The following is a 224772-nucleotide window of genomic DNA, read 5'->3' as shown; positions in this document are numbered from 1 at the left end:
GCCGGCAGCAGCAGGTGCTTGAGCGCGTCCCACGCCGCGTCGTACTCGCGCGTCAGCAGGCCGTCGAGGACGAAGAACCCGGTGATCCGGGTGGCGTCGATGCCGGAGTCCTGGCGACCTGAGACGGGCAGCCAGTTCAGCTGGATGGCGAACCAGTACTTGAGCAGGAAGGCCAGGAAGAACACCGGGACGGCGACCCCGATGAGGGACCCGATGACCGAGGTGTTGTCGAACCACGAGGCGCGGCGGCGCGCAGCCATGTAGCCGAGGGGGATGCCGAGCGCGATCGCGAACAGCAGCGCGAAGAAGCTCAGCTCGAGCGTCGCCGGGAACCGCTGGACGAACACCTGCATGGCGTCGGTGCCGGGCTGGACGCCCGTGCTCGCGCCGAACTGGCCCCGGGCGGCGCGCTTGATGAACTCCCAGTACTGCACGTAGATGGGCTCGTCGAGGCCGAGGGCCTTCTCCAGGGCGGCACGGCGCTCGGGCGTGGCCTTCTCGCCGAGGATGGCGGACACGGTGCCGCCGGGCAGGGCACGCAGCCAGAGGAACACCAGCAGGGACAGCACGACGACCACCCCCACCATCTGCAGCAGCCTTCGCAGGATGAATCTCAGCACAGGGACTCAATCTCCTTCTGTCGTCGACGGTCGCCATCGACGGTCGGGACCCGCCTGCGGGGGATCACGCGGGTACGACGTTGTTTGTACACGACTGTGGCCGCCCCAGCGATGGTGCTGGGACGGCCACAGGTGGAACGGGGTGGTCCGAGGTCAGCCTCGGGTCACTTGGTGACCGTCACCGAGGAGAACGTCTCGGCGGTCAGCGGGCTCGCGACGAGACCCTTGACCTTCTCGCTGACGACCAGGGCCGGCGGGGAGTGGCTGATCGCCAGACCGGGCAGGTCCTGCTCCATGATCTCCTGGTTGACCTTCTCGTAGGCGGCGTTGCGCTCGTTCTCGTCGACGATGCCGTCTGCGGCCTGCAGGTCCTTGGAGAGCTTCTCGCCGTACGACGTCGCACTGGTGTGGAAGTCGTTCGCCTTGAAGTTGGCGAAGAACGTGCCGATGAAGTTGTCGGCGGAGTTGTAGTCGCCGGTCCAGCCGAGCAGCCACGCGTCGTAGCCACCGTTGTCGACGGTGTCGAGGTAGCCACCGTTCCACGGCTTGGTGACGACGTTGACCTTGATGCCGACGGCCTCGAGGTCGGTGCGCATGGCCTCGTAGATCTTCTGCGGGTTCGGCATGTACGGACGCGACACCTCGGACGGGTAGGCGAACGTCAGGGTCATGCCCTCGGCGCCGGCCTCCTTGAGGAGCTGCTGGGCCTTGGCCTTGTCGTACGTGTATCCCTGCAGGCTCTTGTTGTAGCCGGCCACCGTCTCGGGCATGAACTGCGTCGCGACGGTCGCGCCCTCGGGCAGCTGGGTCTTGACGAGCTGCTCACGGTTGAGGGCGTAGTAGAGGGCCTGACGGACCTTGAGGTCCTTGAGCTTCGGGTTCTTCTCGGGGTTGAGGCCCATGTAGAGGATGTTGAAGGCGGGACGGACCAGCAGCTGGTTGCCCGAGTCCTTCAGACCCTTCCAGTCGGCCGGGTTCGGCAGGTCGTAGCCGTCGATGCTGCCGGCCTCGAGCTCCTGGCGACGGGTGCTCTCGTCGGGGATGATCTTGAAGACGAGCTTGGCCGTCTTGGCCTTGTCGCCCCAGTAGGCGTCGTTGCGCACGAGCGTGACCGTCTTGTTGGCCTCGTCGAACTTGTCGAGCTTGTAAGGGCCGGTGCCGACCGGGTTCTTGGAGTAGGCGGGGTAGCCGAAGCCCTCGCCCTGCTTGGTGACGTTGTTCGCGTCGCCGTCCTTGAGCGCCTTGGGCGACTGCATGGAGAACGAGTCGAGGGACAGCGCCGTCGGGAACTTGGACGTGGCGCGGCTGATCTTGACGACCGCGGTCATGTCGTCCTTGGCCGAGCAGCTCTGGTAGAGCGCGTTGGCAGCGTCCGACTTGAAGGCACCCATGACGTCGGCCCAGTAGCCGGCGGGGCCACCTGCGGCGACCTCGTTCTGGTCGAACATGCGCTCGAAGTTGTAGCAGACGGCCTCGGCGTTGAACGCCTCGCCGTCCCAGAACTTCACGCCCTCGCGGAGCTTGAACGTCCACTCCTTGCCGTCGGCCGAGGCCTCCCAGCTGGTGGCCAGCTCGGGCTCGATGTCGGCGGTGCCCGGCTTGATGCCGACCAGGCCCTCCATCATCTGGCGGGTGACGCGGAACGTCTCACCGTCGGTGGCGTAGAAGGGGTCGAAGAGCTCGGGGGCGCCCGCGGCGCCGAACGTGATGGTGTCCTTGGTGTCACCACCACTGGAGGAGGAACCGCTGCCAGACTCTCGGTCCGACTGGGCGCAGGCCGTCAGGGTGAGGGCCAGCGTCGTCGCCAAGACGACCGGGGTCGTCCTACGCGTGAGCTTCATGAATACCTCGCTTGTGTGCGAACTGTGGTCGACCCGGTTGGGCGCCAGAGGTGGAGCAGGTGTGGTGCGATGTGGTGCGGTCCGAAGGGGCAGGCGCAGGCGCAAACCTTCTCCGGTTGGAGCGAGACCCTAGCGAGAACTGCGGTGCCCGCACCGCTCCGCCGCGGAAATTAACAAAAGTGAGACACATGCCGGAAAGAGCACGGTTCCCGTTGGTGCGCGCCGTCGTCGGCGCTGCGATCGTCGACGACCTCGACCACCCGACGCGCCTCCTCAGCGCCCGTCGGACCGAGCCTCCTGCGCTCGCAGGAGGGTGGGAGTTCGCCGGGGGGAAGGTCGATCCGGGGGAGACCCCGGAGCAGGCGCTGCACCGCGAGCTGATCGAGGAGCTCGGGGTCACCGTGCGCCTCGGGGAGGTCGTGCCCGGGCCGCTGGCGGACGGCCGCTGGCCCCTGGGGGAGTCCTACGCCATGACGGTCTGGTGGGCCGTCGTCGACTCCGGGGTCCCGGCCCCGATCGAGGACCACGACGCGGTGCGGTGGCTCACCGCGGAGGACCTGTACGACGTGCCGTGGCTGCCCGCCGACCTGCCCATCGTCGACGCCATCGCCACCCGCCTGCGCTGACCGCCGCCCGCCGCAGGTATGGCGCGTGGCCGGCCCCGCGCCATACCGGTGCTGTGGCTGTGCTCACCACGCACGAAAGGGGTGGTCCCGACGTGCTCAAAAGCCTGAGACAATGGTGCTCATGCCCATGAAGACCCGCGGTGACATCCGCAATGTCGCCATCGTTGCCCACGTCGACCACGGAAAGACCACCCTGGTCGACAAGATGCTCTGGGAAGCCGGCGCGTTCGGCGAGCACCAGCACGTCGACGAGCGTGCGATGGACTCCGGTGACCTCGAGCGCGAGAAGGGCATCACCATCCTCGCGAAGAACACCGCCATCCACTACGCCGGGAAGGCCGCCGCCGAGGCGGGCCTGGCCGATGGCGCCACGATCAACATCATCGACACCCCCGGCCACGCCGACTTCGGTGGCGAGGTCGAGCGCGGCCTGTCCATGGTCGACGGTGTCGTGCTGCTCGTCGATGCCTCCGAGGGCCCGCTGCCCCAGACGCGCTTCGTGCTGCGCAAGGCGCTCGCCGCCAAGATGCCGGTCGTGCTGTGCATCAACAAGGTGGACCGCCCCGACTCGCGCATCGCCGAGGTCGTCGACGAGGTCTACGAGCTGTTCATGGACCTCGACGCCGACGAGCACCAGATCGAGTTCCCGATCGTCTACGCGTCCGCCAAGAACGGCCGCGCCTCGATGACCCGCCCGGAGAACGGCGGCCTCCCGGACGCCGAGGACCTCGAGGCCCTCTTCGAGACGATCCTGTCCACGATCCCCGCGCCCACGTACGACGACGAGGCCCCGCTGCAGGCCCACGTCACCAACCTCGACGCGTCCAACTTCCTCGGCCGCCTCGCGCTGCTGCGCGTGCACAACGGCACGATCAAGAAGGGCCAGTTCGTGGCCTGGTGCAAGGTCGACGGGAGCGTCGAGCGCGTCAAGATCACCGAGCTGCTCATGACCGAGGCCCTCGAGCGCAAGCCCGCCGAGTCCGCTGGTCCCGGCGACATCATCGCCATCGCCGGCATCCCCGAGATCATGATCGGCGAGACCCTCGCCGACGCGGAGAACCCCATCCCGCTGCCGGTCATCACCGTCGACGAGCCGGCCATCTCCATGACCATCGGCACCAACACAAGCCCGATGGTGGGCAAGGTGCGTGGCTCCAAGGTCACCGCGCGCATGGTCAAGGACCGTCTCGACAAGGAGCTCATCGGCAACGTGTCGCTGCGCGTCCTGCCCACCGAGCGCCCCGACGCCTGGGAGGTCCAGGGCCGTGGTGAGCTCGCGCTCGCCATCCTCGTCGAGCAGATGAAGCGCGAGGGCTACGAGCTCACCGTCGGCAAGCCGCAGGTGGTCACCCGCGAGGTCGACGGCAAGACCCACGAGCCGGTCGAGCGCCTCACGATCGACACCCCGGAGGAGTTCCTCGGCCCGATCACCCAGATCATGGCCGCCCGCAAGGGCCGCATGGAGCAGATGACCAACCACGGCACCGGCTGGATCCGGATGGAGTTCCTCGTGCCGTCGCGTGGCCTCATCGGCTTCCGGACCGAGTTCCTCACCGAGACGCGCGGCACGGGCATCGCCCACCACGTGTTCGAGGACTACGAGCCGTGGTTCGGCCCGATCGTGACCCGCACCAGCGGCTCGCTCGTCTCCGACCGCACCGGTGTCGTCACCGCGTACGCCATGGTCAACCTCCAGGAGCGCGGCACGCTGTTCGTGGACCCGACCACCGAGGTGTACGAGGGCATGATCATCGGCGAGAACTCCCGCGCCGACGACATGGACGTCAACATCACCAAGGAGAAGAAGCTCACCAACGTGCGCGCCTCCTCCTCGGACAACTTCGAGAAGATCGTGCCGCCGCGCAAGCTCAGCCTCGAGCAGTCGCTCGAGTTCTGCCGCGAGGACGAGTGCGTCGAGGTGACCCCGGAGGCCGTGCGCATCCGCAAGGTCGAGCTCGACCAGACCCTGCGCGCCCGCGCCGCGTCCCGGGCACGCAACGCCTGATCACGGCAGGCTGGTGAGCGTGCTCGTCCGACGCCCGCTGTCTGCTCCCCGGTCCGGCCTGCCCACCAGCAGGCCGGACCGTCGCGCCGTGGTGGCGACCGCCCTCGTGGCGGTGGCCGTCACGGCGTCCGGCTGCACCGCCGACGACGCGGCAGCGCCCGACGAGGGCGTGGCCGGTCGGCTGTCCGTGCTGTCCCTCGGTCCGGTCGCGAGCTGGGACCCGCAGCGGATGACCACGCCGCAGGACGTGGCCTTCGCCGGACGCACGTTCGTCCGCACCCTGACGGCGCACCCGGCCGGAGCCGACGCCGCCGCCCAGCGTGAGGTCGTCGGGGACCTCGCGACCGACGCGGGCACCCCCGACGACTCCCTCGAGGTGTGGACCTTCACGCTTCGCGCAGGGGTCACCTGGCAGGACGGTTCACCCGTCACCTGCGAGGACGTGCGCTACGGCGTCTCCCGGTCGTTCGCGAAGCCGTTCGCCGACGAGGGCCTCAACTACCCGCTGGCCTACCTGGACATCCCGCGCAAGGCCGACGGGACGTCGACCTACACCGGCCCCTACGGCGGATCGGCCCAGGCCGCCTTCGACAAGGCGGTGACGTGCGACGGGCAGAAGGTCACCTTCCGGCTGAGCACGCCCATGGTCGACTTCAACCAGGTCGTGGCCCTGCCGGTCTTCGCCCCCGTGAAGAAGTCCAAGGACCTCCGGGAGGACGGGACGCACGCGGTCTTCTCCAACGGTCCCTACCAGCTGGCAGGTCCCTGGGATCCCAGCACGGGTGGGACGTTCGTGCGAAACCCCAAGTGGGACAAGGGGTCTGACCCGATCCGCCGGGCCGAGCCCGACTCGATCCAGTATGTCGAGGGCATCGAGTCCCAGACGGCCGTGCAGCAGGTGATCAACGACGAGGGCGACCGCAGGCGTGCGGTGACCCTCGACTCGGCCCCCCCGGCGATGCAGCAGCAGGTCCTGTCCGACGACGCGTTGAGCCGGCGTTCGATCAACCCCTCCGCCCAGTTCGTCGACTACCTGGCGCCCAGCTTCGCCTCCCCGGTGATGCGCAACGCCGACGTCCGGCGCGCCCTCGCCCTCGCCACCAACCGCGACGGCTACGTCACCGCGCTCGGTGGCACGAGCGCGGCCGAGCCGACGTCCACCCTGCTCGGGCCCGCCATGGCCTCCCGTCGCACTGCCGACCCCCTCGGCGCCCCCACGTCGGGGGACCCGGCCAAGGCGCGTGCCGCCCTGCAGGAGTCCGGGCTCACCCTCCCGGTGAAGATCACGGTGGCCTACCGCTCCACCCCGACCGCCGACAAGGCGATGGCTGCCCTCGGCAACGGGTGGGAGCAGGCGGGGTTTGCGGTCACCCTCCAGCCGATCGAGAAGGACTACTTCTCCGTCGTCGCCGAGCCGGGGCGGGCCGCGAAGACCGATGTGTTCTGGGCGAACTGGGCCCCGGCCTGGCCGACCGCCTCCACCGTCATCCCACCCCTGTTCGACAGCCGCCTCAACCTCTCCGACAGCGGTACCGGCCGAGACCTCGGCGCATTCGCGGACGCCGCGACCGACAAGGAGATCACCCGGATCTCGACCATCAAGCAACCCGCGGACCAGGCTGCTGCCTGGGCCGAGCTCGACGCCGACCTGGCCACGAAGGGCGCCTACGTCGCCCTGGCCCAGCGCCGGTCGCTGTTCATCGGCGGAAGCGCGGTCAGCGGGCTGTCGGCCAACGAGGCGCTGGGCGGGTTCGTGGACCTGGCGACCATCGGTGTGGAATAGCCAGGTGACCACCCAGGCTCCCGCGGCTCCTCTGCTGTTCGTCCACGCCCACCCCGACGACGAGACCCTGACGACCGGGATCACCATGGCCCGCTACGCGCGGGCCGGGCACCCCGTGCACGTGCTCACCTGCACGCTGGGGGAGGAGGGGGAGGTGGTGCCGCCAGAGCTGGCGCACCTCGACGTGCACCACGACGACGCCCTCGGCCCCCATCGGCGTGAGGAGCTGCGCGGCGCCATGGCCGCCCTCGGCGTCACCCACGAGGTCCTGGGCGAGGGCGACGGACGCCTCTCCCGCTACCGGGACTCAGGCATGGCGGGCCTCGGGACGGCTCCGGGCCCGGACACGTTCGTCGCCGCCGACCTCGAGGACGCCGCTGCGCTCGTCGCCGCGGTCATCCGGCGCGTGCGCCCGGCCGTCGTGGTCACCTACGACCGGCACGGCGGGTACCTCCACCCCGACCACGTCCAGACCCACCGTGTCACCTGCGCCGCCGTCGCCTCCCTGCCGGTCCCCGAACGACCTCTCCTGTATGCCGTGCTGACCCCGGCGTCGTGGGCGCGCGAGGACCGCGAGTGGCTGGCCCGGCACCTGCCGGCCGACTCGTCGTGGACGTTGCCGGACCCCGACGGCGACTACCCACCCTCGGTCGTGGCCGACGAGCTGGTCACGCACGAGGTGGTGGACCCCTCGCTCGTGCCGCTCCAGGCCCTGGCGCTGCGGTCGCACGCGACCCAGCTGACGGTCGACGGCCGGGTGTACGCCTTGTCCAACGACATCGCAGCGCGGCTGTCCGGCCGGGAGGGGTTCGCCCGGCTCGACCCGGTGACCGGCGACCTGCTCGCCGCTTCGCACCCCGACACCACCGCCGGCGCCACCGGCTCCACCACCACCGGCTCCAGCACCGGAGCACCCCGCTGCGCCGACCTGACCGAAGGAACACCCACGTGAGCACCCCCGTCCCCACCCCGGCCGTCGACACCGACCAGTTCCGGTTGGCGATGGGACGTTTCGCGACGGGGGTGACGGTGCTGACCACCCGTAGCGGTGGGCACGACCATGCGATGACGGCGAACGCCCTCACCTCGGTCTCCATCGACCCGTTGCTGGTGCTCGTGTGCGTGGAGGTCGACGCGCGCTTCCACGACGCCGTGACCGAGGCCGGGATCTGGGGCGTGAGCATCCTCGGCGCCGAGCAGCGCCCCGTGGCCCAGTGGCTCTCGACCCAGGGGCGTCCCCTCCACGGCCAGCTGGACCGCATACCGCACCACCGAGGTGGGGCCACCGGTGTCGCCCTGCTGGACGGGGCGATGGCAACGATCGAATGTCGAACCACGCAGGTGCACCCCGCCGGGGACCACAGCATCGTGGTGGGCGAAGTAGTGTCCCTCTCGAGCAACGAGCACCCCGCAGCCGCGCTGGTGTACTACCGCAGCCGCTACGAGGCGCTGAAGTGATGGGAGGGCAGGGCGTGAAGGAGAGCGGCTCCGCTGGTCTGAGGTTCGGCATCGCCCTGGCGGTCCTGTTCTCCGCCTACCTCGGCACGGCCTGGTTCCTCGGCCGCCACGTGCCGGCCAACACGTCCGTCTCGGGGGTGCCGATCGGCGGCATGTCCCCCGCCGCCGCCGAGCGGACCCTGGCGCGCGCGCTCGGTCCCCAGCAGGCAGCCACCGTCACCGTCACCGCGGGGGAGAAGTCGGCCGAGCTGGAGCCGGCCGCCGCAGGTCTCTCCCTCGACCTCGAGGGGACCGTGGGCGAGCTCGCGGGCTTCAGCCTCAAGCCGTCCGACCTCTGGAACCGCCTCACCGGCGGCGAGTCCGAGCCCCTCGAGACCTCGGTGGACCGGGAGCAGCTCGAGAAGGCGGTCAAGGGCATCGAGTCCGCCCTCGACACCGAGGTCGTCCAGGGCGGCATCACCTTCCCCTCGGGCAAGGCTGTCGTCGTCCCGTCGGTGGCCGGAGCCACGTTGTCCGTGCCCGGCACGGCGGACGAGATCGCGGCCCGGTGGCCGGCGAAGGGACCGATCGGCGCCAAGTTCGACGTCGTCGAGCCGGAGGTGTCCGCCGACGAGGTGCAGCGTGCCGCAACAGAGTTCGCCACCCCGGCGATGTCGGCCCCGGTCACCGTGGTCGTCGGCGACAAGAAGTTCTCGCTGAAGCCGGCGCAGTACGCACCCGCTCTCTCGATGAAGGCCGACGGGGGCAAGCTCGCTCCGTCGGTCGACGAGGCGAAGCTCGTGGCTGCCGTGCGGGCTGCCGCCACCGAGGCCGGGATCGTGACCAAGGCGCGCGACGCGGAGATCACCTTCGACGGGACGACCCCGGTCGTCATCCCGTCCGCGACGGGCTCCACGCTGGACGACGCCTCGGTGGTCAAGGCCGTGGTGCCGGCCCTCACGTCCGACTCCCGCACCGCGACGGTGACGGCGAAGACGGTTCAGCCCAAGCTCACCACCGCGCAGGCCAACAAGATCAAGCCCAAGGAGGTCATCTCGACCTTCTCCTCGGTCTTCCCGTTCAACCCCCCGCGCACCGAGAACATCATGATCGCGGCGCGCACCCTCAACGGTGCCTACGTCGCCCCGGGTGAGTCGTTCAGCCTCAACCAGCGGCTCGGGCAGCGGACGGCCGCGAAGGGGTACAACGAGGCGCCCGTCATCATCAACGGCAGGCTCACGAAGGACTACGGCGGTGGCATCTCCCAGCTGTCGACGACGCTCTTCAACGCCGTGTTCTTCTCCGGCGCCAAGATCGAGGAGCACCACCCCCACAGCTTCTACATCTCGCGCTACCCCGAGGGGCGCGAGGCCACGATCTCCTGGCCCGACGTCGACAACCGCTTCACCAACGACACGGGCTACGGCATCCTGATCCGCGCCAGCGTGTCGGGCAGCGCCGTCACCGTCACCTTCTACGGCACCAAGGTCTGGGACGTCGAGGCGTCCAAGGGGCCGCGACGCAACCTCGTGCAGCCCAAGACCATCGTCGACGACTCCGCAGGGTGCGTCACGCAGTCGCCGTCGCCCGGTTTCGACGTCACCGTGAGCCGAATCTTCAAGAAGTCCGGCAAGGCGGTCAAGACGTCACAGTTCAACACCCACTACATCCCCGAGGACAAGGTCACCTGCACCGGCGGCTGACCCCGTCCTGACCAGCGCCGACGCCGGAGGTGAGCGCCGGACGGTGGTTCGTGGCGGGTCGGCGCCAGCACAGGTGTCGGTGGGTCCCGATCGTCGGGAACCCGCCACCTCGTGATGGGCCGGTTTGTCCGGTATTGGGGTGATCTCACAGGCGTGTGAGCGCTTTCTCGATTCGCACCTGCTGAGGGCGCGGGCTACGGTTTCGCCCTGTTCGAGTCTGCGCATGGACCCATCCACGCAGCCGGAGGCAGTGACCGGGAGCGCCCCTGCAGGGAGGTGGCCGGCCGGTAGGCGTCCACTGTGACGCACCACTGATCCGTGCGACCCGCGCCATCGTGCGCGGGGCAGACAGGCGTCCATCCTCCCGCCTCGGCGGGCGATCGGGCGTCACCCCCCAAGCGTCCCCCCGCGCGCAAGGAGAAGCATGTCCACCCCCCGTCGTACCGTCCTCAAGCACCTCGGTGCCGCCGCTCTCGTCTCGACCGGAGCCGCCGTCGTAGGAGCCTCGTCCGCCTCAGCCGCCGTGGCCGAGGACGACATCCTGCTCGACTCGTACACCGGCACCGACGACGAGAAGCTCACCGCGGCCCTCGCGGCTGCCAAGGCGTCGAGCCCCCGTCGTGCGATCCGTCTCTCGGGTCGCGCCCACACCTTCACGCAGACGCGGACCACGTTCTCCGGTCTGCGGATCCTGGGCCCGAACGTCGGCTGGCAGAACCCCGAGATCGCCGGCACCGGTGGCGCACTGCCCCAGTGCACCGTGACCCTCAACTGCGGCAGCGGCGCCCGGTCGTGGCTGGTCGGCACCGCCACGACGTACAACGTCATGGTCGCCGGGATCACCTTCAAGTCGAGCAACGCCGTCACGCAGTTCTACCACCACCCCTTCAGCGCGGGGACGTCGTACGCGACCACGCTGGACACCCTGTCGTTCTACGGCTTCAAGCACGTCCTGGGCACCCCGGCCGACCCGTTCTCGATGACGCTGGTCACCACCAAGGGCTCGTGGACCTGCGTCGCTGTCCAGGACACGCAGTTCTCGCTGCGCGGTTCGGACAACTTCCTGTGGGTCGCCGGAGACATGAACTACGGCTGGCAGGGCGCGAACGGCGGCAAGTACCTCATGCGGTTCAGCAACCTGTCGAAGACCGCGGTGCGCCACCTCTACCTCACCGCCCGCGGTGGCTCCCGCGCCATCCTCGTCGAGGGCCCGGCCTCCCAGCAGGGCGGACTGGACATCAGCGACTGCGTCATCGAGGGTCAGAACGCCAACGACCCGGCGATGGGTGCGCTCGTCGTCGTCAAGGGTGGCGGCGTCTCGCTGACCAACACCAAGCTCAACTTCGGCATGGCGCGTCCGAGCGACTTCACCGACCAGCGCGACACGGCGCTGATCATGGTGCAGGGCGGCACCGCCCTCATCACGAACACCTGGACGAACAGGGCCAGCGCGACGCCGGAGTCCGTCCCGGTCGTCGCAGTGTCCGGGGGACTGGCCTACGTCTCGCTGCTGATCGGCATGGGCGGCAACTGGTCAGGCAAGCCCCGTGTGGTCCGCACCGGTGGCACCCTCGTCCCTGACGCCACGGTCACGGCCGCCTGAGCCGCAGCCGCTACACCACGAGGTGGGCGTAGGGGTCCGGTCGCTCGGACTCGCTGCGCAGCACGCAGAACTCGTTGCCCTCCGGGTCGGCGAGCGTCGCCCACCCCGTGCCGGGGCCGCGGTGGTCCCGCAGGTCGTGGACCATCGTGGCCCCGGTGCCGAGCAGGCGCTCGACCTCCTCGTCCATCGTCCGGTCGGTCGGCCACAGGTCGAGGTGGAGGCGGTTCTTGACCGTCTTGCCCTCGGGCACCTCGATGAACAGGAGCCGCTGGCGGCCGTCGGGGGAGAAGATCATGCACTCCTCGTGCCCGGGGAGGTTGGGGTCCCGGGGGTCCTCGGTGAAGCCGAGCACCCCCGCCCACCACACCGACTGGGCGTGCGCGTCGCGGGAGTCGACCGAGGTGTGCGAGATGCGTGACGTCATGCCGTCACTCTCCCGGCAGCCGCCCGTGCAGCGCCAGCAGTTTCCCGGGTAGCCGTCGGCGGGCCGACCACCGGATCGGTACGAGGTCGGCCGAAGACGAGGTGTCGCCGGGCGAGGACGCTGCCCAGGAACAGGGTCACCTCGGTGACGGCCCGGCGGCCACCACCGAGCCCAGCGCGACGACGTCGACCCCGAAACCGAGGAGTGGGGAGGGTCCTGTCGGCCTCAGCCCTGGGTGAGGTAGGCGTACGACGAGTGCACGGCGAACCCGAGCCGACGGTAGAGCCGGATCGCCGGGGCGTTGTCGTGCTCCACCTGCAGGTGCATGAGTGACACACCCTCGGCGCGCAAAGCTCCTGCGAGGGCGGCAGTGAGGTGCGCCGCGAGTCCGCGTCCTCGGTATGCGGGGTCCGTCCAGACGGCGCCGAGACCGCCCCAGCCTGCACCGATCCCCAGTCGTGCCAACGCGATCGGGGTCGTCCCGGCAGCATCGGCCGCGCGCAGCCCCAGCTGCTGGGACAGTCCGCCCCCCGGCGTGATGCTCCCGAACAGGACGCGGGGACTGCCGCGCAGGACGGCCTCGGTCGCGCCCGGGACCGTTGCGCGGGTCCGTCGGTAGGTCTCGAGCCAGGGTCCCGTGAGCTCTTCGCCGAGCGTGACCGCCGGCCCGCCCGGGTCCGCCGCGGCGATGACCTCGCGCGAGGCCGTGAGGTTGAGTGTTCGGCTGCCCACGACGTAGCCGCGTGCCACGAGCAAGGAGCCGAGCGGGTCGTCACCCGCGTCGAAGCCCTCCGGCCCGGCGAGGGCGAACTTCGCCGGGAGCTGCCGCGCGGCATACCAGGCCTCCACCTCCTCGACCGCGGTCTCGAGGGGGAGTCCGGGGCTGCCGACGGGGACCACCGAGTTGCCGCGCTGGGTGTAGCCGGCCGAGGCACGCAGCACCCACTCGCCGAGGGTGTCGCGCTCGACCGCTCCCCAGGCGGGGACCATGACGCGCTGGAGGTCCTCGATCGACAGGGCCAGGTGCGGGGCGCCCCGCCGCGAGGGCTTGGGCGGGACCTCCTTGGCGGTGGTCACGCTGGCCAGTGCGATGCGCACCGGGCCCCGGGAGGTCTCGACGACCAGGTGCTCCTCGTCGCGGCTGCTGAGCACGCCGACGCTGTCGGTCAGGGTGGCCGCGGTCGCGGCCTCCGGCTCGGCAAGGCGCCACCTGACCACCACTCGGGACCCGAGGGGGATCCTCCGCACGTCTGCTGGCATGAGCCGCATAGTATGTGCGCCATGACGTACGTGATCGCCCAGCCTTGCGTTGACCTCAAGGACAAGGCCTGCATCGAAGAGTGCCCGGTCGACTGCATCTACGAGGGTGAGCGGTCCCTCTACATCCACCCCGACGAGTGCGTCGACTGCGGCGCCTGCGAGCCCGTCTGCCCCGTCGAGGCGATCTACTACGAGGACGACACCCCCGAGCAGTGGGCCGACTACTACAAGGCGAACGTCGAGTTCTTCGACGACCTGGGCAGCCCCGGCGGTGCGGCCAAGCTGGGCCTGATCAACAAGGACCACCCGCTCATCGCCGACCTCCCGCCGCAGTCCCACGACGAGTGAGCTGCGCCGCGTGACGAGCCCGCGGGCTCTGCCGGACTTTCCCTGGGACTCGCTCGCTCCGTTCAAGGAGCGGGCGAGTTCCTTTGGTGCGGGCGAGCCCGACGGCGGGATCGTCGACCTCTCCGTCGGCACGCCGGTCGACCCGACGCCCGCGGTCGTCCAGGAGGCGCTGCGCGAGGCCGCCGACGCGCCCGGGTACCCCCAGACCTACGGCACCCCCACGCTGCGCGAGGCCGTGGCCGTGTGGTTCGCGCGCCGTCGTGGTGTGCCGGACCTCGACCCCGACGGCGTGCTGCCGACGATCGGGTCCAAGGAGCTGGTGGCCTGGCTGCCGACCCTGTTGGGCCTCGGGGTCGGCGACGTGGTCGGCTTCCCGGGCATCGCCTACCCGACCTACGACGTCGGTGCCCGGCTCGCCGGGGCCACCCCGCAGGTCGTCGACGGGCTCAACGCACTCGGCCCCCTGACCTCCGCGACCACGCCGAAGCTGTTGTGGCTCAACACCCCCAGCAACCCCACGGGTCGTGTCCTCGGCGTCGACCACCTCGCCAAGGTCGTCGCCTGGGCGCGCCAGCACGGCGTCGTCGTCGCGTCCGACGAGTGCTACGCCGAGCTCGACTGGCGTGCGGACTCCACCGAGCCGACCACCCCGAGCATCCTCGACCCGCGCGTGTGCGGGGGGAGCCACGAGGGTCTGCTCGCGGTCTACTCGCTCAGCAAGCAGTCCAACCTCGCGGGCTACCGGGCAGCCTTCGTCGCCGGCGACGTGTCGTTGGTGCGCCGGCTCCTCGAGGTGCGCAAGCACGCCGGGATGATCGTCCCGTGGCCGGTGCAGCAGGCGCTGACCGCCGCTCTCGGCGACGATGCCCACGTCGCCGAGCAGAAGGCGAGGTATGCAGCGCGGCGAGCCACGCTGCGTACCGCCGTCGAGGGGTTCGGCCTGCGGGTCGACCACTCCGACGCGGGTCTGTACCTGTGGGCGACGCGGGGGGAGGACTCCTGGGCCACCGTGGAAGCGCTCGCCTCGCGCGGGATCCTCGTGGCACCAGGGACTTTCTACGGCCATGCGGGTCGCGAGCACGTCCGGATCGCGCTGACCGCCACCGACGAGCGGATCGCCGCAGCAGCCGCCAGACTGCTCACCTGAGGTGCCCGTTTTCCGACGGCGTGGGGTTCTGGGGTAGCGTCGAGATGCGCGAGGCACGCCGTGTGAGGGTGCCCGCTCCGGGACATTTGAGGATGGTTACGCATGAGCAATGACGGATCCGCTGGCGCCACGCTGAAGGCGGGCGACACGACACTCGACCTCCCGCTGGTCAAGGCCGCCGAGGGCAACAACGGCTACGACATCAGCAAGCTGATGAAGACGACCGGCAACACCACCCTCGACATCGGCTTCGTCAACACCGCCTCGTGCAACAGCGCCGTCACCTACATCGACGGTGACGAGGGCATCCTGCGCTACCGCGGGTACCCGATCGAGCAGCTGGCCGAGAAGTCCAGCTTCCTCGAGGTCTCCTACCTCCTCATCTACGGCGAGCTGCCGACGCAGACCGAGCTCGACGACTTCGACCAGAAGATCCGTCGCCACACGCTGCTGCACGAGGACCTCAAGGCGTTCTTCGGTGGTTTCCCGCGCGACGCGCACCCCATGCCGGTGCTGTCGTCCGCGGTCTCCGCGCTCGGCACGTTCTACCAGGACAGCCTCGACCCGTTCGACAAGGAGCAGGTCGAGATCTCGACCGTGCGCCTGCTGGCCAAGCTGCCGACCATCGCGGCGTACGCCTACAAGAAGTCGGTCGGCCAGCCGTTCCTCTACCCCGACAACTCCCTGTCGGTCACGGAGAACTTCCTGCGCATGACGTTCGGCTTCCCGGCCGAGCCGTACGACCTCGACGACGACATGGTCAAGGCGCTCGACCTGCTGCTGATCCTGCACGCCGACCACGAGCAGAACTGCTCGACCTCGACGGTCCGGCTCGTCGGCTCCGCCCAGGCCAACCTGTTCAACTCGGTCTCCGCCGGCATCCACGCCCTGTCGGGTCCGCTGCACGGTGGCGCCAACTCTGCCGTCCTCGAGATGCTGGGCCAGATCCAGGCCGACGGCGGTGACGTCGACGCGTTCGTCCGCAAGGTGAAGAACAAGGAGGACGGCGTCAAGCTGATGGGCTTCGGCCACCGGGTCTACAAGAACTACGACCCGCGCGCGGCGATCATCAAGAAGACCGCCGACACCATCATCAACAAGGACGGCGTCAAGGACCCGCTGCTCGACATCGCGCTCCAGCTCGAGCAGCGCGCCCTCGAGGACGACTACTTCGTGGAGCGCAAGCTCTACCCGAACGTCGACTTCTACACCGGCCTGATCTACAAGGCCATGGGCTTCCCGACGAAGATGTTCACCGTCCTGTTCGCCCTCGGCCGCCTCCCGGGCTGGATCGCCCAGTGGCGCGAGATGATCGAGGACCCGGAGACCAAGATCGGTCGCCCGCGCCAGATCTACACCGGTCACACCGAGCGCGACTACGTGGACTTCAGCGCCCGCTGACCCACGGCACCGAGCTCCCACGACGCCCCCGGCCACAGGCCGGGGGTGTCGTCGTCCCACCGGGCGAAAGGCACCAATCGGTCGTAACGTTCGGCCCATGAGGCGCACCTGGATAGCAGCGGTCAGCATCGTCGGTCTCGCAGCAACGACGTTGGCGGTGGGCGGTTCGGCCACCGCGTCACCGCCGGACCGCACTTCCGACGACGCCCGGAGCCACGTGGGGGTGTCCCGTGCGCTGGACCTCGGACCGGCGGGACTTGCCGAGACCCGGGCCGTGCAGCAGGTCGCGCCTGGGGTCACCTGGACACGCATCACGAGGGGAGCAGCGGACGCCAGCGTCCGCTGGGTCGTGGAGGTGAGCATCCCGGCAGGTGCGGGCAGCCCGGACCCGGACGCGCCGCCGAGCGCCATCCAGGACCAGGACAGCGCCAAGGCGTATGCGGGGCGGCTCACGGCCGCAGGGTTCCCCGCGCAGGCCCAGCAGGTCCTGCAGCCGGCGGTTGCGGATGTCGCGGCTGGCGTCCTCGGCTGGCGGGTGCGCCTGGTCGCGACGTGGACGAGCCAGGCCCAGGCGGCGGCTGAGGCCGCCCGCCTGACCTCGGCCGGGTTCGCCGGACGCGCCTGGTACTCGGGCTGGGACGGCGACTCCCGCGCCAAGGGGCCGTGGACCGTGAACGTCGTGACGATCGATCCCCGGCGTTTCCGTGGGTCTATCGGTGGCACCTACGGCCCGAGCCTGGAGACCAGGGAGACCACGTCGTGGCTCGCGGGGTACGAGAAGGCGAAGGTGGCCGTCAACGCGGGGTTCTTCGTCTTCGACCCCAAGGCCGGTGCCGAGGGTGACCCCGCTGGGGCGGGCGTCTACGACGGGCGCCTGGAGTCCGAGCCGGTCGGGTCCCGTCCGGTCCTCGTGCTCGACCCCGGCGCACGGCACACGGCCGTGGTCCGCCCGAGGTGGGTGGCGACCGCCACGCTCCCGTCGGGACGGCAGGTCCTCGACGGGCTGAACCGCGTCCCCGGCCTCATCCGCAACTGTGGTGGCACCTCGGACGACCTGCCGACCACCCTTCCGCTGCACGACATCACGTGCACGGACGCCGACGAGCTGGTCCTGTTCACGGACGCGTTCGGCCCGCGCACGCCGGCCGGCCCAGGAGCTGAGGCGGTGATTGACCGGAAGGGCCGCGTGCTCTCGGTGGCCGATACGCGCGGGGTCGCCCTCGCCCCGGGGCAGCGGTCGCTGCAGGGCATCGGCAGCGGCGCCGGCGTCGTCGCGGGACTGAGGCCGGGCCAGCGGGTGGGCCCCACGACCGAGCTGCGCAACGGCTCCCGCCCACTGACCGGCCACGGCGCGTCGGTGCTCAACGGTGGTCCGGAGCTGGTCCGGGACGGCCACGTGCACGTGACCCAGCGCCAGGACGGCATGGTTCACCCCGGCGAACCGAGCTTCGCCTACGGGTGGGCCCTGCAGCGCAACCCGCGCACCTTCGCCGGCGTCGACGGCTCCGGCCGCACGATGCTCGTGACGGTCGACGGACGTCAGCTGGGCGAGCTGGGCCTGTCGATCCCGGAGGCCGCGGCGGTGGCCAGGTCGCTCGGCATGGTCGACGCCCTGAACCTCGACGGTGGCGGGTCGACCGCGATGGTCGTGGACGAGCAGCTGGTGAGCCACCCGTCCGACGCGACAGGGGAGCGCGCCGTCGGGGACGCGGTCGTCGTCCGCTGACCCGTGCGTCGCGCCGGGCGTTCGGTCAGCTGGTGGCGGGGAAGGTGACGGTCACGGTCGTTCCGGCGCCACCCTTGACCGTCGCCCAGGTCCAGCCGTCGGTGTCCCGGGTGCGGGTCCACTCACGGTTGCCGACGCGGACCTTCGTGGCGCCGTACTGCCCGGCCTTGGCGACCGCGAAGGACCCGGCGCTCCACGCACGGCGCTCGGAGTCGGCCTTCACGGTGAGCACGCGGCCCTTGACCGTGCTCGCGACCCCGAGCTCCTTGGACAGGGCGGCCCTCAGCTCGGTCGGCTGGCCGCCGGTGGCGTCGTCCAGGCGGCAGCCGAGGCCGCCGGGGGAGTGCCCGCTGAGGGTGGAGGCGAGCAGCCGCCCCTCCTGCTCGTGGTCGGCGTACGCCTCGGGGTAGGCCGAGCGCTGCACCTCCTGGGCGATCTCGGTGATGCGCATCTGCTCGTAGCCGTCCACCTTGACGAGGGCGTCGTAGAACTTGTTCGTCGCGTAGACCGGGTCGAGGATCTGCTTCTCGGTGCCCCACCCCTGGCTCGGCCGCTGCTGGAAGAGCCCGACGGAGTCACGGTCGCCGTACGTGAGGTTGCGCAGCTTGGACTCCTGGATCGCCGTGGCGATGGCGATGGTCCCGGCCCGCGCGGGCAGGCCGCGCTTCTCCGCGATGCCCACGATGGTTGCGGCGTATGCGGTCTGGCCGGGGTCGAAGTCCACGCTCGCGCCCGCGGCGGTGGCCTGGCAGCGCGGACCTCCGAGGTTGTGCAGGGTGCCGCGCAGCCCCACCCAGCCGGCACCGACGAGGCCGATGACGAACAGCAGCAACACGATTCGCGTGACGAACCGGCGGGTCCGCGACGGCGTTCGATGCTCCGAGAGCACGATGCCGCCCTTGGCGCTCCTGGGCACGGCTAGTCGTTGGCGTGCAGCGCGGAGTTGAGCACGATGCCGTGCCCGTCGCGTGCCTTGGCCTCGACCGTGCCGGTCACCGAGTTGCGGATGTAGAGGACGTTGTCCTGGCCGGACAGCTCGCGGGCCTTGACGACCCGGCCGTCGGCCAGGGTCACCTTGGTGCCGGCGGTGAGGTAGAGGCCGGCCTCGACGACGCAGTCGTCGCCGAGGGCGATGCCCAGACCCGACTCGGCGCCGAGCAGGCAGCGCTCGCCGACCCGCACGCGCTCCGTGCCGCCACCGGACAGGGTGCCCATCGTCGAGGCGCCGCCGCCGATGTCGGAGCCGTCACCGACGACGACACCCTGGGAGATGCGTCCCTCGACCATGGAGCTGCCCAGCGTGCCCGCGTTGTAGTTGACGAAGCCCTCGTGCATGACGGTCGTGCCCGGGGCGAGGTGGGCACCGAGGCGGACGCGGTCGGCGTCGGCGATGCGCACACCCGCCGGCACGACGTAGTCGACCATGCGGGGGAACTTGTCGATGCCGAGGACGTTGACCGTCCCGCGCAGCCGCAGCCGCGCCCGCGTCATCTCGAAACCGTCGACGGCGCAGGGTCCCTGGGTCGTCCAGACGACGTTGGCGAGGACCCCGAAGATCCCGTCGAGGTTGATGCTGTTGGGCGCGACGAGGCAGTGCGACAGCAGGTGCAGGCGGAGGTAGGCGTCGGAGGCGTCCGCCGGAGCAGCATCGAGGTCGACCTCGACGTCCACGACCGTGCGGCGCACCCGGCGCAGCTCGTCGGCTCCCGCGAGGGCGCGCAGCTCCTCGGGGGCCGAGGCGTTCGCGGGGCGGGCGCCCAGGGCCGGCTCGGGGTACCAGGTGTCGAGGACCACGCCGTCGACGGTCGTGGTGGCCAGTCCGAAACCCCATGCGCTGCGCTCACTGCTCATGCCGACAAGCCTAGGGGAGCGGGTCGCCCGACCGGGACGCTGGATAGGGTCGTGGGCATGGCGAACCACCCCGAGGACCCGACCCAGCCCGCGACGGGCAACCCCCCGCTCGACCTGTCCGCCGACGTCGTGACGTTGACCGCGGCGCTGTGCGACATCGAGTCGGTCAGCCTCGACGAGCAGCGGGTCTGCGACGCCATCGAGGTCGCCCTCGCCCCCCTGGACCACCTCACGGTCACCCGGATCGGCAACACCCTCGTCGCGCGCACCGAGCTCGGTCGCAGCGAGCGCGTGGTCCTCGCCGGTCACATCGACACGGTGCCCCTCACCAAGGCGCCCGCCAACCTCCCGACCCGCCGCGAGGGCGACGACCTCGTCGGGCGCGGGACCGTCGACATGAAGGGCGGCGTCGCGGTGCAGCTCAAGGCGGCCCTGGTCACCGAGCCGAGCCGCGACCTGACCTTCGTGTTCTACGAGGGCGAGGAGATCGACAGCGAGCACAACGGCCTCCTGCACGTGCAGCAGCAGCGCCCCGACCTCATCGAGGACGCCGACTTCGCCGTCCTGCTCGAGCCGACCGCCAGCCAGGTCGAGGGCGGGTGCAAGGGCACCCTGCGCGTCGACGTCACCGCCCGCGGCGTCGCCGCCCACTCGGCCCGTCCGTGGAACGGACGCAACGCCATCCACGGTGCGGCGGACCTGCTGAACCGCCTCACGGCATACGAACCGGCCACGGTGACCGTCGACGGGCTCGACTACCACGAGGCCCTCAACGCGACCGGGATCCGCGGCGGGATCGCCGGCAACGTCATCCCCGACGAGTGCGTCGTCACCGTCAACTACCGCTACGCCCCCGACAAGACCCCCGAGGTCGCGCTCGCCCACGTCGCCGAGCTCTTCGAGGGCTACGACCTCGTGGAGCTCGACAACGCCGCGGGCGCCCGACCGGGCCTGCACCTGCCGGCCGCTAAGGCCTTCGTCGAGGCGCTCGACCTGCCCGTGATCGCCAAGGAGGGCTGGACCGACGTGGCCCGCTTCTCGGCGATGGACATCGCGGCGGTGAACTTCGGGCCCGGCGACCCCAACCTCGCCCACCACGACGACGAGCGCTGCCCCGTCTCGCAGCTCGTCTCCGCCGAGGCCGCGCTGCTGCGCTGGCTGGCCTGACTCGCCTGACGCGCTGAGCACGCCGGCTCACGTAGGTTGAGGGCGTGAGCGACGACACCACGCAGGCCAGCGCCATGGACCTCAACAAGGACCTGAACAAGGACTTCGAGTACCACACGGGTCCGGTCACCCTCCGGGGTTCCCGCGTGCCGGGGACGACCACCGACCAGCGGCTGCTCGACAGCCGTGGCTCGAGCGAATGGGTGCACACCGACCCGTGGCGCGTGATGCGGATCCAGAGCGAGTTCGTCGAGGGCTTCGGTGCCCTCGCGGAGCTCGGCCCAGCGGTCAGCGTCTTCGGCTCCGCGCGCACGAAGCCGGGCACGCCCTACTACGAGATCGGCACCCAGGTGGGTCGTGCCCTCGTGGAGGCCGGGTATGCCGTGATCACCGGTGGCGGGCCCGGTGCCATGGAGGCCGCGAATCTCGGGGCGATCGGTGCGGGTGGCGCGTCGGTGGGCCTGGGCATCGAGCTGCCGTTCGAGCAGGGGCTCAACGAGCACGTCAACCTCGGCGTGAACTTCCGCTACTTCTTCGCCCGCAAGACGATGTTCGTCAAGTACGCCCAGGGGTTCATCGTCCTGCCTGGCGGGTTCGGGACGCTCGACGAGCTGTTCGAGGCGGTGACCCTCGTGCAGACGCAGAAGGTCACGTCGTTCCCCATCGTCCTGATGGGCACCGAGTACTGGGGCGGGCTGCTCGAGTGGCTGCGGGGGACGGTGCTCGACGCCGGGACGGTCAGCGCCAAGGACATCGACCTCCTCCAGCTCACCGACGACGTCGACGAGGCCGTGCGCATCGTGACGTGCGCGGACCCGGTGGTCGTCCCGAAGCGCCCTGAGTAGGCCATGGACTCCTGCCACTTCGGCGGCGATGATGGACAGGTGAACATCTCGCCGCTGCCGAGGCAGGGCGACGTCGTGGTCGGCCGGGACGTCGCGGGACGCACGCTGCGCATCTCCGGCCACCCCGAGAGCGGGCGCGTGGTGCTGTCGATCTGGCAGGACACCGTCTGCAGGGCGACCGTCCGGCTGCTGGCCGAGGACGTCCCGGCCGTCGTGGAGATGCTGGCCCGCAGCGCCATCACCCCGACGTCGGCCGGCGAGGACGCCCGATCTCTCGACACGGCCGGCTGAATAGGACGCTCTCAGCACTTCGTGCGACGATCACTCGCGTGATCTGGGTCTTCTTCACCGTCATCGCCGTGCTGGTCATCGGCGCGTTCGCCGCGCTCGTGACCGGGCGGCTGCACCACGACCCGATGGCAGAGGCGACCAGCACGCAGGGCGCGCCCGCCCTCGGCGACGAGTTCTCCTCCGACGAGATCTCCGCGGTGCGGTTCGACACGGCGCTGCGCGGCTACCGCATGGACCAGGTCGATGCCGTGCTCGATCGGTTGCAGGCCCGGATCGCCGAGCTGGAGCGCCCCGGCGACGTGGTGCGCTGACGTCATGGCCGCCCTCCACCTCACCCGCCACACCGCCGCCGACCCCGCTGCCGTCTGGGACGTCGTGGCCGGCTTCGACGGCTACGGCGACTGGATGCCGATGACGCGGATGACCACCGACGACGGCGCACCCCGGGTCGGATGGGGGTTCGCCGGCATCAGCGGGATCGGTCCCCTGGCCTTCTCCGACTCGATGCTGGTCACCCGCTGGGAGCCCCCCGAGTCAACAGCCCCCACCTCGCCCGCGGTCTTCCGGATCGTCAAGACCGGCCGGCTGCTCGGCGGCTGGGCCGAGATCACCATCACCCCCGAGCCCCACGTCTCCACCCCGGGTGTCCTCGGGTCACGCCTGGACTGGGTCGAGGAGGTCGTGGTGCGCCCGCTGCCCTTCAAGCGGCTCTTCGCCCCCCTGCTCGACCGCGCCAGCGCGTGGCTCTACGGGCGTGCCATCGACGCCATGCTCGCCCGGGCGGTCGAGGTGTCGGCGGCCCCCGGGCGGTCCCGGTGAGTGGGCTGGTCGTCGGTCCGGACGGGCTGCCCCGGTGCGCGTGGGCGGGGTCCGCGCCGGACTACCTGACCTACCACGACACCGAGTGGGGCGTGCCCGTCCACGGTGAGCAGGCGCTGTACGAGCGCCTCACCCTGGAGGCCTTCCAGTCGGGGCTGTCGTGGATCACCATCCTGCGCAAGCGCGAGTCGTTCCGCGCCGCCTTTGCCGGGTTCGACCCCGAGGTGGTCGCCACCTTCGGCGACCGTGACCGCGAGCGGCTGATGGCCGATGTCGGAATCGTCCGCAACCGCCTGAAGGTCGAGGCCGCCATCCGCAACGCCGCAGCGGTCCTCGCGCTGCGCGAGCACGGGGGGCTCGACGCGTTCGTCTGGTCCCACGCGCCCGCGGAGCACACCCCGCCCAGGTCGGCCGAGGACTTCCGCGCGACCTCGCCGGAGAGCATCGCCCTCGCCAAGGGCCTCAAGAAGGCCGGCTTCGTCTTCGTCGGTCCCACGACGATGTATGCCGCGATGCAGGCGTGCGGCCTCGTCGACGACCACGTCGTGGGGTGCCACCGCTCGGGCGCGGGCCCCGAGGTGACCCGGGGCCTGTCGTGACCAGCCCGGCCGGCAGCCCGGACACCGGTCGGGACACCCGCCCCGCCGCCACCTCCGTCGGCACCGACCGGCGCCGGAGAGGCCCGGCCTTCGCACGGTCCCTGACGGTCAAGGTCGCCCTGACCTACCTCGTCCTGCGCGCCGTCTCCGCGCTCCTGCTGGTCCTGGCCAGCCGCGACCAGGACGTCATGCTCGACTGGACAGGGCCGACCGTCGAGCCCATCGACATGACCGTGCTGTGGGACGGCAGCTGGTACCGCAACGTCGCGCTCCAGGGGTACCCCGACCCGCTGCCGGTCGACCAGACCACGGGGCGGGTGACCCAGAACGCCTGGGCCTTCTACCCACTGTTCCCGCTCCTGGCTCGGATGCTCATGGCGGCGACCGGTCTCGGGTTCCCCGTCGTGGCCTCGACGCTGGCCCTCGTGGCCGGTCTGGGCGCGAGCATCCTGATGGCCCGCCTGCTGGCCGAGAAGGTGGGCGACAGGGTCGCCCTCGGCGCGGTGGCCGTGTGGGCGGCGTTCCCGGCGTCGGTGTCGCTCCAGCTCGCCTACACCGAGTCGCTGGCCATGCTCGTCCTCTGCGCGCTGCTGTGGGCGCTCGTCCGGCGCAGCTGGGGGATGGTCGCCGGGCTCTCCCTGCTCCTGGGGCTCACCCGGCCCATCGCCGTGCCCGTCGTCCTCGTGGTCGCCGTGTCGGTCCTGCTGCTGTGGCGTCGGCGCCGCCAGCAGAACGTCACCCGCGGCGAGCTCCTCGCCGCGCTGGCCGCCCTCGGCACGTCCGCCGTCGGGGCGGTCCTGTGGCCGCTCATCGCGTGGCAGGTCACCGGCTCGCGCAGCGCCTACACCGACACCATGGCGGCCTGGCGGGCCGGTGGGGAGATCACGCCGCTCAAGCCCTGGCTCGGGATGTCGCAGTGGGCCTTCCGCGACTTCGACGGTGCCGCCGTCTACGGGCCGGTCGGCCTCGCAGCCCTGGTCACGACGATCGTCGTGCTGACCTGCGGGCCCTGGGCCACCAGGCTCGGCCCCGAGCTGCGGGTGTGGTGCCTGGCCTACCCGGCGTACCTCGCCTTCGTGCTCGACCCCTTCACGAGCATCTTCCGGTACGCCCTCCCGTTGTTCCCGCTGCTCGTGGTCGTCCTCGGCGGGGGCTGGCTCGACCGCGTCGCACGCCACCTCGCGGTGCGCGTCGGCTTCCTCGTGGTGGCCGGCACCGTCGGCCAGGCCGCCTGGATCTGGAAGTTGCTCGTCTACCACCCGCCGTCGGACTACCCGCCGTGACCGCCGTCGCCCGCGTCCGCAGCGTGCCGTCGCTGCTGACCACGTCCCTGCTCACCTCCGAGGGGCGCAGCGCCGCCGCGGGGTGGGCCCTGCGCCGCCCGGTCGTGTTCCTGCTGCTCTGGTATGCCGCCACGAGGGTCGTCGTGCTCGTCAGCATGGCGGTGGCCGCGACGTGGTTCCAGACCCCGGCGGGGGTGGGCCACCTCGAGCCCACGGTCGGCGACATCCTGTCCGGCTGGGACAGCGTCTGGTACCGCCGGGTCGCCGAGGACGGCTACCCCGTCCCGCTCCCTGCGGACCCGGACACCGGGCTGTTGACCTACAGCGCCTGGGCGTTCTACCCGGCCTTCCCGATGCTGGTGCGTGTCCTCATGCTCACCGGGCTGTCCTTCGAGGTGGCAGCGGTCCTGCTCAACCTCGTGCTCGGCGGACTGTGCACGATCCTGGTCTGGAAGTGCCTCAACTTCGCGATGCACGCCGCCCCGCAGCCGGCGCGCGAGCGCCTGGCGCTCGTCGCCGGGATCCTGTGGTGCCTGTACCCCGCGACCTCGATCCTCGTCATGCCGTACACCGAGGCGCTCGCCGGAGTGCTCATCGCCGCCTCGCTGTTGCTGCTCATGCGCCGGCAGTACGCGCTCGTGGCCCTGCTCGCGATCGCGCTGGGCTTCACGCGGGCCGCGGCGCCGGCCATCGCCTGCGCCGCCATCGCCCACCTCGTGCTGCGCTGGCGCGAGGACCGCGCCGCGGGCACGACACCACTGCGCAGCCAGCGCTGGAGCGCCGCCCTGATGCTCGTGGCGACCGGCGCCTCCTCGGTCGCGTGGCCCGTCGTCGTAGGGATCGCCAGCGGGTTGCCGACGGCGTTCTTCGACGTGCAGGCCGCGTGGGGCCAGAAGCCGGAGTCCGGTCCCTTCGTCCTGTGGCTGTCGTGGGCCTGGGAGGCCCACGGCGTGGTGGGGGTGACGGTCCTGGTCGGGCTCGTCGCCACCTACATCGCCCTCATCCTCGGCCGGCACGGGCGGTGGCTGGCGATCGAGCTGCGGGTCTGGGCGCTGGCCTACCCGCTCTACCTGCTCGCCGTCGTCCGCCCGATCACGAGCATGTGGCGCTTCCTGCTCCTCGACTTCCCGATCGCCGCGCTGGTCGCCTCGGTCGCGATGCGCACCTCGACCGGTGAGCGGGTCGTCCCGCACTGGCGTCGGCGGGTGGCGGTCGTCGCGCTGGCGCTGCTCGGGGGCATGTTCTGGTTCACCTGCACCCTGCTGACCTACACCCCGTGGGCGGCGGCACCTCCCTGACCTGTGGCGGCCGGCTGAACGGTGGCGGCTACGCCCCGGTGAAGGTGGGCTTCTCCTTGGCGAGGAACGCCGCCACGGCGGCCTTGTGGTCGGCGCTGGCGCCCGTCAGGGCCATGTACTCGCCCTCGCGCTCCAGGGATTCGCTCAGCCCGTGACCGGCGCTGAAGGCCACCGCGTTGCGGATCGAGCCGTAGGCCAGGGTCGGACCGGAGGCCAGCGTCGTCGCGAGCTCGCGGACCGTGGGCTCGAGCTCGTCGGCCGCGACCACGCGCGTGACGATGCCGAGGGCGAGGCACTCGTCGGCTGGCACGGTCCGGGGGAGCAGCAGCAGCTCCTTGGCCCGCGCAGGACCGACGAGCCGCTGCAGGCTCCACGACGAACCCGAGTCGCACGACAGGGCGATCCCGGCGAAGGCCAGGTTGAACCCCGCGGTGTCGACCATCACGCGGAAGTCCGCCGCCAGGGCGAAGGCGGCACCGGCGCCCGCGGCGACGCCGTTGAGGGCGGCCACGACCGGCTTGTTCATCGTCGTGAGCAGCTCGACGATGGGGTTGTAGTGCTTCGGGACGGTCTCCCACAGCGACGGGTCGTCGCTCTGCTGGAGCCGGATGTGCTCCTTGAGGTCCTGTCCCACGCAGAACGCCCGGCCGCTGCCAGTGAGCACGACGCACCGCACCGTGGCGTCGGCGGCGACGTCGGTCAGCGCCGTCAGCAGCGCCTCCTTCGTCGGGGTGTCGAGGGAGTTCATCGCCTCCGGCCGGTTGAGGCGGACCGTCGCCACGGCGCCCTCGCGCTCGACGACGACGGGCTCGTTCGGGGTCTGCGGTGCGACGGTGCTCTGGGCCATGCGGGACATCATGCCCTGCGCTCACCGAGGCCCCGAGGTCTCACCCCCGACCCGGATTTCGCCTGTGAGCGGGTTCACGGGATAATGGAGCAAATCTGGCACGCACGGGCGGAACTCAAGCACTGGCGTGGACCCGCGTGCCCAGCAGCAAACCACGCCAAACGGAAGGGACACACCCATGGCGGCAATGAAGCCGAGGACTGGCGACGGCCCGCTCGAGGTGACCAAGGAAGGTCGCGGCATCGTGCTGCGCATGCCCCTCGAGGGTGGTGGCCGTCTCGTCGTCGAGATGACCCCCGACGAGGTCCGCGCGCTGGGTGAGGCCATCGACAACTGCGAAGGCCTGAAGTAGCCCCGCCTCCACACCTTTCGAGGACCCCCTCCGGCACCGTCCGGAGGGGGTCCTCGCACGTCCGGGCCCGGCCGGGCCACCCGCCCGTGCGGCCCCCGGCACGGGTATGGAGCGTGCTCCCCGCCGGTGGGTAGGGTCAGGGCCGTGCCTGCACCTGAACTGCTCGACCCCCCGTCCAGCTCGTGGTCCCTGCGGCCCGACCCGCTCGCCGACGTCCTGGCCGACCTCGACCCGACCGACCTCGTCCTGGCCGTGCCGGTCCACGCCGGCGGGCTGCCCTCCGGCGAGGACGTCGCGGCTGTCCTGCAGGTCGTCGGGCTCGATGTCAGCGAGGTCCAGGCCGCCCACGAGCCGAGCAGCGAGGCCGGGGCCGTCACGCGCCTCCAGCTGGTGCCGGGGGAGCGCGCAGCCCGAACCGTGCTGCTCGTCGGTCTCGGTGACGGGGCCCCGGACGCGCTGCGCACCGCAGGTGCGGCGCTCGGTCGCGCGGGCCGCGGTCGCACCTCGTTGGTCGTGGCCGTCAGCGGGCTCAGCGCCGAGGGCCAGGCAGCGCTCGTCGAGGGCATCGCCCTAGGGGGCTTCACCTCCCCCCGGTGGCTGGGGACCGACGCCAAGCCGGCGAGCCGGCCGGCCGCCGAGGTGACCCTCGCCGGCGAGTTCGACGAGGTCGTCTGCAGCCGGGCGGTGACGCGCGCCCGGGCGACGATGCTGGCCCGCAACCTCGCCGTCGTGCCCTCCAACACCAAGAACCCCGCGTGGATGGCGGCGCAGGCCCGCGTGGTGGGCCGCCGCGCAGGTCTGGACGTCAAGGTCTGGAGCGAGCGGGAGCTGAAGGCAGAGGGCTTCGGCGGCATCCTCGCCGTGGGCGCCGGCTCGGCCACCCCGCCCCGCCTCGTCCAGCTCGCGCACGTCCCGGCGGGCGCCACGGCGACGACTCCCCACGTGGTCCTGGTCGGCAAGGGGATCACCTTCGACACCGGTGGGCTCGACATCAAGCCTGCCGAGGGCATGCTCGCCATGAAGACCGACATGTCGGGCTCCGCCATCGTGCTCGCGGTGCTCGAGGCCTGCGCGATCCTCGACCTGCCGGTACGCGTCACCGGGCTCCTCGCGCTGGCGGAGAACGCGGTGAGCGGCAGCGCCTACCGGCCCTCCGACGTCCTCACCATGTACGGCGGCCGGACGGTCGAGATCGGCAACACCGACGCCGAGGGCCGGATCGTCATGGCCGACGCCCTCGCCTACGCGGACGCGCACCTCGAGCCGGACGTCCTGCTCGACATCGCCACCCTCACCGGGGCCGCCCGCGTCGCCCTGGGGCGCTCCATGGCTCCCGTGTACGCCACGGACGACGCACTGAGCGACGCCCTGGTCGCAGCAGGTCGGGCGACCGGCGAGCTGCTGTGGCCGTTCCCGCTCGTGGACGACTACCGCTTCGCGCTCGACAGCGAGGTGGCGGACGTCAACCACATCGCGGGCACTCCCGTCGGCGCCGGCTCGATCACGGCAGCATTGTTCCTGCGCGAGTTCGTGGGCGAGCGACGCTGGGCGCACCTCGACATCGCCGGGGTGGGTCGTTCCGACGTCGACCGCGGACTCCTGACCAAGGGCGGGACGGGCTTCGGAGCCCGCCTGCTGCTCACCTGGCTGGAGGAGATGTCATGAACGCGGGATACGGATTGTCGGTGCGCTGGTCGCTCGAGAACGCCCCGAAGGACGTCGCCACGTCGCTGCGCGACTACGTCGTCGGCACGTCGATGGCGAAGTTCATGTTCCTCGACGGGTTGGCGTTCAAGACCTGGCGGATGGTCGAGGGCCAGTGGTTCGAGGGCACCTACGTCTTCGACCAGCAGGTCTACCGCGACGACTTCCTCAAGGAGTTCGCCGAGACGGCCGCAGAGTCGGCCGGCAGCGCCATCATCGGCTCGCCGCCGATCCTCATGGAGCCGTTCGAGGTCGTGGCGATCGCCGAGGGGCCCGGGCAGTTCCGTCGAGGTCCCGGTCCCGGCACCGCCTGAGCGCAGGCACACGACGTGCGAACGCCGCACCACTCTGACCGGGTGGTGCGGCGCTCGCACGAGCAGACGGGAGGCGGCCTGCGTCAGCGCTTGACGGCCGCCAGCACGCCGTCGCCGACGGGCAGCAGGGCGGGGACCAGCCGGTCGTCGTCCCGCAGCTTCTTGCCGAGGTCGCGCAGGACGGTCGTCTGGTCGTCGCGCGCAGCCGGATCGGCGACCTTGTCATGCCACAGCATGTTGTCGAGCACCAGCACGCCGCCCGAGCGCAGCAGGCGGATCGCGTGGTCGACGTACTCGGGGTACTCGCCCTTGTCGCCGTCGACCACGACCATGTCGTAGGCGCCGTCGGTCATGCGGGGCAGGACGTCCAGGGCCCGGCCGGTGATGACGCGGGTCCGCTGGTGGGCGACCCCGGCCTCGGCGTAGGCCTTCTTGGCGACGCCCTGGTGCTCGGCCTCGACGTCGATGGTCGTGAGGATGCCGTCGTCGGGCATCCCTTGGAGCATCCAGAGGCCGGAGGTGCCCGCGCCGGTGCCGATCTCGACGACCGAGCGAGCCTTCACCGCGGCCGCGAGAAGGCGGAGCAGCACACCGGCGCCGTTGCCGACCGGGGTCGCGCCGAGCTCCTCGCCGCGACGGCGGGCGTTCTCGATCACCTCGTTCTCGGTGACGAACTCCTCGGCGTAGGCCCAGCTGGCCGGCTTCTGTGCACTCATGCGGGAAACCCTACTGCCGCGAGCGCACCGCTCTGGCCCCCGCGGCATACAGGAAACGCTCAGGTTGTTGGGGAACCATGCAAGCCAGTCGGTCGTCTGGACCGAATGCATGGTGTGAGCGCCGCAACGGCGCCCGACGGAGGTGAGGGACGTGACCGCGACCGACACGATCGGCCCGGCCCGGCAGGATGTCCACGGTGACGTCCAGGAGGCCCCCGCCTGGGTGCCCCCGACGTGGGAGGAGATCGTCGAGCAGCACTCTGCCCGCGTCTACCGCCTGGCCTACCGCCTCACCGGCAACCCGCACGACGCCGAGGACCTGACCCACGACGTGTTCATCCGCGTGTTCCGGTCCCTGCACAGCTACCAGCCCGGCACCTTCGAGGGCTGGCTGCACCGCATCACCACCAACGTCTTCCTCGACAAGATGCGACGCAAGCAGCGCATCCGGTTCGACGCCCTGTCCGACGAGAGCGCGGCCCGCCTGCCCACCCGGGAGGCAGGCCCTGAGGCGGCGTACGACGCCACCCACTTCGACGACGACGTGCAGCGTGCGCTCGACGCCCTGTCGCCCGACTTCCGGGCAGCGGTCGTCCTGTGCGACATCGAGGGCCTGTCCTACGAGGAGATCGCCACCACGCTCGGGGTCAAGCTCGGCACGGTGCGCTCGCGCATCCACCGTGGGCGCGCGCAGCTGCGTGAGGCCCTCGCCCACCGCGACCCGACCCTGGACCGCCCGGCCCTGGACATCGACCGCACCCCCGTCCCTGCTGCCCGGCGACGTCTCCCGGTGATCCGCCGCGCGGTCCCGGGGTCGCGGTGAGCCGGCTCGGCCTGCCCGGCGCCCGCTGCCTCGGTGCCGACCTGACCGCGTACGCGGATCGGGTCATGGACACTGCCAGCCTGCTCAAGTGGGACCGGCACGTCGTGGCCTGCACCTGCTGCCGCGCAGCGGTGGACGAGGAGCGTCGCGTGCTGGCGTCGCTGCGCTCGCCGTCGGCCCCCGGCGTCCCGGGCGACCTGCGGGGGATGCTCCTCGCGATGGCGAACGACCCCGGTGCCGCCGGTGCGGCGCCACCCGGTCACGCCCTCGCCGACCGATCTGCCCGCGCAGCCTGGTCGCTGCCGATGGTGCCCCCCGTGCCGACCGCGCCCGTCCCCGTCGTCGACCGCGGCGCCCCGGCCATGCACCGGTCCGCCCGGCGGGCCACCGTCTTCGCCGGCCTCGCCGCCGGCGCCACCGCGGCGGCCGCCTGGAGCCTGGTGGTGACCGGTGGCAGCCTGACCTCGCCCACCCCCACGAGCGTCACCCCCGGCACCGTCCAGCGGGCAAGGCCCGCTCCCGGCTTCGCCACCGCCGCCTTCACCGTCCCGGTCCTCGGGACGCGGACGCCGGCGACGCCCCCGCGGAGCACGCAGCCCACCCGTTCTGCCCCCGACGTGGGCGCGGCACGGCTGGGTTCGGCACAATCGACCCCATGAGCGACGAGCGTCCCCCGACCAGCGACCAGCCCGGTCACGAGGCGGACCGGCAGGAGGGCCACGTGCCGGCCCCTGCCACCGACGCGTCCGTCCCCGCGACCGAGGCCCGACCCGAGGCGCCGGCTTCGGCCGGTGCGGCTGAGCCCGCCGCCGCTCCCGAACCGGTGTGGGATCCGTGGGCGCCGCCGCGCGCCGCCGCTCCCGCCACGGGTGCGACCGAGCAGCCGTATGGCGCCGCGGCGCCGGCTCCCGCGCCGCACGACCACACCCAGCCCGTCGACCTGTCGCACACCCAGGAGATCTCTCGCGCCCCGGACGGGGCCGCCCAGACTCCGGTGTGGGCCAGCGAGCCCACGGGCTGGCCGACCCAGGGCGACCGGGACACCACCTCCGACGCCTCGGCCGGCGCGCCGGGCACCACGCCCGCCGTCGCTCCGGGCAGCTCCTCGGGCAGCTCCTCGGGCAGCTCCTCGGGCAGCTCCTCGGGTGGTCCGTCGACCGCCGCCCCGGGCGCCGGGTGGGACCCCATCTCCGCGGCCAGCGCCGACGCCGGGTACCCCAGCCAGCAGGTTCACTGGGTGGGCGGCCAGCCCGTCGCCACGAGTGCGCCCCACCAGAAGGGCCCCGGCTGGGGCGCGCTGGTGGCCGTCGCCGCCGTGTCCGCCCTCGTGGCCGCGACCCTCGGTGGGATGTTCGGGGGGTGGCTGGGTGCGACGGACCGGATCGGCTTCGGCAACCTCGACCGCACCGGCACCTCGATCCCGTCGGTCGGAGCAGGGGCGACCGCTCGTCCCGAGGGCAGCATCGCCAACATCGCCGCCAAGGCGCTGCCGAGCGTCGTGACCATCAAGGTCAAGGGTGCGGACGGTGCCGGCACCGGGTCGGGCTTCGTGCTCGACCGGGACGGCCACATCATCACCAACAACCACGTCGTGGCCAGCGCGGCCGACGGGGGCACCATCGCGGTGGAGCTCTCCAACGGCACCGAGATCGAGGCCACCATCGTCGGCCGCGACAGCTCCTACGACCTGGCCGTGCTCAAGACCGACCGCACGGACCTCGTGCCGCTGGTCATCGGGTCGTCCAAGGACGTCGTCGTCGGTGACCAGGTCATCGCGGTCGGTGCACCCCTCGGCCTGGAGTCCAGCGTCACCTCGGGCATCGTCAGCGCCCTCAACCGACCGGTGAGCCCCGGCGGCGACGGCGACCAGCAGTCGTTCATCAACGCGATCCAGACCGATGCCGCGATCAACCCCGGCAACAGCGGCGGCCCGCTGCTGGACATGCAGGGGCACGTGATCGGCATCAACTCCGCCATCGCGCGCATCCCGGGGGCGGCCGACGTGCAGTCGGGCAACATCGGGGTCGGGTTCTCCATCCCGAGCGACCAGGTCGCCAAGACCGCCGAGCAGCTCATCAAGACCGGCAAGGCCGAGCACCCGATCATCGGGGTCGTGCTCGACCGGCAGTACACCGGCAGCGGCGTGAAGATCCTGGCCGACGGCTCCGGCACCGGCGGCGACCCGGTGAGCAAGGACGGTCCCGCCGACAAGGCCGGCATCAAGCCCGGCGACGTCATCGTCGAGTTCGACGGCCGACCCGTCTCGGACGCCGATGACCTCGTCGTCGCGATCCGTGCCAAGAGCGTCGGGGACGCCGTGCCGATGAAGCTCAAGCGCGGAAGTGAGACGATCAGCGTCACAGTCACCCTGTCGGGAACCTCCGGCAGCTAGAACGGAGGCGCAGTGCTCGACATCGGTGGGTGGGAGTTCATCGCCCTGATCGTCCTGGCCGTGGTCATCCTCGGCCCGGAACGGCTGCCCGACTACGCCGCGAAGCTGGGTCGGTTCGTCCGGCAGGCCCGTTCGATGGCCGAGGGTGCCAAGGGCCAGCTGCGCGAGCAGATGGGGCCCGAGTTCGACGACATCAACTGGCAGCAGTACGACCCGCGGCAGTACGACCCGCGCCGCATCGTCCGCGAGGCGCTCCTGGAGCCCGACGCCGACGACGACAGCACGCAGGCCGCCGGGGCTCCGGCGGCCGTGGCGCACGACCCGTCGCGGGCCACGCCGTACGACGTCGACGCGACCTGACGCGTTCGGTCAGCGACCGACGGGGGACAGGCCCAGGGAACGCCCCGCGAGCCCGCGCGAGCGGGTGCCGAGACCACGGGCGATGCCCCGCAGGGCCACGGCGGCAGCGGACTCGGGGTTGCGCAGGACGACCGGCACACCCTCGTCGGCACCTTCGCGCAGGTTGGTGTCGAGCGGGATCTGGCCGAGCAGCGGCACGTCCGCCCCGACGGCGCGGGTGAGCGACTCGGAGACCCGCTGGCCACCCCCGGAGCCGAAGATCTCCTGCCGGGAGCCGTCGGGCAGCTCGAGCCACGACATGTTCTCGATGACGCCGACGATGCGCTGGTGCGTCTGGAGGGCGATCGAGCCGGCACGCTCGGCGACCTCGGCCGCCGCCTGCTGCGGGGTCGTCACGACGAGGATCTCCGCGCCGGGGATGAGCTGGGCCACCGAGATCGCGATGTCACCGGTGCCCGGCGGGAGGTCGAGGAGCAGGACGTCGAGGTCGCCCCAGAAGACGTCGCCGAGGAACTGCTGGAGCGCCCGGTGCAGCATCGGTCCGCGCCAGACGACCGGCTGGTTGCCGGGCACGAACATCCCGATCGAGATGACCTTCACCTCGTGGCTGATCGGCGGCAGGATCATGTCGTCGACCTGGGTGGGCCGGTGCTCCACGCCGAGCATGCGGGGCACGGAGAAGCCGTAGACATCGGCGTCGACGACACCGACGCGCAGGCCGCTCTGGGCCAGGGACGCCGCGAGGTTGACGGTGACCGAGGACTTGCCGACGCCGCCCTTGCCGGAGGCCACGGCATACACACGGGTCAGGGACCCGGGCCGCGCGAAGGGGATCTCCCGCTCGGCCACCCCGCCGCGCAGCTGCTGGCGCAGGGTGGTGCGCTGCTCGTCGCTCATCACGCCCAGCGTCACGTCGACGGCGCTCACGCCGGGGACCTTCGCCAGGGCCGCGGTGGTGTCCTTGGTCAGCGTGTCCTTCATGGGGCAGCCGGAGACGGTCAGCAGGATGGTGACGGCCACCCGGCCGGTCTCGTCCACCGTGCAGCTCTCGACCATGCCGAGCTCGGTGACCGGCTTGCGGATCTCGGGGTCGATGACCGTCGCGAGGGCTTGGTGGAGGGCATCGTCGGTCACAGGTGCTGCGGGGTGGGGCATGCCCCCATGCTAGGTCGCGGACGTGTCCCGCGAAGAACCGGTCGCCCCGCCCCGGTTGTCATCTCCCTCACGCCGTCGCGACTCCAGGCTGCGCTCGTCCAGCTCCTCGAGGAGGCTGCGCAGCTCGGAACGGACGAAGTCGCGGGTGGCGGTGTCACGCATGGCCAGGCGCAGGGCCGCCACCTCACGGGTGAGGAACTCGGTGTCGGCGAGGTTGCGCTCGTCGCGAGCACGGTCCTGCTCCAGGGCGACCCGGTCGCGGTCCGCCTGACGGTTCTGGGCGAGCAGGATCAGCGGGGCTGCGTACGAGGCCTGCAGGCTGAGCATGAGCGTGAGGAAGATGAAGGCGTAGGGGTCCCAGCGCAGGTCGACCGGCCCGAAGGCGTTCCAGCCGATCCAGGCGATGACGAACAACGTCATGTAGATGAGGAAGCGCGGCGTCCCCATGAAGCGGGCGAACCGCTCGCTCCAGACGCCGAACGTCTCCTGGTTGACCGAGGGGCGAGGCAGCAGGGCGCGACGCGTCTCGCGCGGCTGGTCCAGCCGCGCCGCGTTGTTGCGGTTGGGACGCTCAGCCACGGGTCACCTCGTGCCGCTCCTCGCGCCAGTCGTCGGGGAGGATGTGGTCGAGCACGTCGTCCACGGTGACGGCGCCGACGAGGCGCCCGTCCTCGTCGACGACAGGCACGCCGACGAGGTTGTAGGTCGCCAGCATGCGGGTGACCTGGCCGAGGGGGGCCTCCGCCGTCAGCGGCTCGATCTCCTTGTCGAGGATGCTCCCGATCGAGCCGTGCGGGGGCTCGCGCAGGAGTCGCTGGATGTGGACCATCCCGAGATATTTGCCCGAGGGCGTCTCGTGCGGGGCGCGGCAGACGTAGATCGTCGAGGCCAGTGCGGGGGAGAGCTCGACGCGTCGCACGACCGCCAGGGCCTCCGCGATCGACGCCTCCGGCCCGAGGATGACCGGCTCGGTGGTCATCATGCCGCCGGCCGACTCCTCGTCGTAGGTCAGCAGGCGTCGCAGGTCGGCGGCCTCGTCGGGCTCCATGAGCTGGAGCAGCTCCTCCTGCTTCTCGGAGGTGAGGTTGTGCAGGAGGTCGGTGGCGTCGTCGGGCTCCATGGCCTCAAGGACGTCGGCGGCGCGCTCGGCGGGCAGGGAGTCGAGGATTTCGACCTGGTCGTCCTCCGGCAGCTCCTCGAGGACGTCGGCGAGCTTGTCGTCGTCCATCGCCTCGGCGACCTCGGCACGACGCTTGGGCGACAGGTCGTGGATGACGTCGGCGAGGTCGGCGGACTTGAGGTCGTCGTAGGTCTCCAGCAGCATCGCCGCCGACTGGCCGCCCGAGGACTGGTGGATGCCCGTGACGTCCTCGACCGGGACGAGCACGGTCGCACCGCGCCGCCGCCGGAACGGACCGATCGAGGTGCGGCCGCCGCCCTGCCGGACGAAGACCTTCGAGATCGACCAGTCACGGCTGCGCTCGCGCTCGATGGCGACGTCCTCGACGGTCGCCGTGTAGGCGCCCTCGGGGTCGGCCACGGTGACCGTGCGCTCGAGGATCTCGGCCATGACGAGGACCTCGTTGGTGCGCTGCTCGAAGCGGCGCATGTTGACCAAGCCGGTGGTGATGACCTGTCCGCCGTCGACCGACGTCACCCGGGTCATCGGGACGAACACCCGCCGCCGTCCGGGCACCTCGACGACCAGTCCGATCACGCGCGGACGGCGCCGCGAGGCGCCGAACGTGACGACGACGTCGCGGACCCGGCCCACCTGGTCACCGAGCGGGTCGAACACGCTCAGGCTGGTCAGGCGGCCCACGAAGACACGCGACGGAGTGCTCACGCCGCAAGGCTATCCGGCTGGTCAGTCGGCAGCAGGGAGGTGGTTGCCACCATGGGTGTGCCCGCTGTCGGCACGAGGGCTGCCACGTCGACGTCGCGGCCGTCCACGCCAGTGCCACGGACGCCACCGGGAGGTCGTCGCGTCCGACGCCGGGACGGGCGCGGCGCCGGATCCCGTGCCGTAGCTGCCGGGTGCCTCGAGCGGCGCGCCGTAGGGCGTGAGGGCCCGGACCGTGCACTCACCGGCCCAGCGGTCGACGAGGTTGTCGGTGGCGTTGAGCCGCGAGGCCCTGAGGGCGTCCGTCGCAGGCATCCACCGCTCGTCGTCGGGGCGCACCTCACGGACGGTCGCGGAGACCGTGAGCAACCGACCGCCGGTGTCCTTGCTGCGCAGGAGGAGGGTGACTTGGTCCGGGAGCCACGGCAGCGTCTGCTCGCCCGGACCGGACACGACGTAGACCGTCTCGTCCGCCCACGCGTGCCAGAACGGCCAGGCCCGGTCACCCGGGGGCTGGACCCACATGAGGCCGGACTTGGTGGCTGCCTCCGCGAAGAGGGCTGTGACGTTGAGGGAGGGGGCGGGCGTCCCCGACGACGCCTCCGACGACACCTTGGGCGACGCCTCGGCCCGCGGCCCTGCGCCCTCCCGCGGGGCCGTCCCGGGCTGCTCGGGAGCGGTGTCGGTCACACGTGAACTCTGTCATAACCGCGGTGCGACCGTCGCTGCTAGCGTCGCCGCGTGCGCAGCCCCAAGGACTTCTTCGCCCCCCTGGCCGTGGGTGCTCCGGCGCCCCTGACGCAGGTCCCCTCGCGGCCCTCGAGGGTCATCCACTTCTTCGACCCGAGCAACGAGAAGATGGCAGCCAAGGTCCCGGCGATGGTCGGCACCGTCGATGTCCTGCTGGGCAACCTCGAGGACGCCGTCAAGGCGGACCGCAAGGAGGCTGCCCGCGCCGGGCTCGTCGCCATCGCGAAGGCGACCGACTTCGGCGAGTCCACCCAGCTCTGGACGAGGATCAACAGCCTCGACAGCCCGTGGGCCCTGGACGACCTCACCACTTTGGTCACCGAGATCGGCGACACGCTCGACGTGGTCATGGTGCCGAAGGTGCAGGGGCCCGAGGACATCCACTACGTCGACCGGCTGCTCGCCCAGCTGGAGGCGAAGGCAGGGCTGACCCGACCGATCCTCGTGCACGCCATCCTCGAGACCGCCCGCGGCGTCGCGAACGTCGAGGAGATCGCCGGCGCCAGCCCCCGGATGCAGGGCATGTCGCTCGGCCCGGCCGACCTCGCCGCCGACCGTCGGATGAAGACGACCCGTGTGGGAGGTGGGCACCCGGGCTACCTCGTCCGCCAGGACCCGCCGACCGGTGTCGACGACGCGGTGCACGCGTCCCGCGCCACCTACCAGCAGGACCTGTGGCACTACACGATCGCGCGGATGGTCGACGCCTGCGCGATGCACGGGATCTTCCCCTACTACGGCCCCTTCGGGGACATCGCCGACGTGGTCGCCTGCGAGGACCAGTTCCGCAACGCGTTCCTGCTCGGGTGCGTGGGCACGTGGTCGCTGCACCCGGTGCAGGTCGAGATCGCCAAGCGCGTCTTCAGCCCGTCGCCCGAGGACGTCGCGCACGCCCGTCGGGTCGTCGAGGCGATGGGTGACGGCACCGGCGCCGTCATGCTCGACGGGAAGATGGAGGACGACGCGAGCCTCAAGCAGTGCCAGGTGATGCTCGAGCTCGCCGAGCGCCTCGCAGCGACGGATCCTGTTCTGGCGCAGGCGTATGCAGCGCAGTCACCGTCGTCCGAGGGGGAGGGTTCCTGATGGGCGACCTCCGCGCGGACGGCGGCCAGGCGGCATACCGGCCTCGTCGGTCCGTCCTCTACATGCCGGCCTCCAACGAACGCGCCCTGGAGAAGGCCAAGACCCTCCCGGTCGACGCGCTGATCCTCGATCTCGAGGACGCGGTGGCCCCTGACGCCAAGGAGCAGGCTCGTGAGAACGCCTGCGCCGCAGCGCGATCCGGGGAGTACGGCTCCCGCGAGGTGACGATCCGGATCAACGGCACCGGCACGCAGTGGCACGACGAGGACCTCGCCGCCGCGTGCGCCGCGGGACCCGACGCCGTCGTCGTCCCCAAGGTCGGCTCCGCGCAGGAGGTCCGTGACCTCGTCGCGGCGATGGAGGCGGCAGGCGCGCCGGACCGCACGTCCCTGTGGGCGATGGTAGAGACGCCCGCGGCGATGCTGCACTGCGAGGAGATCGCTGCCGCCTCCGAGCGGCTCACCGTGCTCGTGATGGGGACCAACGACCTGGCCAAGGAGCTGCAAGCCGAGCACGTGCCGGGGCGCCAGCCGCTGCTCACCGGTCTGGGGCTGTGCCTGCTCGCCGCCCGCGCGACCGGCACCGCGATCCTCGACGGCGTCTACAACGACGTGCGGGACGCCGAGGGGTTCGCCGCCGAGTGCCTGCAGGCCCGGCAGCTGGGCTTCGACGGAAAGACCCTCGTCCACCCCGGTCAGGTCGAGCCCTGCAACGAGGTGTTCGCACCCAGCGCGGCGGCGGTGGAGGAGGCCCGCGGGATCCTGCAGGCCTGGGAGGACGGCGCCGGCGCCGGGGTCGTGACCTACGGCGGCAAGATGGTCGAGAGCCTGCACGTCGACACCGCCCGCCGGGTCCTGACCGTCCACGCGGCCGTCACCGGGACCGCCCCGAGAGGCTGAGAAAAAACTTTCGAACCGGAGGCAACCTTTCGTCCCGGGTCCGCGTCTAGGTGAGTGCGGTCGCCCTCGGGGGGAGGGCGACCGCGCCATGTCCGGGGGGATGCGGCACCGACCGGGAGCAGGTCTCGAGTCGGCAACGACACGTGTCGGGGACAACCGGTCGGGCAGCTGGTGCGTCACCCTGAGTGAGGTCTCGAACAGCACACCTCGACCGCGCAGCGACGAGAGGCACACGATGCTCCACCAGCGATTCGGCTCGACCACCCGCACGACCCGACGGGGAACGGCCCTCGCGGCCGGCCTCCTGGCCGCCACCACGGTGCTGGCCGGGTGCGGGGTGGTGTCGATCAGCGATCCCCGCAGCTCCGCTGCCGAGCCCGCGGCGTCGTCGCCGGTCGAACCGGCACCGGTGGCTCCGGAGACCGGGTCGACGCAGGAGCCGAGCCCCGAGGTGCCGCTGCCCTCGGTGACGACGTCGGTGCCCAGCACGGCTGGTCCCACGACGCCGGCTCCCTCGACCACCACACCGTCGCCCACGTCCACGTCCACGGCCCCGAAGCCTGCGCCGAAGCCGACCACGTCGGCCCCCGCCACCCCGAAGCCGAAGCCTGTGCCCACCGAGGGGGACACCCTCCACGTCGGCGACTCCGGCCCCTACGTCAGGTCCGTCCAGCAGCGACTGACGTCCCTGGGCTACTGGAACGGCAGCGCCGACGGCCAGTTCGGCATGCTCACCGCGCAGGCGGTCATGGCCCTGCAGAAGGCAGCCGGGCTCGGGCGTGACGGTGTCTACGGCCCGTCGACCCGTGCAGCGCTCAAGAACGGTGTCCGGCCGCAGTCACGCCTCGGCGGGACCGGCATCGAGATCGACAAGGCGCGCCAGCTTCTGCTCGTCGTCCGGGGTGGGCGGGTCACGACGATCCTCAACACGAGCACGGGAAGCGGCGAGCGGTACACGTCCAACGGTGTGGAGCACGTCGCCACCACGCCGGCCGGGACGTTCAGCACCTTCCGCTCGGTCGACAGGCTCGACAAGGGGCCCCTCGGTGACCTGTGGCGTCCGAGGTACTTCAACGGCGGCATCGCGGTCCACGGGGCGGGCTCCATCCCCGGCTACCCCGCCTCCCACGGGTGTGCCCGCGTCAGCAACCCCGCGATGGACATGATCTGGGCGAACGGCCTCATGCCCATCGGCAGCCGGGTGACCGTGTACTGACGCGGGTCCCACGAGCACCGGCACGGCCGGCCCGCCTCTCACCACCGGGAGGTGGCTGCGGCGACGAGGTCACCGAGCAGCTCGCCGTGGTCGACGTCCAGGCCCCGCGTCGTGAACCAGCGGCACATGTTCGTGACGTCGCGCTCGAGGAACTCGAAGCCGCGCGGGTTGCCGATGATGTCGACGATCTGCGGCCAGTCGATGACGACGAGGCGCTCGTGGTGCAGGAGGACGTTGTAGGGCGACAGGTCGCCGTGGGTCCAGCCGCGCTCGGCGAGGGCGACCAGCACCGCGCGCAGCTGCTCGAAGAGCTCGGGCAGCAGGTCGGCCGCAGGCCGTGCCTGGGCGAGCCGTGGGGCAGCCACACCGTCCTCGCCGATGAACTCCATGAGCATCTCGCGGTCGTCGAGCTGCACCGGGTAGGGAACGGGAATCCCCATGTCCCACAACGTCCCCAGCGCCTCGAACTCGGCCATCGCCCATTGGCCCGACAACAGCTCGCGACCGAACTCCGTGCGCCGGGCCATGGCCCGCATCTCGCGGCTGCGGCGGACCCTCCGCCCCTCGTGGTACCCGGCGTCGCGGTGGAACATCCGGTGCTCGCCGGTGCGGTAGCGCTTGGCGGCGAGGAGGCTGTCGAGGGCGGGTGACGTCGTGCCGTCGGGGACCCAGCGTCGGACGATGTGGACGTCCGCCTCCTTGCCCGTCTTGAGGACCCCGAGGTCGGTCTCGACGGCGGCGAGGGCGGTGATGACCCAGTCGGGTCGGGGTTTGGGACCGTGCGTGGCGCCGTCCCAGCTCGACCAGCGCTCGCCCTCGGGCGGGTCGTCGGGTCGGCTGTCGAACGCGAAGAGGTCAGACCCCTGAGGGGCTGCGGACTCCTGGAACTGCATGGGTGAACTCCATCGGAAGAGGGGAGAGGGCACGGGTGGTGCCCGGGACAGTCGTGGACATCTCGACCCTCCGTTTCTTCCGGCTGGAGCTGGGGCGCGTGGCCTCGTGCGACGCGCGTATCGGTGAGAGCGTGACAGAGGGGTGTGGCGCCGCGCCACCGGTTTTCCTGCTCCAGATCTTTGCGCCGGTTCCGGTGCTGGGTGGGGAGGCTCACACGCGGTGGACCTGTGCCCGGGCCGGGCCGCTCGGCATACTCGCGGAAGGTCTGCATCTCGCAGGCGCCCAGTCCCGCGAACGCAAGGTGGCGATCCTCGGATGTCCCGACTCCAGCAGACCGATGGCCTGACCGACGAGCAGGTCGAGCTGGTCAAGCTCGTCCGCGAGTTCGTCGAGGAGCAGATCATCCCGGTGGCGCAGGAGCTCGAGCACGCCGACGAGTACCCGACCGAGATCGTCGAGGGCATGAAGGAGATGGGGATCTTCGGGCTGATGATCCCCGAGGAGTACGGCGGCCTCGGCGAGTCCCTGCTGACCTACGCCCTCGTCGTCGAGGAGATCGCCCGCGGCTGGATGTCGGTCAGCGGGATCATCAACACCCACTTCATCGTCGCCTACATGCTGCTCCAGCACGGGACCGAGGAGCAGAAGCAGCGCTACCTGCCGCGGATGGCGACGGGGGAGGTGCGCGGCGCGTTCTCGATGTCCGAGCCGGGCCTCGGCTCGGACGTCTCGGCGATCAGGTCCAAGGCGGTCAGGGGCGGCGGTGAGGGCGACGCCACCGAGTGGACGGTCACCGGTCAGAAGATGTGGCTGACCAACGGTGGCAGCGCGAATCTCGTTGCAGTGCTGGTGAAGACGGACCTCGGTGCCGACTCGGTGTACAAGAACATGACGACCTTCCTCGTCGAGAAGGAGGCCGGGTTCGGGGAGACCGCCCAGGGCGTCACGATCCCCGGGAAGATCGAGAAGATGGGCTACAAGGGCGTCGACACGACCGAGCTCGTCCTCGACGGGCACCGGACGACGTCGGCCCAGATCCTCGGCGGCGAGCCGGGCAAGGGCTTCTACCAGATGATGGACGGCGTCGAGGTCGGCCGGGTCAACGTCGCCGCCCGCGCCTGCGGCGTCTCGATGCGCGCCTTCGAGCTCGGGATCGCCTACTCCCAGCAGCGTGAGACGTTCGGCAAGAAGATCGCCGAGCACCAGGGCATCTTGTTCCGCCTCGCCGACATGGCGACCAGGGTGGAGGCCAGCCACCAGATGATGGTCAAGGCCGCTCGGCTCAAGGACGCCGGGAAGCGGAACGACCTCGAGGCCGGCATGGCCAAGTACCTGGCGTCGGAGAACTGCGCCAACGTCGTCGAGCAGTCGTTCCGCATCCACGGGGGCTACGGCTACTCCAAGGAGTACGAGATCGAGCGCCTCTACCGCGAGGCGCCGATGCTCCTCATCGGGGAGGGTACCGCCGAGATCCAGAAGATGATCATCGGTCGTCGCCTGCTCGAGGACTTCGCGCTCAAGAAGTAGTCGAGCTCGAGAGGTGGCAACGCTTCCAGGTCGCTGCAGCACTCGCAGGAGGAGCTGAGCCCTGGGCTGTGGTTCAGTACCTCGGCGCGTCCGGCAGGTCGAAGTAGTCCTCGAGCGTGTGCCAGCCACCGGAGTGGTAGTCCTGCGCCAGCGGCTTGCCCACGTACCGCAGGTGCCACGGCTCAGGGCTGTAACCCGTGGTCGAGGTGCGGCCGCTCTCGTAGCGCACGACGAAGCCGTACCGCCACGCGTTGGCTGCGATCCACCGACCCTGCGGGGTGCTGCCGATGCAGGTGTAGGAGCTGCAGTTCGCGGCACCGATGGGGGAGACGTCGGTGCCCAACCCGGTCTGGTGCTCGGAGTGGCCGGGGCGAGCGACCCACTTGTCGGCTTCGGCGACACCGCTGCTCGCGACCTTCGCGGAGTAGACGCTGGACTGGTAGCTGTAGGAGCGGTAGCCGCTCAGCATGGCGAGCCGGCCGGCGCCCGCGGACCGGGACCCCGCCGCGAGGTCGGCGAGTGCCGCGGCCGCGTCGGAGCGCAGCAGCTGGCCGTTGATGTTGGGGAGGCTGGGTCCGACCAACGGCGAGGGCGCGTAGCGCAGCGGGCTCAGGGGCCTCTTCTTGTTGACCACGACCCAGGGGCTCGACGCCGAGGAGATGCTCTGGCAGGGAGTGAGCGTGCCGACCAGGCCGCGGATGGCGCCGGGCCCCCCGACGAGCCGCAGCCGCCCGAACACCCCACGGCTCAGCTCGGTGCGGACGGTGGTCGTGGCGCAGTAGGGGGTCGACAGGTAGAGCGGTCGCTTGCTGCGGCCCGCGAGCACCCCGACGGCGAGCGCGTCCGCGAAGCCGGTGCCGGTAGCGACGTACGTGTCGCCCTTGGTCAGGGACGGGAAGGCCAGGTGGCTGACCGCGATCGCGGTCCGGTACCGGTCGCTCCCCGCCGATCGCGTGACCGAGCCCGAGCCGACCAGGCCTGTCAGGTCGGCCTGGATCCCGGAGGAGACGGCGCCGGTGCCCCCGGCGATCCGGACGGTGGTGACCCCGAGGTCGGTGAGCAGGCGACGGGTGGCTCCGGAGAGTCCGCGCGCGTTGCCGTCGACGAGCACCACCGGGCCACCGGCGGCACCGGCGGCCGGCCCGGCAGCCAACGCGTCGGCATACCCCCGTCCGGTCGTGACCCACGCCGTGCGGGCACCGGCGGGGAAGGCCTGTCGCGCCACGGCATCGGCGGTGGCGTAGCGGTCGGTCCCGGAGACGCGGCTCGCGGGGAGGCCGATCGCGCGGACGTCGTCCAGGACCTTCCCGGCCACGGCGCCCGGGCCTCCGACGACCACCACGCGGTCCGGGGCCAGACGTCGCAGCTCGCTGGCCGTCGCGGCCGTCAGCTTGTTGGACTGGGTGAGGAGCAGGGTGCCGGACGAGGCGACGGCAGCCGGACCGGCGGCGAGGGCGTCGGCGTAGCCGGTGCCCGAGGCGAGGTAGACGGTGGTCAGCCCCGCGGGGTTGGCCGACGGGAAGGCCGCACGCGAGGCGGCGACCGCCGTGGCGTACCGGTCGGCGCCGGCGATCCGGTCGGTCGTACGAGCTGCGAAGGCCGCTGCCCCGGCACCATCCGTGGTGGTCCCTGCGGCGGTGCCGATGCGCTCGCGAGAGTCCGGATCGCCACCCTGGGCGGCGACCGCGGAGCCGGGGGTGGCCAGGACGGCGACCACGACGGCCGCGGCACAGGCCGAGGTCGTCCTGGCGCGACGCATGCTGCTGGCTGGGGACACCACTCCAGAGTGACACCTCCGCCGCAAGGACGCGAGGGCGCCCGAGCAGTGGTGGCCGAACGGGCCAGCCCTCCGACGGCCGGGCGTTCAGGAAACGTCCAGCGGGCTTTGACACACTGTGGTCATGAGCACGCAGCCCACCGCCCTGAGTCGCTCCCGCGCCGTCCTCGCGCTGGAGTACCCGATGTCCCTGGGTCGGTACGACACCTACGAGAAGGCGCAGCGGGCGGTCGACTACCTGTCGGACCACGAGTTCCCGGTGCAGAACGTCCTCATCGTCGGCACCGACCTCAAGCAGCTCGAGAGGGTGACCGGTCGCCTGACGCGCGCCCGCGCCGCGCTCGGCGGGCTGATCTCCGGAGCCTGGCTCGGTCTGTTCGTCGGCTTCATCTTCGCCCTGCTCGACAGCCAGAGCGGCGCAGGCCTCTCCGGCATCCTCGCCACCGTGGCCTTCGGTGCGCTCTTCGGCGTCGTCTGGAGCCTCATCGGCTACCAGATCACCCGCGGCCCGCGGGACTTCACCTCGGTGATGCAGGTGGTGGCCACGCAGTACGAGGTCCTCGTCGAGCACAAGTTCGCCGTCCAGGCGCGCGAGCTCCTCACCCAGATGGACCCGATGGCCGCCGCCCAGGCGCAGGCGCAGGCCAACCTGGACGCCGCCCGCCAGCAGCAGGGCCACCAGCCCCCCACCGCCTGAGGCCACCACACCGGCAGTCTTCGAGGGATCCGGCGGACCAGAACCCGTCGGATCCTTCAAAGACCCCCCGGTGGCTGCGGCTTCCGGGGGATGGGCAGGGCCGACCACGAGCCGTACCCTGCGTGGATGAGCCAGCCTGCCGGTGACCGACCCGCGCTCGCCGAGTTCGGCGACGACTTCTCCAGCGTCCTGTGCGTCGTCGCGCACCCGGACGACATCGAGTACGGCACCGCCGCTGCGGTCGCGAGGTGGACCGCAGCAGGCAAGACGGTGACCTACTTCCTGCTCACGCGCGGCGAGGCGGGGATCGACACGATGCCCCCGGACCAGGCGGCCGGGGTCCGCGAGCAGGAGGAACGCGACGGCGCCGCGATCGTCGGGGTGAGCGAGGTCGACTTCGGAGACCACCGTGACGGGGTGGTCGAGTACGGGCTCGTGCTGCGCCGCGACATCGCCCGTCAGATCCGGCGCCGCAAGCCGGACGTGGTCATCACCGGCCACTACGGCGATCGGTTCGTCCAGGGGATGCTCAACCAGGCCGACCACCGCGCCGTTGGCCTGGCCTGCGTCGACGCGGTGGCGGACGCGGGCAACAGGTGGATCTTCCCCGAGCTCGTCGAGGAGGGCTTCGAGCCGTGGAACGTCAAGCGGCTGTGCTTCGCCGGCTCTCCCACCGCCACGCACTACGTCGACGTCACCGACCACGTCGAGCAGTCGGTGGCCTCGCTGGAGGCGCACGCGGCCTACAACGCAGCGCTGCCCGAGGAGTTTCCCAAGCCTGCCGACCTCATCGGCATGATCCTCGGGTGGGGCGGTCAGGCCGCGGGCGTCGACAAGGCCCTGACGCTCGACGTGGTGGACCGCCGCTGAGCCGGAACCTCGGCCCACCACGTCGACGGTGTCAGCGGGACTGGACCTCGGCGATCCACGCCTCGACGTCCTTGGAGGTGCGCGGCATGCCTGCGGAGAGGTTCTCGTGGCCGTCGGCCGTCACGAGGACGTCGTCCTCGATGCGCACGCCGATGCCGCGGAACCGCTCCGGCGCCTTCAGGTCGTCCGCCTTGAAGTAGAGGCCGGGCTCGACCGTGAGGATCATGCCGGGCCGGAGCTCGGCGTCCATGTACTCCTCGCGGGTCGCGAGGGCGCAGTCGTGCACGTCGAGGCCGAGGTGGTGGCTCGTGCCGTGCACCATCCAGCGACGGTGGTACTGCCCGTGCTCCTTGTCGAGCGTCCCCTCGACGTCGACACCCTCGGGCAGCAGCCCCCAGGCGTGCAGGTGCTCGGCGATCACGCGGATCGCGGCGGCGTGCACGTCGGAGAACTTGTTGCCGGGCTTGACCGCCGCGAGTCCGGCCTCCTGCGCGGCATAGACGGCGTCGTAGATCTCGCGCTGCGCGTCGGAGAAGGTGCCGTTGACGGGCAGGGTGCGGGTGATGTCGGCGGTGAAGAGGGAGTCCACCTCGACACCGGCGTCGAGCAGGATGAGGTCGCCGTCCTTGATCTCGCCGGTGTTCTTGATCCAGTGCAGCGTCGTGGCGTGGTCGCCGGCGGCGCAGATCGAGTCGTACCCCGTGCCGTTGCCCTCGTGGCGCGCGGTGAGGCCGAAGACGCCCTCGACCCAGCGCTCGCCGCGGCCCTTGGCCAGGGCCTCGGGCAGGTCGGCGATCACCGCGTCGAACCCGTGGTGGGTCGCCTCGACCGCCTTGCGCATCTCCTCGACCTCCCACTCGTCCTTGGTGAGGCGCAGGTGCGAGAGGAAGTGGGCCAGCTCGTCGTCGCTCTCGGTCAGCTCGTCGGCGTCGGTGTTCTCCGTCGTGCGGGCGGCGTCGAGCTGACGGGTGAGGTCGCGGTCGGCGTCGCGCACGACGCGGACGGTCACCTCGCCGGAGTCCTTGACCGCGGCGTCGGCGAACTCGTCGATGTGGCGGGCGGTGAGGCCCAGCTCGGTCTCGATGTCCTCGATGGTGGGACGCGCGCCGACCCAGAACTCGCCGTACCGCGCGTCGGCGAAGAACTCGTCGGTGTCGCGGCCGGCCAGCGGACGGAAGTACAGGATCGCTTCGTGCGAACCGTCGTCGCGCGGCTCCATCACCAGGACGGCATCGGGCTCGCGGTCGCCCCCGAGGCCGGTCAGGTGGACGAAGGCGGTGTGCGGGCGGAAGACGTAGTCGGTGTCGTTGCTGCGCACCTTGAGGCCACCGGCGGGGATGACGAGCCGGTCGCCCTCGTAGGCGGCGCTCACGGCGGCGCGACGGTCCGCGGCATACCGGGCGGCCTCGCTCAGCGCGGTGGCGCCGGGGGTGCGGGGCGCCCAGTCCTCGGCGACGAACGCACGGAACTCGTCGGTCGTCGGGCGGGCGCGGTTCTCGGGCTTGGTCTGCTCTTCGCTGCTCACCCGAGCATCGTGCCACGCCGGTGCTGCGCGTCGCAGCCCCCGGGGCGGCCCACCTCAGCTGGGCGCGAGCAGCGCGAGCACGGCCTTCTCGATCGCGACCTGGCGGCGTTCGGGGCTCCGGTAGCGGCTCGGGTCGACCGCGATCACCGTGCCGGACTCGTAGCTGTCGAGGACGCGTGGGTCGATGTAGGAGTTCTTGGCGATCGTCGGGGTGTTGCCCAGGTAGCTCGCGACCTCCTCGACCGCGGCCTTGATGGCGCGCTTGCGGGACGCCTTGGTGTCGCCAGGCTCGTCGCTCGCCCGCAGGGCCACCGCGGCGAGCACCGTGGCGTGCCAGGTCCGGAAGTCCTTGGCGGTCATCTCGCCGCCGAGCAGCTCGGCGAGGTAGGCGTTGACGATGGAGGCGTCGAGGTCGGCCCACTTCTTCGCGTCCTGGTAGGCCAGCAGGCGCTTGCTCGCGTGCCGGCGCTTGCGCAGCCGGTCGAGCGCCTCCATGGCGGCGGTGTCGTCGATCTCGATGCAGTGCTCGACGCCGGACTTCCCGACGAAGCAGAAGACGATGACGTCGCCCTTGCGCGTGACGTGCTGGCGCTCGAGGGTCGTCAGGCCGAAGGACCCGTTGTCCTCGGTGTAGACGTCGCTGCCGATGCGGAAGTAGCCCAGGTCGAGCAGGCGGACGGCCACGGCGGCGGCCCGGCCACGCGGCATACCCTCCAGCGCGAGGTCCTTGAGCACGCGCTTGCGCGCAGCGGGCAGGCGCGTGGCGGCGCCGAGGACACGGTCGAACTTCGCGGCGTCGCGCTTGAGGCGCCAGTCCGGGTGGTAGAGGTACTGGCGCCGTCCGGCCGCGTCGGTGCCCACGGCCTGGATGTGGCCGTTGGGGACGGGGCAGATCCAGACGTTCTCCCAGGCCGGGGGGATGACCAGGGCACGGATGCGCTCGACGTCCGCGGCGGGCAGGCGGGCGCCGTCGGCGTCGAGGTAGGTGAACCCCTTGCCGGCCCTTCGGCGGGTCCAGCCACGGGAGGCGGGGGAGACGGTGCGCAGGCGAGCCATGCTGGGACCCTAAGCCAAAACCGCAGGTCAGGCCCCTCGGGGAGAGTTCCTGCAGCGGGACCGCAGCGGGACGGGCGCCGGTATGGCGCGCGGTCGCGCTAGAGGGTGCCGTCGGGGCCGCTGCGGCGGGCCTCGTCGGCGGAGGCGTCGTCGGGCATGGTCTGGCTGACGCGCTCGGCCTCGACGCGACCGAGGTAGATCGCGATCTCCTCGGCCGTGCGGTCCTCGTCCCAGCCGAGGACGGGCGCGACGAGGGCCGCGGCGACCGGGGCCGCCGAGACACCACGGTCCCAGGCCTCGATCGAGATGCGGGTGCGGCGGGTGAGGATGTCGGTGAGGTGCAACGCGCCTTCGTGGGACGCGGCATAGACGACCTCGGCCCGGAGGTGGTCCTCGGCACCCTCGAGCGGCTGGCCGAGCTCGGGACGCTCCCGGACGAGGTCGAGGACCTCCTGGGTGAGCACGCCGTAGCGACGCAGCAGGTGCTCGACGCGGGCGACGTGCAGCCCCGCCTCGGAGGCGAGGGTGTGGCGCTGGTTCCAGATCGCGGCGTAGCCGACGGCCCCGACGAGGGGGACGGCGTCGGTGGTGGACGGCGGGACCCGGCGCGAGATGGCCTGCACGGCCTCGTCGACGGCGTCCTTGGCCATGACGCGGTAGGTCGTGTACTTGCCGCCGGCCACGACGACGAGACCGGGGGCGCTGTGGGCCACGACGTGCTCGCGGGAGAGCTTGCTCGTCGACTCGGACTCCCCGGCGAGGAGGGGGCGCAGCCCGGCGTAGACGCCCTCGACGTCCTCGTGGGTGAGCGGCGTCTGGAGCACGCGGTTGACGTGGTCGAGGATGTAGTCGATGTCGGCGCGGGTCGCCGCCGGGTGCGCCTTGTCGAGCGCCCAGTCGGTGTCGGTCGTGCCGATGATCCAGTGCCGGCCCCACGGGATGACGAACAGCACGGACTTCTCGGTGCGCAGGATCAGGCCGGTCGAGGAGTGGATGCGGTCGCGCGGGACGACGAGGTGGATGCCCTTGGACGCCCGGACGTGGAACTGGCCCCGCTCGCCGACCATCGCCTGGGTGTCATCGGTCCAGACGCCCGTCGCGTTGACGATCTGGCGGGCGTTGATGACGAACTCCTCGTCGGTGAGCTTGTCGATCGCCCGGACCCCGGTGACGCGTTCGCCCTGGCGCAGGAAGCCGATGGCGGCGACGCGGTTGGCGACGTGGGCGCCGTAGTGCGCGGCGGTCCTGGCGAGCTCCATCGTGTGACGGGCGTCGTCGACCTGGGCGTCGTAGTACTGCACCGCGCCGGTGAGGGCGTTGCTCTTCAGGCTGGGCATGAGGCGCAGCGCCTGGCGACGGGTCAGGTGGCGGTGGTGGGGGAGGCCGGCGCCACCACTGGCCGCCATCGCCATGGCGTCGTAGAGGGCGATGCCCGAGCCGACGTAGGCGCGTTCCCACACGCGGTGGTTGAGCGGGTAGAGGAACGGCACGGGGCGCACGAGGTGGGGAGCCAGTCGGGTCAGCAGCAGGCCGCGCTCTTGCAGGGCCTCCTTGACCAGGGTGAAGTCGAGCATCTCGAGGTAGCGGAGGCCGCCGTGGATGAGCTTGCTCGACCGCGACGAGGTGCCGCTGGCGAAGTCGCGCTGCTCGATCAGACCGGTGGACAGTCCACGCGTCACGGCGTCCAGGGCCGTGCCGGTGCCGACGACCCCGCCGCCGATGACGAGCAGCTCGAGCTCCTCGCCGGACCTGAGGGCATCGATGGCCCGCTGGCGTGCCTGCGGCGAGAGGCCGGTGGCCTGGGCCGTGCGGGTGGTCCCCGCGGCGTCGGTGGCGCCGGTCGTTCCGGTGGCGCCGGTGTTCCCGGTGGAGGTTCCCGTGCTCATTGCCCTATCCCTCGTCGACGTCCACCCAGTCCAGGGTGCGTTCCACGGCCTTGCGCCACCCGGCGTACCCGTTGGTGCGCTGCTCGTCGCTCCAGGTCGGCGACCATCGCTGGGACTCCTGCCAGTTGGCGCGCAGCTCCTCGGTGCCGGACCAGAAGCCAGTGGCCAGACCAGCAGCGTAGGCCGCACCCAGTGCGGTGGTTTCGGCGACCACCGGGCGTGAGACGGGAACGCCCAGGATGTCCGCCTGCAGCTGCATGCAGAGGCCGTTGGCGGTGACGCCGCCGTCGACCTTGAGGACCTCGAGACGCACACCGGAGTCCTTGGTCATGGCGTCGGCGACGTCCCGCGACTGGTAGCAGATGGCCTCGAGCGTGGCTCGTGCCAGGTGGGCGCCGGTGTTGAACCGCGACATGCCGACGATGGCGCCGCGGGCGTCCGGTCGCCAGTAGGGGGCGAAGAGGCCGGAGAAGGCCGGGACGAAGTAGAGGCCACCGGTGTCGTCGACCGACTTGGCGAGACGCTCGACGTCGCCGGCCCCGGAGATGATGCCGAGCTGGTCGCGCAGCCACTGGACCGCCGAGCCGGTGACCGCGATCGAGCCCTCCAGGGCGTAGACCGGCTTGGCGTCGCCGAACTGGTAGGCGACCGTGGTCAGCAGCCCCGACTCGCTGCGGACGATCTCCTCGCCGGTGTTGAGGAGCATGAAGTTGCCCGTGCCGTAGGTGTTCTTGGCCTCGCCGGGGCTGAAGCAGACCTGGCCGACTGTGGCGGCGTGCTGGTCGCCGAGGTCACCGGCCAGGGGCACCTCGCCACCGAGCGGGCCGCCTGTCCTCGTCGTGCCGTAGAACGCGGGGTCGGAGCTGGGACGGATCTCGGGGAGCATGGAGCGCGGGATGTCGAAGAAGGACAACAGCTCGTCGTCCCAGTCGAGGGTGCGCAGGTCCATGAGCATCGTGCGGCTGGCGTTGGTCACGTCGGTGACGTGGACGCCGCCGTCGGTGCCGCCGGTGAGGTTCCACAGCAGCCAGGTGTCGACGGTCCCGAAGACCGCCTCCCCCTTCTCGGCTGCCTGGCGGGCCCCGTCGACGTTCTCGAGGATCCACTGCACCTTGCCGGCGGCGAAGTAGGCGGCGGGCGGGATGCCGGCGCGCTCGCGGATCACCTCTCCCTTGCCCGACTGGTCGAGGGCGCGAGCGATCTTGTCGGTGCGGGTGTCCTGCCAGACGATCGCGTTGTGCAGGGGTCGGCCGGTGCGGCGGTTCCACACGACGGTCGTCTCGCGCTGGTTCGTGATCCCGAGGGCGGACAGGTCGCTGGCGTGGAGGTCGAGGTGTGCCAGCGCCGACGCGATGACGGTCTGGGTGCGTTCCCAGATCTCCAGCGGGCTGTGCTCGACCCACCCGGCGCGGGGCATGATCTGCTCGTGCTCGAGCTGGCGGCGGCCCACCTCCGCACCGCTGTGGTCGAACACCATGAACCGCGTGCTCGTCGTCCCCTGGTCAACTGCGCCAACGAAATCGGCCATGTCCCGACCCTAGCGCCGCAGCTGCTGCGCGAGTGGGGACCGTCCGCGTCACGATCAGCTCTCGGTGAGCGCGAACTGTCGCTCCATGGGGACGATTCCGACAGTTCGCGCTCATCGAGGACGACGGCACAGCCGCGCGCGGGAGATCGGGGTGGTCAGTCCTTGGAGGTGGGAGCCGGTTCGACGAGCTCGGGGCGGCCGGGCTGCTCCCCACCGCGGGCCGCGAGGTAGCTCTCCTTGGGCACCATCACCTTGCGGCGGAAGACGCAGACGAGGGTGCCGTCCTGGTTGTAGCCCTTGGTCTCGACATGGACGATGCCGCGGTCGTCCTTGGACGTGGACTCCCACTTGTCGAGGACCTCGGTCTGGCCGTAGATCGTGTCGCCGTGGAACGTCGGCGCGACGTGGCGCAGTGACTCCACCTCGAGGTTGGCGATGGCCTTGCCCGAGACGTCGGGGACGGACATGCCGAGCAGCAACGAGTAGATGTAGTTGCCGACCACCACGTTCTTCTTGAACTGCGTCGTGTTCTCCGCGTAGTTCGCATCGAGGTGGAGGGGATGGTGGTTCATGGTCAGGAGGCAGAACAGGTGGTCGTCGTACTCGGTCACCGTCTTGCCGGGCCAGTGCTTGTAGACCGCGCCGACCTCGAACTCCTCGTAGCTGCGTCCGAATTGCATGGTGGCCATCCTGCCGAGGCCGGCTTGGCAAGGACACCGTTGTGCCGCGTGGGTTCCCTCACAGCGGAGCTCTCGCGATCGGCGCTCGGGAAGTTCTTCGCAGCAGAATGTCGAGGGCGCCCGGCGCCGTGCGTCAGGGGAGTGACGGGGGCAGGACCGCCGCCCGCACGACAGACAGGGAGCAGCACATGAAGTACGTCATCCTCATCCACTCCAACCCGCAGCCCTGGGGCCACCCCACGGCGGACTTCCTCCCGCAGTACGAGCCGCTCTCGGCAGCCGAGCGCGAGCAGCAGGGCGCCGAGTTCGACGCCCTCCTGAACGACCTCTCGGAGCGCGGTGAGCTCGTCGGAGGCCAGGCCCTCGGGGACCCCCGGGACGCGCGGCTGTTCCGGTACGAGGGCGGCCGCCGGAAGATGACCGACGGCCCGTATGCGGAGACCGCGGAGCACTTCGCCGGGTTCTTCCTCATCGACGTGGCCGACCAGGCCCGCGCCGAGGAGGTGGCCGAGCAGTTCAGCGGTCCGGGGGAGACGGTCGAGCTGCGCCCCCTCGCGCAGTAGGCGGTCGGCGGGGTCGGCGGGCGCGGCCACGGGGACAGGACCACCCGTTGGCTGCCCCTACCCTTGGTCCGTGCTCATCGACCTCCACACCCACTCCTCGGCGAGCGACGGCACCCAGCCCGCTGCCGACGTGGTCAGGTCGGCCGCCGAGGCCGGTCTCGACGTGGTGGCACTGACCGACCACGACACGTATGCCGGGTGGCCGGCTGCCGTCGACGCCGCGGTGGAGCTGGGCGTGGGTCTGGTCCGGGGCGTCGAGATCTCGTGCACCCACCGCGGCATCAGCGTCCACCTCCTCGGCTACCTCGTCGACCCCGAGCACCCGGAGCTGGCTGCCGAGCTCGCCCGGGCCAAGGACTCGCGCGAGACCCGGGTCGAACGCATGGTGGCCGCGATGTCCGCCGACGGCATACCGGTCACGCTCGAGCAGGTGCGCTCGCTGGCCGGTGAGGGAGCAACTCTCGGCCGCCCGCACATCGCCGACGCCCTCGTGGACAGCGGGGTGATCCGCACCCGCGACGAGGCCTTCGAGGACCTGCTGCGCAACGGCAGCCGGTACTACGCCTCGCACTACGCCCCGGACCCCGTCCGAGCCGTGCAGCTCGTCCGTGCCGCAGGGGGAGTGCCGGTGATGGCCCACCCGTTCGCCAACGGGCGCGGCTGGACCGTGGGTGACGAGGTCATCGAGGCGATGGCGCGCGCCGGGCTCGGCGGACTCGAGGCCGCGCACCGCGACCACACCCCCCGCGAGCAGGCCCACGCCGTCGACCTCGCCGCGCAGCTGGGGCTGCTCACGACCGGCTCGAGCGACTACCACGGCACCGGCAAGCAGAACGTCCTCGGCGAGAACACCACGGACCCCGAGGTACTCGCCGCGATCGAGGACCAGGCACGGAGCGGGACCGGGGTGGTCCGGGCGTGAACGACATCGTCGACCTGCAGGTGCTGGGCTCGGTCTTCGTGACCCTGTTCGTCATCATGGACCCGCCCGGGGCCCTGCCGATCTTCCTCGCGCTGACCGGCACGCTGACCCAGAAGCAGAAGATCGCGGCGGCCCGTCGCGCCTCCCTCGTCGCCCTGGGCGTCATCGTGGTCTTCGCCGTCTTCGGCCAGCAGATCCTGACCTACCTGCACATCTCGCTGCCTGCCCTCCAGGGCGCCGGTGGCCTCCTGCTCCTCCTGGTCGCGCTCCAGCTGCTCACGGGTTCGGAGCAGGAGCAGCACGCCGACGCGGGTGTCAACGTCGCGCTGGTGCCGCTCGGCACGCCGCTGCTCGCCGGTCCCGGCGCGATCGTCGCGACGATGCTCGCGGTGCAGAGCGCGGACGGGGCCAACGAGTACGCCGCCGTGGCGCTCGGGCTCGTCGCGACGATGTTCGTCGTGTGGCTGTTCTTCCGGTTCGCCGGGCAGGTGCACCGGGTGCTCAAGGACAGCGGCACCGTCCTCATCACCCGCATCGCCGGACTGCTGCTCTCCGCGATCGCCGTGCAGATGGTCGCGGACAGCGTGCGGGCCTTCGTCAGTGGCACCGCCTAACGTGGCGGACATGCAGCAGGGGAGCCCCGTCGGGTCGGGTAGCGCAGGGCAGGGCGCGTTCGTGCAGGAGTCCTTCGGGGGTATGCCGCGTCGCCTGTTCCGCGCGAGCCCGAGCCGGTTGCTGGCGTGGGTCGACTGCCCGCGCCGCTACCGCATGCAGTACCTCGACCGTCCCAGCCCGCCGCCGCGGGCCCAGCGCGCCCACACCTCGGTGGGCACGGCCGTGCACAACGCCCTGCGCGACTGGTGGGACCTCCCGCAGGCGCAGCGCACCCCGGAGGCGGGGGCCGAGCTCGTGCGGACCTCGTGGATCGACGCGGGGTTCCGGGACCCCGACCAGTCCCTGGAGTGGCGCGAGCGCGCCCAGGGGCAGGTCCGTTCCTACCTCGACGATGTCGATCCCGCCGACCAGCCGCTCGGCATCGAGCGGACGGTGTCGCTCAAGACCGAGCAGATCGCGCTCCAGGGACGCATCGACCGGCTCGACGACCGGGGCAGCGAGCTCGCCGTCGTGGACTACAAGACCAGCCGGTGGGAGCCCACCGACGACGACGCCCGGACCTCGCTCCCGCTCGCCCTGTATGCCGCCGCGGCCTGGAAGATGTTCCGTCGCCGGTGCGTGCGGGTCGAGCTGCACCACCTGCCCAGTGGCGCGGTGGCCAGCCACGAGCACACGGGGGAGTCGCTCCAGCGCAAGATCGCCGAGGCCGAGTCGATCGCGCGGGACGCCCGCCGGGCCGAGGACGACTACGCCGAGTTCGGGGTGGACTCGGGGCGCTTCCCGGCGACCGTCGGACCGCTCTGCCAGTGGTGCGACTTCCGGGCACACTGCCCGGCAGGTCAGGCCGTCGGGCCCGAGAAGTCGGGCTGGGCCGCCCTGGAGAACCCGGTCAGAACTCCCACCTGATGCCGACCCGCCCGGGCCCGACCTTGTGGACGACGTGCTGGACGCTGGTGGACTCACCGAGGTCCACCAGGCTCGACGTGGTCATCCCGTCCAGGACCGTGTAGGTCTCGACGGTCACCGGCAGCTTCGCCGGGTCGAAGCGCACCCAGATCATCAGCTCGCTGACCCGGTTGAGCAGGAAGTACTCGATCGACTGCTCGGGGTCGAGGTCGAGGGGCAGCGTGACCCGGTGCTCCGCCGCAGCGGTCTCGTCCACGCGAAGCGGGCGCTCGAGGATGATCTCGGCGGCGAACACGCCCTCGGCGTCGTGGGAGATGGTGCGTCCGACGCGGCAGCCGCTCACGGCGGTGAAGTGGGCGCGCTCGCCGCTCGGCTGGTCGGTGGCGAGCAGGGCCGGGATGCGCTGGGCGCCGTCACGCATGGCGCGGACGACGTTGCGGATGGTGCGCACGCGCTGCACGCCTTGCGCGTCGACGTCGAGGGTGTCGTGGACGGTGAGGTCGACCAGCTCGAGGGTGTCGCCGAAACCCAGCTGCTGCATCGCCTGCGTGGCGAGCGGGATCTCCACGGGCAGCTCGGCGGCGCGGGGCAGCTCGCGGGCCGGGCCGGGCCGTCGTCGTGGACCGAGCTTGCTCAGCAGGTGGCCTCGCGGCACCCCGAGGATCTCCTCGAGGTGGGCGACGGCCTCCAGCGAGCCGACCCGCTGGGGCTGGCTGCGGCCGGACTGCCAGTAGCTCAGCGTCGCGATGCTGACCGGTGTGCCGCGCTCGTCGAGCCGACGACGCAGCGACTCCAGGCTGCGCCCGCTGTGCTTGACGGCCGTGCGCAGGGCAGCAGGGAAGGTGGCATCACCCAGTCCCTGGGAGCCCCCCTGGCCCCGGTGTTGCGGCGTCGCCACCAGCCAAACCTCTCCTGTCGGCACATGTGCGCCGCCCGTCGTAGCCCTGCGCTACGTCCAACACGATAAAGGTTCAACTAGTTCTTTGCGCGCGTGCGACGCCAGATAGGTCCTTTGGGTCGGCGTTACGGCGACGTTCGTACCTGACAGACTGGGCCACGGCACACCCACCACGCACGGAAGGGCCTCTCGTTGGCCAGAGCTCGCACCAGGCCCGCCACGATCATCTCGGTGGCCAACCAGAAGGGCGGCGTCGCCAAGACGACGTCGGTCGCGTCCCTCGGCGCAGCGTTCGCCGAGCAGGGCAAGCGCGTGCTGCTGGTGGACCTCGACGCCCAGGCCTGCCTGACGTTCAGCCTCGGCGTGGACCCCGACGAGGTGGAGTCCTCGGTCAACGAGGTGCTGCTGGGCAGGGCCGGCATCGCGGACGTGCGGGTCAGCTGTGACGACGGGGTCGACCTGGTCCCGAGCGTCATCGACCTCGCCGGGGCCGAGGCCCAGCTGCTGCCGAGGCCGGGACGCGAGTACGTCCTGCGCACCGCCTTGGAGGACGTCCGCAGCGAGTACGACGTCATCCTCCTCGACTGCTCGCCGAGCCTCGGGGTGCTCACCCTCAACGCGCTCACCGCCAGCCAGGGCCTGATCATCCCCATGCCGTGCGAGATGCTCAGCCACCGCGGGGTGGGGCAGCTCCTCGACACGGTCACCGACGTGCAGAAGATCCTCAACAAGGACCTGGTGGTCCTCGGCATCCTCCCCACCATGTTCGACGGCCGCAGCAACCACGCGCAGGAGGTGCTGGCCGACGTCGGCGAGCGCTACGGCCTGCCCGTGTTGAGCCCCCCGATCCCCAAGACGGTGCGGTTCGCCGAGGCGCCGGCGGTGGGCCGCTCCATCCTCAGCACGTCGCGCACCTCCAAGGGCGCCACGGCCTACCGTGAGGTCGCCGCCGCGCTGACGAAGCGGCTCGCCAAGCTCTGACCAGGCTCTGAACCGAGCTCTGAGTCCAGCTCCGAGCCGCGGTGCGAGCACCTCGAGTGCCGGGCGGTGCCTGTGTGGCGGCCGTGACGCAGCAACCGCACCTCAGCCGAACGGTTGATGCCCAACTGACCCGATCGGGCCGGAAACACGGCTGTCGGCGTGTCGGAAGGTATAGACCTGGCAAAGCCGTCGTGACCACGGTCATCTCCGCTGAGACGATCTCGGAGTTCGCCCCCGGAGCACGACCAGACCCCCTGCTGGTCGTCGATCGAGGCGTAGATCCGAGGAGTCCCCCATGTCGTTCACCCCCCAGCCGACATCCACCGCACGGTCGACCAGCGCGCACGCCGGTCCGCTGCAGACCGTCCTCGCGGCGGTCGCCGTCTGCGTCCTGTACTGGGCTGTCAGCATCAACGACACGCCGGCCGCGAACGCCGGCTCCGGCGCCGCCGCGGTGCACCTCCAGCAGGTCGGGAACACCTCGTCGGTCCACTCCGCCGTGCCCGCCGCGTTCTCGGTGTCCGGGCAGGTGCGCTAGATCCGAGGAGAACACTGCTGACGGTCCGACGACAGCAGGGACTCCTGTGGTCCTCCTGATGGTTCTGGTGCGGGCGCGCCAGGATCACCAGGGGTTCGCGGAATAGTCGTCCGTCCTTGGGACTTGTCCCATGACGGTGACTGACCCCGACCCCCCAAGGAGAATCATGTCCCGCACTGCAGCACTGTCCGCAGCATCCGCCGGCGCCCCCCTCGAGGCGACGACGATCGAGCAGCGTGAGCTGCGCGACGACGACATCGTCATCGACATCGCCTTCGCCGGAATCTGCCACAGCGACATCCACCAGGTCCGTGAGGAGTGGGGGAGCGCCATCTTCCCGATGGTCCCCGGCCACGAGATCGCCGGTGTCGTGTCCAAGGTCGGCGACGGCGTGAGCCGCTACAAGGTCGGCGACCGCGTCGGTGTCGGCTGCATGGTCGACTCCTGTGGCGAGTGTGAGTACTGCAAGGACGGCGAGGAGCAGTTCTGCCTCAAGGGTGCCGTCATGACGTACAACGGCACCGGCTACGACGGCGAGAAGACCATGGGTGGCTACGCCCAGTCCGTCGTCGTCAGCGAGCGCTTCGCCGTCCGCATCCCCGACGCCCTCGAGCTCGACGTCGCGGCGCCCCTGCTGTGCGCGGGCATCACGACGTTCAACCCGCTCAAGCGCTGGGGTGCAGGCCCCGGCAAGAACGTCGCCGTCGTCGGCCTCGGTGGCCTCGGCCACCTCGGCGTGAAGTTCGCCGCGGCCCTCGGTGCCGAGGTGACGGTCCTCAGCCAGTCGACGGCCAAGGAGGCCGACAGCGCCAAGTTCGGTGCCGTCGCCCACTACGCCACCAAGGACCCGGAGACCTTCGAGAAGCTGCGCGGCTCGTTCGACCTCATCCTCAACACGGTGAGCGCGAACCTGCCCTTCGACGACTACCTCTCGCTGCTCAAGGCCAACGGGGCCATGGTCAACGTCGGTGCGCCGAGCGACCCCAGCACCTTCGTCGCCTTCTCCCTCATCGGCGGCAGCAAGGCCCTCGCCGGCTCCAACATCGGCGGGATCCCGCAGACCCAGGAGATGCTCGACTTCGCGGCCGAGCACGGCATCGCGGCCGAGATCGAGAAGATCGACGCCAGCCAGGTCAACGAGGCCTACGACCGCGTCGTCAACTCCGACGTGCGCTACCGCTTCGTCATCGACACGGCGACCATCAACGCCTGACGTATGGCGCCCCGTCACCCTTCGTGGCGGGGCGCCGCTGTCGGTGGTCTCCTGACCGCCGTCCTTCAGCCCTTGGCCCAGTGCCGGACCAGGGGCTGAAGCATGTCCTCCACGTCCCGGCCCTCGCCGGGACGCTCCGTGCCCAGCGCCGAGACGTAGGGCGCGTCCCCCTCGGAGAGGTTGAAGACCGCCGTCCACGACCGACCGGGCACCGGTAGCAGCAGCACCACGTCCGGGTGGGCGGACCCCAGGTCGGCGCGACGGGCCCGGACCACGTCCAGCACCGGCCGCCAGCTCGACTGCTCCAGGGGCAGGCGGATGAGGACGACCTGCGACTGCGGTCGCCCGTGCTCACCCCGTTCGGCCCAGTGCACACAGGTCGCCCCGGATGCGGCCGCACGCAGGGCTGCAAGGTAGTTGGCGGCCTTCGGCAGCGCCTCCCGTGGCCCGCTGTAGGCGAGGTTGAGGCCGTCCTCGGCGGCCGGGCAGTCGACCTCGGGATCGGGGGCGAGGGCGTCGTCCCGGTCGTAGTCCGGTGCGGCCACCGAGGTGTGCGCCTCCAACCGCTCGACCTGGGCCGGTAGTGCCTCGAGCACCCGTCCGAACGACACCCCCGGGGCGATGCGCAGGTCAGCGACGACGGGCCGCCGCTCCTCGGCACTGCCCACGTCGACCCGGGCGGCGCGGATTCCCGGCACCCCGGTGAGCTGCGTGGCGGCTGCCCTCGCCCAGGACGTCTCGTCCAAGGGGATCTCTCCGACAGGTCCTTCGACCGCCTCGCCCAGCCGTCCCAGGCCGTAGCCGGAGTCGTGCAGCGCTGCGGCGGTCGCTGCCAGGCGGGGAGACTCGGGCAAACGGATCACGCTGCGCAGGCTTCCGTCCGTGGGTCCGGACGTGATCAGCGCGAGGGGCCCGGCGGGGTCTGCTCTAACCGCGACGGCGAACGCCCGTGCGTCGGAGTCCGTGACCGTGCCACCAGCCCTGACCCGGACCTCGTGGCCCACGGGGTCGCGCACCGCGACGGCCGGGCTGGTCCCGAACCAGCCCGTGGAGCGGTCGGGGAGGGACTTCGCCAGAGCCTTCGCAGCGGCAGGCAGGTCGGCCCCAGCCGCCACCGTCACCGTGAACGGTGCGGTCTCGGAGCTGATGTCGGCCTGCACGGTGACGACGGAGGGCAGGGCCCGCATGGCGCCCAGCACCGTGATCGTCCTGGCGTTGGTGGAGGCGTCGGTGGCGAGCAGCACCCTGTCCGAGCCCTGCCGCAGCAGGACGCTGAGGCCGCGCACCCCCTGGTGCTCGGCCGCATACCCGGTGACGGCACGGCCGAGACGACCGACCACCTCCGCGTCGATGGGCTGGGCGACCACTGCCTCGGCGTCGGGGCGCAAGGCACGGGCAGCGACGGGACGCCCGGGTGGGCCGACGGCGAGCGCGCGACCGGGATCCGCCACCGACACGACATCCGGCTGCTCACGCAGGAAGTCGAGGAAGCGCTCCTGCTCGTCCGGGCCGAGCGTCGCGACGCAGACGGCCGCGACAGCGAGCGCGCCCGCGAGCACCAGCGTCAGGGTGTGCCATCCGCGCCGCCGACGAATCCTCCCCACGAGGTGAGGATGACACCGGCGGTCCCGGTATGGCGCCGAAGTGGCCGAATCGCAACCCTCACGGCGCCGTACCGGAGCGGTGCTCAGCCCTCCTGGCCGGCGGGGGCGGAGTCGCCCGAGCCACCGCGGGTGCGGCGACGGTTGCGGTTGCGACGGGGCTTGGCGGCGGCGTCGCCCTCGGCCCGGGGGGCGGAGTCGGAGCGGCGCTCGCCCCGGCCCGAGTCACGACCGGCGTCGCGCCCACCGCTGCGGGCGTTGTCCCGGCCGGAGTCACGACCGCCGTCACGTCCGCTGCGGCCACCGCCCGCGGGACGGCGCCCGCTGGACTTGCCCGTCTCGCCGAGGTCCTCGAGCACCTCGGCGCCGAGGCCCGCGAGCTTCTGGTCGGCCTTGGGCAGGCGGCCCTTGGCGGTGCGCGGGATGTTGAGCTGCTCGTACAGGTGGTCCGAGGAGGAGTAGGTCTCCTCGGGCTCGGGGATGCCGAGGTCGAGGGTCTTGTTGATCAGGCCCCAGCGCGGCATGTCGTCCCAGTCCACGAAGGTGACCGCGATGCCGGTGTTGCCGGCGCGCGCGGTGCGGCCGATGCGGTGGAGGTAGGTCTTCTCCTCCTCCGGGCACTGGTAGTTGATGACGTGGGTGACGTTGTCGACGTCGATGCCGCGGGCTGCGACGTCGGTGGCCACGAGGATGTCGACCTTGCCGTTGCGGAATGCGCGCAGCGCCTGCTCGCGAGCGCCCTGGCCGAGGTCACCGTGGATCGCGGCAGCAGCGAACCCGCGGTCGACGAGCTCGTCGGCGACCTTCGCAGCGGTGCGCTTGGTGCGGCTGAAGATGATCGTCAGGCCACGACCCTCGGCCTGGAGCATGCGGGCGAGCATCTCGACCTTGTCCATCGCGTGGGCGCGGTAGACGAACTGCTCGACGGCCTTGACCGTGTGGGCGTTCTCCTGGTCGTCACCCATCGCGCGGATGTGGGTGGGCTGCTTCATGTAGCGGCGGGCGAGGGCCACGACCGCACCCGGCATGGTGGCCGAGAACAGCATGGTCTGGCGGTTCGGCGGCGTCATGGCGAGGAGCTTCTCGACGTCGGGGAGGAACCCGAGGTCGAGCATCTCGTCGGCCTCGTCGAGGACGACGGACATGACGTGCGAGAGGTCGAGGTGGCCCTGCTTGGCCAGGTCGATGAGACGACCAGGGGTGCCGACGACGACCTCGACGCCGTTGCGCAGCGCCTCGATCTGCGGCTCGTAGGCCCGGCCGCCGTAGACGGTCAGGACGCGGATGCCGCGACCCTTGCCCGCGCGGTCGAGGTCGGCGGCGACCTGGACGGCGAGCTCGCGCGTCGGGGCCACGGCCAGGGCCTGCGGCTTGCCGGCGTGCTTGAAGCCGTCCCACGCGTCGTCGACGCGGGCGATGGTGCGGTTGAGCATGGGGACGCCGAAGCCCAGCGTCTTGCCGGTGCCCGTCTTGGCCTGGCCGATGATGTCGTGGCCGGCGAGGGCGACCGGGAGGGTCATCGCCTGGATGGGGAAGGGGGTGACGATCCCGGCAGCGCTCAGGGAGGCGACGATGTCGGGGTGGACGTCGAAGTCGGCGAACGTGGGATCTGCGGGCGCGGTGGCACCCGTGGTGGTCTCGGTCATGAAGTTCTCTCGATCGGGGGCGCTCCCTCGGGGAGGCCGTCGCGCCGCGGGCCGATCGGAGGTCTTCCATGCTCGTCGAGCGGTTGCGCGGACCACGTCCGCGGCTGATTCGTGCCGACCGGGCACCTTTGACGAGTCGAGTCTACCGCCGGGCCCGGCACATCCCCTCATCCTCGACCTCCGTCGGGGCGTCGTGACGGCTCATCGGGCGTCGGGAGGACCCCCTGCGCCGTTAGGGTGACGGACATGACGCAGGACGACTGGTTGGCCGAGCCGCAGTACCGCGAGGCCGTCGCCGACCTCCTCGGTGCCCTCGCCTACGGCGAGCTCACCGCCTTCACCCGGCTGGCCGGTGACTCCGAGCTCTCGCCGACGCAGCCGCTCAAGGCTGCCGTCGCCGGGCTGGCGGTCGCGGAGTTCCGCCACTACGAGATGATCGTGGCCCGCCTCGACGACATGGGCGTGGCACCCGAGACGGCCATGGCGCCGTTCATCGCCCCGGTCGACGCGTTCCACGAGCGCACCCGTCCGAGCACGTGGCTCGAGGGACTGGTCAAGGCCTACGTCGGCGACGGCATCGCCACCGACTTCTACCGGGAGGTCGCGGCGTACGTCGACCCCTCGACCCAGGCCCTGGTCCACTCCGCGATGCAGGACGTCGGTCAGGCCGACTTCGTGGTCAAGGTCGTCCGTGAGGCGATCCGCACCGACCCGCGCATCTCCGGCCGGCTCGCCCTGTGGGGGCGTCGCCTCGTCGGCGAGGCCCTGTCGCAGGCGCAGCAGGTGGCGGTCGAGCGTGACGCGTTGGCCTCCCTGCTCGTCGGAGGGGCCGGGGGACCGGACCGCCCGAGCGCCGACCTCGCCGAGCTGGGCCGGATGTTCGCCCGCCTCACCGACGAGCACACCCGCCGGATGGGCCGTCTGGGCCTGGCCGCCTGACGCCCCTGACTGGCCCGGCCGGGCCGGGCCAGTCGTCTGGCCTGGCCGCCCGACGCCCGCGACTTCGTACCCGTGGCGCCGATCATGACGGCGGTCGGACGCGGCTTGAGCGGCACCCGGGGTACGAAGTCGTCGGGGTGGTGGCACCCGGGGTACGAAGTCGTCGGGGTGCTAACACGACGAAGGGGCCCGGTCCTGGTGGACCGGGCCCCTTCGTGCGTCGGGTGACGTCAGGCGTGGTGGCTGCCCTTGCGGCCCATGACACGCTCGTAGATCACGACGAAGACCGCAGCGACGATGATGCTGATGATCCAGCGGATCCAGTCGATGCCGCCGGTGTCGCCGCCACCCATCGCGCCCCACAGGTAGTAACCCACGAGGGCGCCGAGGATGCCGAGGATGACGGTCACGAGTGCGCTGATGTTCTGCTTGCCCGGGAGGACCACGCGAGCCAGCACTCCGATGATGGCTCCAAAGATGATGGTGCCGATGATTCCAGCCATGTCCTGCTCCTTCTGCACCGGGGTTTCCGGTGTTGTCGTCGGACCGCGGTGCGGTCCTCACGACGACTACTCAACACCGCTGCGGGAGGAATCGCACGTCGGCGGGCCGGGTCCGCAGATCACGGACAGGGAACNGAGGTCGCCGCCCCCGCGTGGCGGGGACGGCCACCTCGTGGTCAGGCTCTGGTGGCTCAGCTGTTGCCGAAGCCGACGCCGCGCTTCTCGGACTCGCCGATCTGCACGTAGCCGAGGGCGCCGGCGGGGACCACGGTGACGCGGCCCTTGTCGTCGGTCAGCGACAGGGCGGCACCCTTGTCGATGGACGCGGCCACGGCCTTGGCGACCTCGTCGGGGCTCTGGGCGGACTCGATGACGACCTCACGGGAGACGTTCTGCACGCCGATCCGGACCTCCACGGTCATGGCCTTTCTGTGGGACGGAGCACGCGGCACAGCTGCCGGTGCGGACTGTCGGTTCTGACTTGTCGTTAAGGCTAACCAGCGTGCTCGGGGGAACCTTCCCCGCCCACCTTGGGGAACGAGCCGAGGCCGCGCCAGGCGAGCGTTCCGACGAGGCGCGCGGCCTCGTCCTTGGGCACGTCCGACCCCTGGGCGAGCCAGTGGCGGGCACTGACCTGCGCGAGCCCGGTGAGCGCCATACCGAGCAGGGAGGCGTCTTCGTCGGGGAGGCTGGTGTCCTCGGCGATGACCTCGGCCACCGCCTCCGCGCAGACCAGGCCCACGGCGTCGAGGCGGTTGCGGACCGCGGACTCGTTGGTGAGGTCGGACTCGAAGATCAGGCGGAACGCCGCACCGTCACGGGAGACGAAGTCGAAGTAGGCGGCGATGGAGGCGTAGACGCGCTCCTTGTTGTCATGCGTGGAGGCGAGCGCCTCGCGCACGAGCATCTCGAGGGCCTCGCTGTGCTTGTCGAGCAGGGCGAGGTAGAGCTCGAGCTTGCCGGGGAAGTGCTGGTACAGAACGGGTTTGGAGACCCCTGCTCGCTCGGCGATGTCGTCCATCGCGGCCGCGTGGTAGCCGGACTCGACGAACGCCGCCTGGGCGGCCTCGAGCAGCTGGGCACGGCGGGCGGAGCGCGGCATCCGCTGTCCGCGGGCGGCGTCGGTGCCGGTGTCGGCGCGAAGCGACATGCGTGCCTCTCAGGTCGGGAGGTCACCACCGGGCGGCGGTGTCGGGGACATCGTACGGGTGGGTAACGTGAGTCACATGGCGATCCCACCGCTGGTTGCGCCCGGTCCCGAGCTCACGGTCGAGCAGAAGGGCCGGTACGCCCGGCACATCCTGCTCCCCGACATCGGCCTCGAGGGGCAGCAGCGCCTGTCCAACGCCCGCGTGCTCGTCGTCGGCGCTGGAGGCCTCGGCTCGCCCGCCCTGCTCTACCTCGCGGCCGCCGGGGTCGGCACGATCGGGGTCGTCGACGACGACGTGGTGGACGCCTCCAACCTCCAGCGCCAGGTCGTCCACGGGGTCGCGGACGTCGGGCGTCCCAAGACCGAGTCGGCCGCAGAGGCCGTCGCGTCGATCAACCCCCTCGTCACCGTGGTGCGCCACGACCTGCGCCTCACCTCGGAGAACGCGCTCGAGATCCTCGCCGACTACGACGTCGTCCTGGACGGGGCCGACAACTTCGCCACCCGCTACCTCGTCAACGACGCGTGCGTCCTGCTCGGGCTGCCGCACGTGTGGGGCTCGATCTACCGCTTCGACGGCCAGGTCTCGGTGTGGTTCGCGGGGTACGGCCCGTGCTACCGATGCGTCTTCCCCGAGCCGCCGCCGCCGGACGCGGTCCCGTCCTGTGCGACCGGCGGTGTGCTCGGAGTCCTTTGCGCCGCAGTCGGATCCGTGCAGGTCGCAGAAGCCGTCAAGCTCGTCGTCGGCCGGGGCGAGAGCCTCGTCGGCCGGCTGCTCGTGCACGACGCGATGCGCCAGACCTGGGACACGCTCACGGTCCGCGCCAACCCCGACTGCCCCGTGTGCGGGGAGTCGCCGACGATCACGGCCCTCGTCGACTACGAGGAGTTCTGCGGCACGGCGGGGGCGGTCGTGGAGATCGACGGAGCGCACGGCGACGAGCCGACCCCACCCGTCGCCGAGGTGTCCGCGACGGAGCTGGCGGACCTGCTCGCCGCGCGCGACCGGGGCGAGGCGAGCTTCGAGCTGGTCGACGTGCGCGAGCCGGGGGAGCGCGCGATCGTGTCGATCCCCGGAGCCCGCGCCGTGCACCTGGACGAGTTCCGGTCCGGCGCGGCGGCGCAGGAGCTGCCACGCGGCACACCGGTCGTCGTGCACTGCAAGTCGGGCGCACGGTCGGCGGAGGCTGCCGGTCTGCTCGCGGCCACGGGACGCGACGACGTCAGCAACCTCACCGGCGGGGTGCTGGCCTGGGTGCGCGACGTCGACCCCTCCCAGCCGGTCTACTGAGGAGAAGCGAGTTGGTCACGGACGCAACAGGATTCGGCCAGCCGAGCGAGTTCGCCGACGACGTCCTCGAGGTCGTGGACACGATCCCCGAGGGCATGGTGATGACGTATGGCGACATCGCCGAGGTGCTCGGACGCGGCGGTGCGCGCGGGGTCGGGTCGGTGATGGCGAGGTACGGGTCGGACGTGCCGTGGTGGCGCGTGCTGCGGTCCGGCGGCTACTTCCCGCAGGGGTTGGAGGACGAGGCCCTGGCGCACTACCGCGCCGAGGGGACCCCCTTGGTGCGCGGCCAGGTGGACGGTCGTCGGGTGGACCTGTCGGTGGCCCGGTGGAAGGACGCCCGCCGTCCGACCGCGTGAGGACGAGCCGTTCGTGCGGTCGCTCGAGGCGGCACCGGTGAGGCGCGGGCGCCGATGTCGGCCCGAGGTGATGGAATCGCCCCCGTGCTGACGCTGCGCCGAGCCCCGAGCCTGGTCGTCGACGCGCCTGCGCTGGACGAGGTCCAGCAGCAGGCGGTCGCCCACCGGGGCGGTGTCCTGCGCGTGCTCGGCGGGCCGGGCACCGGCAAGACGACGACCGCGATCGAGGCGGTCGTGGCGCGGGTCCACGCGGGAGAGGTGACCCCGGACCAGTGCCTCGTCCTGACGTCCTCGCGCGTGGGTGCGGGCAGCCTCCGGGAGCGGGTGACCGCCCGGCTCGGGCGGACCTCGACCGAGCCGTTGGCGCGGACCCACCAGGCCTTCGGGTTCGGGATCCTGCGGCAGGCGGCGGCCCTGCGCGGCGACCCGGCCCCGCGTCTGCTCAGCGGCCCCGAGCAGGACGTCATCCTGCGCGACCTGCTTGCCGGCCACGCCGCTGACGACGGCGGGCTGCTCGCCGGACGGACCCCGGCCCCGGCCTGGCCCGAGGCGCTGCACGCAGCGCTGACGACCCGGGGGTTCCGCGCCGAGCTGCGTGACCTGCTGATGCGCGCCGTCGAGCTCGACCTCGAGCCGCCTGACCTCGTCCGGCTCGGCGTGGAGCACGAGCGCCCCGAGTGGGTCGCTGCGGCGTCGGTGCTCGACGAGTACGACGAGGTGACGGCCTTCTCGGCGCCGGGTGCTTACGACCCTGCCTGGATCCTGGGTGCGGCGGCCGACCTGCTGGCCGAGGACCCCGAGGCGCTGGACCGGTTGCGCCGGAGCCTGCGGCTGGTCGTCGTCGACGATGCGCAGGAGCTCACCTCCGCGGCGACCCGCCTGCTGCGGACCGTCGTCGCCCCCGGCATCGACGTCGTCCTGCTCGGCGACCCCGACAGCGCCGTGCAGACCTTCCGTGGTGCCGACCCGCGCTACCTCGCCGACGGCTGGACCGCCCTCGGCGACGGGCCGACCCTCGTGCTGCCGACCGCGCACCGGTTGCCGTCGGCGGTGCAGGCTGCCGCCGGGCGGGTGGCCCCGAAGATCGGCGCCCTCGGCGGCGGGAGCCAGCGGGGCGCGGCACCCGGTCGGTCCGGTGGCCAGGTCGACGTCCGCCTGCTGCGCGCCGTGAGCCAGGAGGCCAGCTTCGTCGCGTCCGAGCTGCGGGAGGCCCACCTGCGCCACGGGGTGCCGTGGTCGCAGATGGCGGTCATCGTGCGGGGCCAGGGACGCACCGCCACGCTGCGCCGTGTCCTCATGTCGGCCGGCGTTCCCGTCGCCGGGAGTGCCACTGACCTGCCCGTCCGCGACGAGGTGGCGGTGCGTCCGCTCCTCACCCTGCTCGAGGTGGTCCTCGGCATCGTCCGGGTCGACCTCGCACAGGGCAGTGCCCCCGTCATCGAGCCGCAGGTCGCCGTCGACGCGCTGCTGTCCCCGATCGGTGGCGCCGACGCCGTGGGGCTGCGCCGCCTCCGGCGGGCGCTGCGCCGGGTCGAGCTCGGCGCCGGGGGCAGCCGCACGAGCGACGAGCTGCTCGCGGAGGCGTTGACCGTGCCGGGATCGCTGGTCGAGCTGGGACCCGAGGGTGGCCCGGCCCGACGGGTGGCCCGCACCATCGCCGCCGGGGTCAAGGCCGCCCGGGGGAGCGAGGAGGACGGCGTCTGGCGCTGGGAGGCAGGGGTCAGTGCCGAGTCGGTCCTGTGGGAGATGTGGGCCGCGACCGGCTTGGCGCCCGAGTGGCAGGCGGCCGCCCTCTCCGGGGGCCCGGGCGCGGGGCGCGCCGACCGTGACCTCGACGCCGTCGTGGGCCTGTTCGACGCCGCGGCGAAGTTCGTCGACCGCCTGCCCCAGGCAGGCCCCGAGGCGTTCCTCGCCCACATCGGCAGCCAGGACATCCCCGGTGACACCCTCGTGGCGCGCTCGCCCGTCGGTGAAGCCGTCACCATCACGACCCCGCAGGCGGCGGCGGGCCGGGAGTGGGCCCTGGTCTTCGTGACCGGCGTCCAGGAGGGCGTGTGGCCGGACCTGCGGCTGCGTGGCTCCCTGCTCGGGTCGGAGCGGCTCGTGGACGTGGTGGCCGGACGCACGTCGACCTTCCGGGCGGCCCAGGCCGCGGTGCGCTACGACGAGACGCGGCTCCTGCTCGTGGCGCTCACCCGCGCGACCGACCGCGTCGTCATGACGGCGGTCCGCAGTGACGACGAACAGCCGTCGGTCTACCTCGACGTCGTCGACCCCGACACGATCACCGAGGAGGGCGACCGGCCGTTCGCCGATGTGGCCCGCACCATGACGCTGCCGACGCTGGTCGGCGAGCTGCGTCGTCACCTCCTCTCCGAGGACGAGCAGACCCGGCGCACCGCGGTCGCGGCGCTCGCCCGGCTGACCCACGAGCGGGTGCCGGGCGCGGACCCCGGCCAGTGGTGGGTCATGCGCTCGGTCTCCGACGAGCGCCCGCTGCGCACCGCGGACCAGCTCGTGCGGGTCTCCCCGAGCAAGGTCGAGTCGTTCGGCAAGTGCAGTCTGCGGTGGTTGCTGGGCTCGGTGGGCGGTGACGGGCCCTCCGTCGGAGCCGCCGACATCGGCACGCTGGTGCACGACATCGCGGCCGAGCTCGGTGACGTCACGGCCGAGGAGATGGTCGCGGAGGTGGACGCCCGGTGGGCGCGGCTCGGCATGCCCGCGGGCTGGGTGTCGGACCGCAAGCGCGTCGAGGCGCACGAGATGGTCCGTCGGCTGGCCCGGTACTTCGACGAGGCCCGGTCGCACGGCTGGGTGCGCCTCGGTGCCGAGCTGGACATGAAGGTCACCCTCGGGCGTGCGGTGCTCACCGGCAAGGTCGACCGGCTCGAGGAGGTCACGGTCCCCGGCGGGGGGCCGACCGGGCTGCGCGTCATCGACTACAAGACCGGCAGCAGCAAGCCCAGGAACGACGAGATCGACCGGCACCCGCAGCTCGGCGCCTACCAGCTCGGCGTCGAGCGGGGTGCGTTCGGACAGCTCGGCACCACGTCGGTCGGTGCTGCCCTGCTCCAGGTCGGGAAGGCTGCCCTCGTCAAGACCACCCTCCAGACGCAGAAGCCGCTCACCGAGGACGACGAGCCGGACTGGGCGGCCGACCTCGTCGCGCAGACCGCCGACGGGATGGCGGGAGCGACCTTCGTCGCCAGCGTCGGGGAGTGGTGCAAGCAGTGCCAGGTGCGTTCGTCCTGCCCGGCCCAGCCCGAGGGGAAGGTCCTGTGACGCCCCGGCTCTCGGCACGCGAGGTCGCCAAGGCCCTCGGACAGCCCGAGCCGACGCCGCAGCAGGTCGCCGTCATCGAGGCGCCGATGTCGCCGCTGCTGGTCGTGGCGGGGGCGGGCTCGGGCAAGACCGAGACGATGACCGGCCGCGTCGTGTGGCTCGTCGCCAACGGGTTCGTCGAGCCCGACCAGGTCCTCGGCCTCACCTTCACCCGCAAGGCCGCCACCGAGCTGTCCGAGCGCATCGGGGCCCGGCTGCGCCTGCTCCAGCAGCGCGAGGTGTGGACACCGAGGCCCGACGACGGCGAGAGCGATGCCGAGGTGCTCGGCGGCACCGCGACCGTCTCGACCTACCACTCCTACGCCGGCAGGCTCGTGCGCGAGCACGCCCTGCGGCTGGGCTTCGAGTCCGAGTCGCGACTGCTCTCCGAGGCCGCCGCCTGGCAGTACGCGTCCGAGGTGGTCGCGGCCTACGACGGTCCGATGGACGACGTCCCCAACGCCGAGTCCACCGTGACCGCTGCCGTCGTCGACCTCGCCGGCGAGATGGCCGAGCACCTCGTGACGCCGGCCCAGGTCCGGGATCACCTCGCCGAGGTGCTCGCCTCGCTCGCGGCCCTGCCGCCGGGGGCGAGCAAGGCCAAGGACCTGCCGGGCGAGGCCAAGAAGATGCGTGAGGCCCTCAAGGCACGGGCCGGGGTGCTGCCCATGGTGGAGCGCTACCTCGCCCTCAAGCGCCAGCGCGACGCGATGGACTTCGCCGACCAGATGGCGCTCGCCGCGCAGCTCGCACTGACCTTCCCCGACATCGGGGCGATCGAGCGGCAGCGGTTCGGTGCCGTGCTCCTCGACGAGTTCCAGGACACCTCGGCCGCCCAGCTGGACCTGCTCCGGGCCCTGTTCGTCGCTCCGGGGGAGCCCGTGCCGGTGACGGCCGTGGGCGACCCACACCAGTCCATCTACGGGTGGCGCGGCGCCAGTGCGACGACCCTCAGCGCCTTCCGTGAGCAGTTCCGCGACGGGCCCGACGCGGCGCCGGTGCGTCCGCTCGCCACGTCCTGGCGCAACGACGAGGCGATCCTCCACGTGGCCAACGCCGTCGCGGCGCCCCTGCGCGAGAAGTCCGCCGTGCCCGTCGAGGAGCTCGGGGCGCGGCCCGGCGCCGGCGCCGGGGCCGTCGACGTGGCCCGCGTCCTGACCGCGGCCGAGGAGGCCTCGCTCGTGGCGCAGTGGCTCGGTGAGCGCCGGGCTGCGGGTGCGAAGTCGGCAGCGGTGCTGTGCCGCAAGCGGTCCCAGTTCGCGGCGATCATCGACGCGCTCGAGGCCCGGACCATCCCCTACGAGGTCGTCGGGCTCGGTGGACTGCTGCTGACCCCCGAGGTCGAGGACATCACCTCGCTGCTCCACGTGGTCCACGACCCCACCCGGGGCGACCAGCTGATGCGGCTGCTCACCGGACCGCTGTGCCGACTCGGTGCTGCCGACCTCGACGGGCTGATGGCGTGGGCGCGGCACCAGCAGGACGTGCGACAGCAGCAGGACACCCGGCATCGCGAGGCCCAGGGGGAGGCCCCGCCGGTCCACGACCAGTCGCCGGACAGCGCCGACACCGTGAGCATCGTCGAGGCCGTCGACGACCTGCCCCCGGTCGGGTGGCGCAGCCGCGACGACAAGACCGTCAGCGAGGTCGCGCTGCACCGCCTGGCGGGTCTGCAGCACGCGATCCGTCGACTTCGCTCCCTGAGCAGCCTGCCGTTGGCCGACCTCGTGGGAGAGGCCGAGCGCGCCCTGGGGCTCGACATCGAGGTGCTGGCGCGCGAGGGCTACACGCCTGCAGCGGCCCGGGCCCACCTCGACGCCTTCGCCGACGTCGCGGCCACCTTCACCACCAGCGCCGACCGCCCCAACCTCGGCGGGTTCCTGGCCTGGCTCACGGCTGCCCTCAAGGAGGAGCGCGGGCTCGACAAGGGCTACATCGAGGCGTCCACCGATGCCGTGCAGGTGCTCACCGTCCACGCCGCAAAGGGGCTGGAGTGGGAGGCGGTGGCCGTCCCCGGGCTGGTCGAGGGGTCCTTCCCGGCGCTCGCCTCGGCCGCCAGCCGGCCCGGACCCGAGGGCACGTGGACGCTGTCCACGCCCAAGGGCAGGGGCTGGATCGCGGGACTCCAGGACGGCGGCATCCCCTACGCGCTGCGCGGCGACGCCTCCGGCCTGCCCCACCTCGACTGGCGGGGGGCGCAGGACTGGAAGGACATCGACGCCCGCGTCGAGGACTTCCTGCTGGCCAGCGGTGAGCACGGGGTGGCCGAGGAGCGCCGCCTCGCCTACGTCGCCCTCACCCGGGCCAAGACCCACATGCTGCTCACCGCCCCGGTGTGGACCGACGGCAAGACCCCCAAGGTCACCTCCCGCTTCCTGCTCGAGGTCGTGGAGGCCGCAGACCTGCCGGTCCGTCGCCTCGAGTGGGTCGACCTCCCGGACCCCGAGGACCCCGACGGCGTCCAGAACCCCGCGACCGCGGACGTCGTCTCGGTGCAGTGGCCGGCCGACCCGCTGGAGGCTCGCCGTCAGGCCCTCGCCGACGGTGCGCGGGCGGTCGAGACCGCGATCGAGGATTATGGCCCCGGCTCACCGGCCGACGACGTGTCCGAGCAGGGGCTGCTGCCCATCCCGGGGGAGGAGCTCAGCGTCCTGGAGGAGCTCGACCTCCTGCTCGAGGAGCGCCGCAGGCTCGGCGCCCGGGCGGACGTCACCGTCCTGCTGCCCCGCCACCTGTCCGCCTCCGCCGTCGTGGCGCTGGCCCAGGACCCCGAGCGGTTCGCCTCAGCCCTGCGCCGTCCCATGCCCGAGCCCCCGGCCCTGGCAGCCCGGCGCGGCACGGCGTTCCACGCGTGGGTCGAGCAGCACTACGCCAAGGCGACGATGGTCGACATCATCGACCTGCCAGGCAGCGCCGACGACGACCCCGGTGACGACGCCGAGCTGCCGACGATGAAGGAGCACTTCCTCGCCAGCGAGTGGGCCGGTCGGGTCCCCAGCGAGATCGAGATCGCCGTCGAGACGGTGATCGACGGAATCGCCGTCCGAGGCCGCATCGACGCGGTGTTCCCCCGCGCGGGTGGCGGCTTCACCGTCGTGGACTGGAAGACCGGGGCCAAGCCGAGCGGTGAGGCGGCACGCATCCGGGCGTTGCAGCTCGCGGCCTACCGCGTCGCCTTCGCCCGGCTGCGCGGGCTCGAGCTCGACGAGGTCGACGCGGCGTTCTACTACGCGGGGACCGGTGAGACCGTCTGGCCGGAGCTGCCCGACGACGAGGACCTCGCGGCCCTGCTGGCGGGTGTTCCCGAATAGGGGTCAGCGGCCAGAGTAGCCGGGCTCGTGCTCGGGTCCGGGCTCGTCCTCGTCGAACTCGAGCAGGTCGGGATCGGGGCGCGCCCCGCCCCTGACGGGGATCTCGGTCGTCGCCTGTCCCCGGTCGTCGGTGGCGTCCTGGTCGGTGGCGTCGTCGTCGAAGGGTGCTGCGCCGGCGACAGCAGTCTCGTCGGCGAGGTCCTGGTCGGAGTCCTCGAGTACCGGCTCCTCGAACTCAGGATCGTCGAGCTGGGCGTCATCGTCGCCGGGAGCACCGTCGTCGATGGTCGCCTCGTCGTGAGCATCCTCGTCGTGGCCGTCCTCGTCCTGCGCGGTCCGCGCGAACATCACCGCGACGTCCTCGTCGTCGTCGTCGGTGTCGACGACCGGAGGCACGACGACGGCGGGGGCCGGTCGTGCTGCGGCCTCCGCCTCGCGGCGGTAGTCGTTGGTGGCCTCGTCCTCGGCGTGCAGCTGCTCGTCGAGTCGCCGCAGGGCGGCGGCGTGCCGCTCGACGAGCAGGCGGTCACCCCCGCCGACGGCGGTCATCAGGTCACCGAGCGCCCGCATCTGGGCAGCGAGCCTGGCCCGGGTCAGCAGGTGCGGGTCCGGGCGCTCCGACCGCGCGTGGGCGTAGGCCTCCATCAACGTCTCGAGCGCGCCTTCGGAGGCCTGGGTCACCAGGGCCGAGAAGTCGTCGGCGGGGTCGGCGACCTTGGCGTCCTCCCAGCCGGTGAACGCCTTGATGCGACCGGTCGCCGCGTCCTGGTCGTCGTCGAAGACCGCGAGCACCTGGTCGCCGGTGAGGTCGCCGTGGGTCGGGGTCGGGGCGAAGCGCCACAGCACGACGTCCTCGAGCAGCTTCTCCCAGCGGGTCAACAAGCCGGTGGGCACGTGGCCGGTGGCGGCTGCGCGGTCCAGCTCGGTCAGCCGGCGGGTGCGGTAGGTGTCGGCGTCGTAGGCGGGCAGGCCAGCCTCGTCGAACAGGCCGTGGTCGGCGTTGTGCAGCGCGGCGATCGAACGGCCCAGCTCGGCCGCGAGCCCCGGACCGGCGGGCAGCGCGGCGAAGTCGATGTTCTGCCCCGGCAGGTAGGGGTAGATGGCGGCGCGGCCGCCCTCCTTGAGGGCGGCGAAACCCTTCGGCGTCGGCACGCTGAACGGCAGGCGACGAGCCAGCAGGGACAGCAGCCCGAAGGTCGCCTCCATCTGCGCTGCCGCGCCCTGCGTCCGAGGGACGCGGATGACCCAGCGGCGGTGCTGGGTGTCCTGCACGAACGCGACGTCGTACTGGTGGTCGGGTGCCCCGGGGAGGGCCTCGACGCTGGCGGGGTCGAGTCCCGGGACGGCCGCACTGGCCAGTGCGGCGAGGAAGAGGGGGCTGCGGTCCACGCGCCCACCGTATGCCGATCCGGCGCGCCTAGTGTGGAGGCGTGGGCTCCTTCGCCAAAACTCTCCCGAATCTCTCGCTCGCCAGGCCCGGTCTGGACCGCCTGGCGGACCGGCGCACGGCTGACGGGCTGCTGCCGACGTTGCTGTCCGACGCCGCGACCCGGGTCCTGGAGCTGCGGGGCGACCGCGCCGACGTCGTCGAGGACGGCGCGGACCTGCGCCTCGTCCTGCGTCCGCCGCAGCCGCGTGACCTGACGCGGCTGGGACTGTTCCTCGGCGCGGACGGTGACGACGCGGCATACGTGGCGGTCGTGACGGACCCACCCACGGAGGCGGGCGACCACGAGGACGACGGGCACACCCTGCGCGAGGTCGGGGCGCTGCTCGGCGACCGGGACGCGGCGCTGTTCACGACGGCGCTGGCGCTGGCCAACTGGCACCGGGTGCACCCGTTCTGCGCGCGGTGCGGTGCCCCGACCGAGCCCGCGTCGGCGGGGTGGCTGCGCCGGTGCACCCGCGAGGGCAGCGAGCACTACCCGCGGACGGACGTCGCGGTGATCATGTCGGTCGTCGACCCGGACGACCGGCTCCTCATGGCGCGCGGAGCCGGGTGGGGCGAGGGCCGGTTCTCGGTGCTCGCGGGGTTCCTGGAGCCGGGGGAGAGCCTGGCCGGGGCGGTGGCGCGCGAGGTGCGCGAGGAGGTGGGGCTGGAGGTGCACGGGGTGGAGTACCTCGGGGACCAGGCGTGGCCGTTCCCCAGCTCGCTCATGGTGGGGTTCACGGCCCGGGCGACGACCGCCGAGCTCACCCTGCAGGAGTCGGAGATCGCCGAGGCGCGGTGGTACACCCGGGAGGAGCTGCTGGCGGCGGTCGCGGACGGGTCGCTCACCGTGTCGTCGCGGGTGTCGATCGCCCGACGCATCGTCGAGCACTGGCTCGGGCACGAGATCGCCGACGTGCCCTGAGGGCACGTCGGCGACGGGGTGGTGCGGGCGCCGGCATCGGCGCCAGGGGTCAGGAGGCGAGGCGCTTCTTGACCTCGTTGATCGAGGGGTTCGTGGCGGAGGTGCCGTCCGGGAAGAGCAGCGTCGGCACGGTCTGGTTGCCGTTGTTGGCCTCCATGACGAACTGCACGGCCTCGGGGACCTCTTCGATGTTGACCTCGGTGAACGCGATGTTCTCGCGACCCATCTGCGCCTTGAGGCGGTTGCAGTAGCCGCACCAGGACGTGGTGAACATGGTCACGGAGCCGGGGGCCGGGGCCTTGATGGAGGACATCTGGAGGTGCTCGCTCTCTGGCTGGGGAGTGGTCACGGTCGTCAACGCCGCACCGCCTCGCGATCTTCCGCTGCGGGACTGTGACGTCTGTGACCATGATGGCTCATGACCCGCGACGACCTCGACCCGTCACTGCTCAGCCTGGCCGCCGACCACCACCTCGGCAGCCTCGCCGCCCTCAAGCGCGACGGCCGTCCGCAGCTCTCGGTGGTCAACTACGCCTTCGATCCCACGGCCCAGGACGGACCCCTGGTCCGGGTGTCCGTGGTCGACGGTCGGGCCAAGGTGGCCAACCTGCGGCGCGACCCGCGGGCCTCGCTCCTGGTCACCTCCGGCGACGGCTGGTCGTATGCCGTGCTGGAGGGCGACGCCGAGCTCTCCCCCGTCGCGCGCAGCCAGGACGACGCGACGGTGGACGAGCTCGTGGAGCTGTACCGGACCATCCGTGGTGAGGACCACCCGGACTGGGACGAGTACCGCACAGCGATGGTCGCCGACCGCAGGCTCGTCCTGCGCCTGCGCGTGACCAGGGTGTACGGCCCGCGGCAGTGACCTCCGCGGGGCGGGCCGTCACCGGCGTCTGACAGGATCGCGGGCGATGCCCAACCAGCCCTCGCCCCTGAACCCGTTCGGTGCCGTCGCGCCCTCGCCGGACGCCGTGCTGGCTGCGCTCGACCCCGAGCAGCGCGAGGTCGCCGCCCACCCGCTCGGCCCGATGTGCGTGCTCGCGGGCGCCGGCACGGGCAAGACCCGCGCCATCACGCACCGCATCGCGTACGGCGTCCACTCCGGTGCCTACCAGCCCCAGCGGGTGCTCGCGGTGACCTTCACCGCCCGCGCCGCGGGGGAGATGCGGACGCGGCTTCGCGACCTCGGTGCCGTGGGCGTGCAGGCCCGCACCTTCCACGCCGCCGCTTTGCGGCAGCTGCACTACTTCTGGCCGCAGGCGATCGGTGGCGCGGCTCCCGAGGTGATGGCCCAGAAGGCCGCCGCCGTGGCCCAGGCCGCTGCGTCCCTTCGCCTCGACCTCGCCCGCGACCGCACCGCGATCCGCGACCTGGCTGCGGAGGTCGAGTGGGCCAAGGTCTCGATGCTCACCCCGGAGACGTATGCCGCGGGGGCACGAGCCGCGCGCCGCGAGCCCCCCGGCCTCGACGCCACGGCGATGGCGCGGGTGCTCGAGGCCTACGAGCAGGTCAAGACCCAGCGGGGCGTTATCGACTTTGAGGACGTCCTGCTGCTCACCGTCGGGATCCTCGCCGAGCGCGACGACATCGCGCGGGCGGTGCGCTCGCAGTACCGCCACTTCGTCGTGGACGAGTACCAGGACGTCAACGCCCTCCAGCAGCGGCTGCTCGAGCTGTGGGTGGGGGAGCGCGACGACCTGTGCGTCGTCGGCGACCCGGCCCAGACGATCTACTCCTTCACCGGCGCCAGCCCCCGTCACCTGCTCGAGTTCCCGAAGGCCCGGCCGACGGCCAAGGTCGTGCGCCTGGTCCGCAACTACCGGTCGACGCCCCAGATCGTCGGCCTGGCCAACCTCATCGTCCGCGGACCGTCCGGGGCCATGCGCAGCAACGCCGTGCAGCTCCAGGCCCAGGCCTCCGACGGCCCCACGCCCTCGCTCACCTCTCACCCCGACGACCCGGCCGAGGCTGCCGCCATCGCCGGCGAGATCGCCGACCGGGTGGCCAAGGGCGTCTCGCCGGGGCAGATGGCGATCTTGTTCCGCACCAATGGTCAGTCCGAGGCCTTCGAGTCGGCGCTCGCCGAGCGCGACGTCCCCTACCTCGTGCGGGGCGGGGAGCGGTTCTTCGCCCGCAAGGAGGTGCGGGACGCCATCCTGCTGCTGCGCGGTGCGGCTCGCTCTGACGACGGCTCTATCGCCCTGCCCGAGCTCGTCCGCGACGTCCTGCTCGGCGCCGGGTGGACCCGGGAGGCGCCGAATGCCGGAGGTGCCGCGCGAGAGCGGTGGGAGAGCCTCGCCGCGCTCGCCGCGCTGTCCGACGACCTCGTGGCCGCAGGCCCGGAGGCCCGGCTGCCCGACTTCATCCGCGAGCTCGACGAGCGCGCCGCCGCCCAGCACGCCCCGGCGGTCCAGGGGGTGACCTTGGCGTCGTTGCACGCGGCCAAGGGCCTGGAGTGGGACGTCGTGTTCCTGGCTGGTGTCTCCGACGGGTACCTGCCGATCGCCATGGCCGACACGCCGGAAGCCATCGAGGAGGAGCGCCGGCTCGCCTACGTCGGCGTGACCCGGGCCCGCAAGGAGCTGCGGCTGTCGTGGTCCGGTGCGCGCACCCCGGGCGCCCGGGCCAGCCGCCGACCCTCGCGGTTCCTCGACGGGGCAGCCAGCATCCTCGGCGACGGGGCGCGGTCCCAGCCGAAGAACGCCTCGGGTGGACGCAGGTCCGGGGGCAAGGCCGGCAAGCCGGTGCTCCCCGCGCACTGCCGTTCGTGCGGGACCGAGCTGCTGACGGCCGCCCAGCGCAAGACGGGCCGGTGCGAGGACTGCCCGCCGACCTACGACGAGGCCACCTTCGAGCGCCTGCGCGAGTGGCGGCTCGCCGTCTCGCGGGCGAGCAGCGTCCCCGCCTACGTCGTCTTCACCGACGCCACCCTCACGGCGATCGCGGAGCGTGAGCCCTCCTCCGAGGGGCAGCTGGCCCAGATCTCCGGTGTCGGCGCCCGGAAGCTCGGGCTCTACGGCGAGCAGGTCCTGGCCGTCCTCGGAGGCGCCACCGCTGCCGAGGTCCTCGAATCTGCTTCTGCTGCAACGGATTCCGACGCGTAGTCGGTTGTTCACCATTCTGTTGCGGAAAATCTCGTTAAATCCGTTGCTGCCGTCACGACTGCTGCCCTACCCTTGACGAGCACGCCCGGGCGGTACCTCGACCCGGTCCCCACGACACCACGAAGGAGGGTTGGCCCCATGGAGAACATCACGATGACGATCGACGCGACGCACACGTCCCGCGTCCGTTCCGTGTGCCCCGAGGCCGGCCGTCAGCTCCTCGTCAGCACCCGTGGATGGGTTTCCCAGTTCAAGGGGATCGCTGTGCCCGCGCCCGTCGCCTTCCGCGCCGGCTCCGACGTCCAGGCCCCGATGGGCTACGTCGGCGGCTTCGACGCCACCCCCAGCACCAATGATCTCGCGTTCCGTCCCTTCGGAGAGCCACCTGTCTAGGCCACCAGCCAGCAGGCCCCTCCAAGGCCGCGGAACCCGATATCCGGGATCCGCGGCCTTTTGCTTTGTCCCCACGGATTTCTTCCGCTCCACGTTCGGTCAACACCCGGCAGGAAGAAGCAGCACCACATGAATCTGTTCGACACCACCGAAGAGAACGGGCCGGCCCCCGACCGGGGACCCACCGGCCAGAACGCAACGAAAACCTTCGCCACCACCGTGGCGGGACGAGAAGAGGGAGGTGACACCCGATGCAGTTGAGCGCAGTCCACGACCTGTTCGAGCAGGCCGCGACCGCAGGCGCCGGCATCCCGTGTCGAGAGAACGACGCCGAGCTGTGGTTCGCCGAGAGCCCGGCCGACGTCGAGTTCGCGAAGTCGCTGTGCCACACGTGCCCGGCCCGGTTGGCGTGCCTCGCAGGCGCGATCGACCGAGCAGAGCCGTGGGGCGTCTGGGGTGGTGAGCTCCTCGTCCAGGGAGCCATCGTCGCCCGGAAGCGGCCCCGTGGCCGTCCGCGGAAGAACCCCGTGGCCGCATGAGCACCGCCACCCTCCACCGTCACCAGATCAGGAGCTTCACCATGTTCCAGGCCTTGTACGCCGACCTGGCGCGCGCGCACCGAGCGCGCCGCCACCGGGAGTACCAGCGCCGGCTCGAGGCAAAGGCGCAGCACGACATGCTGCTCGCCCTCCCTCGCATGCTGGCCCGGTGACCCCCGCCTGCGAACCCGCCGGGACCCCCGCTCTGGGGAGGTCCCGGCGGGTTCTTCCTTGCCGCGACGAGATCTGGGCAGACCCGCGTGCCTCGACCCGGCTCGCCCTGGTCGTCGGCGCTGCCGCTGCCACCTAGGCTCGCGCCCATGTCTGCCGCCCTCTCGCCAGCCGAGTCCCGCAGCCACGTCGTGGCCGCCCTGACCGCCCCGGAGCTCGCCGCCGTCGTCGACCTCGTGCTGTGGGTGCAGGACGGTGCGGCGATGGCGGCCAACCACCTCGGGTGCGTCCGGCTGCACCCGGACGGCCGCCACGAGGTCGTGGCCGGTGTCGACCCCGTCCCCGACACCAGCCCGATGGCCTTCCTGCCCTACGAGCGGGAGCTCGAGGCGCCCGGTCCACTGGTCTCCACCGACAACGCCTACCCGTATGCAGCCCAGCGCATCTTGTCGCTGTTCGCGGACCCCGACCGCAGCCCCGACCTGGCGGTGGTGCACACTCCGCGTCACCACTTCCCCGACGAGGGCGGCCATGCCGGGGAGCACGGGTCGCTCGACGTGATCCAGTCCCGGGCCCCACTGGTGCTGTCCGGTCCGGGCGTGCAGCGCCTCGGACTCGTCGAGGACCACGCCCGGCTCGTCGACGTGGGTCCGACCCTGGCGGTCCTCGCGGGGGTGCCCGAGTCCGACCTGGTCGACGCGGCCGGTGCGCCGCTCGACGGACGGGTGCTGACGGCATACCTGGACGACCTTGAGCCAGACCCCGAGCCCGACCGCCCTCGGCGGGTGGTCGGCATCCTCTGGGATGGCGCGCACTGCGGTGAGCTGCTCGCCATGGCGCAGGCCGGCGAGCTGCCGGGCGTGGCCCGTCTCCTCGAGCGCGGGCTGGCGCTGACCGGCGGGGCCGTGGCGGAGTTCCCCAGCGTCACGCTCACCAACCACACCTCGATCCTCACCGGCGTGGGGCCGGGGCGGCACGGTGTCCTGGGCAATGTCTTCTACGACCGCTCCACCGGCGAGCAGGTCGTGCCGAACGACGCCGCCACCTGGCACCGCAGCGCCGAGTGGTTGCGCCCATCCGTCCGCACCGTCTTCGAGATGGTGAACGACCATGTGGCACAGGCAGATTCGCCGCGTACGGCAAGCGTCGACGAGGCCATCGACCGTGGAGCCGACTACGGGACGATGGCGCTGCTGCGGCAGGCCGGCGGGTTCGAGGCCGCGACGACCGGCCTCGGCGACCTGCTTCCCGACCCGGCCGCGTCGCCGTTCCTGGCGCGGCCCGAGCACCTCGAGGACAGCTACTTCCACTGGGGTGTGCAGGTCGACGACCTCGGCCTGCAGCAGGTGCTCCAGCTGTGGGAGGACCCGGCGACCGCACCGACCCTGACCTGGTGGGCGAACGTCGTCACCGATGCCGGTCACCACGGAGGCGGCCCCCGCTCCGAGATGGCGCGCGACTCGCTGCGCCAGAGCGATGCCCGGCTGGTGGCCTTCCTCGACCACCTCGAGGGCCTCGGCGTGCTGGACGAGGTGACGTTCCTGCTCACGGCCGACCACGGGTTCGAGGCCGCAGACCCGGCCGTCACAGGGTCGTGGACCCCGGTGCTCGAGTCGCTCGGCGTCCCCTACCGCGACGAGGGCCCCGGCTTCGTCTACCTCCTCTGACAGCCGATCGACCCCGGACCGCGGCTGTTGCGTGCTCAGGCAACAAGGGGCCGGCCAGGCCCTGCCTTCAGGCACACTCAGGCGTATGGCGCAGGGCTGGCTCAGTCGGGTGGGGACACGGCTGCGGCGCGCCCTGCTGTGGCGCGAACGGGCCGGCACCCGGGAAGCGGCGCAGGAGTCGCAGCGGCCGGGGGCTGGCTAGGCTGGTCCGCATGGCCACGCAGATCCGGATCGCCCAGGACGACGCCGCCGACGAGGTGCTGAGCAAGGACCCGTTCGCCCTGCTGGTGGGGATGCTGCTCGACCAGCAGTACCCCATGGAGCACGCCTTCCGCGGTCCGTGGAAGATCCTCGAACGCTTCGGGACGCTGTCACCCTCGGCCATCGCGGATGCCGAGCCGGAGGCGTTCGCCGACCTGTGCTCGACCCCTCCGGCGATCCACCGGTACGGCCGGTCGATGGCCGGGCGGGTGCAGCAGCTCGCCGTGGTCGTCCGCGACGAGTACGACGGGCGGGCCGAGTCGATCTGGCAGGACGCGGCCGACGCGGCCGACCTCCTGGGGCGGCTCCGGGCGCTGCCCGGCTTCGGTGACCAGAAGGCGCGCATCTTCGCCGCCCTGGTGGGCAAGCAGCTCGACGTCCGTCCGGCCGGGTGGCAGGAAGCCGTCGGCCCGTACGCGGAGGACGGCAGCTACCGCTCCGTCGCCGATGTCGTCGATGCCGAGTCCCTGGCCAAGGTGCGCGAGTTCAAGCAGGCCGCCAAGGCCGAGGCGAAGGCCAGGGCCGCCGCCGTGACGACCAAGGCAGCACCACGGGCCCAGGGCGCGGCGGGCACCAAGGACAAGGCCTGACCGTGGCAGACCAGGCGCCGGTCTGCGCGACCTGCGGCACGACCGCCCCGGACCCCTCGCTCGCCACCATCACGTGGACCCGAGGCACCGAGAACGGTCGCGACACCTGGACCTGCGACCGCTGCAGCCGCGACCACCTGCGCAGCATCGAGGGGAAGCTCGACAGCACCTGGTGGTGAGGGCGGTGCCCCTCAATCGATGGGCGGCGGCAGGGTGTGGAGCTTGAGCCCCGGCATGTGCTCGATGACGATGTCGCGCGCCGGGATGGTGCCGTTCAGCTGGCAGAGCACGCCGATCCCACCGAGCCAGACCCGGTGGATGAGCAGGTACGACGGCGGCAGGTTGAGCTTCATCCCCACGAGGAACTCGGGTCGGCGCACGTCGTTGACGTGGGCGGCGACGCTGCGCAGCCACTCGCGGCTGAAGGTGAACTCCTCGTGCAGCAGCGGGTCGATGAACGGCTGGAGGTAGTCGAGCAGCGCCTGGGCGTCGAGCGACATCGAGGGCTTGATGAACCCTTCCGACCGCAGGCCGGCCTCGAGCCCCTGGGCGTCGCCCTGCAGCGCGGCAGCGGCGAGCGAGCCCATCGCCGGCGGCAGACCCTGGGGGAGCCGGTTGACGGCGCCGTAGTCGATGACACCGAGCCGTCCGTCCTCCAGGAGCCTGAAGTTGCCCGGGTGCGGGTCGGCGTGGAGCAGCCCGGCGCGGGCCGGCCCGACGAGCAGGAACTCCATGTAGCGCTCGGCCGCGGCGTCACGCTGAGCCTTGGTGCCCTTGGCGACGATGGTGGACAACGGGATGCCGTCCATCCACTCCGAGACGATGACGTGCTCGCTGTTGACCAGGACGTCCGGGACGGCGAACCGGTCGTCGTCGCGGAAGATCTTGGCGAACCGTCGCTGGCTCGTGGCCTCGAGGTTGTAGTCGAGCTCCTCGGACATCCGCGACTTGAGCTCGTCGGTGATCGGCTTGATGTCCATGCCGGGGATCCAGCCGCCGGCCAGCCGGGCCACCCGGGCCAGCTGGTTGAGGTCCGACAGCAGGGCCTTGCCGGCCCCGGGGTACTGGATCTTCACGGCGACCTCACGGCCGTCCCGCCAGACCGCCTTGTGCACCTGCCCGATCGAGGCAGCGGCTGCGGGCGTGTCGTTGAACGACTGGAACTTCGCGCTGCGCCAGCGGGGGCCGAGCTCCTCGGCGAGGACGGCGTGCACGGTCGCGGCCGGGAGCGGGGGAGCCGCCTCCTGGAGCTTGGTGAGGGTGGCGCGGTAGGGAGCGGCCATCTCCTCGGGGAGGGCGGCCTCCATGACGGACATGGCCTGGCCGAACTTCATCGCCCCGCCCTTGAGCTCGCCCAGGACCTTGAACAGCTGCTCAGCGGTCCGGGCCTGCAGCTCGGCGGCGACGACCTCGGCGGACTTGCCCCCGACGCGCTTGCCGAGCCCGACCGCCGTACGGCCCGCGAAGCCGAGGGGCAGGCTGGCCAGACGGGCCGTGCGGCTGACGGCACGACGTGGGAGCTCGTTCATCCAGCCATTCTCACCTGTCCGGCGCCGTTCGCGTCGGCGGGTGGGTCGTAGGTCACCTGTACGGCGCACGAACAGCGGGGGTGGATGCCCCATCTGCGCTGGCGGACGCGGGGCCACGGCAGCCCCACCTCGAGGGACCTTCCGGTCGGCAGGGGCTGCCCGTCGACGACGCCGAGCACGACCATCGCGGCCATCCCGGCCGCCACCCCGACCAACGTCGTCTCCCCGCCGATCTCCCGGCCCGCGCCCACCGCGGGTCGGGTGAGCTGACCGAGCAGCGCCGGCCAGGCCGGGTCGAGGTCGGAGCGGGTGAGGTCCAGGCACCGAAGGCACGGACCGCCCGCAACGACCAGGGGCCCGACGACGGCCTCCACGTCGTGCATGAGGACGGGCAGCACGGGGATGCCGCGCCGGCGCCACGGGTGCGCGGCAGCAGGGTCGAGGGCGCCCGCGGCGGGCAGGACGACGACGGACGGGGCGGGAACGTCCCGGCGGCCACTGGACGCCGCGTGCTCCCAGTCGTCCGCGGGACCACGCCCCTGCGACACCCGGCCGATGCCTGCTCGGCGCAGGGCTGTCGTCAGAGCTGCCGGCAGGTCGCCCCGGCCGGCGACGATGACGTGGGCCGCGCGCCGTGCCGCCAACGCGGCATACCCGTGCGTGGGTGGGGAGCTGGTGCGCACCAGGGCGTCGGCATCGGCGGCGAGGACGCCGCGGACGACCGGGGGGACGGGGGAGGCCGGTGCGGCCTCGCAGACCAGGCCGCACGCCAGCAGCTCCTCGAGGAGGTCGGCGCCGGTGCCGGTGGTCAAGGCCAAGGGCACCTCGCGGGTGCCGTCGAGGCCTTCGAGCCCGGCGATCTCCGCCTCGCTCAGGCCTCCGACCACCACGGCGTGCTCGGCCGCCGTGCCGAACTGCACCTCGCCGGGGCCGCGCCGCAGCGCCGGCCACAGGGTGCGCAGGAGCGGGCGGCGGGTCACCCGCGACAGCGTCGCACAGCGGACCCGGGCCACCGCTGGTCATCCACAGGCGCCGACGACGGGCCCGGACGACGACCCCGGACGCCGCGAAGGGCGGCCCGACCAGGTGGTCGAGCCGCCCTTCGCGATGGGTCGGCCTGCGTCAGGCCTTGCCGAGAATGCGGTTGAGGTTGGTGCCACACACGGGGCAGACACCCTTGGCCATGCGGCGGCCGTTGGTCTCCACGACACGGCCCTCGGCCTCGCGCTTCTCCTTGCACTTCACGCAGTAGAACTCGCCCTTGTAGGTCTCTTGGGTCTCTTCAGCCATCGCCATGTCTCCTTGTCGATCTCGGCGCACGCTGCGCCGTCGGACTTCGGCAACCGTAGACCATGCTGAGCACAAAATCGCGCAAGGGGGCGTGTCCCTCGTGCTCAGCGCCACCCCTAGGCTTCGCGCCATGACGGGCCGACAGTGGTGGGACGAGACGTTCGAGGACCTGCAGGTCACGAGCCGGGAGAGCTCCGGGCGCCGGGTCGCGGTGGTGACCCTGGACCTGCCGGGACGACGCAACTCGATGAGTGCCGCCATGACCGCGTCATGGCTCGACCTCATGGGCCTGCTCCGCCGGGACGGCGACCTCGCGGCGGTCGTCGTGACCGGTGCGCCGCCCGCGTTCTGCGCCGGTGGGGACCTGTCCTGGATCGTGTCCGAACCCGACGCGTCGGTGTCGGACCTGCGAGCCCGGATGCTCACCTTCTACCGTTCGTGGCTCTCGGTCCGCGACCTCGAGGTGCCGACCATCGCCGCCCTCAACGGCTCCGCGATCGGGGCCGGGTTCGCGATCGCCCTCGCGTGCGACCTGAGGTATGCCGCCGCTGACGCCAAGCTGGGGGTTCCGTTCACCTCTCTGGGGTTGCACCCGGGCATGGCGACGACGTGGTCGCTGCCGGACGTGGCGGGCCAGGCGGTCGCTCGCGACCTGTTGCTCACCGGACGGATCATCAACGGGGACGAGGCATTCCGGCTCGGACTGGTCTCCAGAGCGGTGCCGGCCGACGACGTGCTCGCTGAGGCGCTGGAGGCCGCCGACCGCATCGCGGCTGCGGCACCCGTGGCCACGCGGCTGACGCTCCAGGCCCTCCGCGCGGGCGGCCACCCCGACCTCGAGACCGCGCTGCAGTGGGAGGCGCTGGCCCAGGCGACGACGCTGGCGACGAAGGACGTGCACGAGGGGATCGCTGCCGCGGCGGCACGCCGGACACCGCAGTTCCGCGGCGAGTAGCGGCCGACCAGGTCCGGCTGGTCCGTTGTCGGACCGTGGGCAGAGCTGCCGCGGGACCTGACCTGCACGGGTGTCGTGCCCCAGATCACCGACGTTGTCAGATTCGTCACCTATCGTGAGGATCATGGGGAGCACTGACATCGAGGTCAGGCGCAGTCGGCGCCGGCGTCGCACCGTGAGCGCGTACCGGGAGAACGGTCGCACCATCGTGCTCATCCCTGCCCGCTTCACCCGGGCCGAGGAGCAGCAGTGGGTCGCCACGATGGTCGACAAGCTCGACAAGGGCGACCAGCGCCGACGTCCGAGCGACACCCAGCTCCAGAAGCGTGCGGCCGACCTGTCCCAGCGCTACCTCGGCGGGTTGGCCAAGCCGTCGAGCATCCGGTGGGTCACCAACCAGAACTCCCGGTGGGGTTCCTGCACCCCGGCCGACGGCACCATCCGGATCTCCGCCCGGGTCAAGGGGATGCCGGGCTTCGTGCTCGACTACGTCATCCTCCACGAGCTCGCCCACCTGCTGGCGCCCGGCCACGGTCCGGACTTCTGGCGGCTGCTGAAGTCCTACCCGCGCACCGAGCGGGCCCGGGGCTACCTCGAGGGCGTGGCGGCGACCGCCGGCCTCGACCTCACCGAGGACGACGACGTGGGCGACGAGGTGGGCGACGAGGTGGCTGGTGACAGCGGGGGCGGCGAGCAGGCCGCCCTCGACATCCAGACCCCGACCGACTGATTCAGCCGAGCACCTGCCGGGCTGCCCGCGCGAGCGGCCCGATCTCGTGGGCGCTCTCGGCGGGGAGGCGGTCGACCGGCCACCAGGCCACGTCCAACGACTCGTCGCTGACGGCGTACGCGGTCTCATCCTGGGCGACACCGGCGTAGCGCAGGTCGAGGTGCTCGCTGCAGCGCCCGAACCCGGACGCGAGCAGCCGGTGCCGGTCCAGGTGGACCAGCTGCGGTGACAGCTCCAGCGCGGCGATCCCCGACTCCTCCCGGGCCTCGCGGGTGGCAGCGCCGAGGACGGTGCGGTCGGCCGGCTCGAAGTGCCCACCGAACTGGAGCCACAGCCCAGCCTTGGCGTGCAGCGTCAGCAGCACCTGGTCGAGCGAGCCGTTGAGCACCAGGGCGCTCGCGGTCAGGTGGGCCGGGGGGCCCTGCTTCGAGAGCGCATCGGGGTGGGCCAGGCAGTGCGCGAGCAGCCCGGTCCGCAGGTCCTCCTGCTGCTCGTCGGGTGCGGTCCAGACCTCGAGGACCCGGACCGCGTCGTCCCGCAGGGCGAGGAAGCCGGGATCGACCTGCTGGCTCACTGGGTGGGGCCCTGCTCGCCCTCGCTGAGCAGCTGGTCGAGCGCGGCGTCCATCTCGGAGTCGTTGGAGGTGCCGACCCGGTCGACGTAGCCGAGCGGGTCGTCGAGGTCGGCGGCCGTCGGTGCCACGTCGGGGTGGCCCCACGCGTCGTCGCGACCCTGCTGGCCGTGGCGGTCCTCGAGCGCGGCCCAGAGGTTGGCTGCGTCGCGGAGGCGGCGCGGTCGCAGCTCGAGGCCGACGAGACCGGAGAACGCCTTCTCTGCCGGGCCACCGATGGCGCGGCGGCGGCGGACCGCCTCGCCCAGCGCGGCGGCCTGGGGGAGGTGGTCGCGGGTCGCCCGGTCGGCGACGACGTCGACCCAGCCCTCGACGAGGGCGAGGTAGGTCTCGAGGCGCCCCAGCGCCGCACGCTGGCTGGCGCTCGGCTCGGGACGGAAGAGCTGGTCCTGGAGCGCCGACTGCAGGGCCGTGGGGTCGCTGGTGTCGACCGAGGTGAGCGCCGACTCGATCCGGTCGGTGTCGATGCTGATGTCGCGGGCGTAGTCGCGCACGGCTGCCAGCAGCTGGGGCCCGATCCACGGCACCTCGCTGAAGAGCCGCACCCGGGCCGCCTCGCGGACCGCGAGGTAGAGCCGCACCTGGTCGAGGTCGACGCCGAGGCCGTCCGCGAAGGCCTCGACGTTGGCCGGGAGCAGGACGACGGCGCGGTCGGTGACGAGCGGGAGGCCGACCTCGGTGCCGCTCACGGTCTCGGTGGCGAGCGCGCCCAGAGCCTGGCCGACCTGCAGGCCGAACATCGACCCGCTCATCTTGGCCATCATCGGCTCCATCTGGCCGATGAGGGCGGACGGGTCCATGCCGGCGGGGAGCAGTCCCTCGGGCAGGGCCGCCCCGTCGCCGAGCTCTTTCATCTGGGTCCGCATGGCGTCGCCGACGGCCCGGCCGACACCCTCGGCGACGGGCTCGACGAGGGTGCGCCAGGTCGGCATCGTGGCCTCGACCCACTCGGCGCGGCTCCAGGCGTGCGTCGTGATGCCGGGGGCCTCGAACGCCGTCACCTCGTCGAGCCACAGCTCGGCGACCTGCGCGGCCTGGGCCACCTGCCGGGCCGTCGCCTCGGAGACCGACGCGTCCCCCGCGGCCGACACGGTCTTGCGGGCCGTGTCGGTGGCGAGCGCGACGTTGAACGGGCCGTCGTCGGTGCTGGCGAACATCGCCTGCACCTGGCCCATCATCATCTGCAGCATCGCCGGGTCGACCTGGTCGATGCCCATGTCCTTGAGGGTCCGCGCCATCTCGGGGTCGATCCGACCACCGGTGATGCGCGCGATCATCTGCTCAAGCTCGGGCGGCAGGCCCGACCCCGTGGGTTCGTCGCCGGACCCGTCGGAGGGTGAGTCGGGGGTCTGGGGGTGGTCGGGCACAACGGCTCCTCGGCGGTCCTGAGAGGATGGGCTTTCCTTAGACAACCACGCGGAGGCCACGGTGAGTTCCCCAGCCCGCGCCGGAACGGGCGGCGTTCGCTCGCGGCGTAGCGCCATCGACGTGGCCGTCGTGGGTACCGCCGACGCAGCCAGCGAAGCCGTCCTCCGGGCCCTGCTCACCGCGGCAGCGCGCGGGCACGCCGCCCCCGGCGAGCCCGGCACCGAGTCGCGCATCGGCACGGTGGTGGCCGTCGACACCGAACGCCCCACCGTCGGCGGGGTCGAGTTCCGCCTCGCCGACCCGGCCGACCCCGCGCTGGTGAAGGCGCTCGCCGGCGTCCACGCCGCGGCATACGTGGCAGCGAGCACCGACCTCGAGCAGGACCTGGCGCTCGGCACCCGACCGCGCCGCGAGCGGAATCTGCGGCGCGCGCAGACCGTGATCACCGCGGCCGCCGCGGCGGGCGTGCGGCACCTCGTCGTGGTCACCGGGGCGCAGGTGTACGGCGCCCTCCCGGACAACCCCGTGCCCCTCGCCGACGACGCCCCGCTGCGTGCGCCGGCGGACGAGGGGCAGGTCGGCGACCTCATGGACGTCGAGCAGCTCGTGGCCGTCGCTCGAGACGTCCACCCCGGTCTGCGCCTCACGGTCGTGCGCCCGGCGGCGCTCGTCGGCGACGGCGTCGACACCGTCACGACACGGCACTTCGAGGCGCCCCGGCTGCTGACGGTGCGCGGCGCCGACGCGGCGTGGCAGTTCTGCCACGTCGACGACCTCGGGTCCGCCGTGGCGGTCGTCGTCGCGCGTGGTGTCGAGGGTGCGGTGTCCGTCGGGGCACCGGGTCACCTGACCCAGGGCGACCTCGAGCGGCTCACCGGGATGCGCCAGGTCGAGCTCAGCCTGAACGCCGCGATGGGAACTGCCGACCGCCTCCACCGCGTTGGGGTCTTGCCGGCTCCCGCCAGCGACCTGGCCTTCGTGGCCTTCCCGTGGGCGGTGTCCTCCGAGACCCTCCTGGGTCGCGGTTGGGTGCCGGTCCATGACAATGAGACGTGCCTCGGTGTCCTGCTGGACGCCATCAGGGGCTCACACGCGGTCGCGGCGAGACGCCTGGATCGCAAGGACGCCGCCCTGGGGGCGGCCAGTGCCGCGGTCGCCCTCGTGGGGACCGCGGCGATCATGCGGCGTCGCCGCAAGAAGGGTGTGACCGGATGAGCGAGCCGACCACGGGGTCGACCAGCGAGCTGTCGACCAGCGCGGAGGTCGTCCTCTGCGACGTCCGTGACGAGGCGCTCAGCGTCGACGAGGTCCTCGGCCTCGTGCGGCACCCCCAGTGCGGCGGGATCGCGCTGTTCGTCGGGGTCGTGCGCGACCACGACCACGGGGCACCGGTCACCGCCCTCGACTACTCGGCGCACCCCAGCGTCGTCGACGCGCTCGCCAAGGTCTGCCAGGAGGTGGCCGAGCGCCACCCCGTCGCCCGTCTGGGTGCCGTGCACCGCGTCGGTCACCTCGAGATCGGTGACATGGCCGTCGTCGCCGCCGTGTCCGCGCCCCACCGCGGGCAGGCGTTCGACGCCTGCCGCGACCTGATCGACACCCTGAAGTCGACCGTCCCGATCTGGAAGCACCAGCAGTTCACCGACGGGTCGGACGAGTGGGTGGGCCTCCCGTGAGCTCACCCGGTATGACGCCGTCCCCGATCACCGAGCCGGGACAGCGTGGGGGACCGGGCCACTCCGACCCCTACCGCCTGGGTCGGCGCTCGTCGGCCAGCCTCATCGGCCTGTTCCTCGCGATCGCCCTCGGGGCACTGTCCACGCTGGTCGGGCTGCCCTACGTCGTGATGAAGCCCGGTCCGATCACCAACACGCTCGGCCAGCTCGGTGGCAAGGACCTCATCACGGTGGCCGGGGCGCAGACGTACCCGACCGAGGGGGCCCTCGACTTCACCACGGTCCGCGTGTCCGGCGGTCCGGGCTACCGCGTCACCGTATGGGACGTCCTCAAGGGCGCCATCGACCCCAGCGAGGAGGTCGTCGACGAGGAGGTCTACTTCCCCAAGGGCGTGACCGACAAACAGGTGGAGGAGGAGAGCACCGCCGAGATGATCGACTCCCAGCAGGAGGCGATCGCCGTCGCGCTCAAGGCGACCGGCCAGAAGGTCACCACGCACACCGTCATCGGCCAGGTCGCCGACGACGCTCCGTCGGCCGCCCTGCTCAAGGCCGGCGACGAGGTGCTCGCCGTGGACGGCAAGACCGTCGACGGCCCCGAGTCCATCCGGGCGGCCATCGGCACCCACACCGCGGGCGAGACGGTGCAGCTGCGGCTCAAGCGCGGCAGCGAGACGGTCGACGTCGCCGCGAAGACCCGGGACTCCGGTGGACGGGTGACCGTGGGGGTGTTCCTCGGGACGCGGTTCGACTTCCCGATCGATGTGAAGATCGACGCCGGAAATGTCGGCGGGCCCTCTGCCGGAACGATGTTCGCACTCGGCGTCTACGACCGCCTCACCCCCGGCGCGCTGACCGGTGGCAAGAAGATCGCCGGCACCGGGACCATCGACGCCGCCGGCACCGTCGGGCCGATCGGTGGCATCCGCCAGAAGCTCGTCGGGGCGCACGACGGGGGAGCGAAGTTCTTCCTCGCGCCCGCCGACAACTGCGACGAGGTCGTCGACCACGTGCCGGACGGCCTGACCGTCGTGCGGATAAGCACGTTCGACGAGGCGAAGAACTCGGTCGAGGCCATCGCCGCCGGGCGGGCCGACAGCCTGCCGACCTGCACGAAGTAGTCGGTCAGCCCTGGAGGGTGGCGCGCAGCGCGTGGACCAGGCCCGGGGCGATGTCCTCGCCGAGGGCCACCTGGTCGTCGCGGTCGTGGGCGCGCTGGCGCAGCAGGCACCGGCTCTGGCCGTCACGGGTGACCGCGACGAGGAGTCGGACGTCCTGACGCTTGGGGTGGGCCGCCAGGGCGTCGACGGCGGACTCGGCGTGCACCGGGAGGTCGCGCTCGGCCTCCGGCGGCACGACGATCCGCTCGACGGCCAGGGCTGCGCCTACGACGCTCTCGGGCCAGGCGATGCCGCCGAGGAGCGACTCGAGGTTGGAGGTCTTCGGCAGGTCCTCCTGCTCGATGGCGCTGAGCGCGCCCTCGGCGAGGTCGGCCCCCTTGAGCTGGGCGCGCAGGTGCGGCTCGCGGGCCACCAGGTCGGAGGTCGGCACCAGGGCGAAGAGTCGCGGGTTCTGGTCCCAGCCGGAGGCTGCGACGTGCTTCTCGGTGTCGAGGGCAGCGATGGACAGCGGGTCGGCGACAGGTTGGGACGTCTGGCTCACGCGCCCATCGTGCCGCATCCGGGCGCGTCGGCGCGCACGGCACCCGCGGCCGTGCCGACGGGGGACCGACAGGGTTGTCCACGAGGTGGGCACGCGGCATACCCAGCGGGTTGCCAGCCGACACCAAGGCGTGATGCAGGCGGGCGTGGGAACCACAGCAGCGCTCGGTAAGTTGGTCCCACTACCAGCAGGCCCCCATCGTGGGAGGCGGCGAGGCAGATCGGGCGTGGAGTGAGTTCTTCAGAGTGGTTCGGGCAGGACCGACCGGGCGGCGAAGGCGGTCGGGGCGAGGGCACGCCGCGACCCGGTGGGGCAGGGGCCGGCGGTCGTCGCCCCCCGACCCTGAACTTCCGCAGGCGTCGCGGCCCGCTGGCGCCGACGATCCTCATCCTCGTGGTCCTCGGCTTCCTCGGCTCGATCGGCGCATCGCTGTGGACCGAGGTGCTGTGGTTCCAGTCGGTCGGCTACACCAACGTCTTCACGACGCAGCTGGTCACCAAGGTCGTGCTGTTCGTCATCGGCTTCGTCATCACCGCGGCTCTCGTGGCCTCCAGCCTGCTCATCGCCTACCGCACGCGCCCGATCTACGCGCCAGTCACGGCCCAGCAGCAGAGCCTCGACCAGTACCGCGAGGCCATCGAGCCGCTGCGCAAGGTCGCGATCATCGCGGTCCCCGCCGTCCTCGGCCTGCTCGCGGGCACCGGTGCCGCCGGGCAGTGGCAGACGTTCCTGCTCTGGCGCAACGGCAGCTCGTTCGGCACCAAGGACCCGCAGTTCAACCTCGACCTGTCCTTCTTCGTCTTCACCCTGCCGTGGATCCGGTTCCTGCTGGGCTTCCTCACCATGGCCCTCGTCATGGCGCTGCTGGCCGCGGCGTTCACGCACTACGTCTACGGCGGGCTCCAGATCCAGACGCGAGCCGAGCGCACCACTCGCGCCACCCGGACGCACCTCGCGATCCTCGTCGCGGTCCTCGTGCTCGTGCGGGCAGCGACCTACTGGTTCGACCGCTACTCGTTGTCCACCAAGGACTCCACGCTGCTGACCGGCATCAGGTACACCGACGCCAACGCGGTCCTGCCGGCCAAGGCGATCCTGGCCGTGGCCGCGATCATGGTGGCGGGCATCTTCATCGCCTCGATCTGGACGCGCTCGTGGCGCCTGCCCGTCGTCGGTGTCGCGCTGCTCGTCATCACCTCCCTCGTCGTGGGCAACATCTACCCGGCGCTGGTCCAGCGCTTCCAGGTGCGCCCGTCCGAGAAGTCGCTGGAGCAGCCGTACATCGAGCGCAGCATCAAGGCGACCCGCGCCGCCTACGGCATCGAGGACATCAAGACCACGCCGTACACGGCGACGACCGAGGCCAGCCAGGGCCAGCTGCGCGACGACGCGGAGACGATCCCCGGCATCCGCCTGGTGGACCCGATCGTGGTGTCGCCGACGTTCAAGCAGCTCCAGTCGGTGAAGTCCTACTACGCCTTCCCTGACGCCCTCGACGTCGACCGCTACGAGGTCGACGGCAAGGTCCGCGACACCGTGGTGGCCGTCCGCGAGCTCGACCTCGCCGGGGTGCCGAACAACCAGCGCAACTGGCTCAACGACCATACGGTCTACACCCACGGCTACGGCGCCGTCGCCGCGTACGGGAACCAGCGCACGGCCGACGGTGAGCCGGTCTTCTACGAGCGCAACATCCCGCCGTCGGGCGCCCTCGGGGAGTACGAGCCGCGCGTCTACTTCGGTGAGAAGTCGCCGACCTACTCCATCGTGGGTGCGGCAGCAGGTGCCTCGCCGCGCGAGTTCGACTACCCCGACAACAGCGCTGCCGGGCAGAAGAACAACACCTACTCCGGCAAGGGTGGCGTCGCGCTCAGCTCCTTCCCGCGCCAGGCCGCGTACGCCCTGAAGTACCGCGAGCTCAACCTCCTGCTCTCGGACGCGGTGACCGACAACAGCCGCATCCTCGACCACCGTGAGCCGCTCGAGCGCGTCGAGCGGGTGGCGCCGTGGCTGACCCCCGACGGCAACCCGTACCCCGCGGTGGTGGACGGCCGGATCCAGTGGATCATCGACGGCTACACCACCTCGGCGGACTACCCGTACTCGCGCCTGACCGAGGTCGACAGCGCGACGTCCGACTCCGTCACCGCGCGCTCCAGCGCCGTCCAGGCGATCGGCGTGGGCAAGGTCAACTACATGCGGAACTCGGTCAAGGCGACCGTGGACGCGTACGACGGCTCGGTCAAGCTGTACTCGTGGGACGACAAGGACCCGGTGCTCAAGGCGTGGAGCGCGGCCTTCGACAACACGGTGCGCCCCATGTCGGAGATCAGCGGCGACCTCATGTCGCACCTGCGCTACCCCGAGGACCTGTTCAAGGTCCAGCGACAGCTGCTCACCCGCTACCACGTCACCGACGCGGCCTCCTTCTACGGCGGCCAGGACTTCTGGGAGGTCCCCGAGGACCCGGCCCAGGAGCAGCGGAACGTCGACCAGCCGCCGTACTACCTGACGCTGAAGATGCCCGACCAGGACGCTGCCAAGTTCTCCCTGACGACGACCTTCAAGCCGGTCGGTGACCGCCAGGTGCTCTCGGGCTTCCTGTCGGTGGACGCCGACGCGGGGACGACGGCGGGCAAGCCCAGCGCCGACTACGGCACGCTGCGCCTGCTCGAGCTCCCGAAGGACAGCCAGGTCCGAGGACCCGGCCAGGTCCAGAACGACATCAACTCGTCGAACCAGACCTCGGCCGCGTTCAGCCTGACGCTGTCGCAGTTCCTCAACAACGCGCGCCAGCAGGGCTCGCGGGTGACGCTCGGCAACCTGCTGACCCTCCCGGTCGGTGGCGGACTGCTCTACGTCCAGCCGATCTACGTCAGCGCCAACAGCACCACGGCGTTCCCGCTGTCCCGCGCCACGGTGGTGGCGTTCGGCAACAAGCTCGCGTGGTCGGACACCCTCGACGGAGCCCTCGACGGACTCTTCGGCGGAAACTCTGGAGCCACCGCGGGTGACTCCGGCACCGGTGGCGGCACGGGCACGGGAAGCACGCCGACCCCGACGCCCAGCCCGAGCACCAGCGGCGGTACCCCGACGCCCAGCCCGAGCACGTCGAGCCCGTCCGGTGGCACGGGGGTGGCCGACCCGGCTGCGCTGGCCGCCGCGCTCGCCGACATCCAGGCGGCGTACGCCGAAGGCCAGGAAGCGTTGCGCAAGAACGACTTCGCGGCCTACGGCACGGCGCAGAAGAAGCTCGACGACGCGATCAAGCGGGCCGTGGCCGCCTCGCCGAAGGGCGGCAGCGTCACCGTGTCGCCGTCTCCGTCGGCCAGCGCGACCACGCCGGCGCCGAGCGCGACGACCCCGTGACAGCAGGCTGGCGACCGGCCCGTGGGCCGGTCGCCAGCCTCTGTGACCCGGTCCGGGCACTCCTCGGTATGGCGCGTCGGGGACGATTTGGAGATGGCGGCAGGCGTCCCGTAAGGTTGGGTTCACCGACGCGGGGTGGAGCAGCTCGGTAGCTCGCCGGGCTCATAACCCGGAGGTCGCAGGTTCAAATCCTGCCCCCGCTACCAACGCGTCAGCGACAGAAGGCCCGGACCACTGGTCCGGGCCTTCTGCTGTCTCTGCGCTGCCGCATCTGCCGAAGCGCTGCTCCTTCCGCGGGCTACAGGTCGTCTCGCAGGTCGCGCAGGACTGCCGCCAGCTCAAGGGCGTTGCGACGGTTGTACGGCAGCTTGGACAGCAGCATGCCCATGGCGCAGCTGTTCGTCACGGCTGCTCCCGTCAGGCCCGCACCGATGCCGGCAGAGATCCACTTGGTCCATGGGACGACGGTGCTGGTCAGCACCCCGGCCAACACGATGCTGCCGGCGACCAGGCGCACCTGCCGTTCGAGTTCCCACGTCTGCGCGCCGCGCGTCAGGGGGCCACCGACGGCTTCCCAGGCGGTGATGCCACCGGCCAGGACGTGCAGGTTCTCCAGACCAGTGGTGGCAAGCACGGTTTCAGCCTGGGCGGCGCGGGCACCGGAGCGGCAGACCAGGACGACGTCGTCTCCCAGATGGGTGCGTAGCTCCGTTGCGTGTTCGCGCAGCAGGTCCAAGGGGACGTTGTAGGACCCGGGGATGTGCGCGGTCGTGAACTCGGCGGGGCTGCGCACGTCGAGCAGTCGGGGTCCGTCCGTCGCGGTGAGCCAGTCCTGGACCGCCTGAGCGTCCAGGGCGGCCGGGCGGCGCAGCCGGGCGCCGGTCGGGGTGGTGTTCGTGGGGCAGGTCATGGGTTCCTTTCGAGGGCGCGCCGGGTCGGTCCCGGCGCAGGTCGTGACGGTGTGGGCATGCGTCTGCCCCGTGAGGAACTCACGCCGCAGACGCGCGCGGGTCAGAACAGGGCGGGGACGCTGCGTGCAGCCGTGTACAGCGCGACGGCGACGAGCAGGACGGCAAACGCACGCGTCAGGTGGGAGGGCTTGACGCGCGAGGTGATGCGTCCGCCGAACAGGCTCCCGACGACGGCAGCGGCTGTGAACCCGGCGATGAGATTCCAGTCCAGGTGGGTGCTGCCGACGGTGATGCGGGCGGTCAGGGCGGTGGCGCTGTTGACCGCGATGACGAGCAGGGAGGTGCCGACGGCGACGGGCATCGGGAACGACAGGGCCAGCACGAGTGCCGGGACGAGGACAAATCCGCCGCCGACGCCGAAGAACCCGGTGAGCAGGCCCGCCGCGGTCGCGGTGACCACGACCTTCGCCAGCCGAGGGCAGGCGCACGTGATGGGGTTGAACGTGAGGATGGGCTCAACCGTGGGGTCCTCGAGGTCACCCGCGACGCCGGTGCTGAGAAGTGAGCGGCGAATCATCAGCGTGGCGACCGCGAGCATGAGCCCGGCGAACGCGGTCAGCAGGACCTGTGGGTCGACGTGAGCGGCAAGTGCTGAGCCGGCGAAAGACCCTGCGGTACCGAGGGCGCCGAACATCAGGCCTTGACCGAACCGGACCCGGCCGGATCGGGCGTGCGGGACCAGGGCGATGAGGGACGTGGCTCCGACGATGAGCAGCGAGCTGGTCGTGGCCGCACGCGGGTCCTGGCTGAGCAGGTAGACCAGGGCGGGGACGGTGAGGATGGACCCACCACCGCCGAGCGCACCGAGCGCGAGGCCGATGAGCAGTCCAAGGGGTAGTACCAAGGGCGACACGGTAGGTGTTCTCTCCTAGGTTTTGTTGGCCCGTCGGGGGCAGGCGCAGGGGGGCCGACCCCCGACGGGTTGACCAGGACGCAGCAGGGGGGTGCGCGTCCCGGTCAGGGCGCCGCCGGACAGGGGGGACGACGGCCGGCGCCCGGTCTGAGGGGGTTGTGCGGGTCAGTTCCGGCCGAAGAGGCGGCCGAGGAACGAGCCGCCACCAGATGCGGCCAACTCGTCGGCGCTGTGGCCAGGGCAGCGGTCGGCGCGGGGAACGCCGGCCATGACGTGGTCGACGTGCTGGCCGCAGCCGGCCCAGGTGGTCTTGCCGCAGACCTTGCAGTTCACGGGACGGCACATGGTGGTTCTCCTTGGGTGAGGGTGTGCGAAGGATCGGTGGTCAGGTCGGGTGTGGTCAGGCTGCTGCGGTGATGGGCATGCCGGAGCTGGCGGCGTTCTCCCCGAAGCTGTCGTCCACCGCCACGATCGGGATGCCGCGGGCGGCGAGGACGGAGGCGGCGATGGAGGCGCGGTAGCCGCCGGCGCAGTGCACCCACACCTCACCGGCTGGGACGTCGCCGATGCGGGAAAGCAGCTCGTGGAGCGGGATGTTCACGGCGCCGTCGATGTGCCCGTCGTCGAACTCCGACGCCCGGCGGACGTCCAGGACGGTGACGGGCCGGTGGTGACGGACCTGGGCCAGGTCGGCGAAGACGGCCCGCTCGAAGCTTCCGAGCGGGTTGTCGGTCCACTGGTCCGGGGTGCCGGTCGCGGCGCCTTCGAGGTGGTCGATGCCGATGCGGACCAGCTCACGCTGCGCGTCGGCGACCTGCTCCGCGCTGTCGCCGAGCAGGGTCAGTGGCGTGCCCCACGGGATGAGCCAGCCGAGGTAGGTGGCGAACTGGCCGTCGAGGCCGAAGTTCAGGGTGCCGGTGACGTGGCCGGCGGCGAACGCGGTGCGGGTGCGCAGGTCGACCACCCATTCTCCGGCCGCGATGTGCGCAGCGAGGGTGACCTTGTCGACCGTCTGCGGCGCGGTCAGGTCGGGCGCGCTCGGGCCGGCCTCGTTGGCTGGGGCCATGTGGGCGTAGTAAGCCGGGTAGGCGTCCAGGCCGGCCAGGGTGTCGGCGACCCAGCGCTCCTGGTCTCGGGTCAGGGCGGGGTTCTGGCGCTTCTCGTCACCGATGGTGGAGGCGGTGGTGTCACCGGTGGAACCGGTGGAGCAGAAGGACCCGAAGCCGTGGGTGGGCAGGACGTGGGTGTGCTCGGGCAGCTCCTCGGCGAGGCGGTGCGCCGAGGCGAACTGGTGGTGGACCAGGTCGTGGGTGTGGTCGTGTCCGAGCAGGTCCGGCCGTCCGGTGGCGCCGAAGAGCAGCGACCCACCGGTGAAGACGCCGACCGGCTCGAATGCCTCACCATCACCGGGTGCAGCCTCAAGGGCGTAGGACAGGTGCGTGAAGGTGTGGCCGGGGGTGGCGATGGCGCGGACCCGCATCGTGGGGGACACCTCGACGACATCGTCGTCGCTGATGGGGGAGCGCTCGTAGGCCACGTCATCGGCCGCGTTGACGTGGTAGCGGGCGCCGGTCGCCTGCGCGAGGGCCAGCCCACCGGTCACGTAGTCGTTGTGGATGTGGGTCTCGAAGACGTCGGTGATGCGCACACCGGCGTCGGACGCCAGGGCCAGGACCCGGTCGATGTCGCGTTGTGGGTCGATGACCACAGCGACCTGGCCGTCATGGGCGAGGTAGGAGCGGTCCCCGAGGGTGGGGGTGTCGATGGGGATGATGACCGGGGTGCTTACGGTCGTGCTCGTGCTGGTGTTCATGGGGTGGTCCTTTCCGGGATCGGGTCGTGAGGAGGGTCGGCGGTCAGGCGCTCAGGCGCTCAGGCGGTGGGGCGCTGACCAGTCACGACCGCGCGGCCGCTGGTGACCCAGGCGGCGGTGCCGCCCGCCACGGACAGGGCGTCGAAGCCGGCGTGGACGAGGTAGTCGGTCATGGCGCCGGAGCGGTTGCCGCCGGCGCAGATGACGTACACGGGGCGGTTCCGGTCGAGCTCAGACGTGCGCGAGGACAGCTGTCCCATCGGCATCAGCACAGCGCCGGGGACGTGACCACCGACGTACTCGCCGGGCTCGCGGACGTCGATGACGCATGCGCCGTCGGCGTGGGCTGCGGTGAACGCATCGAGGCTGACCTCGGACATCTGACTGCTCGCCTTCATCTGGACTCCGATACCCAGCGGGGTATCTGATGACTCCAACGGTAGTACCCCCGGGGGCATTCCAGTCAAATCGAGGAGAGCGTGCGTGATGTGCCCCATCGGGTATCTGCTGAGGCGATGGGAATGGCTGAGACCGGGAGAAGGTTGCATACCCCAGTAGGTATGCTCACTTGAGCAGAACAAGGAAGTACCCACATGAGCACCACGATCCTGACCGGAGCGCTGCCCGCAGCCGGCCTCGAGCGGGTCATTGATCAAGTTCATGCCGTGGACATGGACGCCATCCGCGCCCAGCTCGCCCGGCAGAACGAGCTCGCCTGAGTCAGCCCGCCTGCCGCTCCCGCACACACGAAGGAGACTCGCCCCGTGAGCTACGCCCTGACCGCCACCGTGAACCAGCCGTTCGCACCGACGCTCGAGGCCACCCGGGCGGCCTTGGCCGACCAAGGCTTCGGCGTCCTGACCGAGATCGACCTTGCCGCGACCCTCAAGGCCAAGCTCGACGCCGACATCCCGGCCCAGGTCATCCTCGGCGCCTGCCGGCCCCCGCTGGCGTACGCAGCCGTGCAGGCCGAACCGTCCATCGGGCTGCTGTTGCCGTGCAACGTCGTCGTGCGAGCCGTCGACGACACCACCACCCTCGTCGAAGCCATGGACCCCGAGGTCATGGTCACCATGACCCGCAACGAGAGCCTCACCGATGTCGCCGCCGACGCCCGCGAGAGACTCATCGGAGCCCTCGACTCCTTGACCGCCTGACCCAGCCGGACCATCGCGCCACACGCAGCCGCAACCAACGAGCCCCAGGAGCACTCCCATGGTCACCCTCAACACCGACGACATGACCCCTGTCATCAACCGCCTGCGCCGCGCGCAGGGCCAGCTCGGCGGCGTCATCCGCCTCATCGAAGAAGGCCGCGACTGCCGCGACGTCGTCACCCAGCTGGCCGCCGTCAACCGTGCCCTCGACCGCGCCGGCTTCGCCATCGTGTCCTCCGGAATGCGTGAGTGCATGTCCTCACCCGACGGCATCAACGCCGAGGACCAGGCCACCATGGAGAAGCTCTTCCTCACCCTCGCCTGACATGCCCGAGCCGCCCTTGCCACGACGCCGGCGGGGCGTCGGAGGCCCGCCTCGTGCTACGCGGGGACAGCAGGTTCGTGACAGGTCCGGTCGGTCAGCTGGGGACCGCGTACGCGGCGACTCCGGTGTCCACCAGGACGTAGGGTTCCTCGCCCACGGTCCAGGCATCGTGGCCGGGGTAGATGTCCAGGACGTCCCCCGGACCCACCTCGAGCTCGGTGCCGTCCGTGAATCGCACGGTCATCTGCCCGGACCGGCACTTCCCGGTGTGGTGGACCGGGCACGACTCCGTCCCGGCTATGGGCTTGACGTCGTCGGACCAGCGCCAGCCCAGCTCGAAGACGCCTCGGCCAAGGGTGAAGCCGCCGAGCGTCACCACGTCTATGTGGCCGTGGTCGCGGAGCCACCGGCGAGAGCGTGGGCACCGGCCCCACCGCGCGGTGTTCGGGCAATAGCGGCCTGGACGTCTCTCGCGGTTCTACGATCGGGCCTGGCGGTGACCGTGCAGGACGGTGCAGGGAGGAATGGTGCAGGTGAGCCCCACAGCCGAACATCCCCGCGCCCATGACGTCCTGCCCGAGGTCGAGTCCCAGATCCGACGCGTCGTCACGTACCGGGCGGTGCCGGGGGAGCAGGGCCGGTTCCTGGCCGTCGCCGGTGGCGTCAAGGACGTCCTCGGGGCGACCGCGACCGAGATCCTGGAGGACGACGACTACTGGTCCCACCACCTGCACCCGGCGGACCGTGACGCGGCACTGCGCCAGGAGGAGATCGGCTTCCGACGCGGCGAGCTGGTGTCGGAGTACCGCATCGTCCGCGACGACGGCCGGCTCGTGTGGGTCCTCGACGAGGCCAACGTCGTCGATGACCCCGTGGAGGGGCGTGTCTTCGACGGGGTCTTCGTCGACGTCACCTCGCTGCGCCGGTCGGAGCTGAAGGTGGCCGCGCACGGCCACCTCGTCGACATGGTCAGCGGGGGCGCGGGGTTGGCCGACTGCCTGCGGCCGCTCGTCCGTGCCTCCGGCGAGATGTGCATGGCGCTGCGCTGCGAGGTGGTGTGCGGTGGTGACGTCCTCGTGGCGATCGACCCGTCGGCCTCGGGCAGCTACCCGGACACGGCCGGTGCCGTCGAGCACGTGCGCGACTGCGGGAGCGAGGAACCCGGGACGGTGACGATCGTGGCGGTGCCGTCCGCGGACGTCGACGACGCCGTCGACTGGCTCTGTGCCATGAGCCTGCAGGCGCAGCGCATGCTGGTCGACCGGTCCCGCTCATTGAGGTCGGCCGCCCTGCTCGCCGCGACCCTCGAGTCCACGGTCGACGGTCTGCTCGTGGTCGACGAGGCCGGTCACGTCGTCGGACACAACCAGAAGTTCGCCACGATGTGGCAGGTCAGCCCCGAGCTGCTGGAGGCCGGTGACGACGACGCGGTGATGGCCTCGGTGCTCGACCAGCTCGTCGACCCGTCGGCCTTCGTGGCCGGGGTGGCGGCGCTCTACGAGAACGTCGGTGCGACGAGCTTCGACGAGATCGCGTTCAAGGACGGTCGGACGTTCGAGCGGTACTCGCAGCCACAGCTGCTGGAGGGCCAGGTCGTGGGTCGCGTGTGGAGCTTCCGCGACGTCACCACAGATCGCGCGCTCCAGCGCGAGCTCGCGACCGCCGCCGACGCCCTGACCACCCAGCAGCGGGTGCTGGAGCTCCTCGGCACCGCGGCTGCTGCCGCCAACTCCGCCGCGAGTGTCGAGGCGGCCGTCGCCCGGACGCTGGAAGCGCTCTGCGAGTTCGGTGGCTGGGACGTGGGACACGCCTGGCTCGCCCCCCGCCCCGGAACCGTCGCCTCCACCCACATGTGGGCCGCGTCCGCCGCCCTGGACGACACCGAGTTCCGGGGAGTCACCGAGGCCTCGGAGCTGGCGGACCTGGCCGTGGTCGGCCGGGCCATGGACAGCGGGCTCCCCGCCTGGGGCACCACCAAGGACTGGGGCGCGCCGCAGTGGCACCGGGCTGCTGAGTCGCTCGGACTCCAGACGGCTGTCGCGCTCCCGATCCGGGTGCGGGACGTCGCCGTGGGCGTCCTGGAGATGTTCTCCAGCGCCGTCGTCACCGAGGACCCCGCCGTCACCGACGTGATGAGCCAGGTCGGTGTGCACCTGGGCCGCAGCGTGGAGCGCCACTACGCCGAGGACGACCTCGCGTCCCAGGCAGCGGCCCTGCAGGAGCTGACCGATCGGATGGGCGCGGTCCTCGACTCGGTCGAGGAGGGGATCTTCGGCGTCAACGGCGAGGGCGTCATCACCTTCGTCAACCGCGCGGGCGAGGACCTGGTCAGGCGTTCACGCGACGACATCCTCGGGCACACCGACAAGGACGTCCTGAGGTTGTCCGGCGCCGTGTCGGCCGCCGGGCTCGACCCCACGACGGCGCGCGGGCTGCCGGAGCGGGGTGCCTACCGGCGTGACGACGGAACTCGGTTCGACGTCGAGTGGGTGGTCTCCCCGATGCGGACCGGTGCCGGTGCGGTGGTCATCATCCGCGACATCGGTCGGGTGCGGGAGGTGGAGCGGATGAAGGACCAGTTCACCGCCATGGTCAGCCACGAGCTGCGGACCCCCCTCACCTCGCTCCGGGGATCGCTCGGGCTGCTCAGCGGAGGGGCGGCGGGGGAGCTCCCGGCCCCGGCGGCGCGGATGGTCGAGCTGGCGACCACCAGCGCCGACCGCCTGGTCCGCCTCGTCAGCGACATCCTGGACGCCGAGCGCCTGCGCACCGGGCGGCTGGTGCTCCACCCGGCCGAGGTCTCGGTCGACGACCTCGTCGCCGCGGCCGCCCTCGACTCCGAGGCCGCGCTGAAGAAGGCGTCGGTCGGCCTGAGCTACACGCCGACCCCGGTGGTGGTCGGGGTCGACGCCGACCGCATCGTCCAGGTGCTGGCCAACCTGCTGGTCAACGCATCGAAGTTCTCCGAGGCCGGGGCGACGATCGACCTCGACGTCACGACGGACGCCACGTGGGCCACGATCGAGGTGCGTGACCACGGCACCGGCATCCCCGCAGAGATGGTCGAGAAGATCTTCGAGCCGTTCGTGCAGGTCGACGCGACCGACACCCGCTCGCACCAGGGGTCGGGCCTGGGACTGGCCATCTCGAGGGACATCGTGCGGCTGCACGGCGGCGACATGCGCGCCGGGAGCGGCGCGGACGGCGGTGCGTGCTTCACCTTCACCCTGCCCCTCGCCGGAGTCGCCGACGCGTGACCGTGCGCGAACGCCGCGCCCCCTGACCGTGGTCGGGCGGCGCGGCGTTCGTATGGCGCGGGGCCGGTGGGCGTGCGACGAATGACCGTCACGCGCCATACCCGCAGGTGGATCAGGCGTCGACGATCACGGGGATGATCAGTGGGCTGCGGCGGTGCTTGCGGTGCACCCAGTTGGAGGTGGCCTTGCGGACCAGCTCCTCGATCTGGTCGAGGTCCTCCACGCCGTCCTTGGACGCCTTGAACAGCGCCTGCTGGATGGCCGCGGTCGCGTCGGTGAAGTCGATGGTGCCGGTGGCGAGGCCGTGGACCATGTAGTCGGGGTCCTCCGTGAGCTTGCCCGTGTCCGGGTCGACGATGCAGACGATCGTCAGCACACCCTCCTCGGCCAGCGTCCGGCGGATGTGCAGCGTCTCCTCGGTCGCACCGCCCACGGCACCGCCGTCGACGTAGACCATGCCGGCCTGGACCTTTCCGCTGACGCGCGCCTTGCCGGCGACGAGGTCGATGACCGACCCGTCCTCGGCGATGAAGGCCTTGTCGGCGGGCACGCCGGTGCGGATCGCGATGTCGGCGTTGGCGCGGAGGTGGCGCCATTCGCCGTGCACCGGGAGCACGTTGCGGGGCTTGATGATGTTGTAGCAGTAGGAGAGCTCGCCGGCGCTGGCGTGTCCGGAGACGTGCACCTTGGCGTTGCCCTTGTGGACGACGTTCGCGCCCCAGCGGGTCAGCTCGTTGATGACGCGGTAGATGGCGTTCTCGTTGCCGGGGATCAGCGAGCTGGCGAGCAGCACGGTGTCCCCCTCGGTGACCTCGATCGGGTGGTCGCGACGGGCCATGCGGGACAGCGCCGCGAGCGGCTCACCCTGCGACCCGGTGCAGATGAGGGCGATCTTGTCCGCCGGGAGGTTCTCGAGCTTCTTGAGGTCGACGACCAGGCCCTGCGGGATGTTGAGGTAGCCGAGCTCGGAGGCGATCCCCATGTTGCGCACCATGGAGCGGCCGACGAAGGCGACCTTGCGGCCGTGCTCGTGCGCCGTGTCGAGCACCTGCTGGATGCGGTGCACGTGGCTGGCGAAGCTCGAGACGATGACCCGGCCCTTGGTGGTGCGGAAGACCGTGTCGATGGCGGGGGAGAGCTCGCCCTCGGAGATGGTGAAGCCGGGGACCTCGGCGTTGGTCGAGTCGGACAGGAAGAGGTCCACCCCCTCCTCGCCGAGTCGGGCGAACGCGCGCAGGTCGGTGACCCGGCCGTCGAGCGGGAACTGGTCCATCTTGAAGTCACCGGTGTGCAGGACCAGGCCGGCAGCGGTACGGATGGCGACCGCGAGGCCGTCCGGGATGGAGTGGTTGACGGCGATGAACTCGCAGTCGAACGCCCCGAAGGTGCGGCGGTCGCCCTCGCGCACCTCGACCGTGGTGGGGGTGATGCGGTGCTCCTTGAGCTTGGCCTCGATGAAGGCCAGCGTGAGCTTCGAGCCCACCACGGGGATGTCGCTGCGCTCGCGCAGGAGGTAGGGCACACCGCCGATGTGGTCCTCGTGACCGTGGGTGAGGACGATGGCGTCGATTGTGTCGAGCCTGTCTCGGATCCAGCTGAAGTCGGGCAGGATCACGTCGACGCCGGGCTGGTGCTCCTCGGGGAAAAGCACGCCGCAGTCGACGATCATCAGGCGGCCCTCGTGCTCGAAGACCGTCATGTTGCGGCCGATCTCACCGAGCCCGCCGAGGGGAACGACCCGCAGACCGCCCTTCGGGAGGGGAGCGAGGGCGTCCTTGGTGCGGCGGCCACGTCCTGAGCTGCGGCGACTCATCGTCGGGCTCCCATCGTGGGGGTGCAGTGGGCACGACGTGCGTGCTGTTCAGTCTTCATCGGTGTCCTTCGGGTTGTCCTGCGTCGTGCGGTGGTGGTCGTGCGAAGTGCTGGGGGTGCGGTCACCGGAGGCGGTTCGACGGCTCCGACGACCTGCGTCACGAGCCAGTCTCCTCTCTCCGGCGTCAGTGCCCTGCGCCGAGGTGTCCCGCGAGGCGAGCGTGGCGCTCCTGACTGGCCTCGTCGAGGCCGCGGATCGTCACGCTCGTGCCCTTGGCGGCATACCTCGTGGTGATCGCGTCGAGAGTGGCGACGGTGGACGCGTCCCAGATGTGGGACCGCGACAGATCGATGACCACGTTGGCGGGGTCGCCCACGTAGTCGAACTGGTCGACCAGGTCGTTGCTCGAGGCGAAGAAGAGCTCGCCGACGACGGCGTAGACCCGGGTGTGCTCGTCGGGGTGGCCGACGTCGATGACCTCGACGACGTGAGCGACGCGGCGGGCGAACAGCACCATGGCGACCACGACACCGACGATGACACCGATCGCGAGGTTGTGCGTGGCCACGACCACGGCCACGGTCGTGACCATCACGAGGGTCTCGCTGCGCGGCATACGTCGCAGCGTGGCCGGCCGCAGGCTGTGCCAGTCCATCGTGCCGACGGACACCATGACCATGACGGCGACGAGGGCGGCCATCGGGATCCTGCCGACGATGTCGCCGAGCCCGACGACGAGGACCAGGAGGAACACCCCGGCCAGGAAGGTCGAGATGCGGGTCCGTGCCCCCGAGGCCTTCACGTTGATCATCGTCTGGCCGATCATCGCGCAGCCGCCCATGCCACCGAAGAAGCCGGTGATGATGTTCGCGCCGCCCTGCCCCCACGCCTCACGGGTCTTGTCCGAGCGGGTGTCGGTGACGTCGTCGACGAGCTTGGCCGTCATCAGCGACTCCATCAACCCGACGAGCGCGAGGGCCAGCGCGTACGGCCCGATGATCGACAGCGTCTCGAGGGTGAGCGGGACGTTCGGGAGGCCCAGTGTGGGCAGGCTGTCCGGCAGGGTGCCTTCGTCGCCCACCGTCGGGACGGCCAGTGCGGTGGCGAGGGTGAACACCGTCAGCGCGACGATCGCGACCAGGGGGGCGGGCACTGCGGTGGTGAGCCTCGGCAGGAGCACGATCACGAGGAGGCCCACCGCCACCAGCGGGTAGACCGCCCAGGGCACGCCGACGAGGTGCGGCACCTGCGCCAGGAAGATGAGGATGGCCAGCGCGTTGACGAAGCCGATCATCACCGAGCGGGGGATGAAGCGCATGAGCTTCGCGACGCCCAGGGCGCCGAGCGCGACCTGGATCAGGCCGCCGAGGATCACGGTCGCGATGAGGTGGTCGATGCCGTGGTCGCGCATCACCGGAGCGATGACGAGGGCGACCGCGCCCGTGGCGGCCGAGATCATCGCCGGACGGCCGCCGAGGAAGGCGATCGAGACGGCCATGGTGAACGAGGCGAACAGGCCGACGCGCGGGTCGACCCCGGCGATGATCGAGAACGAGATCGCCTCGGGGATCAGCGCCAAGGCCACGACGAGGCCGGCGAGGACCTCGGTGCGCAGACGCTTCGGTGACCGCAGGGCGGCGCGGACCGAGGTGACGTCCTCGACGGCCGTGCGGGCGGCCGGGGCAGCGGTGGGTGCGGGTGGGGCGGACACGATGGTGCTCCTGGGACGTGGGTTCGGGGCCGCGGGGCGGCCTGGCCCGGCACGTCGTCGTGGCGGGGCCTGAGGTCGGGGGAAAAGGGGGTATGGCGCGGTGGGGCTGGGCTAGGCCAGCTCGGCGGCGAGCTGGTCGGCGAAGGCCTGCGCGCTGTCCGCCTGTTGGCGCAGCCGGGTCAGCTTCTGGTCGACGAGGGCGTGGTAGCTCGCGAGTCGCTCGCGCAGGTCGGCGCGGGTGGCGGACGACAGGTCGGGTCCGGTCAGCCGGTCGCGCAGGTCGATGAGGTCGCGCATCTCCTCGAGCGAGAAGTCCAGGGGCTTCATCCGCTTGATGAGCAGCAACCGCGCGACGGCCTGCTCGTCGTAGAGACGGAAGCCGCCCGAACTGCGGCGGGACTCGGGCAGCAGTCCCACCTCCTCGTAGTGGCGGATGGTGCGCAGGGACAGTCCCGTGCGGTCGGCGACGTCACCGATCTGCATACGGGGCGGGGAGGTCACACGCATCCTTGGCTCGAGGGTGGTCCGGGGGATGACTCTACCCTCACGTGAGGGTAGGTCGAGTACGCCGGGGTCGGCGAACGGGCTGCCAGGGGGCGGGCGGGTGTCGGACTTGCCCGGTTGGAGGCGGTGCGGGGTCGGCTGTTCGGACCTCTTCGCGACGGCCTCCGGCCAAACGTCCACGCACGGAGATGTTCGATGACATCGTTGTCATCGGGGGTCAGGCAGGTCAGCTCAAACGACAGGAAGGCACGACCATGGCAGTGGCGCTGGTCGTCGATGACGACGCCGACATCCGTCATCTGGTGTCCCTCACCGCTCGCATGGCCGGCTACGACCCGGTCGCCGCGGAGTCGGGCGAGCACGCGCTCGCCCTGCTGGCCGGGGGCCTTCATCCCGCCGTCATCGTGCTCGACGTGGTGATGCCGGGGGTGACCGGTCTCGACGTCTGCCGGTCCCTACGGCGCGAGGCCTTCCTCCGGTCGACGCCGATCGTCTTCCTCAGCGCGATGGCCCGTCCCGAGGACCGCCAGAGCGGACTCGACGCCGGGGCGGACCGGTACGTCATCAAGCCGTTCAGCCCGCGCACCCTTGCCGGTGTCCTGGAGGCGATGGCCCCCGCCTGACCGGCCGCCACGACTGCTGCCGTTGCCAGGCCCGCGGAGCGCGGGGCTTTGCGGTGTTCGCGGGCGCGGTGCGTACTCTGGTGCGCATGGTCGCGGCAGGGACGGGGACACTGCGGCTCGCGCGTGCCCTCGGTCTGGCGCTTGCGGCATACGGGCTCTCGCTCGGTGCCCACCTGGTCGGTGGGGGCAACGCCCCCTCGGCGACCGGTGCGGCGGCTCTGCTGTTCGCGACGTGGTGGGTCGGCGTCCTCGTGACCCACCGGCGCCTCGGCCGCACCGCGTTGGTCGCGGCGCTCGGGGTCTCGCAACTCGTTCTGCACCAAGCATTCTCGTACGCCAGCACCGCCGGCAGCTGCGTCACCGTCGTGCACGCCCACGCCGACCACCTCACGAACGGGGCGAGCACCGTGTGCGCCGAGGCAGGGGCCGCCGGCATGGCGGCGATGCCGCACCACGGGCTCGCGGGCGCGGGAATGGTCGTGGCGCACGCCGGCGCAGCGGTCCTGCTGGCCCTCCTGCTCGCGCGCGGCGAAGCAGCCGTGTGGTTCCTCGCCGGACTCGTGTGGCCGACCCCGCCGGCTCCGGTCCGGCTGCCCACGGCGCTGCGTCCGGCGACCGTCCTCGGTGCCCTCCTGGCGCCCACCGCCCCGGTCGTCGTGCCCGGTGACGTCGGTCGTCGGGGGCCCCCGTGGTCGCCCGCCCCGGCCACCTCCTGAACGAACGCCTCCTCCCTCGTCAGCGTCCCTGACGCACGGGTGCGTATGGCGCGGAGCGCGGCCGGGTGCCCACCTCACCCACCGAACTCCCGCGCCCGTGACGCTCCTCGGCGTCCCGGCGCACCAGACGAAGGACCCACCTCGATGAACCCTCTTTCCACGCGCCTGCGCGCGCGCACCACCCCCGCCACCGCCCTGGCCCTGGCCGTGCTGGCCGCCTCGGCCCTCCCCGCCTCGGCCCACGTCAGGGTCAAGCCGGACTCGACGGTCGCCGGCAGCTACGCCGGGTTGACCTTCAGGGTGCCGAACGAGTCGGACGACGCCTCGACGACGAAGGTGGTGCTCACACTCCCTCAGGACCAGCCGTTCCGGCACGTGTCGGTGCGGCCGCTGCCGGGCTGGACCGCCACCGTCACCGAGGCGACTCTCCCCACGCCGGTGACCCTCGACGGCAGCACGCTCACCAAGGCTGCGCGCACGGTGACCTGGACCGCCACCGGCGACCAGGCGATCGCGCCGGGGCAGTACCAGGAGTTCGCCGTCAGTGCCGGACCACTGCCGACGTCCGGCACCGTCGTGCTACCGGTGGCGCAGACCTACAGCGACGGCGAGGTCGTCGAGTGGGCCACCCCCCAGGCCGCGGGTGACCCCGAGCCAGAGCACCCGGCTCCGCAGTTCGACGTGACCGCCGCCGCTGACGGGGGTAACCCCGTGGCCGCGACCACAGCCGGTGCCGAGGCGGCAGCGCCCGTCGGGGCCGACGCCGACCCCACCGACCCGGTGGCCCGAGGGCTCGCGGGAGGTGCGCTCCTCGTCGCCCTGCTCGGGATCGGCGCCCAGGTCGTGGCTCGCCGTCGCCGGGTGGAGGCGTGACGCGCTCCGCCCGACCCGGCACCTCCCGGCCCAGGGCGTCGCTGCGCCGCACCCTCGCCCTGCTGGTGACGTCGGTGGCCGTGGTGGCCACCGGCGTCGCCGCCGCGGGCCCGGCGGCCGCCCACGCCCGGCTCCGGTCGACGACACCGGCCGCCGCGTCGAGCGTGGCGTCCGCACCTCAGGAGGTGGTCCTGCGGTTCAACGAGCCGCCGATCGGGGTCGGCACGGCTGTGCGCGTGACCGGGCCCGACGGCGAGGTCGTGTCCACCGGCCCGGCCCGTGTCGTCGACGACGAGGTCCGGCAGACGCTGGGTGCCGGTCTGGGCGGCGGCACGTACCGCGTCGACTGGAGGGTCACGTCCGACGACGGGCACCCCGTCTCGGACACGTTCACCTTCACCGTCGCCGCCGGGACAGGTGCCGCCGGCAGCCCCACCACCGCCGCCGACCCGACCCCCCTCCCTACGGTCGCCGACCCGGTCCTCGCCGAGCCGGCGCGCCACGACGGGGGTGGCCCCCCGTGGCTGGCCCTCGTCGCTGCCGCCCTCGTGGCGGTCCTCGGCTACCCCCTCACCCGCTCCCTGCTCCGCCACCGAAAGGCCAGGAACCCATGACCCGAACCATGCTGCACACCCACCGTTCCGCCCTCTTGCGCCGGGGAGTCGTCACCGCCGTCGCGGCACTGGCGCTAGCCGGCTGCTCCTCGGCCACAGAGCCCGCCGCGCCCGCCGCGCCCGCCGCGCCCGCCGCCACGGCGGCGACCGGTGGGGCCGCCGGCCCCTCGACGAGCCCCTCGGCCACGGAGGTGCCGCAGGCGCCCACGACGGCTCCCACGACAGCCGCGGCGGACGGACTGCCGGCAGGAGCCAAGCAGCTCTCGGTCACGGTGACCGGTAAGAAGATCGACCCGGGCCCGTCCGTCGTCGAGCTCGGGGTGGGTCAGACCTTGCGGCTCACGGTGACCAGCGACCACGACGACGAGCTGCACGCCCACGGCTTCGAGAAGGAGGCCGAGCTCGTCGCCGGTGAGCCGGCGACGCTCGACCTCGTCACCGACCAGCCCGGGACGTACGAGGTGGAGACCCACCACCCGGCCCTGCGGCTGCTCAAGGTGCAGGTGCGTTGAGCCGCGGAACCGATCAGCCGGCTAGTCCTCGTCGAGCGCCATCAACCCGAGGTGGGCGCAGGCGCGCCGGGCCGCGCTCAGGTTGTCGTCCTGCAGCGAGTGGAACTCGGCGACGAGGCCGCGGGACACCACGGACAGGTCGACGCGGATCTCCTCCGAGCGCCACGTCAGGAGCTCGAGGGCGGCGTCGGGGCTGAGGCGGAACGCCGCGATGAGCACCCCTTTGGCCTGCTCGATCGTGGGGTCCACCGCGGGGCGACGCTGCTCGATGGCGCGTGCCGTGGCGCTCGCGCGCTCGGTCGCGGCGCTGAAGGCCGCCGTGAGGTCGACGAAGTACCCCTGGACCGTGGTGATCCGACCGTCGGCGTCGCAGACCGCCTCGCCGACGGACAGCACCTCGCGCACCCGACCGTGGGTGTCGACCACGCGGTGGCGGCAGCAGAACGGCTCGCCCGACGCGAGGACGCTGCGCAGGGTCTGCTCCGTCGCTGCCAGGTCCTCGGGGTGCTTGTGGGACATCAGCAGCTCGGTGCTGGGTTCGACGTCACCCTCGGTGAGGCCGTGCAGGTCGAACATCCCCGGCGACCACCACCAGTCCCCGGACCGCACGTCGTAGCGGAAGCGGGCGGCAGGCTCGGCGGTGCCTGCGGTGAGGGCGTTGAGCGGGTCCCAGACCGCCGCCCCGGTCGCCGCAGCCTCCGGTTCCGGTGGGGGGTTGACCGCCTTGTCCTCGAGCGAGCCCTCGAGGACGTCCTCGACGACATCGGCGGGCACGTCCATGCTGATCGGGTCGTCGACGGAGGAGCTGGGCGTGACAGTGCTCATCGGGTCTCTCGCCTCGAGGAATGGTCTGACAGATGTACCACAGCAGGCGGGTGGGTGCGGCTCCCGCGCCACGATCGTGGCTGATCGTCCCGGTATGCAGCCGCCGTCAGGTCTGCTGCGCGTGCCGGCCGGGTGCCTGTCGGGGGTGCGCCGGCCATGGGGCCGCCATCAGCGGGGCACCCGGCGCCGACCGGGTACCGCGGCCACCAGCCGTTGGGTGTACTCCTGTTCCGGGTGGTCGAAGATCGAGACGGGGTCGCCGTGCTCGACGACCCTGCCCCGCTGCATGACGTACACCTCGTGGGCCACCAGCCGCACGACGGCCAGGTCGTGGCTGATGAAGAGGTAGGCGAGGTCGAGGTCGCGCTGGAGCTGCACCATCAGCTCGAGGACCTGTTCCTGCACGAGCACGTCGAGGGCGCTGACCGCCTCGTCCATGACGACGAGCTCAGGGTCCAGGGCCAGGGCTCGGGCGATGGCGACGCGTTGGCGTTGACCGCCGGAGAGCTCATGAGGGTACCGGTCCGCGATGCTGCGGGGGAGGGCGACCTTGTCGAGGAGGTCGTGCACGGCCTCGGTGCGGGAGCGCCGGTCGCCGATGCGGTGCACCCGCAGGGGTTCGGCGACGACGTCGGCGACGGGCCACCTCGGGTCGAGCGACGCGTACGGGTTCTGGAACACCGGCTGCACCTGGCGGCGGAATCCCTTGAGCTCCTTGCGTCCCAGCGTCGACAGGTCGACGCCGCGGTAGCTCGCCACCCCCGCGTCCGGGGTCTCCAGCCGCAGCGCCAGCCGTGCCGCGGTCGACTTGCCGGAGCCGGACTCGCCGACGATCGCGACGGTGCGCCCTCGCCGGACCTCGAGGTCCACGCCGTCGACGGCGACGAGGGGCTCGCGCCGACCTCGGAGCCGGTAGCGGCGCTCGACGCCGCGAAGAGACAGCAGCACCTCACGACCGGGTCCGGCACCAGTGACGGCGTCGGAGGTGGCTGGCCTCGTGGCGACGTCCCTCTGCGAGTCGATCTCGGGGGCGTCGTCCGTGCGGGTGATCTTCGGGGTGGCGAGGCTCGGGGCGGCCGCCAGCAGGGCCCGGGTGTACTCGTGGCGCGGCGCGTCGATCACCTGCGCAGAGGGTCCCTGCTCGACGACCTCGCCGCGGTACATCACGACGACCCGGTCGGCGCGCTCCGCGGCGAGGGCCAGGTCGTGGGTGATGAGCAGGACGGCCGACCCCACCTCCGCGGCCAGCTCGGCCATCTGGTCGAGGACGAGGCGTTGCACCGTGACGTCGAGAGCCGAGGTGGGTTCGTCGGCGACGAGGAGCTGCGGTCGACAGGCCAGCGCCATCGCGATGAGGACGCGCTGCCGCATGCCGCCGGAGAACTCGTGGGGGTACTGCTGGGCCCGCGCGCCGGCGTCCTCGATGCCGGCACGACGCAGGAGGTCGACCGCCTGGTCGTCGGCGGCCCTCCCGGTGGCGCGACCGTGCACCTCGAGGGCCTCGACGATCTGGGCGCCCACCCGCATCACCGGGTTGAGGTTGGTCATCGGGTCCTGCGGCACCGTGCCGATGCGGCTCCCGCGGATGCCGGTCATCGCCTTCTCGCCCAGCTCGGTGAGCTCGGTGCCGTCGAGGCGGATGCTCCCCGACTCGATGTGGCCGTTGCGGGCGAGCAACCGGTTGATCGACGAGGCGAGCGTCGACTTGCCCGACCCGGACTCGCCGACGACGGCGACCGTCTCACCACGGTCGAGGCGGAGGCTGACTCCCTTGACCGCCCTGACCGGCCCGCGGGGGGTGGTGAAGCTGACCGTGAGGTCACGGACGGCGAGCAGTGGTGCAGGGGTGCCTGCGGGGCTTCCCGCCGAGCTCCCTGAGGCGTGGGCGGTGGTGGACCTGCTCATCGTGCTCCTGTCCGTTCCTGCCGGGCGAGGTCGAGGTGGTCGAGCGCGGTCGCTGCGATCTCGGTCGTGGTGACGAGGTGGTCTCGGCTCGTGCCCGGTCGTCGGATCGAGCCGGTGGTGCCGTGCAACCGCGTGGCCGCGGCGGCCACGACGAGGTCGCGGTCGAGTGCCACCCCGAGCCAGGTCCCGGTGAACCCGACGTGGACGGCGAGCGGAACTCGCTCTCCTGCAACGGTTGCCGTCATCAGCGCGAACCCGAGTGACCGGTCGGACGCAAGCCGCTGCGGTCTCGTGAACTCTCGGATCACGCCTTCGGGCACGACCTCGGGGTCGACGAGGGAACGGGCGAGGGTGAGGAGGTCGGGGATCGTCGCGAACAACCCCGCATGGCCGGCGACACCAGCCAGGGCGTGGGCTGCGTTGCCGTCATTGGCTGCGCCGACGACGGGGGCGTCCCGCCAGCCGTCGAAGTCGTGGACCTGGTGCGGGGTGGGGTAGGGGTCGCCGGTGGCGACCATGGTGTGCTCCACCACGTCGCTGTCCGCCGAGGCCGCGGCCTGGTCGGCCGGGACCGGGCCGTATGCGGTGTGGCCCAGTCCCAGCGGCTCGAGGACCAGGCGCGCGAGCGCGGCGTCCTGGCGCAGTCCGGTGACGGCCTCGAGCACCGCACCCAGGACGATCATCCCGAGGTCGGAGTACGTGCAGGCGGTCCCCGGGTCGCGGGCGAGGGGCGTCTGAGCAGCGATGGCCAGGGCTTCGCCGCGGTCGGTGGTGCGGCAGTACAACGGCAGCCACGGCGGCAACCCGGAGGTGTGCTGCACCAGGTCCCGGACCGTCACCGCCGCGCGGTGACGTCCTCCGACCCCGACCCCCGACCCGATCCCGGCGAAGGTCGGCAGGTACGTGGCGACCGGCTCGTCGAGCCGCAGGACGTCGTCGGCCACGAGTCGCATCGTGAGGGCCGTCGTGGAGGCGACCTTGGTGACCGAGGCGAGGTCGATCAGGGTGTCGACGGTCATCGGCCGCTGCGCCCTGCCGTCACCGAGGACGGCCAATCCTTCGGCCGCCACCGACTCCACGCCGTCGAGGAGGACGCCGACGACGGCCCCGGCCGGCTGCGCCCCCGGTCTGCCGAGGTCGAGCAGGGACCGAGCGGCTTCCTCGACGCCCCGGAGCTCCTGCCCGGCGCGGCGCGCCGCAGGTGGTGTGGTCACGGGCGCACCACGTCCTCCAGGACCAGTCTGCGTGGGGTGACCCCGCCGGATACCGGCAGCGCCCCTCCGCCAGCAGGCGCAGGGGTGACGCGACCGAGCACCCGGGGGCCGCTCGCCCCGGTGCACGTCGGCACGTTGCCGGCGATGCCGTGCATGGTGGCCCACCCGATGAGGGCGAAGGCCACGGCCTCCTTGGCGTCCGGGTCGAGGCCGAGGTCGGCAATGGTCGAGAACCGCACTCCCGGGGCTGCCGCCGCGAGCGCGTCGACGAGGGCGGGGTTGCGCACCCCTCCACCGGACAGGAACACCTCGTCGACCTCGTGGTCGGCCAGCGCGTCCGCGACGGTCCGTGCCGCGAGCTCGACCAGGGTGGCCACGAGGTCGGGGAGGGCGACGGCCGAGCCGTGCCGCGCCACCGCGTCGTCGACGTAGGCGGCGTGGAAGAGCTCCTTGCCGGTGCTCTTGGGTGCCGGGGCGCGGTAGTAGGGCTCGTCGAGCAGGACCTCGAGCAGCCCCGGGACGACCGTGCCGGAACGGGCGATCGACCCGTCGCGGTCGTAGGCCAGCGGGGTCGACGGGTCGGCCGCCACCACGGCGTCGATGAGGGCGTTCGCCGTACCGATGTCCCAGGCCACGGGGTCGGCTCCGGGCGCGCAGACGGTGACGTTCGAGATGCCCCCGAGGTTGAGGGCGGCCACGGTCCGTCCCTGTGCGACAAGCGGTTCCAGCACGAGGGTGTCGAGGACGGGTACGAGTGGGGCGCCCTGTCCGCCGGCGACGACATCGGCGGTGCGCACGTCGCTGACGATCGGCAGCCCGACGGCCTCGGCGATCCAGCCGGGCTGGCCGAGCTGGAGGGTCCCCTCGGCGGTGCCGCCCTCGACCCAGTGGAAGACCGTCTGTCCGTGCGAGCAGACGGCGTCCACCGGACCGAGCCCGAGGGCTTGGTGCTCGTGCAGGGCGGCCACCGCAGCGGCCGCGAACTCGCGGCCGATCAGGGTGTCCAGGCGTGTCAGGGCGTCCGCCGACGTCGGCGACGGAGGCAGGGCGGCCACCAACGCGGCCCGCAGCTGTGGGCTGTACGCCGTGGAGCCGGCGTGCTCGACCCGACCGACGAGCGTCTCGCCGTCGACCCGGAAGTCGCACACCGCCACGTCGATGCCGTCGTGGGAGGTTCCGGAGATCATGCCGAGGACCTTCATCGTCCACCCCTGCTGCGCGGGTCGAGGGCGGCGCGCAGGCTGTCACCGACGAGGTTGAGGCCGACGACGAACACCACCAGGGCTGCACCCGGGAAGGCGAGCATCCACGGGGCGATCGTCGACAGCGTCTGGGCGTCGAACACCATGCCCCCCAGGGACGCGGCGGGTGGCGGTGTGCCGAACCCGAGGAAGCTCAGGGCCGCCTCGGTGAGGATCGACCACGACAGTGAGAGGGTGACCTGGACGACGAGGATGCCCCGCATGTTCGGCACGACGTGCGCGAACAGCGTCGACAGGCGGGACCGACCGATCGCCGTCGAGGCCGTGACGTACTCGACCGAGCGCAGGGTCAGCACCGGCCCCCGCGCGACCCTGGCGAAGATCGGCATGTAGACCGCGCCGATCGCCAGGCTCACCGTCACCCAGCTGCGTTCGAGCGTCGCCGCCAGTGCGAGGGCGAGCAGCAGTGAGGGGAACGCGAAGAGCACGTTGGTGATGACGCCGACGACCCGGTCCAGCAGGCCGCCGTAGTAGCCGGCGAGGACGCCCAGCAGGATCCCGACGAGACCGGCTGCGCCCACGGAGACGATGGCGATGCGCAGCGAGTTGGCTAGGCCCGAGGCGACCCTGGAGAAGATGTCGCGGCCGAACTGGTCCGTGCCGAACCAGTGGGCGCCGGACGGGCCCTGCAGGGAGGAGATGACGTCCTGCCTCGCCGGGTCGTACGGCGTCAGCCCGAGCAGCCCGGCCAGGGCCAGCAGGACCACGGCGGCGGTGAGGACGAGCCCGACGACTGCGGTGGGGCGTGCGAAGGCCCCCAGCACCTCCGTGCGTCGCGAGGTGCGGACGGGGACGGCGACGGTGGTCTCGGCACTCACTCGGCACGCACCTTGGGGTCGACGAGCCGGTAGAGCAGGTCGGTCGCGAGGTTGACGGCCACGAACATGACCGCGATGACGAGGACCGTGCTCTGCACGACGGCATACTCCTTCTGGTTGAGCCCGAGGAGCACCTGGCGGCCGATGCCGGGGATCGAGAAGATCTGCTCGATGACCAGGGCGCCGCCGAGCAGGAACCCGAACTGGAGCCCGCCGATGGTGACCACGGGGATCAGGGCGTTGCGCAGGACGTGCCGCACCTGGAGGCGACGGCCGGCCACGCCCTTGGCGCGCGCCGTACGGATGTAGTCCTCGTCGCGGATGGCGAGGACCGACGCCCGCGTCGTCTGGAAGACGGGGGAGGCGATGCTGACCCCGAGCACCAAAGCAGGCAGGAGCATCTGCTGGAGATTGCGCCCGAGATCTGTTGCAGGAGTGGCGAACTCCTCTCCGTTGGGGTTCCACCCGAAGGTGTTCGCGAGCCATGTCGACGCGACGGTCGCCACGAGGAACGTCGGCAGAGACAGGGCGAGGAGGCTCGCCAGCTGGGTGCCGTTGTCACGCGTGGCGCCGGGCCGGCTCGCGGCGAGCAACCCGCCGGGCACGCCGAGCAGCAGGCCGACGAGGATCGACAGGACGGCCAGCTCGATGGTGTTGGGCAACGCCTGCGTGGTCAGGTCGAGGACGCTCTGGCGGGAGTTCGTGGCGATCCCGAGGTTGCCGGTGAGCACCCCCTGGAGCCAGGAGAAGTACTGCGCGACGAGCGGCTGGTCGAGGCCGTAGTAGTCCCGCAGCTGGGCCAGCTGCTCGGGGCTGAGGCTGCCCGCCTCGATGCCGTAGCTCGCGGTGATCTGGTCGCCGGGCAGCACGCGCAGCAGGGTGAAGGTGAGGACCGAGACCCCGAGCAGGGTGAGCACGGCCTCGACGACACGGCGCAGCACGGGGTGCCGGGCGAGGGCGGAGAAGAGCGTCATGGAGGGTGCGGTCAGGACGAGGAGACCGTGGTCTTCCACAGCGTGCTGAGGTCGGCGTTCGTCTTGGGCTCGAACCCCTTCACCCCGCTGTTGGCGGCGATGTAGAGGTTGCCGGTGTAGGTCCACACCCAGACGGCGTTGTCCTCGAGCTCCTTCGACACCTTGGCGTAGACGGCCTTGCGAGCGGCCTCGTCGCTGGTGGCCTTGCCCTCGGCGAAGAGCGAGTCGAGCGAGGCGGAGCGGTAGCCCGCGACCTTGTTGAAGGAGCCCGTGGACGTGAAGTAGCGGGCGTACATCGTGTTCGGGTCGCTGCTGCCGCCGTTGAGGGCGATGGCGGTGTCGAAGTCGCCGGCGAGCCAGCGCTGGACGTACTCGCCCGAGTCCAGCGTCTCCAGCTTCACCGTGATGCCGACGTCCTTGAGCTGGGCCTGGATGTTCTGGGCCTCGTTGACCGCGGTCGAGTAGAGGCCCTGCGAGGTGATCATGTTGATCGTGAAGCCACCGGACTTGCCGGCCTTGGCCAGGAGGTCCTTGGCCTTGGCGACGTCGCGCGTCGGGCAGGGCCGGGCGTCGGGGTCGGAGCGGAACGCCGGCGAGGTGATCGGGCCGGTGAGCTTGCCGGCGCCCAGGGCCGCGGTGTCGAGCACCTGCTTGCGGTCGATGGCGCACGACATGGCCAGGCGCACGTCGACGTCCTTGAGGGCCGGCGCATCGGCACGGAGCTGGAGCACGTGGAAGTTCAGCTGGTCGACCGTGGACACCTTGACGTTGCCCCCGGTCGCCGTCCTGGCGGTCACCGAGTTGTCGAAGACGGCCATGTCCACGGCGCCGGTGCGCAGCGCGGAGACCATCGCCTTCTCGTCGGCGATGATCCGGAACTGCACCGAGGGCAGGCCGGGCTTGCCCTGGTAGTAGGCGTCGTTGCGCTTGAGCGTGATCGACTGGTTCGGGGTGCGGGTCTCGAACAGGTAGGGGCCGGAGCCCACGGGGGTCGTCGTGAGGCTGTCGACCGGGACGTCGGAGGGGACGATCGAGGTGTTGACGTTGGACAGCGCCGAGACGAACGACGCGTCAGGGGCCTTGAGCTTCACCACGACCGTCTGCGGGTCCGGGGCCTCCACCGAGTCGACCGAGGCGAAGTACGACGCCGAGGTCGCCTTGGTCGCCGGGTCCATGATCTTCTCGAACGTGTAGACGACGTCCTCGGAGTCGAGAGCCGAGCCGTTGCCGAACTTCACGCCCTGCTTGAGGGTGAACGTGTAGGTCTTCCCGTCCGCGGAGACCTCCGGCAGGTTGCTCAGCCCGGCGACCGGCTGGAGGTCCGCGTCGGTGTTGAGCAGGCTGCTGTAGATCTGGCCGAGGACCTGGAGCGACTGGGTCGACGTCGACAGCCACGGGATGGTCTGGGTCGGGTCGGCGCTGATGCCGAAGACCAGCGGGCCGTCGGCCCCGGCCGCGGAGCCGCCGTCGCCGCCGGAGCAGCCGGAGAGGGCGAGGGCGGTCGTGGCGACGACACCCACGAGGGTCGATCGCACCGGAAGTCCGCGGGGGCGGATGGTCTCCATGGGGGCACTCCTGAGTGGTGGCGTGGTGGTGGCGTGGGGTCGCACAAGCGGACGATGCGTTCAATATGGCACTTTGTTCCGCATATCGGTATACCTGTGTAAAGTTTTTCCGACAGTCGGGACGCGAACCCGAGGAACCGGCGAGCCGGAGGGGGAGGGCGTCGTGGCCGAGGACCTGCTCGTGCGCCTGCGCCAGTCCCTGCCGGAGCTGACGCCGGCGGCCGGGCGGCTCGCCGCGGCTGCGCTGGCCGACCCCGCGGCCGCGTCGTCCCGCTCGATCGGCGACCTCGCCACCCACTGCGAGACCTCGACGGCCAGCGTCGCCAGGTTCTGCCGCCGGCTCGGGTTCACGGGCTACAAGGAGTTCCGGCTGGCGCTGGCGCGGGCGGCGGCGGGGGAGGACGGCCGGCGGATCGACTTCGGGGTGGCCGACGGCGACATCGACCCGGCGGACGGGCTCCGGGCCGTGGTGCGCAAGCTCGCCTACCAGGAGGCGCGCGCGGTCGAGGAGACCGCGGACGCGCTCGACCTGGACGAGGTGGAACGCGTCGTCGACGCCATCGAACGGGCGCCGGTCGTCGACGTCTACGGCTCGGCGTCGAGCGGCCTGGCCGCGCAGGACCTCCAGCACAAGCTGCGCCGCATCGGCTGCCTCGCCAACTCCTGGACCGACGCCCACCTCGCGCTCACCTCGGCGGCCGTCCTGCCGACGGGCTCCGTCGCCATCGCCTTCTCGCACTCGGGGGAGACCGAGGAGTCGCTGGCAGCCCTCGAGGTGGCCCGGGCGGCAGGCGCCTTCACCGTCGCCGTGACCAACTTCCCGGGCTCACCGCTGGCCCGCGGCGCCGACGCCGTGCTCACCACAGTCTCCCGCGAGACCCGTTTCCGGTATGGCGCCATGTCGAGCCGGATGGCCCAGCTCACCGTGGTCGACGTGCTCTTCATCCGGGTCGCGCAGCGACGACCGGACGAGGTCTCGGTGTCCCTCGCCGCCACGCTGTCGGCGCTCTCGGGACGCCGCCGCCCGCAGGGGCTGCGCTGACGGTACGATGAGCGCAGTACCGGCCCAGGCGCCGTACCGCCCCTCTCGCCCCGACTCGGCTCGGTGCACGGCGGTCGCGGACGCCCGGGCCACCGGTTCCACCGCAGGGGCAGCAGATCCGCCCCCGCCCCGGTCGCTCGACCGGTGGGTCCGGTCGCGTCGAGGGGGTGTCCCGGGAGGGACGACCGCCGGCGCCCCGATCGTCCCGGCGTCCCCGCGCCGGGTCCGCCCGTCCGCTCGTCGCGGTCCTTCGGAGGAGAAGTTCTTGGCTCGAGGCCAGCGCCAGTCCGGTGCCACGCGCAGTGGTGCCGCCAGTGGTGGTCCGTCCCGCGCGGGCGGTGCCCGCCGTGGTGGCGGGCAGGGTGGGCAGCGCTCGCCCCGCCGGGTCCGCGACCTCGACAACGAGGGGATGATCCCGGTCCTGGCGCGTGCGGTGCGCGAGGTAGAGGCCGCTGCCCAGCGCGGCAAGGTGCGGCCCTCGGGACGGACCAAGTTCCAGGTCGTGGCCCTGCTCGTGCGCGAGGAGCGTGCGCGGATCAGGACCGACGCGGAGAGCACCGAGGCGCAGCGCACCGAGCAGCTCAAGCGGCTCGACGGCGTGGCCACCATCCTCGCCAAGACCGCGGCCCGTGACACCTCGCTGCTGGTCCTGCTCCCGGAGGACGCCCCCGTCTCCGACGACGCCGCCACGCTGAAGCGGGAGATGCAGCTCGCAGCCGGGTTCGAGGTGCCCGACGAGCCCGAGCCCGAGCCGCAGCCCGACGACGCCCCCGTGGCCGTTGAGCGCCGCGTCGTGCCGCAGTCCGTGGTCGCCCGGCAGCTCGCCAACCCCTTCCTCGCCCCCGACTTCTCGGCCGTCGACCACAAGCGGCCCACCGGACGGCTGAGCAGCTGGGAGCTGCTCGGTCCGCTGTTCCGCTCGTTCGAGTACGGCGGCGCCTCGTCCTGCATGGACCTGCCCGAGGACGCCTCCGTGAAGGCCCCAGCCGGGCTCGAGCTGATGCACCACCAGGCCCAGCTCGTGGCCGCAGCCGCGGAGGGCCACCGGACCTTCCTCCTGGCGGACGAGCCCGGCCTGGGCAAGACCGCCCAGGCGCTGCTCGCTGCCGAGGCCGCCGGCGCCTACCCCCTGCTCGTCGTCGTGCCGAACGTCGTCAAGACCAACTGGGCCCGCGAGGCCGCGCTCTGGACCCCGCGCCGCACGGCGACGGTCGTCCACGGCAACGGTGACGGGATCGACGGCTTCGCCGACATCGTCGTCGTCAACTACGAGGTGCTCGACCGTCACGTCGGCTGGCTCGGCAACCTCGGCTTCCGCGGCATGGTCGTGGACGAGGCGCACTTCATCAAGAACAAGACCTCGCAGCGCTCACAGCACGTGCTGCAGCTGTCCGAGAAGATCCGCCAGCGCACGGTCCGTCCGCTGCTCATGGCCCTGACCGGCACGCCCCTCATCAACGACATCGAGGACTTCCGCGCGATCTGGCAGTTCCTCGGCTGGATCGACGAGAAGAAGCCCCTGGCCCAGCTCATGCACTCCCTCGAGGAGACCGGGCTGACCCCGGCCGACTCGGGCTTCTACACCGCGGCGCGAGGCAGCGTCATCGACCTCGGGATCGTGCGCCGGCGCAAGGTCGACGTCGCCTCCGACATCCCCGCCCGCCGCATCGCCGACCTTCCGGTCGAGCTCGACGACGAGGCGGGCCGCTCCATCCGCGCCGCCGAGCGCGACCTCGCCCGTCGCCTGGTCTCGCGCTACGACTCCGCCCTCGAGAACCGCCGTTCCAGCGTCATGGTGGCCGGCATCGACCACGAGCTGGTCCGCCGCGTGGCCCGATGGGAGCGCGAGGACACCAACTCCTCGGCAACCGAGGAGAACGTCTTCGGGGTCATGCGCCGCATCGGCCAGGCCAAGGCGGGCCTCGCCGCCGACTACGCCGCCCAGCTGGCGCGCAGCGTCGGCAAGGTCGTCTTCTTCGCCAAGCACATCGACGTCATGGACGTCGCCGAGGAGACCTTCGCCAAGCGCGGGCTGCGCTACTCCTCGATCCGTGGCCACCAGACGCCCAAGCAGCGCCAGGCCAACATCGACGCCTTCGTGAGCGACCCCGAGGTCGCCGTCGTCGTCTGCTCGCTGAGCGCTGCCGGTGTCGGCCTGAACCTCCAGGTCGCCTCCAACGTCGTGCTCGCAGAGCTGTCGTGGACCGACGCGGAGCAGACGCAGGCCATCGACCGCGTCCACCGCATCGGGCAGGAGGAGCCGGTCACGGCGTGGCGCATCATCGCGGCGCAGACCATCGACTCCAAGGTCGCCCAGCTCATCGACGACAAGGCGGGCCTGGCGGCCCGCGCCCTGGACGGCTCGGACGAGGAGGTCTCGTCCTCGGAGGACATCCAGCTCGAGGCCCTCGTGGCCCTGCTCACCGACGCGCTCCAGGCCCGCCTGACCGTCTGAGCCCGACGAGTCGCGAGGCGCCTCAGCGCCGCAGGTCGAGACCGAGGTCGACCTCGAGGCGGTCTGCGGCGTCGCGGATCGTGTGCCCGAGGGCGATGGTGCCGTGCCCCACCTCGTCCTGGGCCCCGCCGCCGACGTACACGGGGAACCCGGCATGGTTGGCGCGCAGGGCGTCGGCGGTCTCCCGCACCGCGATGACGTCCGTCCGCATGGGCGCCCCGACGACCGCAGCCACGGGGGAGCGCCGTCGCACGACGTTGACCCAGTCCTGGGCGGGCAGGTCGGTGCCGAGGTAGACGACCCGGGCGCCTCGGCGGCGGAGCACGACCGAGAACGCCAGCACCCCGAGCTCGTGGTGCGAACCACGGGCGAGGCCGACGGCGAGGAGGGGGCCCGAGCTGCGAAAGGGCGTCGCCTCCATGGCCGCGCCGAGGTGGCGGTGGACGGTCGCGCTGACGACGTGCTCGCCGGCGACGTCGACCCGTCCGTCGCGCCACCACGTGCCGACGACCTGCAGCGAGGGCATGAGCCAGGAGTCCACGACGTCCTCGAAGGTCCCGCGCGAGAACGCGTCGTCCATCGCGGCGGACACCGCGACCGGGTCGAGGGCGGCAGCGCCGCGGGCCAGGGCGTCGAACTCCTGGTCGGTGGCCGGCTCCGGTGCCTGTGCGGGTGGGACCCCGCCCTCGTCGGAGAGGAGGTGGTCCGCAGCCTGCTTCGGGGCCCAACCGGCGGCGACGAGGGAGGACATCGCCCGGACCACCTGCAGGGCCCGCTCGTCGTAGAGGCGGTAGCCGCCGTCGGTGCGGATCGGGGCGACCAGCCCGTAGCGCCGCTCCCAGACGCGCAGCGTCGCCGCGGGGACGCCGGTCAGCCGTGCGGCGTGGCTGATCGTGTACACGAGCGCAGCGTAGCCCCCACCTTGGGCAAAGTCTGGACAACGGCTCCGGACAGGAGCAGGATCTCGGGTGACGCAACGTTGGACAAACATTGTTCACTCGGTGCGCCCCCAGCCGGTCGTCTCGATCAGGGGTCGAGGCGACCACCTCGTCCCCGTCGAATGGAGTGCACAGCAATGAAGCTCACCCGTGTCGCCGCCGCCCTCGCCCTGGTCGGTTCCGCCGTCCTCGTCCCCGCCACGTCGGCCAGTGCCGCCCCCGACACCGCCTGCATGCGGGCCGGTATGAACGCCCTCAAGGGACTGGGGGTCTTCAGCGCCGTGGCCAAGGACGGCCTGCCCATCTCCACCGCCGTCGCCGTCGGCGTCACTCCCCGTGCCGGGACCGACGTCGCGTCCCTGCCCGACCCGCTGCCCCTGAGCGTCGTGCTCGCCGACCACCGCGCCGGGGACAAGAGCCTGTTCGTCTACCCCTGGTGCTCCTGACCGGGGTCGGGCGCTGAGCGCCCACGCCGTTCCGCGCCTGCTGCCGGCCGACCGGCAGCGGCGCCCTGACCGACCCCGACGTGTCGCGACCCGCTCCGGCACGTCGGGGTCCACCCACCCGTCCTTCCCCGCGGAGCGCTCGTGAACACCACCCCCACGCCGGTCGCCCTCGTCACCGGCGTCGACACCGGTCTCGGACTCGAGGTCGCCCGGCAGCTGTCGCTCACCGGGGCCGTCGTGCTGGTGGCTGCTCGCACCGCGGAGGCGGCCAAGGACGCCGTCGTCGACCTCCCGGCGCTCGAGCCGCTGGGGGTCGACCTGGACGTGACCGACGACGAGTCGGTGCACGCGGCCGTGGCGGCCGTGGTGGCCTCACGAGCCCGCCTCGACATCCTCGTCAACACCACCGCGCACAGCCGGCCGGGCGACCGGGAGCCGACTGAGCGCGAGCCGTGGGCGGGAACCGTGACCGGGGCCGACCTCGAGCAGGCCCGTCAGCTTCTCGACGTGGCGCTGTTCGGTGCCTGGCGCCTCACCCGGGCCTTCCTGCCGCTGCTGCTGCGCAGCGACCACCCCCGGGTGGTCAACGTCGGGAGCGGGGCAGGCTCCCACGGTGACCCGGTGCTCGGGCTCGGCGCGCGCGCCGGCGCCGACGCGGCATACGGGATCGGCGCCGCGGCCCTGAACGCCCTGACCAGCCTCCTCGCCGCGGAGCTCGCCACCGGCGGCATCCTCGTCAACACCGTCTGCCCCGATTCGCCCTCCGCCGGTGGCGAGCGGACTGCTGCCGCGAGCGCCCCCGGAGTGGTGTGGGCGGCGACCCTGCCCGACGACGGACCCACCGGGGGCTTCTTCAGGGACGGCGCCACGCTGCCGTGGTGAGCACGGTCGGGCGCGCGATCGTGCACCCCGGCTGACAGGATGAGGTCATGAGCGAACCCGTCCTCCCGGACGTCGCGCCGGGGCGGGTCGTCGGCGTCGACGTCGCCAGGGCGCTCGCGCTCTTCGGGATGATGGCCACGCACGTGCTCCCCGGCCGGGTCGGCACCGAGGTGCCGTGGGTCCAGCAGCTCGCCGGTGGTCGCGCATCGGCACTGTTCGCCGTGCTCGCGGGCGTCAGCCTCGCCCTGGTCAGCGGACGGTCCGAGCCGGTGCGAGGACGTGAGCGCACCGCGGTGTCCGTGCGCCTCGTCGTCCGGGCGCTGCTCGTGGGCGCCCTCGGGCTCGCGCTCGGGGCTGTGCCCACCGTGATCGCGGTGATCCTCGCCTCCTACGCCGTCCTGTTCGTCCTCGGGCTGCCCTTCCTCGGCCTGGGGCCGCGAGCGCTCGCCGGGTGGGCCGTGGCCTGGGTGCTCGCCGTCCCGGTCGGATCGCACCTGATCAGGCCGCTGCTGCCCTCCCACGAGGTCGGCAGCCCCACGCCTGGGGACCTCCTGCGGCCCGCGCACCTGCTGGGGGAGCTGCTGCTCACCGGCTACTACCCGGCCGCCGTCTGGGTGGCCTACCTCCTGGCCGGTATGGCGCTCGGCCGCCTCCCGCTCGGACGCCCCGCCACCGCTGCGCGCCTGCTCGTGGGCGGAGCGGTCCTCGCGCTCGCGGCGCAGGTGGTCTCCCGGGCGCTCCTCGCCCGGCCGGGTGCCCGCGCCTCGCTGGCGGCCACCTACCCCGACGCCGCCACGCCGGACCCGTCGCTGGCCGACCCGGCCGCCCTCGACGCGCTGCTGACCCACGGGCTCAGCGGGACGACCCCGACCGGATCGTGGTGGTGGCTCGCCGTGGTGACGCCGCACTCCGGCACCCCCCTCGACCTCGCCCACACGATCGGCAGCGCGCTCGCCCTGACCGGGCTCTGCGTGCTCCTGACCCGGTTCCTTCCCCGGGTGTGGGCTGCCGTGTTCGGTGCGGGGGCGATGACCCTGTCCCTCTACACCCTGCACGTGCTGATGATGGCGCAGGGCTGGTGGCCCGACTGGGAGCTCCCCGAGCACTACGACGACCAGGTCCTCGTGGTCACCGCCGTCGGTGCCTTCTTCGCCCTCGTCCCCCTGCGCGGCCCACTCGAGACCGTCGTGGCCGTGGCCTCCCGGCAGACCGCCCGCTGGCTGGTGCCGGCCGCCAGACCTCCCGGAACGGCATGAGCACCGCCGCCCCCGGGCAATCCGCCGGACCCCGCACGACGAATGACCAGCACGTCGACCCCCTGAACGGATGGACCACCATGTCAGCACCACGCCGCGCCGTCATCGGCAGCGGAGTCGCAGGCCTCACGGCCGCCCACGTGCTCGGCACGCGCGGCCCGGTGACCCTGTACGAAGCCGACGCCCGCCTGGGCGGCCACGCCGACACGCACGAGGTGCAGGTCGGCGACCGCACCATCGGTGTCGACACCGGTTTCATCGTGCACAACGACCGCACCTACCCCACGCTGCTGCGCCTCTTCGGTGAGCTCGGGGTGGCCACGCAGGACTCCGACATGAGCATGTCCGTCCGCGACGACGAGTCCGGCCTCGAGTACGCCGGCGCCAAGAAGGCCAAGGGCCTGTTCCCGCGCGCCGCGAACCTCACCAACCCGTCCTACCTGCGGATGCTCACCGAGGTGAAGAAGTTCCACCGCGAGGCCCGCGACGTCCTGTCACGCGAGGCGTCCGACGCCCACCGCGACGAGACGCTCGGTGCGTTCGCCGCCCGGGTGGGCTTCAGCCCGTACTTCACCCGCCACTTCCTCGAGCCCGTCGTCGCCGCGGTCTGGTCGTGCGACCCGGACGTGTCGCTGCAGTACCCCGCGCGCTACCTCTTCGAGTTCCTGGACCACCACGGGATGCTCACGGTCTTCGGCTCGCCCACCTGGCGGACCGTGACCGGGGGTTCGAAGCGCTACGTCGAGGCGCTGGCAGCAGGCATCGACGAGGTCCGGCTGGCCACGCCCGTCAGCTCGGTCACCGAGACGCCAGACGGCGTCGTCGTGGTCGACGCCCACGGTGACAGCCAGACCTACGACTCCGTGGTCATCGCCGCCCACCCGCACCAGGCGCTCGCCCTGCTCAGCGAGCCCACCGAGCTCCAGGCCGACGTGCTGGGCGCGATCCACTACTCCAGCAACGTCGCCCAGCTGCACACCGACGAGTCGGTGCTGCCGCACACGAGCGGCGCCCGGGCTTCGTGGAACTACTGGCGCCGGCCCGAGAGCGACGGCGGCACCGGTGTCCTGGTCACCTACGACCTCACCCGGCTGCAGCGCCTCGACGTGCCGGACGTGCGCTTCCTCGTCACACTCAACGGCGTGGACTGCGTCGACCAGTCGAAGGTCATCGACACGATGAGCTACGAGCACCCCCTCTACACGCCCGAATCTGTTGCGGCGCAGCGACGCCTGCCCGAGATCAACACCTCGCGGATCGCCTTCGCCGGTGCGTACCACGGGTGGGGGTTCCACGAGGATGGCGCGCTGTCCGGGGCCAGGGCCGCTGCGGCCCTCGGTGTCGACTGGGACGAGCCGGTGGTGGACACCAGGCCCAGGGAAGCCGTCGCCCGATGAGGGCCTCGCCCGCGACGCGCATCTACGCGACGTCGGTCCACCACGCCCGCAAGGAGCCGGTCGCGCACCGCTTCCGCACCCGCAGCCACAGCTGGCTCGTCGACCTCGACGACCTGCCGCGGCTCGGCCGGCTCCAGCGGCTGGCGAGCTTCGAGGCGCGCGACCACCTCGGCGACCCGGACCGCACGCTGCGCGAGAACCTCGACACCTTCCTGGCGACGCAGGGCATCGACCTGCGCGGAGGAAAGATCCTCATGCTCGCGGTGCCGCGGGTCCTGGGCACGGTCTTCAACCCCATCAGCGTGCACTGGTGCCACGACCCGGACGGTGCCCTCGTGTGCACCGTGGTCGAGGTCCACAACACCTACGGCGACCGGCACGCCTACCTCGTCCACGCCGACGAGTTCGGCCGCGCCGAGGTCGACAAAGCCTTGTACGTCAGCCCGTTCAACGACGTGTCGGGCTCCTACAGCCTCACCGTCCCCGAGCCCGACGAGAAGGTCATGGTGCAGGTCGTCCTGCGACGCCCGGGTCGCCCGGCCTTCGTCGCCGGCATGACCGGGCACGCGCTGCCGGTCACCACCCGCACCGTCGTGCGCCTCGCCCTGACGCAACCCCTCGAACCACTGTCCGTCTCGGCACGGATCCGCCTCCACGGCATCTGGCTGTGGCTGCGTCGCCTGCCGGTCCAACCCCGTCCTTCCCACCACCAGGAGGCAGTCCAGTGACCACCGCCACCGCAGGGCTCGCCATGAGCCCCGCCATCGACCCGGCCCGCTGGCCCGGCCTGACCGCGCGCCGCGCCAAGGCGCGTCGCGTCGTGGAGGGCGCGCTCGCCCGACGGATCTTCATGTCGGCCGTCAAGCGCCTGCCGGTGCGCGTGCAGATCGGCCGCGAGTCCATCGTCGGCGGCGCCGCCACCGACCCGAACGCTCCGCTCATGGTGCTCGAGCGCCCCGACGCCTTCTTCGAGGCCGTGGGGGCCAACGGCCTCATCGGTTTCGGTGAGTCCTACATGGCCGGCGACTGGAACGCCGAGGACCTCGGTGGCCTGCTCGAGGTGTTCGCCGCGCAGATGGCCACGCTCGTCCCCGAGCCGTTGCAGAAGCTGCGCGCCGTGTACGTCGCGCGCATGCCGCACACCGAGAAGAACTCGACGGCCAACACCCGCAGCAACATCGCGCGGCACTACGACCTGTCCAACGACATGTTCGCCACCTTCCTCGACAGCACCCTCAGCTACTCGTCGGCGCTGTTCGCCGGCAGCGAGCAGAAGGGTGGCCCGGTCGCGGGGGAGACCGTCACGGTCAGCCGTCCTGCCTCGGTCCCGGCCTGGGACGACCTCGCCGAGGCGCAGGGTCGCAAGGTCGAGCGCATGCTCGACTCGGCCGGCGTGGGTGAGGGGAGCAGGGTGCTGGAGATCGGCACCGGCTGGGGTGAGCTCGCGATCCGCGCGGCCCGCCGCGGCGCGACCGTCCTGTCCGTGACGCTGTCCTCGGAGCAGCAGGCCCTGGCCCGCGAGCGGATCGCCGCCGCCGGGTTCGCCGACGCGGTCGACGTCGAGCTGCTCGACTACCGCCTCGTCGAGGGCCAGTTCGACGCGGTCGTCTCGGTGGAGATGATCGAGGCCGTCGGCCACGAGTACTGGGGCGAGTACTTCCGCACCATCGACAGCGTCCTCGCGCCGGGCGGCAAGGTGGCCATCCAGGCCATCACCATGCCGCACGACCGGATGCTCGCCACGCGCTACACCTACACGTGGATCCACAAGTACATCTTCCCCGGCGGCTTCCTTCCCTCGACGCAGGCCATCGTGGACGTCAACCGCGAGCAGACCTCGCTCCGCGTCACCGAGCGGCTGTCCTTCGGCCAGCACTACGGGGAGACCCTGCGGCTGTGGGACGAGCGGTTCCTCGGTGCGCTCGACCGGGTCCACCAGCTCGGATTCGACGAGGTCTTCGACCGGATGTGGCACTTCTACCTCGAGTACTCGCGGGCGGGCTTCCGCTCCGGGTACCTCGACGTCCAGCAGCTCGTTCTCCAGAGGGAAGGCGGCCGATGACCGCGACACAGACCACCAGCACCAGCACCACCACGTCGGCCACCACCGGCGTCGCGACCGAGATCGCCGAGGCGCTGGCCCCCTTCGTCGGTGGCGAGCTCCCGGTCCGCCTCACGGCGTGGGACGGCAGCGCGGCCGGGCCGCAGGACGCGCCCCACGTCGTCCTGCGCTCCCCGCGTGCCCTGCGGCGCCTGCTGCGCCACCCCGGCGAGCTGGGTGCGTCCCAGGCCTACGTCACCGGTGAGCTCGACGTCGAGGGTGACCTCGACACGGCCCTCACCCACGTGTGGGACGTCGCGCACGAGCGCGGGCTGGGCGGCATACGTCCGACCCCCTCGACCATCGCCGCGGTCGTCAAGGTCGCGAAGAGTGCTGGGGCACTAGGAGTTCCGCTCCCGCCGCCGGCGAGCCAAGCCGTCATCAAGGGGCGCCTGCACAGCCTCGGTCGGGACAAGCAGGCGATCCACCACCACTACGACCTGTCGAACGACTTCTACGAGCTCATCCTCGACCCGCACATGGCGTACTCGTGCGGCTACTGGACGTCCGACGACCCCGACTACACGGTCGAGGACGCCCAGCGCGACAAGCTCGACCTCGTCTGCCGCAAGCTCGGGCTGGAGCCCGGGATGCGCCTGCTCGACATCGGCTGTGGCTGGGGTTCGATGAGCCTGTACGCCGCGGAGCACTTCGGTGCGCAGGTCACCGGTGTGACGATCGCCGCCGAGCAGAAGAAGTTCATCGACGCCCGGATCGCCGAGCGCGGGCTCCAGGACCGGGTCGAGATCCGGCTCCAGGACTACCGCGACGTGCCGGACAGCGACTTCGACGCCGTCGTGTCGCTCGAGATGGGCGAGCACGTGGGCGAGCGCAACTACCGCACCTACACGTCCGTCCTGCACGACCGCGTGCGACCCGGCGGACGCGTCCTCATCCAGCAGATGTCGCGTCGGGGACGCCACCCCGGCGGTGGGCCGTTCATCGAGTCGTTCATCGCCCCGGACATGACGATGCGCCCGATCGGCCAGACGGTCGACCTCATCGAGGAGTCGGGCCTGGAGGTGCGTGACGTGCACGCCCTGCGCGAGCACTACGTCCGCACGATCGACGCGTGGCACGACACGTTCGAGGCCAACTGGGACCGCGCCGTCGCCCTCGTCGGCGAGGAGGTCGCCCGCGTCTGGAGGCTCTACCTCGTGGGTGGCTCGATGGCGTTCCGTGACGGCCGCATGGGCGTCGACCAGATCCTCTCGGTCCGTCCGGACCGTGGCACGTCGGGCCTGCCGCCCCAGCGGCCTACGATCTGGTCATGACCTTCGACAGCTCGAACTTCCTGGCCGTCACCGGTCTCTCGCTCCTCGCGGTCGTCGTCCTCATGGCGGCGACCGCGGTCGTCGGCGCCCGGCAGGGTCGGGTGGCCGTGGTGGACACGACGTGGGGGCTCGGGTTCGTCGTCGTGGCCGTCGTGGCCGCACTCGTCGGCGACGGCGCGGGGTGGCGTCGCATCGCACTGGTGGTCGTCGTCGCGGCCTGGGGCCTGCGCCTCGCCTGGCACGTGACGCGGCGCAACGCCGGCAAGGGTGAGGACCCGCGCTACGAGGAGATGCTGTCCAAGGAGTCCGGCAACCCCACGGCGGTGGCCATCCGCAAGGTCTACCTCGTCCAGGGCTTGGCCGTGTGGTTCGTCTCGCTGCCGATCCAGGTGAGTGCGGCCTCGGGACCCGGGATCGCGTGGGTGGCCGTGCTCGGGCTGCTGCTGTGGGCGGTCGGCCTCACGTTCGAGGCGGTCGGCGACGCCCAGCTGAAGGCGTTCAAGGCCGACTCGTCCAACAAGGGCAAGGTCATGGACCGCGGCCTGTGGTCGTGGACCCGCCACCCCAACTACTTCGGCGACTCCTGCGTCTGGTGGGGGATCTACGTCGTGGCCGCGAGCGCCTGGCCCGGCGTCCTGACCGTCCTGTCGCCGGTCGTCATGACGTACTTCCTCGTCTTCGCGACGGGGGCCAAGCTCCTGGAGAAGCACATGGGGGAGCGGCCCGGCTACGCCGAGTACCGCGAGCGCACGAGCTACTTCCTGCCCCGCCCGCCGAAGAAGGCCTGAACCCCCGCGGCGCGGGCCGACCCCCACGGGCTGTCCGACGCTGGGGCTAGGGTCGCTCGCGTGGACTGCATCTTCTGCCAGATCGTCGACGGCACGGTGCCGGCCACCGTCGTGGTCGACGAGCCGTTCGTCCTCGGGTTCCTCGACACCCGCCCGGTGTTCAAGGGCCACGTGCTGCTCGTCCCGCGGATCCACGTCGACACGCTGCCCGACCTGCCCGCCGAGCTGCTCCCCGTCCTCATGGGCGCAGCGCAGCGCACGGCCGGCGCGGTCGTGGCGGGCCTCGGGGCGCAGGGCTCGTTCGTCGCGATGAACAACGTCGTCTCCCAGTCGGTCCCGCACCTGCACGTCCACGTCGTGCCACGCACGAAGGGGGACGGACTGCGCGGCTTCTTCTGGCCGCGGACCAAGTACACCTCGGACGAGGAGGCGCAGGAGTATGCCGCCCGCGTCAGCGCCGCACTCGCCCCACCGCCGTGACCACCCGGACCCACACCGTCGTGCCGTCACCGATCGGCGACCTCACCCTCGTCGCCCACGACGGAGCACTGGCCGCGGTGCACATGGACGGCGCGAAGCACACCCCGGAGCCGGCCTCGTGGGGCGAGCGCGACGACCGCGTGGTCGCCGACGTCCGCGAGCAGCTGGGGGAGTACTTCGCCCGGGACCGCACCACCTTCGACCTCGCGCTGGCCCCGGTGGGCAACGCCTTCGAGCAACGCGTCTGGGCGCTGCTGCGCGAGATCCCGTACGGCCAGACCCGCAGCTACGGCGACCTTGCGCGGGCTCTCGGTGACGTGGGCTTCAGCCAGGCCGTGGGGGCGGCGAACGGCCGCAACCCGATCGCCGTCATCGTCCCGTGCCACCGGGTCATCGGGGCCGACGGCAGCCTCGTCGGCTACGCCGGTGGGCTGGACCGCAAGCGGTTCCTGCTGGCGCTCGAGGAGTCGGAGGAGGTCCGGGCGACCCGCCTCTTCTGAGCACCCCGCCCGGCGTCCACCCCATGAGACCGGGTGGGGCCCGCGTGACGGGTGTGACGCATGTCCGCTCTGCTCCTCGTCCGTTCGTGCCGTTCGTCCGCGCCCGGGCGGTGACGGTCCAGGTTGACGGGCAGGGTGGACGGGTCCGCTGCGGCACCGGCCGTGGCATCGTCGAACAGGGGTCGGGTCGGTGCGCAGGCACGTCGTGAAGCTGGGGGTGCTGTTCGCCCTCGTCGCAGCCGTCGTCGCCCAGACGGTCCCGGCCCGCGAGCTGACGACAGCGGTCCCCGCCTCGGAGAGGCTCCCTGCCCCGGTGTCGACCGCCTCGGCCGCCCCGGCCTCGCTCGCCCCGCCGGCCGACGTCCCCGACGCGTGGTCCTTCGACGACGCCGACGGCAGCATCCGCGTTGTCGTGGCGAGCGCGGCAGCCACGGCCGCCGCCAAGCGCCCTGTCGTGCCACGGAAGCCGCCGAAGCCCCCGACCAAGGCCAGGACCGGCTCGCTGCCGGCGGCGGGGACTCCCCAGGCCGTGCTCGCCGACGCCTACGTCAAGGCCGCGGCGAAGGCCTCGAAGAGCTGTCACCTCCGGCCTGCCCACCTCGCCGCGATCGGCCAGGTGGAGTCCGGGTCGATCGGCGGGCGCCAGGTCGACGGTGACCACCGCGTGACGCCGGCCATCTACGGACCCCTGCTCGACGGCGGTCCGTTCGCCGTGGTCCGCGACAGCGACGGCGGCGCCTACGACGGTGCGAGCGACTTCGACCGGGCCGTCGGACCGCTGCAGTTCATCCCGGGGACCTGGCGCTGGGCCGGTCGCGACGGCGACGGCGACGGTCGCCGTGACCCCCAGAACGTCTTCGACGCAGCCCTGGCCACCGCGGACTACCTCTGCCGTGACGGTCGCGACCTCTCCCGCGCCGGGGACCTGCGCGGCGCGATCCGCACCTACAACTGGTCGGGGGAGTACGTCGCCGCCGTGACCCAGTGGGTCTCCTTCTTCTCGCGCCACGGGCTGGCCGCCCTGGACGACGTGGCCTTCCGCGTCGGCTCCGGGGGGCGGGCCAGCAGCATGGCCGCCGCCACGCCGGACAAGGCCAAGGACAGCGTCAAGGCAAAGGCGAAGGCGAAGGCGAAGGCAAAGGACAAGGCCAAGGGCACGAAGGGCCCGACTCGACCGACGACGTCCTCGACGACCCGGCCCGGCACGACGACCCCGACCGGCACCCCGACGACCCCACCGACGTCGAGCGGCTCCACCCCCTCGACCACGACCCCCGCCCCGACCGGCACCACTCCTGCGCCGCAGCCCACCGCACCCGAGCCGACGACCACCACCCCGCCGGAGCCCGAGCCGACGGTCCCCGAGCCCGAGTCGACCACGCCCGCACCGTCCGAGCCCTCGGGAGCGGCGTCCACCGCATCCACGGGATGAGATCCGTGACGTGACGCGCGTCGCAGCGCACGCACCGGGGTGCGCGCGGGGCATACCGACGCCGCTACCCTTGTTGACGCAGGAGCAGGCGTCATCGAGGACGGCACCCCACACGGGGTAGCCGTCCTTCGTCTTTCACAGGAGAGTGTCGGTATGTCGCACGAGGTCCACACCCAGCCCCGCCACCGCGTCGTCGTGGTCGGCTCAGGCTTCGGTGGGTTGTTCGGCACCCAGGCGCTCAAGCGCTCCGATGTCGACATCACGCTGATCGCCAAGACCACGCACCACCTGTTCCAGCCTCTGCTCTACCAGGTGGCGACCGGGATCCTCTCCGAGGGCGAGATCGCCCCGGCCACCCGCGAGGTGCTGGCCAGCCAGGACAACGCCCGCGTGCTGCTGGGCAACGTCACGAAGATCGACCTGGCCGCCAGGACCGTCACCTCCCGCGTCCTCGACCGCGAGACGGTCACGGAGTACGACTCGCTGCTCGTCGCAGCGGGGGCGGGCCAGTCCTACTTCGGCAACGACCACTTCGCGAAGTACGCGCCAGGCATGAAGTCCATCGACGACGCCCTCGAGCTGCGCGGCCGCATCTTCGGGGCCTTCGAGTGGGCCGAGCTGGCCAGCACGCCGAAGGAGATCGAGCGGCTGATGACGTTCGTCGTCGTCGGCGCCGGCCCCACCGGCGTGGAGATGGCCGGCCAGATCGCCGAGCTGTCCCGCCGCACGCTGCGCCGCGACTTCCGGGCCATCGACACCACCCGCGCGCGGATCATCCTGCTCGATGCGGCGCCGACCGTCCTCGGGGCGTTCGGCGACCACCTCGGCGCCAAGGCGGCCGAGAAGCTGCGCAGCCTCGGGGTCGAGGTCCAGCTCGGCGCCATGGTCACCGGGGTGGATGCCACCGGCATCGACGTCAAGGACTCCGACGGCTCGGTCCGTCGCATCGAGTCGGTCACCAAGGTGTGGGCCGCCGGTGTCCAGGCCTCCGAGCTCGGCGCCCAGCTGGCCGAGCAGTCGGGTGCCTCGGTCGACCGGGCCGGTCGCGTCGAGGTCAACGACGACCTCACCCTCCCGGGTCACCCCGAGGTCTTCGTCGTCGGTGACATGGCTGCCCTCAAGGGCTACCCGGGCGTCGCCCAGGTCGCGATCCAGGGCTCGCGCTACGCCGCCGACCAGATCAAGCGTCGGCTCGCGGGCAAGGAGCCGGCCGGACCCTTCGTCTACAAGGACAAGGGGTCGATGGCGACCATCTCGCGGTTCAGCGCCGTCGCCTCGATCGGCAAGCTGCACTTCAGCGGGTTCGTCGCCTGGCTGCTGTGGCTGGCAGTCCACCTCGTCTACATCATCGGGTTCAAGCACCGCCTCACCACGCTGCTGCACTGGGCGGTCAGCTTCGTCGGCCGTGGTCGCTCGGAGCGCACCGTGACCGAGCAGCAGGTCTTCGCCCGCACGGCGATCGAACAGCTCGGTGACGGCTACGCACCGTCGCTGCCACGGGTGCCGGCCGACCGCAAGCCCCCGGCACAGTCGGTGGCGCAGGCGCGCGAGCAGGGCAGCCGCACCTTCTGACGCACCCGGCCCAGCCGGATGCTCCGGGCGGGGGCGGGATGGTTCGCCTAGGGTGCAGCCATGCCCCTGGACTACCCCATCCACGAGCGCACGCTGCCCAACGGGCTGCGCGTCGTGGTCTCTCCCGACACCAGCGTCCCGAACGTCACCGTCAACCTCTGGGTCAACGTCGGCTCCCGCCACGAGGTCGCCGGACGCACCGGGTTCGCGCACCTCTTCGAGCACCTGATGTTCCAGGGCTCGCGCAACATCGCCAGCGGTGAGCACTTCACCCGGCTCATGGCCGAGGGTGGGCGGCTCAACGCCACGACGTGGTTCGACCGCACCAACTACTTCGAGACCGTCCCCAAGGGCGCCTACGAGCTGGCCCTGTGGATGGAGGCCGACCGCCACGGCTTCCTGCTTGACGCGGTCAACCAGGAGAACCTCGACAACCAGCGTGACGTGGTCAAGGAGGAGAAGCGCCAGCGCTACGACAACGTGCCCTACGGCAAGGCCCTGATCGAGGTGTATGCCGCGGCGTTCCCCGAGGGGCACCCGTACCACCACCCCACCATCGGATCGATGGAGGACCTCGACGCGGCGAGCGTCGAGGACGTCCACGAGTTCTTCCGGCGCTACTACGGCCCGAACAACACCGTGCTCACCCTCGTCGGCGACCTCACTGCCGAGGAGGGGTTCGCCGCCGCCGAGCGCTACTTCGGGCACCTGCCGCCGAGCGCCGAGGCGCCGCGGGCCAACCTGCCGCAGCTCGAGCCGATCTCCGAGCCGGTCCGCGTCGACCGCCCGGGACCGGTGCCCAACGACCGCCTGCACATCGCGTTCCGTCTCCCGGCCGACAACACCGAGGAGTTCTTCGCCGCGGCGCTGGCGATCGACGCCCTGGGTGGGCTGTCGACCTCGCGCCTGGTGCAGCGGCTGGTCCGCCGCGAGCAGGTCGCCAACGCCGTGCAGGCGCACGCCATGGGCTTCGTCGACGGTGTCAGCCTGGGCTTCTTCGTCGTCGACGTCGCCGAGGGCCAGGACCCGGAGGCCATCGAGGCCGCGGTCGTCGAGGAGCTCGAACGCTTCGCGAAGGAGGGCCCCACCGCCATCGAGGCCGAGTCGGCCATGGCGCAGTCCGAGCGCAGCTGGCTCTCCGCGCTCTCCGGGCAGGAGGAGCGCGCCGACCTCATCAGCCAGCACGCGCTGCTGCACGGCGACGCGCAGTTCATCAACACCTTCCTGGACCGGCTGGCCCAGGTGACCCCCGAGCAGGTGCGCGCCGCGGCGCAGGCCTGGCTCGACCCCCGCAGCAGAGCCGTCGTGCGCCACCTCGTCGCGGCGCAGGAGGACGCAGCATGAGCACCCGTGACACCACGGCGGTCGACACCGCCACCGCGCAGGACGCCCCCGTCGGGGCGCCGCGTCCCGAGGTGACCCCGCCCGGGCCGTGGAGCTTCCCCGTGCCCACCCGCAGCACCCTGCCCAACGGCATCGAGGTGCTGACCTACGACATCCCCGGCCAGTACGTCGTCTCGGTCCGCACGGCCATCCCGCTGCCGCTGTCCGCCGAGCCGCGCGAGGTCGAGGGCGTGGCCACCGTGATGGCACGACTGCTCGACGAGGGGACGGCCGAGCACAGCCCGGAGGAGTTCGCAGAGCTGTTGGAGCGCAAGGGGATCGCGCTCGGGGCCTCGGTCAACGAAGCCGGCGTCGGCGTCGACCTCGACGTGCCGAAGCGACGCCTCGAGGAAGCCCTCGAGCTGCTCACCCTGGCGGTGTCCGAGCCGGTCTTCCCGCAGTCCGAGGTGGACCGCATCCGTCGCACCCGGCTCGCGGAGATCGAGCAGGAGCGTGCGCTCGCACCCCAGCGGGCCGCGCGCGAGTTCGTCGCCACGTTCTACGACCCGCAGGACCGCGCGTCCCGCCCGTCGGCAGGCACCGCTGCGTCGATCTCGGCGCTGACCCGTCAGGACGTGGTCGACTTCCACGCCCGCCACATCGGCCCGCAGGGCATGACCGTCGTGGTGGCCGGTGACCTGTCCGACCTCGACGTCGTCGCGATGGTCGAGCGCACGCTCGGCGGTTGGCGCGCCGAGGTCGAGGTCCCCGCCGCCGTCCCCGCACGCCGGGCGCCGGACGCCGCGCGCATCGTCCTGGTCGACCGCCCCGGCTCGGTCCAGAGCGAGGTGCTCGTGGGGTGCGCCGGTCCGGACCGGCGCGCCGAGGGCGGCTGGGCGCCATACCCCGTCCTCGGGTTCATCGTCGGCGGCTCACCCAACGCGCGGGTGGACGCGGTGCTGCGCGAGGAGAAGGGCTACACCTACGGCATCCGCTCGGTCTTCCGGCCGCGCAGCTCCGGCGGCCTCTTCCTCACCTCGGGCTCGGTCCGTGCCGACGCGACGGTCGAGTCCGTCCAGCTGCTGCTGGAGATCCTCGGCAGCGGGCGGGACGGCTTCGGCGAAGAGGAGGTGCGCGCCGGTGTGGACTTCGTGAGCAAGACCGCCCCCGGTCGCTACGCCACCGCGGACGCCGTCGCCGACGAGGCGTCGTCGATGGCGCTCGAAGGACTCACCACCGAGTTCACCACCCGCAACCTCGAGCAGATGCGCGGCCTGGAGCCCCAGGAGCTGACGGACGCCTACCGCCGCTGGGTGCAGGGGGAGTGGACGGTCGTCGTGGTCGGCGACGCCTCGACGTATGCCGACGCGATCCGCGCGCTGGGCGTGGGCGAGGTCAGCGTCGTCCCCAACTGACGGGGACGCACCGACGTCCGTCGCCTAGGCGCGGGCGTCGGTGCCGAGGCGGCCGAGGACCTCGTCGTGCAGCAGTCCGTTGGTCGCGAGCGCGTTGCCGCCCCAGGGGCCGTCCTCCCCGGCGAGCGAGGTGAACCGGCCGCCCGCCTCGGTGACGATGGGCACGAGCGCGGCCATGTCGTAGACGGCGAGGTCGGGCTCGGCGGCGATGTCCACCGCACCCTCGGCGACGAGCATGTACGACCAGAAGTCGCCGTAGGCACGGGTGCGCCAGCACTCGTCGGTGAGGTCGAGGAACTGCTGGCGGCGGTCGAGGGCACGCCAGCCCGAGAGGCTCGAGTAGGACAGCGAGGCGTCCTCGATGCGAGGCACCCGCGAGACGTGGATCCGCTTCGCGGCCGTGAGGCTGCGACCTGACCAGGCGCCGGATCCCGTTGCGGCCCACCAGCGCCGGCCCAGGGCGGGCGCCGCGACCAGACCCAGGACGGGCTGCCCCTCGTCGACGAGGGAGATGAGCGTGGCCCACGCGGGCACGCCGCGGACGAAGTTGTGCGTGCCGTCGATGGGGTCGATGACCCAGCGTCGGGGACCGTGCCCGGTCGTCTCGAACTCCTCGCCCTCCACGGCGTCACGAGGGCGGGTGCGCTTGAGCTGCGAGCGGACCAGCTCCTCCGCCGAGCGGTCCGCGTCGCTGACCAGCGTCATGTCCGGCTTGGACTCCACGACCAGGTCCTCGGCGCGGAAGCGCGCCATGGTGATGCGTTCGACGGCGTCCGCCAGGACATGGGCGAGGCGCAGGTCGTCGTCGTAGGGCACCCGCCCACGCTAGCCCGTGGTCCTGCTCCGGCGAGTGACCGCCACGGGAGCACTCACAGCAATCTCCCAGCCGCACGGGGTGCCGCGGAGCCCGCCGCACCACTAGCGTCGGAGCGCCCGAGGTCCCGACTTCACCACCCACCCGGGGCCCGACCGAACCGCAGGAGCCGCCGTGTTCGACACCATCTTCGGACTTCCCGTCCACGCGCTCGTCGTCCACGGAGTCGTGGTGCTCCTGCCGCTGATGGCCGTGGTCACTCTCGTCTGGGCCTGGCGCCGCCCTGCGCGACCGGCCACCGGATGGCTCGTCGTGGCCGCCGACCTCGTGGTCACCGCGATGACGTTCGTGGCGAAGGAGTCGGGGGAGGCGTTGCAGCGTCGGCTCGGGGGCCGGGCCGCCCTCGAGCACGGTGAGCTGGCCGACCCGCTGCCGCTCATCGCCGGCGCCCTGCTCCTGACCGCGGTGCTCGTCCAGGTGCACCGCACCCGCGGTGACGGTGCGGGCGGTCGCTCGGCAGGGCTGCGTACCGGGCTGTCCGTGCTGGTCACGGCAGCGGCAGCGGTGGTCGTCGTGTGGACCGTCAGGGTCGGCCACTCGGGAGCCGAGGCCGTGTGGGGCGAGATCGTGAGCAACACGTCCCAATAGGTCCAAAAGCCACTCCCGCCGAAGATCTGCTTCCGGGCGGGCATCGGGACGATCACGTTTTTGTCTCGGGTTGGCCCGGAGCGTCGCCTTTACTCCCTCCTTGCTCTTTCATGGGTCCCACAACACGACGCCCTGGGCGTTACAGGGCTGCACTCCGACCGGTGGGCAGCCCGGACCGACCGTTCACACGAACGGCAGACCCTAAGTAGGAGGACATCAATGCGAGGACTTACTCGCACGGTGACCATGGTTGCCGGCATCTCCACCGTTGCGCTGCTCGCTGCAGCCTGTGGTGGCGGTTCCGACTCCACGGACACCAGCTCCAGCGCCGGAGGCCAGACCGGCGGCGCTGTCACGGTCCGTGGGTGCAACCCCCAGAACCCGCTGATCCCCAGCAACACCACGGAGACCTGTGGTGGAAACGTGCTCGACGCCATCACGGCCAAGCTCGTCCACTACAACCCCGAGAGCGCTGCTCCCGAGAACGACATCGCGGAGAAGATCGAGTCCACGGACAACCAGAACTTCACCGTCACCCTCGTCAAGGGCTACAAGTTCCACGACGGCACCGAGGTCAAGGCGAAGAACTTCGTCGATGCCTGGAACTACGCCGCCTTCGGCCCGAACGCCCAGTCCTCCGGGTACTTCATGGAGCCCATCGAGGGCTTCGGTGACATGCAGTGTGCTGGCACGGACGAGGAAGACCCCTGCAAGGGCTTCACCCCCAAGGCCGACAAGCTCTCCGGTCTCGCCGTGAAGGACGACTACACCTTCACGATCAAGACCACGGAGAAGGTCTCCAACATGCCGGTCCGTCTCGGCTACTCGGCGTTCTCGCCGCTGCCGGACTCCTTCTTCGCGGACCCCAAGGCCTACGGCGAGAAGCCGGTCGGCGCTGGCCCGTTCAAGCTCGACTCCTGGACCAAGAACACCGAGATCAAGCTCAGCAAGTTCGCTGACTACTCCGGCAAGTTCGGTGGCAAGCTCGACAACATCACGTTCAAGATCTACCAGGACGCTGACGCTGCCTACACCGACGTCCAGGCCAACAACCTCGACGTCACCGACGAGGTCCCGTCCTCGGCGATGATCGACGACAAGTACAAGACGGACCTGCCTGACCGCAACGCCCAGAAGGCTGTTGGTGTCATCCAGACCATCACGTTCGCGCCGGTCAAGGTCGACCCGAACTACGCCGACCCGAAGGTGCGCCAGGCCATCTCCATGGCCATCGACCGCCCGACGATCATCAAGCAGATCTTCAACAACACCCGTCAGCCCGCCACCGGCTGGGTCTCCCCGGTCGTCGACGGCTACAAGGCCAACGCCTGTGGCGAGTACTGCACCTTCGACGCTGCCAAGGCCAAGGCCAAGCTGGACGAGGCCGGCGGCTTCAAGGGCGGCAAGATGACGATCGCCTACAACGCCGACGCTTCTCACAAGGCGTGGGTCGAGGCGACCTGCAACTCCATCAAGGGTGCCCTCGGTACCGACTGCGTCGCGACCCCGGTCGTCGACTTCTCCACCTTCCGCGGCAACATCGCGGCGGGCAAGCAGAAGGGCATGTTCCGCACCGGCTGGCAGATGGACTACCCGTCGATCGAGAACTTCCTCGCCCCGATCTTCAAGACCGGCGCGTCCTCGAACGATGGCAAGTACAGCAACCCCGAGTTCGACAAGCTCCTCGTCGAGGGTGCTGCGGCCACGGATGCTGCTCAGGCCAACGCCAAGTACCAGGAGGCCGAGGCACTGCTCGCCAACGACATGCCGGCCATCCCGATGTGGTACTCCACCGCGACCTTCGGCTGGTCCGACAAGGTCACCGGCGTGAAGATCACCGCGTTCGGCACCATCGACTTCTCCAGCCTCGCGCTGAAGTAAGTCGACCCGGACCGCCCGCCCCACCGGGTGAGCGGATCCAGACAGCGTCGTCGGCCTGCCGGCCCAGTGCCGGCAGGCCGATGGCCTGTCCGGGGACAGTCGTGGCGAGACCCGCCTGCTGCCCCGCCCCACCCCTGTACGACTATGTTGTGATGGGCATCGGCGCCTACCTGAGGTAGCGTCCCGGCTCGTCCAGCCACGCCTGCGGGAACACCCCATCCTGCGTGCGTCAAACCAAAGGAGGTGACGTGTACAAGTACATCCTTCGGCGACTGATCCAGATGATCCCGGTGCTGCTTGGTGCCACGTTCATCATTTTCTTCATGGTCTACGCCCTGCCCGGCGACCCGACCATCGGCCTGTGCGGTGAGCGGCCCTGCCCCGCCGCCTTCGTGGCCGACTTCCGTGAGAAGCACGGGCTCAACGACCCGTTCTTCATCCGGTACTTCACCTACCTCGGCAACCTCGCCCAGGGCGACCTCGGCACGAACTTCCGTGACCTGAAGGTCCTCGACGAGCTCGAGCTGCGCTACCCGACGACGGCCAAGCTGGCCGGCATGGCGATCCTCTTCGAGACCGTCATCGGCATCCTCGCCGGTGTCCTCGCGGGCATCCGCAAGGGCAAGTTCATCGACAACCTCGTCCTGGTGAGCACGCTGTTCGTCATCTCCATCCCGGTCTTCGTGATCGGTGTGACGCTGCAGTACTACTTCGGCCTCAAGTGGCCGATCTTCCCGGCGACCGTCGGGTCCGACGTCACCTACTACAAGCTGATCCTCCCCGCGTTCGTGCTGGGCAGTGCGTCCATCGCGTATGCCGCCCGCCTCACCCGCACGAACCTGGTCGAGAACCTGCGCGCGGACTACCTGCGCACGGCGGTGGCCAAGGGCCTGGGGCGTCCGCGCATCCTTGGCATCCACGCCCTGCGCAACTCGCTCATCCCGGTCGTCACCTTCATCGGCGCCGACTTCGGTGGCCTGCTCGGTGGCGCCATCGTGACCGAGCGCATCTTCAACATCCAGGGCGTCGGTGGGTTCCTCTTCACCGGCATCCGCAACCGCGACCCGGTGAGCGTCGTGGGCACCGTGACCATCCTGGTGCTCGTCTTCCTCATCGTTAACCTGCTCGTCGACCTCCTGTACGGCGTGCTCGACCCGAGGATCAGCCATGACTGAGGCATCGACCATCGCCGTCTCCTCCGAGGCGGGCCAGCCCGCCGGAGGCTCGGCGGACGAGGGCCGCTCGCTGGCGTCCGACGCCTGGCGGCAGCTCAAGCGGAACCCGATCTTCTGGGTGTCCGTCGGGCTCATCACCGTGTTCGTGCTGATGGCAGCCCTGCCGCAGCTGTTCACCAACGTCGACCCCAACGAGGCGATCCTCAAGCAGGCCCGCGAGAAGCCCGGTGGCGACGCGTGGTTCGGTCGCGACATCCAGGGCTACGACATCTACGCCCGGACGATCTACGGCGCCCGCGCCTCGATCCTCGTCGGTGTCTTCACGACGATCGCCACGGTGGTCATCGGACTGGTCATGGGTGTGCTCGCCGGCTACTACGGCGGCTTCCTCGACAGCTTCGTCTCGCGCGTCACGGACATCTTCTTCGCGATCCCGCTGCTCCTCGGCGGCATCCTGTTCATGTCCACCTTCCCCAACGACGAGAACTCCCCGTACCTCGTGGTCGTCGGCAAGGTCGTGCTCGTGCTGTCCATCTTCGGCTGGCCGGGCATCGCCCGCCTGATGCGCTCCAGCGTCATGCAGGTCAAGCCCAACGACTACGTCCAGGCGGCTCGCGCCCTCGGGGCGAGTCCGTGGCGGATCATCCGTGCCCACGTCATGCCCAACGCCCTGGCGCCGGTCATCGTCGTCGCCACGATCAACCTCGGTGTCTTCATCACCGTCGAGGCGACGCTGAGCTTCCTCGGCATCGGTCTGACGCCGCCGGCGGTCTCCTGGGGTGTGGCGATCTCCGACGCGCTCGTCGCGCTGCGGACCTACCCGCACATCCTGCTGTTCCCCAGCCTGTTCCTGTCCCTTGCGGTGCTGGCCTTCATCATGCTCGGCGACGCCGTGCGTGACGCCTTCGACCCGAAGTCGCGCTGAGCGGGAAAGACACCTTCATGACGACAACTGACACGACCGGTACGCAGCGCGGCAAGACCCCGTCCGCGTCCCAGTACCACGCCAAGGACGGTCTGCTGCTCGAGGTGGAAGACCTCCACGTCGAGTTCCACACCCCCGACGGCATCGCCAAGGCCATCAACGGCGTCAACTTCGACCTCTACGAGGGCCAGACCCTGGCGATCCTCGGCGAGTCGGGGTCCGGCAAGTCCGTGACCGCCCAGGCGATCATGGGCATCCTCGACGTCCCGCCGGCGGTGATCCCCAAGGGGCAGATCCGCTACTGCGGCCAGGACCTGCTGACCATGCCCGAGGAGCAGCGGCGCAAGACCCGCGGCCCGGAGATCTCCATGGTCTTCCAGGACGCGCTGTCCTCGCTCAACCCGGTGTTCCCGGTGGGCTGGCAGATCGCCGAGATGTTCCGCGTCCACCGCGGCATCAACCGTTCCGACGCCCTGGAGCGTGCGGTCAAGCTGATGCAGCGGGTGCAGATCCCGGCGGCCAAGGAGCGGGTGAAGGCCTACCCGCACCAGTTCTCCGGTGGTATGCGCCAGCGCATCATGATCGCGATGGCCATCGCGCTCGACCCGGCGGTCCTCATCGCCGACGAGCCGACCACGGCCCTGGACGTCACGGTGCAGGCACAGATCATGGCCCTGCTCCAGGAGCTGCAGGAGGAGCGCCAGATGGGGCTCATCCTCATCACCCACGACCTCGGCGTCGTGGCCGACGTGGCGGACAAGATCGCCGTCATGTACGCCGGTCGCATCGTCGAGCGCGCGGACGTCTACGACCTGTACCGCCAGCCGGGTCACCCGTACACCAAGGGTCTGCTCGAGTCGATCCCTCGCCTCGACCAGAAGGGCCAGCAGCTCGCAGCCATCGGTGGCCTGCCTCCGAACCTCATGCGCATCCCGCAGGGCTGTGCGTTCAACCCGCGCTGCAAGTTCGCCCAGGACGTCTGCCGTGAGGACCGTCCCGCGCTGCGGGAGATCGCTCCCGGCCGTGAGTCCGCCTGCCACTTCGCCGAGGAGGTCCTCAATGGCTGAAGCCATTCTGACCGCGACCGACCTGGTCAAGCACTACCCCATCCGCGGTGGCGTGCTGCGCCGCACGGTGGGCCACGTCAAGGCCGTCGACGGCGTCAGCTTCGAGCTCCTCAAGGGCGAGACGCTGGGCATCGTCGGTGAGTCCGGGTGTGGCAAGTCCACCCTGGGCCGTCTCCTGATGCGCCTGGAGGAGCCGACCGCCGGCTCGGTCGTGTTCGACGGCGTCGACATGTATGCGCAGAAGGGCCGCGCCATGCGTCGGCTCCGCCGCGACATCCAGATCGTGTTCCAGGACCCCTACACCTCGCTCAACCCTCGCAAGACGGTCGGCGACATCGTGGGGGAGCCCTTCGACATCCACCCCGACGTGGTGCCGAAGAAGGGTCGTCGCAAGGCCGTCCAGGACCTGCTCGACCTCGTGGGGCTCAACCCCGAGCACATCAACCGCTACCCGCACCAGTTCTCCGGCGGTCAGCGCCAGCGCATCGGCATCGCCCGCGGCATCGCGCTCAACCCGAAGGTCCTGATCTGCGACGAGCCGGTCTCCGCGCTCGACGTGTCGGTGCAGGCGCAGGTCGTCAACCTGATGGAGAAGCTGCAGGACGAGCTGGGCCTGTCCTACATCTTCATCGCCCACGACCTGTCCGTGGTGCGTCACATCTCCGACCGCGTCGGCGTGATGTACCTCGGCAAGATGGCAGAGCTGGGGGAGGAGGACGACATCTACGGTCGCCCCACCCACCCCTACACCCAGGCGCTGCTGTCGGCCGTCCCCGTGCCGGACCCGACCCTGCGTGACAAGAAGGAGCAGATCGTCCTCAAGGGCGACGTCCCCTCACCGGCGAACCCGCCGTCGGGGTGCCGGTTCCACACGCGGTGCTGGAAGGCGCAGGACAAGTGCAAGACCGACGTGCCCCTGCTCGAGCTGCGCCCCGACGGCGCCGGCGAGCACCTGTCGGCCTGCCACTTCGCCCAGCCCCGGGAGATCATCGAGACGATCGACCTCACCGAGGGTGCCGACAACGCCGTCTGAGCGACCTCGCACGAGCACCGACCGCGCCGCCCCCCGACCTCGGGGGGCGGCGCGGTCGTCGTGTCCTGGGGGTCAGTCCTGGGGGTCAGTCCCGGGGGAGGCGCCGGTTCAGGGAGAACAGCCGTCCGAGGACGGGCATGAGGAGGATGTTGAGCCCGTGCAGGATCCCGATGATGAGCAGGATGCCGCCGAGCCGGCCCACCTCGAACGTCAGCTGCTCGGCGGTGACGCGTTCGGAGATGGTGTTGTTCCACTCCTCCTGCGGGGCGAAGTGCACCGAGAACAAGATGTAGGCGGCGAAGATCAGGTAGTAGACGATGTCGGTGAGGACGATGTAGCTCTTGCCGGTCAACGGGTTGTCGTGGAAGACGTCTGCCGCGTAGGCACGTCCGAACCGCTTGATGAACGGTCCGAGCCACAGCGCGACACCGAGCAGGACGACCGTCGTCGCCACCTCCAGGATCCACCAGGGCATGTCGAGTCCGTCCTTTCCTCTCGGGGTGAACAGCGCCACGGCGACGGTCGCCGCCACCACCGCGGTGGCGCCGCTGGCGGTGAGGACCCGCTGGCGACGTCGGCGGGATCGGTCGTGGTCGATGCTGTCGACGACCCTGGTGAACAGGTCTTCCGACGGCACCCGGCGGCGGCCCTCTGCTGCCAGGGCCTCGTGGAGCCGGTCCTCGAGGGCGCTCATCGCTGCTCCTCCAGTCGTGCGCCCAGGGTCCGTAGACCGCGACGCAGGTGGGTCTTGACCGAGTTGGGTGACAGGTCGAGGGTCTCGGCGACCTGGTCGATGCCCAGCTCGAGGTAGTAGCGCAGGACGACGCAGTCGCGCTGGCGCCGGGGCAGTGCGCGGATCGCCTCGACGACCTCGCGCCGCCCTTCGAGCGCGGTGGCCATCTCCTCGGCCGACGGCTCGTCCGGGACCGCTGGCGGTCGGTGGCGCAACGAGACCAGCCCTCGCCGGTTGTGGTCCCGGGCCAGGTTGATGACGATCGAGCGCAGGTAGGCCGCGGCGCGTTCCGGGTCACGGATGCGGTGGCTGCTGCGGGCGAGCCGGATGAACGCCTCCTGGACGAGGTCCTCGGCCGCGGTGCGGTCGTCGACGAAGAACCGGGCCAGCGAGACGAGGCGGGCGGACTCTGCCGTGAAGAGCGTGACGACGAGCGCATCGGCCTCCAGCGCGGGGGCCGTGCCCACCACGCCGGCGGTGCTCCTCGCCAGCACGCCCATGGACTCCATCACCTCGACAGACGAGTGGGCGGACCCGTTGGGTGACAACGAGGTCCGAGGACCTCAGGAGGTTCGAGGTGTCACCCGGGACGGTGCCGGGGCGCGTCTGTGGGGTGTCAGCGTCGTACGTCCTCACCCAAGGAGAGCACCATGGACCGCACCGGCACCTCACCCCTTCTGCGCAGGGCCGGGATCGCGGTGGCCTGCACGGCCGTGCTGGCTGCCGGCGCCACGCTGACCCCGGCCGTGGCAGGCGTCGCGAGCTCATTCCGGGGCGACCTGCGACTGCTCCTCGACGCCAAGGGCGCACCCTTCGCCGAGGCCCGCGCGTCGCTGACGCTCGTGGGAGGAGGTGACGCCTCCTCGGCCGTCCTCGTCGTCCACGGTGTCGACCCCGGCCAGGCCGGGCGCACGTTCGGTGCGCACCTGCACAACGGCCCGTGCATCGCCGGTGCGGGAGCGGCGGCCGGGGGTCACTACAACCACACGGGCACGCCGCCGACCTCGGTGAGCGACCAGACCGAGGTCTGGCTGGACTTCACCGTCAACGGCGGTGGCAACGGCCAGTCCGTGACGCACGTGCCGTTCGTCCCGACGCCGGGCCAGCGGTCCGTCGTGGTCCACGAGCTCCCCACGGCGCCTGACGGCAAGGCAGGGGACCGCCTCGCCTGCCTGCCCGTGGAGTGGTGATGCCCCTCGGTATGGCGCGTGCCGTCGTCCTGGGCGCGGCCCTCGGTGCCGGGTGGGGTGTGCTCGCGCGCGGGTGGATGCGGCTCGTGTCGACCGCCGGAGTTCAGCTGGTCCGGGACGCTCGCGATCGTCGTCCTCGCCGCTGTCTTCGGTGCCGGTGTCGGCGTCGGCTCCGTGGCGCGGCACGCCTCCGGGTGGCGGCGTTGGTGCCGCCTGGCGGTCGTCCCTGGGATGCTGCTCTTCGCCGGCCAGGGCGCACCGCTGCTTCCGGCGTTCGTCGTAGGAGGACTGCTGCTGCGACGGCGACAGGTGCTGGCTCGAGCGGGTGCGGTCGTCGCGGTCGTCGGTCCAGCCGTGCTCCTGTGGTGGACCGGGCGGCTCGACGACACCACCCTGACGGTCATGCCGCTACGGGCACAGCTGGCGCTCCTGCTCGGAATGCCTGTCCTGGCAACACTTCTCGCGATGGCGGGCCACCTGGTGTGGGGGCCTCGGGTGGGGGTGGCTCAGTCACCCTCACCCGAGCGGGCGCGCAGCAACCGCCTCAGGGACTCCAGCCTGGAGGCTCCGGCCGGCCCGGCCTGACCGGAGGCGACCCAGGCGTCGAGGGCACACTCCTCCTCGTCGTGGGTGCACCCGCGGGGGCACAGACCGGTGCCGGCCTCGAGCTCGGGGAAGTGCTGGATGATCCGCCCGAGGTCGACGTGGGCGAGCCCGAAGGAGCGGACGCCCGGGGTGTCGATGACCCAGCCGTCGCCGTCGGGCAGGCGCAGGGCGACCGCGGAGGACGAGGTGTGCCGACCTCTTCCGGTGTGGTCGTTGACGATCCCCACCGCCCGGCGCGCGTCGGGCACCAGGCCGTTGACGAGGGTCGACTTGCCGACGCCGGAGTGGCCGACGAAGACGCTGACGCGGCCGACGAGGCGTTCGGTGAGACCCTCGAGGCCGTCGAACCCGGACTCGCCCGTCGAGGTCACGACGTTGGGGACGTTGAGCGGTGCGTAGCTGCCGAGGAACTCCGCGGGGTCCTTGAGGTCTGCCTTGGTCAGGACGAGGAGCGGCTCGAGGCCGGCGTCGTACGCCGCGACGAGGCACCGGTCGATGAGCCGAGGCCGGGGCTCGGGGTTGGCCAGGGCCGACACGATGACGAGCTGGTCGGCGTTCGAGACGAGGACGCGCTCGACGGGGTCGGTGTCGTCGGCGCTGCGCCGCAGCACCGAACGTCGCGGGGTCAGCCGCACGATGCGGGCCAGGCCGTCGGGGTTGCCGGTCGTGTCGCCGACCAGGCCGACGTCGTCACCCACGACGATGCCCTTGCGGCCGAGCTCGCGTGCCTTCATGGCCGTCACCAGGCGTTCTGGCTCGGCCTTGCGGCCCTTGCCGCGGGGGATGAGCACCGTGTAGCGCCCGCGGTCGACGGCGATGACGAACCCCGGGACGGCGTCCTCGTGGGCGGGCCGGTCCTTGGACCGCGGGCGCGATCCTCGACGACTCGGGCGGACCCGGACGTCGCTCTCGTCGTAGTCGGAGGCCTTGCGGCTCATGCGCTCGCTGCGCTGGTGCTCGGTGCGCCGAGGGTGCCCGGTGCCACGAGGTGGTGCCAGAGCTGGGTGAACTCGGGCAGCGTCTTCGCCACGGTGCCGGCGTCCTCGATGACCAGGCCTTCGCAGCGCAGCCCGAGCACCGCGCCCGCCATGACCATCCGGTGGTCGGCGTAGGTGTGGAAGAGGCTGGGGCGCAACGGTTTCGGCTCGATACGCAGGCCGTCCTCGGTCTCGGTGACCACGGTGCCGAGCGTCCCGAGCTCGCGAGCGAGGGCGGCCAGTCGATCGGTCTCGTGGCCGCGGATGTGGGCCACCCCCCGGATCACGGTGGGGGAGTCGGCGAGCGCGGCGACGGCTGCGACGACCGGCGTGAGCTCCGAGGCGTCGTGCAGGTCGACGTCGATGCCGGAGACCTCCCCGGTGCCCGAGACGGTCAGGCCCTCCCGGCTGAGGTTCACGTCGGCGCCCATGGCGTCGAGGATGTCGCGGATCGCGTCGCCGGCCTGGGTCGTGTGGTGGGGCCAGCTCGGCACGGTGACCCGCCCGCCGGTGACGAGGCCGGCCGCGAGGAAGGGTGCGGCGTTGGAGAGGTCGGGCTCGACCTGCACGTCGAGCGCGTTGATCTCCGAGGGCTCCACGCGCCAGGTGTTCGGCACGCTGTCGTCGATGAGGGCGCCGGCGTCGCGCAGCGTCTCGATCGTCATCTCGATGTGGGGTTCGGAGGGGACGGGCTCGCCCTCGTGGTGAATGGTGACACCGTCGTCGTAGCGCGGGCCGGCGAGCAGCAGCGCCGAGATGAACTGGGAGGACGCCGAGGCGTCGAGGGTCACCGCTCCACCAGGCATGCTGCCGCGACCACGCACGGTGAACGGCAGGGTGCCGCGGCCGCCGTCGTCGAGGTCCGCGCCGAGCGCCCGCATGGCCTCCAGGACCGGACCCATGGGGCGAACCCTGGCCTGGGCGTCACCGTCGAACGTCACCGGGCCGGCGGCCAGTGCCGCGACCGGGGGGAGGAACCGCATGACGGTGCCGGCGAGGCCGCAGTCGACCTGCACGTCGCCGCGCAGGGTCGCCGGGGTGACGACCCAGTCGGGGAGCTGCCCGGAGTGCGACGTCGTGTCCTCGATGCCTGCGCCGAGCTGGCGCAGGGCCTGGGCCATGAGCAGCGTGTCGCGGGACCGCAGGGGACGCCGCAGCAGCGACGGCCCGTTGGCCAGGGCCGCCAGGACGAGGAAGCGGTTGGTCAGCGACTTGCTGCCGGGCAGGACCACGTCGGCGTCGACGGGACCGTCGGCGGTGGGGACGGTCCAGCTGCCCTCGACCGCGCGGGCGGGGGGTCGGACGGGATCAGGTGAGGGCATCGTGGGCCTGCGACGCGGCGAGCTTGGCCTCGCGACGGGCGGCGTGGGCCGCGTGCTTCGCCTCGCGACGGGTCTGCTTCGCAGCCCGCTTGGCGGAGCTGCCCGCCAGACCCGCGCGGTAGGCCAGGCCCGGCTTGCCCTCGGTGTCGACGGAGGCCAGCAGCAGGCCACCGATCAGGCCCAGGTTCTTGAGGAAGCCGATCCGCTGGGTGGTGCGCGTGGCCGGGTCCGACTCCTCCCAGAAGCGGTGCCCGACGTAGGTGGTCGGCACGAGGGACCCCACGAGGGCGAGGGCGGCCACGCGGGGGAGGTGACCGGTGGCGAGGAGGGCCCCGCCGCCCACCATCGTCGCGCCGTTGGCGCGGACCAGCAGCTCGGGGTCGTTCGGCAGCCCCAACGGGGCGACCTGCTCGGCGAACGGGGCCACCTTGGCCTTGAGCGCGGCAGGGTGCCGCAGCTGCTCGAGCCCCTGCACCACGAAGATCGCGGCGAGCATCGGGCGGGCCACACGGCGGACGAGGGTCATGATCACTCCCATAGGACGGCTGGGGAGACAGGTGCTCCCCTTCGTCTCCCTTCCTACCGTATGGGGCAGGTCGGCGTCGCCACGTACCCTGTCCACCATGTGCGGACGCTATGCGGCGACGGCGAACCCCGACGAGCTCGTGGAGGAGTTCGAGGTCGAGCAGGACCGCACGGCAGACCCCTCGCGCAGCATCCTCAAGAACCCCCAGAGCCCGCCCGCCGGCGCCCCGGACTGGAACCTCGCCCCGAGCAAGCAGGCCCCGGTCGTCCTCTCGCGGGTGCCGAGGGGCACCGACGAGACGTATGCCGCCGACGCGCCTCCCGTGCGCCAGCTCCGCCTCCTGACGTGGGGACTGGTCCCGAGCTGGGCCAAGGACGTGAAGATGGGGATGCGCATGATCAACGCCCGGGCCGAGACCGTCCTGGAGAAGGGGTCGTTCGCCAAGGCTGCTGCCTCACGACGCTGCCTCGTCCCGGCGCAGGGCTGGTACGAGTGGCAGAAGTCGCCCGTCGCCACCGACGCCAAGGGCAACCCGCGCAAGCAGCCGTTCTTCATGCACCGGGCGGACGGTGACGTCGTCGCCTTCGCCGGGCTCTACGAGTTCTGGCGCGACCGCGAGGTCGTCGACAAGGACGACCCGCAGGCGTGGCTCACGACGTTCACCATCATCACCACGGAGGCCGAGCCCGGCCTGGACCGCATCCACGACCGCCAGCCGCTGGTCCTCGAACGCGCCGACTGGGCCGCCTGGCTCGACCCGGCACTGACCGACCCGGCCGAGGTCGGCCAGCTGCTCTCGTTCGCGCAGCCCGGCCGCTTCGAGGCCCATCCCGTAGGAACGGCTGTGTCGTCCAACCGCAGCAACGGACCCCAGCTCATCGAACCCGCCGGGGAGTCGGAGCTCGACGGTGTCGTCGACCCGATGACGGGGGAGATCGTCGGCACCGGCGGTCGCCCGGCCCCGGTGCCGAGCAGCGGGGCTGCGACGCAGGACGAGGACGCCAACCACGGCGGGGTGAACCCCGCATGACGACTGCGCGCAGGGTCGAGGTGCCCACGCCTCTGGGACCCGCCGTCGTGCAGGTGCGGCGCCCCGTCCGGGCGCTCGGGACCGTGGTGCTGACCCACGGAGCCAGCGGCCGCGTCGACGGCCGTGACGTCCTGGCCGTCCGCGACGGACTCGTCGCGCAGGGGTGGGCCGTCGCGCTGGTCCACCAGGCCTGGGGAGTGGCCGGGCGGCGGACCCCGCCGCGACCGGACCCGCAGGACGAGGCGTGGCTCCCGGTCCTGGCCGCACTGACGACGGGCCGGGGTCGCCTGCCCGCCCCGTGGGTGGTGGCCGGAAAGAGCAACGGCGCCCGGGTGGCCTGCCGCACCGCGCACCTCGTGGGTGCCGACGCCGTGCTCTGCCTGTCCTTCCCCCTCCACCCGCCCGGCAAGCCGGGGACGTCGCGGGCGCACGAGCTGCGCGAGCCGCTCGCCCACGGCATACCGGTGCACGTGGTCCAGGGGACGCGCGACCCCTTCGGCACCCCGGAGGAGGTGCGCGCCGAGCTGCCGGATCCTGATGTGGTGTCCTCGGTGCCGGGGGAGCACACGGTGAAGGACACGGGCGCACTCGTCGCGGCCTGCGCGGAGTTCCTCGCGGGACTGGTGCGAGCGTCCTCGTAGTGGCCCCGGGGCGCTGGTGGAGCTAGAGCGCCCCGCCGGCGGCCTCGGGGGCCGACGCGTCGTCGCCGCCGTCGCCGACCGCCTCGCGGGCGAGGTGGTCCTCGATCTGGAACCAGTCGGTCCCGGCGCGCTCGGCGATCGTCAGGAGGGTGTTCATCGAGGAGACCTCCTCGACCTGCTCCTTGAGGAACCAGAGCATGAACTGCTCCCCGAGGACGTCCCCCTCCGCGCGCGCGGCGCGGAACAACGCCTCGATCTGCGAGGTCACGGCCTTCTCCTGGGCCAGCGCCAGCTCGATGGGGGAGGTCGGCTTGTCGAACTCGCCGCGCACCTCGTCGACGCCGGGGATCGTCACCGGCCAGTCACGGTCGAGCATGTACTGCACCATCATCATCGCGTGGTTGCGCTCCTCGACGCTCTGCGCGTAGAAGTGCGCCGCGAGGCGGGGGAGGTCGTGGTCGTCGAACCACACCGCGATGGCGATGTACTGCTGGCTTGCAGTGAACTCGTGCCTGACCTGCTCCGCGAGCAGCTGCACGAACGTGGGGCCGGCGTGGTGCGACATGGGCCGAGGTTACCGTGCAGGGAATGTCACCCGGCGGGGCGCCGTTGCACGAGGTGAGACCATCCGCAACCGGAACCCCACCGGAACAACCAGGAGCCGCCCCCGTGCCACTGTTGACCGCCTCGCCGCCCGAGAGCGGCACCACCGCACCCGTGGAGCTGGGCCTGTCCGCCGGCGCCACCACGACGACCGGGCCGAGCCGCTCGACGAGCGGGCTAGGCTGGAGGGCGATGACTGAGACCCCTGCCCCCGACGCCGCGACCGACGGTGCCACCGGTGGTGCCACCGACGTCGTGACCGACGAGTCGACCGACCCTGTGGCCGACGCGGTGGCCGACGCCAAGGCTGCTGCCATGACCGTCGACGTGGCCACCGAGAGCACCGAGGAGCGGCAGGCCCGCTTCCAGCTCGAGGCCATGCCCCTGCTCGACCAGCTGTACTCGGCCGCGCTGCGCACGACGCGCAACCCGGCCGACGCCGAGGACCTCGTGCAGGAGACCTACACGAAGGCCTTCGCCGCGTTCCACCAGTACCGCCCGGGCACCAACTTCAAGGCGTGGATGTACCGCATCCTCACCAACACCTACATCAACAGCTACCGCAAGAAGCAGCGCGAGCCGCTCCAGTCGGACGCCGCCGAGATCGAGGACTACCAGCTGGCCCGTGCGGAGTCGCACAGCTCGGCGGGTCTGCGCTCGGCCGAGACCGAGGCGCTGGACCACCTCCCCGACACGCAGGTGAAGCGGGCGCTCCAGGCGCTGCCGGAGGACTTCCGCATGGCGGTGTACCTCGCCGACGTCGAGGGCTTCGCCTACAAGGAGATCGCCGAGATCATGGAGACGCCGATCGGCACCGTGATGTCCCGGCTGCACCGTGGCAGGCGCCAGCTGCGTGAGCTGCTGACCGACTACGCCGCCGAGCGCGGCTTCGCGACCCAGGGAGCGGACTCATGATGTGTGGAAGCGACTCCGGCAAGGGTGACGCCGCAGGAGCAGACTGCTCCGAGGTGCTGCACCGGGTGTACGAGTACCTCGACGGCGAGATGACGCGCGACGACACCGAGAAGATCGCGCACCACCTCGAGGCCTGCTCCCCGTGCCTCAAGCAGTACGACCTCGACCAGGCCCTCAAGGCGCTCGTCAAGCGCTCCTGCGCCTGCGAGGAGGCTCCCGTGGAGCTGCGCACGCAGATCATGGCCCGCATCACGACGATCCGGTACGAGACCNGCCGGATCCAGTGGATCCGCCCCCCGCTCTCGTGCGTCTGCGCTGGCTCAGGCGTTGGGCTTGCGGCCGTGGTTGGCCGCGTTGCCCTTGCGCGAGCGGCGCTTGCGGGCGCGCTTGCTCATGGGGGTCTCCGTCGGTCGTGCGGTGGCGCCAGAACAGCGCCCTTCCTGGCCCCATTGTCGCACAAGGAGGTGAGTGCTCCCGGCCATCGCGGGGGAGAAGGTCCCTTTTCGGGAGGTATGGACACCCCGAATACCCAGAGAACCTTCAAGACTTGGCAAAGAAGGCACCAGTCTGCCTACGACGCTCTGGCGGTCGGGTCATCATAGTGCTGCGACCACGGTGCACCCCTGACACCTCGGCGCAACAGCGGCTCGAAATGGTCCGAACGGATGAGGGACCATCCCCCGAGCAGAAGGAGAACCCCAGCCATGAAGACCATCACCACCATCTTCGAGTCCATCCTCGGCCAGGACGACACGTTCGTCTGGACCCCCACCGACGGCCCCACCGAGTTCGCTCGCGGCTGGGAGTGGCGCGGCGTCGAGGGTGCATCCCGCGGCTGGGAGTGGCGCGGCGTCGAGGGCATCTGACGTCCTCGGTCTGTTCTCGTCTTGCGGATACGGGCGGGTCGCTCACGCCGTAGATTGGTGACGTGAGCGCCGCCCGACCAGCATCCCAGGCTTCGACGCTCTACCGCCCTGCCGTGTTCGCCTATGTCGGAAGCGTCTACGCCTTCACCCTGTCACTGACCGCGCTGGCCCTCCATGTCGACGGGCCGCCGCAGGACTGGACGGCTGTCGCCGTCCTCACCGTCCTCGCCGCCGGAGGCGTCCTCCTGCGGGAGACGGCCCTCACCAGCAGGGTGCGCATCAGCATTCTCAGCATCATCCTCGTCGCCGCAGCGGTGATCGTCGGGCCCGTCGGGGCCGGCATCGTCGGCGCCGTGGCCATGGCCGTCCGCGTCAGTGGATCGCCCAAGGTCGCGACCGCCTTCAACATCGCCATGATGAGCGGTCTGGGCGTGGCCGGAGGCCTCGTCTACCTCGCCGTCGGAGGGCGGGACGTCCTCGACGACGGGATGTCCCCGACCGACATCCTCCTCGACGTCGGCCTTCCCCTCGTCGTCACCGACGTCACCCAGTGCCTGCTGAACGCCCTGTTCATCGCCCTGGTGCTCCGGGTGTCCACCGGCAGCCCCATCCGTCCCCGTGTCCTGGGACTGCTCACGACGAGCGGCCTGGCCTACATCGGGTACGGCGTGATCGGCTTCCTGCTCGTCGTGCTCTGGATCCCGGCCAAGGTCGGCTGGTTCGCCGGCGTCCTCGTGCTCGCCCCCCTCCTCGTCGCCCGCTGGGCGTTCGACCAGTACGGCGAGGAGCTCAAGGCGCACGAGCGGACCCTCAAGGCCCTCGTCACCGCCGTGGAGACCAAGGTGCCCCACAACCTGGGACACAGCGAGCGTGTCGCCCAGCTCTGCGAGTGGATCGCCGAGGACATCGGTATGACGCCCAAGGAGATCCAGGACGTCCGTACCGCCGGCATGCTGCACGACGTCGGCCTCGTCAAGGTGCCGAGCCGGATCCTGCGAGGTCGCAAGGTGCTCGACGACGACGACCTCGTCGTGCTCGCCGACCACGCGCTCGGTGGAGTGGACCTCATCGAGGAGATCGAGTTCCTCGTCGGGTCCAAGGAGGGCATCGCCCACCACCACGAACGCTTCGACGGCCGCGGCTACCCCGGTGGTCTCGCCGACCAGGACATCCCCGTCGCCGCGAGGATCATCGCCGTCGCCGACCTCTTCGACTGCCTGACCACCGACCGCTCGCACCGCGGGGCGTTGTCCGTGGCGGAGGCGGTGGAGTCGGTGACCCAGCGCTCTGGCACGCACGTCGACCCCCGCATCGTCGGCTCCTTGGTCAAGGTGCTCGCCCGCCACGACTGGAAGGTCACCGAGCGCGTCGGCGACCAGCTGCCCGTGGGTCCCGCACTGGACCACGACGAGCCCGAGATCTCCGACCTGCTCGCCGAGCGCCCCGACCTGCGTGCCCGCATCAAGGGCGCGCCCCGGGCGCCGTCCCTCGGCGACCCCCGTCCCCTGGCAGGACGGCCATGAGGCGCCTGCTGTTCCGTGGCCTGGAGCTGGGGGTCCCGGTCGGCGTGGCCGCCGGGCTGCTGCTCGTCGCCCTCGGATCCTCCCTCTCGCAGCTGGCCGGTCTGGGTGCCGGGACGCTGGTCACCCTGGCGCTCTTCGTCGTCGCGATCGCGCTGGGGGAGACGGCCCGGCTCACGGTGCTGGCCGGGCGCCTGACCGCCCCGATGTCCTCGGCCGCGGCGCTGGCGCTGGGCCTGTCCAACATCGCCCCCGACGGTGACGCCGCGGTCGGTGCCGACGTCGTCGTCGTGACGATCGGTCTCGGCATGCTCGTGGGCAACGGCCTGCTCGAGGCGACCCGTCGCCCGGTGCACTGGTCGGGGCTCGCGGCGCGGTTCCTCGGTGCGGCGGTCGTGCCGTTCCTCTACCGCAGCGTCAGGTTCGACGGTGCCACCCTGCTCGAGCGCAGCGCCGACTGGGACTCCCAGCGCTGGCTCGTCGCCGTGGTCATGCTCTGCGTCGGGTCGGTCGCCATGCTCGTCGACCTGACCCTCCAGGCGATCGTCCGGGCCGGCCGCGAGCACGGCCCGGTGCTGCGCAGCATCGTCGACGAGATCCGCTCGACCATCGGCCTCGCCACCGCCCTGGTGACCTCGGGCACCCTCATCGCCCTCGCGGCATACGCCCTCGGGGTCGTGGCCCTGCCGCTGTTCCTCTTTCCCCTGGTGCTCACCTACTTCGCGGTCCAGCGGTACGCCTCGATCCGGCAGACCTACCGCCAGACCATCGGCGCGCTGTCCTCGCTGACCGACCGAACCAGCTACACCGTGCCCCGGCACGCCCAGCGGGTCGCCGAGATCTCGATGGCGGTGGGGCGCGACCTCGGGATGAGCCAGCGCGAGCTGACCGACCTGGAGTATGCAGCGCTGCTGCACGACCTGGGGCAGGTCGCCCTGCGTGAGCCCATCCCGCAGGGGGCCACGGTCATGGCGGCGCCCGCCGACCAGCAGCGGATCGCCCACGACGGCGCCGAGATCGTGCGCAGCACCGGTGTGCTCGACAACGTGGCCACCATCATGGAGGCCCAGATCACGCCCTACCGCCAGGTGCGCGAGTTCGGGCAGGACCTGCCGATGGCCAGCCGCATCATCAAGGTCGCCAACGCCTACGACGACCTCAGCGGACCCGAGGGCCTGCACGCGGACCGGGCGATGGAGCGCATCCACCTCGGTCTCGGCTACGAGTACGACCCCAGGGTCGTCGACTCCCTGACGCGGTACCTCGACCGCCGGGGACGCAGCACCGCGCCGAGCGCCTGACACCACGGAAGGGCGGTACCCGGACCTCGGTGTCGTGGTCCCGGTACCGCCCTTCGTCGCTCAGGTGCAGTGCGCCGCGGTGCGGCGCTCGGTGCTACGGCGTCCCGGTGGTGAGGTGGGCGTCCATGCTCACGTTCTTCTCCACGCGCGGGTCGTCCGCGTCGGCGAAGTAGTCGCCCTTGATGGTCTCGTCCTTGCCCGGGTCGACCTTGAGGGCGTTGAGCACGACGGTCACGACCACGGCGATGACGAGGTTGAGCGCGAACGCGGTCATCCCGATATAGCCCATCTTCCCGATCATCGGTATCATGTCGAGCGAGCCGCCGAAGTGCCCCTTGGTCACCGGGTTGATGACGTTGTAGGCCGTGATCGTGCCGTAGACCATGCCGACGGCCCAGCCGGCGAGCAGCGCCCAGCGGTGGAACCAGCGGGTGTACAGGCCCGCGACGATCGCCGGGAACGTCTGGAGGATCCAGATGCCACCGAGGAGCTGGAAGTTGATCGCGTTCTGCTTGTCCAGGGTGAGGACGAAGATCAGGGCGAATGCCTTGACCAGCAGGGAGACCAGCTTGCCGATCTTGGCCTCCTGCGCGTGCGTCGCATCGGGCTTGAGCCAGTCACGGTAGATGTTGCGGGTGAAGGTGTTGGCCGCCGCGATCGACATGATGGCCGCCGGGACCAGGGCACCGATCGCCACCGCCGCGAAGGCGACACCGGCGAACCAGCTCGGGAACATGTCCTCGAACAGCTGCGGGATGACCAGCTGCGCGTTCGGCTTGCCGTCGAGACCGATCGGCTTGGTGCCCGCCGCGATGGCCACCCAGCCGAGCAGGGCCAGCAGCCCCAGCACGAACGAGTACGCCGGGAGGATCGAGGCGTTGCGGCGGATCGTGTTGCGGGTCGAGCTCGACAGGGTCGCCGTGATCGAGTGCGGGTACATGAACAGGGCGAGCGCGGAGCCGAACGCCAGGGTGGCGTAGGCCCAGTACTGCTGGCTGTTCGGGATGAACGCACCGGTCGGCTTCGACGGGTCGGCGGCGCTGGGCTTGGCCATCTTGGCCTCGGCGGCGCTGAAGACGTTGTCCCAGCCGCCGACCTTCGAGGGCAGGTAGATGACGGCGACGATGATGACGAGGTAGATCAGCGCGTCCTTGACGAACGCGATGACCGCCGGGGCACGCAGACCGCTCGAGTACGTGTAGGCCGCGAGCAGTGCGAAGGCCACGAACAGCGGCAGGTCCTTGGCCAGCAGGGACTCGCCACCGACACCCGCGACCTCGAGGACGGCCTGGATGCCGACGAGCTGCAGGGCGATGTAGGGCATCGTCGCGAGGATGCCGGTGACCGACACCGCGAGCGACAGGCTGCGGGAGCCGTAGCGGCCCTTCACGAAGTCCGCCGGGGTGACGTAGCCGTGGCGGTGGCTGACCGACCAGAGGCGGGCCATGAAGATGAAGATGATCGGGTACAGCACGATCGTGTAGGGGACGGCGAAGAAGCCGGCCACCGACCCGAGCGCGAACATCGCCGCAGGCACCGCGACGAACGTGTACGCGGTGTAGAGGTCACCGCCGAGGAGGAACCAGGTCACCCAGGTGCCGAAGCGCCGACCGCCAAGCCCCCACTCGTCCAGCGACTCCATCGAGTCGGCCTGGCGCCAGCGGGTGGCCCAGAAGCCCATGACCGTGACGAGGGCGAAGAGCACGATGAGGACGGTGAGGGCGACGCCGTTGACGCCGCCGGTGTCGGTGGCTGCAGGGAGCAGGGTGCTCATCGGCCGTTCTCCTCACGTGCGCCGTGCTTGGGGTGGCCGGGCATCGGGCGGTGGGGGCGCGCCTTGAGCACCAGGAGGTAGGCGGCATACGTCATCGCCGAGCAGAGGAAGACCCAGAGGAACTGGTACCAGATGAAGAACGGGAACCCGAGGAACACGGGCTCCTTGCGGGAGTAGCTGCTCACCCAGAGCAGGGCGATCATCGGCAGGGCCAGCAGGACGGCGGCGATCGCCAGCAGGCCCTTGTTGGCGGGTGGGACGGTGTCGTGGTCGACGTCGGTGTCGGCACTCACGGGGGACCTCCAGGTGGGAGCGGGAACGGCGGGCAACGCAGTCCGGAAGGCACCGTATGCCCGACTCGGGACCAATGGTGGGAGGCACACCTGAGCAGGCCCGGGGGCGGTCGTGCGCGGCGGCACACGTGAACGGGCCCCCGCACCGGAGTGCGAGGGCCCGTTCACGGGAGAGGGAAGGCTCAGGCCTTCTTGGTCTCCTTGAAGATCGCGTCGATCTCGTCGATCTTGGCGAGCAGCTCGTCGGCCTTGCCGGCGTCGAGCTCGCCCTTGGTGCCAGAGGCCCCGGCCAGCTTGGTCGCCTCGTTGAAGAGGGTGTGCAGCTGGGGGTACTTCTCGAAGTGCGGGGGCTTGAAGTAGTCGGTCCACAGCACCCACAGGTGGTGCTTGACCAGCTCGGAGCGCTGCTCCTTGATGACGATCGCACGGGTGCGGAAGTCGGGGTCGTCGTTGTCGGCGACCTTGGCGATGATCGCCTTGATCGACTCGGCCTCGATGCGGGCCTGGGCGGGGTCGTACACGCCACAGGGGAGGTCGCAGTGGGCGCTGACCTCGGTGGTACGGAAGATGCGGGAGAGCATGCGGATCCCTTCTGCGAGACGGATGATCACGTGCTCGACAAACCTACCCCGCGTCCCCGGTGGTCGCACGGCGCCCCCTGCGCCTCCCCGGGACGCGGACGCGTTGCGGGATGCGGAAGAGGACGAGCGCCCGGATCTGGTCGCGGGCCAGCGAGCCGATGCCGTGGGTCCACGAGTCGGCGACACCGAACAGGCCCTGGTTGTCGGACTCCACCCAGTAGCGCGATGGGTCGGCGGGGTCGCGCATGGTCACGCGCTTGATGGCCAGGGGGCGGGGTGCACCGTCGTCGTCCGGGGGCAGCCGCACGATCGCCAGCCGGCCGAGCCTGGGGGGAGCGCCCTTGAGGACGACCATGCGGTCGCCCGTGTGCAGGGTCGGTTCCATCGACCGACCCCGCACCACGACGACACCGAGGCCGATCGGCATCAGCGGTCTTCCTCCTGGCGCATGCGACGCAGGAACGACTTCGTGCGGTCGTGCTGGGGGTTCGAGATGACCTCCGACGGACGACCCTGCTCGACGACGACACCGCCGTCCATGAAGACGACCCGATCGGCCACCTCGCGGGCGAAGCCCATCTCGTGCGTCACGACGATCATCGTCATGCCGTCCGCGGCGAGGTCGCGCATGACCTTGAGCACCTCGCCGACGAGCTCGGGGTCGAGCGCCGAGGTGGGCTCGTCGAAGAGCATGAGCTTGGGCCGCATGGCCAGGGCGCGCGCGATCGCGACCCGCTGCTGCTGGCCTCCGGAGAGCTGGGCAGGGTAGGCGCCCGGCTTGTCCTCGAGACCGACCTGCTCGAGCAGGGCCAGGGCGCGCTCGCGGACGTCCTTCTTCTTCTCGCCCTTGACCTGGATCGGCGCCTCCATGACGTTCTCGAGCGCCGTCATGTGCGGGAACAGGTTGAACCGCTGGAAGACCATGCCGATGTCACGGCGCTGGGCAGCGACCGCCTTGTCGGTGAGGTGGTGCAGCGTGCCACCACGGTCCTCGAACCCGATGAGGTCGCCGTCGACCCAGATCCGGCCGCCGTCGATCGTCTCGAGCTGGTTGATGCAGCGCAGGAAGGTCGTCTTGCCCGAGCCGGACGGCCCGAGCAGGCAGACGACCTCGCCCTTGCTGACGTCCATGTCGATGCCCTTGAGCACCTCGTTGCCGTGGAACGCCTTGGTGACGTTGAGGGCGTGGACGAGGAGCGTGTCCTTCTTGTGCGTGCTCATCAGGCTCCTCCCGCCCCACCCTTGAAGGAGAGCATCCGCGTCTTCTGCGAGGGCCCCGACGCCCCGAACCCGCGGCCGTAGCGCTTCTCGAGGAAGTACTGCCCGACCATGAGGACGGAGCAGACGATGAGGTACCACGCCGTGGTCGCGACGTAGGACGGCATGATCTGCAGCGTCCTCGTCCCGACCGCGGTGGCCTGGTAGTAGAGCTCGGTGGTGATGGGGATCGCGATGAACAGCGAGGTGTCCTTGACCATGGCGATGGTCTCGTTGCCCGTCGGCGGCACGATGACGCGCATCGCCTGCGGGAGCACGATCCGCCGCATGGTCTTGCCGGCCGGCATCCCGAGGGCCTGGGCGGCCTCGGTCTGACCCTTGTCGACGGACTGGATGCCGGCCCGGGCGATCTCGGCCATGTAGGCGGCCTCGGAGACACCGAGGCCGATGATGCCCATCATGATCGTCGAGCTGAACTCGTTGACGTTGAGGCTGAAGAACGTCAGGTCGCTGCTCAGGCCCAGCCACTGCGCGAACTCCTGGCTGAACGGCAGCGGCCCGATGTCGAGGGTGGGGTAGAGGAACCCCAGACCCGTGCCGAGCATGCCGAGCAGCACGATGCGGGGGATGGCCCGGAAGAACCATGTGTAGACGAACGAGACCCCGCGCAGGACCGGGTTGGCCGACAGTCGCATGATGCCGATGACGATGCCGAGCGTGACGCCGAGGATCATCGCGCCGATGGTCCCGACGATGGTGCCCTTGACCAGGCCCTCGAGGACCGGGTTGAAGTTCATGATCTTCAGCGCGTAGGCGAAGTTCCACTTGTCGTTGGTGACGAACGAGCTGACGAGCATCGCGACGAGCACCGCGATGAACGCCATGGCCACCCACCGCCACGGGTGGCGGACCGGCCGGGCGTTGATCGCGCCCGGCCGGTCCTGCGTGCCTTCAGACATCAGTGGCCCGGATCAGGGGTTGACGGCGAAGTCGGTGATGGCGCCGGTGTCGTTGCCCCACTTGTCGAGCGCGGCCTTGTAGCTGCCGTCGGTGCCCATCGCCTTGAGCGCGTCCGCGATGGCCTGGGCGAAGTCGGCCTGGTCCTTCGGGACGACGAAGCCGTAGGGAGCGGCGTCGTAGATGTCGCCGAGGGCCTCGAGCTGGCCACCGGTCTGCTTCACGGCGTAGAGGCCGACGGGGGAGTCGGCGAGCATCGCGTCGGACTTGCCGGAGATGACGCTCGCGGTGACCTTGCTCTGGTCGGCATCGATGATCTGCTTGATCGCGGGCTTGCCGGCGTCGGTGCACTTCTTGGAGCGCGCGGTGAGGTCGTCGATCTGCACGGTGCCCTTCTGGACGCCGATGTTGAGGCCGCAGGCGTTGTCGATGTCGACCTTCTTGGGGTTGCCCGCCTTGACGGCCCACTGGGTGCCGGCGTTGAAGTAGCTCACCATGTTGACGCTCTTCTTGCGCTCGTCGTTGATGGTGAACGAGGAGACGCCGACGTCGTACTTGCCGGACGTCACGCCGAGGATGATCGTGTCGAAGCCGGCGTTCTGGAACTCCGCCTTGAGGCCGAACTTCGCGGCGACGGCGGAGAACAGGTCGACGTCCATGCCCTGCACGGTCTTGCCGTCGTCGGCGAGGAACTCGTTGGGGGCGTAGGAGGCGTCGGAGCCGACGACGATCTTGCCCGCGTCCTTGATCTTCTGCGGGACCTTGGCGGCGAGGGCGGGGTCCACCGACTGGCTGCTCGAGGAGCTGGAGCTGGTCGAGCTCGAGGTCGCGTTGCTGTCGAGCGAGTCGGAGCCGCATGCGGTCAGGGCCAGGCTGGCGGTGGCCAGACCGGCGAACAGGACGGCGGCGGGGCGGAGGCGGTGCGTCATTGCGGAGGTGATCCTTCCTCGGATGCTGCGTGGGGGACGACGACCCGGTCTTCCTCCCACGGGGGCTGGTCCGCATCCTGCCATTCCCGAACGCGATCCGGGTCACAGTCCCGTTACAGGGGTGTTCCCTCCCCGACGCCTGTGCCACGATGAACCGGCGGGTAACCCCCGCCACTGTGCGTTTGATTGGCCACACCCCGGCCCGACTGATCGTCCGGCTGCGTCGGCTGTGCCCCACGCATCTTCTTCCCCTCTCCTTCGTTCCTGAGGTGACTTCTCCATGACTGCGAATGCAGTGACGTCCGCGTACCCGCTCTTCGACCCGACCGACCCGGTCTTCCGGGCGCACGAGGGCGGCAAGTTCGGGGTGCACGCCACGCAGCCCCTGCGTGACCGCGCCGACCTGGCCCTCCTCTACACGCCGGGCGTCGCCGACGTCTCCCGCGCCATCGCCCTCGACCCGACCCTCGCCGCCCGTTACACCGCCCGAGCCAACACCGTCGCGGTGGTCACCGACGGCACGGCCGTCCTCGGACTCGGTGACATCGGGCCCCTGGCCGCCATGCCCGTCATGGAGGGCAAGGCGGTGCTGTTCAAGCACTTCGGTGCGGTGGACGCCGTGCCGGTGTGCATGGAGACCGGTTCTGTCGAGGAGCTCGTCGACGCCATCGCCCGCATCGCCCCGACCTACGGCGGCATCAACCTCGAGGACATCTCGGCTCCTCGCTGCTTCGAGATCGAGCGTCGCCTCCAGGAGCGGCTCGACATCCCCGTCTTCCACGACGACCAGCACGGGACGGCGATCGTCGTCCTTGCCGGCCTCCTCAACGCGGCCAAGGTCGTCGGCCGGTCCCTCGAGTCGCTCCGCGTGGTCGTGTCCGGTGCCGGGGCCGCCGGGGTGGCGGTGACCCGTCTGCTCGCCAGGGCCGGGGTCGCCGACATCGTCGTCTGCGACTCCCGAGGGATCATCGCCCCGGCGCGGGCGGACCTCGCGGACCACAAGCGGCGCCTGGCCGCGACGACCAACCCGCGCGGCCTGACCGGTGGCCTGGGCGACGCGCTGGTGGGGGCGGACGTGTTCGTGGGGGTGTCCGGGGGCACCGTGCCCGAGCACGAGCTCGCCGGTATGGCGCCGGACGCCATCATCTTCGCGCTCGCCAACCCCGACCCGGAGGTCCACCCCGACGTGGCGGCGCGGCACGCCGCCGTGGTCGCCACCGGGCGCTCGGACTTCCCGAACCAGATCAACAACGTCCTGGCCTTCCCGGGGATCTTCCGGGGAGCGCTCGACTCCGGTGCCCCGCAGGTCACCGAGGCGATGAAGCTGGCCGCGGCCCGCGCCATCGCCGACCTGGTCCCGGAGCCGACGGCCGACGAGATCGTGCCGAGCGTCTTCGCCCCCGGGGTCGCGGACGCGGTGGCCGCCGCCGTGGTGGCCTGCGCCTAGCGCAGGGAGGCGTAGAACTCCCGACACGCCGCATACGTGGGGAGCAGGCCCTGCTCCGCTGCCTCGGCGAGGGTGGGCGCAGCCGCGTCCTTCGCCGACAGGAGCGGGGCCTGCATGCCCTCGGGCAGCTCGAGACCGATCTGCGGGTCGAGCGGGTGCAGGCCGTGCTCGCGGCCGGGGTTGTACGGGGCGGTGACGAGGTACATCGCCGTCGTGTCGTCCTCGAGGGCGGCGAAGGCGTGGCCCATGCCCTCGGGGAGGTAGACCGCGCGCCGGTCCACGGTGTCGAGCAGGACCGCCTCCCACTGACCGAACGTCGGCGAGCCGACGCGGATGTCGACGACGAAGTCGACCAGCGACCCGGACAGGGCGGTGATGTACTTCGCCTGCGACGGGGGGACGTCGGCGAAGTGGATGCCGCGGACCGTGCCGCGCGAGGACACCGAGACGTTGGTCTGGACCACGTGGGGGCGGTGGCCGAGGTGCTCGGCGAGCAGGTCGCCGCGGAAGGACTCGAGGAACACGCCCCGGTCGTCGGGGAACTGGCGCGGGGTGATCTCGTACGCGTCGGCGATGGACAGGGGACGGATCTCCATCAGAGCGAGCCCCGCTTCTCGGCGAGCAGTCCGGCGAGGTGCACGCCGTAGCCGCTCTTGGTCAGGGCGGTCGCGAGGGCCTCGAACGTCTCGTCGTCGATCCACCCGTTGCGCCAGGCGATCTCCTCCACGCAGCCGATCTTCTGGCCCTGGCGCTGCTCGACCACGTGGACGAACTGCGCCGAGTCCATCAACCCCTCGAACGTCCCGGTGTCGAACCACGCCGTGCCCCGGGGCAGCACCGTGACGCTGAGGTCGCCGCGTTGGAGGTAGGCGTCGTTGACCCCGGTGATCTCGAGCTCGCCGCGCGGGCTGGGCTCGAGGTCGCGGGCGATCTGCACGACGTCGTTGTCGTAGAAGTACAGGCCGGGCACCGCGTAGGAGGACTTCGGGTGCTCGGGCTTCTCCTCGATGGACAGGACGGTGCCGTCCTCGGCGAACTCGACGACGCCGTAGGCCGAGGGCTCGGTCACGTGGTACGCGAAGATGTGGCCGCCGCTCACCGAGGTGTTGGAGCGCAGCGCCGTGCCGAGGCCGGTGCCGTAGAAGATGTTGTCGCCGAGGACGAGGGCCACCGAGTCGTCGCCGATGAAGTCCGCGCCGATGATGAACGCCTGGGCGAGGCCGTCGGGACTGGGCTGCGCGGCATACGTGAGCTCGATGCCCCACTGCGAGCCGTCGCCGAGCAGGCGAACGAACTGCGACTGGTCCTCGGGGGTGGTGATGATGAGGACCTCGCGGATCCCGGCCATCATCAGCGTCGACAGCGGGTAGTAGATCATCGGCTTGTCGTAGATCGGCATGAGCTGCTTGCTGATCCCGAGCGTGATCGGGTGCAGCCGCGTGCCGGAGCCGCCGGCCAGGATGATCCCCTTCATGGGACAGACCCTACTGACCGGAGCGCCGCGCCGGAGCGCGACCGGGCACAGCGGCTCGCTCCGATAACCTCGGCCCATGAAGGTCCTCGTCACCGGCGCCGCCGGGTTCATCGGCTCCAACTTCGTCATCCGGGCCCGCCAGGTGCGGCCCGACTGGAAGCTCACGGTCCTGGACTCGATGACGTATGCCGCGAACCTCACCTCCCTCGACCCGGTCATCGGGGACATCGACGTCGTCAAGGGCTCGGTGACCGATCCCGACCTCGTCGACGAGCTCGTCGCGGCCCACGACCTCGTCGTGCACTTCGCCGCCGACTCGCACAACGACAACTCCCTCGACGACCCGTGGCCGTTCATCGACACCAACATCATCGGCACGTACCAGCTGATCCAGGCGGTGCGACGCCACGACAAGCGGCTGCACCACGTGTCGACCGACGAGGTCTACGGCGACCTGGAGCTCGACGACCCCGCGAAGTTCACGGAGTCGACGCCGCTCAACCCGTCGAGCCCCTACTCCGCCTCCAAGGCGAGCGCAGACCTGCTGGTGCGCGCCTGGATCCGCTCGTTCGGGCTCAAGGCGACGCTGTCCAACTGCTCCAACAACTACGGTCCGCGCCAGCACCCCGAGAAGCTCATCCCGAGGCAGATCACCGGGATCATCGACGGGGTGAAGCCCAAGCTCTACGGCGACGGCCTCAACGTCCGCGACTGGATCCACGTCGACGACCACAACGACGCCGTGATCACCATCGTCGAGCAGGGGCGGCTGGGGGAGACCTACCTCATCGGCGCCGACGGCGAGATGAACAACCGCGACATCATCGGCCTGATCCTCGAGCTCATGGGCAAGCCGGCCGACTGGTTCGACCACGTCCCCGACCGCCCCGGCCACGACCTGCGCTACGCCATCGACGCGAGCAAGCTGCGAGCCGAGACCGACTGGGTGCCGGCGCACCCCGACGTCCGCTCGGGCCTCGAGGCCACCATCGCGTGGTACGAGAACAACCAGGACTGGTGGCGGACGGCCAAGGTCGTCGCCGAGGCCCGCTACGAGCGGCTCGGTCGCTGATGACGCGCTGGCTCCTCACCGGTGCCGGGGGCATGCTCGGCCTCGACCTCCAGGTGGTGCTCACCCTGGCCGGGGTGTCCGAGGACGACGTCACCGCCCTGGAGCGCAAGGACCTCGACATCACCGACGCAGACGCGGTGCGCGACGCGGTCCGGGGCCACGACGTCGTCGTGAACTGCGCTGCCTACACCGCCGTCGACGACGCGGAGGGCGACGAGGGCCGGGCGTTCGCGGTGAACGCGATCGGCGCGGCCCACGTCGCCGCAGCCTGCCGGGAGACCGGGGCCCGCCTCGTGCACGTCTCGACCGACTACGTCTTCGCCGGCGACGCGGACGAGCCGTATGCCGAGGACGCACCGCTGGCGCCACTGTCGGCCTACGGCCGGAGCAAGGCCGCGGGGGAATGGGCCGTGCAGGCGCACTGCCCGCGGGCGTGGATCGTCCGGACCGCGTGGCTGTACGGCGGCGGCGGTCCCAACTTCGTCAAGACCATGGCGCGGCTCGCCGGGTCGCACGACACGCTGTCGGTCGTCGACGACCAGCGCGGCCAGCCGACGTGGACGATGGACGTGGCGCGGGCGATCCTGCGCCTCGTCGAGCAGGACGCGCCCTTCGGCGTCTGGCACGCGACGAGCCAGGGCGAGACGACGAAGTACGGCTTCACGCGCGAGATCCTCACCCTCCTGGGGCTCGATCCCGAGCGGGTGAGGCCGACGACGAGCGACGCGTTCCCGCTGCCGGCGCCCCGACCCGCGTACAGCGTGCTCGGGCACGATGCCTGGCGGATGGCGCGGATCGAGCGGCTTCCGGACTGGCGCGAGAGCCTCGCCACCGCCCTGCCCGACGTGGTCGAGCAGGCCTGACCGGCACGGGTCCGCGCGACGAGCACCACGCTGCCCGGGCGCGGCAGCCACCCCGCGGTTAGGGTCGGGGTCATGCTCGCCGTCTACGCTGCCCGCCAGTCCGCCGACGATCCGCTGTCCGGTCTGGAGGTCGGGGAACGTCCCGAACCCCAGGTCCGTGAGGGATGGACCACGGTCTCCCTCAAGACCGCCGGGCTGAACCACCACGACGTCTGGTCGCTGCGCGGCGTGGGCCTGCCGGCCGACCGCCTGCCGATGATCCTGGGCTGCGACGGTGCCGGGATCGACCCCGACGGCAACGAGGTCATCGTCCACGCCGTCGTCCCGAGCGACGGCTGGCGCGGGGACGAGACGCTCGACCCGCGACGCACGCTGCTGTCCGAGCTGCACGACGGCACCCTGGCCCAGCAGGTCGCGGTGCCCACCGGCAACCTCGTGCCGAAACCCGAGGGGCTGTCCTGGGAGCACGCGGCCTGCCTGTCCACCGCCTGGCTCACCGCCTACCGCATGCTCTTCACCCAGGCCGGGCTCACTCCCGGCGCCACCGTCCTGGTTCAGGGTGCCGGCGGCGGGGTGGCCACGGCGCTCGTCCAGCTCGGCGAGGCCGCCGGCTACCGCATGTGGGTGACCACCCGCGACGAGGCCAAGGGCAAGCGGGCGGTGGACATCGGTGCCGACCGCGCCTTCGCCAGCGGCGAGCGCCTCCCCGAGCGCGTCGACGCCGTCATGGAGACGGTGGGTGCCGCCACGTGGTCGCACTCGGTCAACTCGCTCAACCCCGGCGGGGCGATCGTCATCAGCGGTGCCACCTCCGGCGACGCCCCGGCCAAGGCCGAGCTCACCAAGATCTTCTTCAAGCAGCTGCGCGTCCTCGGCTCGACGATGGGGACGCGGTCCGAGCTCGAGCGGCTGGCGGCCTTCGTCACCCAGCAGGGCATCGAGCCGGTCGTCGACTCGGTGATGCCGCTGGAGCAGGCGCGCGACGGGTTCGCGACGATGGCCGGTGGCGACGTCTTCGGCAAGGTCGTCTTCACCGTCAGCTGACGTTCCGTACCCGACGACGACGAAGGCTCCCCGGCGCGGTGCGCGGGGAGCCTTCGTCATGGGCGGTGCGGTGTCCGCAGCGCCGCCGGAGTGGCCGGTCAGCTGGGGGAGATCTGGAGCCAGTCGTACCAGCCGTTGTGCAGGACCAGCCAGGCGATCAGGCCGTAGCCCGCCTGGCCGGGGTGGTGCTGCACCCGGCTGGCCGCGAGGTCGGTGCGCCACTGCTCGTGGCCGAGGAGCGGGCGGTAGCAGTCGACGAACGGCACCCCACGCCGGGAGCAGACATCGGCCTGGGCCTCGACGAGGACGTCGATCTTGGAGTTCAGCTCGTCGTCGTCGGACGGCGGGGGGCTCACGACGAACGTCCCGATCCCGGCGCTGGCGGCGTCGTCGAGGATGTTCGCGAGGTTGAGGCGGTGCCTGGCGAGGGTGACCCCCGTCGCGGCGTCGTTCGCCCCGATCGACACGACCAGGCGCTTCTCGGCCCGGCCCGACCAGCGGGGCGCGCACTCGTCCTTCCAACGGTTCAGCAGGTCGCCGGAGGTGTCACCGCGCACGCCGAGGTTGTAGGCGGTCAGCTCGAGATCGGGGTGGTGGGTGCGCCCCACGACGCGTGAGACCCACCCCTGGCCCTTGGGGTCGCCGACGCCGGCGACCATGGAGGCCCCGAGGAAGACCAGCGCGACGTCGCGGGGTCCGTCGGAGGCGACCTGGAACTCGGCGCTCGGGGTGAAGGTGGGCTCGCTCACGCGTCAGTCCTCATCATCGTCGTCGGTGGCCGTCCGCCACCGAGGTCACTCGTCGTCATCGTCGTCGAGCCGGGCCAGCCAGGTGGCCAGCCGCTCGACGGGGGTCTCGAACTCGGGGTTGAGGTCGACGAAGGTCCGCAGCTGCTCGGCGAGCCACTCGAACGAGACCTCGTCCTCTCCCCGCCGTGCAGCGAGCTCCTCGATTCCGCGATCCGTGAAGTACACGCTGCAAGGTTATCGGGACCGCGGCGCCGTGCCGATGCGGGCACGCTGGCCTCACGTCGCAGAGACACCGATCCGGCCCTCGCGGAAGGCCTCGACGAAGAGCCGGTGGTCCTCGCGCACGGTGGCCGCATACGAGATCCCGAACTCGACCATCGCCTCGGTGAACTCCCGACGGCGGCCCTTGATGGCCGCCGCGATGGACTCCTCGACCTGGAAGTCGACGAGGTCCTGGTCGCTGTCCTCGTCGGACGCACAGTGCACCTTGGCGGTCGCGCGCCCGAGGAGGTCGACGACCGACGCGATGTCGGAGGGCTCGCTGATCCCGCTCCAGTCGAGGTCGACCTCGTAGGGCGAGACCTCGGAGACGACGTAGCCGGTGCCGTCGAAGGTCGTGTACCCGAGGAGCGGGTCGGTGTGCACCTGCAGCGCCCGCTGGCTGATCACCGTGCGGTGACCCTCGTGCTCGAAGTAGCGCTCCACCTGACCGCGGTCGACGAACCGGCTCACCGCGGGGATGTTGGCCTGCTTCATCGACAGCACGACGTCGTTGTCCAGCGCCTGGCTGGTCCCCTCCACGAGGACGCTGTAGGCAGGCAGCCCGGCGCTGCCGATGCCGAACCCGGACGAGCCGACGAGGTCGACGACCTCGTAGAACAGGTCGCGGTCGAAGCGCTTGGACTCCGGGATGCTCTCGAGGTACCCGGCGAACGAGGCCAGCACCTTGTCCTGCTCGGCCTTCGTGAGCCTGCGGGTGCCCGGTCCCTCCTGGAAGGTGCGCTCGACCCCGTCGCGGACGGTGATGGCCGACAGCAGGTCGGCGCGACGCATCAGCCGGGCCTCCATCAGCGCCTCGTGCACCGGGCCCGTCGTGTTGTCGAGCCGCAGCGCGTAGTCCTCGTCGTCGTCCTTGCTCACGTAGTGGTTGAGCTGGGCGAGGTAGGCCCGCAGGTAGCGGCCGATGAGCCGACGCACCTCTGCCTCGGGCAGGGCCTTCTGCCAGCCGAGCAGGCCCAGGCTCGCGCAGAAGCGCATGAGGTCCCACGTGTAGTGCCCGATGTAGGCCTCGTCGAAGTCGTTGATGTCGAAGACGAGGCGTCCGCTCGAGTTGAGGTACGTCCCGAAGTTCTCGGCGTGCAGGTCGCCGTGGATCCAGATGCGCGCGCACTCCTCGTTGACCCACGGGTCGTCCAGGGGCGTCACGTCGGCGTAGAACAGGCACGCCGACCCGCGGTAGAAGGCGAACGGGTCCGCAGCCATCTTGCGGAACTTCACGCGGAAGGCGACGGGGTCGGCCTTCATCAACGGGGCGAACGCGTCGGTGAGCACCTCGATGATGAGCTCGGTCCGGTCCTGCTTCTTCGCCGTCGTCTTCGTCGTTGACTTCTTCGTCGTTGACTTCTTCGGCGTCGCCTTCTTCGGCGTCGACTTCTTCGTCGCGGCGCTGCGGGTGCTGGAGGGCATGGTCCGACCCTAGGACGGATGCCGGGGTGCCGCGCGGCACACGCGGCGACACGGCGCACCTCTCGCCCCGTGCTCGGGGACAGGTATGCCGCGTGGCCCGCGTCCGAACGACGGGGCCACGCGGCATACGAGCTGCGTGCGGGGGCCCGCCCCTGGTCAGGGGCGGGCGTCGCTCACTGGCGCAGGGCCGAGCCGATCAGCTCGTTCTGCTGCTCGGCGTGGCGCTTGCTGGAGCCGGTCGCGGGCGAGGCCGAGGCCTTGCGCGAGACGATCTGCAGCGCGCGCTGCTCACCGAGGTCGGCGAGCGCCTGCGGCAGGTTGAGGGCCATGAAGGGCCACGCGCCCTGGTTGCGCGGCTCGTCCTGGACCCAGACGACCTCGGCGTTCGGGTACTTCGCGAGCTCGTCCGCGATCTCCTTCGCCGGCAGCGGGGCGAGCTGCTCGACCCGGACGATCGCCGTCGTGCCGTCGTCGGCCTTGTCGCGGGCGGCCTCGAGGTCGTAGACGACCTTGCCGCTCGCGAGCAGGACCCGGGTGACCGCGGAGGCGTCGAGCTCCCGGCGGTCCGGGAGGACCGGGCGGAACGTGCCGGTGGTGAAGTCCTCCGGCATGCTGCTGGCAGCCTTGAGCCGCAGCATCGACTTCGGGGTGAAGACGATGAGCGGGCGACGCGGCCGGGCATAGGCCTGGCGGCGCAGCAGGTGGAAGTAGCTCGCCGGCGTCGACGGGTAGGCCACCGTCATGTTGTCCTCGGCGCACATCTGCAGGAAGCGCTCGATGCGCGCGGACGAGTGGTCCGGTCCCTGGCCCTCGTAGCCGTGGGGGAGCAGCAGCACGACGGACGAGCGCTGGCCCCACTTCTGCTCGGACGAGGAGATGAACTCGTCGACGATGGTCTGCGCCCCGTTGAAGAAGTCGCCGAACTGCGCCTCCCACAGGACGAGGGCGTCGGGACGCTCGACGGAGTAGCCGTACTCGAAGCCCATGGCGGCGAACTCGGACAGCAGCGAGTCGTAGACCCAGAAGCGGGCCTGCCCGTCGCCGAGGTAGAGCAGCGGGGTCCACTCCTCGGCGGTGTGCTTGTCGATGAGCACCGCGTGGCGTTGGACGAACGTGCCGCGGCGGCTGTCCTGGCCCGCGAGGCGGACCGGGGTGCCCTCCATGAGCAGGGAGCCGAAGGCCATGAGCTCGCCGGTGGCCCAGTCGATGCCACCGTCGCGGGTCGAGGCGGCGCGCTTCTCCATGGCCTGGGCCAGCTTCGGGTGCACGGTGAAGCCCTGCGGCGGGTTCACGAACGCGTCACCGATGTGCTGGAGCAGGTCGGCGGAGATGGCCGTCTCCTGCGCGGAGCGGGTCGTCTGGTCCTTGGCCTGGGCCGACGGCGGCTCGAGGCCGGAGTGGCCCTCGGCGTCGGTGCCGGCCAGCGTCGGGTCGGTGGCGTCCTCGGTGGCTGCCTCCTTGAGCGCGGCCTTGGTCTCGACGAAGACCCGCTCGAGCTGCTGCTGGTAGTCGCGCAGCGCGGCCTCGGCCTCCTCCTGACCGATGTCGCCACGGCCGATGAGGGCCTCGGTGTAGAGCTTGCGGACCGAGCGCTTGGCCTCGATGAGGTTGTACATCAGCGGCTGCGTCATCGACGGGTCGTCGCCCTCGTTGTGGCCACGGCGGCGGTAGCACACCATGTCGATGACGACGTCCTTGTTGAACTGCTGACGGAACTCGTAGGCCAGCTCGGCCACGCGGACGCAGGCCTCCGGGTCGTCGCCGTTCACGTGGAAGATCGGCGCCTGGATCATCCGCGCCACGTCCGTCGAGTAGGTCGACGAGCGCGAGGCGCTCGGCGACGTCGTGAACCCGACCTGGTTGTTGATGACCACGTGGATCGTGCCGCCGGTGCGGTAGCCGCGCAGCTGGGACAGGTTGAGCGTCTCGGCGACGACGCCCTGGCCCGCGAACGCCGCGTCACCGTGCATGAGCAGCGGCAGGACCGTGAAGTCCTCGCCCGCGAGGTCGAGGCGGTCCTGCTTGGCGCGGGTGATGCCCTCGAGGACCGGGTTCACGGCCTCGAGGTGGGAGGGGTTGGCCGCCAGGTAGACCTTGGTCTTGCTGCCGTCCTCGGCGACGAACTCGCCCTCGGTGCCCAGGTGGTACTTCACGTCTCCGGAGCCCTGCACGGACTTGGGGTCCTGCTTGCCCTCGAACTCACGGAAGATCTGGCCGTAGGACTTGCCCGCGATGTTGGCGAGCACGTTGAGGCGGCCGCGGTGCGGCATACCGATGCACACCTCGTCCATGGAGTCGGCGGCGGCGCGGCACAGGATCCGGTCGAGGAGCGCGATGACGGACTCGCCGCCCTCGAGGCTGAAGCGCTTCTGGCCCACGAACTTGGTCTGCAGGAACGTCTCGAACGCCTCGGCGGCGTTGAGCCGGCGCAGGATGCGCAGCTGCTCGTCGGGGCCGGGCTTGGCGTAGCCGACCTCGATCTTGGACTGGAGCCAGCGACGCTGCTCGGGGTCCTGGATGTGCATGTACTCGGTGCCGATGGTGCGGCAGTAGGAGTCGCGCAGGATGCCGAGGATCTTGCGCAGGCGCAGCATCGGGGCACCGCCGAAGCCGCCCGTGGCGAAGTCGCGCTCGAGGTCCCACAGGGTGAGGCCGTGCGAGGTGACGTCGAGGTCGGGGTGACGGCGCTGGCGGTACTCCAGCGGGTCGGTGTCGGCCATGAGGTGGCCGCGCACTCGGTAGGCGTGGATGAGCTCCTGGACGCGGGCCGTCTTGTTGACGTCGTCGTCGTGGTGGGCAGAGATGTCACGGACCCAGCGGACCGGCTCGTACGGCAGTCGCAGGCTCTCGAAGATCTCGTCGTAGAAGCCGTTCTCGCCGAGCAGCAGCTGGTGCACGATCCGCAGGAAGTCACCGGACTGGGCGCCCTGGATGATGCGGTGGTCGTACGTGCTCGTCATCGTGAGGATCTTGGAGACGGCGTTGCGGTTGAGCGTCTCCTGGCTCGCGCCCTGCCACTCGGCGGGGTACTCGAGCGCGCCGACACCGATGATCGCGCCCTGGCCGGCCATCAGGCGCGGGACCGAGTGGACGGTGCCGATGGTGCCGGGGTTGGTCAGGGTCAGCGTGGTGCCCTGGAAGTCCTCGACGGTGAGCTTGCCGGCGCGGGCCTTCTTGACGACGTCCTCGTAGGCCGTCCAGAAGTGCGCGAAGTCCATCGACTCGGCCGACTTGATCGACGGCACGAGCAGCTGGCGGGTGCCGTCGGGCTTGGCTATGTCGATCGCGAGGCCGAGGTTGACGTGACCGGGCACGACGAGCGCAGGCTTGCCCTTCTCGTCGGTCGCGTAGCCGTTGTTCATCTCCGGCATGTGGCCCAGGGCCTTGACCAGGGCATAGCCGATGAGGTGGGTGAAGGAGACCTTGCCACCGCGTGAGCGGGCGAGGTGGTTGTTGATGACGACGCGGTTGTCGATGAGGAGCTTCGCGGGGACGGCGCGGACGCTGGTCGCGGTGGGGACCGTCAGCGAGGACTCCATGTTGGTCACCGTGCGGGCGCTGGCGCCGCGCAGCGGCTTGATCTCGTCCTGGTTGACCGGGCCGGTCGACTTCGGTGCCTGCGGCTCGCGGGGCTTGGGCTGCTCCTTGGCGGCCGCGGCCTCCTTGTCCTCGGGCTTGTCGGCGACCGCGGTGTCCGTCTTCGCGTCCGACCGGTCGGTGCTCGTGGCCTGGGCCTTGCCGGAGTCGGTGGCCGAGGAGGCGGTGCCGGACGACGAGGTGCCGGCGGACGCGGCGGGGGCCTTGGCTGCTGCCGGCGCGGCGGGGGCGCTCGCGGCAGGCGTGGCGCTCTTGGCGGTCGCGGGGGCCTGCGCTGCAGGGGCCTGGGCGGCCGGCTTGGCCGCGGGCGCAGCGGTGCCGTTGCCCGCACCGTTGGAGGGCGCGGACCCGTTGCCGCCACCACCGTCCGACGGCGTGTAGTCCTCGAAGAACGACCACCACGCCTTGTCGACGGAGTTCTTGTCGTTCTGGTACTGCTCATAGAGCTCGTCCACGAGCCACTCGTTCGGCCCGAAGGCCGCCATGGGGTCGCTGGTCGGGGACTGGTCGGGCACGGCGGATACGCCTCTTTCGTAGCGTCGACAATGACGGGCAATAGGTGTGCCCAGCCTATCCCCGTCGGCGTGCTCAGGGGCAGGCGGGTGAGACTGTTTCGTGCGGGATCCCCGTCACCGTGCCCACCCACTCCCACCTGCGGGTATGCCGCGGGGCCGGCTTCCCGACGGAAACCGGCCCCTCCTCTCGTGCACGACTGCTGTTCGGCCGATCGACGCCTAGCTGATGTCGCTGCGGATGGTCCGCCACGACCCGAGCCCGGCCAGCACCGCTGCATACGCGGCGAGCACGAGCGCGCCGCCCCACCAGGCCAGCGGCTGAGCCGTGTTGTCCCCACCCTGCTGCACGCCGTTGACCATCGCGCTCGTCGCGGCCGAAGGGAGGTACGGGACGATGTTCTCGCGACCGAAGTCCCACAGGCTGAGCAGGATCCCGGCGATGGGTTCGACGATCCAGGCGACGCCGACCGAGATGAGCAAAGCCGCCACCTGGTTGGGGATGAGGATGCCGGCACCCAGGCCGATCAACGCCCACAGGCCCAGGACCAGCAGGCTCAGCGCCAGGGTGCGGAAGACGCCGGAGGTCGGGAAGGCCTCGAAACCCCGCGAGTTGAGGACGATCGAGCCGGCGATGACCGACCCCACGAGCGAGATGAGCCCGTAGAGGGCGCCGATGCCGAGCAGGGCGATGACCTTGGCGCCCATCACCCGGCCACGCCGCGGGATGCTGAGGAACGTGCTGGTGATCGTCTTGTGGCGGTACTCGGAGCCGATCTGCATCACCCCGATGGTCAGGGTGAGGAGGTAACCGATGGCCAGTCCGCTGGTGTAGACGCTGTTGGCGATCTGCTCGGCGCTGCCCGTCGGCGCCTCCTGACCGGGCGGTCCTCCGGCGGAGTCGCTGGTCAGCAGGAAGCCGAAGGCGACGGCGAGGCCGGCGCCGGCGACGAACATGGCGATGGCCATGCCCCACCACATGCGGGTCGTGAAGAACTTGCGGAACTCGGCGCGGACTGCGGCGGTCATCCGTTCGCCCCTTCCTGTCCGGCGATGGCATCCCGCTGCGGGGGTGTCCCTCCACCGAGGTTGCGGTTGGTGCCCTCGGTGAGCTGGAAGAAGAGGTCCTCCAGGTCGGTCGTGGCCACCTTGAGCTCGTAGACGGGCAGTCCGGCGCGCAGCGCGACGTCGCCGACGAGGCGCAGGTCCGAGGTGTCGACGAGCAGGGCGCCGTCCTGCTCGGTGCTCGTCAGGTCGGCCACGCGCAGCGCCCCGGCGAGGGCGCCCGTGTCGGAGGTGCGGACGATCGCGCCGCCGTTGCCGTGCAGCTCGGCCATCGTGCCCTGCTTGACCAGGCGGCCGTTGGAGATGATGACGACGTCGTCGACGGTCTGCTCCACCTCTTGGAGCATGTGGCTGGAGATGAGGACCGTCTTGCCCTGCGAGCTCAGGTGACGCAGGAAGCCGCGCAACCAGCGGATGCCCTCGGGGTCGAGGCCGTTGGCCGGCTCGTCGAGGATGAGGACCTGCGGGTCGCCCAGCATGGCCGCGGCCAGGCCGAGGCGCTGGCGCATGCCCATGGAGTAGCCCCCGGCCCGCTTGCGCGCGGCGGCCGGGATGCCGACCAGCTCGAGCATCTCGTCGACACGGGCGCCGCCGACGCCCATCGTGTCGCCGAGGACGCGCAGGTGGTCACGCCCGGACCGACCCGGGTGGAAGTTCGTCGCCTCGAGCGCCGAGCCGACGACGGACATCGGCGCCTCGATCTCGCGGTACTGCCGTCCGCCGATCGTGGCCGAGCCAGCGGTGGGTGAGATCAGGCCCAGCAGCATGCGGAGCGTGGTGGTCTTGCCGGCACCGTTGGGCCCGAGGAAGCCGGTGATCCGGCCCGGCTCGACCGTGAAGGACAAGGCATTGACGGCGGTGAAGCTGCCGAACTGCTTGGTGAGGTCACGGACCTCGATGCGGGCGCCTGCTCGAGGCGTCCCGGGTGGGCTGGTGGTTGCTGTGGCTGTCATCGTTCCCCCGGTCTCGTGGACATGGGCGTCATCCTCCCAACTCACGCAGCGTGAGGGTCAACCGGGTTTGATCCCGCGCGAGTCGCGGTGGTCACTCGATCTGCAGGAGTCGACAGGGTCGTGGGAGTCGGCCGGTCCCGCCGGCCGACCCTAGGATGGCGGCACTATGACCGAATGGTTGCTGGTCCTCGCAGGTGTGGGACTGACTGCTGGGACCGCTGTCTTCGTCGCCACCGAGTTCTCCCTCGTGGCCCTCGACCGCCCGACCGTCCAGAAGGCCATCGACGGGGGAGACGCCGGCGCCGAGCCGGTGCTCGCCTCGCTCCGCCGCCTGTCGACGCAGCTGTCCGCCGCCCAGGTGGGCATCACGCTGACGACGCTGATCCTGGGCTTCATCGCCACCCCGTCCATCGGACGGCTGCTCGAGACGCCGCTCGGGGCGGCGGGGTTGTCGGGCACGACGCTGGACTCGGTGGCGGCCACGCTCGCCCTCGTCATCGCGACCCTGTTCTCCATGGTCTTCGGCGAGCTGCTGCCGCAGTTCCTCGGCATCTCCGCACCGCTGGCGACGGCCAAGGTCGTGGCCCGCCCGGTCCGGATGTTCGCCCTCGTCTCCCGGCCGCTGATCGTCGTGCTCAACGGGTCGGCGAACCTGTTCCTGCGAGCCCTGGGCATCACGCCCCAGGAGGAGTTGTCCGGGGCCCGGACACCGCAGGAGCTCACCTCCCTCGTCCGCCGGTCCGCGGAGGCCGGGACCCTCGACGCAGGTACGGCCCGGCTGGTCGCGCGGTCGCTGGGCTTCGGCGAGCAGACCGCTGCCGACGTCATGAGTCCCCGCGCCCGCTCCACCTCGATCGAGCGCACCGCCACGGCCGACGACGTGGTCCGGCTGGCCCGCCGCACCGGCCACTCCCGCTTCCCGGTGACCGGCGAGGACTGGGACGACATCGACGGTGTCGTCCACGTCAAGCGCGCCATCGCCGTGCCCCACGAACGCCGTCCCGACGTCCCGGTCTCCGCCCTCATGGTCCCGCCGTTGCTCGTCCCCGAGACGATCCGCCTCGACCCCCTGCTCCTCATGCTTCGCGAGCACGGGCTCCAGCTGGCGATCGTCGTCGACGAGTACGGCGGCACCGCCGGCATCGTCACCCTCGAGGACGTCGTCGAGGAGATCGTCGGCGAGGTGTCCGACGAGCACGACGTGTTCCGGACGACCGGCCGCGAGCTGACCGACGGCTCGTGGACCGTGCCGGGCCTGTGGCGACCCGACGAGGTCCGTGACCGCCTCGGCGCCGAGGTGCCGGACGGTCCCGCCTACGAGACCACCGGTGGCTTCGTGATGGCCGAGCTCGGTCGCATCCCCGTCGTGGGGGACCGCGTGGAGATCCCGGGCTGGGAGATCACCGTGCTCGCGATGGACGGCATGCGCGCGGACCGCCTGCGCTTCCGCGCCGACGACCCGGAGGCCGTGCTCGAGGGCGCTGCCGAGCCGGTGGCCGGAGGAGCCGACGGCACCGGACCCGACCACGAACCCACCCCCGGGGGCGTCCCTCGGTCCACGGGCCCGCGCCATACCGAAGGGTCGAAGTGAGCGCCGGCGCCGTCTGGGTGACGGTCCTGCTGCTCCTGCTCAATGCCTTCTTCGTGGGGGCGGAGTTCGCGGCGATGGCCGCGCGCCGCTCCACCCTCGAACCCCTCGCCGCGGCAGGATCGCGTCGCGCGCAGACCTGTCTCGACGCGCTCGAGCAGATGGGGTCGCTGCTCGCGTGCGCCCAGCTCGGCATCACCGTCTGCTCCGTGCTGCTCGGCGCGGTCTCCGAGGCCGCCCTTCACCACGCCCTCGAACCCGTCGTCGAGCACCTCGGCCTGCCCGAGGGCGTGGCCGACGGTGGAGCACTCGCGCTCGCGCTGCTCATCGTCGTGTACCTGCACGTCGTCGTCGGCGAGATGATCCCCAAGAACCTCGCGCTCGCCGGCCCGGAGCGCTCCGCCCTCGTCCTCGTCCCCGTGCTGCTCTTCATCACGCGGGTGCTGCGCCCGGTGATCTCGGTCATGGAGCGGCTGGCGAAGTCCTTGGTCCGGCTCTTCGGCGTGGAGCCCAAGGACGAGATCGCCTCGACCTTCACCGTCGAGGAGGTCGAGCACATCCTCGCCGAGAGCCACCACGAGGGACTGATCGAGGAGGGGCAGCACGGGCTGGTCGGTGCGGCCCTGGAGTTCAGCGACAAGGACGCCGTCGACGTCGCCGTGGCGCTGCACGACCTGGTGACCCTGCCGCTGACCGCGACCCCGGACGACGTGGAGCGGCTCGTCGCCAAGCGCGGCTTCTCCCGGTACCCGATGGTCGACGCGTCCGGCGCGCTCGCGGGGTACCTCCACCTCAAGGACGTCCTGTACGCCGACGACACCGAGCGGTCGATCGCGGTGCCGGTCAAGCGGGTCCGCAAGCTCGCGACGGTCCAGGCCGCCGACGAGGTCGAGGAGGTGCTGCGGACGATGCAGCGCACCGGCGCCCACCTCGCCCGGGTCGTCGACACCGACGGCGTCGACATCGGTGTCGTCTTCCTCGAGGACGTGATCGAGGAGCTCGTCGGCGAGGTCGCCGACGCCTCCCAGCGCTGACGCCTCCGCCTCTTCGGCCGTCGCCCGCGTCGACAGCCTGTCGAGGTGGTGGCGAACTGTCCTGTCCACGCCGGGTGGGGACGATCGGGCACCACCTCGACGCCGAGGTGGTCGGCGAGCCGCCGCAGCATCGACCACTGCCGCGCCGGGTTGACGTGGTCCGAGCGGGTCAGCTCGACGTACTTCCAGCCGTCGTCCTCGAGCAGCAACCGCCGTGCGATGTCCGAGTCGGACCCCGTCCGCACCCGCGCAAGGGCCTCCCGGAGTCGCCGGGTGCCCCGGATCGCACCGCCCTGCGATCGCCGGTCGAGGGTGGAGCGCAGCGGGTCCACGCTGCCTGCGAGACGGGCGATCCGGTCGCCGACGACCACCAGGTCCTCGACGCCCAGCAGCGTCGCGAGGTCGACCCACGTGTCTGCGGCCGAGACCACCCGCAGGCCTCGCAGGGTCTGCACGCGGCGTGACCCCAGGCCCGAGTGGCCGCGGACCTGGGGACGGTCGACCGGGTTCCGTCCGGCGTCCCGCATGACGTGCAGGGGCGACCGGTGCTCGTGGCTGCTGGGCGGCGGCAAGTCGTGCAGGCGTCCCTCGGTCAGTCCGACGGCACGCGCCTGCCCGGTGCTGAACCCGCGTCCGTCCAGCGCGGACGGGAGCGGGGCGGGACGAGGAGGCACGAGGTGCACGGTGCCGCACCCGCGGCATACGGCAGGAGCGTCATCCACAGGGAGCATCGCCGTGGGCCAACGAGAAGGTGGCAGACCGTTCTCTCCCCGGCGGGGAGAGTGCGATCTGCCACCATCTCGGCGACGGGCACCAGTGGTGCCCCCGGCAGGATTCGAACCTGCGCTCCCGCCTCCGGAGGGCGGTGCTCTATCCCCTGAGCTACGGGGGCCGAACCACGCCCCGTGAAAGGCGCGCCCGGTGAGGGTAGCAGCCTAGGGTGGCCCCCATGGAACGCGGGGGACTGGTCATGGTGTGCGACGACACCGAGCCGATCCGTCGCCTGATCCGGCTCAACCTCGAGCTCGAGGGGTATGAGGTCGAGGAGGTCAGCGACGGTGCGCAGCTGCTCGCCCGCCTGGCCTCCCGCGCCGAGGAGGGCGCAGCACTGCCGGGCGTGATCACGCTCGACGCGCACATGGTGCCGCGTGACGGGTGGTGGACGATCAGCCAGATCCGCAGCGACCCACGGTTCGCCGACATCCCCGTGCTCATGGTGACCGCGTCGGTCCAGCAGCACGACCGCGTGCAGGCCAAGGCGTCCGGGCTCGACGCGTTCGTCGCCAAGCCCTTCGACCCGGAGTACCTCATCACCCTGGTCGACGGGTTCATGGCCGAGGGCCGGACCCACACCCCGCAACCGTGACCGGGGCACCCGCGAGCCAGCCCTAGACTTGTCGGGTGACTCCCGAACAGCTCTCTGCTGCCCTCCGCACCGCCCTGACCGACGCCGTCGCCGCTGGTGACCTCGCCGTGGACGTGCCCGCCGAGGTCCGTGTGGAGCGACCGAGGAACCGCGACCACGGCGACTGGTCCACCAACGTCGCGCTCCAGCTGGCCAAGCTCGCCGGTATGCCGCCGCGCGAGGTCGCCGCGCTGCTCGCCGACCGTGTCGGCCGGGTCGACGGGGTCAAGGCGGTCGACATCGCCGGCCCCGGGTTCCTCAACATCACCCTCGACGCGGCGTCGGCCGGAGAGCTCGCCCGCAGCATCGTCGAGGCCGGGGACGCCTACGGCCGCAACGACTCCGAGGCCGGACACGTCATCAACCTCGAGTTCATCTCGGGCAACCCCACGGGCGACCTGCACATCGGGCACACCCGGTGGGCCGCGCTCGGCGACGCCCTGGCCCGGCTGCTGCGTGCCTCCGCCGCCGAGGTGACGACCGAGTACTACATCAACGACGCCGGCGCCCAGATGGACAAGTTCGGCGCCTCGATCATCGCCCGGCTCAAGGGCGAGGACGTCCCCGAGGGCGGCTACCCCGGCGAGTACGTCACCGAGCTCGGCCGCAAGGCCCTGGCCGAGCGCCCCGACCTGCTCGACCTGCCCGCCGACGAGGCGGTCGCGGTGGCTCGGGACCTCGGGTACCGGCTCCAGCTCGCCGCCATCCAGAAGACGCTGGACGACTTCGGCGTGCACTTCGACGTGTGGTTCTCCGAGAGCCAGCTGCACAGCGGTGGTGCCGTGGAGCAGGCCGTGGAGCGGTTGCGCGAGCAGGGCCACGTCTTCGACCAGGAGGGCGCGGTCTGGCTGCGCACCACCGACTTCACCGACGACAAGGACCGGGTGCTCATCCGGGCCAACGGTGAGCCGACCTACTTCGCCGCCGACGCCGCGTACTACCTGAGCAAGAAGGACCGCGGCTTCCCCGAGAAGATCTACCTCCTCGGCGCCGACCACCACGGCTACGTCAACCGCCTCAAGGCGATCGCTGCGTGTGCGGGCGACGACCCGCAGCAGAACATCGAGGTGCTCATCGGGCAGCTCGTCAACATCGCCGGCGAGCGGATGGGCAAGCGGCGCGGCAACGCCATCTACATGGACGAGCTGATCGACTGGCTCGGCACCGACGCGCTGCGCTACTCCCTCGCCCGCTACCCGGCGGACAGCCCGCTGTCGCTCGACGGCGAGGAGCTGCGCAAGCAGACCAACGACAACCCGGTCTTCTACGTGCAGTACGCCCACGCGCGGACGTCCAACGTCGCGCGGCTCGCCGGCGAGGACGGCGTATCGCGCGCGGACGGCTTCGACCCGTCGCTGCTGTCCGACCCCACCGAGGCCGCTCTGCTCGCCATCCTCGGCGACTTCCCGCGCGTGGTGGCGCAGGCGGCCCACCTGCGGGAGCCGCACCGGGTCGCGCGCTACCTCGAGGACCTCGCCGGCCACTTCCACAAGTGGTACGACACCTGCCGCGTCCGGCCGATGACGGCCGACGAGGAGGTCACGGACCTGCACCGCAGCCGGCTGTGGCTCAACGACGCGACGCGTCAGGTGCTGGCCAACGGGCTGGCCCTGCTCGGAGTCTCGGCACCCGAACGGATGTGACCCCACCGCTGACCAGCGTGTGACGCTGGTGCCTCGCCGGCGCGACCGGCTGGCACGCGGACGGAGCAGGGAGAGGCAGGACGACGATGCGCGCTCACGAGGCTGGTGCCCTCCACGCCGAGGGGTACGGCGGGCCGCCGCACTGGTTGCCCACCCCTGGTGACGTCAACGAGCTGATGCCGCAGCTGTGGCCGCAGACCGTGACCCGTGACGAGCAGGGTCGGCTGACCGTCGGCGGGCTCGACGTGGTGAGCATCGCGCGCGAGTTCGGCACGGCTGCCTACGTCGTCGACGAGGAGGACTTCCGCGCGCGGGCGCGGGCCTTCCGTGACGAGTTCGCCGAGCCCTTCGCCGACCTCGGTGGCGTCGACGTCTACTACGCGGGCAAGGCGTTCCTGTGCACCGAGGTCGCCCGCTGGGTCGCCGACGAGGGCCTGTGCCTCGACGTCTGCTCCGGCGGGGAGCTCGCCGTGGCGCAGCGCGCGGGGTTCCCGGCGAAGCGGATCGGCCTGCACGGCAACAACAAGTCGCTCGCGGAGATCCGCCAGGCGCTCGAGTACGGCGTCGGGCGCATCGTCGTCGACTCGTTCGAGGAGATCGAGCGGGTCGCCGCGGTCGCGTCGGCCATGGGGGTCCGCGCCCCGGTCATGGTGCGGGTCACGGTGGGCGTCGAAGCGCACACCCACGAGTTCATCGCCACCGCCCACGAGGACCAGAAGTTCGGCTTCTCGCTCGCCGGGGGCCGTGCCGCCGAGGCCATCGCCCGGATCCTCGAGCACGCCGAGGCGCTCGACCTGCTCGGCCTGCACTCGCACATCGGCAGCCAGATCTTCGACACGAGCGGCTTCGAGGTGTCCGCCCGGCGACTCATCGGCCTGCACGCGGACGTGGCACGCATCCACGGGGTGCACATGCCCGAGCTCGACCTCGGCGGCGGCTACGGCATCGCCTACACCTCCGAGCACACCCCGCTCCGGCCCCGCGAGCTCGGCGAGCAGATGGCCGACCTCGTCGCCCGCGAGCTCAAGTCCGTCGGCGACGGGAGTGGGGACACCCCGGCGCCGAAGATCTCCATCGAGCCCGGCCGCGCCATCGCGGGCCCGAGCACCTTCACGCTGTACGAGGTCGGCACGGTCAAGGACGTCGGCCTCGGCGGTGGGCTGACCCGCACCTACGTCTCGGTCGACGGCGGCATGAGCGACAACATCCGCACGGCGCTCTACGACGCGGACTACTCGTGCACGCTGGCCAGCCGCCGGTCCGGGGCCGGCCCCCGCCTGGCGCGCGTGGTCGGCAAGCACTGCGAGAGCGGCGACATCGTCGTGATGGACGAGTACCTGCCCGACGACATCGCCGCGGGCGACCTCGTCGCGGTCCCGGGGACCGGCGCGTACTGCCGCAGCATGGCCAGCCAGTACAACCACACGCCCCGCCCGCCGGTCCTCGCCGTGCGCGACGGTCGGGCCCGGGTGATCGTGCGCCGCGAGACCGTGGAGGATCTGCTGGCGCTCGATGTGGGCTGAGAAGATCTCGCGGTCCGCGCCGGACGTTGCGCAAGGACGTCCGGATGCCGGAACAATGAGCGTCCACCACGTGGTCACGGCACGATGGCCGGACCGCAACCAAGCCCCTCGGGGCGTCAGGAGCACGTCGTGAGTGACAGCCAGAAGGTGACGGCAGGGGAGCCCCTGCGGGTCGCCCTGCTCGGGTGTGGCGTGGTCGGGTCCTCCGTGGCCCGCCTGCTCACCGAGCACGCCGACGACCTCGCTGCCCGCGTGGGCCGACCGCTCGAGCTCGTCGGCATCGCCGTGCGACGGGCCGGTCGCGACCGGTCCGACCTGCCGGTCGACCCTGCGCTGTTCACCACCGACGCCGAGTCCCTGGTGACCCGCGCCGACATCGTCGTCGAGGTCATCGGCGGCATCGAGCCTGCCCGAGGGCTCATCGAGAAGGCCATGGCCCACGGTGCCTCCGTCGTGTCCGCCAACAAGGCGCTGCTCGCCGAGGCGGGCCCGAGCCTCTACGCCTCGGCCGCCGAGCACGGTGTGGACCTCTACTACGAGGCCGCAGTCGCGGGCGCCATACCGATCCTGCGGCCCATCCGCGAGTCCCTCGCCGGTGACGACGTGCGCAAGGTCCTCGGCATCGTCAACGGCACCACCAACTACGTCCTCGACAAGATGGACACGACGGGCCAGGGCTTCGCCGAGGCGGTCGAGCAGGCTCAGGCCCTCGGGTACGCCGAGGCCGACCCCACCGCCGACGTCGAGGGCTTCGATGCCGCAGCCAAGGCCGCGATCCTCGCCTCGCTGGCGTTCCACACCAGGGTCTCCAGCGACCAGGTCTACCGCGAGGGCATCACCGAGGTGAGTGCCGCCGACGTGCAGGCGGCGCGCGAGATGGACTGTGTCGTCAAGCTTCTCGCGATCTGCGAGCGCACCGAGGTCGCGGATGCAGACGGCGTCCTGACCCCGGGCGTGAGTGTGCGCGTGCACCCGGCGATGATCCCCAGGTCGCACCCGCTCGGTGGCGTGCGCGACGCGTTCAACGCCGTCTTCGTCGAGGCCGACGCCGCAGGCGAGCTCATGTTCTACGGCAAGGGTGCCGGTGGCGACCCGACCGCCAGCGCGGTCCTCGGCGACGTCGTCGCGGTCGCGCGGCACCGGGTCGGCGGCGGGCGCGGACCGGGGGAGTCGGCCTACGCCGACCTGCCCGTCCTCGGGATGGGCCAGGCCCTGACGAGGTACCACATCAGCCTCGCCGTGGCCGACCGCCCGGGTGTCCTCGCCCAGGTCGCCACCGCGTTCGCCGCGCACGACGTGTCGATCGAGACGGTGCGCCAGAAGGTCGTCGTCGACGAGGAGGGCGGGGAGACCCGCGCCAGCCTCGTGGTCGTCACCCACACGGCGCCCGACGCAGCGCTGTCCGCCACCGTCGAGGCGCTCGCCGCCCTCGACACCGTGCACGAGGTCACGTCCGTGATGAGGGTGGAGGGTTCCTGATGCCGTCGATGTGGAAGGGCGTCATCCGCGAGTACGCCGACCGCCTCCCGTCCCTCGCCGGCGCACCGGTCGTCACGTTGCAGGAGGGCGGCACCCCGCTCATCCCCGCCGAGCGGCTGTCCGCGCTCACCGGGGCGAACGTCTTCGTCAAGTACGAGGGGCTCAACCCGACCGGGTCGTTCAAGGACCGCGGCATGACCGCCGCCATCTCGGTCGCGGCCCGCAACGGCGCCAAGGCCGTCATCTGCGCGTCCACGGGCAACACCAGCGCCAGCGCGGCCGCCTACGCGACCAAGGCCGGTATGACGTGTGCCGTCCTCGTGCCCGACGGCAAGATCGCGATGGGCAAGCTCAGCCAGGCGATCGCCCACGGCGCGACGCTGCTGCAGGTCGACGGCAACTTCGACGACTGCCTGACGCTGGCCCGCAAGCTCGCCGAGGCCTACCCGGTCGAGCTGGTGAACTCGGTCAACCCGGCCCGCATCGAGGGGCAGAAGACGGCCTCGTTCGAGGTCGTCGACGCCCTCGGGGACGCTCCCGACATCCACTGCCTGCCAGTGGGCAACGCCGGCAACATCACCGCCTACTGGAAGGGTTACCGCGAGTACCACCGCGAGTCCGAGCAGCCCGGCCCGGCGACGAGGCTGCCGCAGATGTGGGGCTTCCAGGCTGCCGGTGCCGCACCGATCGTCCTGGGCCACCCGGTCGACGAGCCCGACACCATCGCCACCGCGATCCGCATCGGCAACCCCGCGTCGTGGAAGCAGGCCGAGCAGGCCCGCGACGACTCCGGCGGGCGCATCGAATCCGTCACCGACGAGCAGATCCTGCACGCCCACCGGGTCCTGTCCGCCGAGGAGGGCATCTTCGTCGAGCCCGGCTCCGCGGCGTCCGTGGCGGGACTGCTCCAGGCTGCCGAGGCCGGCCACGTCCCCGCCGGCGCCACGATCGTCTGCACGGTCACGGGCCACGGCCTCAAGGACCCGCAGTGGGCGCTGCGCAACGCCGACGGGTCCGACGTGACCCCCACGCGCGTGTCAGTCGACGCCTTCACCGCCGCCCAGGCCCTGGGGCTGGACGGCTGATGGGTGCTGCCCTGCGGCCGGGGGCGTCAGTCGAGGTGCGGGTGCCGGCGAGCAGCGCCAACCTCGGTCCCGGGTTCGACTCGGTGGGTCTGGCCCTCGGCCTGTGGGACAGCTGCGTCGCGACGGTCACCGACGAGCCCGGCCTGCGGATCGAGGTCGAGGGAGAGGGCTCGGCCGACGTGCCGCGTGACGCCACCCACCTGGTCCACCGTTCGATGGTCCGGGCGTGGGAGGAGCTCGGGGTCGACGCGCCTGCTGGGCTGCACCTTCGGTGTCGCAACGAGGTGCCGCACGGCCGCGGACTCGGCTCGTCCGCGACCGCGATCGTCACGGGAATCGTTGCGGCACAAGGCCTGCACGATGTAAGCCGCGGGTCCGACGAAGGTCTCGACCTCGCCTTTGCCAACACCCTGGCGGCCCGGTTGGAGGGGCACCCCGACAACTCGTCCGCCTCCGTCCACGGCGGGTTGACCCTGTCGTGGTCCGACGGGGAGGACGACGGCACCCACACCGTGCGCCTCGCCCTGCACCCGGACGTGCGCGTCCGGGTTCTCGTGCCCGCCACCCAGCTGTCCACCGCCAAGGCGCGGTCGGTCCTCCCGTCGCACGTCCGCCACGGCGACGCGGCCCTCAACTCGGCCCGGGCCGCGTTGCTCGTGCAGGCGCTGACCGCCCATCCCGAGCACCTGCTCGCCGGCACGCGCGAGTGGCTGCACCAAGAGGCTCGACGGGAGTCCTTCGGTGGGTCGATGGAGCTCGTCGACCGGCTGCGCGAGGCCGGACACGCCGCGGTGATCTCGGGCGCCGGGCCCTCGGTGCTGGTGCTGACGAGGGCAGACCGAGCCGCTGCCGTGGCGCCGCTGGTGGACTCCGCCTGGCGGGTGCTCGACCCGGGTGTGCCCGTCGAAGGCGCGCAGGTCAGGGCGTTGTAGCGCTGGGCGACAATCTGGACACGATGGACTTCCCGCACGGGCATCGGTGTTACATTGAGCACGCACTCGCCGCCGATGCCGCCTCTTCGCGGACCACCGAGCGGGTCGCACCCTCCACATGACGGCAGCCTTCGCTGCCTTGGCCTCACTGTGCTGCATGTGGCTCCACCGGTCGGCCATCGCCGACCCAAGCACCGGCTCGGGATCTGAACCCGGCCGCATACGAGGGGGAAGGATCCTTCGTGACAGACACCACCACTCTCGGCACTGCGCCCGCGCAGGACGAGAAGCCGCGACGCTCCGGCGCGCTCAGCACCATGAAGGTGGCCGAGCTCCAGGGCCTCGCCGCCAGCATGGGCATCGCCGGGACCGCCAAGATGCGCAAGGGCGACCTCGTCGCCGCCATCAAGGACCGCCAGTCCGGCGGGTCCGCCCCGCGTCGTGACGTCGCCACCGAGCGACCCGCCGAGCGACCCGCCGCCGAGGCGGCACCGGCCGCCGCCGCACCGGTCGCCGAGTCGACGCGCTCCGAGGCCCCGCGCTCCGAGGCCCCGCACTCCGAGTCGTCGCGTCCTGAGTCGTCGCGTTCCGAGGGCCAGCGTTCTGCGTCGGCACGTTCCGAGACGCCCCGCTCCGAGTCACCGCAGGGTGACTCCACCCGCAGCGAGTCCCCGCGGGCCGGCGCCGAGCAGGCCCGCGCCCAGCGCCAGCAGGCTCGCGCCGACCGCGCGGCCCGCGCCGCCGAGCGTCGCGCCGAGCAGGCCCAGCAGGCAGAGCCGCAGGCCGACCGTGCGCAGAGCCGGGACCAGAACCGTGGCGACCGCGGCGGCGACGACCGTGCGCAGAACGACCGCCAGCAGCGGTCCGACCGGCAGAACGACCGTGACGACCGCGCGAACGAGCGGGACGACCGGCAGCGAAACGACCGCCAGAACGAGCGGGACGACCGGCAGCCCCAGCGCAACGACCGGTCCAACGACCAGCGCAACGACCGCCAGAACGACCGTGACGACCGCCAGAACGAACGGGACGACCGCGACGACCGCGGCAGCCAGGGCGGTCAGGGTCAGAACCAGGGCAACCAGGGCCAGAACCAGGGCTACGGCGACGACGACGGTGAGGGTCGCGGCCGTCGTCGCAACCGCAACCGCAGCCGCAACCGGGACAAGCGCGGTCGCACGGACCGCCAGTACGGCGGGGACTACGAGTCCGAGCCGCAGGTGGCCGAGGACGACGTCCTGATCCCCGTGGCCGGCATCCTCGACGTCCTGGAGAACTACGCCTTCGTGCGCACGTCGGGCTACCTGCCCGGCTCCAACGACGTCTACGTGCCGCTCGGCGCCGTCAAGAAGAACGGCATGCGCAAGGGCGACGCCATCACCGGTGCGGTGAAGGCGCAGACCGAGGAGCAGCAGCAGAACCAGCGCCAGAAGTTCAACGCGCTCGTCCGCCTCGACACGGTCAACGGCATGACGCCCGAGGAGGCGCGCAAGCGCGTCGAGTTCGGCAAGCTCACGCCGCTGTACCCCCAGGAGCGCCTGCGCCTCGAGACCGAGCCTGGCCTGCTCACGACGCGCGTCATCGACCTCGTCGCCCCCATCGGCAAGGGCCAGCGCGGCCTGATCGTCGCCCCGGCCAAGGCCGGCAAGACGATGGTCATGCAGGCCATCGCCAACGCGATCACGACCAACAACCCCGAGTGCCACCTCATGGTCGTCCTGGTCGACGAGCGCCCCGAGGAGGTCACCGACATGCAGCGTGCGGTGAAGGGCGAGGTCATCTCCTCGACCTTCGACCGTCCCGCCGAGGACCACACCACGGTGGCCGAGCTGGCCATCGAGCGGGCCAAGCGCCTCGTCGAGATGGGTCACGACGTCGTCGTGCTCCTCGACTCGATCACCAAGCTGGGTCGCGCCTACAACCTCGCCGCACCGACGAGCGGCCGCATCCTCTCCGGTGGTGTCGACAGCGCCGCCCTCTACCCGCCGAAGAAGTTCTTCGGCGCGGCGCGCAACATCGAGGACGGCGGCTCGCTGACCATCCTCGCCACCGCGCTGGTGGAGACCGGCTCCCGCATGGACGAGGTGATCTTCGAGGAGTTCAAGGGCACCGGCAACATGGAGCTCAAGCTCGACCGTGGGCTCGCCAACCGCCGCATCTTCCCGGCCGTCGACATCAACAACTCGGGCACCCGCAAGGAGGAGATCCTCCTGTCGGGCGAAGAGCTGAAGATCATGTGGAAGCTGCGTCGGGTGCTCGCCGCCCTCGACCAGCAGCAGGGCATCGAGCTGCTCATCGACCGGATCAAGAAGACCAAGAGCAACGTCGAGTTCCTCATGCAGGTCCAGCAGAACTCCTCGCTGAAGCCTGCGGACGACGACAACAGCTGACCGTCACCCCTCGCCCCGGGCGGGGGAGACCACCGTATGGAGCCCGGCACCGGCGTGGTGCCGGGCTCCGTCACGTCCGGGGTGCTGAGGCATTCATTCCGTCCGCGGGCGTTTTCCTCTGGTCGAGGGAGCCCGGGAGTAAGCCGTTCGGCTCTATTTGCCAAGGGATCGGCAGGGATGCCCGCCCTCGCGGTCCATTGCCTGCTGCACGCCATACATTTGATGTAATGCAACGTAGTGATTCAGGACTGACGAAAGGACTAGCCGTGGCCATGCCCGATGGGGCCCGCGTGCTCATCGCCGACGACGACCCGGACATCCGCGACCTCGTAGAGTTCAAGCTGACGCAGTCCGGTTACGCCGTCGAGGCCGTGGGCGACGGACTGGCCGCCTGGGAGTCGTTCCAGGCGGAGCGCCCGGCGCTGGTCATCCTCGACGTCATGATGCCCGGGCTCTCCGGCATCGACGTCCTGCGCAAGATCCGCGACAGCGAGAACGGCGCCGTGCCGGTCCTGCTGCTCAGCGCCAAGTCGCGTGACAGCGACGTCGACACCGGCTTCGCCGTCGGAGCCGACGACTACGTCATCAAGCCGTTCAGCCCCCGGGAGCTCCTGCACCGGGTGAACGGCATGCTCGCCCGAGCCCGGTGACGACGCGCCAGATCCTGCTGAGCGTCGAGCTCCTCGTCCTGGTCGTCTGCCTGGGGCTCGCCCTCAGCGTGATCTTCTCGAAGGTTTCGCGGCTGCGCCGTGAGGCCCGCACCGCCATCGCCCTGGCTCCCGTGCGTGGAGCCCTCATCGAGCTCGCCGCCGGTGAGCCGGAGGGCTTCCCCGTGCTGCGCGACGCCCGCGGCGAGACGGCGGACGCGATCGACGAGGCGGCCGTCGGCCTCCTCGCCAAGGTCCGCGGCGAACCCGCGACCCAGCTCGTCAGCGTGCTCAAGGACCACGGTGCGCTGGACCGGGCCAAGGCCGACGCGACCCACCGGTCGACCGTCCGCCGCGCGCACGCCGTCCAGCTGCTCGGCCTGGCCCGCGTCGAGGACAGCACCGCCCTGATCTCCGAAGCCCTCGAGGACGACGCCGCCGAGGTGCGCGCGAGTGCCGCGTATGCCGCGTCCTACCTGGCCGACCCCTGGTTGGCTGCCCCCCTGCTCCGTTCGGTCGGGGTCGGTGAGGGAATCCCCGCCGGTCTGGCCGCGGACGCCCTGCTCGAGATGGGCGTCGAGATCGCCCCGGTCCTGCGCGCCGCGATGCGCAACCCTGCTCCGCGCACCCGCATGGTGGCCGCCCACGTCGCCGGTGCCGGCACGTTCGTCCAGGCACTGCCGGAGCTGCGCGAGCTCATCGGCTCCGACCCCGACGTGACCGTCCGCGTCCAGGCAGCCCAGGCGCTGGGCTCGATCGGCCAGGACTCCGAGGTCGACCTGCTCACCCGGCACACGCAGTCCGACCAGCCCACCGACCTGCGACGTGCCTGCGCCCAGGCGCTGGGCCGGGTCGGCTCACCCCTGGCCCACGACACCCTGGTCGACCTGCTCGCAGACCCCGACCCCCGCCTGGCCGAGCTCGCCGGGGAGTCCCTGGCCCAGACCGGGGCCCGCGGCGTCGCCGCGCTCGAGGAGCGGCGGGACCAGCCGGCCGCCGGTCTCGCCCTGGTGGTCGCCGGCCTGAGGGCGGGCGGACGATGAACGGCGTCCTCGAAGGACTCCGTGGCACGGTCCAGTGGATCTACTCGGTCACCGCGATCCCGATCCTGGCCTACTTCGTGGTCATCAACCTGTCCTTCCTCGCGCTCATCATCACCGCGGGGTTCCAGTTCCGGCGGTACCTGCGCATGCGCGACGCGTCCGTCGACACCCTCGGTGGTGAGCTCGCGCTCGGCGTCTCGGTGGTCATGCCGGCCCACAACGAGGCCGCGAGCATCGTCACCGCCACGATCGCCATGCTCAGCCTGCGCTACCCGCGCCACGAGGTCATCGTCGTCGACGACGGCAGCACGGACGGCACCTTCGAGGTGATGCGGGAGGCGTTCGACCTCGTCCAGGTCCCGCGCCAGATGCCGTCGGACATCCCGGTGCGTGCCGAGATCCACGGCATCCACGTCCCCCGGGACGGGCACACCCGCCTGGTCGTGCTCCAGAAGGCGAACTCCGGCAAGTGCGAGGCGATCAACGCCGGCGTCAACATCGCCGTCGAGCCCCTCGTCGCCTTCATCGACTCCGACTCCATCCTCGAGCCCGACGCCCTCCTGCGTGTCAGCAAGCCGTTCACGGACGACCCCACCCGCATGGTCGCCACCGGTGGCACGATCCGCGCCGTCAACGGCAGTCGCGTGCTGTCCGGCCGACTGGTCCGGCTCGCCATGCCGACCGAGTGGATCGCCCGAATCCAGGTCGTGGAGTACCTGCGGGCGTTCCTCGTCGGGCGCACCGGCTGGTCGCGCCTGGGCATGCTCATCCTCATCAGCGGCGCGTTCGGGATGTTCCGTCGCGACGTCGTGGTCGAGACCGGTGGCCTGGACCCCAACAGCATCGGCGAGGACTTCGAGCTGGTCCTGCGCATCCACCGCAAGATGATGGACGAGGGCCGCGACTACGCGGTCGAGTTCGTCCCCGAGCCGGTGTGCTGGACCGAGGTGCCGTCGAGCTACGCCGTGCTGGCCCGCCAGCGCCGTCGCTGGCACCGCGGCCTCTGGGAGACTCTGTGGGCCTACCGCGGCATGATGTTCCGCAAGAAGTACGGCCGCATCGGGTGGGTCGTCCTGCCGTACTACTGGTTGTTCGAGCTCGCCGCCCCGCTGCTCGAAGGCTTCGGCATCATCTTCGTGGTCCTGGGCCTCGCGCTCGGCCTCGTCAACGTCCCGTACGCAATCTTGTTCCTCGTGCTGGCCTATGGCCTCGCCATCCTCATCACGCTCGCGGCGATGTCCGTGGAGGAGTGGGCCTTCCACCGCTACACCCGGTGGCGCGACCTCTTCATCACGCTCGCGGCGGCGATCCTCGAGAACGTCGGTTACCGGCAGCTCACCGTCTACTGGCGCCTGTCCGGGTGGTGGGCGAGCCTGCGCGGCAAGAAGCAGGTCTGGGGCGTCATGACCCGCACGGGCTTCGACGAGGCCCAGCCTTGAGCCGGCCGGCCGAGTGGTCGGTCTCGGCCCAGCTCCGACTCCTCATCGTCACGCTGCTCTGCATCGTGCCTGTGGTCGCCGGTGCTGCGCTGTTGACGGTGCGGGCCAACTCCCACGACACCGCCCGGTCGAGCCAGGTGTTCTCACCGGCGATCGACTCCACGACCGCGGTGCGTCAGCAGATGACGGACGCCAACGCGTCGTGGGCGCGGACCGTCGACGGGGACGCGGACGAGACACCCGCCCTGCGGCGCTCGATGAGCGCGGTGGAGCGCATGATCGCCCAGCAGCAGGAGGTCTTCCAGCGGGACGTGCTCACCGCCGGCGAGCGTGAGCGGTACGTGGAGCTGTCCGAGCGCCAGGAGACCGCCATCAGGGCGTGGTTCTCGTGGGTCGCCCAGCCGCGACCCACCGACGGGCCCGGCCTGGCGCGGGTCGTCGCCGGCGCCGACACGCGGTTCGCCGACTTCAGGGCGGTCTCGGCAACCCTGGAGTCCCAGCTCGCCGGGCAACGGATGCAGGCGCGCGAGCGCATCGCCGGCGCCTTCGACCGACTCCTCATCACCATGGCCGTCCTCACCGCACTCTCCTTCATCGCTGCCTACTTCATGTGGCGCACCATCGAGGGCTCGCTGTCCCGCCCGATCGGACGACTGCGGGGCGTCGTGGGCCGCCAACGTGCGGGCGACACCCTCGCCATGGCCGACGGCAAGGCCGGCGCGGCGGAGATCAGGGCGCTCGCCGACGACTTCAACGACCTCACCACGACCAACCGGGGACTCCTCGAGGAGCAGGCCCAGGTGCTGCGCATGCACGAGCTGGTGCTGGACGTCGCCCAGATGGTGCGCAGCGTCGACGACATCGAGGAGGTGCTGCGGCTGGTCTGCTCCCACCTCGGCACCGTCATGAACGCCGACCGTGTCCTGCTCTACACCCTGGGCGACGGCGAGACCGCGGTGGACGAGCGGGTCCAGTGGCACCGCGAGGATCTGCCCCCGCTGCCACCCCTTCCGCCGTCGCTGTCCGCCAGCGTCCCCGACGTGAACCGTGAGCTGCGCCGCGAAGGCTCGGTGTTCGTCATCCGCGACCTGCTCGACCCCGAGGTCGCCCGTGACGAGCGCGCGGCGGCCTTCCACCGGGCGACCGGCGCGCGGTCGCTGGTGATGGTCCCGGTGGGTGTGGGTGAGCGCGGGCTCGGTGTGCTGGCGCTGATGACCGTCGACATCTACCGCCGCTGGCGCCGGTTCGAGATCCAGGCCGTCCAGCAGAGCGCGGGCTACCTCGCCCAGACGATCGCGCAGCTCCGCCTCAACGAGATGCAGGTCGAGCAGGTGCGTCGGCTCACCGAGCTCGACCGCCAGAAGACCGACTTCATGGCGACGGTCAGCCACGAGCTGCGCACCCCGCTCACCTCGATCAGCGGCTACCTCGAGCTGCTCGAGGACGGCGACTACGGAAACCTCGCCCCCACCCAGCAGTCGGCCCTGCGTGTCATCGGCCGCAACGCCGCACGGCTGCGCGGGCTCATCGAGGACCTGCTGGTGCTCAACAAGATCGAGGCGACCGGGCTCGAGTCCGACCCCGAGGACGTGCTCGTCAGCGACATGGTCCGTGGTGTCACCGAGATGCTCCAGCCGGTTGCGGCCGCGGGGTCGGTCCGCCTCGAGGTCGACGCCGTCAACCCGTGCCTCAAGGTCCACGTCGACCGCATCCAGCTCGAGCGGGCGCTCATCAACCTCGGGTCCAACGCGGTGAAGTTCACCCCCGCCGGGGGCGTCGCGACGATCACCACGCGTGCCGTGGGGCGCACCGTCGAGATCATCGTCTCCGACACCGGGATCGGCATCCCCGAGAAGGACCAGGCCAAGCTCTTCGACCGCTTCTTCCGGGCCTCCAACGCCAACGCCCAGGCCATCCCCGGCACCGGCCTCGGCCTGGCCATCGTGCGTGCCATCGTCGAGGGGCATGACGGCACCCTGAGCTTCCGCTCGGTCGAAGGAGAGGGCACGACCATGACCATCACCCTCCCGCTGCTCAGCGCACCGACGCCCTCGTCGCCGCGGCGGTCGCCTGCTGCCGTCGGCGCCGCGGCGACGCCCGGGCCCGCAGGGAATGGGCAGCAGGCCTCCACCGTTTAGGAGATGTGCGCCGCTGTCTGGCACACTTGACCGCTGACCGGTTCACGGCAGCCAGGGCACTCCGCCCGGCCGACCCGGTCTCATGACTCAAGGAGCGCGAAGTGAAGAAGGACATCCACCCCGAGTACGTCGAGACGACGGTGACCTGCACCTGTGGCAGCACCTTCGTGACCCGCAGCACGGCCACCTCCGGCCAGATGCGCGCCGAGGTCTGCTCGCAGTGCCACCCGTTCTACACCGGCAAGCAGAAGATCCTCGACACCGGTGGCCGCGTGGCCCGCTTCGAGGCCCGCTACGGCAAGAAGGCCGCAGCCGAGAGCAAGTAGCTTTCCCGATGCGCCGGTCCTGACCCTCGTGGTCAGGGCCGGCGCATTGCTTTACCTGCCACCGTGCCGAACGCCCGACGCCCGACGCCCGTGGCAGGGCACCCCCACGAAGTCCCCACGCACCACCTCAGGAGCCCTCATGTTGGAGTCCGCCGCCGCCCTCGTCTCCGAGCACGCCGACCTCGAGCAGCAGCTGGCCGACCCGGCGGTCTTCGGTGACCAGGACCTCGTCCGCCGCCTCAACAAGAGGTATGCCGCGCTGGGACCGACCGTCGCGGCCTACCACGCGTGGCACGCGGCCACCGACGACCTCGCCGCCGCGCGCGAGATGGCCAAGGAGGACGCAGAGTTCGCTGCCGAGGTGCCCTCGCTCGAGGCCACCCTGGAGGCGGCCGAGGACAAGCTGCGCCGACTTCTCGTGCCGCGCGACCCCGACGACGACCGGGACGTGATCCTCGAGGTCAAGGCGGGGGAGGGTGGCGAGGAGTCGGCCCTGTTCGCCGGCGACCTGCTCCGGATGTACCTGCGGTACGCCGAGCTGCGCGGCTGGAAGACCGAGCTGATCGACGCGACCGAGTCCGACCTCGGCGGCTACAAGGACGTCCGGATGGCCGTCAAGGCCAAGGGCACGCCGCAGCCCGGCGAGGCCCCGTGGGCCCGCCTCAAGTACGAGGGCGGTGTGCACCGCGTCCAGCGGGTGCCGGTGACCGAGAGCCAGGGGCGGATCCACACCTCAGCCGCCGGCGTGCTCGTGATGCCCGAGGCCGAGGAGGTCGAGGTCGTCATCCACGAGAACGACCTGAAGATCGACGTCTACCGCAGCTCTGGCCCCGGCGGTCAGTCGGTCAACACGACCGACTCGGCCGTCCGGATCACGCACCTGCCGACCGGCACCGTCGTCTCCTGCCAGAACGAGAAGAGCCAGCTCCAGAACAAGGAGTCGGCCATGCGCGTGCTGCGTGCCCGGCTGCACCAGCTGGCCCAGGACGCCGCCGACGCCGAGGCGAGCGCCGCGCGCCGCAGCCAGATCCGCACCGTCGACCGCAGCGAGCGGATCCGCACCTACAACTACCCCGAGAACCGCCTCTCGGACCACCGCACGGGCTTCAAGTCCTACAACCTCGACACCGTCCTCGACGGCGAGCTCGACGCCGTCGTCCAGTCGGCGGTCGACGCCGACGAGGCGGCCCGCATGGCAGCCGTCGCCGAGGCGTCCTCGGGCTCGGGGTCGTGACCGCCGGCGCTCCCGGCGCCGGCTCGCCCGACCTCCGGACGGCGGTGCGTGCCGCAGCCTCACGGCTCACCGAGGCCGGCGTCCCCTCCCCGGAGACCGACGCCCTCGCCCTGGCCGCCCACGTCATGCGACGCCCGGTGGGGGAGCTGCGCACCGCGATGGTGCTCGGCGCCGCGGGCCCCGACCCGGCGGCATACGCCCGTCTCGTGGAGCACCGCGCCGACCGGGTGCCGCTCCAGCACCTCACCGGCCGCGCGGCGTTCCGCAACCTCGAGCTGTCGGTCGGTCCGGGGGTGTTCACGCCGAGGCCGGAGACCGAGGTGGTGGCCGGGTTCGCCATCGACGCCGCCCGCGCGGTCGAGGGCACCCCGGTGGTGGTCGACCTGTGCACCGGCTCGGGTGCCATCGCGCTGGCCGTCGCCGACGAGGTCCCGACCGCGACCGTGTACGCCGTGGAGCTGGGGGAGGACGCGCACGCCTGGGCGGCGCGCAACGTCGCCGACTGCGGGCTGCCGGTGACCCTCGTGCACGGCGACGCGACCTCGGCGTTCCCCGGGCTGGACGGGACGGTGGACGTCGTCGTGTCGAACCCGCCGTACATCCCGGTCGGCATGGTGCCGCTCGACCCCGAGGTCCGCGACCACGACCCGGAGCTCGCGTTGTACGGCGGCAGCGAGGACGGCCTCGCCATCCCGCTGGCCGTCGCCGCTCGTGCTGCGGTGCTGCTCAAGCCAGGTGGCGTGCTCGTGATGGAGCACGCCGACAGCCAGGGCGAGTCGCTGCCCGCGGGACTGCGCCGCAGCGGTCGATGGACCGACGTGCACGACGAGGTCGACCTGACCGGGCGCCCCCGCGCGACGGTGGCCGTCCGCGCCTGATCGACCTGCCGGAGGTCAGCTCGTCGCTGGAGCAGATCCAGCGCGAGTTCCCGCAGGCCAGGGTCGTGAAGTCGCTCAACACCCTCACCGCCGAGCTCATGGTGCGTCCCGCCGGCCTCGGCGAGTCGACCTCGGTGTTCGTCTCCGGTGACCACCAGGACGCCAAGGCCGTGGTGGCCGAGCTGCTCGAGAGCTTCGGCCACACCGATGTCATCGACCTCGGCGACCTCAGCACCGCCCGTGGCACCGAGATGCTGCTGCCGGTGTGGCTGCGCCTCATGGGGGCCCTCGAGACGAGGATGATCAACTTCAAGATCGTCCGCTGATCGACCGGCGCGTCCGGATGGGGTGAGCACAACTACGCTGGCGGGCATGAGCCCTGTGTACGACTGCACCACCGAGTCCGGGCGCGCCGAGGGGATCGCTGCCGCCGTTGAGGTCGTCCGCGACGGCGGCGTCGTGGTCCTGCCGACGGACACCGTCTACGGCATCGGCGCCGACGCCTTCTCCGCCGAGGCCGTCGCCTCCGTCCTCGCGGCCAAGGGCCGCGGGCGCGAGATGCCGCCCCCCGTCCTCGTGCCGAGCGTCCGCACCGTCGACGGCCTGGCCACCGACATCCCGGCGTGGGCGCGCGACCTCATCCGTGAGTTCTGGCCCGGACCGCTGACCCTGGTGTTCAAGGCACAGTCCTCGCTCATGTGGGACCTCGGAGACACCAACGGGACCGTCGCGGTGCGCATGCCGCAGGACGACACCGCCCTCGCGCTGCTCAGCGAGGTGGGGCCGATGGCGGTGACCAGCGCCAACCTGACGGGTCAGCCGCCGGCCACCACCATCACCGACGCCGCGGCCCAGCTCGGGGCCTCGGTCGCCGTGTACCTCGACGCGGGGCCGACGACGAGCAGCGAGGTGTCGACCATCATCGACTGCACGGGTTCGGAGCCCGAGGTCCTGCGCGCAGGGGCGGTCACGCAGCAGCAGATCGACGCCGTCCTGCACCCCGCCGAGCCTGCCGAGCCTGCCGAGCCCGAGTCCGCCGAGCCTGCCGAGCCCGAGCCCGAGCCCGAGCCTGCCGAGCCCGCGGAGTCCGACGACGAGCCCCAGCCGCTGCGCGTCGACGCGCTCGCACCGACGCCGGACACCCCGGGGACGGAGCCGACGCAGGCCCTAGAGTTGCCCGCGGATCCGACCGCCGAGCGCACCTCCGCCGACCACCCAGGAGAGACCCGATGACCCAGAGCGACACCTTCTACGGCTCCGACTTCGGTGCCCTGGAGTCCTTCGACCCGGAGATCGCAGGGGTCCTCGTCTCCGAGCTCGACCGCATCCGCGGCGGACTGCAGCTCATCGCGTCGGAGAACATGTCGAGCCCCGAGGTGCTGACCGCGCTCGGCTCCACGTTGTCCAACAAGTACGCCGAGGGCTACCCCGGGCGGCGCTACTACGGCGGGTGCTCCGAGGTCGACAAGGCCGAGACGCTGGCCATCGAGCGGTGCAAGACGCTGTTCGGTGCCGACCACGCGAACGTCCAGCCGCACTCCGGCGCGAGTGCCAACCAGGCGGTCTACGGCGCGTTCATGTCGCCCGGCGACACCATCCTCGCGATGGCGCTGCCCATGGGTGGCCACCTCACCCACGGCACCAAGGTCTCCTTCTCCGGCAAGTGGTTCAACGCCGTGCACTACGGCGTCGACCGCGAGACCGAGGACATCGACTACGCCGAGGTCGAGCGCCTCGCCAAGGAGCACCGACCCAAGGTGATCCTTGCCGGCGGTTCGGCGATCCCGCGTCTCATCGACTTCGAGTTCTTCCGGAAGCTGGCCGACGAGATCGGCGCCATCTTCTGGGTCGACGCCGCGCACTTCATCGGACTCGTCGCCGGCAAGGCGATCCCGAGCCCGGTGCCCCACGCCGACGTCGTCACCTTCACGACCCACAAGGTCCTGCGCGGCCCGCGCTCCGGTGCGCTCGTCTGCAAGGCCGAGCACCAGGCCAAGCTCGACAAGGCCGTCTTCCCGATGATGCAGGGTGGCCCGCAGATGCACACCATCGCGGCCAAGGCCGTGAACTTCAAGGAGTGCGCGACGCCGGAGTACCAGACCTACGCCAAGCAGGTCATCGAGAACGCCAAGGTCCTCGCGACGTCCTTGGGGGAGAAGGGGATCCGTCCGACCACCGGCGGCACCGACACCCACCTGTCGCTGCACGACCTCCAGGGTGTGGGCGTGACCGGTGCCGACGCCGAAGCCCGGGCCGACGGTGCCGGCATCGTCCTCAACAAGAACGCCATCCCGTTCGACCCGCAGAAGCCCAACATCGCCAGCGGCATCCGTGTCGGCACCCCGTGCGTCACCACCCAGGGCATGGGTACCGACGAGATGCGCACCGTCGCCGACCTCATCGCCAAGGCCGTCATCGAGGGCGACGCCGACCCCGAGCACGCGGTCTCCAAGGAGGTCCGCGCGGGCGTGACGGACCTCGTGACCAGGTTCCCGGCATACCCTCGAGGCTGAGTCCCGACCCACCCGAGAGGCGCCTGAGTGCGCGAGTACCTCCTCGTCCTGATGGTCGCCGCGGTGATCACGTATGCCGCGACGCCGCTCATGCGTGCCATCGCCGTGCGCACCGGGGCCTTCACCCCGGTGCGCGACCGTGACGTCCACTCGACGCCGATCCCGCGCCTGGGCGGGGTGGCGATCTTCCTGGGGTTCGCGGCCTCGATGCTCGCGGCCAGCCAGCTGCCCTACCTCGGTCAGGTCTTCGCCCTCGGTCCCGAGCTCAAGGGGACGCTGCTCGGCGCTGGGATCGTCTGCCTGCTCGGGGCGATCGACGACGTGCGTGAGCTCGACTGGCTGACCAAGCTGGGTGGGCAGATGATCGCCGCCGGGATCATGGCGTTCAGCGGGGTGATGTTGTTCCAGCTGCCGATCGGCGGGGTGACGGTGCTGCCCGAGCCCTTCATGGTGGGGCTCACGGTGTTCGCCGTCGTCGTGTTCACCAACGCCGTGAACTTCATCGACGGGCTCGACGGACTCGCGGCGGGGGTCGTCGTCATCGCCGCCTCGGCGTTCTTCATCTACAGCTACGGCATCTCGCGCACCTTCGACCCGCCGAACGTGTTCTCCTCGGCGACGTTCATCTCCGCCGCCCTGATCGGCTGCTGCCTGGGCTTCCTGCCGCACAACTACCACCCGGCCCGGTTGTTCATGGGGGACTCGGGGGCGCTGCTCCTCGGCCTGCTGCTGGCCGCGGCGACGATCTCCACCACGGGCAACGTCACCCCCTCGCAGGTGAGCACGAACCCCGTCGCCGCGACGCTGCTGCCGCTCGTCGTCCCCGGCGCGATCATCCTGCTGCCCCTGGTCGACATCCTGCTCGCCGTGGTGCGCCGCACGGCGAGGGGGGAGCGGCCCTGGAGCCCGGACAAGCAGCACCTGCACCACCGGATGCTGCAGATCGGCCACGGGCACCGTCGGGCGGTGCTGCTGCTGTGGCTGTGGGCGGCGGTCGCGGCCCTGGGTGCCGTGAGCTTCATCTTCCTCGAGCCGTGGGTCGCGGCCGGGGGTGTCCTCGGGGCGGTGCTCCTCGTCGGCGTCCTCACCGTGTGGCTGCCGCAGTGGGCGCCCGCGGGCGGGCGGGCCCGGCGCGTCCTGTAGCCGCACCTCCCACCCCGGCTGCGGCGATGGTGTCAGCCGGTCTGGAGCAGCCGTGCCTCGAGCCCTTCGCGGACCGTCGGCCACTCGTCGGCGAGGATGCTGAAGACCACCGTGTCGCGGAACGTCCCGTCGGCGCGCCTCGTGTGCCGGCGCAGCACCCCCTCGCGGGTGGCGCCGAGCCTGGCGATCGCGGCCTGCGAGCGGGTGTTCACGGCGTCGGTCTGGATCTTGACCCGCCCGAACCCCAGCTCGAAGGCGTGCCCGAGCAGCAGGAGCTTGCACTCGGGGTTCACCGCGGTGCCCCACCAGCGCGAGCCGTAGAGAGTCCAGCCGATGTGGGCGCGCTCGTTGACGACGTCGACGTCGCCCAGCGACGTGGTGCCCACGACCGTGCCCGCGTCACCCAGCCCGCCGACCCCGGTGAGCCGGACCGTGTATGCCGTGCGGCCGGCTCCGCGTGCCGCGATCGCCGCCGCGACCCACGCCTGCGTCGCCGCGAGGTCCGGGGGAGGGGCCGCCATGACGTAGCCCTGCGTGTAGACGACCGGGTCGCTGTGGACCACGTGCAGGCCCTCGGCGTCCTCCGGGCGGACGGGGTCGAGGCGCACGTGGCGACCGACCAGTGGGACGCCGGTGGGCAGGGTGGCACTCATCCCGGCAGGCTAGCGGCGGCACCGGCCCGGTCCCGGACGAGGCGGCTTTGGTGGCCGGAAGCGCTTGTGATACCTTTCACAAGCGCCCACAGACGGGTGTGACCAACCCTTTCGCCAGGCAGTCCAGCCCCGACGATCAGGCAGGCCATCGATGACGCAGCAGAGCGCCCAGACGGGTTCCTACCCGTTCAGCGCGACCTTGCGCGGATCCCTGGTCCCCACTCTCGTCGTGGGGTTGGTGACCTCGGTCGTGCTGGCACTCGTGCGCGGTGTGGACGGGGGGCTGTCCGCCGTCGTCGGCGTCGTCATCGCCGTCGTGTTCTTCGCCTCGGGCCTGCTGGTCATGGACAAGGTCGTCAAGGACAAGAACCCCGTCCTGTTCATGGCCGTGGGCATGAGCGTGTACTTCGCCCAGGTGCTGGTCCTGCTCGGGGTCCTCGTCGTCGCCCGCCGCGTCGACAGCCTCGACAGCCGTGCCGCCGGCATCGCGATGCTGGTCGCCGTCGTCACCTGGCAGGTGGCCCAGATGCGCGCGTGGCGCAACGCCCGCGTGCCCGTCTACGACACCCCCGCAGAGGGCGCCCCGACCCCCGGGTCGCCCGCGGACCAGACCCCCCGGACCACGACGACGGGAGAGGGCCAGTGACCGCAAGGTCCCGCGTCGCCCCCCGGTCATGGAGTCGGGTAGCGTACCTACCGTTCTGCGCCGAGCCGGCGTCGAGCATGCGTTCGTCCCGGTTGTCCCGCACCGACCGTGAAGTCCTCGGGGTGCTCGGGTTGATCGTCAGTTCATTCGAGGAGAGGCAGTGAGCCCAAACATGGTGTCTGCGGACCTGGTCGCGAACCTCGTGGCCGCAGGAGGCGAAGGCGGGTTCGAGACCCCCGGCGTCGCCGACTTCTGGTGGCCGGTGGTGCCGTTCGACGGAACCGGCCCGTGGGTGCTCACCCGTCCTGCGCTGGTGCTGCTGATCTCGGTGGGCATCCTGGGCTGGTTCTTCGTCTCGGTGTCGCGCAAGATGACCGTCGTCCCCGGCAAGACGCAGTTCATGGCCGAGGGGGCGTACAACTTCGTGCGCAACACCATCGGCCGCGACATCATCGGCACCAAGGACTTCATGCAGTTCGTGCCGCTGCTGTTCACCTTGTTCACGATGATCCTCCTGAACAACCTCTTCGGGATCATCCCGTTCGTGCAGTTCCCGACGATGAGCCGGGTCGGCATCCCGATCGTGCTCACGCTGATCGTCTACGTCGTCTACCACACGGTCGCGATCCGTCGTAAGCACGGCGTCCTCCCGTACTTCAAGTCCCTGATCCCCCCGGGCCTGCCCGGCTGGCTCAAGCCGATCCTGTTCGTCCTGGAGTTCCTCACCTACTTCGTCATCCGCCCGCTGACGCTCGCGCTGCGACTGTTCGGCAACATGCTGGCGGGTCACCTCATGCTGCTGGTCTTCATCCTCGGCGGCGAGTACCTCCTGCTGCACGGCAGCAACCTCTTCCTGAACTTCTCGGGCGTCCTCGCCTTCGGGTTCTCGATCGGCATGACGTTCTTCGAGCTCCTCATCGAGTTCCTGCAGGCGTTCATCTTCACCCTGCTTGCGGCGCTGTACATCTCGGACGCGGTGTCCGAGCACCACTAGCCGTTCGACCGTCGAGGCCACAGGCCTCGCGTGCACCACCTGAATATCCACACCCCCGACACCGGGAAGCGGTCCCGGTGCCACCGAAAGGAACACAGACATGACTGGCGACATTGCCTACCTCGGATACGGCCTCGCCGCGATCGGCCCCGGCATCGGTGTCGGTCTGATCTTCGCCGCCTACATCAACGGCGTCGCGCGTCAGCCCGAGGCTCGCGGAATGCTCCAGACCATCGCCTTCACCGGCATGGCGATCACCGAGGCCCTGGCCATCCTGGGTCTGGTCTTCGCGTTCGTCTTCCAGGGCTGACCTCCACCGAGTCGTCATCCCCCTGCCCGAGCTCCAACAGATAGGAAGCGACGTGTCACTCGCATCCGTAGTCGCCGCTGAAGGCGTGGGTTTCCCCTCGGGGTTCCCGCTGCTCCCGCACCCCGCCGAGATGATCGTCGGGCTGATCTCCTTCGGGATCTTGTACTGGTTGTACAAGACCAAGGTCGTCCCGCGCATGGAGGAGCTGTACGCCGAGCGGACCGCCGCCATCGAGGGCGGTATGCAGCAGGCCGAAGAGGCCCAGCAGCAGGCCCAGGCTGCCCTGGAGCAGTACCAGGCCCAGCTGGCCGAGGCTCGCGCCGAGGCCGCGCGCATCCGCGAGGAGGCTCGCGAGCAGGGTGCGGCGATCGTCGTGGAGATGCGCGGTCACGCGCAGACCGAGGCGGCTCGCATCACCGAGGCCGCGCACAAGCAGATCGAGGCGGAGCGCCAGCAGGCCGTCGTCTCCCTGCGTGCAGAGGTGGGTCGCCTGTCGACCGACCTGGCCAGCCGCATCGTCGGTGAGTCCCTCGAGGACGAGGCCCGCCAGCGTGGCATCGTCGACCGCTTCCTCGCCGAGCTCGAGTCTGGACAGGTCCAGCCCGAGAAGGTCGGAGAGGGCGCCTGATGCGTGGTTCTTCGCGCGCCTCCGCCATCGCCGGGAGCACGGCCCTCGAGGCCGCGCTCTCCGCGGGGACGGACCGCCGGACCCTCGCCGAGGAGCTCCTCGCCGTCACGGCGCTCATCGACAGCAGCGCCACGCTGCGCCGGGCCCTCGCGGACCCGTCGCGCGAGGCGTCCGGGAAGCAGGAGCTCGCCGAGCGCCTTCTCTCGGGCAAGGTCTCCCCGGAGACCGTCGTCGTGGTGAAGGCCCTCGTGGGCCAGCGCTGGGCGACCGAGCGCGACCTGTCGGACACCGTCGAGCGGCTCGGGATCGAGGCACTGCTCGCCGGTGCCGAGGCCAACGGGTCCATCGACCGGGTCGAGGACGAGCTGTTCCGCTTCGAGCGGATCGTGGCCGGCAACCCGGACCTGCGTGACCGCCTGACGAACCGTCAGGGTGACCCGCAGGCCAAGGCGTCGGTCGTCTCGCAGCTCCTCGAGGGCAAGGCCAGCGAGGAGACGGTCCGGCTCGCACGCCAGGCCGTGCTGGCCCCCCGCGGGCGCAAGCTCGACCGCACGCTCGAGGGCTACCTCGCGCTCGCGGCCACGCGGCGCGAGCAGGTCACGGCCGTCGTCACTGCGGCGACCGACCTCACCGAGCAGCAGCGCGAGCGCCTTGCCGCGGCACTGCAGAACATCTACGGCAAGACCATCGTGCTCCAGGTCGTCCGCGACGAGCAGGTCATCGGTGGCATCCGCGTGCAGGTCGGCGACGAGGTCGTCGACGGCACGGTCCTGCGGCGCCTCGACGAGGCCCGCAGGCACATCGCCGGCTGACGGCGCGCACCACAACTCCAGAGCACGACCACCACAACGCCTTCCGGTCCGAGCCCCCTCGGCGCCGGTCACTGCACCACTCAAGGGAGAAGAGATCAGATGACGGAGCTTTCGATCCGTCCGGAGGAGATCCGGGACGCACTGGACAACTTCGTTCAGTCCTACGAGCCCGGCACGGCCTCCCGCGAAGAGGTCGGCCGCGTCAGCGACGCCGGCGACGGCATCGCCCACGTCGAGGGCCTGCCCTCGTGCATGACCAACGAGCTGCTCGAGTTCGAGGACGGCACGCTGGGCCTCGCGCTCAACCTCGACGTCCACGAGATCGGCGTCGTCATCCTCGGTGACTTCTCCGCGATCGAGGAGGGCCAGGAGGTCAAGCGGACCGGAGAGGTGCTCTCCGTGCCCGTCGGTGACGCGTTCCTCGGTCGTGTCGTCAACCCGCTCGGCCAGCCGATCGACGGCCTCGGCGAGGTCGCCACGACCGAGCGTCGTGCCCTCGAGCTGCAGGCCCCCACCGTGGTGCAGCGCAAGTCGGTGCACGAGCCGCTGCAGACCGGCCTCAAGGCCGTCGACGCCATGACCCCCATCGGTCGCGGCCAGCGCCAGCTCATCATCGGTGACCGCCAGACCGGCAAGACCACGGTCGCGGTCGACACGATCATCAACCAGAAGCAGAACTGGGACTCGGGCGACCCCGAGAAGCAGGTCCGCTGCATCTACGTCGCCATGGGCCAGAAGGGCTCCACCATCGCTGCCGTCCGCGGCACGCTGGAAGAGGCCGGCGCCCTCGAGTACACGACCATCGTCGCGGCCCCCGCGTCCGACTCGGCCGGCTTCAAGTACCTCGCGCCGTACACCGGCTCGGCCATCGGCCAGCACTGGATGTACCAGGGCAAGCACGTCCTCATCGTGTTCGACGACCTCTCCAAGCAGGCCGAGGCCTACCGCGCCGTGTCGCTGCTGCTGCGTCGTCCGCCGGGCCGCGAGGCCTACCCCGGTGACGTCTTCTACCTGCACTCCCGCCTGCTGGAGCGTTGCGCGAAGCTGTCCGACGAGCTCGGCGCCGGCTCCATGACGGGTCTGCCGATCATCGAGACCAAGGCCGGTGACGTGTCCGCCTACATCCCGACCAACGTCATCTCGATCACGGACGGCCAGATCTACCTCCAGGCCGACCTGTTCAACGCCAACGTGCGTCCCGCGATCGACGTGGGTGTCTCCGTCTCCCGTGTCGGTGGCGCTGCGCAGATCAAGGCCATGAAGGAGGTCTCCGGTCGTCTGAAGCTCGACCTCGCGCAGTTCCGCGCCATGGAGGCCTTCGCCATGTTCGCCTCGGACCTCGACCCGGCCTCGCGTGCCCAACTCGCGAAGGGTGCCCGCCTCGTCGAGCTCCTCAAGCAGAAGCAGGCTGCGCCGTTCCCGGTCGAGGAGCAGGTCGTCTCCATCTGGACCGGCACCACCGGCCAGCTCGACTCCGTCGCGGTGGAGGACGTGTCCCGCTTCGAGACCGAGTTCCTCGACTACCTGCGTCGCGAGAAGAAGGGCCTCTTGGACGCCATCCGCGAGTCCAAGAAGTTCGAGGACGAGACCCGCTCCGGTCTCGAGGAGGCCGTGACGGCCTTCAAGCAGCAGTTCGCCGCCTCCGGCTCCGAGAACACCCCCGTCGGCCACGAGGCCGACCCGGGCGAGCTCGAGCACGAGGTCGAGCAGGAGCAGATCGTCAAGCAGAAGCGCTGAGTCGGCTGCCGGGTGCGCGCCAGTCGCGCACCCGGCACCCACAGCGAGCGGCAGCGGGGGCACACCCCCTCGCACCCCAGAACTGATCAGCGGCGACCAGCCGCACCAGGAACGAACGAGAGAGGCGGCAACATATGGGAGCGCAGATGCGGGTCTACCGCCAGCGCATCCGGTCCGTCCAGGCGACCAAGAAGATCACGCGCGCGATGGAGCTCATCGCAGCCTCCCGCGTGGTCAAGGCGCAGCAGCGGGTGCGCGAGTCCTCGCCGTACGCGCGTGCGCTGACCCGGGCGGTCTCGGCCGTGGCGACGTTCTCCAACGTCGACCACCCGCTGACCACCGAGTCCGAGGAGGTGCGCCGCGCCGCCGTGCTCGTCGTGACCTCCGACCGTGGCCTCGCCGGCGCCTACAGCTCCTCCGTCCTCAAGGAGAGCGAGCGCCTCATCGGCGAGCTCAAGGCGGACGGCAAGGAGGTCACCCCCTTCCTCGTCGGACGCAAGGCGGTGGGCTTCTACAAGTTCCGCAAGCGCGAGTACGCCGACGAGTGGACCGGCTTCACCGACCAGCCCAACTTCGAGGTCGCGCGGGAGATCGGGGAGACCCTGGTCGCCGCGTTCAACCGCGACTACGACGAGGGTGGTGTCGACGAGGTGCACATCGTGTTCACGCGGTTCGTGAACATGGTGACCCAGGAGCCCGACGTCATCCGCATGCTGCCGCTCGAGGTCGTCGAGGGCGAAGAGGCCCCGGCCGACGACGACGTCCTGCCGCTCTACGAGTTCGAGCCGAGTGCCGAGCAGGTGCTCGATGCGCTGCTGCCGAAGTACGTCACGGCGCGCATCTTCAACTGCCTGCTGCAGGCCGCCGCGTCCGAGCTCGCCTCGCGCCAGAAGGCGATGAAGTCGGCCACGGACAACGCCGAAGAGCTCATCAAGAAGTACACCCGGTTGGCCAACCAGGCTCGCCAGGCTGAGATCACCCAAGAGATCAGCGAGATCGTGGGCGGCGCCAGCGCCCTCGCCGACGCCAGTTGAGAAGGTAGAGAGAAACCAATGACTGCCACTGTCACTGAAGAGACCAAGGCCGCCACCCCCGGTGGCATCGGCCGCATCTCCCGCATCATCGGCCCGGTCGTCGACGTGGAGTTCCCCGCCGACGCCATGCCGGAGCAGTACAACCTGCTGACCACGTCGGTGGAGCTGCTCGGGGAGACCAAGAACCTCAACCTCGAGGTCGCCCAGCACATCGGCGACAACATGGTCCGCGCCATCTCCCTGCAGCCGACCGACGGCCTCGTCCGCGGCACGCAGGTCCAGGACACCGGCGGCCCGATCTCGGTGCCCGTCGGCGACCAGACGCTCGGCAAGGTCTTCAACACCACCGGTGAGGTCATGAACCTCGCCGAGGGCGAGACCTTCGAGGTCAAGGAGCGCTGGGGCATCCACCGCAAGGCCCCGGCCTTCGACCAGCTCGAGTCCAAGACCCAGATGTTCGAGACCGGCATCAAGGTCATCGACCTGCTGACCCCCTACGTGCAGGGTGGGAAGATCGGCCTGTTCGGTGGCGCCGGCGTGGGCAAGACGGTGCTCATCCAGGAGATGATCGCCCGTGTCGCCCGCGACCACGGTGGTGTGTCGGTGTTCGCCGGTGTCGGCGAGCGCACCCGTGAGGGCAACGACCTCATGGTCGAGATGGAGGAGGCCGGCGTCCTCGGCCAGACCGCCCTCGTCTTCGGCCAGATGGACGAGCCGCCGGGCACGCGTCTTCGCGTCGCGCTCTCGGCGCTGACCATGGCGGAGTACTTCCGCGATGTGCAGAACCAGGACGTGCTGCTCTTCATCGACAACATCTTCCGCTTCACCCAGGCCGGCTCCGAGGTCTCCACCCTCCTCGGCCGTATGCCGTCCGCCGTGGGCTACCAGCCCACCCTCGCCGACGAGATGGGCACGCTCCAGGAGCGCATCACCTCGACGCGTGGTCACTCGATCACCTCGATGCAGGCGATCTACGTGCCGGCTGACGACTACACCGACCCGGCCCCGGCCACGACGTTCGCGCACCTCGACGCGACGACCGAGCTCTCCCGTGAGATCGCCTCGCTGGGCATCTACCCGGCCGTGGACCCGCTCACGTCGACCTCGCGAATCCTCGACCGTCGCTACATCGCCGAGGACCACTACAACACCGCGGTTCGCGTCAAGCAGATCCTCCAGCGCAACAAGGAGCTGCAGGACATCATCGCCATCCTCGGTATCGACGAGCTCTCCGAAGAGGACAAGATCCTCGTCAACCGCGCCCGTCGCATCCAGCGCTTCCTGTCGCAGAACACCTACGTCGCGAAGCAGTTCACCGGCATCGAGGGTTCGACGGTCCCGCTGTCCGACAGCATCGAGGCCTTCACGAAGATCGCCGACGGCGAGTACGACCACGTGCCGGAGCAGGCCTTCTTCATGTGCGGTGGCCTCGACGACGTCGAGCGCCAGGCAGCCGAGATCGAGAAGAACCTCTGACGCGACAGCGTCACCGAGGTCGACGCGAGAGCGTCACAGCAGCACCCGTAGGTCGTGGGGCCAGCCGCTCTGGCTGGCCCCACGGCATACCACCCGCCGCGGGGTCTCCCACGACGGCGGTTAGACTCGAGCAGTACGCATTCCCCCGTGGAGGACACCGTGAGCACCCTGCAGGTTGAACTCGTCGCCGCCGACCGGAAGGTCTGGGAGGGCGAGGCCGAGATGGTCCAGGCCCGCACCATCGACGGCGAGCTGGGCATCCTGCCCGGCCACACGCCCCTGCTCGGCGTCCTCGTCGAGGGCGAGGTCCGCATCAAGACCGGCGGCACGAACGCTGTCGCGACCGTGGACGGCGGGTTCCTGTCCGTCGACCGGGACAAGGTCATCATCGTCGCCGAGGCCGTCGACGCCTCGCAGATCCCGGCCTAGCCGAAGGGGTGAGCATGTCGCCCGTGGTCTTGTTCGAGATCATCGTGGGGACGCTCGCCCTGCTCGCAGTGCTGGCGTTGGCGTACATCTTCGTGCGCCGGCGCCTGCTGTCGTCCGGGGCGCCGCTGATGCTGTGCGCCCTGCGGCTGCCCGGCCGCTCGTCCTACCGGCTGGGCCTGCTGCGCTTCTCCGGCAGCACCCTGGAGTGGTTCACCCTCATCGGGCCCTCGCCCCGCCCGCTGCGGTCGTGGGACCGGCCGCTGCTCGAGCTCGGCCCGCCGGAGGCGGCGGAGGAGGCGATCGCCGGTCTGCCTGACGCCGTGACGGTCGAGTGCCACCACGACGGTGAGGACTTCCGCATCGCCCTGGCCGCTCCTGCCTACACCGCGATGCGCAGCTGGCTCGAGAGCTCGCCCCCCGGGTTCAACGTCAACGTCGCCTGAGGCGCTTCGTCGACACCCGCCTCACTTCGTGGTGGGTACCTCGGCCCGGCCACCGCCGGGCTGCCACAGCACGTCCCCACCGATCGGGAGGTTGGCGACGCGGGCGAGCACGAAGAGCAGGTCCGACAGGCGGTTCAGGTAGGTCGCGGTGAGCACGTTGATGCCGCCCTCGCCCTTGGTGCCGTCGCCGGGCTGGTCGCCGTAGGCGTCGATGGCGGCCCATGCCGCGCGCTCGGCCCGTCGCACGACGGTCGTGGCCACGTGCAGGTGCGCCGAACCGACCGTCCCGCCGGGGAGGATGAAGGACCGCAGCTTCTCGACCCGCTCGAGGTAGCGGTCGCAGTCGGCCTCCAGCTCGTCGATCCATGCCTGCTCGACCCGCAGCGGCGGGTACTCGTAGGTCGGCTGGAGCGGCGTGCACAGGTCGGCACCCACGTCGAAGAGGTCGTTCTGCACGCGCAGCAGCGTGGCCCGGATGTCCTCCGGCAGGTCGCCCGCCGCGACCGCGACACCGATGGCGGCATTCGCCTCGTTGGCGTCGGCGTAGGCCAGCAGCCGGACGTCGGTCTTGCTGGTCCGGCTCATGTCGCCGAGGTGGGTCTTCCCGTCGTCGCCGGTGCGGGTGTAGATGCGGGTGAGGTTGACCATGGCAGCAGCCTGTCAGATGGGGGAGCAGGCCGCGGATAGGGTGGGTCGGTGGCTGAGAGATTCAGGGTTGTCGGAGGCACCGCGCTGCGAGGCGAGGTCGCCGTGTGGGGTGCCAAGAACAGTGCGCTCAAGCTCATGGCGGTGGCCCTGCTGGCGGTCGGGCGCACGCGGCTGACCAACGTCCCCGCGATCCTCGACGTGACCATCATGGCCGAGCTGCTCCGTCGGCTCGGGTGCACCGTCGACTACGACGCCACCGCAGGGGTCGTCGAGATCGACGTCCCGGAGAAGATCGGTCACCGCGCCGACTACGACCTCGTCCGTGCGCTGCGTGCCTCGACCGCGGTGCTCGGACCCCTCGTCGCGCGCACCGGCTCGGCCGATGTCGCGGTCCCCGGCGGCGACGCCATCGGCTCGCGCGGCCTCGACCTGCACGCCGCAGGTCTGGAGGCCCTCGGCGCCAAGGTCCACGTGACGCACGGCTTCCTCGTCGCCGAGGCCCCGTCGGGGCTCGACGGAGCCGAGATCCGCCTCGACTTCCCCAGCGTGGGAGCCACCGAGAACGTCCTCACCGCGGCAGTCCTGGCCCGCGGGACGACGGTGCTGGAGAACGCCGCCCGGGAGCCCGAGATCGTCGACATCGCCGAGATGCTGATCTCGATGGGCGCGCAGATCAGCGGAGCCGGCACCTCGGTGATCGAGGTGCAGGGCGTCGGGAGCCTCGCCCCGGTCGAGCACGCGGTTGTCCCCGACCGCATCGCCGCAGGGACGTGGGCCTTCGCCGCGTCGGCGACCCGGGGCGGCGTCGAGGTCGTCGGCGCCGTCAGTGCCCACCTCGTCGCGGCGCTCGAGCTCGTGGAGGCGAGCGGCGCCACCGTCACCGACACCTCGCGCGGATTCCGGGTCGACTCCGGGGGGCGGCGTCCCCGGGCGTTCGACGTGGCCACCCTGCCCTACCCCGGGTTCCCGACCGACCTCCAGCCGTTCGCGCTGGCCTGCAACGCCGTCGCCGAGGGGTCGGCGATGATCACAGAGAACCTCTTCGAGGCGCGCTTCCGCACCGTCCAGGAGCTCAACCGCCTCGGTGCCGAGACCCGCATCGACGGCCACCACGTCATGGTCCACGGCGTCGAGCGGCTCTCGGGCGCACCCGTCGAGGCCAGTGACATCCGTGCAGGTGCCGCCCTCGTCATCGCCGGACTCGTCGCCGACGGGGTGACCACCGTCAGCGGCGCCCAGCACATCGACCGTGGGTACGCCGGCTTCGCGGAGAGCCTGCAAGGCCTGGGCGCGGACGTCACCCGGGAGCCGGACGACGACCCGTTCCTCTGAGCAGCCGGCAGCTCGAGGTGACCCGCGTCACAACAGTTACCAGAAAGTGACCTGACCCGGGACAACCGTTCTCCCTTCCACTTGCGTCTGTGTGAGTGAATGTGTCCACGGACAAGGGGGTTCGCATGTCGGTCAGCACCATCGGGGTCCTCCCCGTCGCAGTCCGCGCGCTGCACACGGGTCAGGAAGTCGCCATCACCGGGCGCATCGACGTCCACACGGTCCCCGACGTGCGGCTGCTGCTCCACGAGATCATCGACACCGGCTTCGGTGACGTCTACATGCGCCTGGCGGACGCCGAGATCGGCGACGCCACCGGCCTCGGAGTCCTCGTCGAGGCCTACAACCGGGCCCGTCGGGCTGGTCGGCGCCTCGCGGTCGTCGACATGAGCGAGCGCACCGGCCGCCTGTTGCGTGCATCACGCCTCGACCGCTCGCTGGTGCTCCGCGAGGTTCCGGCCGACGCGACTGTGGCGGCTGTCACCGCCTGAACGCCTCCCGGCACCCGAGGCGGCGCCGGTACCTTCGGCGCATGTCCGACACCGCTGCCGTGCGTCCCGAACGCGACCGCCCCTGGGTGATGCGCACGTATGCGGGGCACTCCAGCGCCGCCGCGAGCAACGCCCTCTACCGCCGGAACCTCGACAAGGGGCAGACCGGGTTGTCGGTCGCGTTCGACCTGCCGACCCAGACCGGGTACGACCCCGACCACCCGCTGGCCCGCGGCGAGGTCGGCAAGGTCGGTGTGCCGATCTCGCACATCGGTGACATGCGCGCCCTGTTCGACCAGATCCCGCTGGACCGGATGAACACGTCGATGACGATCAACGCCACCGCGATGTGGCTGCTGGCGATGTACCAGGTGGTCGCGGAGGAGCAGGCCCTGGCCGAGGGCCGTGACCCGGTCGAGGCGGTCCGGGCACTCGCCGGGACGACGCAGAACGACATCATCAAGGAGTACCTGTCGCGCGGCACCTACGTGTTCGGGCCGCAGCCGTCGCTGCGCCTGATCACCGACATGGTGGCCTACACGGTCGCGGACATCCCGAAGTGGAACCCGATCAACATCTGCAGCTACCACCTCCAGGAGGCCGGGGCGACGCCGGTCCAGGAGATCGCCTATGCGATGTGCACGGCGATCGCCGTCCTCGACGCGGTGCGCGACTCGGGCCAGGTGCCCCCGGAGCGGTTCGGCGAGGTGGTCGCGCGGATCTCCTTCTTCGTCAACGCGGGCGTCCGCTTCGTCGAGGAGATGTGCAAGATGCGGGCGTTCGTCCAGCTCTGGGACGACCTCACGCGTGAGCGGTACGGCGTGCAGGACGCCAAGCAGCGCCGGTTCAGGTACGGCGTGCAGGTCAACTCCCTCGGCCTCACCGAGGCCCAGCCAGAGAACAACGTCCAGCGGATCGTGCTGGAGATGCTCGCGGTCACCCTGAGCAAGGACGCGCGGGCGCGCGCGGTGCAGCTGCCCGCGTGGAACGAGGCGCTCGGCCTGCCTCGTCCGTGGGACCAGCAGTGGTCCCTGCGTATGCAGCAGGTGCTCGCCTTCGAGTCCGACCTCCTGGAGTACGACGACCTCTTCGCCGGGTCGACCGTCGTCGAGGCCAAGGTCGCCTCCCTCGTCGAGGGAGCCCGCGCCGAGATCGCGCGGGTGCAGGACCTCGGTGGCGCGGTGCCCGCGGTGGAGAGCGGCTACATGAAGTCCGCGCTGGTGGCCTCGCACTCGTTGCGGCGCCAGCGCATCGAGACCGGCGAGGACGTCGTCGTCGGGGTGAACCGGTTCGAGACCACCGAGCCGAACCCGCTGACCGCGGACCTCGACGCGGCCATCCAGACCGTCGACCGCGACGTCGAGGCCAAGGCCGTCGCCGCGGTCCGGGCCTGGCGCGAGGAGCGGGACGCCGACGTCGTCGGCCGGGACCGCGCCGCCGCGGCCGTGACGGCTCTCAGGGCCGACGCCCGGGCCGGAGTCAACCTGATGGCGGCCTCGCTCGAGGCGGCGCGGGCCGGGGTCACGACGGGGGAGTGGGCCCAGGCGCTGCGCGAGGAGTTCGGCGAGTTCCGTGCCCCCACAGGGGTCTCGGGTTCGGTGGGGGTCAGCGATGGCGGCACCGACGAGCTGCGGGCCGTGCGCGACCGGGTGCGCCGCACGGCGGACGCGCTCGGCGAACGGCTGCGCGTCCTTGTGGCCAAGCCGGGCCTGGACGGACACAGCAACGGTGCCGAGCAGATCGCCGTGCGGGCCCGGGACGCCGGCTTCGAGGTCGTCTACCAGGGGATCAGGCTGACGCCTGAGCAGATCGTCGCGGCCGCGGTCGCCGAGGACGTCCACCTCGTCGGCATCTCGATCCTGTCCGGCTCGCACATGGAGCTCGTGCCGCACATCATCGACGGGCTGCGTGCCGCCGGTGCCGGTGACGTGCCCGTCGTGGTCGGCGGGATCATCCCCGAGAGCGACGCCCGGGCCCTGCAGGCCCTCGGGGTCGCCGCGGTCTTCACCCCCAAGGACTTCGGCCTCAACGACATCATGGGCGAGTTCGTCGAGATCGTCCGCCGGTCGCGGGGCCTGGACGCCGAGGTCGCCGCCCCCGTCTGAAAAGGAGACGACCACCGCTCCGGCGGTTGGCAGCATGGCCGGCATGATGTTGCCGACCCCCAGCCTGCACCCCGGTCAGAGCCAGGCGCCGTGGCGCAGGACCCGCACGAGTCGCAGGTCGCGATCGACGACCAGCACGTCGGCGCGTGACCCGGGGACGAGGCTGCCGACGCCCTCGAGCGACAGCGCCCGGGCAGGGGTGTGGGCCGCCGCCGTGACCGCGTCGGCAAGGTCGATGCCGAGCTCGGTGACGCACCACCGCACCTGGTCGAGCAGCGTCGAGACGCCGCCGGCGAGCGACCCTCCGTCCGCGAGACGGGCCTCGCGGCCGCGCACCTGCACGGTGCGCCCGCCCAGGGTGTAGTCCCCCTCGGCCAGTCCGCTGGCCGACATCGCATCACTGACCAGCGCGATGCCCGTGGGGCCGACCGTGTCGAAGACGAGCTGCACGGTGGCGCCGTCGAGGTGCACGCCGTCGGCGATGAGCTCGACGACGGCCTCGCCGCGGGCGGCGGCACCCAGCGCGGCGGCGACCGGACCGGGCGCGCGGTGGTGCAGCGGCGGCATACCGTTGAAGAGGTGGGTGACCAGGGGAAGCCCGCCGCGGACCCCGCCCCCGAGGACCGCCCGCAGCGCCCGCGCGCAGGTGGCGTGGTCGGCGTCGGTGTGGCCCAGGGAGCCGACCACGCCGTGGCCGGACAGGGCAGCGGGCAGGCTGCCCGAGGGGTCGCGCTCGGGTGCGAACGTCATGTGGAGCAGGCCGCCGCCACCTGCCGCGACCAGGGCGTCGACGAGGTCGAGGTCGGCGTCCAGGAGGGTGCCGGGATCCTGCGCACCGCAGCGGACGGTGGACAGGAACGGACCCTCGAGGTGGATCCCTGCGAGCTCGCCCGCCTCGACCAGTGGGGCGAGGGCCGCCGCGCCGGCGAGGAGCACGTCGGGCGCTGCGGACACGAGCGACCCGACGATCGACGTCGTGCCGCAGCGGTGGTGGTGCCGGGCCGCGGTCCGGGCGCTCTCGCCGTCCGGGCCGAACTCTCCGCCGTCACCACCGTGGCAGTGCACGTCGACGAGCCCCGGGAGGAGGGTGAGGCCGTCCGGGAGGTCGTCGGGGGAGGGCAGGTCGGTCCACCAGCCAGGGACCTCGGCGCGCGCACCGGCGTACGCGACCCGGTCGCCCTCGACCACGACCACACCGTCCTCGACGACGCCGCCGGGCAGGACGACGCGTCCGGTCAGCAGCAGCGGCTCGGGGGCGGCGGGTTCGGAGGTCACGACAGGATGATGGACCGCGAGAGGTGTCGCGGTCGATCAGGGTCCACCCCGGCGCGTCCAGCCTTGAGCAGGCAGAGGCGGTGCACCCGCAACAGGTCGGCGAGCGGGTCGATGTCGCGGTGCTCGAAGTGGGCCCCGGTGGCGCGCACGTCCTCGTCGAGCCCCGGGGGCACCTCGCCGAACGCCCAGGTGGCTCCGCCCTCGGTGGTGACGCTGATGGGGCCGTGGCGGTACTCCATGGCGGGGTAGGCCTCGGTCCAGAACTGTGCGGACTCGCGCAGCTTCAGGGCAGCCTCCTGGGCGAGGCCAACGGTCCAGCCGCGTCCGAGGAAGGTCAGCTGACGGGCGTCGGCGACACCGGCGAGCGCGGCGTCCTCGTCCTCGGCCAGGACTGCCTCGGCGTCAGCGATGGCCTGGTCGAGGTCCTCGCCGAGGGTGGCACGCAGCAGGGCCAGCACGGTCGTCGCGAAGCGGGTCTGCACGACGGACTGCTCGTCGACCTCGGGCAGGAGGAAGGCGTGCGTGGCGAGGTCGGGGATGGCGGTCCCCTCGGTCGCGACGATCGCGGTGGTGGTCTGACCCTCGGCGCGGAGGCGCTCGAGCAGCTCGATGACCTCCGTGGTGGTGCCGGAGCGGGAGATGGCCACGACGTGGTCGAAGCGACGGCTGTCGGGGTACTCGCTGGCGGCGTGCGCCTCGGTGTGGCCGGCGCCGGCCTGCTCGCGCAGGGTCGCGTAGGCCTGGGCCATGAAGTACGAGGTGCCGCAGCCGACCACCGCGACGCGCGCTCCGTGGGCGGGCAGGACGGCCAGGGCCTCGTCGACCCGGCGGCGCACCGCGGCCCAGTCGGCGGGCTGAGTGGCGATCTCGCGGGCGAGGTGGCTCGGGTAGGAAGTCATCGAGGTCCCATCTGTGAGTGATTGAGAGTGCTGAAAGTCTCTACCAGTCAGATTCGATCAGTCAAGATGGCGGCGGTATGTCCCGGTTCGCTCAGGCATCGTGCCGCGGTCGCGCAGAAATGGGTGCGGTGAAGTGCTTGACGAGTCCCCCTCCGGGGGCCAAGGTTTCCCTCATGCTTCCTCGAAGATGAGCGAAGCGCGCTTCAAACGCTAGGAAACGATCATCCGTTTCGCGACACTGACGAACGACTGAGGAGCGACGTGCGCACCACGACTTCAGGACACACAGCGGCGCTGCGCTGGGGCGGGCTCGCCCTGGGTGCAGCGTTCGCCCTGGCAGCCTGCTCCGGCGGCACCGGGGCCGGCACGGCCGGCGGCGGGGACGACTCGGGGAAGAAGGCGACGACGATCAAGCTCGTCGCCGCTGAGTACTCCAAGGACAACACCAAGGCGTTCTGGGACAAGTTCGCCACCGACTACAAGGCCAAGACGGGCAACACCCTCGAGGTGCAGATCGTCAGCTGGGACGACATCGACCAGCAGAGCTCGACGATGATCCAGAACAACAACCCGCCGGACATCCTCAACCTCAACGCCTATGCCAGCTACGCCAAGGACGACCTGCTCTACAGCGCCGACGACGTGCTGTCCGACTCGGTGAAGTCCGACCTGCTCGAGGCCTTCGTCAAGTCCGGGACGTACGACGGCAAGATGTACGGGATGCCCGACCTGAGCTCGGCGCGGGCGATGTTCTACAACAAGAAGCTCTTCCAGCAGGCGGGCATCACCGAGGCCCCCAAGACCTGGACCGAGTTCCAGGCCGACGCCAAGAAGGTCGCCGCCCTCGGCGACGGCGCGATCGGCTATGGCCTCCCGCTGGGTCCGGAGGAGTCGCAGGGCGAGTTCTCGATCTGGATGTTCAACAACGGCGGGGACTGGAAGAAGGACGGCAAGTGGACGATCAACTCGGCTGAGAACGTCGAGACGCTGACCTTCCTCAAGTCGCTGGCCACGGACAAGCTCACCCAGAACAACCCGGGCAAGACCAACCGCCAGGACGCCTTCGACCTGTTCGCGTCCGGCAAGGTCGGCATGGTCGTCGGGTTCTCCCCGCTGGCCGCGACGCTCGACGAGGCCAAGAAGGTCGACTACGGCGTCGCGCCGATGCCGACCAAGGCCGAGGGTGGCGAGCCGCAGACGTTCGGCGTCACCGACTACCTCATGGCGTTCAAGAAGGACGGCAACAAGGAGGCCGTCAAGGCGTTCTACGACCTGTACTACCAGAAGGACCAGGTCAACTCCTTCATCAAGGCGGAGGGCTTCCTGCCCGTCACCAAGTCCGGCATCGAGGAGTTCAAGTCCGACGCCAAGCTGGCGACGTACCTCGAGACCCTGCCGAACGCGCACCTCACGCCGACCGACGACCCCACGTGGGACAAGGTCAAGCTGTCGGTGCAGCAGAACCTCGGCACCGCGATGACCGGTGACCCGAAGGCCGTGCTCGACAAGCTGCAGAAGTCTGCCGAAGCCGGCGGCTGAGCGTGACGCAGACTGCTTCGGCTCCCGTGGGCGCGGCCGGTGACCCGGCTGCGCCCACGGGGGGCGGCCCGGGGCGCCGGCGGCGCGGCCCCCGTCGAGGTCGCGCCTCCCTCGGCACGGCGCTGCTGTGGCTCGGTCCCGCCCTGCTGCTGATCTTCGGTGTCGTCGTCTACCCGGCGGTGGAGCTCGTCAAGGCCTCCCTGTCGCGCTACTCGATCACCGGTCTGCGCAAGGGCAGCGCGGGTCTGGACAACTTCACCAACGTCCTCGGCAACGAGTCGCTCGGCACGGTGCTCACCAACACCCTCGTCTGGGTCGTCGTCGTGGTCGCCCTGACCATCCTGGTCAGCCTCGGGCTCGCCCAGTTCCTCACCAAGGACTTCTGGGGCCGGCGCATCGTGCGGTGGGCGGTCATCGTCCCGTGGGCCGCGTCCCTGGTCATCACGGCACGGTTGTTCAGCCTCATCTACAGCTACTACTACGGCACGCTCAACGCGGTCCTGCTCAAGGTCGGCCTCATCGACACCCCGATCGACTTCCTCGGTGACGACCGCTGGATCATGCCGTCGATGATCGCGGTCGGCGTCTTCGTGTCGATCCCGTTCACCGCGTACGTCTTCGTCGCCGGCCTGCACGCCATCCCGACCGACGTCTACGAGGCCGCACGCATCGACGGTGCCTCGCCCTGGCAGGTCTGGCGCCGGATCACGTTGCCGTTGCTGCGTCCTGCGATCCTCGTGGCGACCGTGCTCAACATGATCTACGTCTTCAACAGCTTCCCGATCATCTACACCCTCAACGAGTCCAACCCCGGCTTCAGCCACGACACGACCATCACCTTCATGTACAAGCTGGCGTTCAAGAGCGCCGAGAAGGACGTGGGCCAGTCGGCCGCCGCCGGTCTGTTCAACGTGCTGCTGATCCTCGTGGCCGTCGTCATCTACCTGCGCGTCTCGCGCTGGCGTGAGGAGGAGGAGTCGTGAACGGCACCCTGAGCTGGCGGCGCATCCGCCCGGCGGCGATGCCGGTCATCGGGCTCGGCGTGGCCTTCGCCTTCCTGTGGCCCTACCTCGTCATGCTGCTCGACGCCTTCCGCCCCAGCGGTGACGTGGTGCAGACGCCCGCGTCCATCCTGCCGCGGGAGTGGAAGTGGACGACCTTCGCCGAGGTGGTCGGGGACGAGCGCTTCCGCGCCTGGCTCCAGACGTCGTTGATCGTGGCTGTGTCCTCGACGGTGATCGTGGTCCTGGTCGCCGTCCCGGCGGCATACTTCACCGCGCGGTTCCGCTTCCCGGGACGGATCGCGTTCTTGTTCCTGGTCCTCATCACGCAGATGTTCTCGCCGACCTCGCTCGTCGTCGGCATCTACCGGGAGTTCTACGCGCTCACCCTCGTCGACACCTACCAGGCGCTCATCCTCACGAACGCGGCCTTCAACCTCGCCTTCGCGATCTGGATCCTGCACGGGTTCTTCGCCTCCATCCCCAAGGAGGTCGAGGAGGCAGCCGAGCTCGACGGGTGCGGGCCGTTCATGCGGCTGCGGCGCGTCATGCTGCCCCTGACGCTGCCGGGCCTCGTCACCGCGACGATCTTCACCTTCATCGCCGCGTGGAACGAGTACGTCGTCGCGCTGACCCTGATGCTCAGCGACGAGAAGAAGCCGCTCACCGTCGGCATCAACTCCTACGTCACCGGCTACGAGCAGAACTGGGACCAGCTGTTCGGTGCCTCGATCATCGCGATCGTGCCGGTGGTCATCTTGTTCGCGATCATCGAGAAGCACCTGGTCGGTGGCCTCACGGCGGGCTCGGTCAAGTGACCGCACCCCCCGCGAGACCCACCGACCGGGGGGCTCGCTGGAGCGCGCTGCTCGGCCTGCTCGCCGAGCACGGACGGCTCAGCGTGACCGAGGTCGTGGAGTCGCTGGGGGTGTCGGAGGCGACCGTCCGCCGCGACTTCGCCGACCTCGCCGCCCAGCAGCTCGTCACCCGTACCCACGGGGGCATCGTCGCGACCGCGGTGGCCTACGACCTCCCGGCCCGCTACAAGCAGGCCGGGAGCGACGACGCCAAGGACCGCATCGCCGCGTATGCCGCCGACCTCGCCGTCGAGGGCTCGGTCGTGGGCTTCAACGGGGGCACCACGACGAGCGCGGTGGCCCGGCGCCTCGCGGCCCGGTCCGACCTCGCGATGTCGTCGCGACGGCCGGCGGTGACGGTGGTGACCAACGCCCTCAACATCGCCACGGAGATGGTGCTGCGCCCGTTCGTGCGTTGCGTGTCGCTCGGGGGAGTCGCCCGCCCCGAGTCGTACGAGCTCTCCGGTCCGCTCGCGGCCATGGTGCTCGGCGAGCTGTGGCTCGACACGGTCTTCCTCGGGGTGGACGCCGTCTCGGCGACCGCGGGGGCGATGTGCCACCACGAGGGTGAGGCCGGCATCAACTCGCTCATGGTCGAGCGTTCCGAGCGGGTCGTCGTGGTCGCGACCGGCGCCAAGCTCGGCACGCGGGCCTTCGCGCGGATCTGCCCCTCGTCGCGGATCGGCCTGGTCGTCACCGACGCCAGCGCGCCCGCGGCGGCGGTGGCCGAGCTGCGCTCGGCGGGCATCTCGGTGGAAGTGGTCTGAGCGTGGTCGAGGTGGTGGCTGCCGTCGACGTCGGCGGCACTCGGGTGAAGGCTGCGCTGGTCGACCGGGACGGACGCGAGGTCGAGTCCAGAACCGTGCCGACGGTCCCCGGTGCCGACGTCCAGGGCGTGCTGGTCGACCAGGTCGCCGGGCTCGTGCGCGACCTCGAGGCAGGGACCCGGCAGCCGGTCGCGCTCGTGGCCTGCGGTGTGGTGGTCCCCGGGCTGGTCGACGGCGAGGCCGGTGTGGCCCGGTGGTCGGCCAACCTCGGGTGGCGCGACCTGCCCGTGACCGCCCCCCTGGCGGCACTCCTCGACGCGCCCGTGGCCCTCGGTCACGACGTGCGCGCCGGGCTGGTGGCCGAGGCCCGCTGGGGTGCGGCGCGCGGCGCCTCCAACGTCCTCTTCATGCCCGTGGGGACCGGGATCGCCGGTGCCCTCATGCTCGACGGCCGTGTCGTGGTCGCCGACGGCTGGGCCGGAGAGCTCGGCCACGTGGTGGTCGAGCCCGACGGGCCGCGGTGCGGCTGCGGAGCCCACGGGTGCCTCGAGGCCGTCGCCTCCGCCGCAGCGGTCGAGCGCGCGTATGCAGCGCGGTCCGCTTCCGCGGGCGGCACCCGGACCGGTGCCGACCGGGTCGCCGCCCT

The 224772-nt window shown here is 71.2% G+C and carries 216 protein-coding genes, 2 tRNA genes and 1 pseudogene (2 of these 219 only partly in view); 141 read left to right on the top strand and 78 right to left on the bottom strand.

Translation table 11 applies throughout. The features are described 5' to 3' along the window. Together ABD286_RS06355 and ABD286_RS06350 are read right to left on the bottom strand one after the other, a co-directional pair. Window positions 1-620, bottom strand: the 5' portion of a protein-coding gene (locus ABD286_RS06355; protein WP_344191344.1) for an ABC transporter permease. It extends 391 nt beyond the left edge of the window; 620 of the gene's 1011 nt are visible here — the first part of the coding sequence; the start codon lies at window positions 618-620; its stop codon lies off the left edge, out of view. Between the two features lie 164 nt (window positions 621-784). Next, complete coding sequence (locus ABD286_RS06350; protein WP_344191342.1) at window positions 785-2461, bottom strand: ABC transporter substrate-binding protein; 1677 nt, start codon at window positions 2459-2461, stop codon at window positions 785-787. 188 nt (window positions 2462-2649) lie between these two features. Here ABD286_RS06350 and ABD286_RS06345 point away from each other — a divergent pair, with 188 nt between their 5' ends. From ABD286_RS06345 to ABD286_RS06315, 7 genes are all read left to right on the top strand, one after another. Beyond that, window positions 2650-3087, top strand: a complete 438-nt coding sequence (locus ABD286_RS06345; protein ID WP_344191340.1) for a (deoxy)nucleoside triphosphate pyrophosphohydrolase — start codon at window positions 2650-2652, stop codon at window positions 3085-3087. Between the two features lie 121 nt (window positions 3088-3208). Then, a complete protein-coding gene (typA, locus tag ABD286_RS06340) occupies window positions 3209-5092 on the top strand; it encodes a translational GTPase TypA (protein WP_344191338.1) in 1884 nt (627 codons plus the stop codon). A gap of 19 nt (window positions 5093-5111) precedes the next feature. Next, complete coding sequence (locus ABD286_RS06335; RefSeq protein WP_344191336.1) at window positions 5112-6875, top strand: ABC transporter substrate-binding protein; 1764 nt, start codon at window positions 5112-5114, stop codon at window positions 6873-6875. Window positions 6876-6879: 4 nt separating this feature from the next. Next, window positions 6880-7827, top strand: a complete 948-nt coding sequence (gene mshB / locus ABD286_RS06330; protein ID WP_344191334.1) for an N-acetyl-1-D-myo-inositol-2-amino-2-deoxy-alpha-D-glucopyranoside deacetylase — start codon at window positions 6880-6882, stop codon at window positions 7825-7827. Next, entirely contained in the window at window positions 7824-8333 is a 510-nt protein-coding gene (locus ABD286_RS06325; RefSeq protein ID WP_344191332.1) for a flavin reductase family protein, read from the top strand. The genes mshB and ABD286_RS06325 overlap by 4 nt, the downstream gene beginning before the upstream one ends. A gap of 14 nt (window positions 8334-8347) precedes the next feature. After that, a complete protein-coding gene (locus ABD286_RS06320; RefSeq protein ID WP_344191330.1) occupies window positions 8348-10015 on the top strand; it encodes a VanW family protein in 1668 nt (555 codons plus the stop codon). A 424-nt stretch (window positions 10016-10439) separates the two neighbouring features. Further along, complete coding sequence (locus ABD286_RS06315; protein ID WP_344191327.1) at window positions 10440-11618, top strand: hypothetical protein; 1179 nt, start codon at window positions 10440-10442, stop codon at window positions 11616-11618. Between the two features lie 10 nt (window positions 11619-11628). On the opposite strand, the gene ABD286_RS06310 is transcribed toward ABD286_RS06315, so the two are convergent. After that, window positions 11629-12042, bottom strand: coding sequence for a VOC family protein (locus tag ABD286_RS06310; RefSeq protein ID WP_344191324.1), 414 nt, complete (start codon window positions 12040-12042; stop codon window positions 11629-11631). Window positions 12043-12267: 225 nt separating this feature from the next. Then, window positions 12268-13302, bottom strand: a complete 1035-nt coding sequence (locus ABD286_RS06305; protein WP_344191322.1) for a GNAT family N-acetyltransferase — start codon at window positions 13300-13302, stop codon at window positions 12268-12270. A gap of 21 nt (window positions 13303-13323) precedes the next feature. On the opposite strand from ABD286_RS06305, the gene fdxA reads away from it, so the two are divergent. The 4 genes from fdxA to ABD286_RS06285 all read left to right on the top strand — a co-directional run bounded on the left by fdxA (window position 13324) and on the right by ABD286_RS06285 (window position 17924). Further along, complete coding sequence (gene fdxA / locus ABD286_RS06300; protein ID WP_344191320.1) at window positions 13324-13650, top strand: ferredoxin; 327 nt, start codon at window positions 13324-13326, stop codon at window positions 13648-13650. A 10-nt stretch (window positions 13651-13660) separates the two neighbouring features. Then, window positions 13661-14797: a succinyldiaminopimelate transaminase gene (gene dapC / locus ABD286_RS06295; RefSeq protein ID WP_344191318.1), complete on the top strand. Its 1137-nt coding sequence runs from the start codon at window positions 13661-13663 to the stop codon at window positions 14795-14797. Window positions 14798-14899: 102 nt separating this feature from the next. Then, a complete protein-coding gene (locus ABD286_RS06290; protein WP_344191316.1) occupies window positions 14900-16198 on the top strand; it encodes a citrate synthase in 1299 nt (432 codons plus the stop codon). Window positions 16199-16295: 97 nt separating this feature from the next. After that, window positions 16296-17924 (top strand): phosphodiester glycosidase family protein, encoded by a 1629-nt coding sequence (locus ABD286_RS06285; RefSeq protein ID WP_344191314.1) that lies wholly within the window; start codon window positions 16296-16298, stop codon window positions 17922-17924. 25 nt (window positions 17925-17949) lie between these two features. Here ABD286_RS06285 and ABD286_RS06280 read toward each other — a convergent pair whose 3' ends face one another. Beyond that, window positions 17950-18840 carry a hypothetical protein gene (locus ABD286_RS06280; RefSeq protein WP_344191312.1) on the bottom strand — a complete coding sequence of 297 codons (891 nt, stop codon included), beginning with the start codon at window positions 18838-18840 and terminating at the stop codon, window positions 17950-17952. Between the two features lie 2 nt (window positions 18841-18842). Beyond that, on the bottom strand, window positions 18843-19775 hold the full coding sequence (dapD, locus tag ABD286_RS06275; RefSeq protein WP_344191310.1) for a 2,3,4,5-tetrahydropyridine-2,6-dicarboxylate N-succinyltransferase: 933 nt from the start codon (window positions 19773-19775) through the stop codon (window positions 18843-18845). A gap of 57 nt (window positions 19776-19832) precedes the next feature. Here dapD and dapE point away from each other — a divergent pair, with 57 nt between their 5' ends. From dapE to ABD286_RS06235, 8 genes are all read left to right on the top strand, one after another. Then, window positions 19833-20942 carry a succinyl-diaminopimelate desuccinylase gene (dapE, locus tag ABD286_RS06270; protein ID WP_344191308.1) on the top strand — a complete coding sequence of 370 codons (1110 nt, stop codon included), beginning with the start codon at window positions 19833-19835 and terminating at the stop codon, window positions 20940-20942. A gap of 74 nt (window positions 20943-21016) precedes the next feature. Beyond that, window positions 21017-21787 (top strand): LOG family protein, encoded by a 771-nt coding sequence (locus ABD286_RS06265; RefSeq protein ID WP_344193292.1) that lies wholly within the window; start codon window positions 21017-21019, stop codon window positions 21785-21787. Window positions 21788-21826: 39 nt separating this feature from the next. Next, entirely contained in the window at window positions 21827-22078 is a 252-nt protein-coding gene (locus ABD286_RS06260) for a hypothetical protein (RefSeq protein WP_344191306.1), read from the top strand. A gap of 38 nt (window positions 22079-22116) precedes the next feature. Continuing rightward, window positions 22117-22389, top strand: a complete 273-nt coding sequence (locus ABD286_RS06255; RefSeq protein ID WP_344191304.1) for a DivIVA domain-containing protein — start codon at window positions 22117-22119, stop codon at window positions 22387-22389. Window positions 22390-22393: 4 nt separating this feature from the next. After that, a complete protein-coding gene (locus ABD286_RS06250) occupies window positions 22394-22897 on the top strand; it encodes an SRPBCC family protein (RefSeq protein ID WP_344191302.1) in 504 nt (167 codons plus the stop codon). Next, entirely contained in the window at window positions 22894-23496 is a 603-nt protein-coding gene (locus ABD286_RS06245; protein ID WP_344191300.1) for a DNA-3-methyladenine glycosylase I, read from the top strand. Before ABD286_RS06250 ends, ABD286_RS06245 begins: the two co-directional genes overlap by 4 nt. Next, window positions 23493-24779, top strand: coding sequence for a hypothetical protein (locus ABD286_RS06240; RefSeq protein ID WP_344191298.1), 1287 nt, complete (start codon window positions 23493-23495; stop codon window positions 24777-24779). Before ABD286_RS06245 ends, ABD286_RS06240 begins: the two co-directional genes overlap by 4 nt. Then, a complete protein-coding gene (locus ABD286_RS06235) occupies window positions 24776-26077 on the top strand; it encodes a hypothetical protein (RefSeq protein WP_344191296.1) in 1302 nt (433 codons plus the stop codon). The genes ABD286_RS06240 and ABD286_RS06235 overlap by 4 nt, the downstream gene beginning before the upstream one ends. A gap of 28 nt (window positions 26078-26105) precedes the next feature. On the opposite strand, the gene ABD286_RS06230 is transcribed toward ABD286_RS06235, so the two are convergent. Then, window positions 26106-26924 carry an enoyl-CoA hydratase/isomerase family protein gene (locus ABD286_RS06230; protein ID WP_344191294.1) on the bottom strand — a complete coding sequence of 273 codons (819 nt, stop codon included), beginning with the start codon at window positions 26922-26924 and terminating at the stop codon, window positions 26106-26108. A gap of 178 nt (window positions 26925-27102) precedes the next feature. Between ABD286_RS06230 and ABD286_RS06225 the strand changes: the two genes are divergently transcribed. From ABD286_RS06225 to ABD286_RS06215, 3 genes are all read left to right on the top strand, one after another. Further along, entirely contained in the window at window positions 27103-27276 is a 174-nt protein-coding gene (locus tag ABD286_RS06225; protein ID WP_082552876.1) for a DUF3117 domain-containing protein, read from the top strand. Window positions 27277-27420: 144 nt separating this feature from the next. Beyond that, on the top strand, window positions 27421-28941 hold the full coding sequence (locus tag ABD286_RS06220; protein ID WP_344191291.1) for a leucyl aminopeptidase family protein: 1521 nt from the start codon (window positions 27421-27423) through the stop codon (window positions 28939-28941). Then, a complete protein-coding gene (locus ABD286_RS06215) occupies window positions 28938-29294 on the top strand; it encodes a hypothetical protein (RefSeq protein ID WP_344191289.1) in 357 nt (118 codons plus the stop codon). The genes ABD286_RS06220 and ABD286_RS06215 overlap by 4 nt, the downstream gene beginning before the upstream one ends. 83 nt (window positions 29295-29377) lie before the next feature. Here the strand turns inward: ABD286_RS06215 and ABD286_RS06210 are convergent, their stop codons facing one another. Continuing rightward, window positions 29378-30010, bottom strand: a complete 633-nt coding sequence (locus tag ABD286_RS06210) for an O-methyltransferase (protein WP_344191287.1) — start codon at window positions 30008-30010, stop codon at window positions 29378-29380. A 169-nt stretch (window positions 30011-30179) separates the two neighbouring features. Here ABD286_RS06210 and sigE point away from each other — a divergent pair, with 169 nt between their 5' ends. From sigE to ABD286_RS06190, 4 genes are all read left to right on the top strand, one after another. After that, window positions 30180-30833, top strand: coding sequence for an RNA polymerase sigma factor SigE (gene sigE, locus ABD286_RS06205; protein WP_344193289.1), 654 nt, complete (start codon window positions 30180-30182; stop codon window positions 30831-30833). A gap of 65 nt (window positions 30834-30898) precedes the next feature. After that, entirely contained in the window at window positions 30899-31492 is a 594-nt protein-coding gene (locus ABD286_RS06200) for a hypothetical protein (RefSeq protein ID WP_344191285.1), read from the top strand. Further along, window positions 31489-33225: a S1C family serine protease gene (locus ABD286_RS06195; protein WP_344191283.1), complete on the top strand. Its 1737-nt coding sequence runs from the start codon at window positions 31489-31491 to the stop codon at window positions 33223-33225. Before ABD286_RS06200 ends, ABD286_RS06195 begins: the two co-directional genes overlap by 4 nt. A 12-nt stretch (window positions 33226-33237) precedes the next feature. After that, window positions 33238-33585, top strand: a complete 348-nt coding sequence (locus ABD286_RS06190) for a twin-arginine translocase TatA/TatE family subunit (RefSeq protein WP_344191281.1) — start codon at window positions 33238-33240, stop codon at window positions 33583-33585. Window positions 33586-33594: 9 nt separating this feature from the next. Here the strand turns inward: ABD286_RS06190 and ABD286_RS06185 are convergent, their stop codons facing one another. The 4 genes from ABD286_RS06185 to ABD286_RS06170 are packed head-to-tail and all read right to left on the bottom strand — an operon-like array spanning window position 33595 to window position 37273. After that, the gene (locus tag ABD286_RS06185; RefSeq protein WP_344191279.1) at window positions 33595-34740 is read right to left on the bottom strand and encodes an Mrp/NBP35 family ATP-binding protein; all 1146 of its coding nucleotides are present in this window, start codon (window positions 34738-34740) and stop codon (window positions 33595-33597) included. A 9-nt stretch (window positions 34741-34749) separates the two neighbouring features. Beyond that, a complete protein-coding gene (locus ABD286_RS06180) occupies window positions 34750-35319 on the bottom strand; it encodes a DUF1003 domain-containing protein (RefSeq protein WP_344191277.1) in 570 nt (189 codons plus the stop codon). Continuing rightward, window positions 35312-36586: a magnesium transporter MgtE N-terminal domain-containing protein gene (locus ABD286_RS06175; RefSeq protein ID WP_344191275.1), complete on the bottom strand. Its 1275-nt coding sequence runs from the start codon at window positions 36584-36586 to the stop codon at window positions 35312-35314. Before ABD286_RS06175 ends, ABD286_RS06180 begins: the two co-directional genes overlap by 8 nt. 21 nt (window positions 36587-36607) lie before the next feature. Next, window positions 36608-37273 carry a hypothetical protein gene (locus tag ABD286_RS06170; RefSeq protein WP_344191273.1) on the bottom strand — a complete coding sequence of 222 codons (666 nt, stop codon included), beginning with the start codon at window positions 37271-37273 and terminating at the stop codon, window positions 36608-36610. 51 nt (window positions 37274-37324) lie between these two features. Here ABD286_RS06170 and ABD286_RS06165 point away from each other — a divergent pair, with 51 nt between their 5' ends. From ABD286_RS06165 to ABD286_RS06155, 3 genes are all read left to right on the top strand, one after another. After that, the gene (locus tag ABD286_RS06165) at window positions 37325-38416 is read left to right on the top strand and encodes an HpcH/HpaI aldolase/citrate lyase family protein (RefSeq protein WP_344191271.1); all 1092 of its coding nucleotides are present in this window, start codon (window positions 37325-37327) and stop codon (window positions 38414-38416) included. Beyond that, on the top strand, window positions 38416-39315 hold the full coding sequence (locus tag ABD286_RS06160) for an HpcH/HpaI aldolase/citrate lyase family protein (protein ID WP_344191269.1): 900 nt from the start codon (window positions 38416-38418) through the stop codon (window positions 39313-39315). Before ABD286_RS06165 ends, ABD286_RS06160 begins: the two co-directional genes overlap by 1 nt. Window positions 39316-39550: 235 nt before the next feature. Then, the gene (locus tag ABD286_RS06155) at window positions 39551-40531 is read left to right on the top strand and encodes a peptidoglycan-binding protein (RefSeq protein WP_344191267.1); all 981 of its coding nucleotides are present in this window, start codon (window positions 39551-39553) and stop codon (window positions 40529-40531) included. A 38-nt stretch (window positions 40532-40569) separates the two neighbouring features. On the opposite strand, the gene ABD286_RS06150 is transcribed toward ABD286_RS06155, so the two are convergent. Continuing rightward, on the bottom strand, window positions 40570-41424 hold the full coding sequence (locus tag ABD286_RS06150; RefSeq protein WP_344191265.1) for a serine protein kinase RIO: 855 nt from the start codon (window positions 41422-41424) through the stop codon (window positions 40570-40572). Between the two features lie 316 nt (window positions 41425-41740). On the opposite strand from ABD286_RS06150, the gene ABD286_RS06145 reads away from it, so the two are divergent. After that, a complete protein-coding gene (locus ABD286_RS06145) occupies window positions 41741-42952 on the top strand; it encodes an acyl-CoA dehydrogenase family protein (protein WP_344191263.1) in 1212 nt (403 codons plus the stop codon). A gap of 73 nt (window positions 42953-43025) precedes the next feature. On the opposite strand, the gene ABD286_RS06140 is transcribed toward ABD286_RS06145, so the two are convergent. Then, entirely contained in the window at window positions 43026-44729 is a 1704-nt protein-coding gene (locus ABD286_RS06140) for a cell wall-binding repeat-containing protein (RefSeq protein WP_344191261.1), read from the bottom strand. Between the two features lie 124 nt (window positions 44730-44853). On the opposite strand from ABD286_RS06140, the gene ABD286_RS06135 reads away from it, so the two are divergent. Beyond that, entirely contained in the window at window positions 44854-45426 is a 573-nt protein-coding gene (locus ABD286_RS06135) for a general stress protein (protein WP_344191259.1), read from the top strand. Window positions 45427-45552: 126 nt separating this feature from the next. Continuing rightward, window positions 45553-46296 (top strand): PIG-L deacetylase family protein, encoded by a 744-nt coding sequence (locus tag ABD286_RS06130; RefSeq protein ID WP_344191257.1) that lies wholly within the window; start codon window positions 45553-45555, stop codon window positions 46294-46296. Between the two features lie 31 nt (window positions 46297-46327). On the opposite strand, the gene ABD286_RS06125 is transcribed toward ABD286_RS06130, so the two are convergent. The 5 genes from ABD286_RS06125 to ABD286_RS06105 form a co-directional block, all read right to left on the bottom strand. Next, entirely contained in the window at window positions 46328-47821 is a 1494-nt protein-coding gene (locus ABD286_RS06125; protein ID WP_344191255.1) for an aminopeptidase P family protein, read from the bottom strand. A 54-nt stretch (window positions 47822-47875) separates the two neighbouring features. Beyond that, window positions 47876-48877: a DNA topoisomerase IB gene (locus ABD286_RS06120; RefSeq protein WP_344191253.1), complete on the bottom strand. Its 1002-nt coding sequence runs from the start codon at window positions 48875-48877 to the stop codon at window positions 47876-47878. A 98-nt stretch (window positions 48878-48975) separates the two neighbouring features. Further along, complete coding sequence (locus ABD286_RS06115) at window positions 48976-50763, bottom strand: glycerol-3-phosphate dehydrogenase/oxidase (protein WP_344191251.1); 1788 nt, start codon at window positions 50761-50763, stop codon at window positions 48976-48978. A 4-nt stretch (window positions 50764-50767) separates the two neighbouring features. After that, on the bottom strand, window positions 50768-52291 hold the full coding sequence (glpK, locus tag ABD286_RS06110) for a glycerol kinase GlpK (protein WP_344191249.1): 1524 nt from the start codon (window positions 52289-52291) through the stop codon (window positions 50768-50770). Window positions 52292-52446: 155 nt separating this feature from the next. Continuing rightward, window positions 52447-52980, bottom strand: a complete 534-nt coding sequence (locus ABD286_RS06105; RefSeq protein WP_344191247.1) for a MaoC family dehydratase — start codon at window positions 52978-52980, stop codon at window positions 52447-52449. 179 nt (window positions 52981-53159) lie between these two features. Between ABD286_RS06105 and ABD286_RS06100 the strand changes: the two genes are divergently transcribed. From ABD286_RS06100 to ABD286_RS06085, 4 genes are all read left to right on the top strand, one after another. Continuing rightward, window positions 53160-53534, top strand: coding sequence for a YciI family protein (locus ABD286_RS06100; RefSeq protein ID WP_344191245.1), 375 nt, complete (start codon window positions 53160-53162; stop codon window positions 53532-53534). A 70-nt stretch (window positions 53535-53604) separates the two neighbouring features. Beyond that, window positions 53605-54456 carry a PHP domain-containing protein gene (locus ABD286_RS06095; protein WP_344191244.1) on the top strand — a complete coding sequence of 284 codons (852 nt, stop codon included), beginning with the start codon at window positions 53605-53607 and terminating at the stop codon, window positions 54454-54456. Then, window positions 54453-55070, top strand: a complete 618-nt coding sequence (locus ABD286_RS06090) for a MarC family protein (protein ID WP_344191242.1) — start codon at window positions 54453-54455, stop codon at window positions 55068-55070. The genes ABD286_RS06095 and ABD286_RS06090 overlap by 4 nt, the downstream gene beginning before the upstream one ends. Window positions 55071-55080: 10 nt before the next feature. Further along, window positions 55081-55977 (top strand): RecB family exonuclease, encoded by an 897-nt coding sequence (locus ABD286_RS06085; RefSeq protein WP_344191241.1) that lies wholly within the window; start codon window positions 55081-55083, stop codon window positions 55975-55977. On the opposite strand, the gene ABD286_RS06080 is transcribed toward ABD286_RS06085, so the two are convergent. Then, window positions 55961-56875, bottom strand: a complete 915-nt coding sequence (locus ABD286_RS06080; protein WP_344191240.1) for a hypothetical protein — start codon at window positions 56873-56875, stop codon at window positions 55961-55963. The genes ABD286_RS06085 and ABD286_RS06080 overlap by 17 nt on opposite strands. A 231-nt stretch (window positions 56876-57106) precedes the next feature. On the opposite strand from ABD286_RS06080, the gene ABD286_RS06075 reads away from it, so the two are divergent. The 3 genes from ABD286_RS06075 to ABD286_RS06065 all read left to right on the top strand — a co-directional run bounded on the left by ABD286_RS06075 (window position 57107) and on the right by ABD286_RS06065 (window position 59607). Further along, on the top strand, window positions 57107-57856 hold the full coding sequence (locus tag ABD286_RS06075; RefSeq protein ID WP_344191239.1) for a ParA family protein: 750 nt from the start codon (window positions 57107-57109) through the stop codon (window positions 57854-57856). Window positions 57857-58151: 295 nt separating this feature from the next. Beyond that, a complete protein-coding gene (locus tag ABD286_RS06070) occupies window positions 58152-58394 on the top strand; it encodes a hypothetical protein (RefSeq protein WP_344191237.1) in 243 nt (80 codons plus the stop codon). Between the two features lie 166 nt (window positions 58395-58560). Next, complete coding sequence (locus tag ABD286_RS06065) at window positions 58561-59607, top strand: NAD(P)-dependent alcohol dehydrogenase (protein ID WP_344191236.1); 1047 nt, start codon at window positions 58561-58563, stop codon at window positions 59605-59607. 65 nt (window positions 59608-59672) lie between these two features. Here the strand turns inward: ABD286_RS06065 and ABD286_RS06060 are convergent, their stop codons facing one another. Next, window positions 59673-61211, bottom strand: coding sequence for a hypothetical protein (locus ABD286_RS06060; protein WP_344191235.1), 1539 nt, complete (start codon window positions 61209-61211; stop codon window positions 59673-59675). Window positions 61212-61294: 83 nt separating this feature from the next. Continuing rightward, complete coding sequence (locus ABD286_RS06055; RefSeq protein WP_344191233.1) at window positions 61295-62854, bottom strand: DEAD/DEAH box helicase; 1560 nt, start codon at window positions 62852-62854, stop codon at window positions 61295-61297. A gap of 246 nt (window positions 62855-63100) precedes the next feature. Between ABD286_RS06055 and ABD286_RS06050 the strand changes: the two genes are divergently transcribed. Continuing rightward, window positions 63101-63793, top strand: coding sequence for a ferritin-like fold-containing protein (locus tag ABD286_RS06050; protein ID WP_344191231.1), 693 nt, complete (start codon window positions 63101-63103; stop codon window positions 63791-63793). A 230-nt stretch (window positions 63794-64023) separates the two neighbouring features. Here the strand turns inward: ABD286_RS06050 and ABD286_RS06045 are convergent, their stop codons facing one another. The 3 genes from ABD286_RS06045 to ABD286_RS06035 all read right to left on the bottom strand — a co-directional run bounded on the left by ABD286_RS06045 (window position 64024) and on the right by ABD286_RS06035 (window position 65446). Then, window positions 64024-64296: a GlsB/YeaQ/YmgE family stress response membrane protein gene (locus tag ABD286_RS06045; protein ID WP_344191229.1), complete on the bottom strand. Its 273-nt coding sequence runs from the start codon at window positions 64294-64296 to the stop codon at window positions 64024-64026. Between the two features lie 191 nt (window positions 64297-64487). After that, window positions 64488-64712, bottom strand: coding sequence for a DUF3107 domain-containing protein (locus ABD286_RS06040; protein ID WP_344193287.1), 225 nt, complete (start codon window positions 64710-64712; stop codon window positions 64488-64490). A gap of 77 nt (window positions 64713-64789) precedes the next feature. Then, the gene (locus ABD286_RS06035; RefSeq protein WP_056915350.1) at window positions 64790-65446 is read right to left on the bottom strand and encodes a TetR/AcrR family transcriptional regulator; all 657 of its coding nucleotides are present in this window, start codon (window positions 65444-65446) and stop codon (window positions 64790-64792) included. Between the two features lie 76 nt (window positions 65447-65522). Here ABD286_RS06035 and moeB point away from each other — a divergent pair, with 76 nt between their 5' ends. From moeB to ABD286_RS06015, 4 genes are all read left to right on the top strand, one after another. Beyond that, a complete protein-coding gene (gene moeB, locus ABD286_RS06030) occupies window positions 65523-66737 on the top strand; it encodes a molybdopterin-synthase adenylyltransferase MoeB (protein WP_344191226.1) in 1215 nt (404 codons plus the stop codon). 11 nt (window positions 66738-66748) lie between these two features. After that, on the top strand, window positions 66749-67096 hold the full coding sequence (locus tag ABD286_RS06025; protein WP_344191224.1) for an MGMT family protein: 348 nt from the start codon (window positions 66749-66751) through the stop codon (window positions 67094-67096). 84 nt (window positions 67097-67180) lie between these two features. Beyond that, window positions 67181-70378 (top strand): ATP-dependent helicase, encoded by a 3198-nt coding sequence (locus tag ABD286_RS06020; protein ID WP_344191222.1) that lies wholly within the window; start codon window positions 67181-67183, stop codon window positions 70376-70378. Then, on the top strand, window positions 70375-73728 hold the full coding sequence (locus tag ABD286_RS06015; protein WP_344191220.1) for an ATP-dependent helicase: 3354 nt from the start codon (window positions 70375-70377) through the stop codon (window positions 73726-73728). The genes ABD286_RS06020 and ABD286_RS06015 overlap by 4 nt, the downstream gene beginning before the upstream one ends. A gap of 3 nt (window positions 73729-73731) precedes the next feature. Here the strand turns inward: ABD286_RS06015 and ABD286_RS06010 are convergent, their stop codons facing one another. After that, window positions 73732-75117, bottom strand: coding sequence for a phosphotransferase (locus tag ABD286_RS06010; RefSeq protein WP_344191218.1), 1386 nt, complete (start codon window positions 75115-75117; stop codon window positions 73732-73734). 41 nt (window positions 75118-75158) lie between these two features. On the opposite strand from ABD286_RS06010, the gene nudC reads away from it, so the two are divergent. Further along, entirely contained in the window at window positions 75159-76082 is a 924-nt protein-coding gene (gene nudC, locus ABD286_RS06005) for an NAD(+) diphosphatase (protein ID WP_344191217.1), read from the top strand. A 49-nt stretch (window positions 76083-76131) separates the two neighbouring features. Here the strand turns inward: nudC and ABD286_RS06000 are convergent, their stop codons facing one another. Continuing rightward, a complete protein-coding gene (locus ABD286_RS06000) occupies window positions 76132-76395 on the bottom strand; it encodes a glutaredoxin domain-containing protein (RefSeq protein ID WP_344193285.1) in 264 nt (87 codons plus the stop codon). A gap of 105 nt (window positions 76396-76500) precedes the next feature. Between ABD286_RS06000 and ABD286_RS05995 the strand changes: the two genes are divergently transcribed. From ABD286_RS05995 to ABD286_RS05960, 8 genes are all read left to right on the top strand, one after another. Next, the gene (locus ABD286_RS05995; protein ID WP_344191215.1) at window positions 76501-76947 is read left to right on the top strand and encodes a PPOX class F420-dependent oxidoreductase; all 447 of its coding nucleotides are present in this window, start codon (window positions 76501-76503) and stop codon (window positions 76945-76947) included. A gap of 46 nt (window positions 76948-76993) precedes the next feature. Further along, window positions 76994-79186, top strand: a complete 2193-nt coding sequence (locus ABD286_RS05990; protein WP_344191213.1) for an ATP-dependent DNA helicase UvrD2 — start codon at window positions 76994-76996, stop codon at window positions 79184-79186. 138 nt (window positions 79187-79324) lie between these two features. Further along, window positions 79325-79579 carry a hypothetical protein gene (locus ABD286_RS05985; RefSeq protein ID WP_344191211.1) on the top strand — a complete coding sequence of 85 codons (255 nt, stop codon included), beginning with the start codon at window positions 79325-79327 and terminating at the stop codon, window positions 79577-79579. Between the two features lie 251 nt (window positions 79580-79830). Next, window positions 79831-80118, top strand: coding sequence for a WhiB family transcriptional regulator (locus ABD286_RS05980; RefSeq protein WP_344191209.1), 288 nt, complete (start codon window positions 79831-79833; stop codon window positions 80116-80118). After that, window positions 80115-80291: a hypothetical protein gene (locus ABD286_RS05975; protein WP_344191207.1), complete on the top strand. Its 177-nt coding sequence runs from the start codon at window positions 80115-80117 to the stop codon at window positions 80289-80291. The genes ABD286_RS05980 and ABD286_RS05975 overlap by 4 nt, the downstream gene beginning before the upstream one ends. Before the next feature lie 147 nt (window positions 80292-80438). Continuing rightward, a complete protein-coding gene (locus tag ABD286_RS05970) occupies window positions 80439-81956 on the top strand; it encodes an alkaline phosphatase family protein (RefSeq protein ID WP_344191205.1) in 1518 nt (505 codons plus the stop codon). Window positions 81957-82168: 212 nt separating this feature from the next. Next, window positions 82169-82807, top strand: a complete 639-nt coding sequence (locus ABD286_RS05965; RefSeq protein ID WP_344191203.1) for an HhH-GPD-type base excision DNA repair protein — start codon at window positions 82169-82171, stop codon at window positions 82805-82807. A 2-nt stretch (window positions 82808-82809) separates the two neighbouring features. After that, the gene (locus ABD286_RS05960) at window positions 82810-82986 is read left to right on the top strand and encodes a hypothetical protein (protein ID WP_344191201.1); all 177 of its coding nucleotides are present in this window, start codon (window positions 82810-82812) and stop codon (window positions 82984-82986) included. A gap of 12 nt (window positions 82987-82998) precedes the next feature. Here ABD286_RS05960 and ABD286_RS05955 read toward each other — a convergent pair whose 3' ends face one another. The 3 genes from ABD286_RS05955 to ABD286_RS05945 all read right to left on the bottom strand — a co-directional run bounded on the left by ABD286_RS05955 (window position 82999) and on the right by ABD286_RS05945 (window position 85626). Beyond that, complete coding sequence (locus tag ABD286_RS05955; protein ID WP_344191199.1) at window positions 82999-84336, bottom strand: ABC1 kinase family protein; 1338 nt, start codon at window positions 84334-84336, stop codon at window positions 82999-83001. Then, on the bottom strand, window positions 84333-85316 hold the full coding sequence (locus ABD286_RS05950; protein ID WP_344191197.1) for a hypothetical protein: 984 nt from the start codon (window positions 85314-85316) through the stop codon (window positions 84333-84335). Before ABD286_RS05950 ends, ABD286_RS05955 begins: the two co-directional genes overlap by 4 nt. Window positions 85317-85458: 142 nt before the next feature. Then, window positions 85459-85626, bottom strand: coding sequence for a DUF5679 domain-containing protein (locus tag ABD286_RS05945; protein WP_164488415.1), 168 nt, complete (start codon window positions 85624-85626; stop codon window positions 85459-85461). Between the two features lie 130 nt (window positions 85627-85756). Between ABD286_RS05945 and ABD286_RS05940 the strand changes: the two genes are divergently transcribed. Both ABD286_RS05940 and ABD286_RS05935 read left to right on the top strand, forming a co-directional pair. Beyond that, a complete protein-coding gene (locus ABD286_RS05940) occupies window positions 85757-86581 on the top strand; it encodes an enoyl-CoA hydratase/isomerase family protein (RefSeq protein WP_344191194.1) in 825 nt (274 codons plus the stop codon). A 124-nt stretch (window positions 86582-86705) separates the two neighbouring features. Beyond that, window positions 86706-87311: a M48 metallopeptidase family protein gene (locus ABD286_RS05935; RefSeq protein ID WP_344191192.1), complete on the top strand. Its 606-nt coding sequence runs from the start codon at window positions 86706-86708 to the stop codon at window positions 87309-87311. Window position 87312: 1 nt separating this feature from the next. Here the strand turns inward: ABD286_RS05935 and ABD286_RS05930 are convergent, their stop codons facing one another. Both ABD286_RS05930 and ABD286_RS05925 read right to left on the bottom strand, forming a co-directional pair. Next, entirely contained in the window at window positions 87313-87885 is a 573-nt protein-coding gene (locus ABD286_RS05930; protein WP_344191190.1) for an NUDIX hydrolase, read from the bottom strand. Then, window positions 87882-89309, bottom strand: a complete 1428-nt coding sequence (locus ABD286_RS05925; protein WP_344191188.1) for a zinc-dependent metalloprotease — start codon at window positions 89307-89309, stop codon at window positions 87882-87884. The genes ABD286_RS05930 and ABD286_RS05925 overlap by 4 nt, the downstream gene beginning before the upstream one ends. Window positions 89310-89430: 121 nt before the next feature. Between ABD286_RS05925 and ABD286_RS05920 the strand changes: the two genes are divergently transcribed. From ABD286_RS05920 to ABD286_RS05910, 3 genes are read left to right on the top strand one after another with little or no spacing between them, the layout of a single operon-like run. After that, window positions 89431-90525, top strand: a complete 1095-nt coding sequence (locus ABD286_RS05920) for an NAD(P)H-binding protein (RefSeq protein ID WP_344191186.1) — start codon at window positions 89431-89433, stop codon at window positions 90523-90525. Then, the gene (locus tag ABD286_RS05915; protein ID WP_344191185.1) at window positions 90522-90986 is read left to right on the top strand and encodes a molybdenum cofactor biosynthesis protein MoaE; all 465 of its coding nucleotides are present in this window, start codon (window positions 90522-90524) and stop codon (window positions 90984-90986) included. The genes ABD286_RS05920 and ABD286_RS05915 overlap by 4 nt, the downstream gene beginning before the upstream one ends. Beyond that, on the top strand, window positions 90983-92107 hold the full coding sequence (locus ABD286_RS05910; protein WP_344191184.1) for a YlbL family protein: 1125 nt from the start codon (window positions 90983-90985) through the stop codon (window positions 92105-92107). Before ABD286_RS05915 ends, ABD286_RS05910 begins: the two co-directional genes overlap by 4 nt. A gap of 4 nt (window positions 92108-92111) precedes the next feature. Here ABD286_RS05910 and ABD286_RS05905 read toward each other — a convergent pair whose 3' ends face one another. Further along, the gene (locus ABD286_RS05905; RefSeq protein WP_344191183.1) at window positions 92112-92666 is read right to left on the bottom strand and encodes a PPA1309 family protein; all 555 of its coding nucleotides are present in this window, start codon (window positions 92664-92666) and stop codon (window positions 92112-92114) included. Window positions 92667-92879: 213 nt separating this feature from the next. On the opposite strand from ABD286_RS05905, the gene ABD286_RS05900 reads away from it, so the two are divergent. Further along, window positions 92880-96017 carry a UPF0182 family membrane protein gene (locus ABD286_RS05900; protein WP_344191182.1) on the top strand — a complete coding sequence of 1046 codons (3138 nt, stop codon included), beginning with the start codon at window positions 92880-92882 and terminating at the stop codon, window positions 96015-96017. Between the two features lie 129 nt (window positions 96018-96146). Next, a tRNA-Met gene (locus tag ABD286_RS05895) sits at window positions 96147-96223 on the top strand. Between the two features lie 92 nt (window positions 96224-96315). Here the strand turns inward: ABD286_RS05895 and ABD286_RS05890 are convergent. The 5 genes from ABD286_RS05890 to ABD286_RS05870 form a co-directional block, all read right to left on the bottom strand. Continuing rightward, window positions 96316-96927 carry a rhodanese-like domain-containing protein gene (locus tag ABD286_RS05890; RefSeq protein WP_344191181.1) on the bottom strand — a complete coding sequence of 204 codons (612 nt, stop codon included), beginning with the start codon at window positions 96925-96927 and terminating at the stop codon, window positions 96316-96318. A gap of 101 nt (window positions 96928-97028) precedes the next feature. After that, window positions 97029-97841 (bottom strand): sulfite exporter TauE/SafE family protein, encoded by an 813-nt coding sequence (locus ABD286_RS05885; protein ID WP_344191180.1) that lies wholly within the window; start codon window positions 97839-97841, stop codon window positions 97029-97031. A 165-nt stretch (window positions 97842-98006) separates the two neighbouring features. Further along, entirely contained in the window at window positions 98007-98186 is a 180-nt protein-coding gene (locus ABD286_RS05880) for a hypothetical protein (RefSeq protein WP_344191179.1), read from the bottom strand. Window positions 98187-98241: 55 nt separating this feature from the next. Then, a complete protein-coding gene (locus ABD286_RS05875; protein ID WP_344191178.1) occupies window positions 98242-99654 on the bottom strand; it encodes a rhodanese-like domain-containing protein in 1413 nt (470 codons plus the stop codon). Between the two features lie 59 nt (window positions 99655-99713). Next, a complete protein-coding gene (locus ABD286_RS05870) occupies window positions 99714-100052 on the bottom strand; it encodes a rhodanese-like domain-containing protein (protein WP_344191177.1) in 339 nt (112 codons plus the stop codon). 195 nt (window positions 100053-100247) lie between these two features. Here ABD286_RS05870 and ABD286_RS05865 point away from each other — a divergent pair, with 195 nt between their 5' ends. Genes ABD286_RS05865 through ABD286_RS05855 form a run of 3 tightly spaced genes read left to right on the top strand, consistent with a single transcriptional unit; the run spans window position 100248 to window position 101136 of the window. Continuing rightward, window positions 100248-100373 carry a hypothetical protein gene (locus tag ABD286_RS05865; protein ID WP_344191176.1) on the top strand — a complete coding sequence of 42 codons (126 nt, stop codon included), beginning with the start codon at window positions 100248-100250 and terminating at the stop codon, window positions 100371-100373. Between the two features lie 45 nt (window positions 100374-100418). Then, entirely contained in the window at window positions 100419-100811 is a 393-nt protein-coding gene (locus tag ABD286_RS05860; RefSeq protein ID WP_344191175.1) for a DUF302 domain-containing protein, read from the top strand. Between the two features lie 58 nt (window positions 100812-100869). Beyond that, on the top strand, window positions 100870-101136 hold the full coding sequence (locus ABD286_RS05855; RefSeq protein WP_056920565.1) for a metal-sensitive transcriptional regulator: 267 nt from the start codon (window positions 100870-100872) through the stop codon (window positions 101134-101136). A 94-nt stretch (window positions 101137-101230) separates the two neighbouring features. Here the strand turns inward: ABD286_RS05855 and ABD286_RS05850 are convergent, their stop codons facing one another. Continuing rightward, window positions 101231-101512, bottom strand: coding sequence for a cupin domain-containing protein (locus tag ABD286_RS05850; RefSeq protein ID WP_344191174.1), 282 nt, complete (start codon window positions 101510-101512; stop codon window positions 101231-101233). Window positions 101513-101669: 157 nt separating this feature from the next. On the opposite strand from ABD286_RS05850, the gene ABD286_RS05845 reads away from it, so the two are divergent. Then, window positions 101670-104393, top strand: coding sequence for an ATP-binding protein (locus ABD286_RS05845; protein WP_344191173.1), 2724 nt, complete (start codon window positions 101670-101672; stop codon window positions 104391-104393). Window positions 104394-104505: 112 nt separating this feature from the next. Here ABD286_RS05845 and ABD286_RS05840 read toward each other — a convergent pair whose 3' ends face one another. From ABD286_RS05840 to ABD286_RS05830, 3 genes are all read right to left on the bottom strand, one after another. Next, on the bottom strand, window positions 104506-106206 hold the full coding sequence (locus ABD286_RS05840; protein WP_344191172.1) for a ribonuclease J: 1701 nt from the start codon (window positions 106204-106206) through the stop codon (window positions 104506-104508). A gap of 184 nt (window positions 106207-106390) precedes the next feature. Then, complete coding sequence (locus ABD286_RS05835; RefSeq protein ID WP_425565318.1) at window positions 106391-107917, bottom strand: SulP family inorganic anion transporter; 1527 nt, start codon at window positions 107915-107917, stop codon at window positions 106391-106393. 111 nt (window positions 107918-108028) lie between these two features. Then, the gene (locus tag ABD286_RS05830; RefSeq protein WP_425565317.1) at window positions 108029-108424 is read right to left on the bottom strand and encodes a MerR family transcriptional regulator; all 396 of its coding nucleotides are present in this window, start codon (window positions 108422-108424) and stop codon (window positions 108029-108031) included. A 251-nt stretch (window positions 108425-108675) separates the two neighbouring features. On the opposite strand from ABD286_RS05830, the gene ABD286_RS05825 reads away from it, so the two are divergent. The 5 genes from ABD286_RS05825 to ABD286_RS05805 all read left to right on the top strand — a co-directional run bounded on the left by ABD286_RS05825 (window position 108676) and on the right by ABD286_RS05805 (window position 111759). After that, window positions 108676-109044, top strand: coding sequence for a response regulator transcription factor (locus tag ABD286_RS05825; protein ID WP_344191171.1), 369 nt, complete (start codon window positions 108676-108678; stop codon window positions 109042-109044). A gap of 86 nt (window positions 109045-109130) precedes the next feature. Beyond that, window positions 109131-109760, top strand: coding sequence for a hypothetical protein (locus ABD286_RS05820; RefSeq protein WP_344191170.1), 630 nt, complete (start codon window positions 109131-109133; stop codon window positions 109758-109760). Window positions 109761-109904: 144 nt separating this feature from the next. After that, window positions 109905-110633: a YcnI family copper-binding membrane protein gene (locus tag ABD286_RS05815; protein ID WP_344191169.1), complete on the top strand. Its 729-nt coding sequence runs from the start codon at window positions 109905-109907 to the stop codon at window positions 110631-110633. Beyond that, the gene (locus tag ABD286_RS05810; RefSeq protein ID WP_344191168.1) at window positions 110630-111247 is read left to right on the top strand and encodes a copper resistance CopC family protein; all 618 of its coding nucleotides are present in this window, start codon (window positions 110630-110632) and stop codon (window positions 111245-111247) included. The genes ABD286_RS05815 and ABD286_RS05810 overlap by 4 nt, the downstream gene beginning before the upstream one ends. Then, complete coding sequence (locus tag ABD286_RS05805; RefSeq protein ID WP_344191167.1) at window positions 111244-111759, top strand: cupredoxin domain-containing protein; 516 nt, start codon at window positions 111244-111246, stop codon at window positions 111757-111759. The genes ABD286_RS05810 and ABD286_RS05805 overlap by 4 nt, the downstream gene beginning before the upstream one ends. A gap of 21 nt (window positions 111760-111780) precedes the next feature. Here the strand turns inward: ABD286_RS05805 and ABD286_RS05800 are convergent, their stop codons facing one another. The 7 genes from ABD286_RS05800 to ABD286_RS05770 all read right to left on the bottom strand — a co-directional run bounded on the left by ABD286_RS05800 (window position 111781) and on the right by ABD286_RS05770 (window position 120322). Beyond that, window positions 111781-112584 (bottom strand): PAS and ANTAR domain-containing protein, encoded by an 804-nt coding sequence (locus ABD286_RS05800; protein WP_344191166.1) that lies wholly within the window; start codon window positions 112582-112584, stop codon window positions 111781-111783. A gap of 168 nt (window positions 112585-112752) precedes the next feature. Next, a complete protein-coding gene (locus tag ABD286_RS05795; RefSeq protein WP_344191165.1) occupies window positions 112753-114489 on the bottom strand; it encodes a dipeptide ABC transporter ATP-binding protein in 1737 nt (578 codons plus the stop codon). Next, complete coding sequence (locus tag ABD286_RS05790; RefSeq protein WP_344191164.1) at window positions 114486-115703, bottom strand: serine hydrolase domain-containing protein; 1218 nt, start codon at window positions 115701-115703, stop codon at window positions 114486-114488. Before ABD286_RS05790 ends, ABD286_RS05795 begins: the two co-directional genes overlap by 4 nt. Further along, window positions 115700-116905 (bottom strand): anhydro-N-acetylmuramic acid kinase, encoded by a 1206-nt coding sequence (locus ABD286_RS05785; RefSeq protein WP_344191163.1) that lies wholly within the window; start codon window positions 116903-116905, stop codon window positions 115700-115702. Before ABD286_RS05785 ends, ABD286_RS05790 begins: the two co-directional genes overlap by 4 nt. After that, on the bottom strand, window positions 116902-117783 hold the full coding sequence (locus ABD286_RS05780; protein ID WP_344191162.1) for an ABC transporter permease: 882 nt from the start codon (window positions 117781-117783) through the stop codon (window positions 116902-116904). The genes ABD286_RS05785 and ABD286_RS05780 overlap by 4 nt, the downstream gene beginning before the upstream one ends. Further along, the gene (locus ABD286_RS05775; RefSeq protein ID WP_344191161.1) at window positions 117780-118757 is read right to left on the bottom strand and encodes an ABC transporter permease; all 978 of its coding nucleotides are present in this window, start codon (window positions 118755-118757) and stop codon (window positions 117780-117782) included. Before ABD286_RS05775 ends, ABD286_RS05780 begins: the two co-directional genes overlap by 4 nt. A gap of 11 nt (window positions 118758-118768) precedes the next feature. Beyond that, a complete protein-coding gene (locus ABD286_RS05770) occupies window positions 118769-120322 on the bottom strand; it encodes an ABC transporter substrate-binding protein (protein ID WP_344191160.1) in 1554 nt (517 codons plus the stop codon). Between the two features lie 163 nt (window positions 120323-120485). On the opposite strand from ABD286_RS05770, the gene ABD286_RS05765 reads away from it, so the two are divergent. Together ABD286_RS05765 and ABD286_RS05760 are read left to right on the top strand one after the other, a co-directional pair. Beyond that, entirely contained in the window at window positions 120486-121364 is an 879-nt protein-coding gene (locus tag ABD286_RS05765; protein WP_344191159.1) for a MurR/RpiR family transcriptional regulator, read from the top strand. A gap of 409 nt (window positions 121365-121773) precedes the next feature. Next, on the top strand, window positions 121774-123819 hold the full coding sequence (locus tag ABD286_RS05760; protein ID WP_344193278.1) for a DEAD/DEAH box helicase: 2046 nt from the start codon (window positions 121774-121776) through the stop codon (window positions 123817-123819). Window positions 123820-123841: 22 nt separating this feature from the next. Here ABD286_RS05760 and ABD286_RS05755 read toward each other — a convergent pair whose 3' ends face one another. Further along, window positions 123842-124720, bottom strand: coding sequence for a MerR family transcriptional regulator (locus ABD286_RS05755; RefSeq protein ID WP_344191158.1), 879 nt, complete (start codon window positions 124718-124720; stop codon window positions 123842-123844). A gap of 174 nt (window positions 124721-124894) precedes the next feature. Here ABD286_RS05755 and ABD286_RS05750 point away from each other — a divergent pair, with 174 nt between their 5' ends. The 14 genes from ABD286_RS05750 (at window position 124895) to ABD286_RS05685 (ending at window position 139623) form a co-directional block, all read left to right on the top strand. After that, entirely contained in the window at window positions 124895-125203 is a 309-nt protein-coding gene (locus ABD286_RS05750) for a hypothetical protein (RefSeq protein ID WP_344191157.1), read from the top strand. A 141-nt stretch (window positions 125204-125344) separates the two neighbouring features. Then, a complete protein-coding gene (locus ABD286_RS05745) occupies window positions 125345-126085 on the top strand; it encodes an SDR family NAD(P)-dependent oxidoreductase (protein ID WP_344191156.1) in 741 nt (246 codons plus the stop codon). Window positions 126086-126132: 47 nt separating this feature from the next. Next, a complete protein-coding gene (locus tag ABD286_RS05740) occupies window positions 126133-127341 on the top strand; it encodes a heparan-alpha-glucosaminide N-acetyltransferase domain-containing protein (RefSeq protein ID WP_344191155.1) in 1209 nt (402 codons plus the stop codon). Between the two features lie 80 nt (window positions 127342-127421). Further along, window positions 127422-128738 carry an NAD(P)/FAD-dependent oxidoreductase gene (locus ABD286_RS05735; RefSeq protein ID WP_344191154.1) on the top strand — a complete coding sequence of 439 codons (1317 nt, stop codon included), beginning with the start codon at window positions 127422-127424 and terminating at the stop codon, window positions 128736-128738. Further along, window positions 128735-129466 carry a DUF1365 domain-containing protein gene (locus ABD286_RS05730; protein ID WP_344191152.1) on the top strand — a complete coding sequence of 244 codons (732 nt, stop codon included), beginning with the start codon at window positions 128735-128737 and terminating at the stop codon, window positions 129464-129466. The genes ABD286_RS05735 and ABD286_RS05730 overlap by 4 nt, the downstream gene beginning before the upstream one ends. After that, window positions 129463-130800 carry a class I SAM-dependent methyltransferase gene (locus ABD286_RS05725; protein WP_344191150.1) on the top strand — a complete coding sequence of 446 codons (1338 nt, stop codon included), beginning with the start codon at window positions 129463-129465 and terminating at the stop codon, window positions 130798-130800. The genes ABD286_RS05730 and ABD286_RS05725 overlap by 4 nt, the downstream gene beginning before the upstream one ends. Beyond that, entirely contained in the window at window positions 130797-132113 is a 1317-nt protein-coding gene (locus ABD286_RS05720; RefSeq protein WP_344191148.1) for a class I SAM-dependent methyltransferase, read from the top strand. Before ABD286_RS05725 ends, ABD286_RS05720 begins: the two co-directional genes overlap by 4 nt. Continuing rightward, on the top strand, window positions 132110-132901 hold the full coding sequence (locus ABD286_RS05715) for a DUF1295 domain-containing protein (protein ID WP_344191146.1): 792 nt from the start codon (window positions 132110-132112) through the stop codon (window positions 132899-132901). The genes ABD286_RS05720 and ABD286_RS05715 overlap by 4 nt, the downstream gene beginning before the upstream one ends. A gap of 60 nt (window positions 132902-132961) precedes the next feature. Then, on the top strand, window positions 132962-133381 hold the full coding sequence (locus ABD286_RS05710; RefSeq protein ID WP_344191144.1) for an HIT family protein: 420 nt from the start codon (window positions 132962-132964) through the stop codon (window positions 133379-133381). Continuing rightward, the gene (locus tag ABD286_RS05705; RefSeq protein WP_344191142.1) at window positions 133378-133881 is read left to right on the top strand and encodes a methylated-DNA--[protein]-cysteine S-methyltransferase; all 504 of its coding nucleotides are present in this window, start codon (window positions 133378-133380) and stop codon (window positions 133879-133881) included. The genes ABD286_RS05710 and ABD286_RS05705 overlap by 4 nt, the downstream gene beginning before the upstream one ends. Window positions 133882-134071: 190 nt before the next feature. Continuing rightward, window positions 134072-135313, top strand: a complete 1242-nt coding sequence (locus ABD286_RS05700) for a lytic murein transglycosylase (protein ID WP_344191140.1) — start codon at window positions 134072-134074, stop codon at window positions 135311-135313. 153 nt (window positions 135314-135466) lie between these two features. Next, complete coding sequence (locus tag ABD286_RS05695) at window positions 135467-136885, top strand: NAD(P)/FAD-dependent oxidoreductase (RefSeq protein WP_344191138.1); 1419 nt, start codon at window positions 135467-135469, stop codon at window positions 136883-136885. A 60-nt stretch (window positions 136886-136945) separates the two neighbouring features. After that, window positions 136946-138229: a M16 family metallopeptidase gene (locus tag ABD286_RS05690; RefSeq protein ID WP_344191136.1), complete on the top strand. Its 1284-nt coding sequence runs from the start codon at window positions 136946-136948 to the stop codon at window positions 138227-138229. Continuing rightward, window positions 138226-139623: a M16 family metallopeptidase gene (locus ABD286_RS05685; protein ID WP_344191134.1), complete on the top strand. Its 1398-nt coding sequence runs from the start codon at window positions 138226-138228 to the stop codon at window positions 139621-139623. The genes ABD286_RS05690 and ABD286_RS05685 overlap by 4 nt, the downstream gene beginning before the upstream one ends. 24 nt (window positions 139624-139647) lie before the next feature. Here ABD286_RS05685 and hisN read toward each other — a convergent pair whose 3' ends face one another. Then, complete coding sequence (gene hisN, locus ABD286_RS05680) at window positions 139648-140439, bottom strand: histidinol-phosphatase (RefSeq protein WP_344191133.1); 792 nt, start codon at window positions 140437-140439, stop codon at window positions 139648-139650. 172 nt (window positions 140440-140611) lie between these two features. Here hisN and ABD286_RS05675 point away from each other — a divergent pair, with 172 nt between their 5' ends. From ABD286_RS05675 to ABD286_RS05650, 6 genes are all read left to right on the top strand, one after another. Further along, a complete protein-coding gene (locus tag ABD286_RS05675) occupies window positions 140612-141085 on the top strand; it encodes a DUF2231 domain-containing protein (RefSeq protein WP_344191132.1) in 474 nt (157 codons plus the stop codon). Window positions 141086-141304: 219 nt separating this feature from the next. After that, window positions 141305-142966, top strand: coding sequence for a peptide ABC transporter substrate-binding protein (locus ABD286_RS05670; RefSeq protein ID WP_344191131.1), 1662 nt, complete (start codon window positions 141305-141307; stop codon window positions 142964-142966). A 248-nt stretch (window positions 142967-143214) separates the two neighbouring features. Continuing rightward, a complete protein-coding gene (locus ABD286_RS05665; RefSeq protein ID WP_344191130.1) occupies window positions 143215-144141 on the top strand; it encodes an ABC transporter permease in 927 nt (308 codons plus the stop codon). After that, complete coding sequence (locus tag ABD286_RS05660; protein WP_344191129.1) at window positions 144134-145066, top strand: ABC transporter permease; 933 nt, start codon at window positions 144134-144136, stop codon at window positions 145064-145066. The genes ABD286_RS05665 and ABD286_RS05660 overlap by 8 nt, the downstream gene beginning before the upstream one ends. A gap of 17 nt (window positions 145067-145083) precedes the next feature. Beyond that, complete coding sequence (locus ABD286_RS05655; RefSeq protein WP_344191128.1) at window positions 145084-146133, top strand: ABC transporter ATP-binding protein; 1050 nt, start codon at window positions 145084-145086, stop codon at window positions 146131-146133. Continuing rightward, on the top strand, window positions 146126-147166 hold the full coding sequence (locus ABD286_RS05650; RefSeq protein ID WP_344191127.1) for an ABC transporter ATP-binding protein: 1041 nt from the start codon (window positions 146126-146128) through the stop codon (window positions 147164-147166). The genes ABD286_RS05655 and ABD286_RS05650 overlap by 8 nt, the downstream gene beginning before the upstream one ends. A gap of 85 nt (window positions 147167-147251) precedes the next feature. Here ABD286_RS05650 and ABD286_RS05645 read toward each other — a convergent pair whose 3' ends face one another. Next, on the bottom strand, window positions 147252-147860 hold the full coding sequence (locus ABD286_RS05645) for a hypothetical protein (protein ID WP_344191126.1): 609 nt from the start codon (window positions 147858-147860) through the stop codon (window positions 147252-147254). Then, window positions 147857-148408 carry an RNA polymerase sigma factor gene (locus ABD286_RS05640; RefSeq protein WP_344193276.1) on the bottom strand — a complete coding sequence of 184 codons (552 nt, stop codon included), beginning with the start codon at window positions 148406-148408 and terminating at the stop codon, window positions 147857-147859. The genes ABD286_RS05645 and ABD286_RS05640 overlap by 4 nt, the downstream gene beginning before the upstream one ends. Window positions 148409-148549: 141 nt before the next feature. Here ABD286_RS05640 and ABD286_RS05635 point away from each other — a divergent pair, with 141 nt between their 5' ends. Next, entirely contained in the window at window positions 148550-149089 is a 540-nt protein-coding gene (locus tag ABD286_RS05635; RefSeq protein WP_344191125.1) for a hypothetical protein, read from the top strand. A gap of 506 nt (window positions 149090-149595) precedes the next feature. Here ABD286_RS05635 and rsgA read toward each other — a convergent pair. From rsgA to ABD286_RS05620, 3 genes are read right to left on the bottom strand one after another with little or no spacing between them, the layout of a single operon-like run. After that, complete coding sequence (rsgA, locus tag ABD286_RS05630) at window positions 149596-150633, bottom strand: ribosome small subunit-dependent GTPase A (protein ID WP_344191123.1); 1038 nt, start codon at window positions 150631-150633, stop codon at window positions 149596-149598. After that, a complete protein-coding gene (gene aroA, locus ABD286_RS05625; RefSeq protein WP_344191121.1) occupies window positions 150630-151994 on the bottom strand; it encodes a 3-phosphoshikimate 1-carboxyvinyltransferase in 1365 nt (454 codons plus the stop codon). The genes rsgA and aroA overlap by 4 nt, the downstream gene beginning before the upstream one ends. After that, the gene (locus ABD286_RS05620; RefSeq protein ID WP_344191119.1) at window positions 151981-152520 is read right to left on the bottom strand and encodes a DoxX family protein; all 540 of its coding nucleotides are present in this window, start codon (window positions 152518-152520) and stop codon (window positions 151981-151983) included. Before ABD286_RS05620 ends, aroA begins: the two co-directional genes overlap by 14 nt. A 97-nt stretch (window positions 152521-152617) precedes the next feature. On the opposite strand from ABD286_RS05620, the gene ABD286_RS05615 reads away from it, so the two are divergent. Beyond that, complete coding sequence (locus ABD286_RS05615; RefSeq protein WP_344191117.1) at window positions 152618-153550, top strand: SOS response-associated peptidase; 933 nt, start codon at window positions 152618-152620, stop codon at window positions 153548-153550. 20 nt (window positions 153551-153570) lie between these two features. Next, complete coding sequence (locus ABD286_RS05610) at window positions 153571-154191, top strand: alpha/beta hydrolase family protein (RefSeq protein ID WP_344191115.1); 621 nt, start codon at window positions 153571-153573, stop codon at window positions 154189-154191. A gap of 22 nt (window positions 154192-154213) precedes the next feature. Here ABD286_RS05610 and ABD286_RS05605 read toward each other — a convergent pair whose 3' ends face one another. Beyond that, complete coding sequence (locus tag ABD286_RS05605; protein ID WP_344191113.1) at window positions 154214-154756, bottom strand: ferritin; 543 nt, start codon at window positions 154754-154756, stop codon at window positions 154214-154216. A gap of 230 nt (window positions 154757-154986) precedes the next feature. Here ABD286_RS05605 and ABD286_RS05600 point away from each other — a divergent pair, with 230 nt between their 5' ends. Then, window positions 154987-155709: a sigma-70 family RNA polymerase sigma factor gene (locus ABD286_RS05600; RefSeq protein ID WP_425565316.1), complete on the top strand. Its 723-nt coding sequence runs from the start codon at window positions 154987-154989 to the stop codon at window positions 155707-155709. Next, window positions 155706-155966, top strand: a pseudogene (gene rsrA / locus ABD286_RS18885) (mycothiol system anti-sigma-R factor); the annotation flags it as partial. The gene ABD286_RS05600 and the pseudogene rsrA, both read left to right, overlap by 4 nt. 63 nt (window positions 155967-156029) lie before the next feature. Here the strand turns inward: rsrA and ABD286_RS18880 are convergent. Continuing rightward, entirely contained in the window at window positions 156030-156104 is a 75-nt protein-coding gene (locus tag ABD286_RS18880; RefSeq protein WP_369791897.1) for a 50S ribosomal protein bL37, read from the bottom strand. Window positions 156105-156413: 309 nt separating this feature from the next. On the opposite strand from ABD286_RS18880, the gene ABD286_RS05590 reads away from it, so the two are divergent. The 3 genes from ABD286_RS05590 (at window position 156414) to ABD286_RS05580 (ending at window position 159396) form a co-directional block, all read left to right on the top strand. After that, window positions 156414-156575, top strand: a complete 162-nt coding sequence (locus tag ABD286_RS05590) for a hypothetical protein (protein ID WP_344191109.1) — start codon at window positions 156414-156416, stop codon at window positions 156573-156575. 62 nt (window positions 156576-156637) lie between these two features. Then, on the top strand, window positions 156638-158098 hold the full coding sequence (locus tag ABD286_RS05585) for an HD-GYP domain-containing protein (RefSeq protein ID WP_344191107.1): 1461 nt from the start codon (window positions 156638-156640) through the stop codon (window positions 158096-158098). Further along, entirely contained in the window at window positions 158095-159396 is a 1302-nt protein-coding gene (locus ABD286_RS05580) for an HD-GYP domain-containing protein (protein ID WP_344191105.1), read from the top strand. The genes ABD286_RS05585 and ABD286_RS05580 overlap by 4 nt, the downstream gene beginning before the upstream one ends. A 94-nt stretch (window positions 159397-159490) precedes the next feature. Here ABD286_RS05580 and mctP read toward each other — a convergent pair whose 3' ends face one another. The 7 genes from mctP to ABD286_RS05545 form a co-directional block, all read right to left on the bottom strand. Beyond that, window positions 159491-161170 (bottom strand): monocarboxylate uptake permease MctP, encoded by a 1680-nt coding sequence (mctP, locus tag ABD286_RS05575; protein WP_344191103.1) that lies wholly within the window; start codon window positions 161168-161170, stop codon window positions 159491-159493. Beyond that, window positions 161167-161463 carry a DUF3311 domain-containing protein gene (locus tag ABD286_RS05570; protein WP_344191101.1) on the bottom strand — a complete coding sequence of 99 codons (297 nt, stop codon included), beginning with the start codon at window positions 161461-161463 and terminating at the stop codon, window positions 161167-161169. The genes mctP and ABD286_RS05570 overlap by 4 nt, the downstream gene beginning before the upstream one ends. A 182-nt stretch (window positions 161464-161645) precedes the next feature. Then, window positions 161646-162074 carry a superoxide dismutase, Ni gene (gene sodN, locus ABD286_RS05565; RefSeq protein ID WP_255354135.1) on the bottom strand — a complete coding sequence of 143 codons (429 nt, stop codon included), beginning with the start codon at window positions 162072-162074 and terminating at the stop codon, window positions 161646-161648. Window positions 162075-162087: 13 nt separating this feature from the next. After that, window positions 162088-162471: a S24/S26 family peptidase gene (locus tag ABD286_RS05560; protein WP_344191099.1), complete on the bottom strand. Its 384-nt coding sequence runs from the start codon at window positions 162469-162471 to the stop codon at window positions 162088-162090. Next, window positions 162471-163265 (bottom strand): amino acid ABC transporter ATP-binding protein, encoded by a 795-nt coding sequence (locus ABD286_RS05555; protein WP_344191097.1) that lies wholly within the window; start codon window positions 163263-163265, stop codon window positions 162471-162473. Before ABD286_RS05555 ends, ABD286_RS05560 begins: the two co-directional genes overlap by 1 nt. Next, the gene (locus ABD286_RS05550; protein WP_344191095.1) at window positions 163265-164221 is read right to left on the bottom strand and encodes an amino acid ABC transporter permease; all 957 of its coding nucleotides are present in this window, start codon (window positions 164219-164221) and stop codon (window positions 163265-163267) included. Before ABD286_RS05550 ends, ABD286_RS05555 begins: the two co-directional genes overlap by 1 nt. 12 nt (window positions 164222-164233) lie before the next feature. After that, window positions 164234-165148, bottom strand: coding sequence for an ABC transporter substrate-binding protein (locus tag ABD286_RS05545; RefSeq protein WP_344191092.1), 915 nt, complete (start codon window positions 165146-165148; stop codon window positions 164234-164236). Window positions 165149-165428: 280 nt separating this feature from the next. On the opposite strand from ABD286_RS05545, the gene ABD286_RS05540 reads away from it, so the two are divergent. Continuing rightward, window positions 165429-166595: an NAD(P)-dependent malic enzyme gene (locus ABD286_RS05540; RefSeq protein ID WP_344191090.1), complete on the top strand. Its 1167-nt coding sequence runs from the start codon at window positions 165429-165431 to the stop codon at window positions 166593-166595. Here ABD286_RS05540 and ABD286_RS05535 read toward each other — a convergent pair. Together ABD286_RS05535 and rfbA are read right to left on the bottom strand one after the other, a co-directional pair. Then, on the bottom strand, window positions 166592-167191 hold the full coding sequence (locus ABD286_RS05535) for a dTDP-4-dehydrorhamnose 3,5-epimerase family protein (RefSeq protein WP_344191088.1): 600 nt from the start codon (window positions 167189-167191) through the stop codon (window positions 166592-166594). The genes ABD286_RS05540 and ABD286_RS05535 overlap by 4 nt on opposite strands. Then, window positions 167191-168069: a glucose-1-phosphate thymidylyltransferase RfbA gene (rfbA, locus tag ABD286_RS05530; protein WP_344191086.1), complete on the bottom strand. Its 879-nt coding sequence runs from the start codon at window positions 168067-168069 to the stop codon at window positions 167191-167193. Before rfbA ends, ABD286_RS05535 begins: the two co-directional genes overlap by 1 nt. 76 nt (window positions 168070-168145) lie before the next feature. Here rfbA and rfbB point away from each other — a divergent pair, with 76 nt between their 5' ends. The 3 genes from rfbB to ABD286_RS05515 all read left to right on the top strand — a co-directional run bounded on the left by rfbB (window position 168146) and on the right by ABD286_RS05515 (window position 171048). After that, window positions 168146-169141 (top strand): dTDP-glucose 4,6-dehydratase, encoded by a 996-nt coding sequence (gene rfbB, locus ABD286_RS05525; RefSeq protein ID WP_344191084.1) that lies wholly within the window; start codon window positions 168146-168148, stop codon window positions 169139-169141. After that, on the top strand, window positions 169141-170004 hold the full coding sequence (rfbD, locus tag ABD286_RS05520; RefSeq protein WP_344191082.1) for a dTDP-4-dehydrorhamnose reductase: 864 nt from the start codon (window positions 169141-169143) through the stop codon (window positions 170002-170004). The genes rfbB and rfbD overlap by 1 nt, the downstream gene beginning before the upstream one ends. A gap of 72 nt (window positions 170005-170076) precedes the next feature. Next, window positions 170077-171048 (top strand): zinc-binding dehydrogenase, encoded by a 972-nt coding sequence (locus tag ABD286_RS05515; protein WP_344191080.1) that lies wholly within the window; start codon window positions 170077-170079, stop codon window positions 171046-171048. 98 nt (window positions 171049-171146) lie between these two features. Here the strand turns inward: ABD286_RS05515 and ABD286_RS05510 are convergent, their stop codons facing one another. From ABD286_RS05510 to ABD286_RS05485, 6 genes are all read right to left on the bottom strand, one after another. Further along, on the bottom strand, window positions 171147-171797 hold the full coding sequence (locus tag ABD286_RS05510; RefSeq protein ID WP_344191078.1) for a GDSL-type esterase/lipase family protein: 651 nt from the start codon (window positions 171795-171797) through the stop codon (window positions 171147-171149). A 45-nt stretch (window positions 171798-171842) separates the two neighbouring features. After that, window positions 171843-172022 carry a DUF6104 family protein gene (locus ABD286_RS05505; RefSeq protein ID WP_344191076.1) on the bottom strand — a complete coding sequence of 60 codons (180 nt, stop codon included), beginning with the start codon at window positions 172020-172022 and terminating at the stop codon, window positions 171843-171845. A 51-nt stretch (window positions 172023-172073) separates the two neighbouring features. After that, on the bottom strand, window positions 172074-173483 hold the full coding sequence (locus ABD286_RS05500) for a DUF2252 domain-containing protein (protein WP_344191074.1): 1410 nt from the start codon (window positions 173481-173483) through the stop codon (window positions 172074-172076). A 173-nt stretch (window positions 173484-173656) separates the two neighbouring features. Continuing rightward, the gene (locus ABD286_RS05495) at window positions 173657-177595 is read right to left on the bottom strand and encodes a multifunctional oxoglutarate decarboxylase/oxoglutarate dehydrogenase thiamine pyrophosphate-binding subunit/dihydrolipoyllysine-residue succinyltransferase subunit (protein WP_425565315.1); all 3939 of its coding nucleotides are present in this window, start codon (window positions 177593-177595) and stop codon (window positions 173657-173659) included. A gap of 219 nt (window positions 177596-177814) precedes the next feature. Continuing rightward, a complete protein-coding gene (locus ABD286_RS05490) occupies window positions 177815-178621 on the bottom strand; it encodes an ABC transporter permease (RefSeq protein ID WP_344191072.1) in 807 nt (268 codons plus the stop codon). After that, window positions 178618-179610, bottom strand: a complete 993-nt coding sequence (locus ABD286_RS05485) for an ABC transporter ATP-binding protein (RefSeq protein WP_344191070.1) — start codon at window positions 179608-179610, stop codon at window positions 178618-178620. Before ABD286_RS05485 ends, ABD286_RS05490 begins: the two co-directional genes overlap by 4 nt. Before the next feature lie 166 nt (window positions 179611-179776). Here ABD286_RS05485 and ABD286_RS05480 point away from each other — a divergent pair, with 166 nt between their 5' ends. Together ABD286_RS05480 and ABD286_RS05475 are read left to right on the top strand one after the other, a co-directional pair. Further along, window positions 179777-181201 (top strand): hemolysin family protein, encoded by a 1425-nt coding sequence (locus tag ABD286_RS05480; RefSeq protein ID WP_344191068.1) that lies wholly within the window; start codon window positions 179777-179779, stop codon window positions 181199-181201. Beyond that, window positions 181198-182232: a hemolysin family protein gene (locus tag ABD286_RS05475; protein WP_344191066.1), complete on the top strand. Its 1035-nt coding sequence runs from the start codon at window positions 181198-181200 to the stop codon at window positions 182230-182232. The genes ABD286_RS05480 and ABD286_RS05475 overlap by 4 nt, the downstream gene beginning before the upstream one ends. A gap of 817 nt (window positions 182233-183049) precedes the next feature. Here ABD286_RS05475 and ABD286_RS05470 read toward each other — a convergent pair. Further along, window positions 183050-183124 (bottom strand) — tRNA-Arg (locus ABD286_RS05470). Between the two features lie 57 nt (window positions 183125-183181). Here ABD286_RS05470 and ABD286_RS05465 point away from each other — a divergent pair. From ABD286_RS05465 to ABD286_RS05380, 18 genes are all read left to right on the top strand, one after another. Further along, window positions 183182-183598, top strand: a complete 417-nt coding sequence (locus ABD286_RS05465; RefSeq protein ID WP_344191064.1) for a response regulator — start codon at window positions 183182-183184, stop codon at window positions 183596-183598. A gap of 35 nt (window positions 183599-183633) precedes the next feature. Then, window positions 183634-185280 (top strand): arginine--tRNA ligase, encoded by a 1647-nt coding sequence (locus ABD286_RS05460; protein WP_344191063.1) that lies wholly within the window; start codon window positions 183634-183636, stop codon window positions 185278-185280. 86 nt (window positions 185281-185366) lie between these two features. Continuing rightward, window positions 185367-186803 carry a diaminopimelate decarboxylase gene (lysA, locus tag ABD286_RS05455; protein WP_344191061.1) on the top strand — a complete coding sequence of 479 codons (1437 nt, stop codon included), beginning with the start codon at window positions 185367-185369 and terminating at the stop codon, window positions 186801-186803. Window positions 186804-186932: 129 nt separating this feature from the next. Next, window positions 186933-188282, top strand: coding sequence for a homoserine dehydrogenase (locus tag ABD286_RS05450; RefSeq protein WP_344191059.1), 1350 nt, complete (start codon window positions 186933-186935; stop codon window positions 188280-188282). Then, window positions 188282-189367, top strand: coding sequence for a threonine synthase (gene thrC / locus ABD286_RS05445; RefSeq protein ID WP_344191057.1), 1086 nt, complete (start codon window positions 188282-188284; stop codon window positions 189365-189367). The genes ABD286_RS05450 and thrC overlap by 1 nt, the downstream gene beginning before the upstream one ends. Further along, the gene (thrB, locus tag ABD286_RS05440; RefSeq protein ID WP_344191055.1) at window positions 189367-190299 is read left to right on the top strand and encodes a homoserine kinase; all 933 of its coding nucleotides are present in this window, start codon (window positions 189367-189369) and stop codon (window positions 190297-190299) included. The genes thrC and thrB overlap by 1 nt, the downstream gene beginning before the upstream one ends. 242 nt (window positions 190300-190541) lie before the next feature. Continuing rightward, window positions 190542-192689 (top strand): transcription termination factor Rho, encoded by a 2148-nt coding sequence (gene rho, locus ABD286_RS05435; protein WP_344191053.1) that lies wholly within the window; start codon window positions 190542-190544, stop codon window positions 192687-192689. A gap of 272 nt (window positions 192690-192961) precedes the next feature. Further along, complete coding sequence (locus ABD286_RS05430; RefSeq protein ID WP_344193268.1) at window positions 192962-193339, top strand: response regulator transcription factor; 378 nt, start codon at window positions 192962-192964, stop codon at window positions 193337-193339. Beyond that, window positions 193336-194379 carry a HEAT repeat domain-containing protein gene (locus ABD286_RS05425; protein ID WP_344191051.1) on the top strand — a complete coding sequence of 348 codons (1044 nt, stop codon included), beginning with the start codon at window positions 193336-193338 and terminating at the stop codon, window positions 194377-194379. The genes ABD286_RS05430 and ABD286_RS05425 overlap by 4 nt, the downstream gene beginning before the upstream one ends. Beyond that, on the top strand, window positions 194376-195818 hold the full coding sequence (locus ABD286_RS05420; RefSeq protein WP_344191049.1) for a glycosyltransferase family 2 protein: 1443 nt from the start codon (window positions 194376-194378) through the stop codon (window positions 195816-195818). Before ABD286_RS05425 ends, ABD286_RS05420 begins: the two co-directional genes overlap by 4 nt. Continuing rightward, the gene (locus ABD286_RS05415) at window positions 195815-197956 is read left to right on the top strand and encodes a sensor histidine kinase (RefSeq protein ID WP_344191047.1); all 2142 of its coding nucleotides are present in this window, start codon (window positions 195815-195817) and stop codon (window positions 197954-197956) included. Before ABD286_RS05420 ends, ABD286_RS05415 begins: the two co-directional genes overlap by 4 nt. A gap of 101 nt (window positions 197957-198057) precedes the next feature. After that, window positions 198058-198282 carry a 50S ribosomal protein L31 gene (rpmE, locus tag ABD286_RS05410; RefSeq protein WP_344191045.1) on the top strand — a complete coding sequence of 75 codons (225 nt, stop codon included), beginning with the start codon at window positions 198058-198060 and terminating at the stop codon, window positions 198280-198282. 139 nt (window positions 198283-198421) lie between these two features. After that, window positions 198422-199516, top strand: coding sequence for a peptide chain release factor 1 (gene prfA, locus ABD286_RS05405; RefSeq protein ID WP_344191043.1), 1095 nt, complete (start codon window positions 198422-198424; stop codon window positions 199514-199516). Beyond that, window positions 199513-200394 carry a peptide chain release factor N(5)-glutamine methyltransferase gene (gene prmC, locus ABD286_RS05400; protein WP_344191041.1) on the top strand — a complete coding sequence of 294 codons (882 nt, stop codon included), beginning with the start codon at window positions 199513-199515 and terminating at the stop codon, window positions 200392-200394. Before prfA ends, prmC begins: the two co-directional genes overlap by 4 nt. Beyond that, complete coding sequence (locus ABD286_RS05395) at window positions 200325-200720, top strand: NADPH-dependent F420 reductase (protein ID WP_344191039.1); 396 nt, start codon at window positions 200325-200327, stop codon at window positions 200718-200720. The genes prmC and ABD286_RS05395 overlap by 70 nt, the downstream gene beginning before the upstream one ends. Window positions 200721-200766: 46 nt before the next feature. Then, window positions 200767-201627, top strand: a complete 861-nt coding sequence (locus tag ABD286_RS05390; RefSeq protein WP_344191037.1) for an L-threonylcarbamoyladenylate synthase — start codon at window positions 200767-200769, stop codon at window positions 201625-201627. Beyond that, window positions 201624-202907, top strand: a complete 1284-nt coding sequence (locus ABD286_RS05385; RefSeq protein ID WP_344191035.1) for a serine hydroxymethyltransferase — start codon at window positions 201624-201626, stop codon at window positions 202905-202907. The genes ABD286_RS05390 and ABD286_RS05385 overlap by 4 nt, the downstream gene beginning before the upstream one ends. A 27-nt stretch (window positions 202908-202934) precedes the next feature. Next, on the top strand, window positions 202935-204050 hold the full coding sequence (locus tag ABD286_RS05380) for an MraY family glycosyltransferase (RefSeq protein WP_344191033.1): 1116 nt from the start codon (window positions 202935-202937) through the stop codon (window positions 204048-204050). Between the two features lie 32 nt (window positions 204051-204082). On the opposite strand, the gene ABD286_RS05375 is transcribed toward ABD286_RS05380, so the two are convergent. Next, complete coding sequence (locus ABD286_RS05375) at window positions 204083-204703, bottom strand: GNAT family N-acetyltransferase (RefSeq protein WP_344191031.1); 621 nt, start codon at window positions 204701-204703, stop codon at window positions 204083-204085. A 151-nt stretch (window positions 204704-204854) separates the two neighbouring features. Between ABD286_RS05375 and ABD286_RS05370 the strand changes: the two genes are divergently transcribed. The 10 genes from ABD286_RS05370 (at window position 204855) to ABD286_RS05325 (ending at window position 213212) form a co-directional block, all read left to right on the top strand. After that, window positions 204855-205349 carry a Cg1360 family ATP-synthase-associated protein gene (locus ABD286_RS05370; protein WP_344191029.1) on the top strand — a complete coding sequence of 165 codons (495 nt, stop codon included), beginning with the start codon at window positions 204855-204857 and terminating at the stop codon, window positions 205347-205349. A gap of 160 nt (window positions 205350-205509) precedes the next feature. Then, entirely contained in the window at window positions 205510-206343 is an 834-nt protein-coding gene (gene atpB, locus ABD286_RS05365) for a F0F1 ATP synthase subunit A (protein WP_344191027.1), read from the top strand. 100 nt (window positions 206344-206443) lie between these two features. Further along, window positions 206444-206653 (top strand): ATP synthase F0 subunit C, encoded by a 210-nt coding sequence (gene atpE, locus ABD286_RS05360; protein WP_056140202.1) that lies wholly within the window; start codon window positions 206444-206446, stop codon window positions 206651-206653. Window positions 206654-206705: 52 nt separating this feature from the next. Continuing rightward, a complete protein-coding gene (locus ABD286_RS05355) occupies window positions 206706-207281 on the top strand; it encodes a F0F1 ATP synthase subunit B (protein ID WP_344191024.1) in 576 nt (191 codons plus the stop codon). Beyond that, complete coding sequence (locus tag ABD286_RS05350; protein WP_344191022.1) at window positions 207281-208093, top strand: F0F1 ATP synthase subunit delta; 813 nt, start codon at window positions 207281-207283, stop codon at window positions 208091-208093. Before ABD286_RS05355 ends, ABD286_RS05350 begins: the two co-directional genes overlap by 1 nt. Window positions 208094-208192: 99 nt before the next feature. Further along, a complete protein-coding gene (atpA, locus tag ABD286_RS05345; protein WP_344191020.1) occupies window positions 208193-209830 on the top strand; it encodes a F0F1 ATP synthase subunit alpha in 1638 nt (545 codons plus the stop codon). A gap of 134 nt (window positions 209831-209964) precedes the next feature. Further along, window positions 209965-210864, top strand: coding sequence for a F0F1 ATP synthase subunit gamma (locus ABD286_RS05340; protein ID WP_344191018.1), 900 nt, complete (start codon window positions 209965-209967; stop codon window positions 210862-210864). An 18-nt stretch (window positions 210865-210882) separates the two neighbouring features. Then, a complete protein-coding gene (gene atpD / locus ABD286_RS05335) occupies window positions 210883-212340 on the top strand; it encodes a F0F1 ATP synthase subunit beta (protein ID WP_344191016.1) in 1458 nt (485 codons plus the stop codon). A 159-nt stretch (window positions 212341-212499) separates the two neighbouring features. Beyond that, complete coding sequence (locus ABD286_RS05330) at window positions 212500-212769, top strand: F0F1 ATP synthase subunit epsilon (protein ID WP_344191013.1); 270 nt, start codon at window positions 212500-212502, stop codon at window positions 212767-212769. A gap of 14 nt (window positions 212770-212783) precedes the next feature. Next, window positions 212784-213212: a DUF2550 family protein gene (locus tag ABD286_RS05325; RefSeq protein WP_344191011.1), complete on the top strand. Its 429-nt coding sequence runs from the start codon at window positions 212784-212786 to the stop codon at window positions 213210-213212. A gap of 21 nt (window positions 213213-213233) precedes the next feature. On the opposite strand, the gene ABD286_RS05320 is transcribed toward ABD286_RS05325, so the two are convergent. After that, window positions 213234-213860, bottom strand: a complete 627-nt coding sequence (locus tag ABD286_RS05320; protein ID WP_344191009.1) for a cob(I)yrinic acid a,c-diamide adenosyltransferase — start codon at window positions 213858-213860, stop codon at window positions 213234-213236. Between the two features lie 48 nt (window positions 213861-213908). On the opposite strand from ABD286_RS05320, the gene murA reads away from it, so the two are divergent. The 3 genes from murA (at window position 213909) to ABD286_RS05305 (ending at window position 217788) form a co-directional block, all read left to right on the top strand. Continuing rightward, window positions 213909-215192 (top strand): UDP-N-acetylglucosamine 1-carboxyvinyltransferase, encoded by a 1284-nt coding sequence (gene murA, locus ABD286_RS05315; protein ID WP_344191007.1) that lies wholly within the window; start codon window positions 213909-213911, stop codon window positions 215190-215192. Between the two features lie 125 nt (window positions 215193-215317). Beyond that, window positions 215318-215683: an STAS domain-containing protein gene (locus ABD286_RS05310; RefSeq protein ID WP_344191005.1), complete on the top strand. Its 366-nt coding sequence runs from the start codon at window positions 215318-215320 to the stop codon at window positions 215681-215683. Between the two features lie 89 nt (window positions 215684-215772). After that, a complete protein-coding gene (locus ABD286_RS05305; RefSeq protein WP_425565357.1) occupies window positions 215773-217788 on the top strand; it encodes a protein meaA in 2016 nt (671 codons plus the stop codon). 75 nt (window positions 217789-217863) lie between these two features. On the opposite strand, the gene ABD286_RS05300 is transcribed toward ABD286_RS05305, so the two are convergent. Next, window positions 217864-219063: an N-acetylglucosamine-6-phosphate deacetylase gene (locus tag ABD286_RS05300; protein WP_344191001.1), complete on the bottom strand. Its 1200-nt coding sequence runs from the start codon at window positions 219061-219063 to the stop codon at window positions 217864-217866. Beyond that, window positions 219060-219962: an SIS domain-containing protein gene (locus ABD286_RS05295; RefSeq protein ID WP_344190999.1), complete on the bottom strand. Its 903-nt coding sequence runs from the start codon at window positions 219960-219962 to the stop codon at window positions 219060-219062. The genes ABD286_RS05300 and ABD286_RS05295 overlap by 4 nt, the downstream gene beginning before the upstream one ends. Before the next feature lie 261 nt (window positions 219963-220223). Between ABD286_RS05295 and ABD286_RS05290 the strand changes: the two genes are divergently transcribed. The 5 genes in view from ABD286_RS05290 to ABD286_RS05270 are tightly spaced (at most 2 nt apart) and all read left to right on the top strand, a layout consistent with a single transcriptional unit that may run on beyond the window. Continuing rightward, complete coding sequence (locus ABD286_RS05290) at window positions 220224-221501, top strand: extracellular solute-binding protein (RefSeq protein WP_344190997.1); 1278 nt, start codon at window positions 220224-220226, stop codon at window positions 221499-221501. Window positions 221502-221503: 2 nt separating this feature from the next. Beyond that, window positions 221504-222484 carry a carbohydrate ABC transporter permease gene (locus ABD286_RS05285; protein WP_344190995.1) on the top strand — a complete coding sequence of 327 codons (981 nt, stop codon included), beginning with the start codon at window positions 221504-221506 and terminating at the stop codon, window positions 222482-222484. Beyond that, a complete protein-coding gene (locus ABD286_RS05280; RefSeq protein WP_344190993.1) occupies window positions 222481-223320 on the top strand; it encodes a carbohydrate ABC transporter permease in 840 nt (279 codons plus the stop codon). The genes ABD286_RS05285 and ABD286_RS05280 overlap by 4 nt, the downstream gene beginning before the upstream one ends. Further along, the gene (locus ABD286_RS05275; protein WP_344190991.1) at window positions 223317-224126 is read left to right on the top strand and encodes a DeoR/GlpR family DNA-binding transcription regulator; all 810 of its coding nucleotides are present in this window, start codon (window positions 223317-223319) and stop codon (window positions 224124-224126) included. The genes ABD286_RS05280 and ABD286_RS05275 overlap by 4 nt, the downstream gene beginning before the upstream one ends. A 2-nt stretch (window positions 224127-224128) precedes the next feature. Then, window positions 224129-224772 carry the 5' portion of an ROK family protein gene (locus ABD286_RS05270; RefSeq protein WP_344190989.1) on the top strand. It continues 274 nt past the right edge of the window, so the window shows 644 of its 918 coding nt (coding positions 1-644); the start codon lies at window positions 224129-224131; the stop codon falls past the right edge of the window.

The organism is Pedococcus aerophilus, assembly GCF_039532215.1.
In the GTDB taxonomy this organism is placed as follows: Bacteria; Actinomycetota; Actinomycetes; order Actinomycetales; family Dermatophilaceae; genus Pedococcus; species Pedococcus aerophilus.
This window is presented reverse-complemented; position numbering and strand designations above follow the sequence as displayed.

What these genes read in the sequence shown, in the direction of transcription:
- ABD286_RS06350 (WP_344191342.1), bottom strand. Translation starts at nt 2,461, where the DNA reads ATGAAGCTCACGCGTAGGACGACCCCGGTCGTCTTGGCGACGACGCTG.
- ABD286_RS06345 (WP_344191340.1), top strand. Translation starts at nt 2,650, where the DNA reads ATGCCGGAAAGAGCACGGTTCCCGTTGGTGCGCGCCGTCGTCGGCGCT.
- typA (WP_344191338.1), top strand. Translation starts at nt 3,209, where the DNA reads ATGCCCATGAAGACCCGCGGTGACATCCGCAATGTCGCCATCGTTGCC.
- ABD286_RS06315 (WP_344191327.1), top strand. Translation starts at nt 10,440, where the DNA reads ATGTCCACCCCCCGTCGTACCGTCCTCAAGCACCTCGGTGCCGCCGCT.
- ABD286_RS06310 (WP_344191324.1), bottom strand. Translation starts at nt 12,042, where the DNA reads ATGACGTCACGCATCTCGCACACCTCGGTCGACTCCCGCGACGCGCAC.
- ABD286_RS06305 (WP_344191322.1), bottom strand. Translation starts at nt 13,302, where the DNA reads ATGCCAGCAGACGTGCGGAGGATCCCCCTCGGGTCCCGAGTGGTGGTC.
- fdxA (WP_344191320.1), top strand. Translation starts at nt 13,324, where the DNA reads ATGACGTACGTGATCGCCCAGCCTTGCGTTGACCTCAAGGACAAGGCC.
- ABD286_RS06290 (WP_344191316.1), top strand. Translation starts at nt 14,900, where the DNA reads ATGAGCAATGACGGATCCGCTGGCGCCACGCTGAAGGCGGGCGACACG.
- ABD286_RS06285 (WP_344191314.1), top strand. Translation starts at nt 16,296, where the DNA reads ATGAGGCGCACCTGGATAGCAGCGGTCAGCATCGTCGGTCTCGCAGCA.
- dapD (WP_344191310.1), bottom strand. Translation starts at nt 19,775, where the DNA reads ATGAGCAGTGAGCGCAGCGCATGGGGTTTCGGACTGGCCACCACGACC.
- dapE (WP_344191308.1), top strand. Translation starts at nt 19,833, where the DNA reads ATGGCGAACCACCCCGAGGACCCGACCCAGCCCGCGACGGGCAACCCC.
- ABD286_RS06265 (WP_344193292.1), top strand. Translation starts at nt 21,017, where the DNA reads ATGGACCTCAACAAGGACCTGAACAAGGACTTCGAGTACCACACGGGT.
- ABD286_RS06250 (WP_344191302.1), top strand. Translation starts at nt 22,394, where the DNA reads ATGGCCGCCCTCCACCTCACCCGCCACACCGCCGCCGACCCCGCTGCC.
- ABD286_RS06230 (WP_344191294.1), bottom strand. Translation starts at nt 26,924, where the DNA reads ATGGCCCAGAGCACCGTCGCACCGCAGACCCCGAACGAGCCCGTCGTC.
- ABD286_RS06225 (WP_082552876.1), top strand. Translation starts at nt 27,103, where the DNA reads ATGGCGGCAATGAAGCCGAGGACTGGCGACGGCCCGCTCGAGGTGACC.
- ABD286_RS06215 (WP_344191289.1), top strand. Translation starts at nt 28,938, where the DNA reads ATGAACGCGGGATACGGATTGTCGGTGCGCTGGTCGCTCGAGAACGCC.
- ABD286_RS06210 (WP_344191287.1), bottom strand. Translation starts at nt 30,010, where the DNA reads ATGAGTGCACAGAAGCCGGCCAGCTGGGCCTACGCCGAGGAGTTCGTC.
- ABD286_RS06200 (WP_344191285.1), top strand. Translation starts at nt 30,899, where the DNA reads ATGGACACTGCCAGCCTGCTCAAGTGGGACCGGCACGTCGTGGCCTGC.
- ABD286_RS06195 (WP_344191283.1), top strand. Translation starts at nt 31,489, where the DNA reads ATGAGCGACGAGCGTCCCCCGACCAGCGACCAGCCCGGTCACGAGGCG.
- ABD286_RS06185 (WP_344191279.1), bottom strand. Translation starts at nt 34,740, where the DNA reads ATGCCCCACCCCGCAGCACCTGTGACCGACGATGCCCTCCACCAAGCC.
- ABD286_RS06160 (WP_344191269.1), top strand. Translation starts at nt 38,416, where the DNA reads ATGGGCGACCTCCGCGCGGACGGCGGCCAGGCGGCATACCGGCCTCGT.
- ABD286_RS06155 (WP_344191267.1), top strand. Translation starts at nt 39,551, where the DNA reads ATGCTCCACCAGCGATTCGGCTCGACCACCCGCACGACCCGACGGGGA.
- ABD286_RS06150 (WP_344191265.1), bottom strand. Translation starts at nt 41,424, where the DNA reads ATGCAGTTCCAGGAGTCCGCAGCCCCTCAGGGGTCTGACCTCTTCGCG.
- ABD286_RS06145 (WP_344191263.1), top strand. Translation starts at nt 41,741, where the DNA reads ATGTCCCGACTCCAGCAGACCGATGGCCTGACCGACGAGCAGGTCGAG.
- ABD286_RS06135 (WP_344191259.1), top strand. Translation starts at nt 44,854, where the DNA reads ATGAGCACGCAGCCCACCGCCCTGAGTCGCTCCCGCGCCGTCCTCGCG.
- ABD286_RS06130 (WP_344191257.1), top strand. Translation starts at nt 45,553, where the DNA reads ATGAGCCAGCCTGCCGGTGACCGACCCGCGCTCGCCGAGTTCGGCGAC.
- ABD286_RS06120 (WP_344191253.1), bottom strand. Translation starts at nt 48,877, where the DNA reads ATGGCTCGCCTGCGCACCGTCTCCCCCGCCTCCCGTGGCTGGACCCGC.
- ABD286_RS06115 (WP_344191251.1), bottom strand. Translation starts at nt 50,763, where the DNA reads ATGAGCACGGGAACCTCCACCGGGAACACCGGCGCCACCGGAACGACC.
- glpK (WP_344191249.1), bottom strand. Translation starts at nt 52,291, where the DNA reads ATGGCCGATTTCGTTGGCGCAGTTGACCAGGGGACGACGAGCACGCGG.
- ABD286_RS06105 (WP_344191247.1), bottom strand. Translation starts at nt 52,980, where the DNA reads ATGGCCACCATGCAATTCGGACGCAGCTACGAGGAGTTCGAGGTCGGC.
- ABD286_RS06100 (WP_344191245.1), top strand. Translation starts at nt 53,160, where the DNA reads ATGAAGTACGTCATCCTCATCCACTCCAACCCGCAGCCCTGGGGCCAC.
- ABD286_RS06085 (WP_344191241.1), top strand. Translation starts at nt 55,081, where the DNA reads ATGCAGCAGGGGAGCCCCGTCGGGTCGGGTAGCGCAGGGCAGGGCGCG.
- ABD286_RS06070 (WP_344191237.1), top strand. Translation starts at nt 58,152, where the DNA reads ATGTCGTTCACCCCCCAGCCGACATCCACCGCACGGTCGACCAGCGCG.
- ABD286_RS06065 (WP_344191236.1), top strand. Translation starts at nt 58,561, where the DNA reads ATGTCCCGCACTGCAGCACTGTCCGCAGCATCCGCCGGCGCCCCCCTC.
- ABD286_RS06055 (WP_344191233.1), bottom strand. Translation starts at nt 62,854, where the DNA reads ATGACCGAGACCACCACGGGTGCCACCGCGCCCGCAGATCCCACGTTC.
- ABD286_RS06050 (WP_344191231.1), top strand. Translation starts at nt 63,101, where the DNA reads ATGACGCAGGACGACTGGTTGGCCGAGCCGCAGTACCGCGAGGCCGTC.
- ABD286_RS06045 (WP_344191229.1), bottom strand. Translation starts at nt 64,296, where the DNA reads ATGGCTGGAATCATCGGCACCATCATCTTTGGAGCCATCATCGGAGTG.
- ABD286_RS06035 (WP_056915350.1), bottom strand. Translation starts at nt 65,446, where the DNA reads ATGTCGCTTCGCGCCGACACCGGCACCGACGCCGCCCGCGGACAGCGG.
- moeB (WP_344191226.1), top strand. Translation starts at nt 65,523, where the DNA reads ATGGCGATCCCACCGCTGGTTGCGCCCGGTCCCGAGCTCACGGTCGAG.
- ABD286_RS06000 (WP_344193285.1), bottom strand. Translation starts at nt 76,395, where the DNA reads ATGTCCTCCATCAAGGCCCCGGCCCCCGGCTCCGTGACCATGTTCACC.
- ABD286_RS05995 (WP_344191215.1), top strand. Translation starts at nt 76,501, where the DNA reads ATGACCCGCGACGACCTCGACCCGTCACTGCTCAGCCTGGCCGCCGAC.
- ABD286_RS05990 (WP_344191213.1), top strand. Translation starts at nt 76,994, where the DNA reads ATGCCCAACCAGCCCTCGCCCCTGAACCCGTTCGGTGCCGTCGCGCCC.
- ABD286_RS05985 (WP_344191211.1), top strand. Translation starts at nt 79,325, where the DNA reads ATGGAGAACATCACGATGACGATCGACGCGACGCACACGTCCCGCGTC.
- ABD286_RS05980 (WP_344191209.1), top strand. Translation starts at nt 79,831, where the DNA reads ATGCAGTTGAGCGCAGTCCACGACCTGTTCGAGCAGGCCGCGACCGCA.
- ABD286_RS05975 (WP_344191207.1), top strand. Translation starts at nt 80,115, where the DNA reads ATGAGCACCGCCACCCTCCACCGTCACCAGATCAGGAGCTTCACCATG.
- ABD286_RS05970 (WP_344191205.1), top strand. Translation starts at nt 80,439, where the DNA reads ATGTCTGCCGCCCTCTCGCCAGCCGAGTCCCGCAGCCACGTCGTGGCC.
- ABD286_RS05965 (WP_344191203.1), top strand. Translation starts at nt 82,169, where the DNA reads ATGGCCACGCAGATCCGGATCGCCCAGGACGACGCCGCCGACGAGGTG.
- ABD286_RS05955 (WP_344191199.1), bottom strand. Translation starts at nt 84,336, where the DNA reads ATGAACGAGCTCCCACGTCGTGCCGTCAGCCGCACGGCCCGTCTGGCC.
- ABD286_RS05945 (WP_164488415.1), bottom strand. Translation starts at nt 85,626, where the DNA reads ATGGCTGAAGAGACCCAAGAGACCTACAAGGGCGAGTTCTACTGCGTG.
- ABD286_RS05940 (WP_344191194.1), top strand. Translation starts at nt 85,757, where the DNA reads ATGACGGGCCGACAGTGGTGGGACGAGACGTTCGAGGACCTGCAGGTC.
- ABD286_RS05935 (WP_344191192.1), top strand. Translation starts at nt 86,706, where the DNA reads ATGGGGAGCACTGACATCGAGGTCAGGCGCAGTCGGCGCCGGCGTCGC.
- ABD286_RS05915 (WP_344191185.1), top strand. Translation starts at nt 90,522, where the DNA reads ATGAGCGAGCCGACCACGGGGTCGACCAGCGAGCTGTCGACCAGCGCG.
- ABD286_RS05905 (WP_344191183.1), bottom strand. Translation starts at nt 92,666, where the DNA reads ATGCGGCACGATGGGCGCGTGAGCCAGACGTCCCAACCTGTCGCCGAC.
- ABD286_RS05890 (WP_344191181.1), bottom strand. Translation starts at nt 96,927, where the DNA reads ATGACCTGCCCCACGAACACCACCCCGACCGGCGCCCGGCTGCGCCGC.
- ABD286_RS05880 (WP_344191179.1), bottom strand. Translation starts at nt 98,186, where the DNA reads ATGTGCCGTCCCGTGAACTGCAAGGTCTGCGGCAAGACCACCTGGGCC.
- ABD286_RS05875 (WP_344191178.1), bottom strand. Translation starts at nt 99,654, where the DNA reads ATGAACACCAGCACGAGCACGACCGTAAGCACCCCGGTCATCATCCCC.
- ABD286_RS05870 (WP_344191177.1), bottom strand. Translation starts at nt 100,052, where the DNA reads ATGAAGGCGAGCAGTCAGATGTCCGAGGTCAGCCTCGATGCGTTCACC.
- ABD286_RS05865 (WP_344191176.1), top strand. Translation starts at nt 100,248, where the DNA reads ATGAGCACCACGATCCTGACCGGAGCGCTGCCCGCAGCCGGCCTCGAG.
- ABD286_RS05855 (WP_056920565.1), top strand. Translation starts at nt 100,870, where the DNA reads ATGGTCACCCTCAACACCGACGACATGACCCCTGTCATCAACCGCCTG.
- ABD286_RS05840 (WP_344191172.1), bottom strand. Translation starts at nt 106,206, where the DNA reads ATGAGTCGCCGCAGCTCAGGACGTGGCCGCCGCACCAAGGACGCCCTC.
- ABD286_RS05830 (WP_425565317.1), bottom strand. Translation starts at nt 108,424, where the DNA reads ATGCGTGTGACCTCCCCGCCCCGTATGCAGATCGGTGACGTCGCCGAC.
- ABD286_RS05825 (WP_344191171.1), top strand. Translation starts at nt 108,676, where the DNA reads ATGGCAGTGGCGCTGGTCGTCGATGACGACGCCGACATCCGTCATCTG.
- ABD286_RS05820 (WP_344191170.1), top strand. Translation starts at nt 109,131, where the DNA reads ATGGTCGCGGCAGGGACGGGGACACTGCGGCTCGCGCGTGCCCTCGGT.
- ABD286_RS05815 (WP_344191169.1), top strand. Translation starts at nt 109,905, where the DNA reads ATGAACCCTCTTTCCACGCGCCTGCGCGCGCGCACCACCCCCGCCACC.
- ABD286_RS05805 (WP_344191167.1), top strand. Translation starts at nt 111,244, where the DNA reads ATGACCCGAACCATGCTGCACACCCACCGTTCCGCCCTCTTGCGCCGG.
- ABD286_RS05800 (WP_344191166.1), bottom strand. Translation starts at nt 112,584, where the DNA reads ATGAGCACTGTCACGCCCAGCTCCTCCGTCGACGACCCGATCAGCATG.
- ABD286_RS05795 (WP_344191165.1), bottom strand. Translation starts at nt 114,489, where the DNA reads ATGAGCAGGTCCACCACCGCCCACGCCTCAGGGAGCTCGGCGGGAAGC.
- ABD286_RS05785 (WP_344191163.1), bottom strand. Translation starts at nt 116,905, where the DNA reads ATGAAGGTCCTCGGCATGATCTCCGGAACCTCCCACGACGGCATCGAC.
- ABD286_RS05775 (WP_344191161.1), bottom strand. Translation starts at nt 118,757, where the DNA reads ATGACGCTCTTCTCCGCCCTCGCCCGGCACCCCGTGCTGCGCCGTGTC.
- ABD286_RS05770 (WP_344191160.1), bottom strand. Translation starts at nt 120,322, where the DNA reads ATGGAGACCATCCGCCCCCGCGGACTTCCGGTGCGATCGACCCTCGTG.
- ABD286_RS05760 (WP_344193278.1), top strand. Translation starts at nt 121,774, where the DNA reads ATGATCCCGGTCCTGGCGCGTGCGGTGCGCGAGGTAGAGGCCGCTGCC.
- ABD286_RS05750 (WP_344191157.1), top strand. Translation starts at nt 124,895, where the DNA reads ATGAAGCTCACCCGTGTCGCCGCCGCCCTCGCCCTGGTCGGTTCCGCC.
- ABD286_RS05740 (WP_344191155.1), top strand. Translation starts at nt 126,133, where the DNA reads ATGAGCGAACCCGTCCTCCCGGACGTCGCGCCGGGGCGGGTCGTCGGC.
- ABD286_RS05735 (WP_344191154.1), top strand. Translation starts at nt 127,422, where the DNA reads ATGTCAGCACCACGCCGCGCCGTCATCGGCAGCGGAGTCGCAGGCCTC.
- ABD286_RS05730 (WP_344191152.1), top strand. Translation starts at nt 128,735, where the DNA reads ATGAGGGCCTCGCCCGCGACGCGCATCTACGCGACGTCGGTCCACCAC.
- ABD286_RS05720 (WP_344191148.1), top strand. Translation starts at nt 130,797, where the DNA reads ATGACCGCGACACAGACCACCAGCACCAGCACCACCACGTCGGCCACC.
- ABD286_RS05715 (WP_344191146.1), top strand. Translation starts at nt 132,110, where the DNA reads ATGACCTTCGACAGCTCGAACTTCCTGGCCGTCACCGGTCTCTCGCTC.
- ABD286_RS05695 (WP_344191138.1), top strand. Translation starts at nt 135,467, where the DNA reads ATGTCGCACGAGGTCCACACCCAGCCCCGCCACCGCGTCGTCGTGGTC.
- ABD286_RS05690 (WP_344191136.1), top strand. Translation starts at nt 136,946, where the DNA reads ATGCCCCTGGACTACCCCATCCACGAGCGCACGCTGCCCAACGGGCTG.
- ABD286_RS05685 (WP_344191134.1), top strand. Translation starts at nt 138,226, where the DNA reads ATGAGCACCCGTGACACCACGGCGGTCGACACCGCCACCGCGCAGGAC.
- ABD286_RS05670 (WP_344191131.1), top strand. Translation starts at nt 141,305, where the DNA reads ATGCGAGGACTTACTCGCACGGTGACCATGGTTGCCGGCATCTCCACC.
- ABD286_RS05660 (WP_344191129.1), top strand. Translation starts at nt 144,134, where the DNA reads ATGACTGAGGCATCGACCATCGCCGTCTCCTCCGAGGCGGGCCAGCCC.
- ABD286_RS05655 (WP_344191128.1), top strand. Translation starts at nt 145,084, where the DNA reads ATGACGACAACTGACACGACCGGTACGCAGCGCGGCAAGACCCCGTCC.
- ABD286_RS05650 (WP_344191127.1), top strand. Translation starts at nt 146,126, where the DNA reads ATGGCTGAAGCCATTCTGACCGCGACCGACCTGGTCAAGCACTACCCC.
- ABD286_RS05645 (WP_344191126.1), bottom strand. Translation starts at nt 147,860, where the DNA reads ATGAGCGCCCTCGAGGACCGGCTCCACGAGGCCCTGGCAGCAGAGGGC.
- ABD286_RS05640 (WP_344193276.1), bottom strand. Translation starts at nt 148,408, where the DNA reads ATGGAGTCCATGGGCGTGCTGGCGAGGAGCACCGCCGGCGTGGTGGGC.
- ABD286_RS05635 (WP_344191125.1), top strand. Translation starts at nt 148,550, where the DNA reads ATGGACCGCACCGGCACCTCACCCCTTCTGCGCAGGGCCGGGATCGCG.
- rsgA (WP_344191123.1), bottom strand. Translation starts at nt 150,633, where the DNA reads ATGAGCCGCAAGGCCTCCGACTACGACGAGAGCGACGTCCGGGTCCGC.
- aroA (WP_344191121.1), bottom strand. Translation starts at nt 151,994, where the DNA reads ATGCCCTCACCTGATCCCGTCCGACCCCCCGCCCGCGCGGTCGAGGGC.
- ABD286_RS05620 (WP_344191119.1), bottom strand. Translation starts at nt 152,520, where the DNA reads ATGACCCTCGTCCGCCGTGTGGCCCGCCCGATGCTCGCCGCGATCTTC.
- ABD286_RS05615 (WP_344191117.1), top strand. Translation starts at nt 152,618, where the DNA reads ATGTGCGGACGCTATGCGGCGACGGCGAACCCCGACGAGCTCGTGGAG.
- ABD286_RS05605 (WP_344191113.1), bottom strand. Translation starts at nt 154,756, where the DNA reads ATGTCGCACCACGCCGGCCCCACGTTCGTGCAGCTGCTCGCGGAGCAG.
- ABD286_RS05600 (WP_425565316.1), top strand. Translation starts at nt 154,987, where the DNA reads ATGACTGAGACCCCTGCCCCCGACGCCGCGACCGACGGTGCCACCGGT.
- ABD286_RS05590 (WP_344191109.1), top strand. Translation starts at nt 156,414, where the DNA reads ATGAAGACCATCACCACCATCTTCGAGTCCATCCTCGGCCAGGACGAC.
- ABD286_RS05580 (WP_344191105.1), top strand. Translation starts at nt 158,095, where the DNA reads ATGAGGCGCCTGCTGTTCCGTGGCCTGGAGCTGGGGGTCCCGGTCGGC.
- mctP (WP_344191103.1), bottom strand. Translation starts at nt 161,170, where the DNA reads ATGAGCACCCTGCTCCCTGCAGCCACCGACACCGGCGGCGTCAACGGC.
- ABD286_RS05560 (WP_344191099.1), bottom strand. Translation starts at nt 162,471, where the DNA reads ATGCCGATCGGCCTCGGTGTCGTCGTGGTGCGGGGTCGGTCGATGGAA.
- ABD286_RS05555 (WP_344191097.1), bottom strand. Translation starts at nt 163,265, where the DNA reads ATGAGCACGCACAAGAAGGACACGCTCCTCGTCCACGCCCTCAACGTC.
- ABD286_RS05550 (WP_344191095.1), bottom strand. Translation starts at nt 164,221, where the DNA reads ATGTCTGAAGGCACGCAGGACCGGCCGGGCGCGATCAACGCCCGGCCG.
- ABD286_RS05545 (WP_344191092.1), bottom strand. Translation starts at nt 165,148, where the DNA reads ATGACGCACCGCCTCCGCCCCGCCGCCGTCCTGTTCGCCGGTCTGGCC.
- ABD286_RS05540 (WP_344191090.1), top strand. Translation starts at nt 165,429, where the DNA reads ATGACTGCGAATGCAGTGACGTCCGCGTACCCGCTCTTCGACCCGACC.
- ABD286_RS05535 (WP_344191088.1), bottom strand. Translation starts at nt 167,191, where the DNA reads ATGGAGATCCGTCCCCTGTCCATCGCCGACGCGTACGAGATCACCCCG.
- rfbA (WP_344191086.1), bottom strand. Translation starts at nt 168,069, where the DNA reads ATGAAGGGGATCATCCTGGCCGGCGGCTCCGGCACGCGGCTGCACCCG.
- rfbB (WP_344191084.1), top strand. Translation starts at nt 168,146, where the DNA reads ATGAAGGTCCTCGTCACCGGCGCCGCCGGGTTCATCGGCTCCAACTTC.
- rfbD (WP_344191082.1), top strand. Translation starts at nt 169,141, where the DNA reads ATGACGCGCTGGCTCCTCACCGGTGCCGGGGGCATGCTCGGCCTCGAC.
- ABD286_RS05515 (WP_344191080.1), top strand. Translation starts at nt 170,077, where the DNA reads ATGCTCGCCGTCTACGCTGCCCGCCAGTCCGCCGACGATCCGCTGTCC.
- ABD286_RS05500 (WP_344191074.1), bottom strand. Translation starts at nt 173,483, where the DNA reads ATGCCCTCCAGCACCCGCAGCGCCGCGACGAAGAAGTCGACGCCGAAG.
- ABD286_RS05490 (WP_344191072.1), bottom strand. Translation starts at nt 178,621, where the DNA reads ATGACCGCCGCAGTCCGCGCCGAGTTCCGCAAGTTCTTCACGACCCGC.
- ABD286_RS05485 (WP_344191070.1), bottom strand. Translation starts at nt 179,610, where the DNA reads ATGACAGCCACAGCAACCACCAGCCCACCCGGGACGCCTCGAGCAGGC.
- ABD286_RS05480 (WP_344191068.1), top strand. Translation starts at nt 179,777, where the DNA reads ATGACCGAATGGTTGCTGGTCCTCGCAGGTGTGGGACTGACTGCTGGG.
- ABD286_RS05465 (WP_344191064.1), top strand. Translation starts at nt 183,182, where the DNA reads ATGGAACGCGGGGGACTGGTCATGGTGTGCGACGACACCGAGCCGATC.
- lysA (WP_344191061.1), top strand. Translation starts at nt 185,367, where the DNA reads ATGCGCGCTCACGAGGCTGGTGCCCTCCACGCCGAGGGGTACGGCGGG.
- thrC (WP_344191057.1), top strand. Translation starts at nt 188,282, where the DNA reads ATGCCGTCGATGTGGAAGGGCGTCATCCGCGAGTACGCCGACCGCCTC.
- thrB (WP_344191055.1), top strand. Translation starts at nt 189,367, where the DNA reads ATGGGTGCTGCCCTGCGGCCGGGGGCGTCAGTCGAGGTGCGGGTGCCG.
- ABD286_RS05430 (WP_344193268.1), top strand. Translation starts at nt 192,962, where the DNA reads ATGCCCGATGGGGCCCGCGTGCTCATCGCCGACGACGACCCGGACATC.
- ABD286_RS05420 (WP_344191049.1), top strand. Translation starts at nt 194,376, where the DNA reads ATGAACGGCGTCCTCGAAGGACTCCGTGGCACGGTCCAGTGGATCTAC.
- prfA (WP_344191043.1), top strand. Translation starts at nt 198,422, where the DNA reads ATGTTGGAGTCCGCCGCCGCCCTCGTCTCCGAGCACGCCGACCTCGAG.
- ABD286_RS05395 (WP_344191039.1), top strand. Translation starts at nt 200,325, where the DNA reads ATGGACCGACGTGCACGACGAGGTCGACCTGACCGGGCGCCCCCGCGC.
- ABD286_RS05390 (WP_344191037.1), top strand. Translation starts at nt 200,767, where the DNA reads ATGAGCCCTGTGTACGACTGCACCACCGAGTCCGGGCGCGCCGAGGGG.
- ABD286_RS05385 (WP_344191035.1), top strand. Translation starts at nt 201,624, where the DNA reads ATGACCCAGAGCGACACCTTCTACGGCTCCGACTTCGGTGCCCTGGAG.
- ABD286_RS05375 (WP_344191031.1), bottom strand. Translation starts at nt 204,703, where the DNA reads ATGAGTGCCACCCTGCCCACCGGCGTCCCACTGGTCGGTCGCCACGTG.
- ABD286_RS05370 (WP_344191029.1), top strand. Translation starts at nt 204,855, where the DNA reads ATGACGCAGCAGAGCGCCCAGACGGGTTCCTACCCGTTCAGCGCGACC.
- atpE (WP_056140202.1), top strand. Translation starts at nt 206,444, where the DNA reads ATGACTGGCGACATTGCCTACCTCGGATACGGCCTCGCCGCGATCGGC.
- ABD286_RS05350 (WP_344191022.1), top strand. Translation starts at nt 207,281, where the DNA reads ATGCGTGGTTCTTCGCGCGCCTCCGCCATCGCCGGGAGCACGGCCCTC.
- atpA (WP_344191020.1), top strand. Translation starts at nt 208,193, where the DNA reads ATGACGGAGCTTTCGATCCGTCCGGAGGAGATCCGGGACGCACTGGAC.
- ABD286_RS05340 (WP_344191018.1), top strand. Translation starts at nt 209,965, where the DNA reads ATGGGAGCGCAGATGCGGGTCTACCGCCAGCGCATCCGGTCCGTCCAG.
- atpD (WP_344191016.1), top strand. Translation starts at nt 210,883, where the DNA reads ATGACTGCCACTGTCACTGAAGAGACCAAGGCCGCCACCCCCGGTGGC.
- ABD286_RS05325 (WP_344191011.1), top strand. Translation starts at nt 212,784, where the DNA reads ATGTCGCCCGTGGTCTTGTTCGAGATCATCGTGGGGACGCTCGCCCTG.
- ABD286_RS05320 (WP_344191009.1), bottom strand. Translation starts at nt 213,860, where the DNA reads ATGGTCAACCTCACCCGCATCTACACCCGCACCGGCGACGACGGGAAG.
- ABD286_RS05310 (WP_344191005.1), top strand. Translation starts at nt 215,318, where the DNA reads ATGTCGGTCAGCACCATCGGGGTCCTCCCCGTCGCAGTCCGCGCGCTG.
- ABD286_RS05305 (WP_425565357.1), top strand. Translation starts at nt 215,773, where the DNA reads ATGCGCACGTATGCGGGGCACTCCAGCGCCGCCGCGAGCAACGCCCTC.
- ABD286_RS05295 (WP_344190999.1), bottom strand. Translation starts at nt 219,962, where the DNA reads ATGACTTCCTACCCGAGCCACCTCGCCCGCGAGATCGCCACTCAGCCC.